This window comes from Paenibacillus sp. FSL R5-0810 (genome assembly GCF_038002285.1).
Lineage (GTDB): Bacteria > Bacillota > Bacilli > Paenibacillales > Paenibacillaceae > Paenibacillus_AQ > Paenibacillus_AQ lactis.
Genome location: NZ_JBBOCF010000001.1, coordinates 2,020,858 through 2,251,543, shown reverse-complemented (window position 1 = coordinate 2,251,543; position 230,686 = coordinate 2,020,858). Strand labels below are relative to the sequence as shown.

Annotated in this window: 202 protein-coding genes, 2 pseudogenes, 1 riboswitch and 1 other annotated feature (1 of these 206 cut by a window edge); of the genes and pseudogenes, 171 read left to right on the top strand and 33 right to left on the bottom strand. The window is 49.3% G+C overall.

The window, feature by feature from the left end:
• Positions 1-220: a binding site (T-box leader), on the top strand; it begins 92 nt to the left of the window's first position.
• Between the two features lie 193 nt (positions 221-413).
• The 5 genes from asd to MKX76_RS10095 all read left to right on the top strand — a co-directional run bounded on the left by asd (position 414) and on the right by MKX76_RS10095 (position 4,464).
• A complete protein-coding gene (gene asd, locus MKX76_RS10115) occupies positions 414-1,499 on the top strand; it encodes an aspartate-semialdehyde dehydrogenase (protein ID WP_340900684.1) in 1,086 nt (361 codons plus the stop codon).
• Positions 1,500-1,761: 262 nt separating this feature from the next.
• Entirely contained in the window at positions 1,762-2,100 is a 339-nt protein-coding gene (gene ytxJ / locus MKX76_RS10110) for a bacillithiol system redox-active protein YtxJ (RefSeq protein ID WP_007130284.1), read from the top strand.
• Between the two features lie 26 nt (positions 2,101-2,126).
• A complete protein-coding gene (locus MKX76_RS10105; protein ID WP_213613877.1) occupies positions 2,127-2,462 on the top strand; it encodes a thioredoxin family protein in 336 nt (111 codons plus the stop codon).
• 212 nt (positions 2,463-2,674) lie between these two features.
• Positions 2,675-2,836, top strand: a complete 162-nt coding sequence (locus MKX76_RS10100; RefSeq protein ID WP_213613879.1) for a hypothetical protein — start codon at positions 2,675-2,677, stop codon at positions 2,834-2,836.
• Positions 2,837-3,030: 194 nt separating this feature from the next.
• Entirely contained in the window at positions 3,031-4,464 is a 1,434-nt protein-coding gene (locus tag MKX76_RS10095) for an MFS transporter (RefSeq protein ID WP_341033668.1), read from the top strand.
• A 133-nt stretch (positions 4,465-4,597) separates the two neighbouring features.
• On the opposite strand, the gene MKX76_RS10090 is transcribed toward MKX76_RS10095, so the two are convergent.
• On the bottom strand, positions 4,598-5,467 hold the full coding sequence (locus tag MKX76_RS10090; protein WP_007128373.1) for a helix-turn-helix transcriptional regulator: 870 nt from the start codon (positions 5,465-5,467) through the stop codon (positions 4,598-4,600).
• 203 nt (positions 5,468-5,670) lie between these two features.
• On the opposite strand from MKX76_RS10090, the gene MKX76_RS10085 reads away from it, so the two are divergent.
• The 4 genes from MKX76_RS10085 (at position 5,671) to MKX76_RS10070 (ending at position 9,981) form a co-directional block, all read left to right on the top strand.
• Entirely contained in the window at positions 5,671-6,753 is a 1,083-nt protein-coding gene (locus MKX76_RS10085) for a glycoside hydrolase family 172 protein (RefSeq protein WP_007128372.1), read from the top strand.
• Positions 6,754-6,979: 226 nt separating this feature from the next.
• The gene (locus tag MKX76_RS10080) at positions 6,980-7,513 is read left to right on the top strand and encodes a hypothetical protein (protein ID WP_007128371.1); all 534 of its coding nucleotides are present in this window, start codon (positions 6,980-6,982) and stop codon (positions 7,511-7,513) included.
• 13 nt (positions 7,514-7,526) lie between these two features.
• Complete coding sequence (gene map / locus MKX76_RS10075; protein ID WP_007128370.1) at positions 7,527-8,273, top strand: type I methionyl aminopeptidase; 747 nt, start codon at positions 7,527-7,529, stop codon at positions 8,271-8,273.
• A gap of 109 nt (positions 8,274-8,382) precedes the next feature.
• The gene (locus tag MKX76_RS10070; protein ID WP_341033667.1) at positions 8,383-9,981 is read left to right on the top strand and encodes an amidohydrolase; all 1,599 of its coding nucleotides are present in this window, start codon (positions 8,383-8,385) and stop codon (positions 9,979-9,981) included.
• 347 nt (positions 9,982-10,328) lie between these two features.
• Here the strand turns inward: MKX76_RS10070 and MKX76_RS10065 are convergent, their stop codons facing one another.
• A complete protein-coding gene (locus MKX76_RS10065; protein WP_341033666.1) occupies positions 10,329-11,099 on the bottom strand; it encodes a ketopantoate reductase family protein in 771 nt (256 codons plus the stop codon).
• 277 nt (positions 11,100-11,376) lie between these two features.
• Here MKX76_RS10065 and MKX76_RS10060 point away from each other — a divergent pair, with 277 nt between their 5' ends.
• From MKX76_RS10060 to bahA, 4 genes are all read left to right on the top strand, one after another.
• Positions 11,377-11,949, top strand: coding sequence for a TetR/AcrR family transcriptional regulator (locus tag MKX76_RS10060; protein WP_007128367.1), 573 nt, complete (start codon positions 11,377-11,379; stop codon positions 11,947-11,949).
• Between the two features lie 134 nt (positions 11,950-12,083).
• A complete protein-coding gene (locus tag MKX76_RS10055) occupies positions 12,084-12,797 on the top strand; it encodes a response regulator transcription factor (RefSeq protein ID WP_213613885.1) in 714 nt (237 codons plus the stop codon).
• Entirely contained in the window at positions 12,794-13,960 is a 1,167-nt protein-coding gene (locus MKX76_RS10050; protein ID WP_007128365.1) for a HAMP domain-containing sensor histidine kinase, read from the top strand. The genes MKX76_RS10055 and MKX76_RS10050 overlap by 4 nt, the downstream gene beginning before the upstream one ends.
• A 96-nt stretch (positions 13,961-14,056) precedes the next feature.
• On the top strand, positions 14,057-16,315 hold the full coding sequence (bahA, locus tag MKX76_RS10045) for a bacitracin amidohydrolase BahA (protein ID WP_341033665.1): 2,259 nt from the start codon (positions 14,057-14,059) through the stop codon (positions 16,313-16,315).
• Positions 16,316-16,445: 130 nt separating this feature from the next.
• Here bahA and tatC read toward each other — a convergent pair whose 3' ends face one another.
• Genes tatC through MKX76_RS10030 form a run of 3 tightly spaced genes read right to left on the bottom strand, consistent with a single transcriptional unit; the run spans position 16,446 to position 18,062 of the window.
• Positions 16,446-17,177 carry a twin-arginine translocase subunit TatC gene (gene tatC, locus MKX76_RS10040; RefSeq protein WP_007128363.1) on the bottom strand — a complete coding sequence of 244 codons (732 nt, stop codon included), beginning with the start codon at positions 17,175-17,177 and terminating at the stop codon, positions 16,446-16,448.
• Positions 17,174-17,359: a twin-arginine translocase TatA/TatE family subunit gene (gene tatA, locus MKX76_RS10035; RefSeq protein ID WP_007128362.1), complete on the bottom strand. Its 186-nt coding sequence runs from the start codon at positions 17,357-17,359 to the stop codon at positions 17,174-17,176. Before tatA ends, tatC begins: the two co-directional genes overlap by 4 nt.
• A gap of 19 nt (positions 17,360-17,378) precedes the next feature.
• Positions 17,379-18,062, bottom strand: a complete 684-nt coding sequence (locus MKX76_RS10030) for a hypothetical protein (protein ID WP_007128361.1) — start codon at positions 18,060-18,062, stop codon at positions 17,379-17,381.
• A 121-nt stretch (positions 18,063-18,183) separates the two neighbouring features.
• Here MKX76_RS10030 and MKX76_RS10025 point away from each other — a divergent pair, with 121 nt between their 5' ends.
• The 12 genes from MKX76_RS10025 (at position 18,184) to MKX76_RS09970 (ending at position 29,254) form a co-directional block, all read left to right on the top strand.
• On the top strand, positions 18,184-18,963 hold the full coding sequence (locus tag MKX76_RS10025; RefSeq protein ID WP_445669841.1) for a gluconate 2-dehydrogenase subunit 3 family protein: 780 nt from the start codon (positions 18,184-18,186) through the stop codon (positions 18,961-18,963).
• 33 nt (positions 18,964-18,996) lie between these two features.
• On the top strand, positions 18,997-20,712 hold the full coding sequence (locus MKX76_RS10020) for a GMC family oxidoreductase (RefSeq protein ID WP_007128359.1): 1,716 nt from the start codon (positions 18,997-18,999) through the stop codon (positions 20,710-20,712).
• Between the two features lie 42 nt (positions 20,713-20,754).
• On the top strand, positions 20,755-21,165 hold the full coding sequence (locus MKX76_RS10015; protein WP_007128358.1) for a c-type cytochrome: 411 nt from the start codon (positions 20,755-20,757) through the stop codon (positions 21,163-21,165).
• A 158-nt stretch (positions 21,166-21,323) separates the two neighbouring features.
• Positions 21,324-22,106 carry an SDR family NAD(P)-dependent oxidoreductase gene (locus tag MKX76_RS10010; protein ID WP_341033663.1) on the top strand — a complete coding sequence of 261 codons (783 nt, stop codon included), beginning with the start codon at positions 21,324-21,326 and terminating at the stop codon, positions 22,104-22,106.
• Positions 22,107-22,649: 543 nt separating this feature from the next.
• Positions 22,650-23,732 (top strand): Gfo/Idh/MocA family protein, encoded by a 1,083-nt coding sequence (locus MKX76_RS10005; RefSeq protein WP_007128356.1) that lies wholly within the window; start codon positions 22,650-22,652, stop codon positions 23,730-23,732.
• Between the two features lie 149 nt (positions 23,733-23,881).
• A complete protein-coding gene (locus MKX76_RS10000) occupies positions 23,882-24,271 on the top strand; it encodes a VOC family protein (protein ID WP_007128355.1) in 390 nt (129 codons plus the stop codon).
• 125 nt (positions 24,272-24,396) lie between these two features.
• Entirely contained in the window at positions 24,397-24,921 is a 525-nt protein-coding gene (locus MKX76_RS09995) for a DUF3189 family protein (protein ID WP_341033662.1), read from the top strand.
• 145 nt (positions 24,922-25,066) lie between these two features.
• On the top strand, positions 25,067-26,056 hold the full coding sequence (locus MKX76_RS09990; RefSeq protein WP_007128353.1) for a glycosyltransferase family 4 protein: 990 nt from the start codon (positions 25,067-25,069) through the stop codon (positions 26,054-26,056).
• On the top strand, positions 26,056-26,628 hold the full coding sequence (locus tag MKX76_RS09985) for a methyltransferase domain-containing protein (RefSeq protein ID WP_007128352.1): 573 nt from the start codon (positions 26,056-26,058) through the stop codon (positions 26,626-26,628). The genes MKX76_RS09990 and MKX76_RS09985 overlap by 1 nt, the downstream gene beginning before the upstream one ends.
• A 39-nt stretch (positions 26,629-26,667) precedes the next feature.
• The gene (locus MKX76_RS09980) at positions 26,668-27,774 is read left to right on the top strand and encodes a class I SAM-dependent methyltransferase (protein ID WP_007128351.1); all 1,107 of its coding nucleotides are present in this window, start codon (positions 26,668-26,670) and stop codon (positions 27,772-27,774) included.
• Between the two features lie 30 nt (positions 27,775-27,804).
• The gene (locus MKX76_RS09975) at positions 27,805-28,539 is read left to right on the top strand and encodes a galactosyltransferase-related protein (protein WP_040738133.1); all 735 of its coding nucleotides are present in this window, start codon (positions 27,805-27,807) and stop codon (positions 28,537-28,539) included.
• Positions 28,505-29,254 (top strand): glycosyltransferase, encoded by a 750-nt coding sequence (locus MKX76_RS09970; RefSeq protein WP_007128349.1) that lies wholly within the window; start codon positions 28,505-28,507, stop codon positions 29,252-29,254. The genes MKX76_RS09975 and MKX76_RS09970 overlap by 35 nt, the downstream gene beginning before the upstream one ends.
• A 107-nt stretch (positions 29,255-29,361) precedes the next feature.
• Here MKX76_RS09970 and MKX76_RS09965 read toward each other — a convergent pair whose 3' ends face one another.
• Entirely contained in the window at positions 29,362-31,845 is a 2,484-nt protein-coding gene (locus MKX76_RS09965; RefSeq protein WP_341033661.1) for a glycosyltransferase, read from the bottom strand.
• Between the two features lie 361 nt (positions 31,846-32,206).
• Between MKX76_RS09965 and MKX76_RS09960 the strand changes: the two genes are divergently transcribed.
• Together MKX76_RS09960 and MKX76_RS09955 are read left to right on the top strand one after the other, a co-directional pair.
• On the top strand, positions 32,207-32,626 hold the full coding sequence (locus MKX76_RS09960) for a hypothetical protein (RefSeq protein WP_210095310.1): 420 nt from the start codon (positions 32,207-32,209) through the stop codon (positions 32,624-32,626).
• Between the two features lie 27 nt (positions 32,627-32,653).
• Complete coding sequence (locus MKX76_RS09955) at positions 32,654-32,854, top strand: hypothetical protein (protein ID WP_007128346.1); 201 nt, start codon at positions 32,654-32,656, stop codon at positions 32,852-32,854.
• A 43-nt stretch (positions 32,855-32,897) separates the two neighbouring features.
• Here the strand turns inward: MKX76_RS09955 and MKX76_RS09950 are convergent, their stop codons facing one another.
• Entirely contained in the window at positions 32,898-34,181 is a 1,284-nt protein-coding gene (locus MKX76_RS09950) for a glycosyltransferase family 2 protein (protein WP_341033660.1), read from the bottom strand.
• Positions 34,182-34,678: 497 nt separating this feature from the next.
• On the opposite strand from MKX76_RS09950, the gene MKX76_RS09945 reads away from it, so the two are divergent.
• The 9 genes from MKX76_RS09945 to MKX76_RS09905 all read left to right on the top strand — a co-directional run bounded on the left by MKX76_RS09945 (position 34,679) and on the right by MKX76_RS09905 (position 43,323).
• A complete protein-coding gene (locus tag MKX76_RS09945; RefSeq protein WP_341033659.1) occupies positions 34,679-35,968 on the top strand; it encodes a M20/M25/M40 family metallo-hydrolase in 1,290 nt (429 codons plus the stop codon).
• A complete protein-coding gene (locus MKX76_RS09940; protein WP_007128343.1) occupies positions 35,965-36,759 on the top strand; it encodes a DUF3100 domain-containing protein in 795 nt (264 codons plus the stop codon). The genes MKX76_RS09945 and MKX76_RS09940 overlap by 4 nt, the downstream gene beginning before the upstream one ends.
• Positions 36,759-37,241: a hypothetical protein gene (locus tag MKX76_RS09935; RefSeq protein WP_083832588.1), complete on the top strand. Its 483-nt coding sequence runs from the start codon at positions 36,759-36,761 to the stop codon at positions 37,239-37,241. Before MKX76_RS09940 ends, MKX76_RS09935 begins: the two co-directional genes overlap by 1 nt.
• Positions 37,242-37,564: 323 nt before the next feature.
• On the top strand, positions 37,565-38,173 hold the full coding sequence (locus MKX76_RS09930) for a TetR family transcriptional regulator (protein ID WP_028404579.1): 609 nt from the start codon (positions 37,565-37,567) through the stop codon (positions 38,171-38,173).
• A 19-nt stretch (positions 38,174-38,192) separates the two neighbouring features.
• Positions 38,193-39,215: a 2,3-butanediol dehydrogenase gene (locus MKX76_RS09925; RefSeq protein ID WP_210095312.1), complete on the top strand. Its 1,023-nt coding sequence runs from the start codon at positions 38,193-38,195 to the stop codon at positions 39,213-39,215.
• A gap of 193 nt (positions 39,216-39,408) precedes the next feature.
• The gene (locus MKX76_RS09920) at positions 39,409-40,557 is read left to right on the top strand and encodes a type III polyketide synthase (protein ID WP_007128337.1); all 1,149 of its coding nucleotides are present in this window, start codon (positions 39,409-39,411) and stop codon (positions 40,555-40,557) included.
• On the top strand, positions 40,544-41,257 hold the full coding sequence (locus MKX76_RS09915) for a methyltransferase domain-containing protein (protein ID WP_007128336.1): 714 nt from the start codon (positions 40,544-40,546) through the stop codon (positions 41,255-41,257). Before MKX76_RS09920 ends, MKX76_RS09915 begins: the two co-directional genes overlap by 14 nt.
• A gap of 83 nt (positions 41,258-41,340) precedes the next feature.
• On the top strand, positions 41,341-42,492 hold the full coding sequence (locus tag MKX76_RS09910) for an NAD(P)/FAD-dependent oxidoreductase (protein ID WP_007128335.1): 1,152 nt from the start codon (positions 41,341-41,343) through the stop codon (positions 42,490-42,492).
• Between the two features lie 285 nt (positions 42,493-42,777).
• A complete protein-coding gene (locus MKX76_RS09905; RefSeq protein ID WP_340900663.1) occupies positions 42,778-43,323 on the top strand; it encodes a DinB family protein in 546 nt (181 codons plus the stop codon).
• Positions 43,324-43,398: 75 nt separating this feature from the next.
• Here MKX76_RS09905 and MKX76_RS09900 read toward each other — a convergent pair whose 3' ends face one another.
• The 3 genes from MKX76_RS09900 to MKX76_RS09890 form a co-directional block, all read right to left on the bottom strand.
• A complete protein-coding gene (locus MKX76_RS09900; protein ID WP_007128333.1) occupies positions 43,399-44,055 on the bottom strand; it encodes a YitT family protein in 657 nt (218 codons plus the stop codon).
• Positions 44,056-44,274: 219 nt separating this feature from the next.
• Positions 44,275-45,141: a phosphosulfolactate synthase gene (locus MKX76_RS09895; protein WP_007128332.1), complete on the bottom strand. Its 867-nt coding sequence runs from the start codon at positions 45,139-45,141 to the stop codon at positions 44,275-44,277.
• Between the two features lie 110 nt (positions 45,142-45,251).
• Positions 45,252-46,559, bottom strand: coding sequence for an MFS transporter (locus MKX76_RS09890; protein ID WP_007128331.1), 1,308 nt, complete (start codon positions 46,557-46,559; stop codon positions 45,252-45,254).
• 308 nt (positions 46,560-46,867) lie between these two features.
• Here MKX76_RS09890 and MKX76_RS09885 point away from each other — a divergent pair, with 308 nt between their 5' ends.
• The 9 genes and pseudogenes from MKX76_RS09885 (at position 46,868) to MKX76_RS09845 (ending at position 58,033) form a co-directional block, all read left to right on the top strand.
• Positions 46,868-47,581, top strand: coding sequence for a 2-phosphosulfolactate phosphatase (locus tag MKX76_RS09885; RefSeq protein ID WP_028404584.1), 714 nt, complete (start codon positions 46,868-46,870; stop codon positions 47,579-47,581).
• A 197-nt stretch (positions 47,582-47,778) separates the two neighbouring features.
• On the top strand, positions 47,779-48,441 hold the full coding sequence (locus tag MKX76_RS09880) for a TetR/AcrR family transcriptional regulator (RefSeq protein WP_213613963.1): 663 nt from the start codon (positions 47,779-47,781) through the stop codon (positions 48,439-48,441).
• Between the two features lie 77 nt (positions 48,442-48,518).
• Positions 48,519-48,887 (top strand): DUF4180 domain-containing protein, encoded by a 369-nt coding sequence (locus tag MKX76_RS09875; protein WP_028404586.1) that lies wholly within the window; start codon positions 48,519-48,521, stop codon positions 48,885-48,887.
• Positions 48,888-48,904: 17 nt separating this feature from the next.
• A pseudogene (locus MKX76_RS09870) lies at positions 48,905-49,581 on the top strand (formylglycine-generating enzyme family protein).
• Positions 49,582-49,820: 239 nt separating this feature from the next.
• A complete protein-coding gene (locus tag MKX76_RS09865; RefSeq protein WP_028404588.1) occupies positions 49,821-50,582 on the top strand; it encodes an SDR family oxidoreductase in 762 nt (253 codons plus the stop codon).
• A gap of 415 nt (positions 50,583-50,997) precedes the next feature.
• On the top strand, positions 50,998-51,567 hold the full coding sequence (locus tag MKX76_RS09860) for a TetR/AcrR family transcriptional regulator (RefSeq protein WP_028404589.1): 570 nt from the start codon (positions 50,998-51,000) through the stop codon (positions 51,565-51,567).
• Between the two features lie 139 nt (positions 51,568-51,706).
• A complete protein-coding gene (locus MKX76_RS09855) occupies positions 51,707-53,884 on the top strand; it encodes a heavy metal translocating P-type ATPase (RefSeq protein WP_028404590.1) in 2,178 nt (725 codons plus the stop codon).
• Between the two features lie 405 nt (positions 53,885-54,289).
• Positions 54,290-57,469: a bifunctional cytochrome P450/NADPH--P450 reductase gene (locus MKX76_RS09850; RefSeq protein ID WP_251535135.1), complete on the top strand. Its 3,180-nt coding sequence runs from the start codon at positions 54,290-54,292 to the stop codon at positions 57,467-57,469.
• A 201-nt stretch (positions 57,470-57,670) separates the two neighbouring features.
• A complete protein-coding gene (locus MKX76_RS09845; RefSeq protein ID WP_007128322.1) occupies positions 57,671-58,033 on the top strand; it encodes a winged helix-turn-helix transcriptional regulator in 363 nt (120 codons plus the stop codon).
• Positions 58,034-58,113: 80 nt separating this feature from the next.
• Here MKX76_RS09845 and MKX76_RS09840 read toward each other — a convergent pair whose 3' ends face one another.
• The gene (locus MKX76_RS09840; protein ID WP_144878415.1) at positions 58,114-58,677 is read right to left on the bottom strand and encodes an NAD(P)H-dependent oxidoreductase; all 564 of its coding nucleotides are present in this window, start codon (positions 58,675-58,677) and stop codon (positions 58,114-58,116) included.
• A gap of 380 nt (positions 58,678-59,057) precedes the next feature.
• Here MKX76_RS09840 and MKX76_RS09835 point away from each other — a divergent pair, with 380 nt between their 5' ends.
• The 15 genes from MKX76_RS09835 to MKX76_RS09765 all read left to right on the top strand — a co-directional run bounded on the left by MKX76_RS09835 (position 59,058) and on the right by MKX76_RS09765 (position 79,290).
• Positions 59,058-59,489, top strand: coding sequence for an HTH domain-containing protein (locus tag MKX76_RS09835; protein ID WP_007127449.1), 432 nt, complete (start codon positions 59,058-59,060; stop codon positions 59,487-59,489).
• Positions 59,486-60,391, top strand: coding sequence for an IS3 family transposase (locus tag MKX76_RS09830; RefSeq protein WP_341035036.1), 906 nt, complete (start codon positions 59,486-59,488; stop codon positions 60,389-60,391). Before MKX76_RS09835 ends, MKX76_RS09830 begins: the two co-directional genes overlap by 4 nt.
• Positions 60,392-60,453: 62 nt before the next feature.
• Positions 60,454-61,254: a ZIP family metal transporter gene (locus tag MKX76_RS09825; RefSeq protein WP_341033654.1), complete on the top strand. Its 801-nt coding sequence runs from the start codon at positions 60,454-60,456 to the stop codon at positions 61,252-61,254.
• A gap of 106 nt (positions 61,255-61,360) precedes the next feature.
• A complete protein-coding gene (locus tag MKX76_RS09820; RefSeq protein WP_028404592.1) occupies positions 61,361-61,996 on the top strand; it encodes a hypothetical protein in 636 nt (211 codons plus the stop codon).
• Between the two features lie 334 nt (positions 61,997-62,330).
• Entirely contained in the window at positions 62,331-63,239 is a 909-nt protein-coding gene (locus MKX76_RS09815; protein WP_251535133.1) for a DUF4097 family beta strand repeat-containing protein, read from the top strand.
• Between the two features lie 317 nt (positions 63,240-63,556).
• On the top strand, positions 63,557-66,316 hold the full coding sequence (locus MKX76_RS09810; RefSeq protein ID WP_232239275.1) for a M60 family metallopeptidase: 2,760 nt from the start codon (positions 63,557-63,559) through the stop codon (positions 66,314-66,316).
• 229 nt (positions 66,317-66,545) lie between these two features.
• On the top strand, positions 66,546-68,153 hold the full coding sequence (locus MKX76_RS09805; RefSeq protein ID WP_341033650.1) for an ABC transporter substrate-binding protein: 1,608 nt from the start codon (positions 66,546-66,548) through the stop codon (positions 68,151-68,153).
• Positions 68,154-68,265: 112 nt separating this feature from the next.
• Positions 68,266-69,213: an ABC transporter permease gene (locus MKX76_RS09800; RefSeq protein ID WP_210094871.1), complete on the top strand. Its 948-nt coding sequence runs from the start codon at positions 68,266-68,268 to the stop codon at positions 69,211-69,213.
• A gap of 14 nt (positions 69,214-69,227) precedes the next feature.
• Positions 69,228-70,106, top strand: a complete 879-nt coding sequence (locus MKX76_RS09795) for a carbohydrate ABC transporter permease (RefSeq protein ID WP_007128312.1) — start codon at positions 69,228-69,230, stop codon at positions 70,104-70,106.
• Between the two features lie 10 nt (positions 70,107-70,116).
• Positions 70,117-71,826 carry an alpha-L-fucosidase gene (locus tag MKX76_RS09790; RefSeq protein WP_210094873.1) on the top strand — a complete coding sequence of 570 codons (1,710 nt, stop codon included), beginning with the start codon at positions 70,117-70,119 and terminating at the stop codon, positions 71,824-71,826.
• Positions 71,827-71,909: 83 nt separating this feature from the next.
• A complete protein-coding gene (locus MKX76_RS09785) occupies positions 71,910-74,282 on the top strand; it encodes a helix-turn-helix domain-containing protein (protein ID WP_210094874.1) in 2,373 nt (790 codons plus the stop codon).
• A 32-nt stretch (positions 74,283-74,314) separates the two neighbouring features.
• Complete coding sequence (locus MKX76_RS09780) at positions 74,315-75,490, top strand: glycoside hydrolase family 88 protein (protein WP_210094875.1); 1,176 nt, start codon at positions 74,315-74,317, stop codon at positions 75,488-75,490.
• A 282-nt stretch (positions 75,491-75,772) separates the two neighbouring features.
• Positions 75,773-76,411 (top strand): spore coat protein, encoded by a 639-nt coding sequence (locus MKX76_RS09775; RefSeq protein WP_007128308.1) that lies wholly within the window; start codon positions 75,773-75,775, stop codon positions 76,409-76,411.
• A 225-nt stretch (positions 76,412-76,636) separates the two neighbouring features.
• Positions 76,637-78,604, top strand: coding sequence for a DUF2207 domain-containing protein (locus tag MKX76_RS09770; protein WP_341033644.1), 1,968 nt, complete (start codon positions 76,637-76,639; stop codon positions 78,602-78,604).
• Between the two features lie 248 nt (positions 78,605-78,852).
• Positions 78,853-79,290, top strand: coding sequence for a MarR family winged helix-turn-helix transcriptional regulator (locus MKX76_RS09765; RefSeq protein WP_007133286.1), 438 nt, complete (start codon positions 78,853-78,855; stop codon positions 79,288-79,290).
• An 89-nt stretch (positions 79,291-79,379) separates the two neighbouring features.
• On the opposite strand, the gene MKX76_RS09760 is transcribed toward MKX76_RS09765, so the two are convergent.
• Positions 79,380-80,408 (bottom strand): sensor histidine kinase, encoded by a 1,029-nt coding sequence (locus MKX76_RS09760; RefSeq protein ID WP_341033642.1) that lies wholly within the window; start codon positions 80,406-80,408, stop codon positions 79,380-79,382.
• Positions 80,405-81,076, bottom strand: coding sequence for a response regulator transcription factor (locus MKX76_RS09755; protein WP_028404595.1), 672 nt, complete (start codon positions 81,074-81,076; stop codon positions 80,405-80,407). The genes MKX76_RS09760 and MKX76_RS09755 overlap by 4 nt, the downstream gene beginning before the upstream one ends.
• A 196-nt stretch (positions 81,077-81,272) precedes the next feature.
• Between MKX76_RS09755 and MKX76_RS09750 the strand changes: the two genes are divergently transcribed.
• From MKX76_RS09750 to MKX76_RS09700, 11 genes are all read left to right on the top strand, one after another.
• A complete protein-coding gene (locus MKX76_RS09750; RefSeq protein ID WP_007131792.1) occupies positions 81,273-82,040 on the top strand; it encodes an ABC transporter ATP-binding protein in 768 nt (255 codons plus the stop codon).
• Positions 82,027-85,221: an alpha/beta hydrolase gene (locus MKX76_RS09745; protein WP_341033640.1), complete on the top strand. Its 3,195-nt coding sequence runs from the start codon at positions 82,027-82,029 to the stop codon at positions 85,219-85,221. Before MKX76_RS09750 ends, MKX76_RS09745 begins: the two co-directional genes overlap by 14 nt.
• Positions 85,222-85,707: 486 nt before the next feature.
• Positions 85,708-88,203: a M60 family metallopeptidase gene (locus MKX76_RS09740; RefSeq protein WP_341033638.1), complete on the top strand. Its 2,496-nt coding sequence runs from the start codon at positions 85,708-85,710 to the stop codon at positions 88,201-88,203.
• Between the two features lie 372 nt (positions 88,204-88,575).
• The gene (locus MKX76_RS09735; protein ID WP_341033636.1) at positions 88,576-89,565 is read left to right on the top strand and encodes a phage baseplate protein; all 990 of its coding nucleotides are present in this window, start codon (positions 88,576-88,578) and stop codon (positions 89,563-89,565) included.
• 32 nt (positions 89,566-89,597) lie between these two features.
• The gene (locus MKX76_RS09730; protein ID WP_341033635.1) at positions 89,598-89,726 is read left to right on the top strand and encodes a hypothetical protein; all 129 of its coding nucleotides are present in this window, start codon (positions 89,598-89,600) and stop codon (positions 89,724-89,726) included.
• A gap of 85 nt (positions 89,727-89,811) precedes the next feature.
• On the top strand, positions 89,812-90,195 hold the full coding sequence (locus MKX76_RS09725) for a hypothetical protein (RefSeq protein WP_007131796.1): 384 nt from the start codon (positions 89,812-89,814) through the stop codon (positions 90,193-90,195).
• Positions 90,196-90,344: 149 nt separating this feature from the next.
• Positions 90,345-91,517: an N-acetylglucosamine-6-phosphate deacetylase gene (gene nagA, locus MKX76_RS09720; protein ID WP_341033633.1), complete on the top strand. Its 1,173-nt coding sequence runs from the start codon at positions 90,345-90,347 to the stop codon at positions 91,515-91,517.
• A 235-nt stretch (positions 91,518-91,752) separates the two neighbouring features.
• Entirely contained in the window at positions 91,753-92,199 is a 447-nt protein-coding gene (locus MKX76_RS09715; RefSeq protein WP_341033631.1) for a DUF3658 domain-containing protein, read from the top strand.
• 269 nt (positions 92,200-92,468) lie between these two features.
• On the top strand, positions 92,469-93,422 hold the full coding sequence (locus MKX76_RS09710; RefSeq protein ID WP_341033630.1) for a ring-cleaving dioxygenase: 954 nt from the start codon (positions 92,469-92,471) through the stop codon (positions 93,420-93,422).
• Positions 93,422-94,030 (top strand): flavin reductase family protein, encoded by a 609-nt coding sequence (locus MKX76_RS09705; RefSeq protein ID WP_028406655.1) that lies wholly within the window; start codon positions 93,422-93,424, stop codon positions 94,028-94,030. The genes MKX76_RS09710 and MKX76_RS09705 overlap by 1 nt, the downstream gene beginning before the upstream one ends.
• A 282-nt stretch (positions 94,031-94,312) precedes the next feature.
• Positions 94,313-94,957, top strand: a complete 645-nt coding sequence (locus MKX76_RS09700) for an SDR family oxidoreductase (RefSeq protein ID WP_341033628.1) — start codon at positions 94,313-94,315, stop codon at positions 94,955-94,957.
• A 107-nt stretch (positions 94,958-95,064) separates the two neighbouring features.
• On the opposite strand, the gene MKX76_RS09695 is transcribed toward MKX76_RS09700, so the two are convergent.
• The 4 genes from MKX76_RS09695 to MKX76_RS09680 all read right to left on the bottom strand — a co-directional run bounded on the left by MKX76_RS09695 (position 95,065) and on the right by MKX76_RS09680 (position 97,980).
• Positions 95,065-95,859, bottom strand: coding sequence for a DJ-1/PfpI family protein (locus MKX76_RS09695; RefSeq protein ID WP_251535124.1), 795 nt, complete (start codon positions 95,857-95,859; stop codon positions 95,065-95,067).
• A 140-nt stretch (positions 95,860-95,999) separates the two neighbouring features.
• Positions 96,000-96,647: a DUF2306 domain-containing protein gene (locus MKX76_RS09690; RefSeq protein WP_341033626.1), complete on the bottom strand. Its 648-nt coding sequence runs from the start codon at positions 96,645-96,647 to the stop codon at positions 96,000-96,002.
• 51 nt (positions 96,648-96,698) lie between these two features.
• Positions 96,699-97,733, bottom strand: a complete 1,035-nt coding sequence (locus MKX76_RS09685) for a DJ-1/PfpI family protein (protein WP_251535121.1) — start codon at positions 97,731-97,733, stop codon at positions 96,699-96,701.
• 10 nt (positions 97,734-97,743) lie between these two features.
• Entirely contained in the window at positions 97,744-97,980 is a 237-nt protein-coding gene (locus tag MKX76_RS09680; RefSeq protein ID WP_251535119.1) for a hypothetical protein, read from the bottom strand.
• 186 nt (positions 97,981-98,166) lie between these two features.
• On the opposite strand from MKX76_RS09680, the gene MKX76_RS09675 reads away from it, so the two are divergent.
• The 22 genes from MKX76_RS09675 to MKX76_RS09570 all read left to right on the top strand — a co-directional run bounded on the left by MKX76_RS09675 (position 98,167) and on the right by MKX76_RS09570 (position 122,865).
• On the top strand, positions 98,167-98,853 hold the full coding sequence (locus MKX76_RS09675) for a response regulator transcription factor (protein WP_341033623.1): 687 nt from the start codon (positions 98,167-98,169) through the stop codon (positions 98,851-98,853).
• A gap of 2 nt (positions 98,854-98,855) precedes the next feature.
• On the top strand, positions 98,856-100,211 hold the full coding sequence (locus MKX76_RS09670; protein WP_341033622.1) for a sensor histidine kinase: 1,356 nt from the start codon (positions 98,856-98,858) through the stop codon (positions 100,209-100,211).
• Between the two features lie 77 nt (positions 100,212-100,288).
• Positions 100,289-100,966: a response regulator transcription factor gene (locus MKX76_RS09665; RefSeq protein ID WP_251535113.1), complete on the top strand. Its 678-nt coding sequence runs from the start codon at positions 100,289-100,291 to the stop codon at positions 100,964-100,966.
• A complete protein-coding gene (locus tag MKX76_RS09660) occupies positions 100,963-102,786 on the top strand; it encodes a sensor histidine kinase (RefSeq protein ID WP_341033619.1) in 1,824 nt (607 codons plus the stop codon). Before MKX76_RS09665 ends, MKX76_RS09660 begins: the two co-directional genes overlap by 4 nt.
• A gap of 160 nt (positions 102,787-102,946) precedes the next feature.
• Positions 102,947-103,651, top strand: a complete 705-nt coding sequence (locus MKX76_RS09655) for an N-acetylmuramoyl-L-alanine amidase family protein (RefSeq protein ID WP_007131810.1) — start codon at positions 102,947-102,949, stop codon at positions 103,649-103,651.
• Between the two features lie 7 nt (positions 103,652-103,658).
• A complete protein-coding gene (locus MKX76_RS09650) occupies positions 103,659-104,342 on the top strand; it encodes a GDSL-type esterase/lipase family protein (RefSeq protein ID WP_007131811.1) in 684 nt (227 codons plus the stop codon).
• Positions 104,343-104,437: 95 nt separating this feature from the next.
• Positions 104,438-105,844: an MBOAT family O-acyltransferase gene (locus MKX76_RS09645; RefSeq protein WP_007131812.1), complete on the top strand. Its 1,407-nt coding sequence runs from the start codon at positions 104,438-104,440 to the stop codon at positions 105,842-105,844.
• 10 nt (positions 105,845-105,854) lie between these two features.
• Positions 105,855-106,997 carry a DHHW family protein gene (locus MKX76_RS09640; protein WP_251535104.1) on the top strand — a complete coding sequence of 381 codons (1,143 nt, stop codon included), beginning with the start codon at positions 105,855-105,857 and terminating at the stop codon, positions 106,995-106,997.
• Between the two features lie 107 nt (positions 106,998-107,104).
• Positions 107,105-107,521 carry a DUF4358 domain-containing protein gene (locus tag MKX76_RS09635; protein WP_341033612.1) on the top strand — a complete coding sequence of 139 codons (417 nt, stop codon included), beginning with the start codon at positions 107,105-107,107 and terminating at the stop codon, positions 107,519-107,521.
• Between the two features lie 83 nt (positions 107,522-107,604).
• Positions 107,605-107,988 (top strand): BlaI/MecI/CopY family transcriptional regulator, encoded by a 384-nt coding sequence (locus tag MKX76_RS09630; protein ID WP_425262128.1) that lies wholly within the window; start codon positions 107,605-107,607, stop codon positions 107,986-107,988.
• Positions 107,985-110,024: a M56 family metallopeptidase gene (locus MKX76_RS09625; protein ID WP_007131817.1), complete on the top strand. Its 2,040-nt coding sequence runs from the start codon at positions 107,985-107,987 to the stop codon at positions 110,022-110,024. Before MKX76_RS09630 ends, MKX76_RS09625 begins: the two co-directional genes overlap by 4 nt.
• A gap of 162 nt (positions 110,025-110,186) precedes the next feature.
• Positions 110,187-110,741 carry a GNAT family N-acetyltransferase gene (locus MKX76_RS09620; RefSeq protein ID WP_007131818.1) on the top strand — a complete coding sequence of 185 codons (555 nt, stop codon included), beginning with the start codon at positions 110,187-110,189 and terminating at the stop codon, positions 110,739-110,741.
• A gap of 286 nt (positions 110,742-111,027) precedes the next feature.
• Complete coding sequence (locus MKX76_RS09615) at positions 111,028-111,636, top strand: TetR/AcrR family transcriptional regulator (RefSeq protein WP_007131819.1); 609 nt, start codon at positions 111,028-111,030, stop codon at positions 111,634-111,636.
• Positions 111,620-112,405, top strand: a complete 786-nt coding sequence (locus tag MKX76_RS09610) for an alpha/beta fold hydrolase (RefSeq protein WP_007131820.1) — start codon at positions 111,620-111,622, stop codon at positions 112,403-112,405. The genes MKX76_RS09615 and MKX76_RS09610 overlap by 17 nt, the downstream gene beginning before the upstream one ends.
• Positions 112,406-112,592: 187 nt before the next feature.
• The gene (gene yedE, locus MKX76_RS09605; RefSeq protein WP_050954077.1) at positions 112,593-113,747 is read left to right on the top strand and encodes a selenium metabolism membrane protein YedE/FdhT; all 1,155 of its coding nucleotides are present in this window, start codon (positions 112,593-112,595) and stop codon (positions 113,745-113,747) included.
• Entirely contained in the window at positions 113,737-113,964 is a 228-nt protein-coding gene (yedF, locus tag MKX76_RS09600; protein WP_007131822.1) for a sulfurtransferase-like selenium metabolism protein YedF, read from the top strand. The genes yedE and yedF overlap by 11 nt, the downstream gene beginning before the upstream one ends.
• Before the next feature lie 729 nt (positions 113,965-114,693).
• Entirely contained in the window at positions 114,694-116,439 is a 1,746-nt protein-coding gene (locus MKX76_RS09595) for a histidine kinase (RefSeq protein WP_341033607.1), read from the top strand.
• A complete protein-coding gene (locus tag MKX76_RS09590; RefSeq protein ID WP_007131825.1) occupies positions 116,439-117,773 on the top strand; it encodes a response regulator transcription factor in 1,335 nt (444 codons plus the stop codon). The genes MKX76_RS09595 and MKX76_RS09590 overlap by 1 nt, the downstream gene beginning before the upstream one ends.
• 160 nt (positions 117,774-117,933) lie before the next feature.
• On the top strand, positions 117,934-119,661 hold the full coding sequence (locus tag MKX76_RS09585) for an extracellular solute-binding protein (protein WP_028406640.1): 1,728 nt from the start codon (positions 117,934-117,936) through the stop codon (positions 119,659-119,661).
• A gap of 109 nt (positions 119,662-119,770) precedes the next feature.
• Positions 119,771-120,661 carry an ABC transporter permease gene (locus MKX76_RS09580; protein ID WP_007131827.1) on the top strand — a complete coding sequence of 297 codons (891 nt, stop codon included), beginning with the start codon at positions 119,771-119,773 and terminating at the stop codon, positions 120,659-120,661.
• Positions 120,662-120,676: 15 nt separating this feature from the next.
• A complete protein-coding gene (locus MKX76_RS09575) occupies positions 120,677-121,564 on the top strand; it encodes a carbohydrate ABC transporter permease (protein WP_007131828.1) in 888 nt (295 codons plus the stop codon).
• A gap of 35 nt (positions 121,565-121,599) precedes the next feature.
• Entirely contained in the window at positions 121,600-122,865 is a 1,266-nt protein-coding gene (locus tag MKX76_RS09570; protein WP_007131829.1) for a Gfo/Idh/MocA family protein, read from the top strand.
• A gap of 86 nt (positions 122,866-122,951) precedes the next feature.
• Here MKX76_RS09570 and MKX76_RS09565 read toward each other — a convergent pair whose 3' ends face one another.
• On the bottom strand, positions 122,952-124,271 hold the full coding sequence (locus MKX76_RS09565; RefSeq protein ID WP_007131830.1) for an FAD-dependent oxidoreductase: 1,320 nt from the start codon (positions 124,269-124,271) through the stop codon (positions 122,952-122,954).
• Positions 124,272-124,433: 162 nt separating this feature from the next.
• Between MKX76_RS09565 and MKX76_RS09560 the strand changes: the two genes are divergently transcribed.
• The 39 genes from MKX76_RS09560 to MKX76_RS09370 all read left to right on the top strand — a co-directional run bounded on the left by MKX76_RS09560 (position 124,434) and on the right by MKX76_RS09370 (position 165,890).
• Positions 124,434-124,820, top strand: coding sequence for a YkvA family protein (locus MKX76_RS09560; RefSeq protein WP_007131831.1), 387 nt, complete (start codon positions 124,434-124,436; stop codon positions 124,818-124,820).
• Positions 124,821-125,053: 233 nt separating this feature from the next.
• The gene (locus MKX76_RS09555; protein ID WP_007131832.1) at positions 125,054-125,662 is read left to right on the top strand and encodes a histidine phosphatase family protein; all 609 of its coding nucleotides are present in this window, start codon (positions 125,054-125,056) and stop codon (positions 125,660-125,662) included.
• Between the two features lie 216 nt (positions 125,663-125,878).
• A complete protein-coding gene (locus MKX76_RS09550; protein ID WP_341033603.1) occupies positions 125,879-126,511 on the top strand; it encodes a TetR/AcrR family transcriptional regulator in 633 nt (210 codons plus the stop codon).
• Complete coding sequence (locus MKX76_RS09545; RefSeq protein ID WP_210094893.1) at positions 126,508-127,362, top strand: ABC transporter ATP-binding protein; 855 nt, start codon at positions 126,508-126,510, stop codon at positions 127,360-127,362. Before MKX76_RS09550 ends, MKX76_RS09545 begins: the two co-directional genes overlap by 4 nt.
• Complete coding sequence (locus tag MKX76_RS09540; protein ID WP_210094894.1) at positions 127,359-128,081, top strand: fluoroquinolone export ABC transporter permease subunit; 723 nt, start codon at positions 127,359-127,361, stop codon at positions 128,079-128,081. Before MKX76_RS09545 ends, MKX76_RS09540 begins: the two co-directional genes overlap by 4 nt.
• Positions 128,068-128,793: a hypothetical protein gene (locus MKX76_RS09535; RefSeq protein WP_210094895.1), complete on the top strand. Its 726-nt coding sequence runs from the start codon at positions 128,068-128,070 to the stop codon at positions 128,791-128,793. Before MKX76_RS09540 ends, MKX76_RS09535 begins: the two co-directional genes overlap by 14 nt.
• 109 nt (positions 128,794-128,902) lie before the next feature.
• Entirely contained in the window at positions 128,903-129,670 is a 768-nt protein-coding gene (locus tag MKX76_RS09530; RefSeq protein WP_007131837.1) for a DeoR/GlpR family DNA-binding transcription regulator, read from the top strand.
• A 143-nt stretch (positions 129,671-129,813) separates the two neighbouring features.
• A complete protein-coding gene (locus tag MKX76_RS09525; protein WP_210094896.1) occupies positions 129,814-130,632 on the top strand; it encodes an MBL fold metallo-hydrolase in 819 nt (272 codons plus the stop codon).
• A complete protein-coding gene (locus MKX76_RS09520) occupies positions 130,629-131,873 on the top strand; it encodes an MFS transporter (RefSeq protein WP_210094897.1) in 1,245 nt (414 codons plus the stop codon). The genes MKX76_RS09525 and MKX76_RS09520 overlap by 4 nt, the downstream gene beginning before the upstream one ends.
• Positions 131,848-132,810 carry a metallophosphoesterase family protein gene (locus MKX76_RS09515; protein WP_210094898.1) on the top strand — a complete coding sequence of 321 codons (963 nt, stop codon included), beginning with the start codon at positions 131,848-131,850 and terminating at the stop codon, positions 132,808-132,810. The genes MKX76_RS09520 and MKX76_RS09515 overlap by 26 nt, the downstream gene beginning before the upstream one ends.
• Positions 132,811-132,948: 138 nt before the next feature.
• Complete coding sequence (locus MKX76_RS09510; protein WP_210094899.1) at positions 132,949-133,260, top strand: hypothetical protein; 312 nt, start codon at positions 132,949-132,951, stop codon at positions 133,258-133,260.
• A gap of 276 nt (positions 133,261-133,536) precedes the next feature.
• Positions 133,537-134,001 (top strand): MarR family winged helix-turn-helix transcriptional regulator, encoded by a 465-nt coding sequence (locus MKX76_RS09505; protein ID WP_210094900.1) that lies wholly within the window; start codon positions 133,537-133,539, stop codon positions 133,999-134,001.
• A 14-nt stretch (positions 134,002-134,015) separates the two neighbouring features.
• Positions 134,016-134,627 carry an NAD(P)H-binding protein gene (locus MKX76_RS09500; RefSeq protein ID WP_210094901.1) on the top strand — a complete coding sequence of 204 codons (612 nt, stop codon included), beginning with the start codon at positions 134,016-134,018 and terminating at the stop codon, positions 134,625-134,627.
• Between the two features lie 21 nt (positions 134,628-134,648).
• Positions 134,649-135,107: a DUF2269 family protein gene (locus MKX76_RS09495; protein ID WP_028406637.1), complete on the top strand. Its 459-nt coding sequence runs from the start codon at positions 134,649-134,651 to the stop codon at positions 135,105-135,107.
• Between the two features lie 219 nt (positions 135,108-135,326).
• On the top strand, positions 135,327-135,710 hold the full coding sequence (locus MKX76_RS09490) for a GntR family transcriptional regulator (RefSeq protein WP_040739992.1): 384 nt from the start codon (positions 135,327-135,329) through the stop codon (positions 135,708-135,710).
• On the top strand, positions 135,707-136,573 hold the full coding sequence (locus MKX76_RS09485) for an ABC transporter ATP-binding protein (RefSeq protein ID WP_007131846.1): 867 nt from the start codon (positions 135,707-135,709) through the stop codon (positions 136,571-136,573). The genes MKX76_RS09490 and MKX76_RS09485 overlap by 4 nt, the downstream gene beginning before the upstream one ends.
• Positions 136,566-137,192, top strand: a complete 627-nt coding sequence (locus MKX76_RS09480) for an ABC-2 transporter permease (RefSeq protein ID WP_007131847.1) — start codon at positions 136,566-136,568, stop codon at positions 137,190-137,192. The genes MKX76_RS09485 and MKX76_RS09480 overlap by 8 nt, the downstream gene beginning before the upstream one ends.
• 100 nt (positions 137,193-137,292) lie before the next feature.
• Positions 137,293-137,583 carry a YfzA family protein gene (locus tag MKX76_RS09475; protein WP_007131848.1) on the top strand — a complete coding sequence of 97 codons (291 nt, stop codon included), beginning with the start codon at positions 137,293-137,295 and terminating at the stop codon, positions 137,581-137,583.
• A gap of 265 nt (positions 137,584-137,848) precedes the next feature.
• Positions 137,849-140,287 carry a GH39 family glycosyl hydrolase gene (locus MKX76_RS09470; protein WP_341033596.1) on the top strand — a complete coding sequence of 813 codons (2,439 nt, stop codon included), beginning with the start codon at positions 137,849-137,851 and terminating at the stop codon, positions 140,285-140,287.
• 210 nt (positions 140,288-140,497) lie between these two features.
• Positions 140,498-141,742, top strand: coding sequence for a PTS sugar transporter subunit IIC (locus tag MKX76_RS09465; protein ID WP_341033594.1), 1,245 nt, complete (start codon positions 140,498-140,500; stop codon positions 141,740-141,742).
• A 14-nt stretch (positions 141,743-141,756) separates the two neighbouring features.
• On the top strand, positions 141,757-144,042 hold the full coding sequence (locus tag MKX76_RS09460) for a beta-glucosidase family protein (RefSeq protein ID WP_341033592.1): 2,286 nt from the start codon (positions 141,757-141,759) through the stop codon (positions 144,040-144,042).
• A gap of 198 nt (positions 144,043-144,240) precedes the next feature.
• Entirely contained in the window at positions 144,241-145,800 is a 1,560-nt protein-coding gene (locus MKX76_RS09455; protein ID WP_210094905.1) for a spore germination protein, read from the top strand.
• 23 nt (positions 145,801-145,823) lie between these two features.
• Positions 145,824-147,044: a Ger(x)C family spore germination protein gene (locus MKX76_RS09450; RefSeq protein WP_341033590.1), complete on the top strand. Its 1,221-nt coding sequence runs from the start codon at positions 145,824-145,826 to the stop codon at positions 147,042-147,044.
• 41 nt (positions 147,045-147,085) lie between these two features.
• Positions 147,086-148,186 carry a GerAB/ArcD/ProY family transporter gene (locus MKX76_RS09445; protein WP_341033588.1) on the top strand — a complete coding sequence of 367 codons (1,101 nt, stop codon included), beginning with the start codon at positions 147,086-147,088 and terminating at the stop codon, positions 148,184-148,186.
• A gap of 87 nt (positions 148,187-148,273) precedes the next feature.
• The gene (locus MKX76_RS09440; RefSeq protein WP_341033587.1) at positions 148,274-148,420 is read left to right on the top strand and encodes a hypothetical protein; all 147 of its coding nucleotides are present in this window, start codon (positions 148,274-148,276) and stop codon (positions 148,418-148,420) included.
• Positions 148,421-148,538: 118 nt separating this feature from the next.
• Complete coding sequence (locus MKX76_RS09435) at positions 148,539-149,996, top strand: S8 family serine peptidase (protein ID WP_341033585.1); 1,458 nt, start codon at positions 148,539-148,541, stop codon at positions 149,994-149,996.
• Between the two features lie 101 nt (positions 149,997-150,097).
• Positions 150,098-150,577 (top strand): RrF2 family transcriptional regulator, encoded by a 480-nt coding sequence (locus MKX76_RS09430; RefSeq protein WP_007131857.1) that lies wholly within the window; start codon positions 150,098-150,100, stop codon positions 150,575-150,577.
• Positions 150,578-150,631: 54 nt separating this feature from the next.
• Complete coding sequence (locus MKX76_RS09425) at positions 150,632-151,552, top strand: NAD(P)/FAD-dependent oxidoreductase (RefSeq protein ID WP_341033583.1); 921 nt, start codon at positions 150,632-150,634, stop codon at positions 151,550-151,552.
• 404 nt (positions 151,553-151,956) lie between these two features.
• On the top strand, positions 151,957-153,711 hold the full coding sequence (locus MKX76_RS09420) for an ABC transporter substrate-binding protein (RefSeq protein ID WP_341033580.1): 1,755 nt from the start codon (positions 151,957-151,959) through the stop codon (positions 153,709-153,711).
• Between the two features lie 98 nt (positions 153,712-153,809).
• Entirely contained in the window at positions 153,810-154,763 is a 954-nt protein-coding gene (locus tag MKX76_RS09415; protein WP_210094910.1) for an ABC transporter permease, read from the top strand.
• An 18-nt stretch (positions 154,764-154,781) separates the two neighbouring features.
• The gene (gene opp4C, locus MKX76_RS09410) at positions 154,782-155,714 is read left to right on the top strand and encodes an oligopeptide ABC transporter permease (protein WP_341033578.1); all 933 of its coding nucleotides are present in this window, start codon (positions 154,782-154,784) and stop codon (positions 155,712-155,714) included.
• Positions 155,715-155,721: 7 nt separating this feature from the next.
• Positions 155,722-156,702, top strand: coding sequence for an ABC transporter ATP-binding protein (locus tag MKX76_RS09405; RefSeq protein ID WP_210094912.1), 981 nt, complete (start codon positions 155,722-155,724; stop codon positions 156,700-156,702).
• Positions 156,699-157,664, top strand: coding sequence for an ABC transporter ATP-binding protein (locus tag MKX76_RS09400; RefSeq protein ID WP_341033576.1), 966 nt, complete (start codon positions 156,699-156,701; stop codon positions 157,662-157,664). The genes MKX76_RS09405 and MKX76_RS09400 overlap by 4 nt, the downstream gene beginning before the upstream one ends.
• Before the next feature lie 389 nt (positions 157,665-158,053).
• A complete protein-coding gene (locus MKX76_RS09395) occupies positions 158,054-158,710 on the top strand; it encodes a phosphatase PAP2 family protein (protein ID WP_210094914.1) in 657 nt (218 codons plus the stop codon).
• A gap of 196 nt (positions 158,711-158,906) precedes the next feature.
• Complete coding sequence (locus MKX76_RS09390; RefSeq protein WP_251535071.1) at positions 158,907-159,833, top strand: ABC transporter permease; 927 nt, start codon at positions 158,907-158,909, stop codon at positions 159,831-159,833.
• A 19-nt stretch (positions 159,834-159,852) separates the two neighbouring features.
• Positions 159,853-160,752: a carbohydrate ABC transporter permease gene (locus MKX76_RS09385; protein ID WP_007131868.1), complete on the top strand. Its 900-nt coding sequence runs from the start codon at positions 159,853-159,855 to the stop codon at positions 160,750-160,752.
• 99 nt (positions 160,753-160,851) lie between these two features.
• A complete protein-coding gene (locus MKX76_RS09380; RefSeq protein ID WP_341033570.1) occupies positions 160,852-162,360 on the top strand; it encodes an ABC transporter substrate-binding protein in 1,509 nt (502 codons plus the stop codon).
• A 160-nt stretch (positions 162,361-162,520) separates the two neighbouring features.
• Positions 162,521-164,269, top strand: coding sequence for a sensor histidine kinase (locus MKX76_RS09375; RefSeq protein ID WP_251535067.1), 1,749 nt, complete (start codon positions 162,521-162,523; stop codon positions 164,267-164,269).
• A 16-nt stretch (positions 164,270-164,285) separates the two neighbouring features.
• Positions 164,286-165,890: a response regulator gene (locus MKX76_RS09370; RefSeq protein WP_341033566.1), complete on the top strand. Its 1,605-nt coding sequence runs from the start codon at positions 164,286-164,288 to the stop codon at positions 165,888-165,890.
• Between the two features lie 192 nt (positions 165,891-166,082).
• On the opposite strand, the gene MKX76_RS09365 is transcribed toward MKX76_RS09370, so the two are convergent.
• Positions 166,083-167,465, bottom strand: a complete 1,383-nt coding sequence (locus MKX76_RS09365) for an SMI1/KNR4 family protein (RefSeq protein WP_213614008.1) — start codon at positions 167,463-167,465, stop codon at positions 166,083-166,085.
• A 32-nt stretch (positions 167,466-167,497) separates the two neighbouring features.
• The gene (locus MKX76_RS09360) at positions 167,498-167,956 is read right to left on the bottom strand and encodes a hypothetical protein (RefSeq protein ID WP_144878533.1); all 459 of its coding nucleotides are present in this window, start codon (positions 167,954-167,956) and stop codon (positions 167,498-167,500) included.
• Between the two features lie 188 nt (positions 167,957-168,144).
• Here MKX76_RS09360 and MKX76_RS09355 point away from each other — a divergent pair, with 188 nt between their 5' ends.
• The 6 genes from MKX76_RS09355 to MKX76_RS09330 all read left to right on the top strand — a co-directional run bounded on the left by MKX76_RS09355 (position 168,145) and on the right by MKX76_RS09330 (position 173,446).
• Complete coding sequence (locus MKX76_RS09355) at positions 168,145-169,113, top strand: copper amine oxidase N-terminal domain-containing protein (protein WP_210094921.1); 969 nt, start codon at positions 168,145-168,147, stop codon at positions 169,111-169,113.
• Positions 169,114-169,427: 314 nt separating this feature from the next.
• A complete protein-coding gene (locus tag MKX76_RS09350; RefSeq protein ID WP_341035035.1) occupies positions 169,428-170,129 on the top strand; it encodes a DUF421 domain-containing protein in 702 nt (233 codons plus the stop codon).
• 164 nt (positions 170,130-170,293) lie between these two features.
• On the top strand, positions 170,294-170,875 hold the full coding sequence (locus tag MKX76_RS09345) for a TetR/AcrR family transcriptional regulator (RefSeq protein ID WP_210094922.1): 582 nt from the start codon (positions 170,294-170,296) through the stop codon (positions 170,873-170,875).
• 72 nt (positions 170,876-170,947) lie between these two features.
• The gene (locus MKX76_RS09340; protein ID WP_210094923.1) at positions 170,948-172,114 is read left to right on the top strand and encodes an MFS transporter; all 1,167 of its coding nucleotides are present in this window, start codon (positions 170,948-170,950) and stop codon (positions 172,112-172,114) included.
• A gap of 77 nt (positions 172,115-172,191) precedes the next feature.
• Positions 172,192-172,758, top strand: a complete 567-nt coding sequence (locus tag MKX76_RS09335) for an RNA polymerase sigma factor (protein ID WP_210094924.1) — start codon at positions 172,192-172,194, stop codon at positions 172,756-172,758.
• On the top strand, positions 172,748-173,446 hold the full coding sequence (locus MKX76_RS09330) for a hypothetical protein (protein ID WP_210094925.1): 699 nt from the start codon (positions 172,748-172,750) through the stop codon (positions 173,444-173,446). The genes MKX76_RS09335 and MKX76_RS09330 overlap by 11 nt, the downstream gene beginning before the upstream one ends.
• A gap of 161 nt (positions 173,447-173,607) precedes the next feature.
• Here the strand turns inward: MKX76_RS09330 and MKX76_RS09325 are convergent, their stop codons facing one another.
• Positions 173,608-174,483 (bottom strand): TetR/AcrR family transcriptional regulator, encoded by an 876-nt coding sequence (locus tag MKX76_RS09325; RefSeq protein ID WP_028405710.1) that lies wholly within the window; start codon positions 174,481-174,483, stop codon positions 173,608-173,610.
• A 396-nt stretch (positions 174,484-174,879) separates the two neighbouring features.
• Positions 174,880-176,346 carry an MDR family MFS transporter gene (locus MKX76_RS09320; RefSeq protein WP_341033562.1) on the bottom strand — a complete coding sequence of 489 codons (1,467 nt, stop codon included), beginning with the start codon at positions 176,344-176,346 and terminating at the stop codon, positions 174,880-174,882.
• A 554-nt stretch (positions 176,347-176,900) separates the two neighbouring features.
• Here MKX76_RS09320 and MKX76_RS09315 point away from each other — a divergent pair.
• Positions 176,901-178,064: a bis-aminopropyl spermidine synthase family protein gene (locus tag MKX76_RS09315; RefSeq protein WP_213614016.1), complete on the top strand. Its 1,164-nt coding sequence runs from the start codon at positions 176,901-176,903 to the stop codon at positions 178,062-178,064.
• A gap of 188 nt (positions 178,065-178,252) precedes the next feature.
• On the opposite strand, the gene ilvD is transcribed toward MKX76_RS09315, so the two are convergent.
• Both ilvD and MKX76_RS09305 read right to left on the bottom strand, forming a co-directional pair.
• Positions 178,253-179,941 (bottom strand): dihydroxy-acid dehydratase, encoded by a 1,689-nt coding sequence (ilvD, locus tag MKX76_RS09310; protein ID WP_210094927.1) that lies wholly within the window; start codon positions 179,939-179,941, stop codon positions 178,253-178,255.
• Positions 179,942-179,943: 2 nt separating this feature from the next.
• Positions 179,944-180,633 carry an FCD domain-containing protein gene (locus tag MKX76_RS09305; RefSeq protein ID WP_028405714.1) on the bottom strand — a complete coding sequence of 230 codons (690 nt, stop codon included), beginning with the start codon at positions 180,631-180,633 and terminating at the stop codon, positions 179,944-179,946.
• Between the two features lie 195 nt (positions 180,634-180,828).
• Here MKX76_RS09305 and MKX76_RS09300 point away from each other — a divergent pair, with 195 nt between their 5' ends.
• Positions 180,829-181,515, top strand: a complete 687-nt coding sequence (locus tag MKX76_RS09300; RefSeq protein WP_341033557.1) for a DNA alkylation repair protein — start codon at positions 180,829-180,831, stop codon at positions 181,513-181,515.
• A gap of 145 nt (positions 181,516-181,660) precedes the next feature.
• On the opposite strand, the gene MKX76_RS09295 is transcribed toward MKX76_RS09300, so the two are convergent.
• Positions 181,661-182,995 carry a GNAT family N-acetyltransferase gene (locus MKX76_RS09295; RefSeq protein ID WP_084046732.1) on the bottom strand — a complete coding sequence of 445 codons (1,335 nt, stop codon included), beginning with the start codon at positions 182,993-182,995 and terminating at the stop codon, positions 181,661-181,663.
• Between the two features lie 240 nt (positions 182,996-183,235).
• On the opposite strand from MKX76_RS09295, the gene MKX76_RS09290 reads away from it, so the two are divergent.
• On the top strand, positions 183,236-183,892 hold the full coding sequence (locus tag MKX76_RS09290) for a GDSL-type esterase/lipase family protein (protein WP_028405717.1): 657 nt from the start codon (positions 183,236-183,238) through the stop codon (positions 183,890-183,892).
• A 132-nt stretch (positions 183,893-184,024) separates the two neighbouring features.
• On the opposite strand, the gene MKX76_RS09285 is transcribed toward MKX76_RS09290, so the two are convergent.
• A complete protein-coding gene (locus MKX76_RS09285; protein WP_007131889.1) occupies positions 184,025-185,404 on the bottom strand; it encodes a PTS transporter subunit IIC in 1,380 nt (459 codons plus the stop codon).
• A gap of 167 nt (positions 185,405-185,571) precedes the next feature.
• Here MKX76_RS09285 and MKX76_RS09280 point away from each other — a divergent pair, with 167 nt between their 5' ends.
• The 3 genes from MKX76_RS09280 to MKX76_RS09270 are packed head-to-tail and all read left to right on the top strand — an operon-like array spanning position 185,572 to position 188,196.
• The gene (locus MKX76_RS09280) at positions 185,572-186,570 is read left to right on the top strand and encodes a substrate-binding domain-containing protein (protein ID WP_028405718.1); all 999 of its coding nucleotides are present in this window, start codon (positions 185,572-185,574) and stop codon (positions 186,568-186,570) included.
• A 14-nt stretch (positions 186,571-186,584) separates the two neighbouring features.
• Entirely contained in the window at positions 186,585-187,244 is a 660-nt protein-coding gene (rpe, locus tag MKX76_RS09275) for a ribulose-phosphate 3-epimerase (protein WP_007131891.1), read from the top strand.
• Between the two features lie 28 nt (positions 187,245-187,272).
• Entirely contained in the window at positions 187,273-188,196 is a 924-nt protein-coding gene (locus MKX76_RS09270) for a ribokinase (protein ID WP_341033552.1), read from the top strand.
• A 128-nt stretch (positions 188,197-188,324) separates the two neighbouring features.
• Here MKX76_RS09270 and MKX76_RS09265 read toward each other — a convergent pair whose 3' ends face one another.
• The gene (locus MKX76_RS09265) at positions 188,325-188,795 is read right to left on the bottom strand and encodes a MarR family transcriptional regulator (RefSeq protein WP_028405720.1); all 471 of its coding nucleotides are present in this window, start codon (positions 188,793-188,795) and stop codon (positions 188,325-188,327) included.
• 217 nt (positions 188,796-189,012) lie between these two features.
• On the opposite strand from MKX76_RS09265, the gene MKX76_RS09260 reads away from it, so the two are divergent.
• The 8 genes from MKX76_RS09260 to MKX76_RS09225 all read left to right on the top strand — a co-directional run bounded on the left by MKX76_RS09260 (position 189,013) and on the right by MKX76_RS09225 (position 197,950).
• Positions 189,013-191,079 carry a multicopper oxidase family protein gene (locus tag MKX76_RS09260; protein ID WP_341033550.1) on the top strand — a complete coding sequence of 689 codons (2,067 nt, stop codon included), beginning with the start codon at positions 189,013-189,015 and terminating at the stop codon, positions 191,077-191,079.
• A gap of 89 nt (positions 191,080-191,168) precedes the next feature.
• Entirely contained in the window at positions 191,169-192,383 is a 1,215-nt protein-coding gene (locus MKX76_RS09255) for an FAD-dependent oxidoreductase (RefSeq protein ID WP_341033548.1), read from the top strand.
• Positions 192,384-192,483: 100 nt separating this feature from the next.
• Positions 192,484-193,068 carry a hypothetical protein gene (locus tag MKX76_RS09250; protein ID WP_144867744.1) on the top strand — a complete coding sequence of 195 codons (585 nt, stop codon included), beginning with the start codon at positions 192,484-192,486 and terminating at the stop codon, positions 193,066-193,068.
• Positions 193,069-193,333: 265 nt separating this feature from the next.
• Positions 193,334-194,359, top strand: coding sequence for an ROK family protein (locus MKX76_RS09245; protein ID WP_028405724.1), 1,026 nt, complete (start codon positions 193,334-193,336; stop codon positions 194,357-194,359).
• Positions 194,360-194,383: 24 nt separating this feature from the next.
• Positions 194,384-195,601 carry an MFS transporter gene (locus MKX76_RS09240; RefSeq protein ID WP_028405725.1) on the top strand — a complete coding sequence of 406 codons (1,218 nt, stop codon included), beginning with the start codon at positions 194,384-194,386 and terminating at the stop codon, positions 195,599-195,601.
• A 46-nt stretch (positions 195,602-195,647) separates the two neighbouring features.
• Positions 195,648-196,241 carry a class I SAM-dependent methyltransferase gene (locus MKX76_RS09235; RefSeq protein ID WP_007131899.1) on the top strand — a complete coding sequence of 198 codons (594 nt, stop codon included), beginning with the start codon at positions 195,648-195,650 and terminating at the stop codon, positions 196,239-196,241.
• A gap of 189 nt (positions 196,242-196,430) precedes the next feature.
• A complete protein-coding gene (locus MKX76_RS09230; RefSeq protein ID WP_028405726.1) occupies positions 196,431-196,883 on the top strand; it encodes a hypothetical protein in 453 nt (150 codons plus the stop codon).
• A 188-nt stretch (positions 196,884-197,071) separates the two neighbouring features.
• Positions 197,072-197,950 (top strand): AraC family transcriptional regulator, encoded by an 879-nt coding sequence (locus MKX76_RS09225; protein ID WP_007131901.1) that lies wholly within the window; start codon positions 197,072-197,074, stop codon positions 197,948-197,950.
• Between the two features lie 311 nt (positions 197,951-198,261).
• Here MKX76_RS09225 and MKX76_RS09220 read toward each other — a convergent pair whose 3' ends face one another.
• Positions 198,262-199,095, bottom strand: coding sequence for a polysaccharide deacetylase family protein (locus tag MKX76_RS09220; protein ID WP_341033539.1), 834 nt, complete (start codon positions 199,093-199,095; stop codon positions 198,262-198,264).
• 222 nt (positions 199,096-199,317) lie between these two features.
• Between MKX76_RS09220 and MKX76_RS09215 the strand changes: the two genes are divergently transcribed.
• The 4 genes from MKX76_RS09215 to MKX76_RS09200 all read left to right on the top strand — a co-directional run bounded on the left by MKX76_RS09215 (position 199,318) and on the right by MKX76_RS09200 (position 205,520).
• Positions 199,318-199,488, top strand: a complete 171-nt coding sequence (locus MKX76_RS09215) for a hypothetical protein (protein WP_341033537.1) — start codon at positions 199,318-199,320, stop codon at positions 199,486-199,488.
• 72 nt (positions 199,489-199,560) lie between these two features.
• Positions 199,561-202,149 carry a hypothetical protein gene (locus MKX76_RS09210; protein ID WP_341033535.1) on the top strand — a complete coding sequence of 863 codons (2,589 nt, stop codon included), beginning with the start codon at positions 199,561-199,563 and terminating at the stop codon, positions 202,147-202,149.
• Between the two features lie 708 nt (positions 202,150-202,857).
• A riboswitch (cyclic di-GMP riboswitch) is annotated at positions 202,858-202,952 on the top strand.
• 209 nt (positions 202,953-203,161) lie between these two features.
• Positions 203,162-205,321 carry a non-ribosomal peptide synthetase gene (locus MKX76_RS09205; protein ID WP_341033533.1) on the top strand — a complete coding sequence of 720 codons (2,160 nt, stop codon included), beginning with the start codon at positions 203,162-203,164 and terminating at the stop codon, positions 205,319-205,321.
• A gap of 13 nt (positions 205,322-205,334) precedes the next feature.
• On the top strand, positions 205,335-205,520 hold the full coding sequence (locus tag MKX76_RS09200) for a hypothetical protein (RefSeq protein WP_341033530.1): 186 nt from the start codon (positions 205,335-205,337) through the stop codon (positions 205,518-205,520).
• A 127-nt stretch (positions 205,521-205,647) separates the two neighbouring features.
• Here the strand turns inward: MKX76_RS09200 and MKX76_RS09195 are convergent, their stop codons facing one another.
• The 3 genes from MKX76_RS09195 to MKX76_RS09185 form a co-directional block, all read right to left on the bottom strand.
• Positions 205,648-206,538 (bottom strand): carbohydrate ABC transporter permease, encoded by an 891-nt coding sequence (locus MKX76_RS09195; RefSeq protein ID WP_341033528.1) that lies wholly within the window; start codon positions 206,536-206,538, stop codon positions 205,648-205,650.
• Positions 206,539-206,603: 65 nt separating this feature from the next.
• On the bottom strand, positions 206,604-207,494 hold the full coding sequence (locus MKX76_RS09190) for an ABC transporter permease (protein WP_007131906.1): 891 nt from the start codon (positions 207,492-207,494) through the stop codon (positions 206,604-206,606).
• A 100-nt stretch (positions 207,495-207,594) separates the two neighbouring features.
• Entirely contained in the window at positions 207,595-209,295 is a 1,701-nt protein-coding gene (locus tag MKX76_RS09185) for an extracellular solute-binding protein (RefSeq protein WP_341033526.1), read from the bottom strand.
• A gap of 438 nt (positions 209,296-209,733) precedes the next feature.
• Between MKX76_RS09185 and MKX76_RS09180 the strand changes: the two genes are divergently transcribed.
• The 7 genes and pseudogenes from MKX76_RS09180 (at position 209,734) to MKX76_RS09150 (ending at position 218,033) form a co-directional block, all read left to right on the top strand.
• A complete protein-coding gene (locus MKX76_RS09180; protein WP_341033524.1) occupies positions 209,734-211,479 on the top strand; it encodes a sensor histidine kinase in 1,746 nt (581 codons plus the stop codon).
• Positions 211,476-212,900 (top strand): response regulator transcription factor, encoded by a 1,425-nt coding sequence (locus MKX76_RS09175; protein ID WP_341033522.1) that lies wholly within the window; start codon positions 211,476-211,478, stop codon positions 212,898-212,900. The genes MKX76_RS09180 and MKX76_RS09175 overlap by 4 nt, the downstream gene beginning before the upstream one ends.
• 298 nt (positions 212,901-213,198) lie before the next feature.
• Positions 213,199-214,377 (top strand): annotated as a pseudogene (locus MKX76_RS09170) (serine hydrolase domain-containing protein); the annotation flags it as partial.
• 177 nt (positions 214,378-214,554) lie between these two features.
• Positions 214,555-215,349 (top strand): DUF2935 domain-containing protein, encoded by a 795-nt coding sequence (locus MKX76_RS09165; RefSeq protein ID WP_341035034.1) that lies wholly within the window; start codon positions 214,555-214,557, stop codon positions 215,347-215,349.
• A gap of 274 nt (positions 215,350-215,623) precedes the next feature.
• On the top strand, positions 215,624-216,193 hold the full coding sequence (locus MKX76_RS09160; RefSeq protein WP_007131912.1) for a YdeI/OmpD-associated family protein: 570 nt from the start codon (positions 215,624-215,626) through the stop codon (positions 216,191-216,193).
• A gap of 279 nt (positions 216,194-216,472) precedes the next feature.
• Positions 216,473-217,219, top strand: a complete 747-nt coding sequence (locus MKX76_RS09155; protein ID WP_007131913.1) for a GntR family transcriptional regulator — start codon at positions 216,473-216,475, stop codon at positions 217,217-217,219.
• A gap of 82 nt (positions 217,220-217,301) precedes the next feature.
• Positions 217,302-218,033 (top strand): sugar isomerase domain-containing protein, encoded by a 732-nt coding sequence (locus tag MKX76_RS09150; RefSeq protein ID WP_007131914.1) that lies wholly within the window; start codon positions 217,302-217,304, stop codon positions 218,031-218,033.
• A gap of 122 nt (positions 218,034-218,155) precedes the next feature.
• Here the strand turns inward: MKX76_RS09150 and MKX76_RS09145 are convergent, their stop codons facing one another.
• The gene (locus MKX76_RS09145) at positions 218,156-221,236 is read right to left on the bottom strand and encodes an FIMAH domain-containing protein (RefSeq protein WP_341033520.1); all 3,081 of its coding nucleotides are present in this window, start codon (positions 221,234-221,236) and stop codon (positions 218,156-218,158) included.
• 500 nt (positions 221,237-221,736) lie between these two features.
• On the opposite strand from MKX76_RS09145, the gene MKX76_RS09140 reads away from it, so the two are divergent.
• Both MKX76_RS09140 and MKX76_RS09135 read left to right on the top strand, forming a co-directional pair.
• On the top strand, positions 221,737-223,140 hold the full coding sequence (locus MKX76_RS09140) for an outer membrane protein assembly factor BamB family protein (protein ID WP_210094946.1): 1,404 nt from the start codon (positions 221,737-221,739) through the stop codon (positions 223,138-223,140).
• A 356-nt stretch (positions 223,141-223,496) separates the two neighbouring features.
• Positions 223,497-224,267 (top strand): class I SAM-dependent methyltransferase, encoded by a 771-nt coding sequence (locus MKX76_RS09135; protein ID WP_341033519.1) that lies wholly within the window; start codon positions 223,497-223,499, stop codon positions 224,265-224,267.
• Positions 224,268-224,495: 228 nt separating this feature from the next.
• Here the strand turns inward: MKX76_RS09135 and MKX76_RS09130 are convergent, their stop codons facing one another.
• Positions 224,496-224,666: a hypothetical protein gene (locus MKX76_RS09130; protein WP_007131919.1), complete on the bottom strand. Its 171-nt coding sequence runs from the start codon at positions 224,664-224,666 to the stop codon at positions 224,496-224,498.
• A gap of 312 nt (positions 224,667-224,978) precedes the next feature.
• On the opposite strand from MKX76_RS09130, the gene MKX76_RS09125 reads away from it, so the two are divergent.
• The 6 genes from MKX76_RS09125 to MKX76_RS09100 all read left to right on the top strand — a co-directional run bounded on the left by MKX76_RS09125 (position 224,979) and on the right by MKX76_RS09100 (position 230,440).
• The gene (locus tag MKX76_RS09125; RefSeq protein WP_341033518.1) at positions 224,979-225,674 is read left to right on the top strand and encodes a response regulator transcription factor; all 696 of its coding nucleotides are present in this window, start codon (positions 224,979-224,981) and stop codon (positions 225,672-225,674) included.
• 2 nt (positions 225,675-225,676) lie between these two features.
• Positions 225,677-226,612 carry a sensor histidine kinase gene (locus MKX76_RS09120; protein ID WP_007131921.1) on the top strand — a complete coding sequence of 312 codons (936 nt, stop codon included), beginning with the start codon at positions 225,677-225,679 and terminating at the stop codon, positions 226,610-226,612.
• Between the two features lie 178 nt (positions 226,613-226,790).
• On the top strand, positions 226,791-227,714 hold the full coding sequence (locus MKX76_RS09115; protein WP_007131922.1) for an ABC transporter ATP-binding protein: 924 nt from the start codon (positions 226,791-226,793) through the stop codon (positions 227,712-227,714).
• Positions 227,707-228,405 (top strand): ABC transporter permease, encoded by a 699-nt coding sequence (locus MKX76_RS09110; RefSeq protein ID WP_007131923.1) that lies wholly within the window; start codon positions 227,707-227,709, stop codon positions 228,403-228,405. The genes MKX76_RS09115 and MKX76_RS09110 overlap by 8 nt, the downstream gene beginning before the upstream one ends.
• 183 nt (positions 228,406-228,588) lie before the next feature.
• Positions 228,589-229,152 carry an RNA polymerase sigma factor gene (locus MKX76_RS09105; protein WP_007131924.1) on the top strand — a complete coding sequence of 188 codons (564 nt, stop codon included), beginning with the start codon at positions 228,589-228,591 and terminating at the stop codon, positions 229,150-229,152.
• The gene (locus MKX76_RS09100) at positions 229,118-230,440 is read left to right on the top strand and encodes a DUF4179 domain-containing protein (protein WP_341033517.1); all 1,323 of its coding nucleotides are present in this window, start codon (positions 229,118-229,120) and stop codon (positions 230,438-230,440) included. The genes MKX76_RS09105 and MKX76_RS09100 overlap by 35 nt, the downstream gene beginning before the upstream one ends.
• Positions 230,441-230,686: the final 246 nt, after the last annotated feature.

The following is a 230,686-nucleotide window of genomic DNA, read 5'->3' as shown; positions in this document are numbered from 1 at the left end:
GCCTCTGAGCAGCACATCGGAACCTAGGTTAAAGTGTGAGTTGAAAAAGTCGGTTTGACGACTTTTTGAACAACCTCATAAAGGGGATGGTGTGACAGGCGCTCCTGTTACAGAGCTAGAGTATATGCATGCAGGAAGCATGCCGTACTCGATGAGGCTGGTATGGCGACATGCCGGCAAATCTGGGGTGGTACCACGAGAACTCAATCTCGTCCCTTTAGACTTCGGTCTTGGGGGTGGGATTTTTTTATTTGTGCCGGCAGGATGGATGGAATCCCTGAAGAAACGTGCACCATTTCAGACGGTTTGAATAGTAATCTAGAGAAAAGCTTACTGCATGAACTCCTTCGCTAACGGAAGCTGGTCCGTGCACCCGAATCAAAGATGCCATTACGAAAGGATTTGAAGTACACATGTCACAAAAACTTAAAGTTGGTATTGTTGGCGGAACAGGAATGGTCGGTCAGCGCTTTATCCAGCTGCTGGATGGCCACCCTTGGTTTCAAGTAACGGTCATTGCAGCAAGCAGCAACTCGGCAGGAAAAACGTATGAGGAATCCGTGCAGGGAAGATGGAAGCTGGCCACTCCGATACCGGAGGATGTGAAGCCGATCGTCGTCCAGGATGCTTCGCAGGTGGAGCAGGTTGCCGATCAGGTGGATTTTGTCTTCTGTGCGGTAGATATGAAGAAAAATGAAATCCAGGCGCTCGAAGAAGCATACGCCAAAACGGGAACGCCTGTCATCTCCAACAATTCGGCTCACCGCTGGACGCCGGACGTGCCGATGGTGATCCCGGAAATTAACCCGGAACATATCGAAGTGATCGCGGCGCAGCGCAAACGGCTGGGAACCTCGACAGGCTTCATCGCCGTGAAGCCGAACTGCTCGATTCAGAGCTATGTGCCAGCGCTCCATGCCCTGCTTGATTACAAGCCGACGCAAGTGGTGGCATCAACGTACCAGGCCATTTCCGGTGCGGGCAAGAACTTTACCGACTGGCCGGAAATGCTCGATAACGTCATCCCGTACATCGGCGGCGAGGAAGAGAAGAGCGAGCAGGAGCCGCTGCGGATTTGGGGACGTGTTGACAACGGGGAGATCGTGAAAGCCGCTTCCCCAATCATTACAACCCAATGTATTCGCGTACCCGTTACTGATGGACATTTGGCTACCGTCTTTGCTTCGTTCGAGAATAAGCCGTCGAAGGATGAAATCATCGACCGCTGGCGGCAATATAAGGGCAGACCGCAGGAGCTCCGCCTGCCAAGCGCCCCGGAGCAGTTCATCACCTATTTCGAAGAGGAGAACAGACCGCAGACGAACCTGGATCGCGATATCGAGCGCGGCATGGGCGTTTCGGTCGGAAGACTGCGTGAGGATACCATCTACGATTATAAATTCGTAGGGCTGTCTCATAACACGCTGCGCGGCGCAGCCGGCGGTGCGGTTCTGATCGCGGAGCTGCTGAAGGCAGAAGGCTATATTGAAGCAAAATAAAAACGGCGGATACCAGAGAACCAGGCGGCGCAAGTATGCCCTGGTTCTTTGTGCTCTTGAGCTAAGTTCTTATGGCCATAGCCTGCTTCCAAGAGAGAATGTCTTTTTACGGAAGGATGCGAAGTGCTGCTTCGGGAGCGAAGCGTTTTGCAACTTGATGTGTGGGCCATTTTCCGCTATCATTACTCGTAATGTTAGATTGCATCGTGCAGCGAAGAGAGCGGCATGCGTTTATTTTTATAGCAGAAGGAGAAGAACATATATGAATTGGACAGAAATCACGACCCAGGATGAATGGAAGAACATATTGGAGAAGTCGGCGGAACGCGGACAAGTTATCCTTAAACACAGCACAACATGTCCCGTGAGCGCGAACGCTTTGAAAGAATATGAGCAATATTTGAAAGATACTCCGAACGCCGATGTGGATTATACACTTGTTAAGGTGATCGAATCCAGACCGGTATCGAATCAGATTGCCGAGGATCTGAATGTAAAGCATGAATCCCCGCAAATTATCTACATCAAAGACAAGGCGAAATACTGGACCGCCTCGCATTGGGCCGTGACGACCGAGCATATCAAAGCGGTTCTGGATTAAGGAACCGAAAGCCGATGGAGCTCCCAATGAAAGAGTTGCATGAGCTGAACTCGGTCAGAGCCATTGATGCATTTATCCATGATCATCCGTTAAGCTTTGTGTATGTTTCCCGGCAGGATTGCAGCGTGTGCCATGCCGTCCTGCCGAAGCTGAGATCGCTGTTAGCGGATTATCCGCAAATTCGATTAGGTTTGGTCGATGCGGAAGTCGCCCGAGATATTGCCTCCGAATTTCTGATATTCTCCGTGCCTGCATTGCTCTTGTTTGTGAATGGCAAGGAGTTGATCAGGGAAGGGCGATTCGTGAAATTTGATTCCTTAAGGACACAGCTCGACAGGATTTATGAGGCGTATGCGATCTGAATGATGGAAGTCGATGAGCGGGAAGCTCATCGACTTTTTTTGGGGCTAGGCCAAAGAGTTAGACCAGTTTTTTCACCCCACCGGGCTCTCTGGGGCGTCTGGTTACTTTAATCAGGAATCTTTGAGGCGTTCCATCCTGATCAAGATTGAATTGTTTTACATAAGCGTATCGGATATAATGTCCGTATCTATGGAGAGAGGAGGCAACAAACGTGAGATCCGTATTCGTATCTGCTTATCTGGATCAATCCGTAAAAAAATCCGGCGATTTGACGCTAACGGGATACGTCTGCCCATTTTGCCGCATTGTTTATGGCTTTGAAGAATACGGTGCCCGGAAGCATGTTGCCTTCTTGACGGACAAATCTCGCTGATCATGCGTGATTTCCAGCGAGTCAAACGCTTCACGCAGGGGCACCGATGAGTCGGTGCCTCTTTTTTCGTTGGCTGATATTTGCCAAGAGAGGCCATCGATGCATCTCGTCATGAAATGGAGTGAGAAACCGGTGAAGAAGGCAGTGGACGCAGCCTCCTAAAAAAGAATTTTATTTTTTAGGAGGCGTATAGAATGACTCATGATACGAATACAAAAGCTTTGACTTCAACAATAAGACAGGGCGGAGCAAGGCTCTTTATCGCAACATTCGCGCTATCTGTGCTCGTGGCTGCAATAACGGTTGACATGGTGAACCCAGTGCTGCCGATCTTAATCGATCAATTCGAAACTACTAAAGCAGAGGTCAGCTGGGTGGTCAGCGGCGTTGCGCTTATGCTGGCTTTCGGCGTTCCCCTATACGGGCGGATGTCCGATGTTGTGGAGCTGAAAAAACTGTTTCTGATTGCGGTATGTATTTTAGCGCTAGGAAGTTTGATTTGTGCCCTCGCAAGGGATCTTATCGTACTGGTTGCGGGAAGGATGGTCCAGGGAGCGGGGATGTCAGCCATTCCCGTGTTGTCCATTGTCGCCGTTTCGAAGGTGTTCCCGCCGGGCAAGCGCGGCGGGGTTCTAGGCATCATGGCAGGATGCATCGGCGTGGGAACTGCCGGCGGCCCGATCTTCGGCGGCATGATCGGGCAGACATTGGGCTGGCAATCCCTGTTTTGGATTACGCTTGGTCTGTCCCTGCTCATCATGGTCGGTTCGATGTTTGCGCTGCCGAAGCTGGAGCCATTGCCGGAAGGAGCAGGTGGCCGAAGGTTTGACCTGCTCGGCGGCGTGCTGCTGGGGCTTTCCGCAGGTATGCTTCTGCTAGGCGTCACACTTGGAGAGAGCTCCGGGTTCGGTTCCTTAGCGTCATTAAGCACGTTTGCCTGCTCGCTGTTAGCCTTGGCCGGTTTTATCCGGAGAATTACCATCGTAGACAACCCGTTCGTTCCTCCGGCATTGTTTGCAAACCGGTATTACGTCTGTTCCATCCTGGTTTCTGTCTTTTCAATGTTCGCTTATTTTGCAGTGCTCGTGTTCGTGCCGCTCCTAGTCGCAGAATCGAACGGGCTTACGCCGGGGGAAGCGGGGCTGGTCCTGCTGCCGGGAGGGGCAGCAGTTGCGCTCCTGTCCCCTTGGATCGGTCGGATATCGGATCGGGTGGGGACGAAACGACTGATCCTTGCCGGTGTCAGCTTGATGGGCGTCTCCACATTATTCTTGTCAACGTATGCGGCAGGATCTCCTCCAGCGATCGTATCCGTGGGTGTTCTCGGAGCAGGGATCGCATTCGCGCTGACCAATTCTCCGGCTAACAGCGCTGCGGTCAGTTCGTTGTCTAAAGAGGAGGTGGGCGTTGGAATCGGCATATACCAAGGTGCGCTGTATCTTGGTGCAGGAACGGGGGCAGGCATTATCGGGGCGGTGCTCTCTTCTCGCCGTACTGCCGGCGATCCGCTCAATCCCTTCTACACGCTGAGTGCCATACCTTATTCCGACGCATTTCTGGTAACGAGTGCAGCCCTGATCGTTGCACTCATCGCCGGATTGGGATTGCGAAACGACAGCATAAAATAGCCCGCGGCAATAACGGATGGATAGCTGCTGAAAACGGATAATTGCTTCTAATGAAGCTTTAGACCATCATCCTGATCCAAATAGGATGATGGTTTTTTCATGTTTATATCGGTGGCTCATGCTTAAAGCGCGATCAGCTCTTCTTCCTGTAATAGGAAGGGGGAACGTTCTCTAGCTTGCGGAATGCCCGGCTGAAGGCGTAAATGCTTTGAAAACCGAGCATTTCGGCGATATGGGAGAGCGGCAGGTCGGTAAATTGGATCATCTGCTTGGCTTTCTCCAGTCGGACGGTCACATGGTATTGAATCGGGGTCATGCCATAAGCCTGTTTGAACAGGCGGCATAAGTAAAATTTGCTGAGATTGGCGAGTCTGGCGAGCTCGTCCAGCGTAATTTCGTGGTCCGTATGATGGCTGAGATATTGCTTGACGCGGTCAAGCAGCTCCTGCTTCGATTGCAGGTGCGGGTTTCGGTGCCAATGCACCTCGCGCAGCAGCTGAATCCACAGCTGAATGAATAAACCTTTGGCGGCAATGTCGTGGTACGGAAATTTTCGCTCCTGCTCGTGAATGATATCAAACAGGAGCTTCTCAATAATGATCGGCTGATGAAGCCGGATGTGATTGGGCAGCGGCAGATCAAGCAGCGGGGTTAGATCCTCGCGAAAGCTTCTCCGTTCTTCCTGGGTCATCGCCTTCAGAGGTTTGAAGGATACTTTGACTTCAGGGCTGTCGGGCTGATAGAACAAGTCGAAGTGAATATGCGGCTGGCGAAGGCGTTTGCCGTTAAGAAGCCGAATGGAATGCGGCTGCTTCGGCTTGAACAGGAAAAGGTCTCCAGGGATTCCGTGAAACGTTTGTTCCTCCACAGTAACCTCGACCTCGCCTTCCTTGACGTACATCAGCTCGTAATCATAGAGAACACGCTCCGGGATGATGAAAGGCGGTTCCACGATACTATCCCAAGCTACGCGTATGTAGGGTGAAAGCATGTTCATATCCATAATGAAACCTCCTGTGGCCAATATGTATAGGATCCCAAACGGGCAGGCGAAATAATGAGCAATTTTGGTTAAAAAATTGACTTGATCGGATCTGTCATGCAATCGCGGAATATTTTAAACTCGGTACAAAGTCAACTATATCATAAGTTTGCATTGTCGAAATCATTAGCAATAGAACGCTTACAAATGGAGGGTGAACAAGCATGTCAGCATTCAACGGCCTGGATATGGGTCTGGGAAGTTTGCCGCGCTTATCTAAAGCGGTCACACGTTCAATCAGCCCGGAAAACTTCACTGGAGAAAAAGGGAAAGGAGCGATGGCGACGGAAGGAACCGGGGCAGCATGTGCCCGCGATCTGGGCCAAGGCTGGAAGGTATCGCCATCCGTATCCATTCCGGCAGGAACCACCTTTGTGTTGGCCGACATCACCGGTCCGGGAGCGATCCAGCATATGTGGATGACCACGTTTCCAGGCCATTGGCGGAATTTAATTTTACGCTTTTACTGGGATCATGAAGAGGCTCCATCCGTTGAGGTGCCTATTGGCGATTTCTTCTGTAATGGCTGGTGTGAGCGCAGCAATGTGAATTCCATGCCGATCTCCGTAAATCCGGCAGGAGGAATGAACAGTTACTGGCTGATGCCGTTCCGCCGTAACGCGCGATTGACCGTGGAGAATCGGGCGACAGAGGATGTCATCCTGTATTATCAGATTAATTACACGTTGACTGAGGTGCCCGAGGACACCGCCTATTTCCATGCTGCATGGAACCGAAGCAATCCCGTGAAATATAAGGACGTTCATACGATTATCGACGGAATTCAAGGAAGAGGACACTATGTCGGCACTTATTTGGCGTGGCAGGTGAACAATACCGGCTGGTGGGGCGAAGGTGAGGTTAAGTTTTACATGGACGGCGATGGCGAATTTCCGACCATCTGTGGAACCGGAACGGAGGATTATTTCGGCGGGGCCTGGAATTTCGAGCATCCGACCGGCGAATACGGTACCTTCTCGACGCCGTTCTTGGGACTGCCGCAGATCATTAAACCGGATGGCTTGTATCGCAGTCAGCAGCGCTTCGGCATGTACCGCTGGCATATCATGGATCCGATCCGGTTTGAGGAGGATTTGCGGGTGACGGTTCAGGCTCTCGGATGGCGCTCGGGTGGAAGGTATTTGCCGCTGCAGGACGATATTGCGTCCGTTGCGTATTGGTACCAGGCCGAGCCGCATGCGACATTCCGTGCTCTGCCGGATAAAGATCACCTGGAAGTGATCTGACAAGGACAGCATGATCATCGTCACCGTAACCGAGAAATGCTTTGAACAAACACATAGCGTGTAATAGACGGGATGGGGTGCGGCTTACATAGCCGCGCCTTTTGTCTGTGTTCTTTTTAGTGAATCGGGTTAGAATTGTTGAAATTCAGCTATATTAATGGTATAAATGGATTGAATCCATTTATCCATTGAACGGGGAGCATCGATGAAGGAGGAGGCGTCTGGTATGTGTCCGATACTATCCCGAGAGCATTATTTTCTGCAGGTGATCAATGAGCTGAATCAGCATAGCGTGGAGAGCGGAAGCTTGGAGGAGAGACTCCGGGATATGCTGCTGGAATTGGCCGAATCGGTTCGGGACGGAAAGCGGCTCGGCATGGATACGCTCCATCGCTTGAATAAGCTCTTCGAGCAATATCAGGCCATACGGCTGAAGGTGAGCTTAGTTCCAAGGGCGGCTTCACTGTTTGCTGGTGAAACAGACGAGCATACCAGTGATACCGGTGAAGAAGGACAGCAGCTGCTGCTGCACTCGGAGTTCTTGGATGGACCGGATCAGTTGAGACGAAAATACATGGAGTCGATCATCAGCCTGCTTGAGGCTATGGAGAAGAGCACGCTTGCGCTGCAGACCTGTGTACAATGCGATCGCTGGTTCATTCCCTATCGCAGGGCCCAGGTCACTAAGTTTTGCGGCTCGGCTTGCCGCAACCGTTATCATTATGAACGCACTAAAATGGGCAGCCAAAGGCTGATATAGGAGGAAACCGATCATGATCACACTAAAATCGAATAGGGAAATCCAATCCATGCACGAAGCGGGCAAGCTGCTCGCCGCATGCCATCGCGAGGTCGCGAAGTTAATCAAGCCCGGCATCTCAACCTCGGCCATCGACCGTTTTGTTGAAACCTATTTAAAGAAGCACGGGGCTGTTCCGGAACAGATCGGATATAACGGTTACCAGTATGCAACATGCGCGTCGGTAAACGATGAAATCTGCCACGGGTATCCCCGGAAGGAGCCGCTTGCAAACGGGGATATCGTTACGATCGATTTCGTCGTCAATTTGAACGGCAGCTTGGCGGATTCGGCCTGGACTTATGCGGTCGGCGACGTTTCCGAAGAGGCGAAGGGACTGATGGACGTAACCCTCGAATGCCTCTACAAAGGAATTGAGCAAGCTCAGATCGGAAACCGGATCGGTGATATCGGCCATGCGATTCAGACGTATGCCGAAGCTCGGGGATACGGGGTTGTCCGCGAGTTCACCGGTCACGGCATTGGGCCGCGGATCCATGAAGAACCTCAAATCCCTCATTTTGGATCTCCGGGAAAAGGGCTGCGTTTAAAGGAAGGCATGGTCATTACAATCGAGCCGATGATTAATGTGGGGGTATGGGAAAGCAAGATGGATGCAAACGGCTGGACCGCAAGGACGGCGGATGGAAAGCTATCCGCGCAATATGAACATACCATTGCCATCACAAAGGACGGACCGCTCATATTGACGATGCAATAATGCCAGGTGTTGGAAGCAAAGGCTTCGGGGTGATTCCCGGGCCTTTTTTGCGTCTTCGGTAAGTCTATGAATTTGATATAATGAGGAAAAACATTCGGAGGACATATCCATGAAACCAGTCCTATTTATGAATGGAAAATTATGGACGAGGCAGTCCCCCACAGCTGCGGATGCCGTATTTGTGGAGGATGGCGTCATTCGCGCCATTGGCAGCGCGGCCGATCTGCGGCTTCAGCTGGCAGGCAAAGACTATCGCATAGTGGATTGGGAAGGTGCCTGGGTGCTTCCGGGCCTTGTCGATGCCCATATGCATCTGGGCATGCATGGATTGAAGCTTGGCATGCTCGACTTTACGGAAGTGACAAGCAAAGACGAAATGCTGGATATGCTGAGGAAACGTGCTGAGGTAACGCCGCCGGGAGATTGGATTCTGGGGCTGAATTGGAACGAGAACAGCTTCCGGGAAGGCACGGTGCCACATCGGCTGGAGCTGGATGAAATCTCGACGGTACATCCGATCTTTTTAACGAGGACCTGTTTTCATGCTTATTTGGGCAATTCGGCAGCATTTCGCCAAGCAGGCATTCCCGAAGGGGCTCCGGATCCGGAATCCGGAGCCTTCGGCAGGGATCCGAGCGGACAGATGAATGGATGGATCTATGAAAATGCATCGATTCCTTTTTTTGACGTTCAGCCGCAGCCCGAGCCTGCAGCTTTGAAGCACGCACTGCATGAAGCTTGCCGGGATGCGCTCCGTCTTGGCCTCACGGCTGCGCACACGGAAGACCTGCGGCTTCTCGGCAGTGCGGACGACATGCTTCGCATCCATCGGGAGCTACGAGAGATGGGATTGCATTTTCGCACCCATCAGCTCATGTATCATGCGTTTCTGGCAGAAATAGAGGATCTTCAATTGAAGGCTGGCAGCGGAGACGAATGGAATCGCATCGGTGCAATCAAGCTGTTCGTCGATGGAGCCGTCGGCGGAAGAACGGCATTGTTAATGGAACCCTATGACGATGCCCCGCATACCTGCGGGCTCGCAATGCATTCGCCGGAAGAGCTTGCACATATTGTCCGAAGCGCGCGCAAGCTGGGTTATCCGGTGGCCTTCCATGCGATCGGTGACGCTGCTGCCGAATGCATGGCAGAAGTGCTGGAAGCCAACCCGCTTCCGATGGATGCTAAGCTTCCGGACCGTTTCATACATGCCCAGATTGTTCAGCCGCCTACAGTTGAGCGGATGATGAAGCTCCGTCTGGCCGTCGATCTGCAGCCAAGGTTCGTTGCCAGCGACTTCCCTTGGGTGCTTGAACGGGTCGGCTCCAATCGGACAAACTATCTGTATGCATGGAAGAAATGGCTGCGAAGCGGGCTGCCTTGCTCGGGCGGGAGCGATGCGCCGATTGAACCGTTGGATCCGTTTCTTGGCATTCATGCCGCCGTTACAAGACGAAAGCCGGGTGAGCGGCATGAGGGCTACATCCCGGAAGAAAAGCTTAGCGTAACCGAGGCCGTGGAGCTGTTCACCACGGGCAGTGCAGCAGCGGCGGGTGAAGAAGGGGAGAGAGGGAGCATCGAGGTCGGGAAATATGCTGATTTCACCGTCGTTGACCGAATGATACATAATGATATGGATCCGGATGATCTGCTAAAGATCAAGGTGCGGATGACGGTTGTGAATGGCGAAATAGGGTATATGGCCTAGGACATGCCGGTTCGCAGAGCGCTTAGTTTATTAACTAAGGGATGATCCAGGTCGAACTGGGGCAGCTCCGGCTGTCTCTTTGATCCGGATCTGATCGAATGTTTATGAAATCTCTGCTCGCTGGTCGAGCAGAGATTTTTTCTATGAAAAAGCTTATTTAAATTGACGAAGCTACTTATTCGGACTATCAACGGGGGAATACCGTTGAAGCTCGTCCCAAGCGGGTGTGGCCATGTTCGCCCGTTTCTTCAATTGATTGAAGGCATGCTGTAAAGCGGTCGTCTCGCTTGCCGATACGGCCTTATCGCTTAACAGGATTCCGCTAATCGGGGTTGACAGCATTATCTTTAACAGGAAGTAAACAGCTTTCTTTGTTTGCGGGCGAATTGCTTTTGAGCGGCGGGAGTAACCGTATAACCGTTCTTCTCCAACACTTGATGTCCCTCATCTACAGCATCGATCACGAGATGAAGGAGCTTCTTGTCTTTTGCGGCTCTCCGCAGATGGCCGTTATAGGAAGAAGATATGAAATTCAGGGGCAAGATGAACACAAAATGACTTTTCAGCCAATCATCCATATCTTTCTGATAAGACCACTTAAATTTGGTGTTAACCAAAGCCTGGTCGATTACCGAACGCCAAGACAGGTCCTGGCCTAAACCTCCGATGTTGATTTTGGTTCTTGGGCTGCGGACGCTTATAACAAGACCATTCTCTCTCCAGCCAGCGATCGACTGAAAAGCGAATGCAACCTTTTTGGGTACCGGACTATGGGTTTGCAAATACTCCTCCATTGGCCCTGGACTTGCATTGTTGCCCATCAAGACGATATGGCGGCTGTGGTTTGCTGCAAGCGCAGGCAATACCGACTCGAAATCCGGGTATTTCATCACGACAAAAATCAGGTCATAAACATCGTCCGGCTGGAGTTCGCGGATGACCCGTACGTTATGTACCGTGGTCCGAAATTGTAAATAGTGCCGGATGACATTGCCGTTCTTCTCCAACTCATCCGCCCGTCGTCCTCTGGCCAGCATTGTGACCTTGTGTCCTCCGCGCTCCAGCTCGTGGGCTAAATAACTGCCCAGCACGCCTGCGCCGTAAACTAATATTTGCATCGCGGATCCTCCTTTAGCGTCCTCTCCCATCGTCATGTCGGATTGGACGGTTGATTGAGTTGAATCATTTGATCCAACCCGTGTTTGCTTATGCGCTTATTTGTTTCAACAAAGTTTTTAAATAATCGTAATGAAATTTAAAAATTAACAGCTTGATTCTATATGGACATCAACCAGGATGTCAAGAAGTTTTTAAATATTCCCGATTAAATTTAAAAAATATTCGATTTATGTTAAAATACCTGAAGTGATGAAATTTGGAAGCGGGTGAAGGCGGATGAACAAATTCGAAATCAGAACGCAGCAAAAGAAGGATGCGATCATTCATGCGGCATTAAAGCTTTTTAAAGAAAAAGGCTTCATCCATGTCAGCATTAAAGACATTGCTGAAGAATCCGGCGTTTCATCGGTATCCCTGTATAACTACTTCGGCAGTAAAGAAGGGGTGGTCAAAGAATGTGCAAACGTTCTGATGCAAAACACCATCCGAAGAGCCAAGGAGCTTTTGCAGCAAAATATCGACTTTAAGGACAAGCTATCCCAAGTACTGGAGATCTGTGCCGAACAAGACTACCAGTTGCTTGGCACACCGGGTGCCGTTGAAGATCAGGTGCTGGCAAGCTTATATAGCGAAAACACCAATCAAATCAGAATCGAGCTTATTCAGGAATATATTGAGCTGGGGAAGAAGGAAGGGGCGATTCACGCTTCGGTTTCCGTGGAGACCCTCTTGGAATTATTAAATGCCGTAGGGTCACTCCAAGCCTCATGGGCAAGATCGGGGAATTATAAAAAGAAGATGGCTGAGCTTAATCAGCTTCTCTTGTATGGTTTTGTTGGACGCCGCTAAATGGTTAGATGGAAAGTGCCTTTCCGATTACGGAGGGTGCTTTTTGTTATTTACCAACTTGTTCTTGAATCCACGCAAAAAAGGAAATTCGCCTCCCAAGGAGAACCATATACTACTTGGAGGAGGATGCATTAATGCCAAAAACCATACTTGTAGTCGATGATGATCCGGATATTATCGATATGCTTAAACTTTATCTGGACGCAGAAGGATATCAGACACTGGAAGCTTTCGACGGTAAAGCAGCCTTAGCGCATTTGCGAAGCAAGCACGTGGATCTGGCGCTGTTCGATATCATGATGCCGTTCATCGATGGGTTTCAGCTGCTCCGCATGATGCGGCAGGATTATAAGATCCCGGTCATTCTCATTTCGGCCAAAAATCAGGAGCTTGATAAAATAACCGGTCTGAAGCTGGGGGCAGACGATTATGTGTCCAAACCGTTCAGCCCGCTGGAAGTGATGGCGAGAATACAGGCCCAGTTGAGACGTTCATATGAGTTCAATGAGCTGCCTGAAGCTCCGCGGGTATCCGACACGTGCATCGGGGACCTGCAGCTGGATCACCGGGAATGCACGTTATACATCAAGGGAACGCCGATTTCGCTGAGCGCGATCGAATACAAATTATTGAAGCTGTTCATGGGGGAGCCGGGGCGCGTATTTACGAGGAAGCAAATTTTTGAGTATGCCTGGGACGAGCATTATCTTGCTGACGATAACGCCGTCATGGTCCAAATCAGCAGGCTGCGCGACAAAATCGAGGCTTGTCCGAGGAAGCCCGTCTATATCAAAACCATTCGCGGGCTCGGTTACCGGTTTGCGAAGAAAGATGAGTTACAGCCATGAAATCGCCTAATCGCCTGCAGCGTTCGCTGATCCGCCAATATATTTTTTTCTTTATAACGATAGCGCTTATTGCCGCGTTTTCACTGTTCGTATTAAATGCGCAAATGGTGAATTACTTCAGGGAGGCTTCCGGACCGATCAAGTCGGTGGAGGCTGAAGTTATGGGCGATCCAGCTGCCGCGCCTGGAGTGAACAGCGAACAGCATGAGCAAGAGAAAGTGAAAGTATTTTATGGAATGGCTCTGAAAACGCTTCTGCTGTTTCTCGCTTTGTTTGCAATCATCGTATATGCCTTCGGAAGGTGGACGGCATCCCGGGTAACCACTCCGCTTCGGTCGATCGCAGACGGCATCCGGAGCATCGCCCGCGGACATTACCACGAAAGGCTGAATTTTCAAGCGAGCTATGAGCTTGCGCAAATTCAGGATGATTTCAATGAAATGGCAGCGCGGCTCGAACAAATCGAGAAGGAGAAGCGGGAGCTGGAAGAGAGTAAGCAGCGAATGCTGATGGACATTTCTCACGACTTAAAAACACCCATGACCACCCTTCGGGGATATATCGAAGCGATGGAGGTAGGGCTCGTTGATTCTGAAGAGAGAAGGGCGCAAATCCTGAGCATGATCTCCAATAAAGCCAGTCTGATGCTAGAGCTGATCGACGGGATCTTTGAGCTGTCCAAGCTGGATAGCCCGGAGTATCCTTTTGACGTGCAGACCTCGGACATAACGGAATTTACGAGGGCCATCGCGGCCGAGTATTACGAGGTATTCGAGGAGCATAAGTTTTATTTCCATTACGATATTCCCGATCGGGAAATCTGGATCCCATTTAACGCGACCTGGTTATACCGGGCCGTTTCCAATATCCTGTCCAACGCTTTGAAATACAACCCGCCCGGAACAACCGTCGGCTTGAAATTGGCAGCTGCGGGTAACGGGGTGGAAATTCACCTGTCGGACGATGGAGTCGGCATTCCGGAAGACATACAGGGGAAGGTGTTCGATGCATTTGTTCGCGGAGACCTTGCCCGGAAAAGCGATGGCGGTACGGGGCTTGGCCTTGCTATTGCCAAACAGGTCATTGAAAAGCATGGGGGAACGATCACGCTGACCACGAACGGGCAAACGACATTCGTTCTTTTTCTGCCTGAAGAAATGTAAGATTTCTGAAAGAATAGGGAAAGCGGGATGAAAGAGTTGTCCGGTAATCTCTGATGTAGAACCAACTATATAGGGTATACAGGAGGACTGGAGAGTTTGGAGACACAAGAAGAGAAACAAACAGAGAAGGGCCCGATCTTGATTCGAAGATGGATCACTGGCCGGAAACGCATAAAGCCGCTAACGCCCGGTTGGAAGGGAGCGTCACTCGGGCTTGGCGTCATCGCATTGATCCTGGTCCTTATTCAGGCAAGATATCTATTGACGGGGCAAGATTTCGTCCGCTTTTTCACAGGTACATTCCTGTTTGTCTTCGCCGTAGCGCTGATTAGCGGATTGGCTGCATGGCTGCTGCACGGGGTAAAAAAACTGCCAAGTCGTTATATTTGGATATTGCTGTACTCCCTCAGCATGCTTTTATTTTGCTTCATTGGACCGTTGGAAGTATCGGTAGTTTTCATCGTGTTGTTTGCAGTTGTTTTTTCTTTGTTTGGTGCATTGGTTTATAATGTTGCAACCGGAAGATACAAGCAGGCTTCCAAAACCAGGAAAATTGGTGCCGTGGCCTGTTTATCCCTGATCGCATTCGTGATCGGCTCCGGCAGCTTCTGGTTGATTCGTGCGGGGGATGAAGCTGCTCCGGACGTGACCTTGAAACAGCTGAAAACTTCAGCCCGGTATGATGGCACGGCGATGAAAAACCCTGCCGAGCAAGGCGAGTATCCAGTCAAAAGCCTGCTGTACGGAAGTCCGGACAACTATCGAAAAGAGTTCAATCAAAGCGGTTCGCTGACTACCAAGACGGTGGATGCTTCCGAGTTTGTCGATAAATGGTCATCCGTTCGCACGAAGTCGCTTGGATTTGGCCCCGATGCCATGCCGTTAAACGGAAAAGTGTGGTATCCCGAAGGGGAGGGCCCCTTTCCGTTAGTTCTCATCGTCCATGGCAATCACTTGATGAACGATTATTCGGATGCGGGATATGATTACCTGGGCAAACTGCTGGCGAGCAAAGGGTATATATTTGTGTCGGTGGATGAAAATTTCCTGAATTTCTCCCCGTATGAGGATCTGTTCCTGCTTAGCCCGCTGCTGAATGAAAATCCGGCAAGAGGTTTGCTGCTGCTGGAGCATTTGAAAACCTGGAAGGGCTGGAACAGCGATCCGAACCATCCCTTTTATCAAAAGGTCGATATGGAACGTATCGCGCTGATCGGGCACTCCCGAGGCGGGGAAGCGGTCACCATCGCCGCTGCCTTCAACAGGCTCTCGAGTCATCCGGACCGCGGCCATATCAAGTTTGATTATAACTTTTCGATCCGGTCTTTGGTGTCCATCGCCGGCACGGACGGGCAATATAAGCCTCAAGGCAAACCGCTGCCGCTGAAAGATGTGCATTATTTGGCTCTGCATGGAGCTCATGATATGGATGTCAGCAGCCTGGACGGTGCCAAGCAGTATCATCGGATTCGGTATACGGAGGGCACGGATTACATGAAAGCCCTGGTCTATATTTATGGTGCCAACCACGGCCAGTTTAACGGAGGCTGGGGCAGAGGAGATGTGGCAGGCTTGGGGAGCCAACTGTTTAACGTCCGTCAAATCATGCCGCGGGATGAACAGGAAGCGATTGCGAAAGTGTTTATAGCCTCGTTTTTAGATGCCACGCTGAAGGACCAAGGGCAATATCGAGAGGTGTTCAGAGATTTGGGGTACGCCAAGGAATGGCTTCCCGATAATCTGTACGTCGGCAATTATAACGATTCGCAAACGATCCTGCTTGCGGATTATCAAGAAGACATTGATCTCCAGAGCACCACGTTGCCAGGCGGCAGCATAATGGGCGAGAACCTCCAGCAATGGAAGGAGGAGAAGGTGAAGGCCAAAATGGGTGAAGCGGATTACAGCGCAGTCCGTTTAGGTTGGAATTCAAAAGCTTCGGCTGAACCCGCAGCCTATACGGTTACGCTCCCTGAACGAGCGATGAAGACAGGCGAGGAGAGCTCCATCGTATTCTCGCTGGCAGATGCCCGCCGAAAAGAGGATAACGGCGATCCGAAGGAGCTGATCAATTTTACGATTACGGTAGAAGACAAGAAGGGCCGTCAGGCAAGCCTTCCCCTCAGCCATATATCCAAACTGCCGCCTGTCATTAAGGGCAAACTGCTGAAATGGCCATTATCTAATTTTGGGGAGACCTCGGAACCCGTCTTTCAGAGCTATGATCTCGGGCTAGGCGATTTCAAAAAAATGAACCCGGATTTCAATCCGGAGCAGTTAACCAAGATCCGTCTCCAGTTCAACCTGACCAAGCGCGGAACCATCCTGCTGAATGATGTAGGCATCCGTCCATAAACCTGCAGGGACGCTCTGAATGAAGGCTTGAAGCTTAACGAACCTACAAAATTATAGACACGCTAAAGAGCCGCCGGCATGGCGGCTTTTCTCTGTTGTCATCAATGCACTGCCGCACCCGAGCCACCATTCACTCGCTGATCGGATTGAGCTTTGTCAGCCTTCTTTGATAGACGAGACGGGAGAGTCCCACACTAATCTCATACAAAAGGAACAGCGGGACAATCACGAGAATGTCGGACACGAAATCAGGGGGCGTAATGGTCACGGCGGCAATGGTCAGCAGCAAATAGGCGACTTTTCGCATTTTGGCCAGCCGCAGCGGATTCAGGATACCGAGTGACGTTAAGAACATGATGACGACGGGCATTTCGAATAGAACGCCGAACGGTACGGTCATATTGATCATGAAGCGGAAATACTTCTCCGCCGTGTATGCGGTCATAAAGTTGCCGGACAGCGAATCCAGAAAGGAAAGCACCATCGGATAGATCACAAAATAACCGAAGGAGAGACCCAGGACAAACAGCCCTGCAATCGCCGGAATATAAGCAAGCGTGATGCGGCGTTCAACAGGGCGAAGACCCGGCACGACAAACCGCCATACCTGATAACCTGCGACCGGAGTCGTTACCGCCAATGCAATCACGCCTGCGATCATGAGATACACCCAGATAACATCCGTAGGCCCCAGAACCTGAAGCTGACCCTCGACATCGCGGGTCAGCATCTTGTACAGGGGTTCTACGTACAGGAAAGCGGCACAGAGGGCAACCAAGAAGGTGCCCAATGTAATCATAATCCGCTTGCGAAGTTCCATAAAATGCTCCGTCAGATGCTGCTCCTGCTCCCGATCCGTCATTTCAGCTTGTCTCCTTCTTCCGTATCGTTCGCGGATACGAGCTCGCGCGTCGAGTTTTTAAACTCGCTGAGCGTCCGTCCGAAAGCCCGCCCCAGCTCAGGCAGTTTCGATGGCCCGAAAATAATCAAGGCGATCAACAGGATCAGAATCAATCCGGTTACTCCGATGTTTCCCAGTGGCATAAGATCAACTCCCCTACATTTATTGTTCTTTCGAAGTCATTTGCAGAAGCTTGGTGATATCACCGGCGATGGATGCATCTCGCGGCGAATCATGCAGCTTGGATGCGATCCGGTCGATCAGGCCAGGCGCCTCCGGATGGGTCACGGTGAGAATTTGCACATGCTTATTAAACATATTCCTCACTTCTTCTCTCGCCTGAGACAGATTATCGGTCTGCGAGGTTTCTTTCCCTGTAACGCCTGGATCCGGCTCGCCTTTACCAGACAAACCGTCCATCTGACTTAATACCCTCCTCTGTATATGGTCATATTGGTTTGAAGACACGGTGGATTCGGCTTGAGCCAGAATGATCGTGTCATTCACGACAAATGCCTTAATGCCTTCAATGCCAAGCCCCGCTAGTCTTGATTGGACGTGGGAGGACACGCCCCCTTCATGCAGGCTGGAGGAGCCGATCAAGCTGTATACGGTCGTGCCCATTTCGCTTGTCGTCTCCCCATTCTCATTGGTTGTACGTGTTTTCATGCCATGGTAGCTCGGGATGAGATCCGGATCCTGCACATGATGCGCTGCATTGGGATGCACATTCTGAGCTTTTTGCGTGTTCTGTTGATTGTCCGTTTGATTTTGACAGGCTGTGAGCGCAAGCAGCAGCGCAGAGCCTAGAATCGGAGCTTTGCAGCGACTCCAGAATGGATTCATAACTATTCGCCTCCATATGGTTTGGTAAATGTAGCATGCCCGGATGGAGAATAATGTATGAATGGAATTTTGCTGGGGACAATAACGGTATCCAAATGAACTAGAGTAGGGGTGTAAAGCCTTGAGCGAACAAGATCAACATTCACAACAAAATGAAAACCGTGAAGCGACCAAAACCAAAGAGTCCCAAAGAATGTCACGACGGAAGTTCTTGACGAGATCCGGCTATGCAGTCGGAGGCGTCGTCCTGGGCGGCTTGCTAGGGTATCTGATCCCGAAGGAGAGAGCGAAGCCTGCAACACCGCCGGCACCGCAGAAGCAAGAAGCGAACTACAATGAAGCTTTGATGTTCTTCACGCAGGAGCAGTATGCAATTACGCAAGCAGCTGTGGAGCGAATATTCCCGGCGGATGACAACGGCCCGGGAGCCAAGGACCTCGGCGTAGCCTTCTTTATCGACCACCAGCTGGCCGGGGATTGGGGTTTCAATGCCAGAGACTATATGCATTCGCCATTCTATGTTGGCGAAAAGACGCAAGGCTATCAGGGGCGGATTAACCGGCGCGAGATTTTCTATATCGGCTTGAGGGAGCTCCAGAATTACAGTCAAAACAAATACAAGAAGGACTTTCCGGCCCTGTCTCCTGAAGAGCAGGATGCCGTATTGACCGCATTTCAGAATGATGAAGTGAACGTAACGACGATATCCGCAAGCGGATTCTTTAACCTGCTGCGCAGCAGTACCTTGGAAGGGGTCTATAGCGATCCTTTATATGGAGGAAACAAGAATATGCAGGGCTGGGCGATGAGGGATTATCCCGGCAACCAGATGACCTACACGAATATCATCGAGAAAGATTTCACCGTCGTGCCGCCACAGAGTCTGAGAGATCACTTGTAATTCAACCACTATACACGTAAGCGAGGTAAACATATGGCCAAAAAATTGCCTAAGACGGATGTTGTCATAATCGGCGTCGGTTGGGCCGGCGGTATTATCGCATCGGAATTGACGAAACAGGGACTGTCTGTTGTCGGATTGGAACGAGGAAAGGAGAGGGTGACGGAGGATTACTATATGGCGCATGACGAGCTGCGTTACGCGCTTCGCTATGATCTGATGCAGGACCTGTCCAAAGAAACGATTACGTTCCGGGGCAATGAGAAAATTCGCGCCCTGCCTATGCGGCAGTATGGATCCTTCCTTCTCGGAGAGGGGGTAGGCGGGGCCGGCGTACACTGGAACGGGCAGACGTACCGGTTCCTTCCCTATGATTTTGAAATCCGCAGCATGACGGAAGAGCGATATGGGAAAGATAAAATACCGCCGGGCATGATGATTCAGGATTGGGGAATAACCTACGACAAGCTTGAGCCGTACTTTGATAAATTCGAGAAAATGGCGGGCATCTCAGGCGAGGTGAACCCGCTCGCGGGTAAGCGTTCGAACGATTACCCGACGCCGCCGATGCTCCATACGCCATCGATGAAGATGTTCGTAGAAGCGGCTAAAAAGCTCAATCTCCACCCGTACACGGTACCTTCCGCGAACCTATCCGAAAGCTACACGAACCCGGACGGCATTTCGCGGGCGGCGTGCCAATATTGCGGATATTGCGAGCGGTTTGGCTGCGAATACGGTGCGAAAGCCGATCCTGTCGTTACCGTGATCCCGGTTGCGAAGAAAACCGGTAAGTTCGAGATCCGGACGCACTCCTACGTAAGAAGGATCTTACATAGCGGAGGCAAAGCGACCGGAGTAATGTACACGGATATGACAACGGGCGAGGATATTGAACAGCCTGCGGATATTGTGGTCTCAACGGGGTATGTATTTAATAACACCCGCCTGATGCTGCTGTCCAAGATTGGCAAGCCGTATGATCCGGCCACCGGTAAGGGAGTCATCGGCAAAAACTACGCCTATCAGGTTATCAAAGGAAATGCGGTCGGCTTTTTCGACGATCAGAAGTTCAACCTGTACGCCGGTGCAGGCAGTCTCGGCGTCTGCGTGGACGATTATAACGGGGATAATTTCGATCACTCCGATCTGAAATTCATCCATGGCGGAAACATCGCCCATACGTTTACGGGCCAGCGTCCGATTCAGAACAACCCGGTGCCGGAGGATTCACCGCGTTGGGGCAAAGAGTTCAAGGCCAATTCCTTGAAATACGCCAACAGCGTGCTTACGATCGGTTCCCAAGGCTCCTCGATGCCGTTTCGGCATCACTACCTCGATTTGGATCCGACCTACAAGGATGCGTTCGGGGATCCGCTCATTCGGATCACCTTCGACTTCGAGGAGCAGGACCGGGAGCTGGCACGTTATCTATCGGACCGCTGCGGGGACATTATGAAGGAGATGGGCACCGACCGCATTTTGAAAATGAAAGAGCTTGGGCCGTACGAAATCACGACTTACCAATCCACGCATAATACCGGCGGCGTCATCATGGGGGCAAGCCCCGACACTTCGGCAGTGAACAACTATATGCAGATGTGGGATATGGAAAACTTGTTTGTCATCGGGGCGTCCGCCTTCCCGCATAACAGCGGCTACAATCCGACAGGCACTGTGGGAGCTTTAGCTTATCGCGCGGCGGAGGGGATTGTCCAATACAGCAAAAAGGGCGGGTTGTTGGTATAACCTGCAGCTTGCACATCACACTTCAAGGAGGTAGTACACACCATGTTCAAAAAAGGTTGGTTCATAGCGGCACTGATCACCGTGCTGGTTCTATCGCTGGCAGCCTGCGGCGGTGGAGGGAACAATGCAACAGAACCCGCTCCGGCTGACGGAACCGAACAGGCTCCGGATACGGCGAATGGGGGAAATGCAGGTAATGGCGAGGGAGCGACTGGCGGGGATGTCAGCGCTCAAGCGCAGTCGCTGTATAATGCAAACTGCATGGCTTGCCATGCAACGGATTTGGGCGGAGGCGGCAACTTTCCAAGCCTTCAGAAGATAGGCGCGGAACATTCCGCCGAAGAGATTGCCGGCATCATTTCAAACGGCCGCGGAGGCATGCCGTCGTTCAAGGACAGACTATCGGAAGACGATATTACGGTGCTGTCGCAGTGGCTGGCACAGAAGAAATAGAAGGATCAGCATATAGCAGAACAAGCCGGTGTCCGATCAAGGGCATCGGCTTTTCCTTTATTGCCGAAATTCATATTACCCGCATGGCTCAAATGATAAAATGATAGGTGAAAGACATTATCTTACATGAATGATGGAATCGAAAGGAGCTCAAGGAGATGGACTTAGGACTTCAAGGCAAAGTCGCTCTCGTAACCGGCGGGAGCAAGGGCATCGGGTTGGAGACGGCTGTCACGTTCGCTGTGGAAGGGGCGATGGTTGCCATTTGCGCCCGCAACGAGGAGCAGCTGGAAGACGCGGCCGCGATCATCAAGGATCGGGCAGGAGCGGATGTCCTGATCATCAGCGCCGACGTGACGAAGCCGGCGGACTGTGAGCGGGCGGTAACGGAAACCGTCAATCGATACGGGCGACTCGACATCGTCATCAATAATGCGGGAACCGCTGCTGCGAAGCCGTTTGAAGGGATAGACGACGAAGCATGGACAGCCGATTTGGATCTGAAGCTGTTCGGAGCGATCCGCATCTCACGGGCGGCGGTACCGTATTTGCGCGCGGCGGGCGGCGGCTCTATTATTAATGTCACGACATCTTCAGCCAAGACCCCGCCTGCCTCATCGATGCCCAGCAGTGTAAGCCGTGCCGCCGGACAAGCCCTGACGAAGGCCATGAGCCGTGATTTGGCGCAGGACGGAATTCGGGTCAACACCGTTTGCATCGGCATGATCCGAAGCGACCAACTGGAGCAGCGCTGGAAGAGGGAAGAGCCGGGTCTCACATGGGAGCAATACGCACGCGATCCCCGCCACCGCATTCCGCTCGGCCGGATCGGCGACACCGATGAAGCGGCGAAAGTCATCGTGTTCCTAGCTTCCGAAGCAGCTTCTTACGTCACAGGAACATCGGTGAATATCGACGGGGGAGCTGGACCGTCGCTATAAAAAGCTTGCATGCAGCCTTCAAGACAATAGCAGTTTGCAGTGGACGCGCTCCCTGCAGGCAACCACAGAACAGCGGGCAATCCGCTGTTTTTTTGTGGTTCGTATCCGAAGAGCTGAGTTGATTGGAAGGGGACTGGAAAATATTTCAACCTGGCCGGTCGAAAGTGAAGAGCGATGCGAGAGGATGATGTATGTGCCATGGCACCTGCGGTAGGCACCTAGAGTGCCTATTTTTTTACTTCCGATGATTGAAGGATGTCGTAATTTTATAGTCGAACATGTCGCATAGTTGGACTAAAAAAAATCGCAAGATGTGGTACCTTATATTTGGATGTCAGGATTCATGGCGCTGCCGCTTACAGAGGACCTGAGGCCGGCCCGTCTCTCATGATCGGCTCAGGCCGACTTGCCGATGGCGGATAACCCTAGCGGTTCAATGTGGCAGAATTACATAGAAGAACGTATACCTGACCCGTCTGCACCTGATGCGTGCGCATTGGATTCATACCGATTACATTTTATGCAAAGAGATGGTGATGATTGATGAGTAAAGTATATCGTATCGGCATTATCGGCTGCGGCGGCATTGCAAACGGAAAGCATCTGCCGAGCCTTAGCAAATTGAAGAACGTGGAGCTCGTTGCGTTCTGCGATATCGTGAAGGAGCGCGCGGAGGAAGCTGCCAAGACGTACGGAACCGCGGATGCCAGCGTGGTTACCGATTATACCGAGCTTCTGAAAGACGAGACCATCGATATTGTCCATGTTCTGACTCCGAACGACTCTCACGCCGACATTTCGATTGCAGCGTTAGAAGCGGGCAAGCATGTCATGTGCGAGAAACCGATGGCCAAGACGGCTGCGGACGCCAAGCGCATGCTTGAAACAGCAAAGCGGACTGGCAAGAAGCTGACGATCGGTTATAATAACCGGTTCCGTGAAGACAGCTTGTATTTGAAGCAAATGTGCGAAGCCGGCGAGCTCGGCCACATCTACTATGCAAAGGCACATGCGGTGCGCAGAAGAGCCGTGCCGACTTGGGGCGTGTTCTTGGACGAGGAGAAGCAAGGCGGGGGTCCGTTGATCGATATCGGTACGCACGCGCTTGACCTGACGCTGTGGATGATGGATAACTACAAGCCGAAGGTTGTGCTTGGCACTACGTATCATGAGTTGTCCAGTAAGGAAAATGCGGCAAATGCATGGGGACCATGGGATCCTAAGAAATTTACGGTTGAAGATTCGGCCTTCGGCATGATCGTCATGGAGAACGGTGCGACCATCATTTTGGAATCGAGCTGGGCGCTCAATACGCTCGAGGTCGATGAAGCGAAGTGCAGCTTAAGCGGCACCGAAGGCGGCGCGGACATGAAGAACGGGCTTCGGATCAACGGGGAACAATTCAGCCGGTTATACACGAAGGAAATCGAGCTGAGCTCCGGTGGCGTCGCTTTCTATGAAGGACGCAAGGAATCGGCGCCTGATATTGAGATGAGAAAATGGATTGAAGCAATCGAAGAGGATAAGGATCCTGTCGTGACGCCGGAGCAAGCGTATGTGGTATCCCGCATTCTTGAAGCGCTGTACGAATCCGCACGCCTTGGTCAGGCGGTATACTTGGATTAAATTTGCATTTTCATATCCATAAAATCTGAGGAAAGCTCTGAATAATCAGAGCTTTCTTTGCATTTATAGCAATCGGGAAGAATTTATGAGTGAGCGATTGAATTAATATTGTGCTTAGATGATGGATATATGGAAAGCGAGGTAACCGTGTGATTTTTGAAATAACGATACAGGTTCGCGTTGCGAATTATCCGGAGGGGCTGGAATGGTACCGAACGTTGATGAACCGGGAGCCTGATTTTATTCCCCATGAAGGATTTGCAGAATGGGAGCTGATTCCCGGGTGCTGGCTTCAGGTAGCGGAAGGCGAACCGGCTCCGGGGAGCGGTCCGATCCGTTTAGGTGTACAACATATCGAACGGGAGCGCCAACGTCTTGCCCAGCATTTAAAGACGGAGAGCTTCACCATCTACACTCGGGATGAAGTTCCTGTTAAATGGGGAACGTTTACCGATCCATGGGGGAATCGAATCGGCTTATTTGAATATCTGAACAAAGATGAAGAGAGAGAACGGATCCGAACGATCGCCAGTAAATGAAATCGTGAAGGTTTCCCGCTGGCCCCGTCCATGAGCTGCAGAATATCGGAACGCCGATACTGGCGAATGAGAACCACCTGTTTGGCAATAATATACTTAATAGCCTAGGCAGGAGGGACGGCGGGATGATCTTCATATACCACGATTACGGCGGGACCCATACGACGTCGCTGGCGGCCGCTTACCATTTGAATAAGCTGCCGACGCACCGGAAGCTTACAAAGGAAGAAATATTGGCCGTTGATTATTTCAATCAGCTCACGGCTTCAGATATGGGCAAGCTTATCTTTCGTGGACTGGATGAGGACGGAAATCCGGTATACACGGTTGGAAAGGGAAATTCCAAAGCCGTCCTCCCGGCAATGGTTCATATGGCTTCCATGCTTCAGGATAAATTCAAGAACGATGAACCGATCATTTTCTCCAATACGTCGCCTACCGTGCCGATGATGATGAGCATTGGAGGATTTCTGTCCCGGGGACTGAAATTGGATGTGATTGGCGTTCCGTATCTGGTTAATGGGGCTCAGCAATGCTGCAGGACGATTTATGAGCTCGTGCTTCACACGAAGGAGACGGCGGCGGCCAGGGCAGCCACGGATTCGGTGATCATTCTCGACAACCAACATTTTAAACGTAAAAGACAGTAACAAAGACCTTGATCCGTCAGGGTCTTTTTTTGATGCCTTTCAAGTGAGAGGTTAACCGATTTGTCCGATGAAATAGACCGATTCATCAATTTTGTCCATCACGTAACTAGGGGATACACCCTCGAATATAATCCAAAAAGGAGGCATGTCGAACGTAAAGGATAAAGGGGGAGTCAGACTGCCAAAAGATCTTCTGCTGTACGATGTAGACTGGTGGATTCTGGGGAAAACAGCCCGGGTTCTGCAGCGTTATCATCCGAATCTCGAGCTGATGTCGTTTGCTGAAGCAGAAAAGCTCGTTGAATCCGTCGGCGCCCAAGAAATCAATCAGCGTTATTGCGTTATCAGCTCGATGTGCTTAGGAATTGCCGCCTGGGCGATCTTCAAGCATATCCGAGTCGATTCTTCCGCTGCCGTTTCTTATTATTATTTCACTCGAAATTATGAAGCCTTTCGGGAATGGATGGATCCGATCATTCCGGACCCTGAATTCCTTCGGTTGGTGCTTTCCCGCATTCCCGTCATCGGTGCCATGAACCGCAGGCTGACGGCTGCTCTTCAGGATTTGGTTCCTCAAGCACGTATCGATTTTATCGGACATTTTGTCGACACGTTGCATTTTACCCCCGCGGAATCCGTCCGTGGTCCAGATCAACCGTTTGTGATCGGGTGGGCCGGCGACAAGGGGAAGAAGTCGAAAAACTATCATTCGCTCGTTGAACCGATTAAGCAGTATTTTGACCGTCATCCGGGAATCCAGCTCGTGGAAACAAGCGGAGCGTATGCCTATGAAGATATGCCGCGCTTTTACCGCTCCATTGATCTTCTTCTGATCACCTCATCGAGTGAAGGCGGCGGGGCGCCGGCGCTGGAGGCTTTTGCCTGCGGCACGCCGGTTCTGTCTACGGACGTCGGATACATTATGGAAGCCGCCGGCTCTGATTTATATCCTCTCATTCTAAAAACCGATCATCCGCTTGATTTCATCCACGCCATTGAGCACTGGATGCATCATAGGGAAGAGCTGAACTTGATCGGTCAACAGTGCCGGAACAACGTAGAGTTGAACTGGAACATCGAATCAGGGGCAAGGCGCTGGTTATCCCATCTGTTTAACCGAACGGAGGTGAAGTGATGGGAACCTCGAATTGGCAAAATATTTCGTATTGCGTGGAGCTTATCCGCAGGGTGGCGCCGTCTAGCGTGCTTGATGTCGGCGTGGGCTTTGGGCGCTGGGGCATGATATGCCGCGAGTTTCTCGATGTATGGCAGGGAAGGGTGTTCCGGGAGCAATGGACGACAACCATCGAAGGGATTGAGGTGTTCGAGCGAAGCATCGACGATTATCACGATTTCTTCTATAACCGGATTTACCGTACGGAAGCCTACGACTTTTTAGTGACTCAGAAGGAGCAGAGAAAGTACGATTTGATTATTCTAGGCGATGTTCTTGAGCATTTTACGAAACGGCGGGGCGATGAGCTTCTGCGATCTTGTCTGGAGATCAGCCGTTATGTCCTGCTTAATATTCCGATCGGGCAGGATTGGCCGCAAGGAAGCGAGTATGGCAATGAATATGAAACCCACCGCAGCGATTGGAATGAAGCGGACTTTCAAAAATATCCGGTCGTGGAAAAAAAGATGTTCAAGGATTACATTGGCCGCGACTTTGCAACGATGCTGCTGCAAGGAAGTCTGCTTCACTGAGCCTAAACCGAGACGAATGGGTGAGAGGAGCAACTTGGAATGGCTGATCAAACCAGCATGAACCCGCATAAGGTGGTATGCTCCGTGCCGATTGAGCTAGTATTTACGGATACCGATGTGAAATCATCAAGTACGGAGCATAGGATTGATCATATTACGGATGCATGGTTCGAGCATCATTTGCTGCATAGCGATATATCCATTATGCGCTTTACGCCTCATCGGGACCTATATTCGTATTTCATGGGGCATCAAAGTTCTCCCGAAGCCTATCTGGAATGGCACGATAAGATCTACACGACCCGAGGGCTGAAAGCTCCGGACAGGGAGGCGGTGCTCCGTCAGAAGCAGATGGAGTTCATTAATATGAGGAATGAACTCCTCAGAAATAGCAGCTTTTTCATGGATCATCCCATACAAGCGCGATATAATCCTGCGGGATATTTCAATATCAAGGACGGTCATCACCGAGCCGCCTTCCTGTACGTCTTCGGCTTTCGCCGGGTATATTTGGAAATGAGCTCATCAGACTATGCACAGTGGCTCAATGAGGATCAGGCCGGAGCGGTCCGCGCTACGATCCAAGACCAGCAGCGACAGCTAATCTATACGCCGATCCTGCATCCGGAGTTTTATTATTGGAGCAGTGAGAGAGACCGTGTATACCCGACCAGACTCGATTATATGATGCGTTATTTGGGAGTGTCTCCTTTGCGCGGAACCCGCGTTGTCGATATCGGCTGTAATATCGGGTATCATGCACGCTGCTTTACCCGCGAGGGGGCTTCCGTGACAGGTATTGAACATGATGCCGATCATTGCCGGATGCTGAAGGCGTTGAACGATTTGGAGCATACGCATTTTCAATGGATTCCGAAGCCTTTCGAAGGTGCCAGCATTGGGAGCTATGATATCGGAATTATGCTGACCGTTTTCTATCATGTCATGAAGAATGAAGAGGTATGCCGAGCGTTTCTTGATAAATTGGATCAATCCGTCGAGCAGCTGCTCTTCTGGGAATCCGGAGACGATCCTCGTAAGGAGAAGAGGCTGATCCTGGAGAATACCGGCTTCACACGATATGAGAAGCTCGCCGACACGTTCGGAACCGGCAAGCTGCGGGAGCTCGGCGTGTTTCAGAAATGATTACCTAACTGAGGCGAAGGGGTGAGCACGATGTTCGAAGGCATTTCTGTGCTGATACCGTATCAGCCGGATGGAGGTCCTCGGGACGAAGCTTTTCGCTACGTAAAGGAGTTCTACAGGCGTCTGCTGCCAGGGGCCGAAGTATGTGTCGGAGACCTGATGGAGCACGAGCGGTTCAGCCGCTCCAAAGCGATCAACAAGGCTGCGGCGTTGGCGAATGGCGACCGGTTCATTATTGCGGACGGGGACTTGATCTATGATCCGGAAATGATGAAAGAGGCTGTGCGTGGGCTGGAGGATCATGAATGGATCATTCCGTTTACCAGCATTACTCGACTGACCCTGAATAACTCCCAAAGCATTCTGCGTGCGGAGATCGGTTGGCCGCTTCAGATAGAGCTTGAAACGCTTCCGTACGATGCCCGTTTGTTTGTCGGGGGCTTAAACCTTGTTACCCGGAACGCCTTCGAGGCTGTCGGGGGGTATGATGAGCGGTTTGTGGGATGGGGCGGGGAGGATGAGGCTTTTGCCTATTCCCTGGATACGATTATCGGAAAGCATATTCGGCTGGAAGGGAATCTGCTGCATTTCTGGCACCCGTTTGTGGGACCTGAGGGAAATCCGAATTATGAGTCCAATTATGCGCTCTATCATCGGTACAAGGCCGCACTTGGCAAACCGGAAGAAATGAGACGGCTGATTCAGGAAAAAAGGAAGGAGTCTGACAGGGATGCGATTGTCATTGATCGTCCCGGTACTGAATGAAGAGACGTTCATACCGCTTTATTTGGAAAGCGCTGCAGCTTACGCGGATGAAATCATTATGGTGGATGGCGGCAGCACGGACCGTTCAGTGCCGCTGATCGAGGAATACAAGCGCCATCTTCCCATTCGCTTGTATCATATGCACCAAACCGGTCTGCCCTATACGGAGGACTGGAATGAATCGAAGGTCCGCAACTTTTTGATCGAACAGGCGACCGGTGATTGGATCATGAATTTGGATATCGATGAAATGGTCGACGACCGTTTCATCGAAGTTCTGCCTGAGCTGATGCGTCGAACCGATGCGGATATTTTTCAGTTTCCATTCGTCAACTTCTGGGGCGATCCCTGGACACTCCGTGTGAACAGTCCGGGGGATGAGCGGTGGTCCAACGATATTACCCGAATGTGGCGAGCGAAGATCGGCATAAAGTATCGCGAGGAGAGGCATCACTGCACGCTTGAAGCAAGCGGGGGCCAGAGCATATGGAGCGTGCCGCGCAGCCGGATCGATGTGAATATTTATCACTACCATTACGCTCTCGGCAAAAAAATCAAGTTCAACGATAATCGGCGCGGAGATGTCAACCTTCTGACCAACGAGGGGGAACCGGACTGGAATTTTGCGCATGACGAATACAGCATCGCAACGTTGCCGTTCACGGGCACTCATCCGGAGGTTATACAGCGGTATCTTCATGCTGATGCACAATAAAGAACGGAATGTCATATTAACGTAATACGAATAAGCCTTCGCATCCCGGAACCGCTGCAATCCGGTCCGGGATGACGAAGGCTTTATTATGCTTGGTGGACTTGAAGTCACGAGCTGGGCTGGGGCTCCTTGGACCCAATCGATCCCCGTGCCAGCTGGGCAGGGCAAAGTTCTTCCAGCACTTCGGCATTCTCGAGCTTTGCAGTCAAATCGCGCAGCTGGTGTGCATGGTAGGAGGGGCCGTCGATAAGTTCACGCCGCGCATGGACATCGGGCTGTTGTTCGGTTTCGCCGCAATAGATTACGCTATCGAAACGGACACGGCTGAACAAATCCAGCCGATTCGTGAAATAAACCTGCGGACCGGCTTTCCGTATGCCAATGACATCTTGTTGATGATATTTCATCAAGTGAACCACGATGATACGTTTCCGATCGGCGGCGAGCTGCTTAACGATCCGCTTCCATCTGGGATCCTGACGACTCCACTCGCGCTCTCCGAGCACCAGTACGCACTCGACGGTAATGTTCGCAAGCCTCGAGGCCACTTCCTCAGAAGATACTGCCCCGGAAAACCGATTTTCCGGCGGTTTAGGCATCTGCCAGACTTTATTCCATTTCCGTTCATAATAGGACTTGTTGTTGCGCCAAAGCTGATCATACTCGCCCGGCTTCAGCTTTTTGATCGTGGCGCTGCCATGGTGATAAACAAAGGCGTCCTCGATGATTGCCAGTTTGTAACCGGCCCGCTTGACCCGCTCGCAATAATCATCGTCCTCAAACATGCCGACCCCATAATTGCTGTCCAAGTCTCCGATTTGTTCGATCACGCTGCGTTTTATGGCTACGCAGAAGAAGCCAAGCAGATCGGTATACCGACTCCCTCCTTCATAAAACTCGTAAAAATCGCGCAGCCAATCCGAATGGGCGCCTTCTACCGGATTGCCGACGAAATGGTCCACGGCCTGATCGTTACCCACATGATTAGACATAGGTCCGGTCATGCCAAGATCCGGGTCAATCGCCAAAGGGTGGATCAACCGCCTGATCCAGCTCCCATCGGGTACGATGGTATCATTGTTCAGCAGAATGATATATTCGCCGCTGGCTTTGCGGCATCCCAGGGAATTCCCTGCGGCAAAGCCGAGATTGGTCGAGGAAAACATGATCCGGAACAGATCGGAATCGAGTTCGGCCAGGCGCTGCCTGGTTTCGTCCGTGGAACCGTTATCGATAACAATGACCTCCATATTGGGATAACGGCCCGGCTTCTGGAGGCTGGTCAGACATTGGCGCGTGTAAGCCCAGTTGTTGTACGTCAAAATGACAACGCTCACCTTCGGGAACAGCCTTGACAAGATCTGCTCATGGAGCTCTATATATCTCATTTCCCATGTATGAGACCGCGCAAATTGCATTCTGGCTTGGACCTCTCGGGGGCCCTGCTGCTGCAGGGATCGTTCGATCGCTTGTTCGAAGTCTTCAGGCGTACGGGCGACGAGCGTTAATCCGGCCGCGACGGTTTCCAGCTCAGGCAGATAAGTGGAAACAACCGGCTTGCCTGCAGCCAAATATTCATAGAGCTTCACCGGATTGGTTGCGCGGGTAAGCTCGTTTTCCAGAAAAGGAATCAAGGCAACATCAAAGCGGTGGAGGTAGGATGGAAGCCGTTCATATGGCTTCTCGCCAAGGAGCATGACGTTCGGGAGGCTCTCAACGACAGATGTGTCGCACCCAAACGTGTGCCCGATCAGGACAAATGTCCAATCCGGCCTTCGTGCTGCCAGTTGGCCAATGAGCCGGATATCAAACCAATCGGAAATCGCTCCATAGTACCCGATGACCGGTCCCCGAATCGACGTGAGCTCCGGTGCGACGGGCATAGGATTGTAAAAATGGGAAGCATCCGCCGCATTGCGCAGAAGCAGGGTGGAAGGATGAAGTTCCTTCATTCGGTCATACAATGCCTGGGATGAGGCCACAACCAAGTCGGCGCTGTGTACTAATTGCTCCTCCTGGCTCAGTATGGCTTTGTCATTGGTAGAGAATCCTTGATGTTCGTCCATGCAGTCATACACGAGCTTGTGATTGCCGATGGCTGTTACGAGCGGTGTCCAGAACGGAAGGTCGACGATCGAAACAAGATGCTCTATCCGAAAGCGAGCCCGGACATAATCGATGGACCAGCTAAGATATCGGATATCCGTCTCATTCATCAGGTCTCTGTACAGATTCAGCTTGCGGGTGGCACAGAGCGTAATGAGCCATATGTTCGGCTCGATCCGTTTAATTCCGACATGCCGCGCCACATCTTCATAAACGGGTTCTTCCATTGGAAGCACTGCGATGTCGGTCGTTATATAAAATACCCTGTGGCCATGAAGGGCGAATTGCTCCGATATTTGCTGAGGCCTTTGCCACCGGAAGTCCCAATCAATTACCGGAAACCGCAGCACGTCATATTCCCCGCGCGCTCCTGCCGGCGGGTTTGAGCGTATTTGCACAGCTTCCGATCGATTCTGCTGCTTACCTTGGGACACGCCAACAGGGCTTAGAGGCAGCGGCTGGGCCGTATGTGGCTTCAGATGCATAGAGGTGCTCGGAAGTGGAAACGGGACATTCAGCCTGCGATTACGAATGGATCTGTTGCGTTTTCCAAGTTTCTTAACCGATAGAGACACTCGTTTTTTTATTGGCTTCCGGGACCTCTTCCGTGGTCTGTTCAACACCATTCTCCTCCCTACGCGATTGTCTATGGTCTTAAATTATGTATCCATATGGACTTCCGCTTGGGTAGATCACCATTTTTGCACTCGAATGGGTAGGGGGCCCTGGCATTCTTTCTAATAGTGGACAGATCGGTAGGTCATTTGACTATCTTTAGAACGACAGGTTTCCACTTGCGCCGCGCCGACATATTGTACTCATGACCAAGTGAAGGGGGTAGAGGCCGTGAAATTGCGCAGAACTTTTGTATACCGTTCCGATTGCATTCCAGCCGTCCGGAGCAGAAATTCGTCACTCCGTAAAAGGAAAAAAAGCACCCTTCAAAAGCATTGGGTGCGACTGAAAAGGTTCGTGGTCGCGAGGCTGGCAAGACTGGCGGACCAACTGGGACTTCTCAGACAGCATGTGGATCGCTTGTCCGTTCAAGTGAACGCGCTTCAGAATCGGGTAGACGCTCTGACACCCGCCCAAGGAGGCATCGTATCCTTCTTAAGGGCAAGGGTTGGAACTCTCGCAACGATCGAGACCCCGGCTGGGACATTGTTCGGTACGATTATCCTGGTCGGGGAAGATTTCGTTCAATTGCGGGAGGCAGACGGAAGCATTGTATTCGTCCCGCTTCGCAACGTGTTGTCCGTTGTCTGAATACGATAATGGGAGGGGAGTTTATCCATGAACTTCATTGAGGCGTTAAGAAGTTTCATCGGGAGATCCGTTGAACTCGTCCAGCCGGGACAGTTTCTGCAAGGGAGGCTGGCATCGGCCGCCGACGGGATCGTGACGATCGAGATCGCAAGCACCAGCTATATCCCTGCAGCGGAAGTGGTGACGGTATTCAGCAATAACATCACGTTCATCCGCATCCTGCCTTAAGCTGTGCTTTTAAAGGGAGCGAGGGTCGCCATTACGTATGTCGTTACGTATTGGCCGACATGGACCGGCTCCACGGTTTATAAAGGCGCTCATGCATTCGCGTCATGCTGCCGCTTCGAATTCGCCGGTGATAAAGCGGCAGTGGGAGGTAGCGGATCGTTTCTTCGAGGGCGAGCCGGGCCAACAATTCAATATCCTCGTATAATCTTCCTCCTTGCGGCACCGAAGTGCTCCATCCGTTAAGCTTGATTAACAGACCGACACGGAACATCCGGGGAGCCAGGGCAGGTCCTTCTTCTAGAAGCCATTGACGGGAGAGCGCTTCCGGCGGTTTCTTGACGCCACGGAAGACCAGCTCTCCGCTTCTGCGTTCGGTCCATTCATAATGGTCCGCGTAGATCGCCCCTGAATCCTCCGAGTTTAGGGCCTCTTTTGACAGACGCGCCAAGCACTCCGGCGCCAGCCAGTCGTCGGCGTCCAGCTCCAGCAGCCACTTGCCGCGGGCCCTTTGCAGGGCCGTATTCAGGCAGGCGGCTTTACCAACGTTTCGGTGCTGCCTATAACAGCGAATTCGCGAATCCTCCTGCAGCGTCTTCAAATACGACGGGGTTGCATCGGTCGATCCGTCATCAATGATTAGGAGCTCCCATGCAGGATCATTCTGGGCCATAACGGAACGGACAGCCCAGGGCAGATAATCGGCGTTATTGTAGGTGCAGATCACGACCGATATGACAGGGGAAAATAAAACCTCCGGCCGCTCTTCTACCCGAGTCTGGCTGCGCAGGATGATCGGCATAAGCTCTCTGGCTTCCACCTCAGGATTTCTGGCAGGCCGTTCAGGATAGGCTCTAGCGGGAATATAAGCGTCTGTGCTGACCATTTTCCAACGATAAGCATGCCTAATCCGGACATATTGGTCATAGAGCACCAATGGATCGAAGGGCATGAAATTTCGTTCTGCCAATCCCGGGCACGTGCCAGTCAGCACCGCCGAGGTCCGCCATAGAACCGCGCAATCTTGGATCGTGTCCTGGGTTCGCGTTGTGTACGATCGTCGAGGCTGAATGACGATTCCGCCATCCCCGTCCTGCAGCTCTTGCGACCAGGCTTGAAGCTGTTCCATAAATTCGGGCCGGAGGATATCGCCGCCATGCAGGGTGAGAAAAAACGCTTCGTCATAGCTTTGAAGCGATTGATTCAATCGATCGGCTGTGCCTGTTTCGGGGATCGTGATCACTTCCCAATCAGGCAGTACAGCTTTCAGGGATTTTTCCGTCTGGAGGGTTCCTGAATGACTTCCCCTAGAAATGATAAAAGCGATCATGAAGTCTCCTTTTCCCATCGGTGGTTATTGAATCGGTTCTTTCATGCTACGTTAACCATTGTATGCAGCAAATGCCCAAGTGACACGCAGGTGAAGAGGGATTTGGGGGCTGTTTCAATCTCCAACAGCAACCTTGCATGGGGCGCAGGCGAATCATGCATAAGTGCAGAAATCGAGGAGTGAACAACGAATGCGAGGACAAAATAGTAGTTGATGCAAAAAAAAGAAGCATAGCGATGCCCGCCAAGAGGAGTCTAAAACACATTGTATAAAGCTTGACGATATTCATCGTCCATGAATGTGAGGTTTCATAACTGATAGGGATTACAGTATCTTCCATTTAGCGATCAATCGTCGATATATGGAGACTGGCATAACCGGTATCTTATTTCATTTCACTATAAAGTTTATAGAAAAATAATATAACGTGATTATTATTGACATAATCAAAGGAATTAAAATAACATTAGGATTATTTCATCATGAAGGAGGCAGCTATGAGTTTTAAGGAGCAGTACGAAGAAATTGCGCAGATCGCCCGGACGATATTCGAACATCCCGAGCTTGGGTACAAAGAATTCAAGACAAGCGGGCTGGTTGAAGAATTCTTGAAGAAAGTAAATCCTGAAGCCGAGCTTCAGACGTTCAGCACGACGGGGCTACGGACCTCGCTCGGAGCCGGGAAACCGCTCAACATCGCCTTCATTGCGGAGCTTGACGCCGTTTATGCACCTTCCCACTGGCGTTCCGATCCGGCGACCGGCGCTGCGCATAATTGCGGACATTACACTCAGGTGGCGATTGCGCTTGCATTGTACAAGCACTACGTGGAGACCAAGGCTTATGAAAATCTTGATTATACGCTGACGTTCATTTTCGTTCCCGCGGAAGAGTACCTGGATCTTGCCTACCGGGATGAGATCCTTAAGAAAGGAACAATTTCGTATTACGGCGGAAAACCCGAAGCGATGAAGCTTGGGGTCTTCGACGATATCGATATCGGGCTGTGCGTGCACGCCATGGGCGGCGAGTTCGACAAGCGTACGATCGAAATTAACTGCGACCTGGCAGGCTTCTTGTACAAGCAGTATACATTTACGGGTAAAGCCACGCATGCCGGGTTTGATCCGTTCTCCGCCAAAAATGCTTACAGTATGTCAACGCTGTTCAATGTGGCGCTCGGGCTCAGCAGGCAGCAAATGAAAGACAGCGAGAAGGTTCGAATGAATCCGATCGTCCTTGATTCGGATATGTCGACGAATGTCATTCCGAACCGGATTACGGTCGGAAGTGACTTGCGGACTCTTTCGGTGGAGTATATGAAGGAAGCTGCAGAAAAGATGGACGATGCGGCGAGAGGGAGCGCGCTGGCGCTGCAGGGCGAGGTTGAGATCAAGACGCAGATGGGATATCTGCCGTTCGTTCAGGATCGATATTTGTCGGAATTTGTAATGGAAGCATTCCAGCGCAATGATGAAATCGAGGCGATCTGGAACAACAATGCCATCAGCGCAGCGGGCGATATCGGGGATCTGGCTTTTATGATGCCATGCATACAAATCGGTTACAGCGGCTTTACGGGTACGATTCACGGGGATGATTTCAAAGATATTGACCCCGAATATATTTATGAGGTGTTCCCGAGATTTCTGACCCAGGTGCTTGAAGGGATGAACGGCCGAATCGATCGCTCGAAGCTGTACCGGAGATCTTTCGCCGAATACGAGCAGCTGCTAGAGTCCATTGTAAGTGCAAAGCCGATAAACGGAAATGAGGTCAAGGCATGAAGTCGAAACAATCATTCATCTATTTACTCGCATTCGTACTGATCGTCATAGCGGTTTCCGAATTTATCGGGATTCAGGCGGTAAAGGTCGGGTCTGTTAAAATAAGTTTGCTGCCGCTCGTGTTCGCGATATTGATTACAATGATCCTTGGTTTGTCGATCTTCCGCAAAGGGTTCATGAAGAAAATATACAGCGAAGCGAATGTCGCTTTCTCAAGCAAGTACTTGATTTTCATCATGCTGCCGCTTATGGCAAGATACGGCGCGGATGTCGCTCCGAGGATCGAGGAAATTTTAAAGGTCGGCTGGGTGTTCATCATCCAGGAAATCGGAAATCTGGGGACGATTCTGCTCGGACTCCCGATCGCCATTCTGCTCGGCCTGCGGAGAGAAGCGATCGGCTCGACGCTGGGACTCGGGCGTGAAGGCGAGCTGGCCTACATATCCGAAAAGTATACGCTCGACTCCGACGAAGGGCGGGGCGTCCTTTCCTTGTATATTATCGGCACCCTGTTCGGTACGTTGTTCTTCAGCATTATTGCTCCTATTATGCATGCCTCCGGCTTCTCGATCGAAGCGCTGGCGATGGCTTCCGGGGTCGGATCGGCCAGCATGATGACAGGCTCATCATCAGCTCTGATCGCAACGGCGCCTGATATGGAACAAACCATCAACAGCTATGCAGCAGCGAGCCAGCTGCTTACAAGCTTCCTGGGAACCTACACGATGGTATTCCTGGCGGTGCCGCTGCAGCGGTTCATGTACAAATTGTTAGTCAGAGGTGATAAATGATGAGCACCGGCATGAATAAATATGCTAAATACGCCCTCGTCCTCCTGCTCAGCGTCAGTCTCATCCTGTTTACGGAACAGATGAAGTTCATTAAGAGCGGCGAAGGCCATATTACATTCGGAACGATTACCGGTTTGGCCGTATTGTGGCTCTTTTCCTTTATCGGGGTCATCATCTCAACGTTAATGAAGAAAGTGCCGGTAAAGTTCTTGCAGGAGTTCCCGGTCCTTGGGTGGGTATCCATCGTTTCGCTCATTTGCTGCCTCATATCGGACGTATTCGTTGATGCTATTGCCAATGTCAATTTTCTTTCCATTACGACGCCGATTTTGGCTTTCGCGGGCATCTCCGTTGCCGACCGGCTGGCCGATTTGCGCAAAACGTCATGGCGGGTCGCAATTGTTGCGGTCTTCGTATTTACAGGAACCTATGTAGGGAGTGCTCTACTGTCGGAGCTCGGTCTTTACTTATCGGGAAAATAACATCCATGGGAATTTTAGATACAACCCGCCTTATCCATCGATAAGGCGGGTTGTTTTTGCTTGCGGAGGATAGCAACATGTCCTTAATCCACTTCCTTCGGTTTATCGCCGATCAAGCCCAGCAAAAACATTTGGGAATATGCGAAGCCTTTATAGATTTTGGTAACGCACGCTTGTAAAAGATGATTTGACAGGCAAAAAAACGAGGAGTAGAATGAATTTGCAGCTGCTTGAACACTTGTTCAAAACGATCGTTCAAAATTAAAAATGCAACTTATCGAAATAGAGAATCGCAAATACATGAAGACAGGAAATGGAGATCGATGGTAAACGAAGAACAGCAGCAGGCTCAGGAAAAGGACGTCAAAGAGAAAATTTTGGGGGCGGCCAGGAAGCTTTTTGCCGGTAAGGGCTTTGAAGGCACCAGCGTCAGGCATATCTGCGACGAAGCCGGCGTAGCCTTAGCGCTTGTATCCTACCATTTCGGAGGAAAAGACAAGCTGCTATATGCGCTGTTTGAGCCGCTTAACGAGCACTTTGCCAAGTTGTCCTTCCATTTGGAGGAACCGGTTGAGGCGCTTAAACAGTTTATTCGCGGATTTGTTGCCTACCGTTACGAGAACGAAGAGCTTATTCATATCCTGCAGCAGGAAATGATGATGCAAAGTCCCCGGCTGCGGATGCTATCGAACGCCTATTACCCGTCATGGGAGCATCTAAGGGCGATATTGGAGGCAGGCAAGAGGCAAGGGGAGCTTCATTACGAATCGATTGTACATGCCGTGCATTTTGTGATGGGTGCCGTTATTTTTTCCAGACAGATTCCGTTTCTCGAGCCGGTGTTCAGCGATTTGCCGCCTGTAGAGGACGATGCAGCGCAGGCGGCGGAGCATATCATTCGCCTGGTCTTGCACGGTTTGCATTCAAGATAACATCAAAGGGGATAACACCATGAAAGCAGCAAAAATTTACGGAGCGAAAGACATTCGGGTTGAAGAGACATCTGTTCCGTCTCTTGAAGCAGGCCACGTGCTCATCAAGGTCGATTATGCAGGCATTTGCGGAAGCGATATGCATGAATATATGGCAGGGACCTTTCCGATCCGGACACAGCCGGTGCTTGGACATGAATTCTCCGGCACGGTCGTTGAAATTGGCGAGGGCGTTACGGAAATGCAGCCAGGTGACAAGGTGGCCGTTGAACCGCTGATTGCCTGCGGGCATTGCGCCAATTGCCGAAGAGGAATGGCCAACCTGTGCACGAACAGCAGCGGTTACGGCTATTCGCTGTCGGGCGGCTTCGCGGAATATGCGGTTGTACGAGAGCAAAATGCGTTTAAGCTTCCGGAAGGAATGGACGTAAAGCTTGGCGCGCTTGTCGAGCCTACAGCCGTAGCGGTGCATGCCGTACGGCAAAGCACCCTGCGACTTGGCGATACGGCAGCTATTTTCGGTGCGGGTCCTATCGGGCTGCTGCTTCTTCAAGCGGTAAAGGCGGCGGGAGCAAGCGAAATCATTGTCGTTGAGGTTTCCGATGAACGCCGGGAGAAAGCGCTGGAGCTCGGTGCAACCCATGTTATCCATCCGGTCGAAGCCGATGCGGTTCAACAAATCAAGGAACTGACGGGCGGCGGAGTCGATGTGGCCTTTGATGCAGCCGGCGTTCAGGCCACATTCTTAAGCGGTGTCAGCGCGGTTCGAAAAGGCGGAGAGTTTAAGGTGGTGAGCCTATGGGAACAGCCGGTTACCTTCAGTCCGAACAGCTTTGTAAAAACCGAAGCGAAAATTACCGGGTCATACGCTTATGTCAATTTGTTCCCTGAGGTGATCCGGCTGCTCGCTCGCGGCATCATCGATGGAAATAAGGTCATTACAAGTCTCATCCCGCTTGAAGACATTGTTGGAAAAGGCTTTGAGGCCCTTGCTAGTGACCGAAAGCAATGCAAAATTTTAGTGGATATGCAATTGTCATAAACGAACAGTCCTGTCATGGATCCTATTCTATGGCAGGGCTTTTTTTGGTTTTAAGATAAATTGGTTCGATCTGGATACGATTCAACCTCATTGGGATATCCTAACCCTATCCATATTCGAAATTTGGAATTCAATATGTCCGAAATAGGGTATACCATGAATACATTCCAAGTTTGTACAGGAGGTTGGCGAAGTGAGATCATCGACCGATATTGCGATTCTGGGGATGGGGACAGCCCTGCCCGCCCATTCGGTTGCCCAGTCCGATATTGCGGATTTAATAGCCTCATCTTTGCAGGATCGACCGGATTTGGCCCGATTTGCGAAAAGGGTGTTCAAGTCATGCGGCGTAGAGAGACGGTATACCTGTGAACCCAATTACTTGGGGCCGCTTGAGGATTGCCGTTATTTGCCGCTCCGCGAGGAAATGGACGTACCGTCCACGGAGGAGCGAATGCGTACCTATCAGCGAGAGGCGCTTCCGCTTGGATTGGAGGCTGCTGAGCAGGCATTGAACGATGCCGGCATTTCCCGTGAAAAAGTATCACATATGATTACGGTCAGCTGTACGGGGCAATTTCAACCGGGTCTTGATATTATGCTGATTCGGCACTTAGGTCTATCGCCTCGGGTCAATCGGCTGCCATTGATTTTCCAGGGCTGCGCCGCCGGGCTGAAAGCGATTCAGATGGCGCGGGATGTCGTTCAGGGTGACCCGAGTGCCCATGTGCTGATTGTATGCGTGGAGCTATGTACGCTTCATTTTCAGCCGGTGAAGGAGAGGGAGGCGTTGTTTGCCGCTTCGTTCTTCGGGGACGGAGCGTCCGCCTGCGTCATCGGCTGCCCGGAGGCTTGGCATCAGCATGTTCTGAAGCTGGGCTACGGCTACTCGGTACTTCTCCCGGACTCAACGGAGGACATGACATGGGAGGTTGGGGATATTGGCTTCGATCTTTATTTATCTCCCCGAATTCCTAAGCTGCTGGCTGCTCATCTCGAGGAAGAGCTTCGACTCCTGCTCCATGAAGACCAGCTCCCTGAGCTGTGGGCGATCCATCCTGGAGGAAGAGGCATCGTCGATGCGGTACAGGATGTGATGCGTCTAAGCGATGAACAGACACACTACAGCAGAGAGGTTTTAAGGACGGCAGGCAATTTGTCTTCCGTCACCATTATGTTCGTGCTGAACGCCATGCGCATGGATATGAAAAACCGGAATGAAGCCTCTACAGAAGGGATTGCCATGGCATTCGGACCCGGACTGACGGCAGAGCTTATGCGCTTTAGCTACGTTCCAGCATATTCTTCATCCTTAAGTGAGCAGGACCATGTCCTTCTTTAGACCATTGTCCATGCGGGCGCAGGAAGAAGAGCTGATGGATGACTTTTCCCGGGGCGGCGAAGAATTAAGCGAGGCACTCAAGCATTTAAGGCGGCTGAACAAACTGTTTGCTGCGCCGGGACCCACGCTGACCGGGGTGGATCAATTATGGAAGCGCATCGGAAGTCCAGGCAAGCTCAGCATTCTGGATGTAGGGGCAGGCTCAGGCGATATTAACCGGAAGCTGATCCGATGGTCCGAACGAAAGGGGATCCAGTTGACGATTACCCTGGTTGATCTGACGGAGGAAGCATGCGAGGAGGCCAGACGGTTATTCAGCAGGGAACCAAGGGTACGGGTACAGCGTGCGGACGTGAAGGAGCTCCCCGAAGCCACGGCTGATATTGTGACAGGCTCTCAGTTCGTTCATCATTTTGACGGCGAGCAGCTGATCGATATCGTATCCCACATGCTGCGGGCCTCCGTCCACGGAGTCGTGATCAATGATATCCATCGGCATCGGCTGTCCTATGCAGCGGTTTGGTTGGCAACGCGTCTCATTTCCCGCAACCGGTACATTAGGCATGATGGACCGTTGTCAGTGGCCAAGGGCTTTAACGGAAGCGATTGGGAGCAGCTGAAACGGCAATTGGCACACGAGACGATGACTTACGAATGGAGGCCTCTGTTCCGATATTCCGTTGTCATCCCCAAGATATGAGGTGCCAAGCGACTCACGGTAGCAGATCGTAAATCCATCGGTCCAAAATTGTCCCCAAGCATGATGAAAGGTGGTGTGTATCCATGACGGTAGAAACGGACGTCATCGTGATCGGAGCTGGAGTCTCGGGCACCAGCTGTGCGCTGCAGCTCGCCAGGCAGGGCCGCCGCACCCTCCTGCTGGACCGTCAGCATTTCCCGCGTCATAAAACTTGCGGCGAGTTCTTGTCGCCCGAAACGAAGGAGATGCTTGAGTACTTAGGCATCCGGCACGATAAGCTGGCGATCGGAACGAGTATCATGGATCACGCCATGATTATTATGCCTCACGGCGGCGAGATCACAGCTCCGTTACCTGGGCAGGCATACGGCTTTAGCCGTTATGAGCTGGACCGGCTCTTGCAGCAGCATGCCATGCGCGCTGGAGCGGATATTGTCACGGGAACGACCGTGACCCATATTCGGCTGCTGGACGACCAGCGGTACGAAGTAGACGCCAAGCAAGGGGACGAACGCGTTCGGTATGTGGCCAGGGCTGTTATTGGCGCGCACGGGACCAAAAAGCCGCGCGGCGCGGCTTCCGCCGGTGATGAACGGGATGATCCCGTATACGTTGGTTTAAAGTCCCATTATCATGGCGTGACGCTGCATCCTCGGGTTGAGCTGTATTTTTGCGAGGGTGGTTATGTCGGAATATCGCCGATTGAGAGCGGAAGGGTTAATGTAGCTGCGTTGTTGACCTTGAAATCGGTGCAGGGAAGCGGGAAATCGGTGCCGGAAATTCTCCGGTCTGCTTCGCGCTCGAACAAAAGGCTAGCCGATCGGATGGCTGAAGGGGAGCCTGTTCCTGGAACTCAGGTATCGATCGCCCCGCTTCGTTTATCCGACCTGCCCGAGCCATGGTCGCAATACCCGCACATCGGTGATGCCATGATGATGCTTCCGCCGCTTTGCGGGGACGGGATGTCCGTTGCGCTGCGCTCCTCACGCCTATGCGCGGACTGGACCGGCAAGTATTTAGACGGAGACATTCCTTTCGATGAATGGAAATATCAATATTCGCTCGAAGCCAACGCTGCGTTTACGCAGCTCCTTCGAAGAGCGAGGAGAATTCAGAGCCTGGCATTTGCCAGAACCAATCGCTTCTATCCCGCCATCGCCCGAATGATTCCTGGACTGGCGACTTATTTGGTCAAAGCGACCCGGCTGTCCGAAACGGGGATCGGCACAAGGTAAAGCCGCTATCATGCGGCTTTTTTTGATTAGCATTTTTTATCATCTAGTCATCCATTCTTCGTTGAGTTTGAGTTCTCCGTAGTTTTGTCGTCCGAGCGTCGACGCAGAGTATCGTGCAGCAGTCATCATTACATTTTATAAAATTATTGAGGCGGATTGCACGACAATCCATTGGACTTTCGTTTAGACCTTCCATTGACATTTAATCAGACGATAACTTAATATGTTTGTAAATATATAGACAGATTAAATTAATGTTTACAATGAAGAGAGGAGGTGACTCGTATGGCTGATGCCCCTCCGTCAAATCCAAACGGCCTGATTCGCAGCACGCTTGATTTCCAGTTCCAAATGGCTTGGCAGCTGCTCGACCTGCATCTAACCGGGCTGGAAGACGAGGAGTTTCATTGGCGACCCGCCTCGAAAGGGCTTCATGTGCATCAAGAATCCGGAATATGGCGGGCGGAATGGCCGGAATCGGAGAATTACGATATCGGACCACCAAGCATAGCTTGGCTGACTTGGCATATTGCGTACTGGTGGTCGATGGTACTGAACCATTCGTTTGGCAGCGGAACTCTGGCCCGGGAAGATATCTTTTCGAGCGGCGGCATACAAGAGACCCGGGATAGGATCAATCAATTGAGAAGCGAATGGAACCGTGAAGTGTCGGCGCTCACGGATGAAGAGTTCCTGTCTTCGGAACGAACGCGGTGGCCGTTTGCGGGGAGACCCTTTCATGAACTGGCGGCATGGCTGAACGTGGAGCTGATGAAAAATGCGGCCGAGATCGGCTATTGCCGCTTCCTGCATGCTGTTAGCGGTAGATAATCGTATCGGCTGATAAGCGCGACTCCATTGCTTGGATCGGCATTTGAAGCCACTCGTCTTCGTTTCAAGCACGTATTATTTTTTACGCCATGCGGGTGCATAGGTTGTCTTCGGGGCGGGAAACTGGTGGATCCAGTTAATGATCCGGGTGGACATCCATTGGCATCCCACGGCTAGTATTATGATTTTCCAATCAATCACATAGGCGGTCAGGGCAAAAATGATGCCGTTCATCCAGAACAACGATGTTCCGGGGTTGATGCCCTTGTATTTATAAATTGCCAGGGCCACAAAACCGATTCCTCCGTTCGAGACCCGCTGCCTGATCAGCATGGCGACGCCGGTTCCGAGAATCACCGAACCGAAGAGAAGATCAATCCATACATTCTTGAACGGCGGATCTACAAACACCTCGAAGAAATTGACGGATACGGAAGTGACTGTTATGACATATACGGTCCCGAAAGCGCTGATGCTGCCTAGATATTGGACGGTGAATACTAGAAAAATCGTATTGGCAAGCCAAAGCCCGAAGCTCATCGGGAGGCCGAATGCATGGTTAAGCAGCACCGCGATCCCCGCGCCTCCTCCGGACGGAATGGCGTGAGGGAACAAGAATACGGCCATGGCGAAGCCCTGTATGATAGCTCCGGCCGTAATGAGAAGAAACCTTATCGCTATTCGACGAGAAAACAAGAGTCTCCAACGATCGGGAAAGAACGGAATGCTCACACTGAAATCTCCTTCATTGGTTGAAGTGACAAGCCTATCCTGATATTGTAGTGTATGCTTGTCACTTGAAGGGGATGCCGGGTTATCGTTAAAAAGCTCATGCCGCTCTAAGCCCCTGTTTGGAATTACCATCATGTCAATCGAACGTATAATAAATGGGCAGTCCGGAATCCTACCCGGGCTGCCCTTATTCGTAACCGCCGTTATTTCGGCTATGTGTTAAATGACATAACAAAACTTATCCGCTTCCTGCGCCCTCAACCCAAATTCAAACGTATCCTGACGAAGCCCGCGGCGCATCGTTTCAAGCGCAAGAACCTCGGAAGGCGGAATATTCCCTAAATGTACATTGGAGCCGAATTTACGCAAAAGCATGGCTTGCTGGTGTTTAAGAGGCGCTTCCCAAATCAGCTTTCTCGTATCCGGAACGAATTTAATGATATCATCGATCAATTCTTCCCGACATTCGCCTTGCTTATCGAAAATGCCGACGCCCATTCCCGTCTCGCGAGCTTCGATCGTGATAAACTCGGCGCCTGCGGACAAATCCGTTTCCATCGTTTTGGCAAGCATTGCTGCGTCTATGAGGGAGCCGGACAGCTTTTTGCCATACTCCGTAAAAACGCGGAATCCCCGTTGTTTGCCTTCCCGGATCAGAGCCGTTCGTTGTTTGCGGGACAGCTCGATGGTACCGTCGGATACTTCGACCGCATTGAATCCGAGGCTGCAAATGGAATTGAAGAATGCAGGGACAATATCCTGCTGCACGGCCGTCTCGAGCAGGGTACCGCCCGGCATAACCATGATCCCATGCTGTTTGGCCAAGCCGATTTTATACAGCAGCATATCCATTTTATACAACGGAGCCGTGCCAAAACCGAATTTGATGCAATCGATATAATCCGAAGAGGTTTCGATCAGATCCGTAAACGCATGACGGCCAAGACCCTTATCAATGACCATCGTTATCCCGCGGCCTGTGCCCCCATAGGCGTCGCGGTCTTTTCTTCCCATGGCGGGATTGCTGCGCTGCCCGCTCGGGTCACTTAACTCCGTGGGCCAAACTGCACGCAGGGAATTGTTCATGTTAAAATCTCCCCAATTCATTTTTGATTTGTCGATATTCCAACTGACACTGGTATCATATGCGCAACCCTAAAGGCAGGTGCCCATCTTTAACCATATTGGAATGCCGATCAGGCAATCTTGCGAGGGGGCCGAATCAAAAAGAACACAAGACCTAATGTCACCAAAGAAAGGGAAGAAACGGTGATAAACACCACATGATCGGATTTGTCCATCATCCACCCGAATAAGGGAGGACCCGCTGCAACGCCCAAAAACCGCAAGCTGTTATACAGCGATGTGATCATCCCCCGTTCGCTCTTTTCGACCGCGCCGGTAATGATTGTGTTCAAGCAGGGGAGAAGCATTCCGGTTCCAATGCTGCTGACCGTCAGCAATGCAATGAATACATAGATGTTCTTCAAAAAGAACAGGGTAGCGGCTAATGAAACCGTCATGGCGATTAAACCGATGTTCATTAACCAGCGCATCAGCAGCCCTTTTTTCTTGATCAGGCTCCCGGTTGTATAGGAAGTGATAACCATCCCCAGCAGCGGGATGGCCAGAATCAACCCCTTCATCACGCCATCGATATTGTAGGGCTTCTCCTCAAGGATGTTGGAGAGATAAAACAGCACGCCGAACAAAATAAACAGCCCCAGCGATCCGGCAAAAAACGCAGTGATGAGCCAGCGGCCTTTCTCCTTGAAGATATCCTTGATCTTACCCAGATATTTCTTGAGCTCCTGCTTTTGGTTACGCTTCGGCTCTTTAATCAAGAAGATCACAGCCAGGAGCGATAAAGCGCAAAAAACGGGAAAAGCGAAAAAGGAGGCATACCAAACAATCAGCATCAGCAGAGAGCCTATAATAGGGCTAAGCACTTTGCCCGAGCCGTTGGATGCTTCGATAAGACCCAGCGCTTTACTCTCGGTCCCGCCATCGTATAAATCGCCGACGAGCGCCATCGCGATCGGTGCCGTTCCCGCCGCTGCGAACCCTTGAATCGCCCTGGCGGAAATAATGACCGCATAAGAATTCCATATCGCGCCGAAACCCGCGAGGATACCGGCTCCTCCGTACAGGATCAAGGCGGGAATGATGATGACCTTGCGGCCGAACCGATCCGACAGATACCCGATCAACGGAATAAACAGGCCTGCCGCCAGCGAGAAAATGGTGATGATCAAGCTGCTCTGGAATTTGCTGATGCCAAGCTCCCTTTGCATCTCAGGAAGTCCCGGGACCAGCATGGAATTGCCGAATACCAGCACGATCGGAATGGTCGCCAGCGCGATGAATTCCCAGACTTGTCCTTTAGAACCGCCTGCCGATTTGGCTTTGGCCTTTGAATCTTCGTCCGTTGTCTCCGGAGAGTCCTCCAGGTCGATATCGCTTTGGAAGCTAATGTTCAGTTTTCGTTTTTTTGTCTTTTCCATGATGTGGCTCCTCGGTGTGGAGAATTAACAGAACATAAGGGTACCCTTTCAGGTTGTGCAGTAAATGTACATATCATCCTAATTATGACCACATTCGGATTATATATTCCGCGGCTGATTCCGAGTTCAAGGCTGCGAGAAGGTGCGGCTGGATCACCTCCTATCTATGGAGTACCTCGTTTCCGTAGCGAAGCGGTACAAATACGGTCAGCGTAATTAGAGCTTGCGATTAGACAAATCACCTCTTATGCCGGCGAAAATATACTGTTTATTAAACTGCCTAATTCGCAGGGCAAGGGGGATGCAACATGAAAATTCGAATGCTCCAAGGACATAACCAGCCACCCAAGGCTGCTCATATCAATGTTGTCATTGACGTGATCCGCGCGTTTACCGTGGCTCACCATGCATTTCTGAGAGGGGCTCAAGGCATCATTCCAGCAGCGACAGTCGATGAAGCTTTGGAACTAAAGCGCTTAAACCCTGATTTCATATTGGCTGGTGAAATTAAGGGGCTTTTAATCCCGGGATTTGAACTGGATAACTCGCCTGCTCGTTTGCAGGAGTTCGATCTCCAAGGGAAGCTTCTGATCCAGAAGACAACCAACGGAGTGACTGCTGCTTTAAATGCGTTGAATGCCGAGCATGTATTGGTTACTGGATTTTCGAATGCCAGGACTACCGCTGAAATTATTAAGGATCGATGGTTGCGGGATGAAGAGACGACTATTAACATCATTGCCTCCCATCCCTCGGGGGATGATGACCTGGCATGCGCCGAATATATCGCCGATCTCCTCCAACGGTCAGACTGCGTAACGCCGGAAGCGACCATCCAGCGGATTCGAGCTTCGGAAGCAGCCAAGAAGTTTTACGACAACGGGCAGCCTGAGTTTTTGGAGGAGGATCTATCGCTATGCACCCAGGAGGTTCCGTCCGATTTCGTGATGAAAGTGAACATTCGAAATGGGATGCCGTTGATTGAAAAGGTGATGGCGGGTTCCATCCATGCACATGTATGATGAAGGTTCCTAATAGCGGGGAAGTCGTTATACCAGCAAGATCCGAGCGGTTAAATTCCGGGGAAGCCGTCTTTTTTAGGGGGTTCTAATACTCAGCGTTTCGGAGTTTGCGCGGCTGAATTTGACGTGCAGGCAATATTTGGATATAATTTTTTTATTCTGACCGTGCAGTATAAAAAAACAGGAGAGATATGGATATGCCAAAGATCGGAATGGAACCGAAACGCCGGGCGGATCTCATCAATGCGACGTTAACCTGCATCAGCAGGCATGGAATCGACGGCATGACCCTGGATAAGGTAGCTGAGCATGCAGACTGCTCAAAGGGGGTTGTCACGTATTATTTTAAGAACAAAGAGCATTTGACCATCGAAGCCTTCAAGGCATTCCTTGCCTATTACGGGCTTAAGATTGAATCGGACATCAAAAGCTCCATGACGGCGATGGAGATGATGGAGGTGACAATGAAGCATTTATTGCCTCCCTACCGTGATGATGAGGGACCGAGCATTAACGTATCGCAGCTGGATGGAATTGAAAGGATGCATATTCCTCATATCGATCAAGCCAGGCTGTTTGTTCAATTTTTCTCGAAGGCTGCATTGGACCCGAAATTTCAGGAGGTTGTAGCCGAGAGCTACAGCAGGGATTTCCATGGGATCGCCAAAATCATTGATTTCGGCAATCAGACGGGAGAAATGTCCGTTAAGGGTGCCTACAACGCGGCTTACGGATTGCTGGCGATGGTGATCGGTTTAAGCTTCTTCAGAGTAGCGGACGTACCGCTGATCCATGGGGGAGATAACCGGACGATTGGCGAGGATTATGTACGATCATTTACCGGCCGCAAGGGGGGATAGCAGTTGCAACGCATGCATTTCTCGCATATATAACCATGCGTGCTTGGAAGACCACCATACACTTGGGAGGATGTAAAATGAAGATAACGAAGCTCGAGGCAGGCGGCAGGGACATTGCCCTCGTTACTGGCAGCGGTATATTAATTAGTGACGTTCAGTCCGCATTGGATCTGATGGCAACCGTACAATATGAGACGGGCAGCGATCGGATCGTCATACATAAATCATTGATCAGCGAGCGTTTTTTCGATTTAAGCACACGTTTAGCCGGCGATATCCTGCAAAAGTTCATCAATTATAGAGCGAAGCTTGCCATTGTTGGGGATTTCACCATCTATTCAAGCCGAAGCCTTCGCGATTTCATATACGAAAGCAATAATGGCAGTGATTTTTTCTTTATGCCGACTGAACAACAGGCGATAGAGAAGCTGAGCTCCATTAAGTAGATTGGGGGGATACATGGATGGCGCAGCTTCATCCTCGAGAACAATACCCCATGGTTACGATTCCTGCGGGTCGCGTTAAACTTAGGGACGACCGGATCAAGAAGACGTGGACGGTGGAGCTGGATTCATTGGGCCTTTCACCTGTACCGGTTACGGAAGCATTTTATTCTATGGTCATGATATCGAAAGAGCGAAGATTCCAAGACTCCAACATCCCTGTCGCTAATATTTCTTGGTATGATGCTATACATTTCTGTAATGCGTTGTCTCGGCAATTCGGCCTGAAGGAATGCTACTCCGCAGCCGATGGTGGAGATCAGGTTCATTATGATCGCGAAGCGAACGGCTACCGTCTTCCCACTGAGGCGGAATGGCAATATGCATGCCTTGCAGGAACGACTGGCTACAGGTACGGCGAACTCGATGATATCGCTTGGTATCACGGCAACTCGGAGGGAGGGCTCATGCTGTCGGTGTAAAGGAGCCGAATGCTTGGGGGCTGTTCGATATGATCGGCAATGTGTGGGAGTGGTGCTGGGATCAATATAATCCCCTCGTATACGGCTCTTACCGGTTATTTCGGGGAGGGAGCTGGGCCGAAGAGGCCAGGGGATGCGGCGCGACATGCCGCCGTCGCAGTCATCCTGCGTTTAAAATAGACGATCTGGGCTTCCGCGTTGCAAGGTCGATATGAGGCTGGATAAGCCATGATAACTTTTACCTAAGGAAATCCACATAACTTTTATAATAACGGAGCTGCCGGGATGATCGGCAGCTCCGTTTACGTTAAAACGGAGATTATCTAAACAACAGACTGCGGACTCGCCAGGATGACTCGTTCCGTAATCCACAAATCTCTCGTTTGACAAAGACGTCAAAGCTTCTCTATAATTTAAATGAACAACTGTTCAATAAATGCGTGGAGGGATCGTTATGCGGTTGAAGGATAAAGTGGCTGTCGTTACAGGGGCAGCATCGGGAATGGGAAAAGCAATTGCTGAGCTGTATGCACAAGAAGGGGCAAAGGTGATTGTCTCCGATTTAAATAAAGAAGGCGCGGAAGCGGTTGCAGCCGGGATCAAGGCTGCCGGCGGAGAAGCCATCGCCATAAGAACGAATGTTGCAAATTTGGAGGACATCAACGCCATGATCGATACCGCCGTTCAACAGTATGGAACCCTGGATATCCTTGTGAATAATGCTGGGATCATGGATAATATGGCACCGGTAGGGGAAGTGGATGATGAGAAATGGGATCTGATTTTCGATATCAACACGAAAGGTGTCATGCGTGCGATCCGCAAGGCGATTCCAATCTTCCTTGAAAAGGGCAAAGGCGTGATCGTAAACACGGCTTCGACGGGCGGATTCAGCGGTGCGCATGCCGGAGCAGCCTACACCGCTTCGAAGCACGCGGTGATCGGCATTACGAAGAACACCGGATTCATGTATGCGCAGAAGGGAATCCGCTGTAACGCCATTGCGCCCGGGGCAACGATCACCAATATTGGTTCGACGATGAAAAATCTGGACGAGTTCGGTGCTTCCCGCACGAAAGTAACCCAAGGCGTCATTCCGCGTGCCGGTCAACCGGAAGAAATCGCTCAAGTCGCTTTATTCCTGGCATCCGATGAATCCAGCTTTATTAACGGTGCCGTCATCACCGCGGACGGAGGCTGGACAGCCGGCTTCTAATAGATTGAGCGTAATTATAATAACCTGATATCGATCAGAACACGGAAGAGCTTCCCGTTGTAGATTGTTCTACTGCGGGACGCTCTTTTTTTCTTGTGCTGGTGGTTACGATCTTGCAGAGGAGTTTTCGTCCCCCGTCCCTTGCCAGCAGCGATTGGGGAAAACGTACGGAACGGGAAGCGGCTACCGCGTGTCTCTCTCGGCGCGCGTTGTAATGATGACTGCTGCACGATGACCAGCGTCGACGCTCGGACGGCAAAGCCATAGGATAGATGGAAAGACGTTTAGTGTACTTTTTGCAGCGATCGGTATATAATTCTTGTCATTATTCAGTTATTGAACAAATTGTCGGATTAACGTTCATTAACAATACGAGGAGTATACATCTGTGTATGCGTGGAGAGGTGAACAGGCCATGAACGAAAATGATTTAAGGGTCATCAAGACCAAGAAAGCACTGCATCAAGCGTTATTGCGTTTATTACGAACGAACACGTTGGAATCGATCTCAGTGTCCGCGCTTTGCCGTGAAGCGGGCGTCAATCGGGGCACCTTCTATTTGCATTATAAAGACGTAGGGACTTTATTTGACGAGCATCTCCATCATTTGCTTAAAGATTTGGAGGAATCCTATTATGAGCCCTACCGTCATGTAGCTATGCTGGACCCTAGCCATCTTGATCCTTCAACGATCCGCATCTTTCACCATGTGAAGAAATACCAGCCGTTTTATGAAATTGTGTTTGATAAAAAATCTTCGTTGTCTTATTACTACTCGTTGTTTGAGAAAATCAAAGGCTTAATGCTGGAAAGCACATCCGCACCAAATGAGGACTCCATCGACATCCCGCTGGTCATCGCGTATCAGGCCAATGCCATTATGGGCTTGCTGATTCAATGGCATGAGGACGGCTTCACCCGCAGCCCGGAATATATGAACGAGCAGCTCACGAATTTCCTGAAAATGAAGAATAGGCAACATTAGAAGCAGGCCGCGGGACAGCTGGGCTCTGTTCATCTCACATATCCGGTTTCCATCCTGGCCATTCTGATTATTCGGGCAGCCACATAGAATGTATGGACAAGCGAATTCAGAAGTGAGCAAAGGATGGGGAGGAAGCATTGTGAAGCTGGATCAAATCCATGTCAGCGGGATGACTTGCGCGGCTTGCGCAGCGCGGATCGAAAAAGTCCTTCGCAAGATGGACGGCGTACAGTCAGCCCGCGTCAGCCTCGCCTTGTCACGGGCGACGATTCATTATGAACCGAAGCGGGTCGGCATGAACACCATCCTGGAAAGAATCGAAAAGCTTGGCTATGGTGCGTCCGACAAGCTGTCGAATCCGCATACAGGAATCGAAGCGGAATCAGGAGCGTACCGCATCCGCTTCATCATCGCGGCCTGCTTGTCGCTCCCGCTCTTATGGGCGATGGTGGCCCATATCGCCGATTTGCCGATGGGGTGGACGCCGGCTCTGCTGATGGACCCAGTAATTCAGTGGGTGCTAGCCACCCTGCTTCAGTTCGGTGTAGGATATCCATTCTATTATGGCGCCTACCAGGCGATGATCCACCGTACGGCCAATATGGATACCCTTGTGGCGTTAAGCACCTCCGTAGCGTACTTTTACAGTCACTATACGCTGTTCCAATCAAGGCACGACTTGACGCATACGATGCTATATTTTGATACGATCGCAATGGTTATGACTACAGTTCTGCTGGGAAAATGGCTCGAAACGGTAGCGAAAGGCAGAGCGTTAAGGCAGCTGAGCGCGCTGTACGAGCTTCAGGTTAAATCGGTGAGGGTAATTCGCGGTCATGGCGAAGAATGGCTCACCACGGATCAGGTGCAGACCGGGGACCGGATCCGCGTGAATAAGGGGGAATGGATTTCCGTTGACGGCTTCGTGCATTCGGGAACGGCGGATGCCGATGAATCCATGCTGACAGGTGAAAGCGCAGCAGTGGCCAAAAAGGCGGGCGACCGGGTTTATGCCGGAACGCGCTGCCTCATCGGAAGCTTGAACATTGTCGTCGACAAGCAGCATGAGGAGACCCGCTTATCGCAGATGATTGGCCTTATCGAGTCTGCGCAGCAGGGCAAGCCGGAAATTCAACGCGTTGTTGATCGAATTGCTGCCATTTTCGTTCCTATGATGATCGCATTTGCTGCCCTCACCTATGCGGGATGGCAGATATTGTCCCATGGCCATGATGCTTCCGAAACCGCCATGCGTCACGCGCTGTCCGTATTACTGATCGCATGTCCTTGTGCGCTTGGTCTGGCTACGCCGGTATCCATCCTGATTGCCACCGGGTCCTCCGCCCGAAGAGGTATTCTGTTTAAGGAAGGCAGCTCTCTGGAAAGGCTTCGGCAGACCGATGTCATATTGATGGATAAGACAGGCACGTTGACGGAAGGATGGCCCCAGCTCAAGGAGATTCACGCATACCGCGGCTGCGGCGCATACGTGCTTTCCAGGGCGGCAGCGCTGGCCGTTCGATCCGCTCACCCGTTAGCGCAAGCCATCGTAAGAGCCGCGCGGGACAGAGGGACTCTTCTACCGGAAGTCCAGCAGTTCCATGAATGGGCAGGGAAAGGGATGGAAGGCCATGTAGAAGGAAGCCGCGTCCGTGTGGGAAACCGGAAATGGCTGCTGGAGCAAGGAATCCATCCGGATCGCCATGAAGATCTGCCGGGTCATACAAGACTATATATTGCCTTGAACGGGGAGTGCGTCGGTTCGTTTGTATTGAATGATAAGCTGCGCCAAGATGCCCGGAAGGTCGTACAGGTATTGAAGAAAAAAGCGGATGTGTGGATGGTCACAGGCGATGAAGAGCCCGCTGCAGCAGCGGTGGCTGCAGCGGCGGGGATCCATCAGGTTCGTGCGGAAATGCTTCCCGAAGACAAGCTGGCGTTTATCCAAGAGCTGCAGGGACGCGGCCGGAAGGTAGCCATGATCGGAGACGGCATCAACGATGCGGCCGCCTTAGCTGCGGCAGATGTCGGGTTAGCGATGGGGGGCGGGACGGATGCAGCCAAACAGGCCGGTGATGTGGTTTTGATCGGGAACAGGCTCTCCAGCATCATCGGGGCCTACACTTGGAGTCGACTAACCATGCGGAATGTGCACCAAAATTTGCTGTTTGCCCTGCTGTATAATGCGATTACCGTACCTTTGGCTGCGCTGGGATATTTGGACCCTCGCATCGCATGCATCGGGATGGCGGCGAGCTCGCTCCTTGTAGTCGGGAATGCGCTTAGATTGCAGCATCAAGCCGAAAAGACCGAGTAATATCAACGAAAGCATGCTTCCCTGCACAAAGAGCGTCTGGGGTTTAGTTGCCGCTAGTTCAGCGGTTGTTATCCCATCTGGAGGCGTATCCGAAAAAACGCCGATTAGTCCTTAAGATTCAATCAGGGAGTGGTTCCTGGTTGAAAAGTAGCACTGCGAGACCCGGCTAGGGCTGGATAATTATGGACCTCCGGCTGATATGCGAGACCATCATATCATGATAGGGTATAGGCTAGGATAAGACAGCCATGCTATAGGGATACTGCGAAGCTGCTGTCACATCCTCCTTTTTTACCGCGAATTGACCGTATTACGATTTCGGTCAGTTCGTACCGGACCAGGGTGGAACCCGCCGGGAGAAGGGCGAATAACAGATGGAAATTCGGAAGATGGAGGGAAACGAAGATGCTAACAAAAGGGATACCTCAACCTAAAACTTACGGACCGCTTGGCAATTTGCCCCTGCTGGATTCGTCCGCACCGGTTCAGTCGCTAGTGAAAATCGCTTCGGAGCTCGGCCCGATCTTTCAGTTTCAGTATCCGGGCGGTCGCAGGGAACTGTACGTCTCCGGCCATGAATATGTAAGAGATGCTTGTGACGAGAAGCGCTTCGACAAGCGGATATGGGCACCGCTGCAGAATGTACGTGCCTTTGCGGGCGATGGATTGTTCACAAGCGCAACGCATGAACCCAATTGGAAGAAGGCCCATAACATCCTGCTTTCGAGCTTCAGTCAGCGCGCGATGCAGGGCTACCATACGAAAATGCTCGATATTGCCATGCAGTTGATCCAGAAATGGGCCCGTCTCAATCCGGATGAAACGGTGGACGTTCCTGCCGACATGACGCGGCTCACGCTGGATACGATCGGCCTGTGCGGCTTCAATTACCGGTTTAACAGCTTCTACCGGGAAGACAATCATCCGTTTATCGATAGCATGGTGCGTGCGCTTGATGAGGGAATGAACCAGCTTCACCGGCTGGGCATCCAAGACATGTTCATGTTGAAAAAGAAGCGCCAGTTTCAAGACGATATTCAGTTCATGTTCTCTCTTGTGGATGAGCTTATTCGAGAACGCCAGAAGCATGGCGGAGATGAAGGGGACCTGCTGGCCCATATGCTGGAAGGGGTAGATCCTGATACCGGCGAGCGGCTGGATCAAGAGAACATCCGCTACCAGATGATCACGTTTCTGATCGCCGGGCATGAGACGACAAGCGGCTTGCTTTCGTTTGCTATTTACTTTTTGATGAAAAACCCGGATAAGTTGCAAAAGGCGGTCAGCGAAGTGGACCGGGTGCTTAAAGATCCCGTACCGTCCTACAACCAGGTGAGGGAGCTCAAATACGTCCGCATGGTTCTAAACGAGTCGCTGCGTTTGTGGCCGACCGCGCCCGCCTTCTCGTTGTATGCCAAGGAAGATACAACGATCGGCGGCACCTATTCGGTCAAGCAGGGGGACAGCGTGACGGTCCTCATACCGGGACTGCACAGAGACTCCCGCGTCTGGGGAGACGACGTGGAAGCGTTCAGACCGGAGCGCTTCGAAGATCCGAGCAAGGTGCCGCATGATGCGTACAAACCGTTCGGCAACGGACAGCGCGCCTGCATCGGGCAGCAATTTGCGCTGCAGGAGGCAACCTTGGTGCTTGGTTTGGTTCTCAAATATTTTGAACTTATCGATGATCAGTCTTACGAGCTGAATGTGAAGGAGACGCTTACGCTGAAGCCGGAAGGGTTCCATATTAAAATCCGGAACCGTCAAGACGGAACGGCCCTAATGATTCCGGGAGGAGGCGCAGCCGCTTCTACCGAATCGGAGAAGCGGCAATCCGCAAGTCCTGAACCTGTAACTCATGCACATTATACGCCGCTTCTCGCTTTGTACGGATCCAATTTGGGCACGGCCGAGGGAATTGCCAGAGAAGTGGCCGATGCTGCGAAGCATTTAGGATTCGACAGCCAGGTAGGCACGCTGGATGACTTCGCTGGAAGGCTTCCGAAGGAAGGGGCGGTCGTGATTGTATCGGCATCTTACAACGGGCAGCCGCCTTCGAATGCCAAGAGTTTCGTGGAATGGCTGGAGAATGCGGATGAGTCCGAACTCCAGGGTGTGCGGTATGCGGTATTCGGCTGCGGGGATCACAATTGGGCAAGCACGTACCAGCGCATCCCCCGTTTGATCGACGAGCAGCTGGCTATCAAAGGGGCACAGCGATTGCTGCCGCGAGGCGAGAGTGATGCAAGCGGTGATTTTGAACGTGAAGTCGATGCATGGACTGCGGAGCTATGGCCGGATCTGATGCAGGCCCTCGGCCTGCCAGTGATAGCCGTCAATGAGACGAAGCGCAGCTCTTTGTCCGTCCAGTTCGTACCGGGTGCTGCCGCCGTACCGCTGGCCAATACCTACCATGCTGCGTGCGGGCGCATTGTTCACAGCCGGAATCTGCAGCATGAAGACAGCGGACGCATAACACAGCATATCGAAATCTCCCTGCCGGAGGGAACTGAATACCATGAAGGAGACCATCTTGGCGTTCTTCCGGTTAACCCGGCGACGCTGGTTCAGAGAGTCCTCCGAAGATTTAAATTGGACGCGGGGGCGCATCTTATTTTATCGGCTGAAGGAAGAAGCGGCGCCCATTTGCCGACCGGCGTCCCGGTTCGCCTGGACGATCTGCTCTCCCGCAGCGTAGAGCTGCAGGAACCCGCCACGCGTGCGCAAATTCGGGAAATGGCCGAATGTACGGTTTGCCCGCCCCATGCCAAAGAGCTTCTGGAACTGCTTGAGGATCCGACATATCAGGATGAAGTGAGAGCCAAACGGATCAGTATGCTGGATCTTCTGGAGCGGTATGAAGCCTGTGAGCTTCCGTTTGAACGGTTCCTAGAGCTGCTGCCGCCGCTGAAGCCGAGATACTATTCAATATCCAGCTCGCCGCGAGTCAGCCGGAATACGGCCAGCATCACGGTCAGCGTCGTGCGGGACAGCGCCTGGAGCGGCCGCGGCGAATACCGGGGAATTGCATCCAATTATTTGGCGGAATTAGAGGTAGGCGCAGAGGTGTTGATCTTTATACGTTCCCCGGAATCCGGCTTCGAGCTCCCGGAAGACCCGGCAACGCCAATGATTATGATCGGGCCGGGAACCGGCGTTGCTCCGTTCCGGGGATTCATCCAAGCAAGGCAAGCGCTTCGGGATGCCGGGCAGGAGCTGGGTGCTGCGCATCTGTACTTCGGCTGTCGGAATCCGGAGCATGATTACCTTTACCGCGACGAGCTGGAGCAGGCGGAGAGAGCAGGGCTGGTCACCTTGCATTCAGCCTTCTCCAGGGTAGACGGTGTGGAGAAATGCTATGTCCAGCATTTGATGAAGCAGGACGGATCCTTATTGCTGTCACTGCTGGAGGCGGGAGCGAAAATGTACATCTGCGGGGACGGTTCAAGAATGGCGCCGGATGTGGAACAGACGCTGATCCGTTCATACCGGGATCAGCATGGCGTGAGCGAAGAAGAAGCTGCCGTCTGGTTATCCGGGCTGGAATCGTCCGGTCGATATGTAAAAGATGTGTGGGCTGGATGATCCATATGTCAGCATGGACCCGTCCTTGTAAAGCATGACTTAACGATATCCAGGCAGCCATGAGCGAGAATTCGTTCGGACTTGCTGCCTGGATTTTTTGTTGAAACAAGATGAAGCTTTCCCCATTATCGGCTTGTATTTATGATAAGATTTATCATACAAGAAATATTAGGCAAGCAGACTAGAAGGAGAGTGACCCTAGTGCGTGAAACCTGTGTTCCTACCGGCGTAAACCCCCGAGACACCGGCTTTGGGTATACGCTGTCCTTGATCGGCGGTAAATACAAGATGATCATTTTGTATTGGCTGGCCGAAAATAAGGTTATGCGGCATAATGAGCTGAAGCGAAGCATCGGTTCGATATCCTTTAAAACGCTGAGCATAATGTTAAAGGAGCTGGAAGAGGATGGCCTGATCGTTCGCACGGAATATCCGCAAGTTCCGCCAAAGGTGGAATATACGCTATCTGAACGGGGGCATTCCCTCATTCCCGTGCTGTATATGATGTGCGAGTGGGGCGAGAACCATATGCCCACGCCCGAATCTGTACCGCAAGAGGCCTGACATGAGGCCGGACTCAAAAAAAGAAGTATTCCCCAATTCAAGGAATACTTCTTTTTTAATCCTTCACACCGGTACCCCGATTACAGGCTATCGACGAACTTCACATAATCGCGGGCGCTTGCTTCCAATGCGCTTTGAGCAGGGTCCGGCTCCATACCGGGCACGTTCCCGCCGGGTTCATTTTCTTGACCATAAAACGCATAGAATGAACGGTAATCCGCATCGCAGTATCGGAATGTCGTCTCAAACGGAGTCAGCAGCTGATCAAGCGTATAGCGATACCTTCCTTCTTTTGTATAGTCTTCTTTTCTAATGCCGGCGGATACCGCCAGGGCAACCTTACGCTTCTTTAATTTATCTCCGCCTTTGGAACCATATGCCCACCCGTAGGTGAAGACGTCATCAAGCCATTTTTTGAGAAGCGGCGGGCAATTAAACCAATAGATAGGAAACTGCAGGACAAGATTGCCGTGCGTTTCGATTAGCTGCTGTTCTTGTTCCACATCAATGATGCCGTCCGGATAAACCTTATGCAATTCATGAATCGTGTATTTTTCCGGGTATTTCCGGAGTTCATCGACCCATCGCTTATTTACGACCGACGTTTCCAGATTAGGGTGTGTTGCGATGACTAGCGTTTTCAAAGCGTTGTCCTCCTTGCAAGATGAATTGTCTTGAGTATAAAGCGATAGCCGAAATTATGTAAGTATGCACTTTTAGTTCAGGTACTTACCAAAAGGTAAGTGTTAATGATACGGAATATTTGATATATAATTTTGATGGGCTGTATGGGGAGTAACCCTCTTGGGTACATATTCTCTAGATGTCTCTAACAAAAGTCGGCATATGCATGCTAGGATTTGATGGGGAAACCCTAACTTTATCATTAGCATAATCACTTACATAAAAAGGAGCTCATCCATAATGGTGAACTGTGACCCATAAGATGGACACTTTGAAAAAAGTGACTTCTTGTGGGTCATTTGTGTTTTAATCAAGGTATGTGACGAGGAGTGATACGAGAATGGGGAAGTTGAAACGGGTGCTCTTTACCGAGGAGCAAATGAGGAAGCTGGAGGAGAATCCAAACGTACACCATGTGACCGAGGCGGCCATTACATACACACCTGCATTCAAGCTGGAGGCGCTGAAAGCCTACAAGCAGGGGCAGACACCTTCAGAAATCTTTATTCGTGCCGGCTTCGACCTGGACGTTATTGGTCATAAGAAGCCCAAGGACAGCTTAAAACGGTGGCGTGAAACCTTCGAACTGTACGGTGAGGAAGGTTTGGCTACAGAGCGGCGCGGTAAGGGCAGTACAGGGCGCAAGCCAACTGGTCAGTTGTCAGCCGAAGAAGAATTGAAACGGGCTAAGGCCCAGATCAAACTGCTTGAAGCTCAAGTGGACATGCTAAAAAAGCTCGAAGCGCTCGATCGGCAGAAGAAGAAACGCTGACGCCCTCCGAGCGCTATGAGATCATAAATCGCACCATTCGGGCATATGGCCTGAAACGAATGACACGCTATCTATGCGAGCTCGTGGAAGTAAGTCCAAGCGGCTATTACAGGTGGCTGGGGACGGAAGAAGATCGTCAACTTCGTGCTGCCGCCGACGAGCAGGACATCCTTCTCATCAAGCAGCACTTTGACGCGCTCCGCGGCAAAGCAGGTGCGCTTGTGATTAAGATGCGGCTGGAACAGATAAGCGGCGTTGTCATGAACCACAAGAAGATTCGCCGGCTTATGAAAAAGGCAGGCTTGGTAGCCGTAATCCGTCAGGCGAACCCCTACCGCAAGATGGCTAAGGCAACTCAAGAGCACAAGACGTGTCCGAACCTGCTGGAGCGAAAGTTTGACCAAGGCGAACCTGAGAAAGTGTTTCTCACTGACATCACTTATTTGCGCTATGGAAGCGGACACTGGGCATACCTTTCCTGCGTGAAGGACGGGGCGACCAGGCAGATCCTTGCCGACAGCGTGGCAGCAACACTCGAGCTTCCAATTGTCGAGCGGACGCTACAGCGTCTTTTAGAGCGATTAGATGGAAACATTCATCCAGAAGCGATTCTGCACTCCGACCAAGGGATGCACTACACGCATCCTAAAACCCGTCTTCTCATTGCTAAGGCAGGATTTAAGCAGTCGATGTCGCGCAAAGGCAATTGCTGGGACAACGCCCCGATGGAATCATTCTTCGGTCACTTGAAAGACGACGTTGATTTTAGCGATTGCCAAACTATTGATGAAGTGAGGGTGCGAGTGAAGGAGTACATAAGCTACTACAACTCAGAACGATACCAGTGGACATTAAAAAAGATGACCCCCGATGAATTCAGAGGTCATCTGCTTGCTAGCTAAGCTCTAGGCGGTTTATTTCAAACTGTCCACAAATCGGGTCACAGTTCACGGTAGATGTATTTATGAACTTGAATCCCATTCTACAAGCACTGCTCGCTACCTTGTTTACATGGGGAATGACCGCATTAGGGGCGACGCTCGTTTTTGTGACCAAAACCTTGAACCAGCGCTTGTTGGACAGCATGCTGGGGTTTGCCGGCGGCGTGATGATTGCGGCCAGCTACTGGTCTTTATTGGCTCCGGCCATCGAAATGTCGGAAGGCAATCCGATCGGGAACTGGTTTCCGGCAGCCTTCGGATTTTTATTGGGAGGGGTATTCATCTGGGGGATCGATAAGATTTTGCCGCATCTTCATCCCAATGCCCCTATCGGAGGAGCAGAAGGTTACAACCCCAAAATGAGAAAACGAAGCACGCTGCTGGTCCTTGCAATCACCCTTCATAACATTCCGGAGGGGCTGGCGGTTGGGATCGCATTTGGCGCGTTAGCCAACGGGGGGACGGAAGCGTCTCTTGTCGGCGCTATGACTTTGGCGCTTGGGATCGGCATTCAAAACTTCCCGGAGGGCGTTGCGGTATCCATGCCGCTGCGCGGTGACGGAATGTCGCGGAGAAAGAGCTTTTTCTATGGGCAGTTCTCCGGCATGGTTGAACCGATCGCTGCGGTCATCGGCGCAGTGGCCGTATCCGTTATTGAGCCGATGCTGCCGTATGCGTTAAGCTTTGCAGCCGGAGCGATGATCTTTGTCGTAGCCGAAGAGGTTATTCCTAGCTCTCAGGAAAAGGGCAACCGAGACTTGGCCTCGATGAGCCTAATGTTCGGTTTCGTTTTGATGATGATTCTGGATGTTGCATTGGGATAATGCTGAAATTTGTCAATTTCCAATATACGGATTAGCAAATATCGGATAAAATAGGAAAGGATCGGACCTGGTTTAGGCATGACGAATATTTCTATGGGAGGAAACGATGGAGACAGAGAAGAAAAATGTATTGGATGAAGTAACAAAATCAATGAAGCAGGTGGACGGCTATTTGATCCTGAATCTGCTGAAAAATCCGCTGAACAGCATTCATTTGACGGAAAAACATTTCATCTACGGAATCCTGGGGCTTGCCAGCTCATTGGTAGGATTTCTACTATGGACGCTGCTTACGGGAAAGCGGATAGCATCGCTTTTTTTCGCCATGTTTGGCTTTGGAGGGGGAGGCTTATTTAGTGAACTTCCATCCTCCGTGTATGGTGAAGTATTCGGTAGAATGCTGTTGCTCGGACTGCTCTCGACCGTTGCGCTGCTGGCGGCTGTATGGCTGATCGGCTGGTGGAGAAGCGGGAAGCAGCCTGAGCTAAAGCTGTTTATTACGCGTGTCGGAGCGGCGCATTACATTGGGGCTGTCGGTTTTGTTGTAGCAGGCATTCTGTCCTTCAGCTTTAATATTTCCTTTTTATTGCTGCTCATTACGCTGTTGTCTCTGCTTGCATTAACGCTGCATGCCGCCATGGAAGCGAGCGGAGTCGTGAAGGAGCGCACCGCCGGTTATTTGATTCTATCCGTGTCAGCCTACGTCTTGCTGATGAGCATTCTAACGAAATTGATCCTGTAATTGTTTTGAGGAACTAGCATCTACATAAAGTAAAACTTCAGTAAATGCTGTACATAATGAAGCGATTCTTAGATCGAAGAAGGAACTGTCCCCGGTAAAGATTTTCTGCTGGGGGTCGGTTCTTTTTTTTCGTAATCTTACGAATTCCCAAAGGTAATCCGTGCTCCTATTCGGCATACCCCCAGGAGGTTTGCGGTACTAGACTTAAGTCGGGGTTTCAATCATTCGCGGGACTAATGTTCATGTTGATTATGCGTGCTATACTGAACAGGAATCGGAAACCTGGAAAGATAGAGAGAATTTGGAATGACGGAAGGAATGAAGGTAAACGAAAATGAAGAGACGTACTGGTGTGTGGATCGTGGTGGCGGGCGTGTTGCTGTTGATTTTTACGTGGAATCCCATGAATATCTTCTCAAATGTTAACTTTGGCTTCTCCTTCTCTACGAAGGAAATTCACGAGGAACAGGCGGTCAGCCCGGAAGAAATCGAGAAGTTGGATATTCGAACAGGAAGCGGCGATATTGAGGTCGTCCAGGGAAGCTCGGATGAGATCATGATCAGGCTGGATGGGAAAGTGAGCAAGCAGATTGCGGACCAAGTCAAATTGAAGGTGGAGTCGAAGGGCGAAACGCTGAGCGTGGGGATCGACGCACCGGATCATATCGGCATCGGCGTACGGATTATGGATACGGATTTAACGGTGGAACTGCCTGAGAAAATGTGGGCAGGAGCCGACATTGAAGCAGGCAGCGGTGATATAGAGATTGCGGGATTGCAGGGAGAGGATATCTCCATCAAAGTGGGCAGCGGTGATATTCATATCGAGGATATTGATGCGGTCACAATTGGCTTGAAGTCAGGCTCCGGCGATATATCGGCTGAGCGCTATAAGGCTTCCTTGATGAAGTTCGAGGCAGGCAGCGGCAGCGTTGATCTGCAGGACGGAGAAGCCGAATTGCAAGGCGAGGCCAGCTCTGGCAACATTCAACTGGAAGCGGATGAGCTGCTTCAGGATGCCGACCTGCGGGTGGGCAGCGGCAACGTGACCGTTGATTTGGATCAGGAGCCTTCTTCCCTGACCGTTGATTTTAAAGGGGGCTCCGGCACTGGCGAGGTTAGTTGGGACGGATTCCAATACGAGGAGAAAGACAAGGATAAAGGCGTCCTCAGAGGAACGTTCGGAAGCGGCGATGTGCTGCTGAAGGTACGCACGGGCTCTGGTGATTTCACCCTGGAATAATGGGATTTCGTGATCCGTTCATATTAGTAGTAGTCGAGAAGGCATCCCTATGCGGGATGCCTTCTTTATTGTGTTTGTGAACAAATTCGAATGGTTCCCTGTTAATTTTATGCCATTCAATATTAAAAAAGATCAGTGCCGATCAGAGAAAATACAGTTGGATCTTAAAAATAGACGGTTGGGAGCAGCGGGCGGCCGTTTTATAGTTGGGTTGTATCGAAAAAAGATCCGAAGGTGAGGTGAGAAGGAGGAAGGTTTAGTTTCAACATTGCTTTGATAAATTTGACGAGGCATTGGAAGGCAAAGGTCGATTACCCATGTTGTCCGCAACGTGGAAGAATTATTCCATCGAAACCGATGTACCGATCGATTTGGTCCGATTGGACCAATTCACGCCGGAGCAGTTGGATCCGTCCCGCTACCCCGTAGCTTATGTTGACGGGACGCTGAAGGATAGCGAGGTCGACGCCGTCGAGAATTACGTCGCGCAAGGAGGTCATGTCGTTGTCCCCTTAAAGGGATGGGTGATGGAACAATATCCGCATGTCTTTCTTGGGAATGAATATCAGGGACTTTCAGGCAAGCTCAGTGAGGATTACCCGGTGCAGCGCCTATTGAACCGGATGGGTCTTGGTCTGATGAACAATACGGCATCGACTCGAACGGAAACCCTGCCCAAATTGACACCGGAGCAATCCGCCAATTATCATTCGCAAAAGCTGCTGGAACTGGCCGAAGCAATTGAGGCCGGGACTCTGTCACCGGATCAGGTAAACGTCGGGCGGCCTGGTGCCGGCGCGGATAAGAAGCTGCAGGTCATCGCTTCGGTGACCGGTGGAACCGTCAGCAGCATCACTCCGCAGAGTCCGCTGTATGCCGTGATCGAGCAGGATGCGAGCGATTTGGAATCCAATCTTACGTTTCCGCTCGACCGTTCCAAAGCGCCCTATACGAGCGCATTATTAGCGTTTCAATTGGGACGGATCGGAAATGACCTGACGGCCCCCAAATCCCCTTATGCCGATCAATTCCCCGGAGCCGTTCCAGCAGAGGCCCCTCGTGTGACGGGACAATCCGTCCACGTGAATTTTGATTATTCAACCTTTGACTATTTGCGTCAAGGGACGGTTCCTAAAAATTGGATTAGTACAGGGCTGTACGCGCCGGCCGGAGAATGGGTAACGGTTCGTGTGCCCGAAGGCACTCAGCATCTAGACGTTCAGGTTGGGGCGCACACGGACAATCTGACAAGTAAAACGGAATGGGAACGACCGCCGGTCATAACGCAGCGAAAGACCCTCTCTCCGGGTGAGAATCGGATTCGCAGTCCTTTTGGCGGTCTGATTTACTTGATTCCAACCAAGCCTCAGCCTGGCGTTGCGAAGGATATTGAAATCAGCGGCGGAGTTCGCGCACCGCATTATATCCTTGGCGAGACCTCTAAGGCCGAATGGGAAGATACGATTCGGCATCATCCCGCCCCCTGGTCGGAGCTTCAGGGACGCAGGGTGATCTTGACGCTGCCGTCCGAGTATATCAGGCAGCTAGAAGATCCACAGCAATTAGTGGAGAAGTGGGATGCGATCGTGGACTACACCGAGGAAGTTGCGGGGCTTTCCCCGGATCAACCGCTGCCGCACAAAAGTATAGACCTTCCGTTCCGTTATGTTGCGGATCGACAGATTAGTGCTGGTTACATGCATGCGGGCTATCCGATCATGTTTCACATCGATCCTTCAGCGGGCCACGCCGTGGACATATCTCGAGTTACACAGGGAGGATGGGGCTTCTGGCACGAGACGGGCCATGAATATCAGCAAGGAGCCTGGAACTGGAACGTAACAGGTGAAATCACGGTTAATATTTACTCCCTTTACGTTCAGGAGAAATTCGGCAACAGCAGCAACTTATTGATTCGCAATGCCGATGGAAAGGACTTCTATGATTTAGCGTTTGAATATATGGAAAGCGATCTTCCAGGTAAGTCGTTCGGTGCTTCCGGCCAGCTGGATCTCTTCGGCTATCTCGTGATGTTCCGCCAGCTTTCCTTGGCTTATGGATGGGACTTTTACGCTGACCTTCATAAGGCGTACCGAGAGCTGCCGGCATCGCAGCTGCCTGCGACGAACCAGGAAGAGATCGATACGTTTGTCGTGATGGCATCCATTACGGCAGGAGAGAATCTGACGGAGTTCTTCGATAAGTGGGCGCTGCCGTATTCCAAAGCGGAGGTTAAATCCCGCATCGAGGCGTTGAACTTACCGTCCCCTGCGCAGGAATTGTGGCGCTTGAGGGAGACGCATTCGCTTAAAGACCCACCAGAAATCAAGGTCGAGTCGGAAACCGAATGGAACCGTGACTCGGTGCAGGTCTCCATCGCGATGACTCCTGAAGCTGAAGCTGCAGGCATGCGGAGCCAATTTAAGCTAGGATCCAAAGGCACATGGACGAATTATACGGCTCCCATACTCTTGGAAACAGAGGGAGAGACAACCGTATATGCCCGAATGGCCGCTTTGTCTGGCGTGACAAGTGACGAAACCTCCAAGACAGTGAGGATTGATCGGAGCGGACCGGAAATAAAGGCAAATGTGCCACAGTCCGTATACCAAACCGAGCGTTTAACCATTTCGCCTCAAATCACGGACACATTAAGCGGCGTATCGGACTTTAGCTTGGAGCTGGATGGCAAGGAAGCTTCCGAAACGCTGGTTAGAGAGCCATTAACGCTGACAGCCGGACCGCATATTCTTCGTATAACGGCAGAAGATGCGGCCGGGAATGTCACGGTTCGTGAATATCCGATCGAAGTTGTTGTCGATCAGGAACAGCTCGACGATATCGTGAGAGCAGGGGAAGAAAAGGGCTGGATTGATAATCACGGCATCACGCTAAGCCTATTGGCCAAAATTGCAGATCTCCAGCAGCATCCTCCTGGAAGCGAAGGAGCCGATGAAGCGCTCACTTCGCTGGAGAACGCCATCAAAGCACAACGGGGCAAGCACATCGATTCCGGTTTTGCGGAGCTGCTTCTTGGAGACATGGACTACATCCGAAACCAAGTCTCGGCTTCATAGCAGCTTATAACTTGCAAAGGGCGGCCGTTTCGGCCGCCCTTTATTTCTGTAGTGACCGTCCATCATGAAATAAATCAGTCCAAGATTAAATTTAGACAATGTACTGCTTTAAAAATATACTGCACAATTAGAAAATACGGCGGTGTTCAATCGCCAAAATGTTCTGTAAGGTGGTGCTTAACAAACCAGAAATCCGCACAACAAGCAAATGAAAAGGGAGGCAAAGATAATGAAGGTCAACAGGCTTAAAGTATTCTGGATTGTTTTGCTTGCCGCCACCATGTCCATGACAGCGGCAGGCTGCGGAGGCCCTGCCAAGGGACAACCGGAGGCAGCGTTGGACCCGGAATCCCCTCCGGTTCTATCGGAACTGACGTATTGGGTGCAAATCGTTAGCCAGGTGTCCGCTACGATGAAGAGTTACAACGAAATCGAGGCTTATAAGGAATTGGAGAGTTTAACCGGAGTGAAAGTGGACTTTCAGCATCCTCCGCAGGGCCAGCAAGCCACGGAGCAGTTTAACCTCATGATGACCTCGGATAAGCTTCCGGATGTGATCGAATATTCTTGGGCCGGCTATCCTGGGGGACCGGAGAAGGCGATCAAGGACGGCAAAATCATCAAACTCAATGATTTGATCGACCAGCATGCACCAAACTTTAAGAAGGTGCTTGAGGAGCATCCGGAGTGGAAGAAGGAAATTATGACCGATGACGGCAGCATATACGTGTTCCCGTTCCTGCGTACCGACGACAGGCTTAAGGTATTTCTCGGACCGACGATCCGGCAGGATTGGCTCGATAAGCTGGGGCTTTCGATGCCGACGACGATTGATGAATGGTACAACGTGTTGAAGGCCTTTAAGGAACAAGACCCGAACGGCAATGGCAAAGCGGATGAGATCCCACTATATCTGACGAAGGGAGATGTCGATACAACGACCGCTTTTCTCGGAGCATGGGGAATTAACGCCGGATTTTATCAAGAGGAAGGACAGGTTAAATACGGCCCGACTGACCCGAGGTTCAAGGAGTTCCTGACACTCATGAACCAGTGGTACAAGGAAGGCTTACTCGATCAAGACTTTGCGACGACCGATGAGAAAATGCTGGAGGCCAAAATTACCGGCGGCCAAATCGGATCAGCGATTCTATACACCGGCAGTGGGATCGGCAAGTATGGAACGCTCATGAAGGATAAAGATCCGAATTTCAGATTGGTGGCAGCGCCCTACCCTGTGATGAACAAAGGCGACAAGCAAATCTGGGGTTACAAGGACTATGCATTTAACGGAATCGGGGCGGCGATCACGACCAGCAACAAAAATCCGATCGAAACCGTAAAGTGGCTGGATTACGGCTACTCCGAGGAAGGGACCCTGTTATTTAACTTCGGAAAAGAGGGCGTCAGCTATACGATGGAAGACGGCAAGCCCAAATTCAAACCCGAAGTATTAAATGATCCTTCCGGACTGCCAGTGATCCAATCCATGTCCAAGCATAACCGAGCAACCTTCAGCGGGCCGTTAATGCTCGATATTCGTTTCGATGAGCAATATACGACCGAGCCTGATCAGCTGGAGTCCAAGATCATCTGGGCTGAGCCGACCATGGAAAAGAAAATGCCGCGCACAACGCCGACTCAAGCCGAGAGCAGCCGCTATGCTTCAATTATGACAGACATTAACACGTACAAGGACGAGATGTACTTGAAATTCGTCATGGGCGCCGAGCCATTGGATCAGTTCGATAAGTATGTGAAAACCATTGAATCCATGGGTCTAGCGGAAGCCCTGGAAATCCAGCAGAACGCCTTGGAGCGTTACGGTAAGCGGTAGGAAGCAATAAGGCAAAAGATTAAAGGCTAACCGCCGTAGAGCGGCGGAAAATATGCAGTTCCCGTCGCTCTTGGTGCGGCACAATAAATAAAAGTTGGAGGGAGGAATCCGATTGTCTGCTGCACGGGAACATCCCTTCGAGTCTCGCAAAGGGAAATGGACAACGATTGCGAAAGATTTAAGACGGAACAAATACGTCTACATACTGGCGCTTCCCGTTATTCTATACTATGCCGTCTTCCACTACGGACCGATGTACGGTCTATTGATGGCTTTCAAAGATTTCAGTATCGCGGACGGCATTTGGGGAAGCGAGTGGATCGGATTTGAGCATTTTCGCAATTTCTTTAACAGCTATTATTTCGAACGCCTTCTGCGCAATACCGTGCTGATCAATGTTTATGAGCTCATCTTCGCGTTTCCGGCACCGATTATCCTTGCCCTGCTGCTGAATGAAATCCGCAGCCGGCTGTTTAAGCGTACAGTTCAAACGATATCGTATTTGCCGCATTTCGTATCCATCGTCGTGGTTACAGGGATCATGTTCGATTTCCTCGCAAGAGATGGCTTGGTGAATCAGATACTGGGCTTTTTCGGCATCGAATCGATTCCGTTCATGAGCGAGGCCGGATGGTTCCGTACGCTATATGTCGGGTCCGGCATTTGGCAAGGCGTAGGCTGGGGATCAATCATTTATCTTGCCGCCATCGCAACCATTGATCCGACCCTTTACGAAGCAGCCAAGATGGACGGCGCTGGCCGCTGGAAACAGATGCTGCACATAACGCTGCCTGGGATGCTGCCGACGATCATTATTATTTTTATTTTAAATATGGGCTCCATGCTTAGCGTTGGCAGCGAAAAAGTATTGCTGATGTACAGCCCGCTAACTTATGAAACGGCTGACGTGATCTCGACCTTTGTGTATCGGCGAGGGGTTCTGGAGACGGATTACGGTTTTACGACGGCTGTAGGTTTATTTAATTCGGTGGTCAGCTTCATTCTGCTTGTACTCGCGAACTCGATCAGCAAGCGGGTCAGCGAACATAAACTCTGGTAGAGAGGGGGGCGGTTATGGCTAATAAACGAACCGCCGGAGAGACCATATTCGTCTGGTTCAATGCGTTGATTCTAACCGGTCTCTGCTTCGTCACCTTATATCCATTCGTGTACGTTGCCTTTGCTTCGTTCAGCGATCCCGCTTCGTTGGCCCAGCACCGAGGGCTGCTGTTCACGCCGCTTGATATCAACTTCGAAGCCTATAAGGCGGTGTTTAACAATCCGATGATTACGACGGGGTATCGGAACACGCTGATCTACGTTGCGGCGGGAACAGCCATCAATCTGGTGGCCACGGCGATCGGCGCATACGTGTTGTCCCGCAGAAATTTGTACTTTAAAAATCTATTGATGATGTTGATCGTCATTACCATGTTTTTTGGCGGCGGCCTGATCCCGACTTATCTTCTGATCAATAACCTGGGAATGCTGAACACGATCTGGGCGATGCTCATCCCAGGGATGATCGGGACATTTAATATGATCATTATGCGGACTGCCTTTCAGTCCGTACCGATAAGTCTTGAGGAATCAGCGAAAATCGACGGTGCGAACGACCTGATCATTCTGTTCCGAATCATTATCCCCCTGTCCATGCCCGTTATCGCCGTAATGATTCTATGGTATGCCGTGGGACACTGGAATTCATATTTCGGGGCGCTCATCTACCTGCGGGACCGGGAGTTATTCCCGCTCCAGCTTGTGCTCCGGGAAATTCTCATAACCAATACGACGGACAACATGATGACGGAAGCCTCCGGGGACCGGATGGCGATCGCGGACACGATTAAATATGCAACGATCATCGTGTCCACATTACCGATACTGCTTCTGTATCCGTTTTTGCAAAAATACTTCGTCAAAGGTGTCTTGATCGGCGCCATTAAGGAATAGGAGGAGAACGATGGCTGATTCATCATTAGATATCGTAGCGGAAAGCAAGAACCGGATGCAGTGGTGGAAGGATGCCAAATTCGGCATGTTCATCCACTGGGGGGTGTATTCGCTGCTCGGCAAAGGAGAGTGGGTGATGTATGCTGACAAAATTCCGGTAAAGGAATATGAGAAGCTTGCCGGGGAATTCAACCCGACACAGTTTGATGCCAAAGCTTGGGTGAAATGTGCCAAAAGGGCCGGCATGAAATATATCGTCATCACGGCCAAGCACCACGATGGCTTCGCCATGTACCACTCGCGGACGGACCCGTTCAATATTGTTGATGCTTCTTCATTCGGCCGGGATCCGTTGAAGGAACTGTCCGAAGCTTGCAGGGAGGAAGGAATCAGGCTCTGCTTCTACTATTCTCATGTGATTGATTGGCATCATCCGCATGCGCTTCACGATACATTTAACAATCTGTGGGACTATGAGCTGGAGAAGAAGGCGTTCTTCAGTTATTGGAACCATAAAGCAAAGGGGCAAGTGCGCGAGCTGCTGACGGAATACGGCCCCGTCGGACTGCTCTGGTTCGATACATCCGGGGGATTGTCGAAGAAGGAGAGCGAAGCGATGGTCAACATGATTCGTGAGCTTCAGCCCGATTGCCTGATTAACAGCAGAGTGAGCCATTGGCCTGATTTTGGTGATTACCAATCCAAGGGCAATAACGAAATCCCGATGTATGGCGAGGAAACGAGGGAATGGGAAACGCCGATGACCCTAAATCAATCGTGGGGGTACAGCACCAAGGATCAAGTGTGGAAATCGACGGATGCTTTGATCCGAAAGTTGGTGCATATCGTAAGCAAGGGAGGGAATCTGCTGCTCAATGTCGGCCCTACGGAAACAGGAATAATTCCGGAACAATCCGCTTTGCGCCTGAAGGAAGTTGGCGAATGGCTTGCTCGAAATGGAGAGGCGGTCTACGGTACGAGCGCAAGCCCGTTCCCTTATGAGCTGGAGTGGGGAGCGGTTACGGTTAAAGAAGATATTCTCTTCCTTCATGTATACAACCGTTATTGGCCAGAGGGAGAACTGGCATTGAACGGGGTGAGAAATACGGTTAAACATGCATATCTGCTCACGGACCCGACGACAAGCAGTCTTCCCGTGCACCAGAGCTATCAACCGGAAACGGACCATCACGCGATGCGGATCCGACTGCCCAAGCATCCCCCGGAAGACCATGTATCGGTTATTGCATTGGAAGTCGAGGGCAAGATCGATGTAGATCGGGGGTTTATCCAACAGGCGAATGGCTCCATTAAGCTGGATCTTGTACTGTCAGAGATAACGACCGGGAGCGAGATGAACGAGGCACGGTGGAGCTTTAAGGCCTCATCTTCCGGCATTTACGAAGTCATGCTTGTTAATTTCAAAAAATCCGGTGCCGTTTGGGAAAAGGAATACGATCATGAGGTCACCGTACGGGCGGCAGGGCAGACGATCTCATGTATTCCCCAAGAGGATAAGGTCGTCAACGACTCCATATCCTGTCAGCATCCGTACACCGAGGTTCATTCATCTGTCGGACGGATCGTAATTGAGGATCCGGGTACGTATGCGTTGACCTTATCAACCAAGCTTGCGAAACCGAAGCCTTTCGGACCGGAAATTTGGCAGGCGGCAGCCGTGAAGCTTCGTTCGGTTCGATTGGTTCCTCTCATTGGATGACCGGACTTATTAAAGGGATTGCTAGTCCGTTTGGCGAAGGATTCAAGAAATAGGTTTCCATACATTTTCTTGGAGGAATGCCCATGATCTCGATACCCGGCTTTATTCCCGGCAAGCGAAAGAGGAGCAGCCGGGGACGCGTCTTGAAAACCATGATCGTTTCGTACATGCTCATCCTGTTATTGCCTATGACCGTGGGGCTTTTTCTATATGGACGGGTGGAAAACGTGATGGAAAACAATGTGGAGCGTTCAAATTCGGCAATGCTGGAGCAGCTGCGGCTTTCAATGGACAGCAAGCTTAAAGAAGTGGATATTTTGGCCAAACAAATCATGTTTAACCCGAAGCTGGCTCATTTGCTGAATCTTGATAGGCAAGATCCAGCCGGGGCGTATCGCCAGGTAGAATTCGTCCGCGATTACTTGAACCGCTATCAATCTTTTGTAAGCGGATTCGTGAAGGACTATTATGTTCATCTGCAAGCGGGAGACGTCATTCTAAAGCCGGGAATGCGGACGGATGCAAGAACCTTCTACGACAAGTATTATCGGTTTGAGCATATGGAATTTGAAACTTGGAAGCGGACGTTGCTCGGCAGCTACCACAACAAGGCTTTCTTGCCCTCCAATGTGCTGCTGCAGGACCCGAATCAAGCAAATGGCAACCCGGCGGATGTCATCACTTATGCGCAGTCCCTTCCGTTCCATGAAGTTTCCAATATCCGCGGAACGCTTGTGATCATGATCGATGGGCAGCAGCTTCAGGAGATGTTCCGGCAAATCGAGTCCGCGAACGACAGCGAGATTTATATCCTCGACAAGGAACAGGGCGTGATCGCAAGCTCCTCTGGCTCGGAGCTGTCATTACAGGTGACGGAAAAGCTGGCTGGTCCATCGGGATTGTTTAAAACTACATTAAATGGCACGGACAGCATGATAACCTTTACGGAATCCAAGGAAGCTGGCTGGCATTATGTGTCCGTCATGCCGATGGACAGCGTTATGGAACGAGTATCGCAGCTAAAGAGAATGGCGCTCACGGTGTTAGTCGTATCGCTTGTCGCGGGGGCGGCCATTGCTTGTTGGTTTGCATACCGACAATATAGTCCCGTCAAACGGGTGGTTGATGCCATACTTCAAGGAAAGCCGGTTCAGGATAAGCCGGCCGCAAACGAATATGATTTTATTTTGCAAACGATCGAAGGCTCGCTCGTTGAGCAGCGGCATCTGAGAGAGCGATTGTTCAGGCAGACGCCTGTCATCCGTGCCGATTTTCTGTCAAGGCTCATTCGGGGATACATTGATCCGGAACATGCGGGCGATCACGGGGGGCCGTCATTAGCGACGATGGGTATACACTTCGCGTCCGACAAGTTTGCAGTCATCATTGTTCAAGCAGTGAATATTACAAGGCTGTCACCAGAGCCATCCGAGCAAGACTGGACGCAAATTCGGTTTATCATCTCGAATATCGGCACGGATATTGCAAATTCGGGACATCAGGGATTCGCTGTCGATCTGGAACGCGATCGGGTAGCGATCCTGATCAATTTCCATCCGGTTGAAGAGGTGGAAACAGGACTCTTCCTTCATGAGATCGCAGAACGATTGCTTCGGGTCTTGGAGGACCGTTTTCATATTTCCGTGACGATCGCCGTCAGCAGCGTACACACAGGAAACGGAACCATCGGCAGCGCTTATCTGGAAGCAATGGCAGCCCTGGATTACCGGATGTTCAGCGGTAGAAATTCAATCATTCACTTCGGGCATGTACGGGACATTAAGCATCATTATTACTATCCGATCGAATTCGAGACGCAGCTTGTCAACCATGTGAGAAGCGGAGATACGGAAAACGTCGCTAAGCTGCTGGACAATATTTATACGATGAATTTTAATTCATCGGGAATGACCCCTGAGCTGGGAAGATGCTTGTTCTTCAACATTATCAGCACATTTCTGAAAATACTGAATTTGACGAACACGGATCATGAAAGCCTTCTAGGCCCGAGCTTTGATCCCGTAAAACACATATTCGGTTGTTCCACAAGCGATGAAATGCATACCGAGACCAAGCGGTTGTATGAAAAGCTGTCCCGTCTCTTTCATACGGAGCACAGCGATCACAGCATCCAGCTGCAGCAGGATTTGATGGTATTCATCGACCGGAATTTAACTGACTATAATCTAGGACTTGGCATGATTGCCGACCATTTCGGCATGACGCCGCAATATATCTCGAGTTTCTTTAAGAAGATGAATCAATGCAATATCACCGACTATATTACCCGCGCGAGGATTGAGAAAGCGAAGACTTTGATGGAGCAATCGGAACTGACCAATGCGCAGCTGGCCCAACTAGTCGGCTATACAAACGATGTCGTGTTCATCCGGGCATTCAAGAAATTGGAGGGGGTAACACCCGGCAAATATCGGGTGAGTGCAAGCGGGCATTAAACTTGAACGTGAAGAGGAGTGGCCAATTAGACATGGAAGCGATCCAGGAACCATTAAAATACGGCGTGACCACGACTTGGACGCGTCAAAGGACCGAAGCCGCCATTGAATTCGTGCTGCATAAGATCGATGAAAATTTGGACACATTTTCGGACCGTTTTCCGTCCCCTGCAAGCCGTAATCATATCTACGAGCCAATCGGCAACACGGAATGGACCTCGTCCTTCTGGACCGGGATGCTGTGGTTGGCATATGAAGTTACAGGTGATGCGAAGTACCGCTCGACCGCGGAGCATCAACTCCACAGCTACAAGGAGCGTGTGGAGCAGCGCATCGCAACGGAGACGCATGATCTGGGTTTTTTGTATTCCTTGTCCTGCGTGGCTGCATACAAATTGACCGGGAACGAAGATGCAAGACAGGTTGCCTTGGCCGCCGCAGACCTATTGATGGAGCGGTTTTTCGAGAAAGCCGGCATCATTCAGGCTTGGGGGAAGCTGGACCAACCGTCTCAGCGCGGCAGGATGATCATCGACTGTTGCATGAATTTGCCTTTGCTCTATTGGGCGACTGAAGAAACCGGTAAACCGAAATATCGACGTGCTGCCATAAGCCATGCCCGGCAATCCGCTGCATATTTGATTCGTGAGGATTCCTCAACGTACCATACGTATTATATGGATGTCGAGAGCGGAGAGCCAAGATTTGGGCAAACGTCCCAAGGGTACGCGGATCATTCATGCTGGTCGCGCGGTCAGGCCTGGGCCATTTATGGTTTGCCGCTCAGTTATGCATATACAAGGGAAGAAGCGCTGCTGCATCATGCTGAGCGGGTCACGAAATACTTTTTGAATCGGCTGCCTGAGGATTATGTGTGTTATTGGGATTTGATATTCACCGAAGGCCTGGAAGAAGAGAGGGACAGCTCGGCGGCCACCATTTCGGTATGCGGAATGCTGGAACTGGCTAAGCACTTGCCGCTCTCGCATCCGGAGCGCCGAACGTACGAGAACGCAGCACTTCGTATCCTGGAGTCTTTATCCGATCGATATACGACGGCTTCGCTCCCTGAATCCAACGGCATTCTCCAGCATGCGGTGTATGGAAAGCCGCTCGGGAACGGAATCGACGAATGCTGCATATGGGGAGATTATTTCTATTTTGAAGCGCTGGTGAGGGTTTTAAAAGATTGGGATATGTACTGGTAAAGGAAAGAACGAGATGCCGAGAAGTACGAACAAATTGCTAATGACCGCCATTTGGCGGCCGTCTTTTTTGTTGCAGGCACAATCAAATCCAATCATCAATTACTTCATGTTGACTTCGCTTGGCTCACGCTGCATTTTCTCTGAATAACTTAAGTCGATTCTTATAACAATAAACCTTGGACTCCATATTTGAACTGCAGATAAGGAGCCATTCCCAAGCCATAATCCGGCTATCAAGTTGATGCATTGGAAATAAGGCTAAAATATGAGGAGGTTATATGCATGCAATTCCAACAGCCGCAAAATCACCAAAATATTGAAACCGGTATGGTTCCTCCGCAATTGAACCATGGCGGGCACGAAATGTTCGACGTCCACGAAGTGTTGGCAGGGGCCATCAATACGATTGATACTTATACGATGCTAAGCGGGCACGTACAAGATCCGGAGCTTCGGGATATTATGCAGCGCCAGAAGCAATTTATGGCTGATGAATACAACATCACCTTGGAGTGCTTTAAATCAGGGCAAGACCCATCCAAACCGACCCAAAGCTATAAAATGAAGCAGGGGAATGACTTTACTTACGGGATGAAGCCATCCCAGCCGAAGAAACCAATGCAGTCGACAGCAGAAATAAACGATGAGTTCATTTCCCAATGCATGCTGAATGCGGTTAAAGCCGGTGCTACCGTAAAAACAAATGCCGCCCTGGAATCCACCAATCCAGTCGTGCGCCGGGTGCTTGCAGATTCGCTGCCAAACTGTATTGAAATGGCTTATGAAATCTCCCTGTATCAGAACAAGCATGGCTACTATCAGGTACCACAGCTTCCGCGGCAGGATATGACGCAAATGCAAAATAGCTACGCTCCTGCTATGGTTCAGCCGCAAACACCTGGCAATATAATGCCTCACTAATGATCCAAGCGCCTTATCTCGAATGGGATAGGGCGCTTTTTTTACGACAACTTTTACCATTGCCGGCTCGTTTAAACTCCTTTCACAGCAATCGCGGGAAGTTACTGGGAGCCATCGAAAATGCTTGCCAGATCGCAAATCTTTCATTAACATGAAATGAATCTGTCTATACCTTCGAAAGGAGTATGCCATGATTGTCCTTTAAGGAAACAGGAGGATGGCTTAATGAGTAAAGGCTCGAAATCTGTGATGTTGTTGACAACGGTGGTTCTTCTGGTTGTTCTTCTCGTAGGCTGCGGCGGCACCGACAAATTGACGGTCGATCAGGTTGACATCGTGGCCGATCTGCTGCCGGACGGTGACTTGTACGTGGAGGAGCTTTTTACCTATACTGTCAGCGGTGAGTACGATTCGATATCGCGATTTATGGACAATTTCGGGGATGCGAATATCGAGTTCTTCGAGGCATATGTTCCACCCGTCGATCGGGAACTAGGCAATTTCGGCTATCAAAGTTTAGAGCGGTATCCGGTCACCTTAAGATGGAAAAGGGGTTCCTACTTCATCGATGTACAGGCAAAGGATGAAACCAGGCAGGTATACTATCGCTACAGGCTTGATAAGGAGGCAGTGAAATATGACGATCGCGGAGAGCTGGATTGGTCATTGCTTAAGGATAACGACAAGGAGCATCAGAACGTATCGGTTACGCTGCGTATAAGGCAGCCTGTGCAAGAACCGGTTATCGTCTATGCTTACGACCGCTCCGGTGGGGCTGTTACGGAGACTTCCGAACGAGTATCCCGATACGAAAACAAGCTTCTGCCGAAGGGGGATCATGTGCGGATGAAGGTGTTTGTTCCAGCAGAGGCGCTTCCCGAGTTGGAAACGACGTCGTCTTCTTCCCTACTATCGGAACGGCTGGAGCAAGAATCGGCGCTTCAACGCCGATTCGTGGAGCGGGATCGTCTGCTTGAAGCCGGTGTTTATGTAAGCCGCTGGATGACTTATGCCGCAATAGCAGGTGTCGTGTTTTATGCACTATCCATTCGCAGGCTCGCAGCATGGTGGGACGGACGGCGAATAACCATGGAAGAGATTGAACATATGGATCCGAGCAGTCTGGTCTACCTCTTCAGGAAAGGTAAGCTTCGGCGCGAAAATGTTCTCGCCAGTGTGTTTGCTCTGCGACGCAAGGGCATGCTCGATATTTCCATGGAGCATTTGGGAACGCGGTTTCAGCAAGATGACAGCGCCCCGAAGGAGGGCCCGCAGTTCAGATTCGCGGGGAATCGTTCCGGCTTGACGAAATCGGAGCGGTATCTTCTGAGCTGGCTGTTTCGTGGGACGGAATTTCTGAAACTGGACAGCATATCCGGGCCCACGAAATCAGAACGTCATCAAAAAAGCTCGATGCACATCTACAAGAATCGCTTGAAAGGCCTGGAGACAGGGTTCAATCGTTGGCGGGAGATCGTGGAGCAAGAGAATCGCCAAACGATAAAGTACGGAGTATATTGGCCGAGAAAAATAATCTTCGCCATGCTTGCTCTCGTGCATGTTACATTGCTGACCTACCTGTATATCGCAGACGTTATATCATGGGGATGGATCGGCGTAATGATTCTTATTTTGGGAGGCGGAGCCGTCCTGGCTTCTATTCGTTGGCGTCAGAAAAAATATATCATAGCCTTCTTGATCGTCTGCTTCTTCATGGGTGCTCAAATCATGTACGACCCGGTCGTTGATACATACTTGGACTTTGTTCTTCTATCGATTCTATTGGTCGGACTTATGCCCGGAGTCGTATTAGATCGCAGATCGGAAGCCTGCCGGAGCACGGTGAAACGATATCGCAGAATGCTGGCTAGAGGCGGCAGAAGCGAAGATCGCGAGCCTATTCATCTCGAACGGATGATGGAAGCGGCGCTTCTGCTCGGCGTAGGACGGAGGTTTTTGACACGTATTCGAAAGAAGCAACCGGATTATGTCCGATCTCACGCTTCTCCGCTATTTGATCCCGCTTCGCATGTTGCGCTTGATTTTGCCTTTCAACGGTCATGGAAAGGGTTGGCTGGCAACTCGTCTTCATGGAGCAGCAGCGGCGGAGACGGTGGGGATGGGGACAGCGGTGGCGGATTTTTCGGGGACAGCAATGACAGCGGCAGCGATGGAGGAGATGGCGGCGATTAAACTGCAGGCTGAAGCGAGAACTTTTTAGCGTATTTTCCTTTATTCGTAAGCAGCAATATTCATCAATCTTGGCAATTTAGGAGCCCCTCGTTTGATCTAACATTGGTCAGAGGGGCTTTTTTTATTGTCTTCTTCGTATCTAAATTTCGATTAGAGGACAATCTCGCGCGTTTTCGGTCGTGGAAAGGCTTGACACCTAGTCATGTGGAATGATAATTTGTATGCACAACTAAAAAGGAGTGTATAAGATGGAACACTTTCATGACCACTTACTCAAGGGATGTCTATACTTCACGGCCAATCAGTTGGCCCGCTCCATGACCAAACTAGCCGAGGATGAATTTCGCATAACTGGCTTGTCTCCGACCTACGCGTTCCTGATGATTGCCGTGAATGAGAAGCAAGGCATTTCTCAGAAGGAGCTTGGAGAGGTTTTGCATATAACACCTTCAACGGTGACCCGTTTTATCGAGAAGCTGCAGGCTAAAGGCCTGGTGTACGCTGAACAAAAGGGCAGAATGTCCTTGATTTACTCCACGGAGAAGGGGAAAGAGCTGCAGCCGGATATCGAGAAAGCTTGGCTTAACCTCTATGATCGGTACTCCAATATCATCGGAGAACAAACCGGAATCGAATTAACAGAACAGCTATTCCAGATAAGCAATCAATTGGAGGGTAAAAAGTAGAGTTAAAAAAACGCCGCCTGTCTCTTTCAGGAGGCCTTGGCGGCTTTAAAGGTTTATGACGTTGCCTTCATTATTGGAAGCATGTAACATTACATCATTTCATGAATGCTTCGCGATTTAGGGAAGATGATGGCAAGCTCTGTATATTGGCCTGGTTCGGATCGCGCAGACAACCGGTGTCCCAGTTTGATGGCCATCTGGCTGGCCAGGTACAATCCCAATCCCGTTGATTTTGCGTCATTTCTACCGGTTGATCCGGTGAAACCTTTATCAAAAATTCTTCCGAGATCTTCCGGAAGGATGCCGATGCCGGTATCCCGGATCAAAAGCCGCTTCTCGCTCGGATTATCCTCGATGGAACAGGTAACGGCACCTCCTTGGTTTGTATATTTCAAGGCGTTGGTGATGATTTGGTCGAGGATGAATCCAAGCCACTTGGCGTCACTGTGAACCGTGTGTTCTTCTTCCCACATGGTGAACCGGAGCCGTTTGGCAACGAACAGCTTGGCGTACTTGCGGACACAGGCTCGCATGATCTGGTTCAGTGAAACCTCGGCAATCAAATAATCCCTCGAAAATGAATCGATCCGAGAATAATAGAGCGCTTGTTCAACATAGTGATCGATTTTGTTCACTTCATCCTCCAGCTTATTCACGAGCTCCTCAGCCGATTTGCCGGCACTGTTTCTCATCAGCAGATGGGCAGCCGTGATGGGAAGCTTTACCTCGTGAATCCAAGACATGATAAAGTCATGATAGTCCTTCCGTTCCCCATGGTACTTTCGAATAGTGTCCAGCTTCGCTTGATGGAGCTTTCTTGCCAACGCTGTGTAGAGCTGTTGCTCATGACTGATCGGCTTTGGTACAGCAGCGACAATATCGTCATCGTCGTTTCCGGTCAATTCATCCAGTGCTTGATAATGTGCATAGCGCCGAGCATATCCAACGATCAGATAGGTGGCGGTTAAGATTAAGCACCCGAGCAGTGTGTAAAAAATATCTCCGGCATCATATTTTCCGGATGCACTAACAACCATCATTAAGGTTGCAAACAGCATCTGCGCGACGGCCAATAATATCACATAACGTTTATCTTCTAAATATCGCAGAAAACTCATTTGATCATATACCCTTCACCCTTGATCGTTGTGATAAACCGGCTTTTTCCCAGATCATCCAATTTTTTTCGGATTCGCGTCATATTAACCGTCAAGGTGTTGTCATCCACAAAGCTTTCATCCTCCCACAAACGGCGCATGATGGTTTCTCTGCTGACGATGCTACCTTTACTCTGCATCAACAGATTCAGGATTCGGAACTCGTTCTTCGTCAGCTCCACTGATTGCTCTCCGGATAACAGCCTCCCATCATGAAGGTTCAGGATCACGCCTTCATGTTCGATTACATTCGGGAAAGGATCGATATACGAGTAGGTTCTGCGCAGCAGCGCTTTGATTTTGGAGATCAGCACTTCGTCATAGAACGGCTTCTGTATATAGTCGTCTCCGCCCATATTAATCGCCATCACCATATCCATTGGCGTATTGCGGGAGGAAAGGAAGATAATCGGCACATTGGAGACTTCCCTAATCCGGCTGCACCAATAGAAACCGTCATACACAGGCAGGTTGATGTCTAAGAGCATCAGATGAGGCTGTTCTGCCACATAACGTTCCTGGACCCGATCAAAATCGTTACAAAGCACAGACTCGAATCCCCATTTCTGCAAGGTTTCCCCGAGCATTTCACTGATCGTTGCATCGTCTTCCACGATCATGATCTTCACATATAATCCCTCCGATCCGGCGCGGTTCATGTCATTTCATCTCATTATACCTTTGATAGGGAAAGCAAACATCATCGCTTTGGACAAGGTTACAAAAATGTAAGCCTGCTCAAGAATTTCGTAAGTCAGGAGTAAGGCTGCTCGTTAAAAACGGTGTTATGATACCAGGGAATGATTACCTGGAGGTGGAGAACAGATGAAAGAGCTCGTTAAAATACAGCAATTACAAAAGTCGTACGGCGTCAAAGGAAATGTGATCCCGGTGCTGTACGGCATTGATATGACTGTTCAGGAAGGAGAATTTGTCGGGATAATGGGGCCATCCGGCTCCGGGAAAACGACACTGCTCAATATCGTATCCACGATCGACGAGCCGACCTCTGGAGACATCGTGATCGACGGGGAGAACGTGCTGCAGATGAATGAAGCACAATTATCGGAGTTTCGCCGAACGAAGCTGGGCTTTATTTTTCAAGACTATCATCTCTTAGATACGCTGACCGTCAAGGAAAATATTGTGCTTCCGCTCGCCCTTGCAAGGATGGGCGTCGATGAAACGGAACGCCGGGTGGCAGCGATCGGGGAGCGCTTTGGCATCGGCCATATTATGGACAAATACCCGTATCAAATCTCCGGCGGGCAAAAGCAGAGAACGGCTGCTTCCCGTGCAATCGTGACCGATCCGAGACTGATTTTGGCGGATGAACCGACGGGTGCTTTGGATTCCCGCGCTGCTGCCGACTTGCTCGAGGCGATGAAGGATCTGAACGAGCAGGAATTCGTCACGATCCTGATGGTCACGCATGATGCTTACGCAGCAAGCTATTGCAGCCGCGTGATGTTTATTAAAGACGGCGGCATTTTTGCAGAACTGGTCAAGGGAAGCATGTCCAGAAAGGAAATGTTCAAAAAGATATTGGATGTGCTGAACGTGCTGGGAGGAGATGCCAATGACGCTGTTTGATCTGGCCAAGAAAAACATACGGGGCAATTTCCGCCATTATTTTGTTTATTTCATCTCCATGTTTATAAGTGTCGTCATTTTTTATATTTTCGCTTCCCTGCAGTACAGTACGGAAATCATGAACGCGATCGAGTCGTCCAGCAGCATGAAGTCCACGTTCTTCATTGCTTCGATCGTGTTAATCTTGTTCGTGTCGGTGTTTATCCTGTATTCCAACCAATTCTTCTCCAGAAAACGGAAGAAGGAAGTAGGGCTGTATGCCCTGCTGGGATTGCCCAAACGAACGATCGGCCGTTTGCTATTCTATGAAAATCTTCTGATCGGTTTAATCGTTCTCGCATTGGCAATCGGTGCCGGATCTCTTCTGTCAAAGCTCTTCACCATGATCCTGGCCCGGCTGCTCGGCATCAGCGTGGATATAGGGATGTCGATCTCCTTTCCGGCTGTCATCAGTACGATCATCGTGTTCATGATGATTATTCTGATCACTTCTGTGCAGGCGTATAGGCTGATCTACCGATTCCGGCTGATCGAGCTGTTTCGTGCGGAACAGGAAGGGGAGCGGGAACCGCGGGCTTCCATCCTTTCGGCGTTTGCTGCTATCCTCATCCTGTCGATCAGTTATAGGTTCGGACTTCGCGAGTTTGCGAATAATGAGCAGATCCTGACCAATCTTGGGGTGATGTCGGTCGGGATCATAGCGGGGACGGGACTCTTGTTTTCATCGCTTATTATTTTTGTCCTGCGATTGGCGAAGCGCCGTAAACGTTATTACTATAAGGGGTTGAACTTGGTAATTACGTCGAATCTCGTCTATCGCATGAAGGGGAATGCCCGCACGTTCGGCATCATATCCATCTTGTCGGCTTTGGCGTTGTGCGCATTCAGCTTTGGCTTGAGTACTTACCATACCTACGAGCATTCCACGCGTTTGATCGCTCCCTTCAGCTATATGTTTGTTAGCCAGGATGCAGCTTTTAACAAGCAAGTCGACCATCTGATCCGAAGCGATATGGCGCATCCTGTGGCCGAGCAGGTTACGATTCCTGTTATTCATCTGAACGGACATTCTTCGAGCGATGAGATTATATCGAAGAAACAAATGGCATCTAACGAGCGGCCCATCAAAGTCACCTCCGTGAGCGGGTATAACCGGGCTGCGGAAGCGCTCAGCATTCCCCGACTGGATGTGACGGAGCCCGGCCGGGCGATTGCGATTCGCCCGATGTACACGGAGCATGAGTGGTCGGATTATGACGGAGAGACGATCACCTTGGAGCTGCCCTCACGACCGTTGACTCTGGCATTTACCGATATGACGATCGAACGTATCGTGAACTGGAGTTATCCGGATATAATGGTCGTGGTCGCTGATGAAACCTACCGCGCCATCGAGCGGCAGAGTCCTTCTGTAGACTATATCGGCTACACGGTAGAGGGGCAGAAAACAACGAGGGCTACTTCTAATGCGCTTGCCTCCATGGCCACGCCGGAATCAAAGCTGACGTCGTATTATGCCGAATATCGCGTTGGAATCGAGAGCGCTGCGCTAAATGTATTTATTCTCGGCTTTTTGGGACTTGTATTCCTCTTGGCAACGGGGAGCGTCCTTTATTTCAAGCAGTTGACCGAAGCGGCGGGAGATCAGGCCCGCTACGATGTTCTGAGGAGAATCGGTGTGAGCAATAACGAGATTAGCGGTTCGATCTTTAAGCAGAACGCTATGATCTTTATGCTGCCGCTGCTCGTTGGGGTGGTACATTATATTGTCGTATTCAGCTGGCTAAGGAGGCTGTTCGGCGGATTGGGCGGCATCAGTCTTCTGGAGCCCGTCCTGGTCTGTATTAGCGTGTTTATGATGATCTATATGGTCTACTTTGTGCTGACCGTAGGTTCTGTCAGCAAAATTCTCATCGGGGAAACCCCGCGTTGGGTCCGTCTTTCGGTGCTGGTGATCACGTCAGTAGCCATCATACTTGTCGGGATCTTCGTATGGCTGGCCCCGGTCCCGCAGGAAGAAGAAATCGCAAAGGGGCCAAGCGTCCAGCTCCACATTCCTGCACCTATGGGGAAATATCCGGTCGGCGTGACAGAGCTACACTTAATGGATAAGGACAGAATGGACCCTTGGGTTAACGAAGGACCGAGGGAGCTTATGATCAGCATCTGGTACCCTGCAGAGGAAGAAAGCGGACAAAAGGCCATGTATATGCGGGAAGGTGCAGCAAAACATTATGACCAAGCGGAACTTCCATCCATCGGTCTTACCCCTGGCACGGTCAATCTGGCCGATATCGATACCCACGCATGGCTGGAGGCGCCTGCGGCCGATAATGAGGGAGGTTGGCCGGTGATCATCTTCTCCCCGGGCGGCTCCATTCCGCGAAGCTTTGGCACGATCCTGGTGCAGGAAATGGCTAGCCGAGGATATGTCGTCATTACGTTGGATCATACCCATGAAGCATCAGTCGTCGAATTTGCCGACGGTCGGGACGTAACGGAGGCGCTGCCGGCATTCAGTGCTGAAACGGTACTTAAGATGATCGATGTCCGTGTTGATGATGTGCGATTTGTACTGGATCAACTGATCGCAATGAAGGCAGGCAGCAATCCGGATGCAGGTAAGAAGTTGCTGCCTCAAGGTTTGGCCGCCGGTCTTAATCTTTCCAAGGTAGGCATTTATGGGCACTCTGCCGGGGGAGCGACGGCTGCCCAAACGATGTATGAGGACGAGCGAATCGATGCGGGGATCGATATGGACGGAACAATGGGGCATATGCCCAATCACCCGCTGCCTGTTGCCCAGCACGGCCTGGATCGTCCATTTATGCTCCTGAACTCCGGTTTCAACGACGAGGGAGAAGTGGACTCGCATTTGACGGCGGAGGACCGGGCCATGTTCTGGAACCATACAAGCGCTTGGAAAATGGATGTGACCATACCGAACGGGGCCCACTTTACCTTTACCGATTATCAGTCCCTGTTGCCTCAGCTTGCAAGCAAGGTAAGCCTTTCCAGGCTTGCGGTCCAGCAAAGCATTGGAACCGCTGACTCTGAGCAATCGCTTGACGCTCAACGGGAATATGTGGCAGCGTTCTTCGATTATCATTTAAAGGGCATTCCGCAGCCTCTGCTCGAGACTACAGACTCGCCTTACACAGAGGTTAATGTAATCAACTAGCGGTTGGTCATGAAAGCGAAGAAATGATGGACCTTTAGCCACTTAACCAGCCGTATTCCATCCATGCCTCGCTCATATCAGAGCGGGGCTTCAGGCGCTGCGAATAACGCTTGGAAGCAATGGCCGATACGCCTTTCATTTGTAGACTAAACAAGAATAAACAAGTCTGTCCGAAAAAAATACAGTCCGGTCTTAAATATCGGCAGTGGGTCAATTCCCGTAAGTTGTTCTATATTTAGGATGGGCGAAATGACACAGCTACAAGCTAAAAGAAGTTGGACAAAGTAATCGATCGCCTTTTCAAACTTCATAGGGGAAGGAGTTGAATATTTATTATTTAATCCGAAGTTACCTTTAATCGAAATTTTATATCTTTAGCTGAAAGGAAGTAGAATAACGTACAAGTCCGAACTGGGTCGCACGAAATTTACCAGCTCAAGCAAAATGATCGGAAATTAACCTGAAAATTGAAAAGGAGGATATGATTTGCCAAAAAAGTGGAATTTGAAGATCGCAGCCCTTATCGGCTCTGCATTAGTAATAAGCTCCATATCACCGTTAACCCTAAATGCTGAAAGTCCTGAGGCTTCATCTAACGTAACCGGGTCTCCGTCTGGAGTCACTATGGAACACCTACATTCGGGCGGTCCGACTTCATTGACGACGGATTTGCCCTCAATAGACGATATTCGCAAAGACTTCAGTCTGTTATATAAGGACTTGGCGGCGATTCCATACTTTGCAGGCGGAGGGGTAGCCGCAATTGGCGGCAATGCGTTCAATGTGAGCGTTCCGGGTAACATCCCGGCAATTGCGGCATCTCGATATGGCAAAGGGCGAGTTCTACTGGCCGGGAGCGATCGATATTTTAACCTTTCCGAGCAAGCAGATGAAACTAGCAGCACGCTAGCACGAAATATTTTATTATGGCTAACGGACGAGTCGCATACGAATTCTGGCCGCGGCAACGATATAACGGGACGCTACGCGGATGCTTTACGGGGAACGGGTAAGAAAATCAGCTTGATCACTACTTCTCATTCATTTACGGTATCTCCTGATCTTCCCATCGAGCTCGTGAAAAGCGACAGCTGGGAATCAGCGAATCTGAACCCGCAAAAATATGCGGTTGCTTACGTAGACAGCTCGGTGAAGGATTCCGATCTAGAAGCACTGGATAAGTATATACGTCTTGGTGGCAGCGTGATCGTATCTGAAAACAACAGCGTCCTTGAAGGAATTACGCGCGATACGCCTGAGCATATTGTCCTGCAGGTCGGCAATCTGCGAGGGGGACGACTGAGTCGGGATTTCGCCATTCAAAAATTAATGAACCGTGCAGGCCTGACTTTGATGAACCGCGGCACCGACTCAAATGGCAATGAATCCAAGCTGACCCCAGAACAATCATTGAATCATCACTTCATGAACCGCTTTCAGCAAGGAAGAGCAGTTGAAGCAGGAACGATCACTTATGACGACATCGACATTGGTCCAGCCGGAACAACTGAAAGCAAAAAGCGGGAGCTGCTGTATACGATTCTAAGTGAAACACTCGAGACATTATCGACTGAATCACAACTATTTGATTGGGCCAGCTTAGAGGCGAGTAAATTGCCTTCGGCCACTTTCCCAATCTCTAAATTTCAAGCTCCGTACACGAACGCACTTCGCGTATTCGAATTCAGCCATTTTACGTTGAACCCATCCAATAAAAAATCACCGTATGCGGATCAATTTCCAGGTAAAGTCGCTGATGATGCGTTCGTAGTGAATAACCGGGAGGTTGAGGTGGATTTTGACTTTCCCAACATGATGTACACACATGCTCTCCCTTCGAAAAATTGGGTTAGCACAGGACTTTATGCACCTCCTGGAAAAGCCGTAACATTGGAAGTACCGGAAGGCGCCGAGCATTTGACGGTACAAATCGGTTCACATGATGACGACCTGAGGGGGGCAAGCAAATGGGAACGTGCTCCTCTTGTGGTGAATCATCAAAAGCTGGCACCCGGAAGAAATCAGGTGAACAGTCCATATGGTGGGTTGATATATCTTATTCCACTGAAGTCTAAACCAGGCGTAAAAGTTAAAGTCAGCATTAGCGGTGCGGTTGAAGCCCCCCGCTTCGTGCTTGGAGAAACGACGGCGGAGCAATGGGAAGCGATACGGAATCTGCCACCTAGCGTTCCGTTTGCTGAACTTCAGGGTAAAAGAATCGTGCTAACCGTCCCTTCTGAGCTGATCCGTGACGTATCGAATCCTGAAGAGCTGATGCAGACTTGGGATGAAATATACGATAGCTATGATGAATTGGTCGGACTACACTCGGAGAGGGCTATGCCGCACACCGCTCATAAGATGAACCGCCGATACGTGGCAGATGTTCAAATTTCCTCAGGTGCAATGCATGCGGGTTATCCGATTATGCTTCCGTTCAGCTATGCTCCCAATTTGCTCGATATTGACTATCTCCGATCGAGTGCCTGGGGGTTCTGGCATGAGCTGGGGCATGAATACCAGCAACGGACATGGACTTGGGGCGATGTTGGTGAGGTTACCGTAAATATTTTCTCCCTGTATACACAGGAGAGATACGGAAATCCTTCCGAATTGCTTAAGGTCGGCAGCGATGGCCAGGACTATTACGACCGGGCGATATCATTCGCAAGCAGTGACGATCCAGACAAAAAATACGGGAGTATCGGAAACTACGAAAGACTCGTAATGTTCAAGCAGTTGCAGCTTTCTTACGGCTGGGACCTCTATACCCGGATTTTCGAAGCTTATAGAGAAATGCCGCAAAGTGATATTCAGAATACTGTCGACACGTTTGCATTGGTTGCCTCGAGGGAAGCTGGCGAGGATCTGACACAGTTTTTTAGCCAATGGGCGATCGGTTTAACCGATCAAGGGAAAGAAAAAATAAAGGCATTGCAGCTGCCGCAACCGCAGCAAGAAATGTGGCTCCTTAGGGAATAGTGCGCTAATTTTGAACATCATGATGTTTCATCCATAGGTTAGGTCTGAAGCCGCGAAGTTCGCGGCTTTTTAGATTTTTACGGTATAGAAGTTACTAAAAAATGGGGAGAATCGATCAAATAGAAAATATCGTGCCTTCCTATGAAAGCTTTGATAAAATCCCATATATTTGTTAAATTATAGAAGAATAACTTGCAAACATTCCTTTTAAAAAAAGGAGGTGACCATCGCGTCGGGGTTGGATGGTTGCATCACTTGCCTATCGATTATGGAAGGAGGAAGATTGCGCACTTCGGTTGTTTTGTGTATTAAAGGCACCACGGTCGTAGGGACATGTGCAAGGATAAGATTATAACGATGGAGGTAATCCGTATGCTACGAAATCAAACGTGGAACCATTTGAAACGGCGGTTATTGACACTCACTTCTGCACTGCTTGCCATTTTTATATTCAGTATGTCTGCTTTGCCTGCATTTGCGGCAACCCCCGAGAAGACCGTGAACGCCTCCGCAACGCTCGCTTACAATCTCAAAGGACTGCAGCACAATGTGGTGGTGCAGAAAGCTTACATCGCATCTAAATATATTTATGTAACGCAGCGGTCGGGAGGAAATTGCTATCTTTCAAGATTGCTGATCGATGGAAATAACGCTACGTTCGTTGATAAAATGACCATTACCAATACCGGCCATTGCCAGACACTGGATATGTATACGTACAATGGCGAGAACTATTTTTATTTCAGCTCTAAAGCTGATCCATCCACGGACTATTACTGGTCGCTCCAGGTAGCAAGAGTTCAATATTCGCCAGGCTCAACCGTCGATTATACGGATCTTCGCCGGTTTACCTACATGAACTATGCCAATAAGACGGGTGCAAGATTAGGTGATACTTACCGGGTGGATGGCGGCGGAAACAGCACGCATACGGTCTTCCGCGTTCAGACGAAGGAAGGCACTGTGACTTGGGCCATTTATGACACGGTAGCATTGAACAAGCTCCTTGACAGCAATGAAATGGTGCGAATGGACAGCGCGGCAGCGGTAAGCGCCTGCGTGACCAGCTTCACCCAATCAGGCAGTGCCATTATTAGACCGAACGGGTCATTCCAAGGGGTGGACATGCTCGGCAGCACCGAAATCTATACCTCAGGCGGAGCGGAGGGGGAAACGCCGCAAATTGCCATGATGTCGAACACGGGGGCGTATAAATCGCTGGTGAAGATTACAAATGTGGGCAACCGCGAAATCGAGGGCGTCCAGACCAAGAACGGCAATGTGTATTTCACGATCGTTACAGATCCGGTAAATAAGAAGGATACCCAGAAAATTTATTACGTTCCTGATAGCATATTTTAATAACCGATATACAGCTATTCCGAAAAAGAGGCATGGAGCAAGTTAACCGGCATCTGAACGGAGATGCGGATCAGGCGCAGCAGGAAGTTCATGATACGCTGCTGCTGGCGCTCAGCTTAAACTCCCGGATATCGTTCCGGGAGTTTTTCTTGTCTTTTTAGTTGGGAGGATACCTTTTACAACAGAAGTGCGTATAAAATGGTGTAGTAGGGAACAAATGGTTCCGGTCGTGGTGGGGGGAATGGGATGAGTATTTGGTTGTGGGTCCTTATTGGAGTCGTCGTCTTGTTCATGGTCCTGGTGCTGGTGGTGGGTTGGATCGCATCCAAATTTGATGGGAATATGGGCATCGAGAGCAGGCGTGACGAGCATGGAAACATCATCTTGCTGGACACACCTGCGATGCGTGAATCTGCCGCGCTTGCCTATGACGGAAGTATTGAGATGGAGAAAAGAGGGCACATCAAGTCCAACGGGCAGAGCTGGAACGAGGTGTGGCTGCGAACGATCGCATCGGTACGGAAGAACACGGAGAATCCGGAATGGTATGTCCGTTACATTATTGAGAAGCGGCGCGAAGCTGGACTGCCGGAACTCGAGGGTCTGGACGAGCCGAATGAGCCGAAGTGAAAGCGGAGTGCTTTTGCTGCGTAAGTGCGGAGAGTGAATCACGATAAAGAATGGGATTCGGCGCGCCTATCGCTCGAATTTTCAACAATATACGCTATGTATCTTCTTGGTTAGACGGATGCTGAGCTAATAGCAGGGGAGGGTTTGACATGGAAGCGGTACAAATTATTAATGCTCGAATAGCAACCGATAAGCAAGTCATCGAGAATGGATCAGTACTTATCGATAAAGGGCGCATTACTGCCATCAAGAGGGAAGCCCCGGAAATCACGGGAGAGACGATTATCATTGATGGGGAGGGAAAGCTGCTCATTCCCGGCATGATCGATGTTCATATTCACGGAGCGAACGGCTATGACATGATGGACGGAACGACAAGAAGCATTCAAGAAGTTTCCAAAGCCTCAGCGGCCACCGGCTGCACCTCGTTCCTGGCGACATCCGTAACATCTGATTTGGAAACGCTTCTTCGCATGATCGACAAGGTGAAGCAGGTTGCGGGGCATGAAGAGGGAGCGATGATTGCCGGTATCCATGCGGAGGGTCCCTATTTAAACGTGAAGCGAAAAGGAATGCAGAACGAAGAGCATCTGCGGCATCCGGATTTGTCTGAAATGGGACTCATCATCGAGCGAGCCGATTCCTTTCTGAAGATGGTTACGATTGCTCCCGAGCTGCCCGGGGGTATGGAGTTGGTTACCTTTCTACATAAAAAAGGCATTGTTGTTGCGATAGCCCACTCGGATGCAACGTATGAGGAAGCCAAAGAGGCATTCCGTCTCGGGGCCAGCCATATTACGCATTGCTTTAATGGAATGCGGCCGATTCATCATCGCGATCCGGGACTTATCGTTGCCGCGATGGAGGAGCAGAAGGTAAGCTTGCAGGCCATTGTAGACAATGTGCATCTTCATCCTGCCATCGTCCGGCTCATGCATCGTGTGAAAGGGCCAGACGGGATCGTGCTCGTTACGGATGCGCTTCAGGCCATGGGGCTCGGGGATGGAGAGTATGTGTTTGGCGGACATCAGGTAACGGTCCGAAACGGGATTGCACAATTAATGGATGGAACACTCGCGTCAAGCACCGTTACGATGAACGAAGCTTTGAAGAATACGGTAACATTGGGGATCCCGCTTCAAGATGCGGTTAGGATGGCAAGCACCACGCCGGCGGATGTGCTCGGGCTGACCAACAAAGGACGCATCGCCGAAGGAGCGGATGCCGATCTGGTATTGCTGGATGACCAGTTTGAAGTCGAATGGACGATGATTGGCGGGAAGATGATTTTTAAAAGGGAAAGTGACGGCAATCATCGATAGAAAAACAGCTGAGGAAAGCTCACACTTGTTGTGACTGACAAAGGAGGGATTCCCATCGATAAGCTCGATGAAAAATTAAAGGCGTTGCATGAAAGAGAACACCTAGCCATACTCCGAAATTTGCTGCATTCTGTGAAACAGGATGATCCGGCAGTGAAGGAGACGTCTGATCGAAAGATGGCAGACAAGGAAACAGCCGATACGTATCGTTAATGTGACGAAGGTTTCCTAAGAATTGGGTTTTCACCAGAAGGGAGGAGAAACTCCTTATGCGCAGGCATTGATCGACCGGGATAATTATGTTGAAATCGTTCGGGACTATGGTGAAGGCCACCCGCTGGACTCGGAAACCAGGAAGCGGTATGAGGGCGAATGGATCGAGTTGGCGGGACAGAATCATTGGCTTCGTTTATGGGAGGCGGGAGAGCTAAGAGGCTGCGAGGAGGACAAGCTGGATCCGCTGATTATCCAGTCGGTCACCGATCTGCAAGGGATGCATGGAGCCGGTGATTATGTGCATGCAGGTGAAGTCATGGCCAGAGTTCTTGAAGTTTCACGGCAGCGAATCAGTATTTCTTTTATTACTTACAGAATCTTAAGGTTAACCAGCGATGGTGTCCTGACGTTCAAGGGAATACCGGGGTTCCCGCATCAATATTCATTACGTCTTTCGAATACATGAAATGTGAAGGAGCAGCCCCATAGGCTGCTTTCTTAGTTGAGTGATCAACGAACAGGTCACAGCAGCCATGTCAATAAATAAAACACGAAGTGTATTGACAGGATACAGATAAGTGCGTAAAATAATCTCAAATACAAATATCTTAAAATAAAGATAATTGAATTACGACCTGCAACCAAATTGGTTTGAAGCGAAGCCATAATCCATTAACAAAGCCGGTTCGCCAAATTTCGTTGCCGGCACTCAACCAAACAGAGGAGCGATAAATAATGAAAACAACAGGAATCCATCACATTACTGCAATTGTAGGGCATCCGCAAGAGAATGTTGATTTTTATGCCGGTGTATTAGGGCTCCGCTTAGTAAAACAAACGGTCAATTTCGATGATCCGGGCACGTACCATTTTTATTTCGGCAACGAAGGCGGCAAACCCGGCACAATCATTACATTCTTTCCATGGCCGGACGCCTACAAGGGCAAAATCGGCAGCGGACAGGTGGGGGTCACGTCCTATGCGATTCCGAAGGGGGCGATGTCATTCTGGCAGAACCGCCTTCGGAAATATGATGTTTCATTTGCGAGGAGTGAACGCTTTGGAGAAACTTATTTGCAGTTTGATGATCCCCATGGCCTTCATCTCGAGCTCGTGGAGCGAGAAGAAGGTGAGCTCAATACCTGGAATTTTGGCGGAGTTACTTCCGATGTAGCGATTAAAGGTTTTGGAGGGGCAACCTTATTTTCTACGAGACCGGAAAGAACCGCCGAACTGTTGGAACACGTCATGGGACTGGAATATGTCGGCCAAGAAGGAGAGCTGGCTCGGTATCGTTCCTCCGCGGATATTGGGAATACGATTGATCTGAGACTTTCACGAGCTGGCTACGGCCAGCTGGGTGTCGGTACGGTTCACCATATTGCATGGCGGGCTAAAGATGATGAGGAACAGCTCCGGTGGCAGCAATATATTGCGGACCAGGGCTATCAGGTAACTCCGGTGCAAGACCGTAACTACTTTAATGCGATTTATTTCAGAGAGCATGGGAGCATTCTCTTTGAAATCGCCACGGATCCTCCTGGATTTGCGCACGACGAATCGCATGAATCGATGGGGAAAGAATTGAAGCTGCCGTCGCAATACGAGCCTCACCGATCTGAAATCGAAAAAGTATTGCTTCCGTTCGAAGTGAGAGAGCTGGAATCCAGTGCGGGAGGCGAGTCTTGATGCTGTCCATCGATCCATCGAATCAGACCGAAAGGGAAAACTATAAGCTGCTGATCGGCAGCATTATCCCGAGACCGATCGCATTGGTTACGACGCTCTCGAACGATGGCGTATTAAACGGCGCTCCTTTCAGTTATTTCAATATCGTATCTTCGGACCCGCCGCTCATCTCGCTGTCCATCCAGCGTTCCGGAGGGATGGAGAAAGACACTGCCCGGAATATAAAGACGCTAGGCGAGTTTGTCGTTCATATTGTGGATGAAGACAATGTACATCAGGTTAATTTAACAGCCGCCAAGCTTCCTCCCGATCAGAGTGAAGTCCAATTGGCCGGATTTTCACCCGTCGACAGCGTTAAGATTACCGTTCCGGGGATCATGGAGGCCAAGATCCGCATGGAATGCAGGTTGGAGCAAGCGTTGGAGTTCGACGGGAGTAGTGAGAACGGATGCGATTTTATCATCGGAAGGGTCGTGCAGTTTCATATTCAGGATCATATTTATGAAAATGGAAGAATCGATCCCGTTGGTCTGAGGGCGGTTAGCAGGCTGGCTGGCCACCATTATGCCAAAATCGGAGAAATCTTTGCCATTGAGCGCCCGGAGTAATCAAGAGTCGCTATAAAGAAAATTCTGCAAATGAAAGAGGCATTCACCTTTGAGAAATTGCGAAGGTGATATAGAGGCATAGAACAAGAATGCATGGAGTTCTTAGACTCGATGCATTCTTGTTTTATAGAGGCGAATTTCATCCTTATAATCGAACGAGAGTAACGTATTCGCTTCACGCCAGGTTTAAGTGTATCTTATAAGTAAACACTACATATCATTCATGCGAGACTCAAGCGGTTAATAAAGGACCATAAGTGAAGAAAGGAAGGATCGAATACCATGAAGGTACTAATCATCGGAGCGAATGGCCAAATCGGCCAGCATGTTGTCAGTAAGCTTCAGTCATCGAAGGCACATCACGCCATTGCGATGGTGCGGAAGGAAGAGCAGCGAACGAAGTTCGAAGAACAGGGTGCCCGGACGATCCTTGTCGATCTTGAAGGAAGCATAGAGGATATCGCCCGTGCGGCGAAAGAGGCTGATGCGATTGTATTTACCGCAGGATCCGGCGGTCATACGGGCGCGGATAAAACCATGATGATCGATTTGGACGGAGCCATTAAATCCATGGAAGCCGCCAAGCTAACCGGCGTACGTCGTTTCGTGATGGTCAGCGCCATCGGTGTGCATCATCGTGAAAAATGGATGGAGAGCGCACCATACTACAGCGCGGCCAAACATTACGCGGATGTTTGGTTAACGCAAAGCGGACTGGATTATACGATTATCCGTCCAGGCCAGCTGACGAACGAAGGGGGTACCGGGAAGGTCGCCGTAGCGGTTGATTTGGATCGCGGCAGCATTCCGCGGGAGGATGTTGCATCTACGATTGTCGCTTCATTGGAAAATCCTCATACCATCGGCAAGGCATTCGACATGGTTAGTGGAGACACGCCAATTGAAGAAGCACTTCGTTCCTTATAGGGGAACGAAGTGCTTTTTAAGCGTAAGCCTCAGCCCAAAGCGTGAATCATGCAAGCACGATTGCCGTGCCTGCGTGATTCAATGACGTTTGAAGGCAATGCCGTGTTTTATTTCTTCTCCGGAGCATCGCCGGCATTCGATCCAAAATTCATCGGCGTCGTACCTTCCGCTTTCCACACCGTTCCTCTCCGTTCGTACTCGAATAATCTTTCAATCGCATTCGCGATTTGCGGCCCTAATTCTCGTTCAACTAAATACAGGGCGACGTCTAGCCCGGAAGTCACTCCTCCACCGCTCACCAAGCGAGGCCCATCTTCAACGACTCTTGCCTCGACCGTTTTCGCACCAAGAGCTGCGAGCGCGGGCATGCCGATTGAATTGGTGACGGCATACCGGTCTTTCAGCAAACCATCCATGGCAAGCAGCAGAGAACCGCCACAGACCGTTGCCACCGTCACTTCCTTATTGTTTAATGCTTGTTTCATCAAACGGGTCAAGCCGGTATCCTTGGCTTGCTTAAGAATATTGGGGATCGAATCATCCGAATGTCCTGCAGGCTTGCCCGAAGCCCCAGGAACCACAATAATTCCCGAACGTTTTGGGTCTAATGCAGCCTGCGCTTCAAGGGAGGGACCATTCAATCCGCTCGGGACCACTCGCTTGCCTTCTGCAGATACCAATTCCACCGTAACTTTTCCGCCGGTATACATTTCTGCGGCAGCAAACACTTCATAAGGCCCGGTAACGTCAAGCAAATCGAAACCGTCGAATAATACGATTTGAACATGGATATTTTTGTCCGCTGCTTGATCTTGATTTTCTGGAGGATTTGCACTTGCAGTTGGGACGACAAGCGATAGCAGCAGGGTAAACGACATGAGTAAACCAAAGATTTTTTTCATTATAAACCTGCATCCTTTCGTTTTGCCCAAGGCGTCAGCGAATGATATCCGCCAGGCATTGAGTATTTGATTGATTTCTAAAATGAAGGGGTACCCAACCCAGTATCCACAGTGAAATGGAGGGGAGAGCGATACCTCGTTTAGGAGGGGAACGAAACATCCTTCGATTGACCGATGGTTTGGATGAAGATGCTGGGAATCACGAGCAGCAACGCGATAGATCCGTAAACGCCAATGGTGTAGCTCGTGGCATAAACGAGCCCGAACCCCTGATGAAAGAGGGAAGTAATGAGATGAATCAACAGATTTGTGAAACAAAAGGCGTAGCTCCGGATCATCCAATTCCGGTGGCGGATGATCCGCTTCCTTCGGATTTGGACGAGAGCGGTAATCGTAATAATCAGCCATAGGATATTCAAAGCATTGAAGCCCATACTGCTTATTTTTCCGCCGGTGGCGTAGGGCGCCATGTAACCGGAGGTCAACACGACCACAAGCACGGATACGATGTAAACATAACCGTTAATGCGATGGAATCGGCGCTTTTTCTCGAATATCCATTTTGAAAAGTTCACCAGCCCCGACGCCATCGCAATACATGCAAAAGCAACATGCACATACATCACGTTCAGCCAGACCGGCAGATTCAACTCGCGCTTCAGCCCGGTTTTATGGCTTAAGAAGAACGTTGCTTCAGGATCGATCATATAGTTTTTCAATAAGGCGTAGAGAATAAATAGAACGCTGGCACTAGCCAACAATCCGTATAATGTGTTCCGTTTCTTCATATCAACCGCAACCCCCGAGGCTCCATATTCGTTACCCATACGCATACCGGGCTATGTAACCCGTCTTCCTGATAATTTGGATGCCGGCAGGATTCCAGCCTTGGCGACGCCAAACATTTGGTCACCATCGACGGAAACTTCGAATTTTAAATTCAACCGCATCGGCTTCGTGATTTGAAGCGACCAGGCAAGCTGACCGTCTCGAAGCACAGGATTCAAAAATTCGACCGTTTCCTCACCTTGGGTAGCCGTGCCTCGGATCCGATCCTCACTCGCAGAAATGGAGAGCTTGACCTGGAGCTTTCCGACGGGCGTGGCAATGGTCGCATCCCAATCGCCGTCAAAGGCAGAGGTCTGTACCGCATCGGTATCCGGCTTGTTGTAGGGGATAGACGTTTGGTCTGCGTCGAAGCTCGGTTCGCCGACCTTCGGTTTATTTCCATTGCGAGGTCCCACGCCGGATTCCTTCCAAACGGTTCCCCTCCGTTCAAATTCGAACAGCTGCTCTACCGCGTGGGCCATCCGCGGTCCGAGCTCGCGTTCCAGCAGGTATAGCGCAACGTCAAGCCCGGAAGTCACGCCGCCGCCGGTAACCAGATTGCCGTCATCCACCACGCGAGCGGAGATCGGAACAGCCCCGGTTGCAGCGAGTAAATCCATGCCCAGATGATTCGTTACCGCCGGTCTGCCTTCCAAGAGCCCGCCCATGGCCAGCACGAGTGAACCGCCGCAAACCGTGGCGACAACGATGTCTTTGTTGCCAAGTGCCTGGCGAATCATCTCCGTTAAATCTGTATTCATCGCCCGGCCAAGAATAGCAGGAACCGTATCCGGGCCATCTCCTTCAACGCTTCCGGAGGCACCGGGAACGACGATGATCCCTGAGCGATTCGGGTCGAGCGTGGCGCTCGCCTCAATCGTCAGCCCGTTGATGCCGCTGGGGACGGAACGCGGCCCTTCGGCTGTGACCAATTCGACGTTTATCGCGTCTTCAGCATACAGGGCTGCTGCACAGAAAACCTCATATGGCGCAATGGCATCCAGAAGGTCAAAGCCATCAAATAACACGATTTGAACATGCAGCATAAGTGATTTCTCATCCTCCTTGTTTTTCTATTCCCAAAAGATCCTTCAGCCTGTAATATTCCTTCTCATCGATCTCACCTTTAGCCATCCGTCTTTTCAGAATGAAAGCAATATCACGATCGTTTAGATCGGAAGGTTTTTGGCGACGGGAAATCGCATAGAATCGAACGGCTGCGAAACAAAAGAGCGTGAGACAAAATAAAGCTCCGAAAGGAAAAAAAGAAAACGTGCCGTTTTCGACGCCCATTGGCATGAACCTCCTTTTTTGCATGGCTGGAATGCGTGATGTGCTGCAAGGAGAATCATAACAAAGGAATATCTCGAACGAAGTGGCGAAACAGTCACAAAAGTATAAACAAATCATCACAAAATACCGGGTCCCGCCTGTTCCAGCTCATATCATGATAAACTAGGTGGTGAAGGTGGGATAATCATGAGTGGATTACATACGATCCTCGTTGTAGACGATGACCCGAGTATCGTTGATCTATTGAGGGATTTTTTAGAGAATGACAGCTTTCAAGTAATGACCGCATGTGACGCTGACCAAGCGTGGACGATATTTCAACAGTCTCCCATTCACTGTATCGTGCTGGACATCATGATGCCGGGGCAAAATGGGTTTGAGTTATGCCGACGGATTCGGGCAGAGAGCCATGTTCCGATCCTGTTCTTGAGCGCCCGCAGCGATGATGTGGACAAGATCAGGGGCTTCACGCTCGGCGGCGATGATTATATCGTCAAAACAGCTTCACCGGGAGAGATCGTAGCCAGGGTGAAGGCTGTACTGCGGCGTACCGATTCCAGCTGGCAAAAGAATGAAAGAATCTTGGATTATGGCCGCATCAAGATCAACCTCTCCGCGAGGGAAGTTGTCGTGGATGGGAAGCATGTCGTGCTCACGCCGAAGGAGTATGAACTGCTGCGATTATTTGCGGAGCATCCAAGGCATGTCTTCTCCTATGAGCAGCTATTGGCGAAGTTTTGGGACGGGATCGGCGACAGGCATACGATTCGCGTTCATCTCAGTCGGCTGCGGGAGAAAATCGAATCCGACCCGAATCACCCGAAATACCTGCTAAATGTATGGGGAGTAGGGTATCGATTCGAAGGAGGGTAAAGATGAGGAAAATTCGCATTCGTACATTTACTTTGCTTTGCTTCGTCTTCATCCTCGCGCTTCCATGGAACTTCTATGTTGCCGCTCATTTTATGGAGACCAAGACGCTCAGCTTCGAAAAAGGCCGGCTGCAAAATGAGACGCTGCAAACCAATATCTCGGAAGTGACTCAGCGTATTGAATCAGACACAGACAAATGGGCGGATCCCGATTGGCAAAATCAATTGCATGCAGCCCTCCGCCAAGCGAAAATGGATGTGCTGATCCAAACCGCCGCAGATCAGGACATTTATCGGTCCAATCCGGAGCGAAGCGGAACAACATTGTCGACCGAGCGGTTTTCCGTCATCCAAGACGGTCAGTTACAGGGACGCGTTACTCTTTATCTGCCTCAATCCAATCAGGTTCAAGTGATGGCGGCATTCATCGGGCTGCTGCTTGCCATCTTTATTGTCGGCATGGGGATGAGACGATTCGTACTTACGCCGCTTGAGCGGATGGGACTCGCAGCTAGACAAATTGCAACGGGAGACTGGGATGTTCGATTACCGATGTCCAGGGTTACTGAAATTGCTGAGGTCCGCGACGGATTCGATGTGATGGTGAAGGGACTTGAGCGATCTTACCGGAAACAAGCCGAATTGGAGGAGGAACGGCGATTCGTCATTACGGCCGTAGCGCATGATTTACGGACCCCGTTGTTCGCGCTGCGGGGGTATTTGGATGGTCTGGAGCAAGGGATCGCTCAATCTCCTGAGAAGATGGCCCGGTATGTGGCGGTTTGCAAGGATAAATCGGCGCAATTGGACCGTCTGGTCGAGGATCTGTTCACCTTTACCAAAATGGAGTACGTGGAGTCTGAGCTAAACGTTGAGAAGGTTGATTTTAGACATATTCTTCAGAACTCGATAGACAGCTTGAGACCGCAGGCGATGCAGAAAGGCATCTCCATCTCGTTTCATGCGGCAGTTGCTTGCAGCATCAACGGAGATATGCATTTATTAGAGCGTGCGATGAACAATCTGCTGGACAATGCCGTAAGACACACGCCTGCGGGTGGCATGATTGAGGTCGATTGTTATCGACATGCCGATAAGGTAACATTTACGGTGCGTGACACAGGACCGGGCTTCTCTTCGGAAGAGCTGGAACGTGTATTCGAACCTCTATATCGCGGAGAAGCTTCCCGAAGTCGTGCAACCGGAGGCAGCGGATTAGGGCTGACGATCTCACAACGCATTATTCGGCAGCATGGAGGAGACCTTGCTGCAAGCAATCATCCGGAAGGAGGAGCGCTGCTTGCAGGATGGATCCCATTGGCGATGGAAAAACATCAAGATCAGGAGATAAGAGGATGATTTTTAGAATCCGGCTTCCTTAAATCCCAGCACATCGTTAAGGGTACGTAACTAGAAAACGCTAAAGAGGATGTTATATGTCAAGAACGATACTAATTATAGAAGATGAGCATATTTTACGTGAAATCATGAAGGATTATTTGCTTGCGGAAGGATATGAGGTGCTTGAGGCCGCGGATGGTAAACTTGGAATCGCCCTATTTCAGGAGCATGAAGTGGATTTGATCATCCTCGACATCATGCTGCCGGAGCTCGACGGCTGGTCCGTATGCAAGCGAATCCGCAAAACCTCGAATGTCCCGATTATTATGTTAACGGCCCGCTCGGACGAAGACGATACGCTCCTCGGCTTCGAGCTCGGCGCTGATGACTATGTCACGAAGCCATACAGTCCTCCTATTTTGCTTGCACGCGCGAAGCGGTTATTGGAACGCAGGTTTGCTCACGATCATGATCAAGACACGCTAACCATCGGCGGTTTTATGGTCCATTTTCCATCCCGCAGCGTATCGATTGACGGCAAGGCCTGCGGCTTGACGCATACCGAATTCGAAATACTGACTTATCTGATGAAGAACAAAGGAATTATTGTTAGCCGGGAACAGCTGATCACCAAGATTTGGGGCTATGATTTCGCCGGGGATGATCGAACGGTCAACAGCCATATCCGCAATTTGCGTTCCAAGCTCGGCGAGCTTGCCAAGCACATCGTGACGGTGGTTCGTTCGGGATACAAATTCGAGGAAGAGCCATGAACAAGAGCATTGTCCTGAAGCTGTTTATGTTGACGGCCGGCTTATCCTTGTTCCTGATCGTCGCTATTTTTGCCCTGCAAACCGTTTTCTTCGAGCGATTTTACGCTTACCAGAAGGTCAAGGATGTCAGAGCGGCGCTGACCGCCTACGAACAAGAGCTGCTGCAAGGCGAGGATGGTCTTGCGCAGACGGCCAAGCGGGAACAAGACTTTTATGAACAACATAACACCTGGATTACGACGCTGGACGAACAAGGAAATCTGAAGGATGCCGATGATTTTTCCATGGAAATCAAACTGGAGCATGACGAGGACGACTTCGCATATTCCGCACGTATGATCCATGTTCCGCTCTACAGCTATATCAATGTGGAGGACTTTTACACCAACAATCCATTTGTTAAACCATGGATCGAGGAAGGGGAACACATTGCCTTGGAAGGCCTCATCATGAATGACCAGCTGATTATTCAGCGAATGGGGAGGGGCCCTTCCTATTTGCGAGACGAAAGCCATCTCGAAAATCCGCAGCTCGTGAATAAAGAGTATGAAGTCGTCAATCGGTATCAAGGTGCCACGGAAGATTACTTTAAAAAATACCCCAGCATCCAGGTAAGCGGAAAGATCACGAAGCTGCGCATACCGGAAGGCGCTGCGGTGTCCCGTTATACGAACCGCTTGCTTCTGCAGCGGGTTCAAACGTTTCAAGCGGATCTGCTGTATGGGGATATTTCGAGGCAGCAGACGGGGCAGGTTATCGATTACGAGGAAAACCATGTGAATTACAAGCTATTTATCGAACCGATCCAAGATGCGGACGGGAAACCGGCATATCTGTTTGCGATGACCTCGCTCCAGCCGGTGACGGAAGCTACGGACATGATGACCGATTACTACATTTACATTATGGGAGCCGCGGTACTGCTGGTCGTTCTCGTCTCGTTTTATTATTCCCGCAAGATCGCAAGGCCTCTGCTTCGCATCAATCGAACGGCACAGCAAATGGCGGCGCTTGACTTCTCGGAGAATATCCCGGTTGGGACGAAGGATGAAATCGGCCAGCTGTCACGAAGCATTAACGAGCTGTCCGAACGGCTGCACGACCATATCGACCGGCTTGAGCAGGACATCGAGAAGGAGAAGCAGCTTGAGCATACACGGAAGGAATTTATCGCCGGCGTATCGCATGAGCTCAAGACCCCGCTAAGCGTCATACAAAGCTGCATTTCCGTTCTGAAGGACGGGATTGCAAGCCATAAGCGGGAGCATTATTTTGTGGCGATGGAGGACGAGGTGCACCGGATGAATCTTCTCATCGGGGATATGCTGGAGCTGGCAAAATACGAATCCGGAACCTATAAGATGAAGATGGAGTCATTTTATATCGATACCGTCATCGAGCGCATCTGCACAAAATTGGCGGCGGACATTGAAGGCAAGAACCTGGAGCTGCACGCATCGGTTCAACCTGTCGAGGTTGTGGGCAATGAACTGCGCATCGAACAGGTGCTGATTAACTTTCTAACCAATGCCATTCGTTATTCACCCGAGCGGGAGTCCATATTTATAACAACCATGGAGGAGCAGGGAAGCATTAAAATATCCATCGAAAATAAAGGAGCGCATATTCCGGACGAACAGCTGGAGAAGATTTGGGACCGCTTCTATCGCGGGGAGCCGTCCCGCCAGCGCTCAACCGGAGGCACGGGCCTTGGCCTCGCCATTTCCAAAAAGATATTGGAGATGCATGGCATGCCTTATGGCGTTACGAATACGTCGGGCGGGGTTATGTTCTACTTTTATTTGAATAAAAAAACATAGGCTTCATGCATCCGAGCGCAGATCTTTAGATCTGTGCTTATTTTTTGTTCAAAAGGCTTTAGCTGATCCTACCTCTATAAAATCTATAAATCATTTTGATTTCATCTGCATTTTATCTTTATCTCACCCTCGTAAACTCTTTTCGTGAGGAGGAGAGAGAATGAGAAAGAGAATACCTATGGTGCTGTTTATCTTGTCTGCCATGCTGTTCGTGCTGCTGTACAACGTTTACTCGGGAGACCGCGGCAAAAGCGATGCCGAGCATCAAATGACGGGCTTCTTAGGCAAGAATGGAACTGCATCGCATCCGCCGGGGATACCATTCAAAGTGGTGATCGATCCCGGGCATGGGGGGAAGGATCATGGTGCGACCGGGGCCAGCGGAGGCTTCGAGAAGGATTTTACGCTGCAGCTGGCGCTCAAGGTTGAGGAGCTGGCGATGCAGGAGCCGCAAATCGAGGTGCATCTCACTCGAGCTGAAGACCAATTTATATCCTCGATTGACCGGGAAAGGCCGAATTTCGCCAATGAACTTGGAGCGGACTTGTTTATTTCGATTCACGGCAATACGTTTGAGGATCCTAGCGTTTCTGGAGTAGAAACCTACTATTATCATAGAAATTCCTATCCTTTGGCTGAAATCATCCAGAAGCATATGGTGCAAGGCAGCGGGTTTCGTGATCGGGGGGTCAAGCAAGAGGATTATTTTGTCGTGAAGGATACGAATATGCCGGCTGTACTAATCGAGACAGGCTATTTAACGAATCCGCAAGAGGAGCAACAATTGCTGACCGATGAGGTTCAATACCGACTAGCCGGTTCCATTCTGGATGGAATCAAGGAATACCTGCAAATACATGAATGAGGGGAAGATGGACATGCGTAAAAAAATCACCTTGACTATTCTAATGGGGAGCATCGTGCTGTCATTAGCAGCATGCGGAAACCAATCAGCGGACCAATCCGCAGTGCAGCCTGTGTCCCAAGCACAGGGACGGGAGGGAGCTGCATCGGGATCCACAGTTAAGGTGTATCAACAGACATTCGAGAACAGTGTGTTTCTGGGGGATTCCATTACGGAGGGACTGTCCTTCCACGATGTACTGGACGAGAAGAATGTTCTCGCAGGCGCGGGGAAAACGGCGGAGTTCGCCCTTGAAGATATCGAAGAGTTGGTCAAGCGAAAACCGAAGCAGGTGTTTATCCAGCTGGGCTCAGACGATATTTTATGGCCGACGGACGATCCGCTGACGTACGCCATGAACAACTATGCCAAGCTGATCGGCATGATCAGGGATAAGCTTCCGGAGATCCAAATCACGCTGTTAACGGTTACTCCGGTGACAGAGGAGGCAATAAAGAAGGAGCCCCGTTACAACACGATTCCGGATTTCAATCTGGCGCTAGAAAATCTTGCTGGCAATGAGCAAGTCGGCTTCGTTGATCTAGCCCCGATCTTTAAGGATTCGGCTGATATGTATGATTCGGACGGGATTCATTTCAAACCCGAGTTCTATGCAAGGATGCTGGATTTGTTGAAAGAGCACGTGAAATAACATGCGAACCGCTCGTTGGCACGCCAGCAGAACATCGGTTTTGTCCCCAGCGCAGAGGATGTTCTTGCACCGGAATAGGTTGGGGGTGACGGATCTTGGTTTTTAGCAGTCTTATCTTTCTGTTTCTTTTTCTCCCGGTCACCCTGTTGATGTACTATGTGTCGCCGAGGAGGCTGCGCAATGCTGTTTTGCTGGTTGCTAGTTTGATTTTTTATGCTTGGGGAGAGCCCGTGTACATTCTGATAATGGTGTTCTCCACGGTGTTCGATTATTATAACGGACTGCTTATCGACAAGTTCAGGCATCGGAAGCGGATCGCCAGAGCGATATTGATCGGTTCGATGGTCGGGAGCTTAGGAATTCTCGGATTTTTCAAATATGCCGGATTTATTATAGATAACATCAATCGGCTATTCCATTTGCAACTTCAAACAGCTGATCTGCCGCTGCCGCTTGGCATCTCCTTTTATACATTTCAAACGATGTCCTATGTCGTGGACGTTTACCTGGATAAAGTGCCGGTGCAAAGAAATATCATCTCCTTCGGGGCATACGTGACGATGTTCCCGCAGCTTGTAGCGGGTCCCATTGTTAAATACGGCGATATCGCTGGTCAGCTGGATGGACGCAGGGTGAGTCTGCATCGTTTCGGCGAAGGGGCCGAGCTGTTTATCCGGGGACTGGCCAAAAAAGTGCTGCTTGCCAACAATATCGGTTTGCTGTGGGCCAGCGTCAAAGCGGAGCCGGTCGCCGAGCTGTCCGTTTTATCCGCATGGCTTGGCATCATTGCATTTACGCTGCAAATCTATTTCGATTTCAGCGGGTATTCCGATATGGCTCGCGGGCTAGGCAGGATGTTCGGATTCGATTTCATGGAGAATTTCCGTTACCCGTATATTTCAAAAAGCGTGACGGAATTTTGGCGCAGATGGCATATCTCGCTCGGTACTTGGTTTCGGGAGTATGTCTATATCCCGCTTGGCGGAAACAGGTCAGGGCTGCCTAAGCAGTTGCGGAATTTACTAGTGGTATGGTGTTTAACGGGTTTATGGCATGGCGCCAGCTGGAATTTTATCGTCTGGGGATTGTATTTCGGTTTGTTCGTTGTGCTCGAGAAGCTGTTTCTACTAAAAATACTTGGACGCGTTCCTGCCGTTGCTGCCCATTTGTATACGCTCATGATTGTAATGGTTGGCTGGGTGTTGTTCGAAATGGAGGATTTGGGTGCGGCGGGACATTTCATTCGTGTCCTGTTCGGTTTCGGCGTGGAAGGATTCGTCGATCGTCAGGCACTCTATAGGTTGTCCACCAATGCCGTATTGTTAGTTGTATTGGCCATCTGTGCAACACCGCTGCCACGTAAAGCTCTATCGTATGTGAAGACAAGATGGAGCACAACCAGCACTGCTGCAGTTCCGGTTATCTACTTGTTGTTCCTTCTGCTGACAACGGCCTATCTGGTCAACGAAACGTACAATCCATTTTTATACTTTCGATTTTGAGGAGGGGGCAATGGACAAGAACGACAAAATCAACGGGACATGCATAGCCCTTCTGCTGCTCTCGTTTATCGGCGTGTTCGGCGCTCTGAATCTCGCAATGGCGGACCGGACCTTCTCGGAATCGGAGAACCGGGTGCTGAAGCAGCTGCCGCCTTTTTCCTTAAAAGCCGTGTTGTCAGGGACCTTTACGTCCGATTTCGAGGCTTACGTTTCCGATCAATTCGTCTTTCGGGATCGATGGATCGGGCTTAAAACGGACGCGGACCGCATCCAGGGGAAAAAGGAAAGCAACGGCGTTTATCTCGGAAAAGACGGCTATCTGATTCAAAAATTTGTTCCTCCGATTGAAGGGGATTTGCAAGAGAAAATGGCTGCCATTCTTGCGTTCGATGAAGCCACACCTGATCTTCGCAAATACGTAATGATCGTTCCCACAGCAGCGACGGTGCTGCAAGACAAGCTTCCAAGGTTTACGGAAACCGGCGTGGAGGCAGCATATTTAAGCGATATCTGGCGCTCGCTGCCTCAGGGTATCCATTACGTCGACGTATTGCCTGCATTATATGGCAAGCCGGAACAGCATGTTTTTTATAAAACGGACCATCACTGGACAACGAAAGGCGCTTATCTGGCTTACCTGGAGTTGTGCAAGCATATGGGGTTGGTCCCGAACGAAGAAAGCGGCTTTGATATTCAGAAGATCACCGACGAATTTTACGGTTCGCTCTATTCGAGAAGCGGTTATCGACATGTGCAGCCTGACAGCATCGAGTTGTTCCTGCGGAGCGATCCGCCAAAGATTAAGGTTACCTATGCCGACGAAGGAGAAACCACGGATTCGCTATATGCGATGGACAATCTGCAGAAAAAAAAGGATAAGTATGAGGTCTTTCTCAACGGCAACCATGGACTTGTCCACATCGCAACAGCTCAAACGAACGAGAAAAAGCTGCTGGTGGTCAAAGACTCGTACGCCAACAGCTTCATTCCTTTTTTAGTCGAGCATTACAGCGAAATCTTCGTGGTGGACTTGCGTTATTATGCTGATGATCTGGCCGCTCTCGTGCAAGAGCATGACATCCGCGACATGCTGATGCTTTATAACGCGAATACATTTCGTGAAGACCCATCTATAAAGAATCTATTGGAGTGAGATATATGATAAATCAATTGAATTGTAGAAGAAGGATATCCCCCCTGATCTTGGCGATTGTCGTTGCGATTTGCGTGCTATCCGGTTGCTCGGGGAAGGATGATAAAATGGCGGCTCAGCTTACGGCCAGCGAAGTAGGCGAGCAGATTATGCAAGCGGTGGACCTTGAGGCGATGCGTGAAGGGGATCAGGAGAAGCTTCAAAAATTGTACAAGCTCGATCTGGACGGCGTGGAGGATTTCATTCTTTACACATCAACATCGAACGTGAAAGCGGATGAATGGGCTGTCATCAAGCTTAAGGACCCGCATGAAGCGGAAGCTGTCAAAAAGAAAGTGGAGGCGCGCATCAACGAACAGAAAGCGAAATTCAGGGACTATCGTCCGGACGAGTATTTTTTAGTTGAAAATCATGTGTTAAAGGTGAAAGGGCCATTTGTTTTCATTGCGGTTTCCAAAGAAGCGGATCGTATGGGGGAAGCGTTTGACGACGCTTTGACCCAGGGGGGAAGCAGTGGGAATTAATGGTTGACAACTTCCGTTTACGAATGTAATCTATTAATTGTCAATCGATCGATTACAAATGTAAATAGAAATGGCAGGATGATATTATGAACAAAACTTCTCGCATATCGGAAGCTGAATGGGAAGTGATGAAGGTTTTGTGGGGCCACTCGCCGGCAACCGCACAGGAAGTCATTAATGCATTAAGCCCGGAATCCGATTGGAAGCCGGCAACCGTAAAAACATTGATTAACCGATTGCTCAAGAAGGAAGTCATTGGTTATGAACAAAACGGAAAGACTTATCTTTACTACCCATTGCTAAGTGAAGAAGAATGCCTGCGGGCGGAGAGCAGCTCGTTTCTTCAGCGGTTGTATGGAGGTGCGTTGAAGCCGATGCTGGTCCATTTTTTTAAGGAGGAAAAGCTGACAGAGGAGGAGATCGAGGATTTAAAGCGGATTCTCGATGAGAGGAAAAGATCAACATGAGTTCAGTGATGGCGTGGATCCCCCCTATCGTTCATTGGGTGGTTGAAGTCTCGTTCATGGCAACCGTGATGGTTTTGCTCATTTTAGTCATTCGCGCCTTGCTGAAGCATCGTTTGCCGATTAAGTGGCAATACGGATTGTGGTTGTTGCTGATTGTCCGGCTGCTGCTTCCATGGGCGCCAGAAAGCAGTTTGAGCTTGTTTAATCTTTTCCCGTTTATACATCAGGATTCATGGCAAGCCCCTGTCAAACTTGCCGATCCAGAGCCAGCTCTACCTGGGGAGCCCGAGGGATATTTGCCGTCCACTGTGACGTCCGGTCCCCATGCTTCGGAATCACTGATTAACGCGGAAATAGACATGCCCCCTCCATCTACATATGGAAAAGTATCTCTTTGGAGAGATACTGCTATTTTTATTGTCTGGTCTGTAGGCGTACTGATCTTCGGCCTGCGACTCGTTAAGGTGCACATCGCATTTAGTAGAGGACTGAAGGAAACGCCGCCAATACCAGCAGAGTTTCATCTAGTCGATCTGCTGGACCGGTGCAGGCAAGAAATTGGCGTGAATAGGAGCATTCCGCTATTGGTTTCACCCGCAATGGCAGGGCCTGGCCTGTATGGTCTTGTTCGACCTCGAATCTTACTGCCAGCCCAATGCGCCGAGACGTTTAGTTCCAAGGAGCTGCGTTATATTTTCCTTCACGAGCTCGTTCATATGAAGCGAAAGGATATCGCTGTAAACGTGATCATGACCTTATTGCTGATCGTGCAGTGGTTTAACCCCGTACTATGGTACGCTTATCGTAAATTGCGGGAAGATCAAGAGCTGTCGTGCGATGCCGCGACCATTTCGCATATAGGTAGTGATGAGGCGAAGGAATACGGCTATACCATCGTAAAACTGCTGGAAGGAAGTGCAAGCCGTCCCAGCAGGCTATTGGCTACTGCGAATTTTTCGCCGGGACATGGTGAATTGAAGAGGAGAATGATGATGATTGCTAAATTTAAGAGACAGTCCTTTAAATGGTCCGTAACTGGACTTGTCATGATTCTACTGTTGGTCGCTGTTTCATTGACCAATGCAAAGGCAGCGGATGTAAACCCAGTAAGCCCCGATCTGGCAAAAGAGATCGCGAAACAGGAATCAATCAATGTTCCCATCCTGTCAGAAATAGATCCGACAATTCGTGAGCAAGTCGAAGACACGGTCCGAAACATCATGATAGATCTTGGAATGGCGCTCCACTTAAAGAAAGTGGAGCATGTACCGGAGAATCATCAGTGGTTCCTCGAATTCGAAGGGGATGGAACTGGAATGGCAAATCTCTGGGTAGACGATAAGAGCGGCAAATTCGAGAACGCTTCGATCGGTGTTGATCTGCCGCTGAATCGAGTAGAGAATGACCAGATCGATCAAGCCGTGGAAGCATTAAAGAAAGAGGGATACACAGGGGAAACTGATTTCAAGGTGCATCGGGTCATCGACAATATGCTGAAGGACGGGCCATACAGCGTCCAGACCACGTTCTCCAACACACATGCACAGGTTGTATTTACCGAGCATCGTATTCGTTCCGTCTCATTCGAGCTCGATCCTGAGCAGGTCACGGAGAAGCATCAGGAGCGAGGAAGACAAGCTCTGACTTTCTTAGGTTATGATACGGAAGCACTTATGACATCCGCAAAACGTCTTGTTTCGGACAAGGAGGAGTATATCAATCTGCAGTATGAAGATGGGAGCCATATTACGTTTCATCCAGAGACGCTAACAATCAGTCAAATCGGATTGCAAGGCAAGGAGAACAGCGGTCATAAGGACTTCAAGATGACGAAGCAAAGACTCATTGAAACTGCAAAACCACTTGCTTCCGCATTGTTTCAAACGGATCTTGGGGACTACACATTAACAATGCATCCTAAGAATCCGGGTACAGCCAGCTTCCATAAACCGGGTGAGCCCTACATTCATGTATCGTATAACGCTTCCGGAGAGATCTACTTATGGACCATCAATGAAACAGCCTTTTTTCACTAGTATTCCTGATCGGTATTAAGAACGTGGTTGCCTAAAAATCAATGGTTTATAACATTTGGTTCTGGGTTATAGAAAGGTTTACTTACGGCTCTGCACGAATCGGTGCAGGGTCTTTATTTATATGATATATTGGTTAGAACTTGAAATAGGCGGGGGAGATATATGAAGGAGATACCTACAATTCAATTAGATAGGCTCACGTTACGACCTTTTTCCTTAGAGGATGCATCCGCCGTTCAGGATTTAGCAGGAGATCCCTATATTGCGGCAACGACATTATATATTCCGCATCCATACGAGGATGGAATGGCAGAAGATTGGATAAAAACACATGCCGTTAATTATCATGAAGGTCGATCGCTTGAATTAGCGATTGTACATACCGAAGAAAAATTTCTAATCGGCGCAATTTGTATTGGACTTAATAAGATGTTTGATAACGGAGAACTTGCATATTGGATTGGTAAACCGTACAAGAATAATGGATATTGTACGGAAGCAGCAAGAGGGATCATAAGATATGCATTTGAACAATTAGATCTGAACAGGGTATATGCACGTTACCTTGGGAAGAATCCTGCATCGGGAAAGGTCATGAAGAAATTGGGCATGAAATACGAGGGAACGTTAAGACAGCATGTTCTAAAGAGGGGTGAGTACCAGGACCTTATATACTATGGTCTCTTAAAGAATGAATTTTTCTCGGAGAATACGTAATAATTATTACAATTACCTCGATTGATTCAGACATTTCCTAGCACCGCACTTTCTTTTAGTTATTATAACTTACTCCAAAGAGCCGAATTCCTTAACAAGAATGCCGGCTCTTTATTTTGTTCTCGGAATATAGCCCTCCCATCTTCTTATATCAGGAAGCGAGGGCTGTTCACGTTGATTCATCAATCGAAAATAAATGGGATTCACGAATACGACGGCTTGTTGCTATGAGAAGCACATGCTACAATTGTTAGTAAATGACCATTTACTAATGGGGGGGGTTAATATGGGCAGACCACGTGAATTCACCAATGAGAACATCTATTACGGCGTTTATCAGTCGCTATGCAAGAAGGGGTTCGCACAGACTACGCTCACGGATATAGCGAACGAGATCGGTGTATCTCCTGCAGCATTGATCAAACGATTTTCCTCAAAGAAGGGCATCTTCCTCGCTTATAGCAATTTTGTCATTCAATTGACTGAAACGAAGTTTAATGAAGCGGATCAGAGCGACGCCCCGCCGATCGAAGCGTTAAAATCCGTTTATAAAGAGGCGGTCCGGTTAGGAAATGACCCGGTTTCCCTGGCGCGCCATACCAGTTTTTATCTGGAAAGCACGACCGACCCTGAATTGCTGGAAAGGTCGAAACAGCGCCTGGCTATTATTGATGCTGGAACGAGAAGGCTGCTGAGTAAAGCTGTTCAGGGCAAGTTCCTTCAATCTTGCGATATTGAGCTGGTCAGTACCGTGCTGCAATCCGCTATCAGCGGTGCGCTCCTGATCTGGATTCGGGATGCCGGGAAGTCGCTAGACGCTCTAATCGACGATTGTTTTCGCGTTGTGATCGGACCGCTACGAATAGGGGGGAAAGAAGATGCCAACGATGACTAGCCACCATGCAGATCTATACTACGAAGTGCACGGGGAGGGTCATCCGGTCATATTTACCCATGGCGCTTCCTGGAATCACAAGCAATGGGAGCCGCAAGTTCAGTTTTTTGCCGAGAAATATAAGACGATTGTTTGGGATGTCAGAGGGCATGGTTACTCCTCACTTCCGGAAGGAAAGGTTGACTCGGAAACGTTCAGCAAAGACTTAATAGCTTTGATGGATCACCTTGGAATAAAGCGAGCCGTGCTATGCGGGTTGTCCATGGGTGGTCATATCTCCCTGCAAACCGCGATTCGGTTTCCTGAAAGGGTAGAGGCTCTTGTATTAATCGGTACTCCGTTCACCAACGCATTTAACTGGTTCGAAAAATGTTTTGTCCCCTTTAACCGTTGGTCTTCCCGGATGATCCCGATGCGGCTAACCGGTAGGATCCAGGCGGCCATGCTCTCGAAGTATAATCCGGATAACCGAGCATACATTGAGGAAGCATTCAATATGCTGACACAAGAGAGATGGCTGCGCTTATGGGATGCGATCACCCGGATGGAGAGCCGCGAGCATTTGGACCATGTACAATGTCCCGTTTTACTGCTTCAAGGCGAACATGACACCATGATTAAAAGGCAGCAGAAATATATGCACTCGAAAATAAGAAACTCGGAGCTGCACATCATTCCGAGAGCTCACCATGCAACGAATCTTGATAATCCGAATGCCGTAAATGAACAGATATCCAGGTTTTTAGTCAAGCATCGCAATGAATTTTGATCGTTCCCCCTACTTCATCTAGATCAGTGCTCAAATTTCTTACCGAATTGAATATTTTATAGTAAAATAAAATTTGCCGGTTCAATTTAAGAGTAGAGTCAAAGACTCTATCGGGTGAGGAGTTATTAAGCACGTGAAAAAATTATATGCATCATGGTTCGGAAGCTACTGGAGCCCCTATCTGGTCATGGCTTTGGCAGGTATTCTCAGTGCGGTCTATTTTGGGATCACCAACACGGTTTGGGCCGTAACCGGAGAGTTTACCCGTCTTGGAGGCCATATTCTTGAATTCTTCGGGGTGGACGTATCGGACTGGGCCTATTTCGACCTTGTCCATATGAACGGAACGACTTGGACCCGAACCGACGGTTGGATCGTGTGGGGGATGTTTATTGGAGCCCTTATTACGATTTTGCTTAGCAACAACTTCAAGATCCGGATGCCGAGACAGAAGCGGCGGTATGTGCAGGGATTCGCGGGCGGCATCATAGCGGGCTTTGGAGCCCGTTTGGCGCTGGGCTGCAATCTCGCGGCATTTTTTACCGGTGTACCTCAGTTTTCGCTGCATTCCTGGATCTTTATCGTTGCTACGGCTGCGGGCACGTTCCTGGGCGCCAAGCTGGTCAATACGAGGTGGTGGAAAGGCAAGCCAGTTCTGAAGATGGGCGGTACAACGCCGATAGCTAAGACCGGGAAAAGCCGGCAGCCCCTTCTTGGAGCGGTCCTCGGTTTAGTCTACATAGCCCTCATCGTATATTTCTATGCCACTGGACGCACCATGCTTGGAACAGCCGCACTCTTCGGAGCGGCATTCGGAATCCTGATTGAGCGGGGGCAGATCTGCTTCACTTCCGCTTTCCGCGACCTGTGGATCAGCGGCCGGGCTACGATGACCAAAGCGATTGCCGTCGGCATGGCGGTCAGCTCTGTCGCTACGTTGATCATTATTCTTGTATACGGTTTAGACCCCATTACGAAAATTGCGGCACCTAGCACCTTTATCGGCGGATTGCTGTTCGGACTGGGGATCGTCATGGCCGGCGGCTGTGAAACCGGGATGATGTACCGCCTGATGGAAGGGCAGGTCGTGTTTTTGCCAGTGTTTATCGGCAACATTATCGGAGCTACCGCTTTGGCGTTTGCTTGGGATCACATGGGGGTATATAACCTGCTTGTGAAGAGTGGCGCGCCAGTCAACCTGATCACTGAGATGGGTCCGGCGGCTGCATTACTTGTAACACTGCTAGTACTCGGGGCCGGGTTCGCGGTCGCCGCATATTGGCAGAAGAACTACCGCTACGGCGTTGGATTCAAGAAAGGAGATGCAACTCATGTCCGTTGATTTCACACTGGATCTCCGGGGGGAATCTTGTCCTTACCCGGTCATTTACACCCTCGAAACACTGCGCGATATGAAAAAAGGGCAGACGCTTCAGGTCATTTCCGACTGCCCGTCCGCTTTCCGGAATGTGCCGGAAGAGGTCGTCAAGCACGGCTACAGCATGGCACAAGAGCCGGTCAAGAACGGCCAGGAATTCAGCCTCTTTATCCAAGTGTAAGAGAAATAACGCTAAATCAATGTTCAATAATGACGAAAGCCTCCCACATTCGACAGGGAGGCTTTCTCGTGTTATTAGCGGGACTTAATTTCCGAATAAGCTTTGGATCAATTGGCTGGCGAGGCCATAGCCCAAAGGGCGGACGGTTAGATGTTGCTTCCGAGCATCATATCGACGAATAATCCGAGACCCGGTTTTCCTTCAACCCATCCAAAACAGCCTCACGCGTTGAATGGACCAGATAAACATCCCATATAAAAAGTCGAAACAGAACAATGATCGCAATGATGATGATAACGATTATGCCGTACCTCTTAGATTGAGTTTTCTCTTTGTCCACCTGAATGTCCATTTGCTACAAACCTTTCCAACCATAGATAATTGTTACCATACACCATACCAATAAATAATGGGTCCGTAAAACTCATTATCGCCAAGGTTCTAAACATTCCTCTGCTTATTAGGGATACGGGCTCATGATAGGAATCGAGAGGACATAAAGGCTTTTTTTGTTGGTGCAGCTGATGCGGACATCCGTGAATGCAAGCAGCAAAGCAATCGGGGGCTTACAGCTACACATGAAGTGTCAATGTCAGGCGCTTTCTTTGTGCTGTACGACAAGAAGTGCCGGATGTATACTTTAGAGAAAAATTAGGTGGAGGGAGGTTAAGCAGGAGATGAATTCCAGAATCAGTAACCATCTATACTTACGCCGAGAGGGGGGAGCTCATGAAGCTGCAGGCGTCCGGGAAATCATCCACTTGGTTTGTGTATCAAAAAATCGTGATCGTATTTATCGTATTATTGCTGCCTCTCATTACCATGAGCCTCTGGCTCAACTTCAAAGGAATGTCCGTTTCCAAGGATGCGATCTTGGATTCTTCATTCGCGGGGGCCTCTTTTTACTCCAAACAGCTGGACAAAGAAATGTATTTTATCCGGAATTTGCAGCTGGAGCTGCTCAATTACCAAGATTTGCAGAAGCTGGGCTTTCGGGGCGGGACCCTGGATAATTATGAAGAGGTGGCGCTGATTGACCAAATCCGGGACCGGCTTGCCACGTTAACGGTATCGAGCGAATATGTTCTGAATGCCGGCGTTTATGTGGAATCCGTGGGAAAAACCATCTCAACCTTCTCCGGGGTTACCAATACGCCGAATGTTGAAATGGAGCTGATTTCATCGCTGCTATCGGTGAAATCCAAGCCTTCGTTTTATCGAAGCGGCGACCGTATCTTTTTTATCGAAACAGAGAACAACGGCAAGATCTGGTCCTATATCGAAATAGCCAGGCCTAAGCTCCTTGAGGCTTTAAAAGAAATCGCCAAACTCTATCCCGAATCCGAGGTGCTGCTTGGAAATAAGGAGCTCGGCTCCATTCTGGCAACCGAAGAGGAACCAGCGCATACGACAGGCATCCTGGCGCTCGCCGGCAGTGGAGATTTGAATAGCCTGGAAACGCCCACCAAGGGCAGCATGCATGGCGTTGACTATTTTATTATTCAAAATGACGTCAGCTCCCTCGGATTGGAGCTGATCATGTACGTAAACCAGAATGAAATTACGCGCCCGCTGAGCCAGTTTATTACTTGGTTTTACACGTTGTTTATTATTGCACTTATCGTGCTGATCCTGTATTCGTTCTCCGTCAATTTGATGATTCACAGGCCGCTGTCCAAGCTTGTCAAGGCGTTTCATATGATAGAGACCGATAATCTGGATATTACGATCGAATCCAAATCCAAGGACGAGTTCCACTATGTGTTCAACAGCTTCAACAATATGACCCTGAAGCTTAAACACTCCATCGAAGAAAATTATGAGCAAAAAATGGCGCTTCAGCTCTCCCAGCTTAAGCAGCTTCAATCCCAGATCAATCCGCATTTTCTATACAACAGCTTTTTTAATATTTACATGATGTGCAAAGTAAACGACGCGGAAAGCGCAGCAGAGCTATCGCAGAAGCTGGGGAGCTATTATCAGTACATTACGAGAAGCGGTTCGGACGATGTTCCATTCGTCAAGGAATACCGCCATGCGCTTGATTATTGCGATATTCAGTGCATCCGTTTCTCCAACCGGATTGCATACGAGGATGGAGGGCCGTCCGGAATTCCGCTAGCCTTTTCGGTTCCTCGGCTCATCATTCAGCCGATCGTGGAGAATGTGTTCGAGCATGCGTTCGTGGACGGCATGGACGATGGGATGATCTATATCAACGCGGATTACCGAGATGGCAGGCTGCGGGTAACGGTGGAGGATAATGGGAGGATGGTAACGGATGAGCTGATCGCGCAATTAGGCGAAAGGCTGCGAGACGATTCCAAGCAAATGGAGAAGACGGGTTTGATGAATGTGCATAACCGACTTCGCCTTAAATACGGGCCCGAAAGCGGGCTGTTCATTTCGCGCAGTGTCTATGGCGGTCTTAAAGTAGAGCTGATCATAATCGACGTAAGTGAGGAGGCTTCGTAATGTATCGACTGTTGATCGTAGATGATGAACCGGTGATCACGAACGGTCTGGTTCAGTTATTTGAGGAAAACCCGGAATTTGAGCTGGATGTCCTTAAAGCGTATTCGGCCAAGGAGGCGCTTGCGATTGCCAAAAAGATGAAGCTGGATATCCTTGTCAGCGATATTCGGATGCCGCAAAAAAGCGGGCTTCAGCTGGTGGACGAGCTGATGTATTACTGGCCGATGTGCCGAATCATCTTTTTGACGGGATACAGCGAATTTGAATACGTGCACGAAGCGCTGCGCAAAAATGTGGACAATTACATCCTGAAAACCGAAGGCATCGATCCGATCTTTACTGCTGTCCAACAGGCTTGCCAGAGGCTTGATGAGGAGAATCGCCGCAGAGTACAGGAAGACAAGCTGAAGCAGCATGTAAAAATCGCCGAGCCCCTGCTGAAAAACGAACGGATGGAGCGAATCCTAGACGGGGAGCCGATCCGTACACTTTTGACCGATACGCGTTATGAAGGATTGGACTTTCGCATTTACCCTGACCTGCCTTCGTTATTTGTGATGGGGTGCATAGACGAATCGGCGCATTCGGCATCCAGGGAGATGATCTCATCCATACAGGGGATATTTATGAATGATCTACCGTCCTCGTTTAGCTGCGAGCAAGCGGTTTATGAACGAACACTCATTTGGCTTCTTCAACCGGATGCAGAATTATTGGGCCGCTTCCAAGAAGGGGAGAGCGAGGGGACGATTTCGTGGAGCGGAGTCACGGGCTATATGAAAGGGATCCTGGAGTCTATACAAAATGAATGCGACGAATTGCTCGGGGTACCGGTATCCTTCGGAATTTCAGGGAACCTGAAGGAAGCGTGGGGGACGATCCGTGAGCAATATGCAACACTGCGGATGATCCTGAAGCAAAAGCAAGCGTTGGGTCAAAGCATGGTGATCACCGACATTTCGAAAGTAGGCAGACCGATTGGGAACACGGACGAACAAGCGCGACATCGCGAGGGTGATTCGAAATCATTGGTCATTGCCCAGATTCAGAAATACATACAGGACCATCTGGCCGGGGATGTCTCCTTGACCGCGATCGCGCAGGAGGTGCATTTTAATCCATCCTACCTGTCCCGCTACTACAAGCAGATGACGGGGCAGAATTTGCTGGAATATATTCAGGCCAAGCGCCTTGAAGCAGCAATCGACTACATGCGGAACACGGACTTAAAGCTGCAGGAGATCGCTGCCCGGGTCGGTTTCGATTCGCATTCGTATTTCACGACGTTTTTTAAGCGGAAGATGGGCATGTCTCCTCAGGAATACCGCAGTTGACGGAGCCGGGTTATCGCGCAGCCTTGAAAACAAGTAAATAAATTGAAAGCTATGTAAAAATCTTAAAATTGATAGCGCTTTCTTCCGGCATATATAATTGGACCCAAGAAGTAAAGACCAAAGCAGTCTACAAACGATTCGAAGGGGGAAAGCCATCGACATGAAAAGAATCAAGCCATGGAAAATGATTTTGCTTGCCACATTGTCGTTATTTGTCATATCTGCATGTTCAGGTCAAGGTAAAGAGCCAGCAAGTTCCCAGCCGCAAACCGAGACCAAAGAAGAGGGCGGCACGGCGGCGGCTCCGCCTGATCCGTTGGGGAAATATCCCGAGACGGTAACCGTAACGGAGGTAATGGGCTTCAATCCGCCCGAAGATCCCCGGACGCCGAAGGGCATTACGCCGGAGCAGAATGCTTATCTTAAAGATTTGAAAGAAATGCTGAACATTGAAGTGAAATACAAATGGACGGTCCCATCCAGCCAATTTAGTCAAAAGTTCTCGCTTGCCTTGGCTTCTGGCGACCTGCCGGATATTTTGGAGCTGGACGGTAAAAATTTCGAAAAGCTGAAGAAGCAGGGGATGCTTGCCGATCTGACCGAGGCCTACAACGATTACGCATCGCCGACATTAAAGAAGTATATGGAGTCTGACGGCGGTTTCGCCATGAAGACGTATTCCCAGGACGGCAAACAGTTAGGAATCCCGGCTTTTGAGGACCCTTTCTTATCGACGCAGCTGCTCTGGATTCGCAAGGACTGGCTCGACAACCTGAAGCTTGAACCTCCTAAAACCATGGACGAGCTGGAGATGGTCGCCAAAGCATTTGTCCAGCAGGATCCGGACCAAAACGGCAAGAACGACACCTACGGACTCGTGCTGCAAAAGAATTTGTTCTTCTGGGGCTTTGACGCAAGAGGATTCTTCAACGGCTTTGGCGCGTATCCGTCCATGGGCGATGGTCAAACGGCATGGATTCAAGACGGCAGCGGAAAGCTGATTCCGGGTCTGATCCAGCCGGAGGTAAAAACAGCGCTTGGCAAGCTTCAATCCTGGTACAAAGAAGGCATCCTGGATAAAGAGTTTGCGCTCAAGGACGAGAACAAAGCGGTCGAGGACATTACCGCAGGCAAAGTCGGCATTTCCTACGGGGAATGGTGGTATCCGAACTGGCCGCTGAACCTGAATGTGGATAAAGATCCGAACGCGAATTGGATTGCCATTCAAATTCCTGGTTTAGACGGTCCGGGCAAATCGCTGGTGCCTAAAATCCGGGGTGACAAGGTATATGCGGTGAACAAGAAAATGAAGAACCCTGAAGCCGCTATCAAAATGATCAATTTCTATATTGAGATGGGGAATAAGGAGTATTTGAATCAGAACCAGGCAGAGAAGGGATATGTATACAACTGGTTCAGTCCGCGGATCTATAACCCTGCCCAGATCGAAACCATTTACACCGAAGTGAATAAAGCGCTTGAAGCGAATCAGACGGAAATTACGCTGGATGATGAAAATTACAAGAACGTCGCCGACGTCTTCAAGGCCACCAAGGATTACTTGGCTGGTGATACATCGAACGCGAGTAAAGGCGTGAACTGGGGACAATATTTCAGCCGTGCAGCGAAGGACGGCGGCTGGGGCTTGACCCGCCAGATCAAAGAAAAACAGGCGTTTGTCAACCACGAGTTCTACGGTCTTCCAACGGCCACGCAGGTGGAGAAGGGGGCCCAGCTGGATAAGCTTATGCAGGAGACCTTCACCAAAATTATTATGGGGTCTTCCGTGGATGAATTCGATAAGTTTGTTGCCAGCTGGAAGTCGCTTGGCGGCGACGAAATTACGCAAGAAGTCAATGATTGGTACAGCCAGCAAGCCGTAAAATAGTCGTTCCAAAGCGGGGAGGAGGCGTTACCGGTTACCGGCGCCTCCCCCCCGTTTTACAAATTCATAGAGCTTACGTTGCCATATCCTGAAATGTCCGGGAGGTCCAGCTGTGAGAACGCTGAAAAAAGAATACTTGCTTCATTTGATGTTGCTGCCCGGTGTTATCGTGACACTGATATACGCCTATGGGCCGATGGTAGGCCTGGTGATGGCGTTTCAACAATTTGAGCCGCTGTCCGGCTTCTTTCACTCCGAATTCGTTGGATTTGAAAATTTTCAGTACGTGTTCGGGCTGCCGGATTTTAAGCAGGTCATGTGGAATACGCTCGTCATTTCCGTATTTAAGATGGTCCTGCATCTGCTTGTGCCGTTAATACTCGCCCTGCTGCTTAACGAGGTCACCCGAAAGTGGTTTTCCCGGTTTGTGCAATCCGCCATTTTCCTGCCATTCTTCCTATCCTGGACGGTTCTCGGCGGCGTCATCATCGAATTATTCTCGCTTAGCGGTCCGGTAAACGGGTTACTGACCGCCTTTCATCTGGAGCCGATCATGTTCATGCTGGATAATGACTGGTTCCGTGGGATCATCATCGGCTCGGACGTCTGGAAGGGCATGGGCTATAACATGATCGTGATGCTCGCAGCCATCGCGGGGATCAATGCCAATCTTTATGAGGCTGCTGAGGTCGATGGTGCCGGAAAATGGAAGCAAATGCTCCATATCACGCTGCCGGGCATGGCTCCGATCGTGATTCTTCTTGCCGTGCTAAGCCTGGGGGGAATCCTGAATGCGGGCTTCGAGCAGATCCTGATTATGTATAATCCGACGGTTTATGAAGGCTCGGATATTATCGATACGTTCGTCTACAGGCTCGGCATGTTCAGCCAGCAATTCGGACCGGCGGCCGCCGTCGGGCTGTTTAAATCGGTCATTTCGCTTGTCCTGGTGTCCGTGACCTATTATGCGGCTTACAAATATAACAATTACCGGATCTTTTAGGCTGGGGGGAGAGAAATGCACAGACCAACGATGAGCAGAAGACTGTTTGTCTTGTTGAATACGCTGCTGCTTACGACGATCACTGTACTTGGCATTATTCCATTCATTCACTTGCTTTCGATTTCCTTAAGCTCGAATACCGCCGCCATGGCTGGTGAAGTGAAGCTGTGGCCGGTTGGTTTTAATGTAGATGCTTATCGGTACCTTGGAGAGAAAGTGGAATTCTTCCTCTCGTTCGGCGTTTCACTGGAGCGGGTCGTTCTGGGAACGGCTGTCAATATGTTCTTGATATTCATTACGGCATACCCGCTATCGAAATCGAAGGAGCAATTCAAGCACAGGACGCTTTATGTGTGGTTCTTTGCCATTACGATGTTTTTTGGAGGCGGATTAATTCCGACTTATATCACGGTTAAAAATACGGGACTGATTGATTCGATCTGGGCTTTGATTCTCCCAGGCGCGCTTAACGTATGGAATATGGTGCTGATGCTGAACTTCTTCCGGACGATTCCCAAAGAACTGGATGAAGCGGCTACGATTGACGGGGCAGGACACTGGCGGGTGTTATGGAGCATTTATCTGCCTGTATCCCTTCCGTCCATTGCGACCATCGGCTTGTTCACCATTGTGGGTCACTGGAATTCGTGGTTCGACGGCATCCTGTATCTCAACTCGCCGGAGAAATACCCGCTCCAGACGTACCTGTCGACATTGATTATGTCCATAAACTCGCAAATGACGTCCATCTCGATCGAACAGCTTAAGGCGATGGAGAATTTAAGCGAGAAAACGCTCCGAACGGCCCAAATCTTTATGGGTGCGCTTCCGATTATGCTCGTCTATCCGTTCCTGCAGAAATATTTTGTTAAAGGAATAACCGTCGGCAGCGTGAAGGAATAAAGCAGCGGAGCAAGCAGGAAGGGGAGAGCTATTATATGAAAAAAGTGTCGGTTGCATTAATCGGAGCCGGGCTTCGCGGAATCAATTATTTGGAGTATGCGCTGCAGCATCCCATGGAGCTCGAAGTCACCGCCGTGGCGGAGCCGGTTCGGGAGCGAAGAGAGAGCTTTAAGCATAGGCATTGGATCGACGATGCCAATTGCTTCGAGGATTGGGACGCATTTTTTGCCGCGCCCAAGATGGCTGACGCCGTCCTGATCTGCACCCAGGATAAGCAGCATTTCGAGCCGACGATGCGCGCGCTGCAGGCGGGATATCATGTGCTGCTGGAGAAGCCGATGTCGCCGGATCCGGAAGAATGCATACGGATGGGGGAAATGGCTTCAAAGGCCGGAAAGGTGTTTTCGATCTGCCACGTGCTGCGGTATTCGCCGTTCTTTCGGACGCTGAAGGAGCTGCTGGAAGAGGGCGTGATCGGCCGCCTGATGTCCATCCAGCATAATGAAAATGTGGGATACTGGCATCAGGCACACAGCTTTGTAAGAGGGAATTGGCGCCGCAAGGATGAATCCAGCCCTATGATTCTGGCAAAGTCCTGCCACGATCTGGACATCTTGCTCTGGCTGGCGGATGCGGACTGCGTTCGGGTATCCTCCTTCGGTTCACTCACTCATTTTACGGCTGCCGAAGCGCCGGAAGGAGCGCCGCTGCGCTGTCTGGACGGATGCCCGGCGGCGGATGAATGTCTCTACTATGCGCCAAATCTTTATTTAACGGCGGATACGAACTGGCCGACATCTGCCATCAGCGACGACATGAGCTACAGTGCGCGGTATAAGGCGCTGCAGGAAGGACCGTATGGCCGATGCGTTTATCATTGCGATAACGACGTGGTTGATCACCAGGTGGTGAATTTAGAGTTTTCGAACAGCGTCACGGCAGCATTTACGATGAGTGCCTTTACAAGGGACGTGAGCCGGACGATCAAGCTGATGGGAACGCGCGGTGAGATCCGGGGGGCCATGGAAAAAAACGAAATCGAGATCATTCATTTTGGCAGCGGAAAGGTCGAAAGGATTTCCTTTGACGATATGGGCGGTCATGTCGGCCACGGGGGCGGGGACATGCGCTTGATCAAGGATTTTCTGAAGCTGGTCCGCGACGGTGGTCAAACGCAAGGGCTTACCTCGGCGGACCGCTCTGTGCAGAGCCATCTGATGGCCTTTGCAGCCGAGCAATCCCGAATCGAGGGATCGATTATTCGTCTTGAAGAGTTTCGACAGCGTTATACCGCCAAATGATTCACATAGAAATGACAAAATGCCGGTCTTTAAGATCGGCATTTTCATTATTAATCGTTGCTTAATCGTCTATCGACATGGATTGGTTAATCAATCGTAAGTGGCTGGTTCGTCAGGGATCGAATCCAAGGTATCGCACTTAACATCGTCCATCGCATGACCGGATTTTTCATCGTAAATCGTTTCATCATGGACTTCGATGCTTCAACCTCGTGGAATGCATATTTACTCATTTCGTGATAATAATTGTAGATCGCTGTTTCAAAATCCGCTTCTTGTTTCATCGCAGCCTCAAGCTTGTCGGCGAGGAGACCTGCATCTCGCAGGGCCGTGTTGCCCCCGTGCGATCCAGTAGGAGGCATGACATGGACTGCATCACCCATAAAAATAACGCGTGAGTTGGGCCAACGGGAGGGTTTCCTTCCAGCTTTGAATTTAACTCCCATCGTATAATCTACGTCAGCATGCTCGATTAGACGCCGGATCGCCGGGTGGAAGTCTCGCGAAACGTTTTGGGCCACCCGAAACAGCAGGTCGGGGTCAGAGGTAGTTTGATATTCCGAGAACCTTTCTTTGGGCATGAGAACAGCCCACATGATATAATCATCAACCATAGGAGGCGGCTGGACGATTCCCATTCGGGAGAACGCAGCTTGGGGAGCTTCGCGAAAGGCCATCGTCGTAAAAAAGATGCCGTCGCCTGAACGACCGATGGCGTGGATACCGCTTGTTTTGAGACCTTCGGGCATCAATGGTCTATCTTTTTCATGAACCAATCTAGTACGGCCATAAATCGCCCAATGGTTCACATCTTCCGGTTCACAATCCGGAAGGTATTGTTTGCGCAGGGATGAATGTACTCCATCTGCACAAACGATGAATGCTGCATGTGCGGAAGTTCCGTCGTTGAAGTGAAGGACGGCCCCATCCGGGTTAGATTCGGAATGGACCACTCGTTTCCCAAAATGCACCCGTTCTTGAAGTCCTTCCAGCATGATCGTGCGCAACGTTTGGCGATCCGCTTGGCGAGGGATCCGTAAGTCGGTGCCCGTTGGGTCTCCTTTAAACGTGAGTTTGAATATTTCGCGTAGTTTCCCATTGGTTAATCTAAAATAACTATCATGGTCAGTAGGCGAAGTAGTGGCCAGAAACAGCTCGAATAAACGAGGAGGAAGACATCGCTTTATGGCGGCAATCCCGTGTTCATCTACCGTAATTCGATACCCTTGGCGACGGGCGTCCACAGCTTGATCGCGTTCATACACTTGCACTTCCATCCCGGCCCGAAGCAGTGCTTGAGCTAAGCATAAGCCGCTTAAACCTGCGCCCACAATGGCGACCGAAACTTTGGGAACATTACTCGCTGTTCCTGTCTTCGGGCTAATATCCATCTTGTCTGCATGCATGATAAGACACTTCCTTTCCGGGAAATAAACAATGTCTCAATTACTTCATTATTGATACAATACAATATGGAACAGTGACCTTAACCCGGCGCAGGAAGGATCATGAACTAGGTCTGTAGAATGGTTTTGTTGGAATGAAAACATGCACGCAAGGAGAGCGGGATGATTGACCGAATCAAGAAATGGGCTAGAAAGCTAAAAGGAAAGATATTCGTGCTCTATTATGCTTACAAGGATCCTCGGACCCCGTGGTACGCCAAAGTATTTGCCATCTGTGTTGTAGCCTATGCGTTTAGCCCCGTTGATCTGATTCCAGATTTTATTCCTATTCTAGGCTATCTGGACGATGTGATCTTAGTTCCACTTGGAGTAGCCATCGCACTGAAAATGATACCTCCTGATGTCGTCCAAGAGAACGAAGAGAAAGCCGAGCAACGTATAAAAAACGGTAAACCGAAGAATTGGCTTGCAGGAAGTTTTATTATTCTCCTATGGATCGCGGCAGTCCTTTGGGTTTCGCTGATCATATATCGGTACATGGTGGACTGATCGAATAAAAGAGCGTTGCCAGCGGCAGCTGCTCTTTTTTTTCGATCTATATTAGAGGTTAGCGTTGCTGCGTTCACGAATCGCAAAAATGACGATCATCGTTACGAGTAGATTGGCAATTTTATTTTCCCTAAGCGCTGACTTCCCAATGGTGCAAACCCATGATATCATCTAATTAGACATATATTAAATTAAACGATCGTTAAATTTAATATTCAGGAAGGAGGGCTTGAATGAGCACGGACTTTTACCTGGTTAGACATGCTGAAAAGCAGAAAGGAACTGGAGATGTTTCCATTTCTCCATTAGGGATACAGCAGGCTCGGATGACAGCAGCATATTTTCGTAAAATGCCCATAAGCAGAATCTGTTGCAGTCCTCTTCAGCGAGCCAAGCAGACCGCTGGGTTCATTGCAGAAGCCGTGAATCAAACCATATTGGAAGATACCCGGTTACGGGAACGGGCAAACTGGGGAGACCTCCCTGGACAAACATTTCAGGAGTTTATCGAGATGTGGAATCACTGCACCTTGGAAAGAGATTTTGTCCCCCCAGTCGGCGATTCTGCAAGAAGGGCAGGCGAGCGCTTGTCTTCCTGCATAGTGGAGCTTTCGGCACAACACCCAAATGAGAAGATCGTGATCGTGACCCATGGCGGGTTAATCACAGACTTTATGGTAAACGAATTTTCCCAAGATGAGTTGAATGCCTATCACCCGGACTTTGTTCAAACGCAGAGTCGACTGGTCCCTGAGTGTTCTATCACTCATATAAAATACGTTGATGGGCGATTTGTATTAATCGATTTCGCAAATATAACGCACTTACATCTTTTGGGATAAAATCTGTTGGAGTTCTTCTATACGCTGAAAACAGGCTGCCCTACATTCGGCGGCTTGTTCGCCGAGCGGCCCTAAACCCCAATAATTGCAACATGATGGCAAACGCAGTCCTAAAGCGCACTATTGACATTCGGAGCTTGCAGCTGTAATTTGTGAATATAAAATAAAAACATTCATAAAATCATAAATAAATTCATGAAGGATGTGAACAGCGACATGCCAAAAAAGTTTTCCGATCAGGAACGCGAATTGATCCGTCAGAAATTGCTTTCGGAGGGGCGGCACCAATTTGAAACAGCAGGTCTTCGCAAAACGAGCGTGGAGGATTTGACGAAGGCTGCCGGCATTGCCCAAGGCTCGTTTTACATGTTTTTCGCTTCAAAAGAGGAGTTATATTATGAACTTCTGCTGGAAGAGGAACAGCGTATCCGCAATGCTGTGCTGGAATTATTCCCCCCTGATGAGGTTTGCAGCAAGGAAGGCATCAAGCGGTTTCTTTCCTATTCATTAAGAATGATGGATGAAAGCCCGCTCCTCCGGAAGATGATGGATCGGGGCGAGATGGAAATGTTGTTCAGGAAGTTACCCAAGGTGCAGCTGGAACGCAATTTTAGCGAGGATCAAGAAGCGCTCTTGCCGATCATTACGTCTTGGCAAAGAGCGGGCATTTTATCCGGTACGCCTTCTGAATCGATTGTGGGGATGATTCGATCCTTGGCCTTGCTGACGCTGCACAAGAATGACATCGGAGAAGCCCAATATACGGCAACGATCGAGCTGCTGGTCGAATTGTTATCGGCTGGTATGCTTGCGGCATCAAGGCCTTTTAAAGGAGACGAGCCGGTATGATCGAAGTTAGAGGGCTTCATTTTACCTATCCGAACCGGAGCGAGCAGACCCTGCGCGGACTGGATTTTGTGATTCCAACCGGGGAAATCTTCGGATTCCTCGGTCCTTCCGGCGCGGGTAAAAGCACGACGCAAAAGCTGCTGATCGGCGTGCTGAAGGGCTATCAGGGAAGCGTAAAAGTAATGGGCAGCGAAATCAGGGATATCGGTCCCGACTATTACGAACGAATCGGGGTTGCCTTTGAATTCCCGAACTTCTACAGCAAATTTACGGTTCTTGAGAATTTAAAGCTCTTTCGTTCCCTCTACAAGGGAAAAACCGAGGATCCTATGCATCTGCTGGAACAAGTCAATCTTGCAGATGCTGCAAACATGAAGGTGTCCCAGCTGTCCAAAGGGATGAAGATGAGGCTTAACTTCTGCCGGGCGCTGCTGCACGATCCGGATATCCTCTTTCTGGATGAGCCCACCTCCGGCTTGGACCCGGTGAACGCGAAACGGATGAAGGAATTGATTCTGGCGAAAAAGGCGGAGGGGAAGACCGTCCTCATCACAACGCATAATATGCAAGCGGCAGAGGAGCTTTGTGATCGAGTAGCATTTATTGTTGACGGTGAAATCAAACTGATCGATTCGCCAAGAGAATTGAAGCTGCGGAAGGGAAGGAAGGAGCTTCGCGTAGAATTTCGCAAGAACGGCCAGCTGAAGGAAGCCTTATTTCCTCTTGACGGTATTGGCGGGAATGATCAATTTCTTAAGATTATAAAGAATGATATGCTCGAAACGATTCATTCGCAGGAGGCATCCCTTGAACAAATTTTTATCGAGGTGACGGGGAGGCAGCTGATATGAAAGGCTTATCCCTGTTGATATTCGACCTGCGTTTTCAATGGCGTCATGGATTCTATTTCGTTTATGTATTCGTTTGTTTTTGTTATTGGATCTTGCTTAGGTTCATTCCAGAAATCTATAAGGAGACGACAGCCATAGCGCTGACCTTCAGTGACCCTGCAGCTTTAGGACTTATCATGGCAGGCGGGATGGTTTTGTTGGAGAGGGACCAAGGCGTCCACGATCCGCTGTTCGTCACGCCGGCTCATATTCGGGATTATTTGCTGGCGAAAGCCGGATCGCTGTCCGTCTTGTCCCTTGCGGCAGGATGGGCCATTCATGCGGCAAGCGGCAGCCTTCCGCAGTCACCGCTTGCTTTTTCTGCAGGCATCGTCCTGACGTCAACCTTTATGACCTTGCTATCGATAGGCGTGGCGGCACGACACCGTACCATCAATGGTTTTATTCTGATGGTGCAAGTCTACGCTTTGCCATTTGTCCTTCCATTGCTGGGCTACTTTCATTTATGGCATACGGATCTGTTTCTCCTGCTTCCGACCGAAGGGACACTTCGATTACTCGGTTCTCCTTCTGGCGGCCTGTCCGTAAATCACCTTCTTTACTCCGCATTCATCCTATTGATCTGGAATTCCGCAGCATATATCTGGGCACACCGCTCTTATTCACGCCATGTGCTGATGAGGATCGGAGAAGGAGGGGATGGCAATGGAAAAATATAAAGCCCTGATGATGAAGGATTTTCGGCACGCATTGAAAGACCCCGTGCTCATGGCGGCTATGATCGGTCCGCTGGTGCTTATCTTCCTGTCCAGGTTCGGTTTTCCTATAGCCGTTCATTGGCTTGACATGCATTATTCGTTTAATCTTGAGCAATATCGCGGCTTTGCTGCCTCATTGTTAGTTGTGACGATCCCGATGTTAACAGGGATGCTTACGGGGCTGCTTATCCTCGACGAACGGGATGAGAATATGATAGCCTATTACGCGGTTACGCCGCTGATGCGTAAAGGTTATTTGCTGTATAGAGTGGCGCTTCCAACCCTGCTGTGCATCGTTTTATCCGCAATCTATTTGCAATGGTCTACGATGTCGGTCGTTCGATGGGAAACGCTGTATGCTTTGCTGCTGCTGGCATTGGAATCGCCGTTGTTTACGCTCTTTCTCGCCGCATTCTCATCAAATAAAGTGGAGGGACTGGCCTTATCCAAAATCGGAGGGTTGTTCATCATAGGCCCTGTGGTGGTTCATTTTGTTCCGGGAGCTTGGCAGGTGCTTGGGGCTTTGCTGCCTAGTTATTGGCCGGCAAAGGTCCTCGATCTGATCATGCATGATGAACCATTCCCTGCATTTGTGTTCTTCTTGCTGGGCTTGCTATTACATCTAGCGTGTTTGTTTCTCATGATCAATGTGTTTAAAGCCAAGCAAGCATAGATCTCTCTTGCTAGCATAGGGACGAAAAACAGTGCTGCGGGTGGAGGTGGCGCTTTTATGGTAAACTTTTTAGATAAGAAGAAGTTCAGGCAAGTAAGGAGTGGAGCAGTTGTTTGCTGAACAGCGGCATCAAATCATTATTCAGAAATTGAATCAAGACAAATCGATCCGGGCTTCGGAGCTCATGGAGCATTTCGGGGTTTCGTTCGAGACGATTAGACGGGACCTTGAATACTTGGAAAACGAAGGCCATCTGCGGCGGGTGCACGGGGGGGCGATTCCTAGAGATCCGGATTACAGCCACGAAATTCCGCTTCCGATCCGTGAATCGATCTTTATGGAAGAGAAGAAGGAGCTGGCTCAAATCGCGGTTCGTTATGTGACTGAAGGGATGTCCGTCGCGCTGGACCCGAGTACGACAAACACTGAAATAGCGAAGGCGCTCAAGACGAAATTCGACCGATTAACGATTATTACGAACTCGCTTCCGATCGTGAATGAACTCGTGTCGATGCCGGGGTATACGGTCATCATGACCGGTGGCGTCATTCGTCATGAAGAGCTGAGCATCATCGGCGACCTAACGGAGGAATTTACAGCTCGCTTTCACGCGGATCTATTTTTTATGAGCATGAGCGGGGTTACGTTAGAAGCAGGGATTACGGATAACGCCATCGGCGAGGTTCAGGTGAAAAAAATCATGCACGCTAACGCCAAGCGTACCATCGCCCTCGCAGACAGCAGCAAGTTCGGACAAAACTCGTTTATCAAAGTATGCGGGGCAAGCGAAGTCGAGCGGTTTGTAACGGATTCGAAAATCGACAGAAATATTGTTGATCAATTCAGCAAGAGCGGCATTGAGATCGTATATAAATAGGCAGGAGCGGTGAACGATTCTTGGTTTTATGCAAACCCGGAATCGTTTTTTTGTGTGTGATTGATTGCGTTTATGTGGTATTATTTGTATTAATCAAAGGAATGAGATAAACGATCGCTTCACTAAGGGAGGAGAGCCTCAAAATGAAAATCCATTTTCTCGGAACGGCTGCTGCGGAAGGATTCCCCAATCCGTACTGCCGCTGTGACGTCTGTTGCAAGGCGAGATCGCTTGGAGGAAAAAACATCCGAACGAGAAGCTCTGTATTGATTGATGGCATAATCAAGGTCGACTACTCCGCAGACTCCCATATGCAGGCGCTCCGTGACGGGATCGATTTGGGTGCGGTTGAGCATCTGTTATTCACGCATACGCATTACGATCATTTCCAGCCATCGGATCTGTACAACCGCGTTGACGGGTTTGCACACGGTATCGATCACCCCTTACATATTTATGGCAACGATGCGGCGATTAGCCAAAGCATACCAGCGATTGGCCCGGATGCTGGAGACCGGTTCGCCTTCCACTTATTGCGTCCCTTCGAGACGATTTTCTTGGGCGATACGCAAGTTACTCCTTTGCTCGCGAATCATGACCGTATGGAAACATGTTTGTTGTTTTATATTGAAAAAGGGGGCAAGACGCTGTTTTACGGCAATGATACGGGCTGGCTGCATGACGATACATGGGAATGGCTGAAAGGCAAAGCGATCGATATGGCGATTCTTGATTGTACGCATAGCTATACAAACAATGACCGAAATCCAAATCATATGGGCATTGAAACCGTGCTGGAGGTCCAGCGCGTGTGGCGGGAGGAAGGCAACCTTGGCATGGATGGCCAGGTTTACGTGACTCATTTTACGCATAACTCCGGCTTTTTGCATGATGATTTTGAGCGTGCCTTCGAGCCTGCCGGCATCAAGGTTGCCTACGATGGCTTGATCGTCGATCTATGACGGGCGGAGACAGCGCCAAAGAACGGCGACAGATTGTAATTGTAGGTATCGTTACTGCACTGACCCTCTTCGGTGATTCGATGCTGTACATCGTATTGCCGGTATATTGGAAGGAAGCGGGACTAGACGCGCTATGGCAGGTCGGCGTACTGCTGTCCGTCAATCGTCTTGTCAGGCTCCCTCTTAATCCACTAATCGGGTGGCTGTATCACCGCATGTCGCTTCGAACCGGTCTGTTTATGTCGGTCGGGCTGGCGGCGCTTACCACGGTGGGATACGGCATATTCAAAGGGTTCGTTCTCTGGGTAGCCCTCCGTGCCATTTGGGGGATTGCATGGTCCTTGCTGCGAATGGGTGGATATTTGACCGTCATCCGCTATTCCGATGATACGAACCGGGGACGCTTCATGGGAACGTATAACGGATTGTGGCGTCTTGGCAGCTTGGTCGGCGTACTGTTCGGAGGATTGCTCGTGCCCATGATCGGCCTGTCAGCCGTCTCCATACTATTCGGGATCATGGCTTTGATCGGGCTTCCGCTCATCGCCGTATCCATAAGCAAGGGAAAAGCTTCGGGAATGCATCAACTGGATCCTCCACGCGGAGTGAGGAACACGGTCTGGTCGCTGCAGGTGAAAAAAATCGTGATAAGCGGATTAATGATATCGTTACTGCACGCTGTGTTCGGCGCGACGCTCACGTATCTCATCGATACAAGCCATCCCGGCGGGATCCCTTGGTTCGGTTTGATAATCGGCAGCACTGCGTTAGGCGGTGTATTGACGGCGCTGCGCTGTGCATGGGAGCCGTTCCTGGCCAGATGGTTCGGACGTCATACCGATGGGCCGAGAGGAAGGCTTCCTCTGTTTATGGTATCGCTGGCGGGCGCAGCGGCCGGATATGCTTTGCTGCCTTGGCAGCTGCCAATCGGCATTTGGGTCGGAATTGTAATTTTCGTCATGATTACCAGCACCGCACTTGGCACCATTATGGACGCGATGGCCTCCGACGCAGCGAAGAATACATCCGTGATTACCGTCATGACCGCATATTCCGTGTCAACCGATTTAGGGGCGGCGATCGGCCCGACGTTGATTTATTGGGTGGTCGGCTTGCAATATGGCATGACATCCATGTATCTAGCGTGCGCAGCTGTATTCATTTTGATTGGTTTATGGTACCGGCAGGACGGTATGAGAAAAGGGAGGGGATTCCTTGGAGAAGAAGCTAACATTTCGTGAGGACGGATCGTTTGTCATCGTGCAGTTTTCCGATGTGGAGTTTATTGATGAGGAGGATGTGGATCCGGAGACGCCGATGCTCGACTCGATGACGAAGGCAACGATGGACAGGATCATTGCGCTTGAGCAGCCTGATCTTGTTGTATTCGCGGGAGATTTGATTGCAAGCGCAAGGAGCAAGGATCCGCTGCAATCATTCCGCAGCGCGGTTGCTGTCGCTGAAGACAACCGTGTGCCGTGGGCGGCGGTGTTTGGCAATCATGACTCGGAGGGGAATGTTCCCCGAAAGAGGATGCATGAGGAGCAGCTCCATCATGCATATTGCGTCGCCAAACCGGATCCTCCGGGAGTAAGCGGAGCGGGTAACTATGTGCTGACGGTTGACGATCCAACGGGGAAGCCGGCTGCTGCGTTGTTCTTCCTCGACAGCGGCGATTACTCACCGATTGAAGCGGTGGGTGGGTATGACTGGATTCGCCGTGATCAAATCGATTGGTACGTCTCCGAATCCCGGCGATTGGCCGAACGGAACGGCGGGACGCCTTTACCTGCACTGGCATTTTTCCATATTCCGCTGCCGGAATACAAAAAGGTGTGGGAGACGTCAGTGTGCGAAGGCCATTGCAGTGAATGGATCAGCTCGCCCAAAGTCAATTCCGGCATGTTCGCCGCCATGGTAGAAATGGGAGATGTTATGGGCACATTTGTCGGCCATGACCACTCGAACGATTATTCCGGAGTGCTGCACGGCATCCGCCTTTGTTACGGCAGATCTACTCGTTATGTCAGTTATGTGGAAGGTGTGAGGAAGGATAAATTCCCGACGGGTGCACGAGTTATTCGAATCACAGCGGGCGAGCGGCAGTTTGAGACATGGATCCGCCAGAGCGACGGATTGATCGGGGAAATGCCCTTACATGAGCCGGGTGCTCACTAAGAGAATCTACTAGTCCCTATCCTCTTAAATAGGACGACTTCGATGAGAGCAGCTTGCCCTGGCAGCTGCTCTTCCTCTATATTAAAAAGGAAATTTCTACTGCGAAATGGATTCGTGACATAATATAGGAGGCAGAAGATGGTCGGGACGATTATAATATGTTTTTTGGTACTACACATCATTATGGCTGCAATCATGGCGGTTTTTCCTGGAGATGAAGGCATGAGAAATACCATTGGGCTTCAAGCCTACACCCCCAAGCCGAAATCATTTTGGGACTACATGTTTAACGTGCTGGTCTTTCTCATTGCGGGTGGAGCTTTATATATGGAGCGTATCAATGATCGGATTGCACAGAAGTCTTGGCTGGTTCGGATCGGCATCCGAATTATGGTTCTTGTTATAGCTATCATCAGTGCATTTATCCTTGCCCTCATCTTTTCATTTTGAATTCCAAGGTATCTATAATAGATGTAATTAAAGTGGGCTTCATCAAAGCCTGAAGTTAGGGAGTTCTATGCTCTGATGTTGAGTTATGAACAACAGAAGTCGCCAATAGTGGCGACTTTTTTACGTACTGCGTGCAAGTAGACTATCCCATGTTCTCAACTAAAAAAAACTTTATGCACCTCCGCTCACTGGGATTTGAAACATTAGTTGCATAAGCCAACTATATGCGTGTATTATGTATGTAGTTGGCAAATAAAACTAATGGAGTCGAAGTACATGAAACCTGAAGTTCTTCAACATGGAGCATACGGAAAAGAAGTTACAGCAATTAATCGCCATTTGCAATTATTGCTTGCTCCACGGCTCGCTGCTCTTCAGCTGGGCTTTGGTCAGCATATGTTTTTGTTCATGCTGTCAAAGAAGGAAGGGGTGAATCAGAAGACGCTGAGTGAGCAGCTGCTGCTAGACAAGACCACGACGGCAAAGGCGATCCGTAAGCTGGAGCTCGAAGGCTATGTTCGCAAAGAGATGGATCCTGCGGATTTACGCAACCATCAACTTTTTCTTACAGATGCGGGGAAGGCTGTCGTGCCGAAGATTGAGGAGGCATTAGCGGAGGTGATGGAAATTGGCATCGAAGGGATGTCCGCAGAGGAATATGGGGAATTCATGCGGCTGCTGAAGATCGTGTTGAACAACTTTGACAAGCATGCTCAATCCATTCGTCAACATACTGAATGACATGGGGGATGTATATGCGTATAACCGTAATCGGCTCAACGAGTCCAACCGGACTGGAGGTTTTAAGGAACGGCATCGCCAGAGGTGATGAACTGGTCGCGTTCACAAGGCGGCCGAACGTATTAAAGTCTTTTCAAGGTATAACCAAGATAGTAACCGGAGATGGAATCCACCTGTCAGACCTCCAGCATGCGATCAACGGAAGCGAAGGAGTGATTGCCATCGTCGGTGGAAAGGCCAATGTCGCCGCTGTTATTCAAAATGTCATTCAGGCCATGCAAGAAGCCAAAGTCCGGCGACTGGTGTTTGTCAGTTCCTATTTACTTGAAGCTAAACGTCCATGGCCCACCGTTCTCGTTGCAAGATGGATCTTTCGCCGCGACTTGGCAGAACTGCGCGAAGCTGAGAATGTAATCCGAAGTTGCGGGTTGAACTGGACGATCTATCGGCCGACTCAGCTAAACGACAAACCCGCCACGGGTCGTTGGAGAATCCAGGAACGAGGGAACGATTTCAAATCGGGCCCGTATCAAATCAGCCGGGCGGATTTAGCAGCTGCATTGCTGGACGCTGTTACGAAGGATGCATACGATCGAGGTATTTATAGTGTAACTTGGGGCAAGTAACAAGGAGGAAACGAAATCGCCATGGATTACCTGTATCTATCCCTGTTAGTCATTCATATTTCTTCGGCCATATTCGGTGTTGGACCGGTGTTTTTATTCAATATGATTCTGAAAAGAGCGAAGACGGCCGATCAGCTGCGGTATGCTCACCACATCGTGGAGAAGTTAAACAAAAATGCGAATCTTTCATTCGGCATCCTTCTCGTCACGGGCTTGATTTTGGGCTGGATGAGCCCCTACTTGTTTCGGCAAATGTGGTATATCGCGTCGATTGTGCTGTTCCTAATCTCAGGCTTTTACGCGATTCTGGTCGTTGAACCGATCTTAAAGAGACTTCATCAAATCGCGAGCCAGTCAACCTCGGGAGAAGTTTCTCAGGAATACAAGCAGCTGTTCCGAAAAAAACAAGCCCGCGATACGATTGCGAACCTTATGGCCATCGCGATCATTCTTCTTATGATCATCAAGCCCGTATTCTAGGGAAGCAACGATATACACAGATCAAGTCGCGATTCATCGCGGCTTTTTTTATTCTGATTGCTAGTAACCATCCGTGCACAGCGGCTGGCCTGCATTATCTTATGAGCTGTGAAGAAATCGATTGGTGATTTCCAATGAAGAATTTGACACATGAATGCTAAGTGTATATATTATATATATACGGTATATACTCAATTAACGGCAGTGAGGTGAATGATCATCAACATTATTTTGTCTAACGCATCGAGCGACCCGATTTACATACAGATCATGAATCAGATCCGGCAGAGCATCCTGAACGGTGATTTGAAGGCCGGCGATAGTCTTCCCTCGATACGGCAGCTGGCCAAGGATCTGCAGGTTAGCGTAATTACGACTAAGCGCGCTTATGAAGAGCTCGAGAAGGAGCAGCTCATTGACACGGTTGTAGGCAAGGGATGCTTTGTGTCAGGAGCAAATAAAGATTTTATACGGGAGCAGCGAATGAAACGATTAGAAGAGAAAATGATGGAAATCATTCGGGAAAGCAAGGAATTAAGTTTGAGTCAGCAGGATGTCATCGAACATCTGACATTATTGTTTGAGGAGGAACAGACGCCATGAATGCCATAGAAATACGAAATCTAACCAAAGCATACCCGCTATTCACCGTTGATGATGTATCTTTGGATGTGAGGCAAGGATATATTACCGGCCTGATTGGCCCGAACGGCGTTGGCAAGAGCACTTTGATCAAGATGATGCTGGGCATCGTCCGTCCGGATTCCGGAAGCGTGAAAATACTGGGCTGCGAAATGCCTAAACAAGAAATCGCCATCAAGCAGCGGATCGGGATCGTATCGGATGACTGCTTCTACTACGAGCATCTGACGATTCATGATACGAAAAAGCTGGTCGCTCCCTTCTACGACAAGTGGAATGACAGCAAGTTTAAGGGATATCTCGACCAATTCGAGCTGTCTCCCAAGAAGAAGATTGGAGATCTATCCAAAGGAATGAAGATCAAGCTTGCCCTTGCCGTTGCTCTATCGCATGAGGCCGAGCTTCTTATTATGGATGAGCCGACTTCCGGTCTCGATCCGGTGTTTAGAAGGGAAATGCTTGATCTGCTTGCGGATATGATGCAGAACGAGAGGAATTCCATCATTTTCTCGACCCATATCACGACGGATCTGGACCGGATCGCGGACTACATTACCTTCATCAATCGCGGGAAGATTGTATTTAATGAAGCGAAGGAAGATGTGCTTGAGCGATACGCGCTCATAAAGGGGGATTTGGAGCTGCTTGATTCGGATATTCGAAAAGAATTCATCGGGATTCGTGAGACAGCCGTCGGTTTTGAGGGCTTAGTCGATAACAGGCACAAGGCTGCACAATTGTTCGGGAATCACGCTGTATTGGAAACCCCTTCCCTGGAAGACATCATGTATTTCACGGCCAAAGGAGGACGGGTTCATGCTTAATCTGCTGCGCAAGGACTTTATCGCCTTAAAAAGCTCCTTGTGGATGACTTTATTTTATCTGGTGGTGTTCAGTATCGCTTTTATACCAAGGAGCGACTTTTCCATTTACTTTGTCGGGATCTATACTGCATTCGCCTCCGTTAGTCTTGTGACGATGATCGATATCAAGAACAATAATCATCATTTTCTGGTCACGCTGCCGGTCAGCCGCAAGCATATTGTACAGGCGAAATACATCACGGCGATCCTGTTTATGCTGTTTGGCGTCCTTGGTTCCTTTGGTATCCATTGGTTTGTAAAGCTTGCATTCCCGCAGCTTAATAAGCCGGATTATACCGTCTTGGACATCCTGGTCCCAATGGGGATACTGCTTGTATTAACTTCCATATATATGCCTTTATTCTATGCACTGAGTAAAAAAGGAGCCGGCATTATTAACGCTGTATTTTTAATCGCGCTCATTATTATGGCACAGCCCACTGCGTTCATGATGACATTGCTGAATGAGAATCACATGATGAGCGGTAATCTATTATTTATGGCTGCAGCCGGTATCTTACTGCTATTCATTGCTTCCTATTATGTGGCGGTCACCCTGTTCTCGAGAAAGGACATGTAAGAAGCTGAGCCACGCCTGCCCATTGTCCCGGCCACTTTTGCAGAACCAAGCTTTTCCTGCAACGGGGGTCAACTTTTACTCATAAAGGAGATTACGCATTTTGAAAGATACATTACAAAGCCACCCTCATCGCAGAAAAGAATGGATGTATATTCTTGCTGGACTTGTAGTTCTGCAGCTGCTATTTATCGCGTTCGATCATGCTTCGTGGACGCCGTTTAAAGTGAAGGAAGGGTCCTGGTTTGAAGACCTTTCGCAAGCCAAGCTATTTACGGAATGGTTCACGCCTTATAAAACAGCGTCGCATAATCTATTCACCGCAATCTTCGCCGCTACGTTGCTTCCAGCAGGTTTAATAGGGGCCGTGAAGGATCTATCATCTAGAAAATGAACGCACTGCAAATAGGAGGAGCTGGGCTCTGTTCGGGATATATTTATGAGGCAACTTACTCCCCATATAACTCGTTGTTCATAAGTGATTGTTAAAGGACATCCCGGGCGGTTCCAGGGTGTCCTTTTCGACATTGCGAGGGCTTAGCGGCTTTGATATCCTCGAAAAAATGTGCATATAATAGGCTATATGAAGGGAGGAGCAGCGTATTCGCTACCTTTATGAATTTATAGAGCATCAGGAAGATCTGCCGATCAAGCTCTTCGTGAACAGCGTAAAGCATATTCATTTTCACTGGCATAAAGAGGTGGAAATCGTCTATGTTCTCCAAGGCTCCGTCATCATGTACCTAGATCAGAAGCAATATACGCTCCATGAAGATGATGTCATTGTCGTGAACAGCATGTCGGTGCATCAGATCGAGCGGACAAGCCAAGACAATGTGCTGCTGACGCTGCAGTTCGGTCCTGAATGGTTGAATAATCAAGCGTTTATCTCGTGCAATTCTGCTGCCGATCCGGAGCAGCACCGGCAGCTGCAGGGCATCAAGCAAAATCTCGCCCAGATGGTATGGGAGATCAACAAGAAGGCGCCGGGTTATCAAAGCTACGCGATGGGAACCCTGCAAACGTTGTGCGGCGGCCTGCTGCGGTATTTTGCGGATGGAACGAATCCCGCAGCCGAAGAGGGCAGCAGAGAGTACGACTATAAGAGGCTGAACAGGGTCCTTACGTATGTAGACCAGCATTATAATGAGAAGATTAGTCTGCAAACCATGGCAGATCTGGAGCATTTAAGCCTGCATTATTTCTCGCACTTCTTTACGGATAAAATCGGCATCCCCTTCCAGAAGTATTTGACGTTGGTACGCTTGGAGAAGGCGCAAGCCGAGCTTGCCGGATGCGAGAAAAGCATAACGGAAATCGCGCTCGATTGCGGCTTTGCCAACGTGAAGCTGTTTAATAAATATTTCAAAGAAAAGTACGGCTGCACCCCGAGCTCCTATCGTGATGCCTTGCTTGCCGAAGAAGCTCATCGGCCGGACCGCAAGCCGTTAACTTATGACGAGTCCTCAAGCGGCGACTATTATGAGATGGATACATGGAATGCCATGGGTACGTTATATCGGTATCTGGATGCTAGAGCAGACACGAAGCCCGATGCGCTAAACCCACCGCCTCCGCTTGCGGCGGAGCGGCAGTTGATCGAGATCCAAGCCGATGGGCCTTCGGCAAGATATGAACAGCACTGGAATGTAACGACGACAGCAGGCAGGGCAATCGAAGGATTGCGGGAAGATTGGCGCCGGCAGCTGCGTGAACTGAAAGGGCATATTCCGTTCCGGTATATCCGTTTCCACGGCATATTTAACGATGAGATGATGGTGTACAGCGAGAAAGAAGACGGAACTCCTGTATATAATTGGTCATATGTCGACAAGCTGTATGATTTTCTCCTGGAGCAGGGAGTCAAGCCGTTTGTCGAGCTCAGCTTCATGCCGAGCCAGCTCGCCCGTTCCAAGGAAACGATATTTTGGTGGAGAGGAAATATTTCACCGCCTGCCGATCAAACCAAGTGGGACGCGCTGGTTCGGGCGTTCGTGCGCCATTGCCTGAATCGATATGGGGCGAAGGAAGTGGAAAGCTGGTACTTCGAGGTATGGAATGAACCGGATTTGTCCGGGGTGTGCTGGGCCGGAAGCAAGGAGGAATACTTTGCTTTTTATGCATCGACGGTTCGCGCGATCAAGTCGGTCTGGCCTCAGCTTAGAACAGGGGGGCCAGCGATGGGCTATGGCTCGCTCTGGAATGATCCTTGGGCGGATGAGTTTATGAACTATTGCAGGGAGCATGAAGTGCCTCTCGACTTTTTTTCGTTCCACATTTATTCGGAATACCCGCGGCTTAAGCATGAAAGAGAGTTTCTGACCAAGATTATGCCTGCTTCATTTTATAGGGAAAGCATTGACCGTTTACGGGAGAAAATGAAAGCTTCCGCCTATGGCGACTTGGAGCTTCATATTACGGAATGGAATTTCTCCATGTACGACCGCAACTTGCTGCATGATACGATGTTTATGGCACCGTTTGTTATTTATCATGCCTTGAACACGCTAGGTGTGGTTAAAGCCTTGGCCTTCTGGTCCTTTACCGACGTCTTCGAAGAAAGCACGGTGCCGACTTCACCGTTCTATGGAGGCTTTGGCTTGATCAACCGGGACGGCCTCAAAAAGCCGAGCTATTATGCCTTAGAGCTGTTGCAAAAGCTGGGTGACGAGCTTCTGGTACAAGGGGACGGTTATGTTGGAACGCGAACCCGGGACGGCAGCATGCAGTTCCTGTTCTATCACTACGTGCACGTGGATCCGCTGTTTTCAAGCGGCGACTGGTCCGAATTGACCAGCACGAACCGTTACGATGTCTTCGAGGAGAAAGGAAGCCGCATATTCGAATTATCGCTGAGCAAGCTTACCGGAACGTACAAATGTACAAGTTATCGGCTGGACCGGCAGCATGGGTCGGTGTTTGACGAGTGGATTCACATGGGGGCTCCCGAGTTCCTTACGGAGGAAGAGCTTGTCTATCTTCACAAGCGAAGCGGGTCCGGCATAAGGACAGAGCTTCTTCAGCAGGATAACTGGCGGAAAGAAATTGTACTCCCGCCTCATGGCGTCATGCTGCTAGCGTTGGACAGGCAGTATTAGCATGAATCGAATCATGGATCAACAAACATCCCTTTTTTAAAAGGGGTGTTTTTTGCTGTTTATTTTTGAGGGTGAGACGCAAGCTAGAACGAAAGAGACGAACTAGGCAAAAAATGCCCCCTTTAACGACAACTTAAAACAAGAAAGCGTTGCCACGAAGGCCCTATACTAATGATACAGCCGCACGAGAATGACAGGAGGGAAAACAAGATGAAGCGTTTCATGAAATGGATGACAGAATCGTTTGCGCCTCGATTGGAGGCGTTTACGAACAATGTTTGGGTTTCATCTATTCAAGACGCCATTATGGTCGCGATTCCGATGATATTTATCGGCTCGATCATTACGTTGATTTCGATTTTAAAGGATTTCTTCCCGGGGATGCCGGATCTATCACCGATCACGACATTTAGCTTCGGTCTGCTAGGTTTATTCATTTCTTTCTTAACGCCTTATATGGTAATGGAAAAGAGGGAGCGCCACAAAATCAAGCTGCTGGCAGGAATGACAGGCTTATCTTTATTCATCATGCTGCTTAACCCGACCATGAACGAGGATGGAACCGTCAAGTTTATCCTAGAACGCTTTGGCGCGACGGGCATGATTACGGCACTGCTTGTGGGGATATTCGTAGCGGTGATCATGAATGTCTGCGGTAAATTCTCCTTCTTTAAAACAGAGAGCTCGCTTCCTGAGTTCATTAAGGAATGGTTCGATTTTCTCATTCCGATCGCGATCATTTTAACTACAGGATGGGTCCTGGTTTACCAGCTGCACTTTGATATTTTTGCGCTCATCGTAAATGCATTTGAACCTCTTAATGCTGTGGGGCAAATTCTCATCGGGTTCGTATTGTTTAACTTTATCGGCGTTGTTCTGTACTCCTTCGGGGTCAGCCCGTGGGTGTTGATGCCGATATGGTATACCATTTGGATTCCGGCTATCGAGGAGAATGCCGCTTTAGTGGCAAAAGGACTGGACCCGGTCAATATCAATACCTTTGAAACCTTTTTCTCGGGATGGCTGGGCATCGGAGGTATGGGAGCTACTTTGCCGCTCGCCGTCTGGTTCCTGCTTGCCAGATCGCAAAAGCTGAAATCCGTCGGTAAAGCGACGATTATCCCCTCCCTGTTTAATATTAACGAGCCGATCGTCTACGGAGCGGTTGCTTTCAACCCGCTGCTCATGGTTCCGATGTGGATTAATGGTCTTATAACGCCGATCATTGTGTATTTGGCGCTCGATATGGGGCTGGCGAGAATTCCAAGCCAAATCTTTCAATTGTGGTATACCCCGATCGGGCTGTCTACCTACATGATGTCCGGACTCGGCGGTCTTGTTCTTCTGGCCGTTGTCTTATTGATTGTATTCGCGGTATGGTTTCCGTTCTTCAAGCTGTATGATGCGCAAGAACTCAAGAAAGAGCGGGAAGCAAGCTCAACAAGTCATGTATAAAGGATGGATACCAAATGAACCGATCAATTCATGAATTAATTCAAGAAATGACGCTTACGGAAAAAGCATCCCTCTGTGCGGGATTGAATATGTGGATGACCAAAGGCATCGAGCGATTGAACATTCCAGCTGTGCATATGTATGACGGAACCAACGGGATCCGGAAAACGAACAGCGATGAAGAAATGGGCATTACGTCCGAGAATGTTCCAGCAACCTGCTATCCTACCGGTTCGGCCATCGGCTCCTCCTGGAACACCGACCTGCTGCATGAAGTCGGGGTAGCGCTTGGACAGGAATCCAAGGAAATGGGCGTGGAGCTGCTGCTCGGACCGGGCATTAACATGAAACGGACGCCGCTTGGCGGCAGAAACTTCGAGTATTACTCGGAGGACCCTTGCTTAACAGGCGAGCTTGGCGCAGCCTTCATTAACGGGCTCCAAAGCGAAGGCGTGGGGGCTTCCCTCAAGCATTTCGCTTGCAACAATCAGGAGAACGAGAAAATGGTCACGAGCTCGGAGGTCGACGAACGGACGCTTCGCGAAATTTATCTTAGCGCCTTCGAACGGATCATTAAAAAATCGGATCCATGGACCGTCATGTGCTCATATAATTTGCTCAATGGCAGTTATACAAGCGAGAACGAGCATTTGCTCCATGATATATTGAGAGAAGAGTGGGGCTACGAAGGTGTCGTGCTGTCGGACTGGACTGCCGTCAATGACCGGATTCGCGGGCTAAAGGCTGGCCTTGATCTTGAAATGCCAGGGCCGGCTCACTACAATACAAAGGCAATTGTGGAGGCTGTGGAGCGCGGAGAACTCTCCGAAGAGAAGCTCGATCAGAGCGTTGCCCGTATTCTAAAGCTTGTAGAGCGAGTGACAGCCCCGAAAGAAAATGCCTCCGGTGCTGATCAAGACTATCACGCGCTTGCGAGAAAAGCAGCAGCCGAAAGCATCGTGCTGCTTAAGAACGAGAATGGCATTCTCCCTATTAAGCCTGAATCCACGCCATCGATTGCAATCATCGGACGTTTTGCCAAGAAGCCAAGAATTCAAGGGGCAGGCAGCGCCGAAGTCACGCCAACGCGGGTCGATATTCCATGGGATGAAATCAAGGAACTGGCGGGAGAGACGGTTACGCTAAGCTATGCAGAGGGATACCCCGCTGATGACTCCATTCGCGAGGACCTGATTAAGGAGGGCGCGTCGTTGGCGGCGACATCCGATCTAGCCGTATTGTTCGTCGGCCAGCCGGAATATGCGGAATCCGAGATGCATGATTTGAAGGGAATTAACCTTCCTGAGCATCAAGTGAAGCTCATTCAAGCCGTTGCAGCCGTTCAGCCGAACTGCGTTGTGGTAACAAGCAGCGGGAACGCGCTGGCGATGCATCCATGGGTGCAGCATGTGCCCGGGGTCATCCATTCCTGGTTGACGGGGCAGGGGATGGGCAGAGCCATTGCCGAAATCCTGTTCGGGCACACAAACCCTTCCGGCAAGCTGTCCGAGACCTTCCCGGTCAAGCTGTCGGATAATCCATCGCATATGCGGATTCAGGGAGAAAACGGCAAGCTGTATTATCGTGAAGGACTGTTTATCGGCTATCGCTACTACGACCGGAAGGAGATGGCTCCGCAATTTCCGTTCGGACATGGCTTGTCGTACACGACATTTAAGTACACGGATCTTGAAGCGGCACAGCATGAGAAGGGAGTTACCGTTTCCCTTCAAGTAGAGAATACCGGAAAGCGCACCGGGAAGGAAACCGTTCAGTTGTATGTGCACGATGAGGAATGCAAATGGGTGCGTCCCGAAAAGGAGCTTAAAGCTTTTGCAAAAATCGAGCTCGCGCCGGGCGAAAAGCGGAAGATCGTCTTTGAGCTTGAAGAAAGAGATTTTGCCTATTACAACACGAAATACAATCGCTGGGTAGCAGAAAGCGGATATTTCCAACTCCGCGCAGGCAGCTCGTCCCGTGATATCCGAGTGACGAACCGACTGTTCTGCGACTTCGGCAAGGAAGAAATCACGTTCCATAAATTCAGCCTGCTCAATGAATGGGTGAGCGACCCGATCGCAAAGGACGTATTGGAAGAGTGCATCAATGAAATGAACAAGCACGTGAAGGACAAAGTAACTCTCCAAGATGAGTTCCTGGGATTTTGGGAGGACTTCCCGGTCATTAAAATCTTCCAGATGTTCGGGCAAAGCTGGATGATGGAGCGGTCTCCGGATGAGATCGTCAGCGAGCTTATCGGACGTGTTAACGAGAAACGGCTCCAGAAGCAGCAAGCGTAACTCTTATAACTTCCTCATGCTGTCAAAAACTATATAGGCAATTCGTTTAAGAAGGATGTCATCACATGACATCCTTCTTTTTATCATGGAGGCAACCGGCCGTCATTACTGATTCTCGCCAAGATGAAGGACTTGGATGAAGAATAATTTAGCCGGCAAGTTCCCATAATACTGGATAAAGTTAAGGGAGGGACTGTCATGCTGGGCCGGTTACTAAAAAAAGCGCTAAAACGAAGCCGTCCGAAGAATTCGACACAGACTAGAACCGACGCACCAATTGAGATCCGCATGACTCTTCAAGAGTCCATTCAAACCTTAACTCATATCATGGGGAACAGTACGGACTTTATGGTTAGAAAAATATCAGGGCGAGAGGATCTTCCGGAGATTGCTATTTGCTATATTGAAGGGCTGGTTGATACGAATCTGCTTAATCGGATTCTGGAATCTTGGTTAACCGTAACGCTAGAAGCTGATCAAATGCCAGGTATCGAATCCTTACTGAATAAAATATTGCCAGCAGGCCCAATTAGCAAATTACATACAACCCAATCCATCATTTCGGCTGTTTTGGATGGGAAGGCTGTCATATTAGCAGATGGTATGAAAGAAGCCTTCTCTGCTTCGATCGAAAGCCTGGAGAAGCGCTCGATCGAAGAGCCGAGTTCACAAACCGTCATTCGGGGACCTAAAGACGGATTTACAGAGGATATTTCGACGAACCTGTCCCTCATCCGGAGAAGGCTTCGAACGCCGAGCTTACGGGTTCAATCGATGGTAATCGGCAGTTATACCAATACCAAAGTCATCATGGCGTATATCGAGGGAATTGCTGATGAAAGCGTGGTATCAGAGATCAGGGCTCGATTGCAAAGCATAGAAACCGATAGCGTTCTGGAAAGCGGGTATATTGAGGAGTTTATACAAGATAATACGCTCTCCCCATTCCCAACACTGATCAATACGGAGCGTCCCGATGCGGTAGCCGGAGGTCTGCTGGAAGGACAAGTGGTTATTCTGGTGGATGGCACGCCCTTTGTGTTGCTGGCTCCTGTCACCTTTTTTAGGTTCCTCCATTCCAGCGAGGATTATTATCAACGGTATGATCTCTCCACTTTTTTACGCGGAATCCGTTTTTTCTCCTTTGTCATATCCTTGCTGTTACCGTCACTGTATATTGCGATTTCAACTTTTCATCAGGAGATGATTCCGACAACATTATTGATCAGCCTGGCAGCGCAAAGGGAAGGAACGCCGCTGCCCGCACTCATGGAAGCGTTCATGATGGAGATTACGTTTGAAATTATTCGTGAAGCGGGCGTGCGGATGCCCAGGGTGATCGGACCGGCTATTTCTATCGTGGGAGCACTTGTTTTGGGCCAGGCCGCTGTACAGGCGGGACTCGTATCGGGGGCGATGGTCATCGTGGTCTCTTTTACAGCGATTGCCAACTTTGCTATACCGGCATTTAGCATGGCAGCTGCCATCCGAATCATTCGTTTTGTGTTGATGCTGCTGGCTGGCACCTTCGGTTTATACGGGATTTTGGCAGGGATCATCCCTATCTATGCTCACCTGGTTTCCTTGACTTCATTTGGCGTTCCTTATCTTTCGCCGGTTACCCCTCTGCGCTTCGCCGATTTGAGAGACCTGTTTGTTCGTTTGCCATGGCCATTCCTTAAGACAAGACCCCAAGATATGAATCGACGAAATATGGTCAGGCAGGGAATGAACCGACCGCAACAGGGGAAGAAGTGAACCGTACGAAAGTGAGGTGCATTATGCGTAGATTCGGTTTATGCTCGATCCCGCTCGTTCTGGCGTTATTGCTGACAGGATGTTGGAATCGAACGGAATTAAATGAAATCGGCTTGATTTCCGCTCTTGGCATAGACCGAAGCGAAGAAGGCTGGATCGTAACCTACCAGTTCATCAACCCCTCGGCGATTTCAGCCGGAACCGGCGGAGCTAGTAAAGCGGGCGGAGGAGAGTCACCCGTCCATGTATTTTCCTCCGAAGGCCCAACGCTTCGGGAAGCGATTGATGTAATTTACACAGAATCTCCCAGACGATTGTATTTTCCTCATGCAGATGTTCTCGTTCTCGGTAAAGAGGCAGCAAGGAAGAGCATTACAGATGTTATAGATTTTTACTGGAGAAATACCTACTTACGAGAGAATGTCAGCGTGATGATAACGGAAGGGCAGGCAAGTGAAATGCTTAAGCAGCTTATTCCACCGGAACGTCTTCCAGGCACTGCAATGGCTCATATCTCAAGGCAAACGGATCATTTCAACAGTAATTTCCCATCGATTAAGATGTATGAGCTGACACGGAGTCTGGATTCTCAATCCGGTGTAGCCAGTGTTCCTCAGGTTGAAGTGGTTGGGGAGTCGCAGTCAAGGATCGAATCGATGGATCAGCTGCATAAAACCTCTACTCCCGCCAAGGTCAGAATTACAGAATTGGCCGTCTTTCGAAAAGACCGGAGCGTCGGGACGTTAACGCGCAATGAGAGCATCGGAATATCTTGGTTAACGGACAAAATCCGAATCAGTGCATTATCCATAACCTGCCCAGGCTCCAATAAAGGAACTGAGAAATTCTCCTTTCAAACATTTCCCGCGAAAACCAAAACCCGAGTCCGTAAAGAAGCGGATGGGTTTACAATGTTGGTCTCCGTTAAAGCAAAAGGCAGGATCAGCGAGTCCAACTGTCCTGAAAATCTGGCGAATTTATCCAATCTGCGCGCTGCGGAAAAAGAGATTGAGGAGGTGATTAAGGATTACATGAGCAAGGGGTGGGAAGCCTCCAAAAGGCTTCAAGCCGACCTGCCTCATTTTGCAGATCAAATCCATCGCAAATATCCGAAGGAATGGAGTAAAATCAAGGATCAATGGGAGAAGGAAGGAATGCAGTCCACCAGGCTTGTTCTGCAAGTTAACGTTACCATTGGTCAGACAGGCATGTCTCAAAAGACGTTCAAACCGGATGGAGGCTAGCCGCTTCATATTTAAATGGATGCTGAAACAAGAAGGGAACCATGGAGATGAAACAATCCATACGAGTTACCGATTTGGTATGTTTTCTAGCTGTATTTGAAGTCGGAAGCACGACGTTGTTCTTCTTGGGGGCTGAAGCGAAACGGGATGCATGGATCGCCATGGGCATTGCCGCTTTGATCGGATTGCTCCTGCTGGCCATGTATCTGTTAATCTACCGGTCCAATCCTGGGCTTGATTTATATGGCTTGTGCAGACAATATTTTGGCAAAATCATCGGCTCTGCGGTTAACCTAAGCTTTGCCGGTTATTTTGCATATGAAGCATCCCGCAATTTAAGGGATCTGGGCGAACTCACGCTATTAACGTTACTAGACCGAACGCCGCTAATGTTTATCATGTTGACGGCAATTATCGTGGTGGCTAATACCGTAAGATATGGCCCCAAAGTGGTGATTTGGATGTGCGCGGGTTTTTTGCCCATCATTATTTTGAGCTACTTCACGATTTATACGCTGCTTGTTTCTTCGGGGCTGATTCAATTTGAGCTGATGCTGCCTATTCTGGAAGAGGGGTTCCGTCCTGCCTGGACGGCCGCCGTCCCGGAAATCGTATCCTTTCCGTTCGGGCAAACGTTATTGTTTTTGCTCTTTTTTCCTCTAGTCAAGAAAAAGGAAAAATTGAGTCGGAGCGTGATCATTACTTACGTAATTACGGCGATTTGCTTAATTATGATTAATCAAATCAATATCCTCGTATTAGGCCCGACTCAAGCAGCAAACAGCACGCTGCCGCTTCTGCAGGTGGTTCAGCTTATAGATATTGCTGAAGCCTTTGAACGGTTCGATGTTCTATTTGTGATCGTGTTAGTTCTCGGTTTGGGTACAAAAATGGCTGCATTTTTCATGGGAGCCGCCATGGGGCTTCATAAAATTACAGGGCTATCTTATAAAATGTGGACGGTCGTCGTTGCTGTAGTCATATTTGCGTTAGCGTTTATATCCCCCAATTATCCTCACCATATTTGGCTCGGCATTAAGGTTGTCGTTACCTACGTAACTCCGATCTTTCAAATTGCCTTGCCGCTGATTCTTGTGCTTGTGATATGGATTCGAAGCATGTGGACGAAGCAGCGTCAATGAATGAGACCATGGAAAAAGATGTTATTTCAGTGCCGGGAATATTATAATGGAGTCGAACGACATCTTATGGCGGTAGGAGGGACCTTCTTGAAATTAACCGAGCTGATTGAACATTTGGCCATTGCTCAAATCCAAGGGAATGCTGACGTTGACATCAAGGGGATCAGCATGAATTCGAAAGATTTCGATGATCGGGAAGAGGCCAAGGCTGCGATTCGTAACCGGAATCATTAGCATATAACATCTGAAGGTCCCTATTTAAAGCGCTGATAGGGGCTTTTTGATATTTTTGAAAACCCAAACCTGCCAATAACGTAGCTTTATAACCTTCGATTCAAAGGAGAGATTTAACATGAGAACACCAACTGATCCTAATTGGGCCCGCTTAGGCTTTTCTGAACCTCCAGATTTCAAAGCAGCAGGGAAGGATATAGGGATTGTCATCATAGATAGAATTACCCCGCATCCTGCAATTCAGCATTTACGTAGCCGTTTAAAATATATTACGGTTCATGACGACAACTCGATTACATGTCGTGATATCGCTAATGAAGATCCAGAGGAAAATCATAATGGGGATGGCGAACATGGTTTAATGACGGTACTCGCGTTGTCACACCTCCCTTTTGTTCATAATGGGCAAATTCATACCGGGATTGCACCGGCAGCGAATTTAGTCGTTCTTGATCACGGTGCATTCAAAGCCGGCGAAGGAGAAAGATTGAGAGCAGGGATTTCATGGATCATGCAAAAACGTAAAGAATGGAATATAAGGATTATCTTAAGCACAGGTTGGCATGCGCTTGATCATCAGATCCTTCTAAAAAGTACAAAAGAAAACACTACGGTTCAAGCACTGGCTTCAGCGGTACAAGCTGGGATTTTGGTTGTTTGCTCGAACGGGAACACGAGAACGATCAATATTTTGCCGCCTTTCGAATATTTAGCAGTGGGGGGATATAATGACCGAGGTCTTGCGGATCGCCGAGAACACAGAGCTTTTCCGGATGAACCGTATGGACGTAATGCAGACGGTCACTTCAGGCCAGATGTCCTTGCACCAAGAGTTTTTCTAACCCTGCCCTTCTGTGAATCACATGAAGAAGGGGATGGGGGCTCCTATTATTGGGGGACGTCAGGAGCTTCAGCTTTAGTAACCGGAGTCGCTGCATATTTGTTGTCCAAGTACCCGAGTCTAGATGTGAATACGCTGCGCCATGCATTGACCACTTACGGAGATCCGCTCCATGGTTACGAGAATCCCGCCCCTAGAATCAATGTCCACAAAGTCGAGGCGGCGATTGTAGCTGGTGTCAAAATTAATGATTCGAGAAAAAAGCTGCCGTCCCTCTATATTAAAGACGCATCTGCATCGTTACAATCCCAAGATGAAATGGAGAGGGCTGTGGCTTTATCGACACTTGTGAGAAATCAACATTGTTCTCGAGAGCTGCTATGGCAATACTTAGACGATCCTTCACCGGTCGTTAGGAAAATTGCTGTTTCGGGTTTGGATAAACCGTTAAATGAACAGGAGCGGGACGTCTTCTGGGAGCGACTTGAGAAGGAATCTGAGGGGGGCGTCCGCGGCTTGCTTGCCTCTGGATTATTACAGGATGTTAGAAAAAATGAAGTTGCCAAATGGATACCATGGTCGACGGATATCAATTGGTCCGTTCGTTGGTGCGTAAGCGAATATCTTGCCAACTTCCCTGACGCTTATCCACAGCTTATAATGACCCATGACCCGGATTCCATCATTTCAAAGGCGGCCCCTTTAATTCAATGGCTAATAGAGAAGCAAAGCTAGGCGCCCCGCATCATTTGTTGTTGCAAATTAGAATGGAATCATTTATCATAGACTTCACAGGTCCATAATTGTGATAATAAGAGGAAGGGAGGGTAGACAAAATGCAGTTCTCCAAAAGTACGGACTACGCCCTGCACGCATTAATTCATTTGGGTCTTCCGGAGCGCCACACCAACGTCGGAATCAAGGAATTATCCGCAACGCTTGGGGTTTCCGAAAGCTACTTGTCCAAGATTATGTCCAAGCTAAGACAGGATGGAATCGTCCGTGCCGTCCCTGGGGTGAACGGCGGCTACGAGCTTGCCAGACCCGCCGATCAGATTACATTTCTTGATGTGATCCAAGTAATCGAAGGACGACAGCAGTTGTTTGAATGCTCGAATATGAATTCGCGGCAGCATCAGTTGTTAGCTCAAGAGGGAGCTGCACAGCAGGAACAACCAGCGAGAAACGGATGTCTGGTGGAGAAGGTGATGGAAGGCGCTGAAGAGCATCTGCACCAATACTTACGGGAGCATACGATTCAAACGGTACTGGATGAGGCTCTCAAGCACCGCAGCCATGAATCGCACAAGAAGTGAACCACTTCTTGCGGCTTAATTATGGACATTACAGATCTATGGAGGTAATTAAAAATGACAACAAAACAGCTTCTTGATGTAGCGATTATTGGCGGCGGCCCGGCAGGATTGAATGCTGCGCTCGTACTGGGACGGGCAAGGAAAAATGTAGTGGTGATCGATGAAGGTCGTCCCCGCAACGCCGTGACCCGTGCGACCCACGGATTTCTTACACGCGATGGCATCAGCCCTGGCGAATTCCGGCGAATTGCCAAGGAAGAGATCAGCAACTATCCTTCCGTAACTTTCATGGGGGATGCGGCCGTTGCGATTACGGGCTCGGATGGTCATTTTCAAATTACAACTGCCCAAGGGAACACCATTACCAGCAAAAAAGTGCTGTTTGCCGTCGGAATGAAGGATCAGCCGCTCGATATTCCGGGACTGGCAGAGGCTTATGGGAAAAGCGCGTTTGTATGCCCATACTGCGATGGATGGGAGTTAAGAGACCAGCCGCTAGTCATCATTGCCAAAGGAGCAGATGCCATGCACTTGGCTCCGTTAATATCCGGATGGTCCAAGCAGTTTACCATCTGCACGAATGGCCCCGATGAGCTGACCGATGACCAACGCGAAGAGATGCAGCAGCATCAAGTACCTGTGTTCGACTCACCGATTCGGTTCATTGACTCAAGCGAGGGAATCGTGCGGCAAGTCGTTCTCGAAGATGGGACGTCCATTCCATGCAGGGGAATATTCTTCAAACCGACGCTTGTCACGGGCTCGGATCTTCCGCAAGCCATGGGATGCAGCATGACAGAGATGGGGGCCGTTGTCGTGGATGACTTTGGGAAGACAAGTGTCCCGGGCGTTTATAGCGCAGGGGATGCGGCATCCCGGCTTCACCAAGCGGTTGCTGCAGCCTCCATGGGAGCCTTTGTTGCAGCGGCTATGAACAACGAGATGAATTTGGAGGCTTGGAGAAGGAATGGCTGATGCCATACTAATCGGTATGTTCCATTGCTATAATGAACAACAGAACCGACGGGTGAGAATCGTGCTACAAAACATCCTATTGACAATCCTTAACAGGTAATGATAAGCTACGAAAAAGTCCGATAATTCCAATTGGAATTATTAAATTACACAGTTGAAAAACATAAAGTCGACCATACCATTGGAGACGTAGGAGAGCTGCAGCATTTCAGCTAATTCCTGCGTTTTTTTGTTTTTCACGTATAAGAGGAGAGGGGGCTTACTTCGAGAAGAGCGTGAAGAAGAATACATAATGGAGTTAAAAAAGATGCAGCAGTATATAGAAAAATTATCCTGAAACGATGATTGAAATTGGTTTGATACCAATACCAAGGGACTTTATAAACATGAAAAGGGTGGTTTATATGAGAAAACAACGGTATTCAGGGTTGATAGTGCTTTGGTTATTGGCGCTATCCGTCGTTCTGGCGGCATGCTCCTCCAGCCCGCAAAGCACGCAGACGGAGGCTGCGTCTACTCCCTCATCGACCCCTTCCGCGAATGAATCGTCATCGCAAGCGAATCAAGGAACGGGAGAACATTTACTTCAAGAGCCATTGCCTGCACAGGATTTGTCCAAACTACCGGATCGAGCCAAGCAGCGAAATGATGCGATTATCGTCACCTTGACGAACCCGAGCGGTGCGTTTACTCCATATTTTACACAGGTGGGATATGACGGCAATGTGAACTCCGTGCTATATACCCCGCTGGTCAGGGTCGATACGAACGGCTTGCCGGTCCCGGGACTCGCCGAGAAATGGGAGGTTTCCGAAGATAAGTTGACTTATACGTTCTTTCTTCGCGAGGGTTTGAAGTACAGTGATGGATCGCCAATGACGACAGAGGACGTCGAATTTACGTGGACCTTGCTTCACGATCCATCCTACGACGGCCTCAACAGCGTAGTGGAAACCAACATCAAAGGCGGGAAAGCATACAAGGAAGGTAAGGCCGATTCCATCGAAGGTATTCATGTGATCGATGAGAAGACAATATCCGTGACGCTGGAAGAGACCAATGCGACTGCACTGACGGTGCTGGGCGGCCCGATCTTATCCAAAGCCTACTATGGAAAGGACTATAAGTTCGGCAATCTGGATTACATTAAAAACCTGCACGCCAACCCGATCACGAACGGGCCATACAAGCTGGAGAAGTTCATTCCCGGCCAAGAAGTGAATTTTGTTGCGAACGAACACTATATTTTCGGAAAGCCGAAGACGGAGTATTTCATCTATAAGACGACCGAAGGAGACACTTGGCAGTTTATTGAAACGGGAGAGGTCGATTACGGCAGCTTCTCCGCTACGACGGATAATATCGAGAAGCTAAAGGGCCTCGGCTTCTTGAATTTGATCCCAAGCACAGCGAGCAATTACGGATACAATCAATTCAATTTGGAGAGGGACCATCTGAAAGACAAGCGCGTCCGCCAAGCCTTGACTTACGGGCTGAACCGCCAGCTGATCTATGTCGATTCCAGGCAAGGTGCAGGATCGCTTGCCAATATTCCATCCTCTCCAATCCTGTGGTCCTATACAGAAGAAGGGATTAATCCCTACCCGTACGATCCGGAAAAAGCAAAGCAATTGTTAGATGAAGCCGGCTGGAAGGTCGGTGCGGACGGCATCCGCGAGAAGGACGGGAAGAAGCTGCAGATCAACTATCTGGGATCGAAGAGCCCGAATACGGATATTTTTATCGCCGTTGCCAAGGAGAACTACAAGGAAATCGGCGTCGATTTTATCCCTGAGCAGTTCCCGGATTTCAATACGCTCGTTTCAAAGGTGAACGGCGGGGATTTTGACATGGCCTCATTCTCTACGACGATTATCAGTGATCCTTCCCAGGGCGTTAGCAGCTTTATTAAAGGGGAGACAAAAGGCTATAACAATCCTCAAATCGACGAGCTATATGCGAAAGGTTTAGCAACAGACGACATAGAGGAGCGCAAAAAGATTTACCACGAAATGTTCAAAATTCTTAACGACGAGCTGCCGATCATGTTTACCAACTATACCAAATCGGTGATTGCCATCAATGGCCGCATTGACGGGTTCGAGCTAAACCCGCTGGCGGGGATCGCCCACAGCTTGCCCGACTGGGAGCTTAAATAAGTACGCTTCAACCAGCAAGTGCCTGTGAACCGCTTGATAACAAAGACATCTCCAGCCTGGGCTTAGCAGGCCGGAGATGCTTGATTGAAGGAGAGAACATGAGAACCTATTTGCTCCGAAGATGTTTATATATGCTCTTGATTTTGATTGGCGCGTCCTTGTTGATCTTTTTCCTGTATTCTTTAACGCCCGGCGATTACGTCGACAACAATTTGAGCTTAAGCGAGGAGCGCAAGGCAGAGCTTAGGGAGATACATGGGCTGAACAAGCCGATTCTCGAGCGATACGTAAATTGGATGGCCAATATGTTCAAAGGCGATTTCGGGTATTCCCTGGCACAGCAGCGTCCGGTCCTCGATCTGTTTCAGGATTACATATGGAATTCCTTTTTGCTAGCGGTGGTCTCAACGTTCTTTACCTGGTTCTTTGCCGTTGTCGTCGGCGTACTGACGGCCTACAAACAGTATTCGCTGCTCGATACGCTGGTTATGGTCGGCATATTCGCCGCTATGTCCATTCCTTCGTTCTTTATCGGGCTGTTCCTGATCAAAGTGTTTGCCGTCGATTTGAAAATCCTTCCGCCGGGAGGAATGATTACGACCGGCAGCCGTGCCGTAGGCTGGGAATATGTCGCCCAGGTTCTGCATCATATGCTGCTTCCTGTTGCCGTCATGGTGCTGCTCGGCGTAGGCTCGCTGACCCGGTACTTCCGCAGCAACATGCTGGAAGTCATTAAGCAGGATTATGTCCGTACCGCCCGGGCCAAAGGGTTGAAGGAGAGAACGGTTCTTTATCGACACGCGTTGAAAAATGCGATGCTGCCCGCAATTACATTGATCGGCTTCGAGCTGCCAGGATTGTTCGGGGGCTCCATCATTATCGAGAAGATTTTTAACTGGCCGGGAATCGGTCAGCTGTACATGCAGTCGTTTACGGTCCGGGATTATCCGCTCTTGATGGGCTTTACGATGTTTCTGGCCATCTTGACGGTTGTCGGCACATTCATCTCCGATATCCTCTATCATACTTCCGACCCTCGGGTCAGGCTTTAGCGAAAGGAGGAGCTGCACATGTCCATTCAAACGACGGCTGGACGTGCGGAAAAAGCCATCCGCGCCCTGGATGTATCCGATTCGTTATGGCGGCAATCGATCCGCCAATTGCGCAAAAACAAGCTGGCGGTCGCCGGCTTCGCTTTTATCGTGTTTATGTTTCTGATCTGTTTTATCGGCCCGTTATTCTCGCCATATGCAGACGGCAAGATCAACCCCGCCAATATGCACCAGCCTCCGAGCGCCAAGCACTGGCTGGGAACGGATCTGCTCGGCAGAGACGTGCTCACAAGGCTGCTGCAGGCCGGCAGGATTTCGCTTACGGTAGGTCTCGCATCCATGGCGCTGTCGATGACCATCGGAACGGTTCTCGGTATCGTTTCGGGTTACTACCGCGGCGTTGTGGATCAGATCATTATGCGGGTTGCCGACCTGTTGTTCACGATCCCCGGACTTCCGATCCTCTTCATCATGGGAGCACTAATGTCGGATTGGAAGATTCCGACCGATTATCGGCTGTATCTCGTGATGCTGATGCTGAGCATTATCGGATGGCCGGGCGTGGCGCGCCTTGTCCGAAGCCAGATGCTGACATTAAGGGAACGGGAATATATGCAGGCTGCCGACGTGCTCGGCCTCAGCGATAAGCGGAAGCTGTTTCGCCATTTGCTGCCCAATGTATTTCCGCTGCTGATCGTAATCGCTACATTGAGCATTGGAGGGGCGATATTGTCGGAGTCCGCGCTCAGCTTTTTTGGGCTTGGGGTTATGCCGCCAACGCCGACCTGGGGAAATATGATCGATGCGGCCAACAATGTGATCGATTTCGAGAAGCGGCCCTGGCTGTGGATCCCTCCCGGACTGGCCATCTTTTTGACGGTCATTGCCATCAATATTTTCGGCGACGGGCTCCGAGACGTTCTCGACCCTAAACAGAATACAAGCAGGTGAACGGAAGATGAATTCATTAATCGAGATTAATAACTTAAGCACTTATTTTGAATCCGGCGCAGGAACGGTCAAGGCGGTTGACGATATTAGCTTCCGCATCCGTGAAGGGGAAACGGTATGCATCGTGGGGGAATCCGGCTGCGGAAAGAGCATCACGGCGATGTCGATCATGGGGTTGGTGGATGAACCTCACGGGAAAGTCGTTGGCGGTCAAATCCGGTTCGGAGACAAGGATCTCTTGAAGATCAGCAAAGAAGAGATGCGGCGCATCCGCGGCAACGACATCTCCATTATTTTTCAGGAACCGATGTCCTCCCTTAATCCGGTCATCACCATCGGCAGGCAAATTATGGAGCCGCTCATGCTTCATCAAAAGCTGAACAAGAAGCAAGCTTATGCCCGGGCGCTGGAACTGATTGAGTTAGTCGGCATTTCGAGGGCTGAACAAATTGCGGCTTCATACCCGCATCAATTGTCGGGAGGCATGCTGCAGCGGATCATGATCGCGATCGCAATCTCCTGCGGCCCTAAGCTGCTGATTGCCGACGAGCCGACAACGGCGCTGGACGTAACGATCCAGGCTCAGGTTCTTGAAACGCTCCGTCAAAGCAAGGAGCAATCCAATATGTCGATCATGCTGATCACGCACGACCTCGGCGTGGTGGCGGAGATGGCGGACTATGTGATTGTCATGTATGCCGGGAAGATCGTTGAGGAAGGGGATGTCGAGGAGCTGTTCGAGCGGCCGAAGCATCCATATACCCGGGGACTGCTAAAATCAAAGCCGATCATCGGTCAACGAGCAGAACAGCTGTATTCGATACCAGGGCAGGTCCCGAGTCCGCTTGAATTGACGGAATCGTGCTATTTCCATGATCGGTGCGAATCCTGCATCCCGATCTGCCGAATCCGGCAGCCGAAGCTAAGCGAAGTGGCAGCCGGTCATTTAGCAGCCTGTTGGCTGTATGAAGAGGAGGCGGAAGCGTGAGCGAAGCATTGCTTGAGGTGCGCCGTTTGAAAAAGTACTTTCCGATCAACGCGGGGCTGTTAAACCGGACGGTCGGCTACGTTAAAGCCGTGGACGATATCAGCTTCACGATCCAGCCGGGAGAGACCTTCGGTCTTGTCGGCGAATCCGGGAGCGGCAAGAGCACCGTTGGACGGACCATTTTGCGGCTGCATGAGAAAACGAGCGGGGACGTGCTTTTTAAGGGAATCCCCTTTCACGGGCTGCCCAAAACGGAGGTCCGCAAGCTTAGACCCAAGATGCAGCTGATATTCCAGGATCCGTACAGCTCGCTCAACCCTCGCATCCGTATTGGCGATGCCATTGGCGAATCCTTGCTGGAGCATGGTTTGGCGGAGAAGGATGAGCTTCGCGACGTTGTGCTCGATGTGCTCGAGGCGTGCGGTCTTTCCTCCTATCATTACAGCCGGTTTCCCCATGAGTTTTCCGGCGGACAGCGGCAGCGGCTCGGCATCGCCCGGGCTCTGGTGCTGAACCCCGATTTTATTATTGCCGATGAGCCGGTCTCGGCGCTCGATGTCTCCATTCAAGCCCAAATCATTAATTTGTTCCAGAAGCTTCAGCATACCCGGGGATTGACCTATTTGTTCATTTCCCATGACTTAAGCGTAGTCGAGCATTTGTGCAACCGGATTGGGGTTATGTACCTCGGCTCGATGATGGAAATGGCTTCACGGGACGAACTGTTTAGCCGGCCGCTCCATCCCTACACGAAAGCGCTGCTCTCGGCAATTCCTGTGCCGGTGCCGAGACTGAAGCGGGAGAGAATTGTTCTCAAGGGCGATATTCCGAGTCCGGCCAATCCGCCTTCAGGCTGTAAGTTTCATACCCGCTGTCCGCTTGCCACAGCCCAGTGCAAAGAGCTAGTGCCCGCATTCCGTCTTGTCGGCGACGATCACTTTGTTGCCTGCCATTTGGTGTAACACGGGGGTGATTACGGGCAATCTCTGTTTTGACTGATGGCTAAACGAATAAATGTTTCGGACGATAGAAGCACGAAGAAATGATAAAGCCAATGAAACAACGAACGGGCATGCTCCTTTCGCTTGCGCTCATTCAAAAAAACCGCGAAACATCGCGGTTTTTTTGCGTGTAACATTCCTGCTTGATTCCATCGTTAACCAGTTTTTTACTTTGTACATCCGGTCCGTCATGATAGAATATGAACTTCACTGTGAAAATAAGGAGTGCAAGGAATGGATTTTCAATGTTGTAAGGCTAAAAAAATCAAAAACCAACGAGTCATGTCGAGAGGCTGCCGCTTCATATACATGGATCAGAATGATGTGTCTCGGAAGAAGGGAGGGAGCATGTGAATTCGAAAGTGAAAGCCTATCTCCCGATGTTATGGATTCTGGTCATTCCGGTACTGAACATCTTTTACGCTGTACTGAACCAGGCGCATCTGCCGGTTTACAGCCTGATGACGGATCTGGATGCCCAAATTCCGTTTGTGCCGATGTTTATCATCCCTTATCTGATATGGTACCCATTCATCATCATCGTTCTGTTTATGCTCTGTATCAGGGAGCGTAGTGTATATTACCGGACGCTGCTAACCCAGTGTCTCGGTTTGGTTGCTTGCTATATCATATTTTATCTGTTCCAGACGACGGTTGAGCGTCCGACCGCCATGGGGACGGGGATTTTCGAAGGCTTAGTGAACCTGGTGTACAGCACCGATAATCCTTATAATTGCTTTCCCAGCATTCATGTGTTGACCAGTTATTTAATGATCAAGGGTGCAATGGCTTGTGCATCCTATCCTAATTGGGAACGGACAGCGGTGAAAGTATGTGCCTGGATGATCATTGCTTCGACCCTGTTCGTGAAGCAGCATGTCCTTCTGGACATCGCCGGTGCCATCGCGGTGGTCGAGCTGCTATGGTATGGGGTAGGCAAGCTATCGTTGGGTCAGCAATCGAAGTTCAAGGGAGAAGTCGTTCGTCAAAATTTAACGGCTGATTAATAAATTATTTCTAGATATATCAAATGGTAAATGTAAGTCTCAGGCGACTGCACGAAGCAGTCGTCTTTCTTTTTGATCCTTACGATAAAGTCACCAACGTTGCATCATAAAGTCATGAAGATAGTGGCCCGGCAAAATCAAATGGCTATAAAATGGGGATGTAAAGGTTTACATGTCGTGACAAAGGGGTTGGAACATGAGAGACACGTCTCATTTTATGAAGAGTTTGAAGAAGTATAAATGGCTGCTGCTGATGACGTTGCCAGGGATCGTCTATTTATTCATCAACAACTATATCCCGATGTACGGCGTGATTCTAGCATTTAAGAACTACAATTATGTCGATGGCATTTGGGGAAGTGCATGGGCCGGATTTGATAATTTTAAATTTTTGTTCAACTCACAGGATGCTTACATCATTACCAGGAATACCTTCCTTTACAATTTCGTCTTTATTGTGCTGAATCTGGTCTTAGCGGTTCTGGTTGCGCTGCTGATTAATGAGATTAAGGATAGAGCGATCAGCCGATTCTATCAAAGCACATTTCTGCTGCCGCACATTATCTCTATGGTCGTGGTTGCCTATCTGGTCTACAGCTTTCTAAATGTAGATAGCGGCCTTGTGAACAGATTATTGATCAATTGGTTTGGTTCCGAGGCGGTTTCTTGGTATGGTGAGCCCAAGTATTGGCCATACATACTGGTCATCGTCAATGCATGGAAGAACGTAGGATATCTATCCATCATTTACTTCGCTGCCATTATTGGTATAGACAAAGAATATTATGAAGCCGCCACGATCGACGGAGCAAGCAAGTGGAAGCAGATGACCCGGATTACCATCCCGTTAATTTTGCCCGTGATCATCACCATGACCCTGCTTGCGGTTAGCGGCATTCTGCGGTCGGATTTCGGATTGTTCTATCAGGTTCCCATGAATACTGGCGCTCTGATCCCGACAACGAACACCATTGATACTTTTGTCTATCGTGCCATGATTCAATCGGGGGATATAGGCATGTCAACTGCAGCTGGATTCTATCAGTCCGTTGTTTGTTTTGTACTGATATTAGTAGCGAATACAGCCGTAAGACGGATTAATAAACGAGACGCTTTGTTTTAACAGAGGGGAGGTCAATGTAGTGAAGGAAGTGAGCGCAAAAAAATGGATCGGCGCATCCTCGATTCACCTGTTCTTTTGGGCATTTACATTTGTATCATTAATTCCGTTCATTCTTGTCTTTATGGTGTCCATTTCAAGTGAGGATTCCATCCTGCAGAACGGCTACTCGCTGTTTCCAAGTCAGATCAGCTTTGCAGCCTATCAATTTTTATTCAACGATTTTTCGGAAATCGCGAAAGCTTACGGGGTTACGATCTTGTCCACCCTGGTCGGTACTGTCGTAAGCCTCTTCATAACAGCCCTGTTTGCTTATCCGTTATCCAGACCCGAGCTTCCGTTTCGCCGCACCCTTTCGTTTTATATTTTCTTCACCATGCTGTTCGGCGGCGGAATGGTGCCTTGGTATATCACTTATGTGAACATGTTTGATTTGAAAAATACGATTATGGCCATGATCATTCCCAACTTGCTGTTAAGTGCCTTCAATGTACTGCTTATGCGCAGCTTCTTCGCCTCGTCCATTCCGGAATCCGTGGTTGAATCCGCGACGATTGACGGCGCAAGCGAAATGAAGATCTTCTTTAAAATCGTTGTTCCGCTTTCTTTGCCGATTATGGCGACGATTGGCCTATTCAACACGTTAGCTTACTGGAACGACTGGTACAACTGTATGCTGTTCATCGATAAACCCGAGCTGTATAACATCCAGTACCTGATGACAAAGACGCTCACGAATATTCAGTATCTTCTGATGAAATCCAATAGCTCGGCCCAGGTCGGGGAACTGCTCGCCACCATGCCTAGAGAAACGGTCCGCATGGCTCTTGCCATCGTTGGCATTGCTCCATTGATGTTTGCCTACCCGTTCTTCCAGAAGTATTACATTAGCGGAATTACAACCGGTGCCGTGAAAGGTTAGCTTCAAAACCACTGTTCGATTGAGGAGGTGGGGCAGGCGATTCGCACTTTAATAACGCTCTTTGAGAGAAGATGAATGTTGAGAGGAGATTTCAGGGATATGAAAAAGGCGCATTACTTAGTGCTTATATTCATGCTTTGCGGAATACTGGCATTAACAGGTTGTAGTAAGGGGGCTGCCGGTACCACACCGACTCCAGCGGATCAAACAGGAAATAATTCGGATTCCTCGCTTAGCCCTTATAAAATAACGCTTGTTTACCCGGCAACGGCTCCTAAAGATTTACTGCTTGTTCAGGAAGAAATGAGCAAATATCTGACGGAAAAGATCAATGCTACGATTGAGCTCAAACCCATTGAGTGGGCTTCATGGGATGATAAAACCAATTTGATGAAAATCTCCAATGAACCGTTTGATCTGATGTTCACAGCCAGCTGGTTCTCGTATGCGAAGGATGTTGCTAAAGGGCAGTATTTGGAACTCGATGATTTGATGGCCCAATATGGCAAAGATATTCCGGGCATCCTCGGCGAGGAATTTATTAAGGGATCCAGAATCGGAGGCAAGCTGTACGCACTTCCCACCAAGAAAGAATTCGGGCAGGGGTTCGGATTCCTTCTTGACAAGAAGCTGGTAGATAAATACAAGTTCGATATTAGTGGCGTCAAGACGCTGGAAGATATGGAAGCGATGTTCAAGACGATTAAGGACAATGAGCCTGGTGTGACTCCAATCGTTTCAAGCAAATTCACAAATATATGGGATGCAGCCAATTACGATTACATCGTGGCCAATCTCGCTGTACCACGGGGAAGTAAAGAATTGAAAGCCGTGGATACCCTGGAAGACCCAAAATTCATCGACTTCTACAAACGAATGCATCAATGGAATCAGAACGGCTGGTTTGATAAGGATATTCTTACATCAGACGCTGACCAAGGGATGAATATGATCAAGGCAGGCAAAGCCTTTGCGGTTGCCCAATCCTTAAAGCCAGGGAAAGACAAGGAAATGAGCATATCATCGGGTGTAGAGGTAGTGCAGGTAGAAACGGCGGAGCCGTTTACAACGACAGGAGACGCGCAGGGCGCGATGCTCGGAATATCGCGTACTTCTAAGGATCCGGCTAGAGCGATGATGTTCTTGAATCTGCTATATAGTGATCCGAAGCTGCTCAATATGCTGTACTGGGGTATCGAAGGTAAACATTATGTCAAGAAATCCGATAATGTGATTGATTATCCTGAGGGTGTGAATGCGGACACGCAAGGCTACCCAAATCCGGGAGGCTGGATGTTCGGGAACCAGTTCAATTCTTATTTATGGGTCAATGAAGATCCAAATAAATGGGAAGAGTTCAAAAAGTTCAATGAACGAGCGGAGCATTCGATTGCGCTAGGGTTTGCTTTTAATCAAGAGCCGGTTAAATCAGAGATGGCATCCTTAGCGAATGTCGAGAAAGAGTTCGGGGCTACGCTGAAATCGGGAGCCGTTGATCCTGAGAAGATTATTGCCAAATGGAAAGAAAAACGGAAGTCCGCGGGCTTTGATAAAGTGAAAGCCGAAGTGGAAAAGCAACTGGCTGAGTGGGCTGAGACTCAGAAGTAATAGGGATTAAGGAAAAAGGGGGATTCCAGACCGGGACGATCGATGTGTGTCCTTTATGGGATTCCTTTTTTACCAGTATATCAATATACTCAAAGTGTAGAATGAACTTGTCGAATCACGCAGCTCATTCTGCTAACCTTTTATAGAGCCGGAGTAGTATATGATGTTGAATATTAGAGACTCGCTTCGTTTTAAGTTGATCATCGGATTCTTCACCATTGCCGTACCTCTTGTCGCCCTCCTCCTCTACAATAATCATTACGCGTCCAATACGATTCGAGAACAGGTGGCGGACTCCAATAAAAATTCGATGATCCTTTATTCGCATCAGATCGAGGCAGCTCTGAACAAGGAAACGAATTTCTTGTACAATATCGCGGTTGAAGATCCTAATATTGCGGCACTCTCGCAGCTTCTCGATGATCCTGACGAGTACTTTCTTGCCAAGGCCAGAATTTTGAACACACTTACGCGATACCACCGGTTCGACAACAGCGTCGATCTTCAGTTTATCTACTCCGTTCAGAAGCAGGATCTATTCTATACGCCGATCAGGACCTCGTCCTATGACGAGCTGCTGTCCATCCAAACAACCATTGAACAGCTGGTTAAGCAAGTAAAGCCGGACAGCAGCTATTTCGGGGAATGGAAAGCCATTGAGTATAGCCGGCATAAATACGCGCTGATCAGATTGGTCGATACGGGAGATGATTTTTATCTCGGTGCATTCGTAAAGCTGGAGAATTTGATGATACCGCTGGATATGATCCATCTGGAAGCTGGCTTTGCCGGATTCGTGAATAAGCGGGGTGAAATGGTAACCAACACATCAGCTATTGGAACGCAGCGTCTGGACACTGCCCTCGCCTCCGAATCCAATCAAGTGTATCAAATGGTGAGGAAGGATGATCGAAAATACATCGTGGTCATGGATCAAATTCAGGGCACCGATGTCATTTTAAGCGCCTTCATTCCGGAATCGCAGATGCTGAAAAATCTATTTCACTTCCGGAGAGGGATTATCATCATATCCATCGTGGCGTTAATTATTCTGGTGATTTATTTGGTTTATCTCAATGAGACGATTCTTAAGCCTATGAACGATCTTGTACGCGGAATGCGCAGGATCAAGCATGGGGATTGGACTACACGGCTTCATTCTTCTAAAGCAAAGGAATTCACCATCATTAACGAAACTTTTAACAGCATGGCCTCCCAGATTCATGAGCTGAAGATCAGCGTATATGAAGAGCAGATCAAAGCGCATAAGGCAGAGCTCAAGCATTTGCAACTTCAGATCAACCCTCATTTCTTACTGAATTCCATCAATATCGTTTACAATCTGGCTGAAATCAAAAATTACAGCGTGATCCAGCTCATGTGCATGAATCTCGTGAAGTATTTCCGTTTTACAACGAAAACGAATCAAATCGCCGTAACCATCGCGGAAGAAATGGAGCATATGGAGAGCTATATTAAAATACAGCAGCTCCGGTTTCCGGCGCGAGTCAGCTATGAAATACATATTGCCGAGGGTGCAAATCAAGCAGCAATTCCGCCGCTCTTAATTCAGCCTTTTATTGAAAATGCGATCAAACACGGCTTTGATTTCATGGATTATCCATTTCATATTGACATCCGTATCACTTTGCTTGAGGAACATCAATTGGAAATTGTAATTTCAGACAACGGGAATGGCTTCCCTCGGGAAGTGCTGCAGCAATTGCAGTCGGGCAGTTACCTAGAGAATCAGAATGGAGGGCATCTAGGGATTACCAATGTGCAATATCGGCTTAAACATATTTTTGGACAAATGACTCGACTGGAGTTCGATAATATGCCGGAGTCCGGAGCAAGGGTACGGATTGTCATTCCTTTCCGAACGGTAGAGCAGTTTTCGTCATATTGATATGGGGGGAGTCGCAATGTATACGGCACTTATTGTAGATGATGAGATCTATGCGGTGATGGGGATCAAGAGCGGTATCCATTGGCAGGAACTGCAGGTGTCCGAAGTGTATGAGGCATTTAATATGCGAGACGCATTGCAGGTATTTGAACGTACGCGGATTGATATTATGATCTGTGATATTGAAATGCCCAAAGGGACAGGAATTGAGCTGCTGGAGCGGGTGAATGATATTTCTCCCGATACGGAGACCATTTTCCTGACGGCTCACTCGGCTTATGATTTCATGAAGCGAGCGATTCAGCTGGATGGCTTTGATTATTTATTAAAACCGATCGAATTCGATGTTCTTCAAGCAACCATTGCCAAAGCGCTGCATGCTATAAAAGAGGAAAGAGAGCTCCGTCATATGAGAGAGCACTATAAACCTTATTATGAGCTGTGGCGGAAGAAAAAAAGTCTCATTACGGATAAGTTCTGGAACGATGTGTTCTCGGGCAGAATCGTCTGTACTCCGTCGAATGCTGCGGATGTTCTTGAAGAGCATGATCTCAGTGGGCTTCAGGATGCCGACATTCTCCCTGTGCTGGTGAGCGTGGAATCCTGGCAGCGTGAGTTCAGCACAAGGGATGAGGAGATGATGGAATACGCCATCCGCAAAGGAGCATCCGAAATGCTGCTGTCCTCAGGCAATGGAGAGGTCATTCAGACCAGGCAAGGGGTGAATGTTGTACTTCTTGTTGGAGAGGATGGAACGAAGGAAGATACTGCCCATGAGCTGAAATTGCGATGTGAGAAGTTCATTCAAGACTGTTATACCTATTTCGGTTGTAAAATTTCCTGTTATATCGGGAATCGCTCCTCACTGTATGAAATTGCGGATACGTATAGGCAGCTGCTGGAAATGGAGTACAACAATCTGAACAAATCCAACCAAGTGTATATGCTCGCTTCATTAGGCAGCCATTCAATGAAGACCATGATCCCGCGAATATCGACCTGGACCCTTCTCATGGAGCATGGGCAGCTGGAGGAGATCCGGCGAGAGATACGCGGAAGAATCGCAGAGTTAAGCGATAAACCTAATCTATTGCTATTGGAGCTTGAAGGCTTTCGGCGAGAATTTATGCAAATGGTCCATTATATTCTCCATAAGAACGGACGATCTGCCTTTGAGCTGTTTAAGGATGAGGAAGGAGTGCTTCTGTACACGCAGCCCCGTAACCTTGAACAATTGGAAGCTTCTGCGCTTCAAACGGTTCAGATCATTCATGATCAGTTACATTTGAAACCGTCTGTGATTGAACGAGTACAATCTTATATACAAGAGCATTTAAGCGAGCCGATTACAAGAGAGCAGCTTGCCGGTTTCGTGCATCTCAATCCCGCTTACCTATCGCGCTTATTCAAACGCGAGGTCGGGGAATCGATATCGGACTACATGCTGCATGTCCGGATGTCACAGGCCAAAGACTTGATCGCGACCTCATCCATCCCAATTTCGGATGTAGCCAAAACGTTTGGATATCATAATTTTTCGCATTTTTCCAAAATGTTTAGAAAAGTGTACCATGTCTCCCCTCAAGAGTTCAGACTTCAGTCCAATCCTAATGTTCTATAAGTAGAGAGCAGCTCCTTTAGCCTATCGGCTTACCATTAGGGAGTCGGTAGGGGAGCATCATGCTGAACTTCGTCAAGGGAGACTAGCTCGACAGATTGTAAAGTAGAAAAAAAGACCCGTGCAGGGCTAAACCGAAGAAGAGCCCACGTCGAACGTGGGCTCTGGTCATGATGCCATGTTTGAATGAGCTATTTAGAATTCACGTAGCTGCTTAACGAGATCCGAAGCAAACGTATCCGTAAACCGGAGGCGTCCATTCGCTTGGATGATCAGCCCTTCATTCATGCGGTGGTCCAGCCATTCGGTAATCCATCCAGGAGCATAGCCGCCTTGGCCGAATTCCCCGCCAAATGCAATCATTTGACTATAGTTCGCCAAATATTGATCTCGATTCGTATCCGGGTAAGACTTCACGTATAGCCAAAACTGCACGTCATACATCAGATAAGATAATTCATCCGCATGAAATGAAAAGTGACCTTTCTCTTCAACAATACGGGTACAGATGCTGCGGATCTTTTCATTAATATGCTCCACTTCCGTGACTTGAGCGCAAAGCTCCTCAAGCAAAGGCGAGAATTTCCCGTGGGCGACCTTGTACAAATCCGCTTCCTTGTCCTCCTCCGAGGTATCATATTCCTCCTCGCTTACGAGCCCCCGGATGAACGCCTCGAAGTTTTCAGCCAGGAACGTAATCTCATAATCATCTTCCTGATCGACATGGATCACCTCGGGTTCACCATCTCTTCCGCATGCCCGGTAGTCGAGCATCACGACATCATGCCCGGCAGAAGGACAATCGCAGATCACTACGCCAATGTCTGGGTAGCCCCATTCCTCGATCATAAACCGACTGCCGAGATCACCGCCAATCGAATAGCTTTTCTCACGGCCAATTCCCATGATCCCCGTAATGGCAATATGGTCTTCCGCCCAAGAAGTGGGCTCCTCGGTCGGGAAGCAGGTGTTCTTCGGAACCCCTCCGTTTTGCTGCTTCATCAGCGCAATATAAGCGGAGGGGAGCTTGTATCCAAGCTCTTCCTCGATGGAGGCGATCAGCTCATCCGTCGGCGGGGCGGATTGGTAGGAATCTCTTGCATACTCGCTGTCGTCCCAAAAATCAGCTAACGGCATGTTGTCACACGGGGGAGCCTCCGGCACCGACCCGCGGGACGCCAAGGCTTTTCTTTTGGCAGCGATTCGGCGCTCTTCTCTGTCCTGCTTCTCCGCTTTTTGCAAACTCCAGCTTAGCAATAATTCGGTGTGCTCATCGCCGGGCTCCAGTTGATCAGAGGTAGCTAATGCCTGAGCAGCTTCTTTATATCTTTTCAAATGATAGAGAGCGTAACCTACCCGATAATGCCACAGCGGGTCGTGCTGCCCCGCATCAGCAATTTTATCGAATTGGCGGAGTGCATCTTCATATTGTCCCAGGTTGTTATACGCTCTGGCCAGTCGACTGACGGCCTCGTAGTCCCGTTCCTCCTCGGGAACGGTTAACAGCACATCCACGATTTGCTGATGTTCGTCTTCATCATGCCATTGGTTCAATTGCTCCGTAAGGGTTTGTTCCATTCCAGCCTCCATAATATAATCATATTTTTTCATTAAAAAATCGTCGAGAGCCATGCAGCGCCTCCGCCAGCGATCGTCAACACTGCTCCTGCCGCCAGTCCCCATTTATGCTTTGTACCAAGCCCAAGGTGCCCAATGAATCGCGGCAGGATCCAGAGGAAAGCAAGAAGCGAGAATGCACCTTGAACAGCACCCCAAATTACTAGATTCTTGGCTTGATTCAAGTAGGCATCAGCCTGATCTGAAGAGGTAAAGGCAAGCGATGCACCGTTCCGGGCGTTCCAATATGTAATGACCATAAACACAATCAAGGTGAGTAATGTCGAAAAGACGGTTGACGTAAATCTAAATACGCCGCCGCTTGTTTTCGAAGATTTGGCTTCAGGCAAACCGATCAGGAAGAATACAAGACCTACCAATACCACCCCACCAGCTATAGTACATAGAACGCCGTTCACGATACCTCCCGCCATTAAAAGCATAATAATCATACGCTGCTCCAATCGTTGTGAATGATAGACTCGCTTGGCTACGATAAGTATAAGATTAATGTACTTTATGCCATTTGTGCAAATATATCCAATCCACTCACTTTTATTCGGCGCCTATCTATTGAAAGATATTCATTCTACCGATATTGAAAGAGTACATATCTTTCATATTTCAGGAGGAATCGATCATGAAGAAAACAGTCATCTTACTATTCAGTGCGGCAATGATACTCGGGACCACCGCTGGTACAGCATTAGCCAAACCGGGAAACACGCCGCCTGGCCATTCAAGTCATGATGTCAAAGCTAACGAATCCAAAGAAACCAAAGAATCTAAAGATAAAAATAAAGATAAGGATAAACAAATCGAAGCGAATCAAGACGGGGGTATCCAGTCTTCTGATCCGGTTAAGCAAGAGGAAAAGCCTGATCAGGAGCCGGCATCCACGGAAACGGAAAATGGGGACAGCAGTACAGCCGATAAGTCGGAGCCCAAGGAGAAGGGCCATAAAGGATACAAAGGTCTGCTCAATGCTATTCAAAACGTAAAAGATAAGCCGGCTGGTACTGTTCTGGCCAATATTTTGCTTTCAGAATATGAGGCTGAGCTGACCGACGAACAGAAGAAAGAACTTGAAGCTATAGTTGAAAAGGACGACGCGCTGGAGAAGGCGGCGGATATGCTCGATAAGAACGGTAATGTAACCGACGCTGTGTATGTACAGGAAGAAGCGATTAAAGTGAATTTTAAAAACCTGGACCTATATAAAACTTTAGGAAAGCTCAATGACAAGGCTGGTAAAAAGAATGGAGTCAAGCTATATGTTAACGGCGTTGCTGCTGACACCGAGCCTTTTGTCAAAAAAGGCAATACCTTCGTTCCTTTCCGCGCCATCGCTGAGGCACTGGATGCCGAAGTTGCATGGGATCCTCAAGATCGCACGATCATCGTCACAAAGGATGGGGTAATTATTCAACTTCTGGTGGGCAGTAAAGCTGCAAAGGTAAATGGTAAAAACGTGACCTTGGATGCGCCAGCCACCGTGACAAAGGGCAGCACCTATGTGCCGGTACGTTTTATAAGCGAGGCATTGAATGCCACCGTAAAATGGGAATCCGAAAGTAAAACGGTTGTTGTCTATGAAGAGGGACAATAACCTAAGTAACATGGCCCCTCTATTTTGCTGAGGGTGGATGTTCATTGGAAGTGTAAAGAAAGCGAAGCCGTTGACCTTGGGAGGTCAGCGGTTTTTTTTGTTTATGGATAAAAACTTATAAATTGGCATGATTTTGATAAAAGGAGGCACTCTATAGGCAACTTACTTATCTAATGCAGCGAAGGAAACACATGTCGATTATTAAACCGTCTCAAATTGCACACTCGATTTATGAGATGATGGAGAAGCGCTTCAGCGGACGGGTATTAAAGGGATCATCCTTAACTGGACCAAAGGTGAAAGGGCTGAATGGGGTGGATTTTTTCGAAAGTAAAGAATCGTTGACAGCCATCGAATGGATCTTAAGGGGAATTGTCAGCTTTATTTTTTTGCTGATTGCTGCCAAATTTCTAGGCCAACGCTCCATTTCTCAATTAAGGTTTCTCGATTTCATTCTTGCTCTAACGCTCGGCAATATTATCGCTCACCCGCTGTCCGATGAGGAGTTGGGTTTAAAAGGGTCCATGATCACGACGATCGTCCTCATTGTGCTATATATCGCAACGACATGGCTCGGGCTGAAGTGGCCGTTCTTTAAACGGTATTTGGATCCGTCGCCAATCACGCTCATCAAACAAGGCCTCATTCAGTTTGAAAACTTATCGAAAGCAAGGATCTCTATAGATTATTTATTCTCCGAGCTTAGGAAAGAAAAAGTAGAGGATGTCCAAAAAGTAGCGCTGGCATTAAGGGAGCCAGGAGGAACCATATCCGTCTTTATGGACACCCCCTACCAACCGGTGACATCGGCTAACCTGAAACTAGAGACGCAGCCGTTCACGATCCTAAGACCGATCATTGTAGACGGCAAGGTCGATATGTCCCTTCTTCAGGAAATCGGAAAGGATACCGGTTGGCTGCTTACACAAATCGCGCCCATTTCGAATATTCAGGAGGTGTCGTTAGCGATCGTTGAGAACGAGACCGTACGGGTGTTTTCAAGAGCAAAAGGTTAAAGAAGCAGGTGTATATTATTAATGGAAGAGAGCCATGATAGGGGCTCTCTTTTTTATAGGTTAATTCAATGACTCCAGTTATTTTTTAACAATCATTAAAAATAATTCTTGAACACTCATTAAATAAATGGTAATATACAGCAAAAAGAAAGGGAGGACTCACGTTGGCACGCCATAAAGAATTTGATACGACGGAAGTATTGACCAAAGCGATGGAGTATTTTTGGAGACATGGTTTTGATGGATCCTCCATCAATGAGCTGGTTCAGCATGTTGGAATCAAGGCCCAAAGCCTATACAACACGTTTGGAGGGAAACGGGATTTATATTTATCGGCCCTCAAGCTTTATGTGAATCGGAGCACGGTTGTTGCCACGCTCGAACAGACTCCATCCGGAAAGCAAGCCATCATCAAGGTATTTCATGATTTATTATCCAGCCTTTCACAGCCCGATCATCGAGCGAAGGGCTGTTTCATGGTGAACACTTGCGTAGAACTAGCGTCGCATGATGCCGAAATCGCAGACTTTGTTGAGAAAGAAAGCCATCGCGTGGAAGACGCCTATCTCCTCGCATTAAGCCGCGCCAAGGAACAAGGCGATCTTGGCGACCGATACCAAGATTTGAGGGCTCTGGCGCGATATTTAAACAATGCGCAAGCCGGGCTGATCGTTACCGCAAAAACGGTTTCGGATCCGGCTGTTCTTGAAGATATTATCCGGGTGACGCTTTCGATTTTTGATTGAAAGCGAACCTCTCTTTTTTTTTGAGTTTATTTTAATGATCATTCAAGAAAAATAGAGCATGAGGTGATCCTTTTGAGAAATTCACTAGGCATTTATTGGCTGGCATTCGGCGTCTTTATCATGGCAACAGCCGAAATCGTGGTTTCCGGTATCTTAGCGATGATATCCGAAGATTTGAAGGTGTCGGTTGGGATGGCAGGTCAGTTGGTGACGGTTTATGCATTGGTTATTGCTATCGGCTCTCCGGTCTTGATGGCAATTACGGCAAGGATTGAAAGAAAACGGCTCCTTATTTTATCGTTCCTAACATTTATCATTGGCAACGGCATCGGGTACTTAAGTCCTGATTTTTCGATCCTTGTGATCGCTCGTATTGTCCAAGCGGCAAGTGCGAGCGTGTTTACGGTCGTAGCCCTGACGATGGGATCCAATCTTGCGGCACCCGGCCGGCAGGGAACAGCCATCGGTACTATTCTTATGGGAGCAGGTACGGCATTAGCTGTCGGCGTTCCTTTGGGAACACTGATCGGTGGGCATTGGGGATGGCGCTTTGTCTTTGTTTTTATTATCATGCTGGGATTGCTCTCCGTAATTGGCATTGCTTATACCGTGCCGATATCAAAGCATCAGGAGTCTTTATCCTTGAAGCAGCAGCTTGGGGTACTGAGAAATCGACGCATTGTAAGCGGGCTGCTCATTACTTTGTTCTGGGTTACCGGTTATCAGATGATGTTTACGTATATCACACCCTTTCTCCAGGAAACCGCAAATCTTGATGCGACCCGGATTAGTGCCGCGTTATTTGTAAGCGGGATCTTCGCTATAGCAGGCTCAAGAATAGGAGGCTTTGGGTCCGATCGCTGGGGTATATTCCGGATGCTGATGGTGAGTTTGTTGTTTCACGCAGCGGCGCTGATCGTTTTTCCATGGGCAGCGACAACATTCATCGGGGCAATAATGATCCTCGCGATCTGGATCGGTTTTGCCACCATGACGACGCCTGTACAACAGTACTATTTGATTTCGCTTTCGCCTGAATCATCCGGGCTGGCGTTAGGGATGAATAACTCCATTTTCCAACTCGGAATGGCTGTCGGTGCCGCTACAGGAGGGTGGATCGTCCAACAAACCTCCGTAATGGATCTAGGATTCTACGGTGCGATGAGTATCATGCTCGGTGTTGGTTCGGTCTTATACTCTTTTGCTATAAAGAAACAACCCAAAACGACACGCGGCTGACACAAGAAAAATCGATCAGCCTATTTTGGGAACTTTCTTCCTTCATGTGGAGTCTGTTTGAGTAAGGGGGGAGGAGCTTGAAGGAAATGCAGCCGCAGCTTTCTGCAGAGCTGAACATATCGGATATACGGGGGCTTATGGAATCCTATGGAGAGGACGTTTGGAATTACGCTTACGTCATTACAAAGAATGCGCATACGGCGGATGATGTTGCACAGGATGTGTTTATTAAAGCCTACCAACATGCTGCCTCCTTTCGTGGGGAGGCTTCGATGAAAACCTGGCTGCTCAAAATCACACGCAACACCGCGTTGTCCTATCTAAAACGGGCGTTCTTTCGCAGAGTGGTCCTCCTTGGAGAGCGATCGCCGGAAGATGGATTGGGGAGGATGACGAGGGACTCGTCATCGCCATCTGCAGAGGAGGAGTATATGGAGCGGGAGATGGCGGATGAATTGTGGAAGCAGGTTATAAAGCTGCCCGGTAAATATCGCGACCCGCTTGTGTTGAGCGTGCATTATCAACTATCCATGGAGGAAATATCCGTTATTACAGGTCTGGCGCCAGGAACGGTAAAGTCCAGAATTTTCAGGGCTAAAAAGAAGATAGCCGCCGAATGGAAAGGAGCGAAGGATGATGAATGAATGGAGGTCGGATTGGGATCAAAAGATGGCACGGCCGCCATTTAAGGAGCGGCGGTTTACGGCAGATATGATGGAGGATGTGGAGAAACGGCTTGAGAATGTTAGGAAGAAGCGAAACCGACGTGGAAGGGTTCGGTCTGCTATCATAATCGTACCTGTGATGCTGCTTGTCTTCGGTGCCGGGAGCATTTGGATCGGTGACCAGACAGCTCATTCTCCTAAGCAGGTAACCCCAAGTCTCGCCATCCAAGGGGGAGGAGCGTTTCAATCCAGCTTCGAGCCCGGTGCAGGTGGCGATTACGATTGGTGGAGCTCTTCAGATCATGAGACGAAGCAAGGCAATGATCGCACGATCGTAACGCTGGGGATCGCATTCATGAAACGGGAGCTTGGAGTCTGGGGAGGCCCGACGCCGGACATCTGGGAGCATCCGGAGGTCAAAGCTCCGCTTGAACGCTATGATGTATCGAGTCCATGGGTATATGAAATGTACGTGGATCAGATTCGTACGGATGAGATGCAAACCGTATATCAGCTGCGTCTGCGCCTGAGGGATTCGATTCCGATGGTCTATGAGGAAATGATCGACGTTACCATTCAAAACGAGACACACCGAATCTCGCTGATTGAGCATAGAAATAAGGATGAAACGGGGATACCGTTGGAGGAATACGAGCCACAAAGCTAAAGGGATAAAAAATGGTTCAGTATTCTGCAAATAACTGCAGTGCTTATGTTCGTGCATACGTCCTGCCAAACGATAAAAAACCGGAGCGGATGCTCCGGTTCTTTGGATGGTGAATGCACTGGTTAAAGCGGACGGATGGCATCCCCTATAACCTCTCGACACTAGATCAGTTGACGAAGCTGATTTACGTAAAAGGCCAGTTCGCTCTCAGACTCGAGATCACGCATTAAAGCCCGGAGCAGGAACAATCGCGGCTGCTCCTGCACGGCTTCATCGCGCAGCATGGCCGCGACCTCCGTCAATTCTTGTTTTCTCTGGTTAGGCACGGCGATGTCCGGGATCAACGAGGCGATCATTTCAATCAGCGCATCTCTTCTCGATCCGCGCGAAGCAAACAACGACCGGAGCTCCATGCCCGAATACTCGGTCATGAGCTCATCCGTGAGCAGGGAAGGGGAGGATCGCTGGTTCAGCCCATGCACCAGATCGTCCATTCGTTCCGCAATGAACAAAGCAAGCGCCTGCTTGTCCATCGGCTTGTATCCGAATAACAGATGGAAGGTATATTCGCGGATGAATCCGTTAAATATGGCGGTGGCGTCCCACTTCCAAGGCTCAATCGCCGATCCGTATTGGCGGCGGAGAATATCCTGATAATACAGGAACATGCTTCTGCGAATGCGGCTTAATACGTCCTCGATGATTTCGCTGCCGAGCGGGGCAAGCTCGTTGTGATCCCTGGATATGTAGTAACCGTGCTCCACGTAAAAATCGAACTGATACGCAATTTCGGCCAAAAAGGTATCTCTTTTGGACAATTGCTTTTTCCTGATTCGGTCCACCTCGTCGACCATAACCTGCTGCCGCCGCTCCAAAATGCTGACATACAACTCTTCTTTCGAGGAAAAATGCTTGTACAGCGAGCCCTTGGCAATGCTGCAGTCATCTGCGATATCCTGGATGGATGTCGCCTGGTAGCCCTTCTCCGCGAAGAGCCGGACCGCCGATTGAAGAATTTTCTCCTTAATCATGCTCATCCTGCCGCCTCCTTCAATGACATAAAACATCAATATATATTCGATAATCGCCCAAGGATTCGGGTTCGTGGGCCTAAAGGTTGCATGTATGGAACACCCGGGCGTAGTATACGAATTTCATTGTACCAGTCCTGGCGCAATAAATACATGACACCCTGATAAGATCCGAAGGATAACAATATGGACCGGCATGTGCACCCGAGCGTAAAGGAATGATGGGCTGCACATAATGTTATTTTAACACGATGAATGACGACACCATGAGACGGCCAATCTGGCGGCTTATCCCTTGTAACCAAGTCTTATTATGACGATGGAAACCTGAATGAGGCAGCATATTGTGGCAACGGATGCCTGCCTGATGCAGGCACATCGTGACGTGCTTAGCGTGAAACTTCAACTCGCGCCCGGACTGGAGACCTCAGCGGCGACAGGCTGCGGCTTCCGGATGAAGAAGCTGAGCGCAAGCCCCGCACATGCAATACATGCGGCAGCGAAGAAGGTATCGCAAAACGGAGTCAGGCTTGCCTCCAGCACATTCCCGTTCGTTCCGGAAAGGGTCAGGTTAGCCTTCATGCGGGAGGCTAGGAAGCCGGTAAAGCCCGATATGGCAAACGAGGCGATGACCTGCTGCGATGCGCTGGTGAGTGGAGTGACCCTGCTGACCAAATGCCGAGGTGTTGCATTTAATACATAGGTATTTAACGACATCATGGACAAGCCCATCCCCGAGCCCTGCATAAACAAAACGACTAGAATAAAGAGCAGCGGCGTGTCCGTTCGGAGAAAGGTCATCGCAAACAATCCGCTCGTCATCAAGGCCATGCCGGCAATGAGAGGCGGACGGGCACCGACTTTATCGAAGATTCTGCCCGCTAACGGCATGAATATCATAGAGCCGATGGCCTGCGGCAGCAAGATAAGACCCGTCGTGAACGGTGAGTATCCCTTGATTTGCTGAAGCAGAAGCGGAAAGAGCAGCACCGTTCCATACATCGCGGCCTGCATGAACCAGGATGTGATAATCCCGCGTCTGAAATCAGACGATCGAAAAACTCTCAGCTCCAGCAGCGGTTCGGCTTTCCTCCAGCAAGAAAGAATAAACACAAGAAGCACTGCGCCTCCGATGATGAGACCGGATAACGTTCGGGCAGAACTCCAGCTCACCCCGCCTTCGCCAACGCCGAACGTGATCAATGCAAAAGCCAACGGCCCGAGGATTAACCCCGTCTTATCCAGCGTCGGCGCCTTCTGTTTCGGAAAGACAGGCAAATATTTCTTCCCGATTACGAGGCCCAGAAGACCGATCGGCAGATTGATCAGAAAGATCCATTGCCAGCTTACGTATTCCACCATCCAACCGGACAGCACCGGACCGAGAGCGGGAGCCAGCAGCAGCGGAATGCCAAGCATCCCGATAATGGAGCCTCGTTTCTCGGGCGGGGCAATACGGTAGACCATGGCCATGCCGATCGGGGAAACCATCCCCCCGCCCAGGCCCTGCAGGATCCGAAAGAGGATCACCTGCTGAGGCGTTTGAGCGAAGGCGCATAAGACCGATCCGAGGGTAAACAAACCTATAGAGATCAGAAATACACGTTTCGGACTGAATTTATCCGACATCCAGCCTGCTAAAGGAATGACTGCCGACAAGGATAAGGTATAGGCGGTAATCGACCATTGGATGAGATGAAGCGAGCTGTCGAAATAGTTCACCAATGTAGGGATGGCGACGTTAACAACCGTACTGTCCAGAAGAACCATGAAGGTTCCGATCACAACCGCGACCAGCGAAGCTATGATTTTGTTCATGGGCAGCGGTCCTTGCTCTTGAGGGATATGAGCTGATGTTGGATTTGTCATGAGCGTGCACCTGCTTTCTAAGTAGTATAAAGATTTAAAAGGGCGAATAACACTTCCAGCTGCCAAAAATAAGAAGTTGATTCGCTTTTGTGACCAATAAGTTTTATTAAAAACTAACTGGTCACAACTAGGGAATATCATATCGACGGAATGACTGCGTGTCAAGAGAAAGGAAGGCAAACGATCGTCTTGACTTCGCTGGGACATTCCGGTAAGATTGGGAGTAACTTTACTAAGGGGAATGTTTTATGTCTGCGAGTGTTCTTAACTAATCAAATTCCATACAAGGACTTTGGCTTGTATTTATCCGCTTTACGCTACCCGTATGTCCATTCCGGGGCGTTATTTGCTGGCGGACCGAAGTCGCGGAATTAGTTAAGAACAACGGATATAACCAACCTTAGGGATACCTTTTTCTAGGCGTATGCGTCCGTACTCTTCGTACGGATTTTTTTATTTTTTGACGCGTTTAGTGAGGGTTATACGAGGACAGGGGTGAACGTATGTTCACTTCTGTCCTTTTTGCTTTTTACCACTAGAAGGGGTGATAGGACATGAATCCATACGTAGCACAAGCAAGTCAGCACATCCGACTGCAGGAAGGACCGATGGCTATTGAACGATTCCTGATCGAATGCTATTTGAATCCGGGGATATCAACGAAAGGGCTGGCGCGCGCAACCTTGCTTCCGACGCCGGTTGCCGCCGCCATCAAGAAGGAGCTGATTCGGGCAGGGGCGCTTGTTCAGGATCGCGGCGTCCGGTGCACATTCGAAGGCCGTCAATCGGTTGAACGCGAATGGGGATACGCGGGGCTAGAGCGCGATTGCCATCAGTCGATGCTTCTCGGACGGGAGGATACGGACGACTGGAGGGAGATCCTATCGGTTTTGCAGCAAATCTTCTCTTCGCGGCCGCAAGTCAACGTTCAGATCGACCAATCTTCCTGCACCCCCGAAACCAGCTTGCGCAGGGCTGTGCTTGGCTTGCAGTATCACACCCTGATCGGTAAGCAAATCCTGTGCGTAGGTGATGATGATTTGGTGAGCATTTCGATCGGGCTGCTGCTGCAAAAGCTGTTTCCATCCGGTGATCACACGGCAACAAGCGTGCACGTCGTTGATATTGACGAACGCTTCATCGGCTTTATCGAGAGTATCGCAACTGAACGAAAGCTGCCCATTGTGTGCCATCTTCATGATGTCAGAGAGCCGCTGCCCCGGGAACTGCATGGTCAATTTGACTGCTTTTATACCGATCCGCCCTACACGCTGCCAGGGATGAATTTGTTCGTCTCACGGGGAATCCGTGCCCTGAAGATGGTCCAAGGACTGCCGGTTTTTCTCTCGTTCGCCCACAAATCTCCGGAGGTTATGCTGGCCATGCAGCGCGAGTTCGTTCGAATGGGCTTAACCATCAACGCCAATTATCCCAGCTTCAATGCTTACGAGGGAGCGGAGCTGATCGGAAACCGGAGCCAAATGTTTGTGCTTCGCACGACCGATCATATGTCGGCAGAATTTGCAGGCCGATATCCGGATGCCATCTACACGGGTGAGATCAAGCGAACCGTTCGCACATACAGCTGCACGCAATGCAAGCAGCAAGTAACGGTTGGAGCGAATCAGCAAGTCGCAACCATCGAGAAGCTGAAGAACGCCGGCTGCCCCCGCTGCAGTAACGACGACTTCGAATTGATCGAGAGAAGATCTTGTTAATCGTTCATACAATTTAGTGGAAAAAGCGCATGACGAGACGTTCTTTCGCGTGATGAAGGTGGGCGGCTCTCGTCCAGCAGAATAGGGAGCTTTAGCAAAATAAATCCTAAAGTCCATGAACGTTAAAGCTGCATCAAGTCTTTCGCAAAAAAAAAGGGAGCGCCGCATTAGGCGGCGCTCCCTGCACATTAGTCCGTTACGGCTCCTCTGGAGGCGGAGGATACCAGCTTGGCATATTTGCGGAGGACTCCGCTGGAATGCTTTAATGGTAACGGCGTCCATTGCTTGGCTCTTGCTTCAAGCTCCTCAGAGGTTACCTGCATATTGATTTCCTGTGTTTCGCTGTCGATGGTGATGATGTCCCCCTCGCGCAAGAGGGCGATCGGTCCGCCAACCTGTGCTTCAGGCGCCACATGTCCGACCACGAAGCCATGCGATCCCCCGGAGAATCGACCGTCCGTTAAGAGGGCGACCTCGCCGCCAAGCCCTTTGCCGACAATCATCGCCGTGACAGACAGCATTTCAGGCATTCCCGGCCCGCCTTTTGGACCGCAGTAGCGGATAACCACCACATCCCCTTTGTGTATGCGGTCGTTCAGAATGGCTTCCGTAGCTTCTTCTTCACTGTCAAACACGCGTGCAGGACCGGTGAATGTAAGCTTGGCGAGTCCGGACATTTTGGCCACGGCGCCTTCCGGCGCCAAATTGCCTTTCAGCAGTACGAGCGGTCCGGTAGGCTTCAGCGGCCGGTCAAACGGCCGGATCACATCCTGGCCGCTCGTAAGCGGCTGAACCTCTGCCAAGTTTTCGGCGAGTGTTCGCCCCGTGACGGTCAAGCAATCCCCATGCAGAAGACCGTGCTCCAGCAGCAATTTCATCACGGCAGGAACGCCTCCGACATTGCTCAAATCCTGCATCATATATTGACCGCTCGGCTTAAGGTCCGCAAGATGCGGAACTTTTTTGCGTATACGCTCAAAGTCGTCGATGGTCAGGTCGACCTCAACTGAATGGGCGATAGCCAATAAATGCAAGAATGCATTGGTTGAGCCTCCCAAGGCCATAACAACCGTAATCGCATTTTCGAAGGCTTTTTTCGTCATAATGTCCCGGGGATAGATCCCCATTTCCAGCAGCTTAACGACCGTTTCTCCAGCCTTGACGCATTCATCGGCTTTATGGCTTGCTATGGCTGCGGTGGAGGATGAACCGGGCAGACTCATACCGAGTGCCTCGGCCGCTGCGGCCATGGTATTAGCAGTATACATGCCGCCGCAGGCGCCGGCACCCGGACATACGTGGCACTCGATCTGATGGAGCTCCTCCGGGGTCATTTTCCCGTCATGATATTGTCCGACCGCTTCAAAGGCGGTCACGATATTGACGTCGCGTCCATTGAGCGATCCAGGCTGAATGGTGCCTCCATAGACGTAGACTGCGGGGAGATTCATGCGTCCGATGGCCATGAGACAAGCCGGCGTGTTCTTGTCACAGCCGCCGATCGCAACGAGACCGTCGAAACGTTCGGCGTTGACCACGGTTTCGATGGAATCGGCAATGATTTCCCGGCTTGGCAGGGAGAAGAGCATCCCTTCATGACCCATCGAAATGCCGTCAGACACGGTAATGGTATTGAAAATTAGGGGAGCTCCGCCGCCGGTCTGGACGCCTTTCTTGGCTTCCTTGGCCAGTGCGTCGATATGGATATTGCATGGCGTGACCTCGCTCCAAGTGCTTGCCACCCCGATCATCGGTTTCTTGAAATCCTCATCGTTGAATCCTACCGCCCGGAGCATGGCCCGGTTCGGGACCCGGTTCACGCCTTCGCTGATGACCTTGCTGCGAATGCGCAAATCTCGCTGATTGGCATGCGTCATTGTTACATCTCACCTTCCTTGGTATTTTGGATGAAAGCATACAGTTCCTTCATCGGTCGAATCAGATTCTGCTTCATCACCGAAGAGGCCAGCGCTCTATCCTTGTTCTCAAGCGCCTGAATTATGCGGGCATGCTCCTCGACCGAGGCGGACGTTGCGGATACCGGCTGGGCCAGGAAAACATATTTGAACCTCCGGATGTGGATTTGAAGGGAGGCGCTGAAGGAGGCCACATAGGAGTTATCCGAGGCATCCACAATCAGGTTATGAAACTGCTCATCCAGCTCCATGGCCTGATACGGCTGTCCGTTCTCAATGGCTGCTGCGAACTCGGCATTGAGCCCTTTCAGTTGTTCAATCTGCTCCGCCGTAATTTGTTCTGCGGCAGCTTCAGCCGCGAGGGAATGCAGGGCTGCCAAGGTGGCGTACAATTTTTGAATATCCTCCTTCTCGATGGTCTTGACCCGCGTGTCCCTCCCCGGGTGCATCTCAACCAGGCCTTGAACCTCCAAGAGCTGCAGCGCCTCCCTTACAGGAGTCCGGGATACGCCAAGCGCTTCCGCCAGTTCGGCATCCACCAGCTTTTCGCCGGGCTGCAGGGTGCCGTCGATAATCCATCGCTGAATTTGGATTAAAGCCCGTTCCTTGGCAGACATCCGGACAGGCGTGGAATAGCTTTTTGGAATTGGCATCATCGTTCACTCCTTTTTTACTTAATATGCAATATATCGCATACATATATTTTTATCAAGCGAATTATTTAAAACCTTGTTATCGATCCCTACGATAAGATGGGGCTGCAGTTTGGAAGCGGCAATAACGAAAACGTATGTTCCTCTCGATGGACTTGTGATATGATTTTCTAAATGAATAGGGAGGATATACGTATGAATGTTGAAGGATTTGTTGCTGAACTTACCTCATGGTTCCGCACCCATGCTCATCCGGATAAGGCCGTTGCAATGTCCGCCTATATGAAGAATCGGTACGCATTCTTAGGTATCCAGACACCGGAGCGGAACGCTCTATTGAAGACCTTTCTTCAAGCGCATGGAAGACCGGAAAACGAACATCAGCTGGAACAGATCGTAAAGCTGCTGTGGGCACAGCCTGAGCGAGAATTTCAAAATGTGGCGATGACATTGTTGGATGCCCGCGGGAAGCGGACCGAAGAGTCACGAATCAAGCTTCTGGAATCGTTGATCATTGATAAGTCCTGGTGGGATACGGTAGATTTTCTTGCCGGAAACTTGTCCGGAAGCTATCTGACCCATTACCCGGAGCAGATCGAGGGTTACCCGGATCGGTGGATCCGGTCGGACAATCTCTGGCTTCGCCGTTCAGCAATTCTCTTCCAGCTTCATTACAAGGACCGGACCGACAAGGAGCGGTTATTTCAGTATATCCGCATGTGTAGTCACGAAAAGGAGTTTTTTATCGCCAAAGCGATCGGATGGGCGCTTCGCCAATACGCGAAAGTAAATCCTGACGACGTGCTTGCGTTCGCAGCAAATGAATTCCTTCAGCCGCTCAGCAGACGCGAAGCGTTGAAACTGCTGACGGCAAGGACCTGAAGCAGCAGAGTCCATTAGTAATCGTATCCCTGCACGAATCGTCGATGCAAACTCTTCTCATCTCGGAAGAAGTCTTATTCCATAAGAAAAAGAGCAGCTCATTATCGATTCGAGCTGCTCGATTTCTTTAGGGTGACTCGATGGTTTAACCCCCCGCGTTTACCGTCTCAATCCCGGCATGAAACGCTTCCGAATCACCGTTTTCCAAGCCGAATAACGCCTCCTGCAACGCGAAAGTGCCCTGGTAAAAGAGAACGCGGTCCATAAGCTGATGAACCTCCGGATATACGTCGAGCACAAGCTTGAAAAAGGACTCTCCATATGATGCGCGCAGCGCGGCATAGTCAACGGCCGGGTCGCCGATACCGGCTTCATCAAAATCCAATATGCCGCAAATTCGCATTTCATCCGGATCATACAGTAGGTTTGAAGTGCCAAAATCGCCGTGAATCAAAGCCGGAGCGATTGGCGAATCGGACTTCGCATGAAGAAACTTCCCGAAATACCGATCCGTCCATTGTCTCGCTTCTGGCTTCAAATAAGGGTACAGCTTGGTTTGGATTCGCTCGTATAATTCCGCCCATTCGGCATATGGATCAAACGTTCGAAGCTCCCCTTTATAAAGGCCGTCAAGGTTCATGTTATGAAGGTGGCGCAAGAAACCCGCCAATTGCCCGGCCAGCCGCCGGCGTACGGCGTCATCCCCGATCTGCTGCAATCGTTCCGCTTCCAAAGGTTCCCCGTTCAGCTTCCGATAACTGATGAAGGGCCGGTAAATGGCTTCATCGTCCAAGCAGCATAACACGGGCTGCGGTACATCCAGCGGGAGGCGATCGGCAATGAAGCTCAAAAGGTCGGCTTCATGCTTCAAACGGGTTGTTCCTTCTTTATACTTGGGGAAACGGAAGATAAGCTCCGAGTTGACGAGCTTGAGGACATTGTTTTGTCCGGAACCGATGGGCTCCACCGAATGAATCTCCAGTTCAGGACAAGCACGGCGGATGGATGCCAGCGCTAGGTCTAGCTCCATTCTTACAAGGTCCAGCCCGGGCGCAAAGCCGTCCGGAATCGTTCCAAGCTCGGTAAACCCAAACCGCTCAAAGAAGCCGCGACTATGGGGAGATGTCTCAATCTTTACGATGGAAAAATGCGGTTCAGCGCTGATGCGGCGCAGCCGTTCCGTAAGAAGCTTTGTCCCGACTCCCGAGCGGTGCAGACTCCGATCCACCATGCCCCAGCAAAGTACAGCAATGCTTTCATCATCTCTGCCTGTCGCATATCCACCGCAGGCAATGACGGAACCCCGCTCATTCTCCAAGACAAAGTATGGCCCTGGAAGTTTCTCTAAGAACAATGCATAGTCTTGTCGTTCCTCAGCCGCAAAGTACTTGGGCACGTTACTGTCAAATACGGCTAAGCAGGCCTCGTGGTCTTGGTTCTTAAAGGGGCGCAAGCGATACGAGGACAATGTATTATCCATGAAATGATCACCTCTCTATAAAACTCTTCCTAATTATACCAAAGCCTTACAAGCAGGTAACGGAGAATTTCAATCTTAGCCCAGAGCGTGAGCTCGATCGGGAACGGATCAAAAATATATATGATTTTCAAACCAATCCTCAGGGTACCCTTGATCCCGTGCTTCATTTATCATCATAAGGAACGGGCGTTGGATACAATGTAATACTGTTCTTACTAACATAAGGGGTGGAGTGGGAGGATGACAGCATCAGGCAAAACCGTATTGTTTCAGGGCGATTCCATCACGGATGGAAATCGCGGGCGCGACGGCGATCCGAATCATATTCATGGGCACGGTTACGTGTATCTTATTGCTGCTGAGCTTGGATTTGAACTGGCGGATTCCCGGCCGCGGTTTATTAATCGGGGGGTTAGCGGCAATCGTACATCAGATTTGTATGCGAGATGGAATGAGGATGCCATTTTTCTTCAGCCAGACCTGATCAGTATATTGGTCGGCGTCAACGATGCAGGAAGGGTGATTGAAGGAGCTCCGGAAGGAGCCAGCGATCGATTCGAGAGGGCATACCGTCATATTCTTGAGGAGACAAAAGAACTTCTTCCTGGAACGGGACTCGTGTTATGCGAGCCGTTTGTGCTGAAGACAGGGGCTACCGTGCAATGCTGGGAAAGATGGCGTCAAATGATCCATGAATACAGCAGTGTGGTTCGGCAATTGGCACAGAATTATGATGCTTTGTTTGTTCCGTTGCAGAAAGCCTTCGACGATGCCGCAGCTCGAACAGGAGCGGATTATTGGATCTGGGACGGGATCCATCCGACGACAGCGGGCCATCGATTGATTGCACGTGAATGGCTGAACGTCGTTCAGAACAGCCCGCTCGCAATTGGTTAACCACGGGCAACGAGGCAAGAGAGAACTCGGATGCCGTTTCCGTGATCTTAACAGACACTGGAATGGGCGGGCGATATATTAGAAGAAAGCGGAAAACTCCCCCGAGAATTAAACACGGAGGAGTTTCCTTTTTTAAGCATGATCCTTGCGCATTTGTTTGAAATACCAGAAGAACATGAGAAGATAGAGGGCTACCGCAACGATGCTAAGTCCAATCCATTTCATATCCATGGTCTTCACGGCGCTTCCCATCAAGATGGCTAGCATTTTCTCAATCGGGTCCGAGTCAATGGACGAGAATAGAGCGTTTGCAGACAGGCCTGCCGGAATGCTGTTCATGGCTCTGGACGTCTCCGTCACAAATTCCGCGATAAACGTTGCGCCCCATAGGAACAAAGGAATAAGAACGGTTCCAATGATGGTCATTCGCAGTACCCGGCCTTTCGTTATAATCAACAGGGCAGGGGCCAGTACGGTTAACAGAATACCTCCAAGCGGAAGCACTTTATTGCCCGGCAAAAAGATCGAAATAATCAGCAGGATCGGTGCCAGAATGTTCGCAACCGCCCACAGCTCGGCTCTTGGCGCAAGGATCGGCCAATCGATGCCAACGAGCAATGTTCTGCCTTTTAAGCGCTTGCTCATTTGCTTCGTAATGCCGTTTGAAAGCGGTTCAATGGCAGGACCGAACCATCCGCCTACCAGCGCGAACAACTCAAGCGCAACGCCTCCGGTAAATGCCAAGGTGAAGATCTCGGCAGCCGACTGCTGGCCAAGAAGTCCAATAAAGATGCCTAAATAAGCGCCAATGGCAAATTTGCTTCCCCAGAAACCGATTTTCTTATTCAGAACCTCGGCATTGAAATCATACTTATCGATGAATGGAAGGCACACGTCAATGATTTTATTAAAAATCATCACAACAGGAGCAATCAACAAGCTCGGATGCGCTGTTGTGGTGATATTCGTATCATCGTAATCAAGGAGCTTATTGATCGTCGGCTTCATGACATCCGCATTGATCAGCATCAGTGCATAGATCATCATGACAAACAAGGTCGTCAGAATGAAATTTTGATTCGAGTAATACAGCGTTAACAGCCCGATGACCGATAAATTCCAGATATTAAATAAGTCAACGTTCAACGTGGTCGTCATTTTGGTAATCAGCATAATAAAATTGACAACCAGGCAGACAAAGGCAAAGTAAAGCGTATACACGGAGCCCCAAGTAATAACGGCGAGCGGTGCCCAGCCAAGGTCCGTAATCGACAAGGATACGCCCGTAGATTCAACAAACTGCTCGAGCGCAGGAGCAAAGGAGCTGGTCAACAGTGAAATGACCGCGCCCATACCGGTCAGCGCAACCGCCATCCGAAGGCCGCCTTCCAAAGACTTCGAGATGGATACGCCGACTAGCAGCGAAAGCACAGTAATAATGACAAACATCATGGCGGGTCCGCCGAGATTGATGAAGCCGTTAAATAGATTATTCATCGTATCAATAAACATCAGGTCACTTCCTCAACAAGGTCGTAACCGGTTACGTGACTTGAGGGATAGTTGAAATCTAGCACATGCAAAAAAATTATGCAAGGGGTTAAAATTAAATTTGACAGAAAAAATGATCCATGCTTAACTAGTCAGTAACCGGTTACGTAAATGAGGGATACTAATTTATGACAACAATTCGAGATGTAGCAAGAGAAGCAGGGGTTTCTGTAGCGACAGTTTCCAGGATTATCAACAATAAGGGAGAAGCTAGCCCCGAAACGATTGCCCGTGTAGAACAAGTCATTAAACGATTGAATTACAAGCCTAACCTGCTTGCGAAGAGCCTTTCCAAGCGAACTTCGGATTTGATCGGCCTATTGGTGCCTACGCTCAATAACCCGTTTTTTCCGGAGCTGGTGAAGGAGATCGAGACGGCGGCTAACGCGGAAGGGTATAATATTTTCTTGTGCAACAGCGACGATCAACGCTCCAAGGTCAAATATTACTTGGACTCGATGGTGGACCATTATGTAAGCGGTGCTATCATCAACTCGCTGCATGTCAATGCCGATGACTTGGCCATGCTAGAGGCGCGAGGCATTCGGACGATTACGATCGACCGGGCAAATTTCGAGCATGCCTATTCGGCTGTCACGGTGGATCATCAGCTTGGTGCATGGAAGGCGGCGAATCATCTTATCTGTGATTCCGGATGCAGCAATATCGTATTTTTATCCGGTCCGAAAGACGAGAAGAGCTCCAATGATCGCTTTGCCGGGTTCCGGAAAGCGGTGGAGCATGCGCCGCATCCTGTACATACGAGCATCGTTTACGGTGACTTCAGCATGGAAAGCGGTTATCACCAGATCAAGCAATACATTGCGTCTGGCAAGCCGTTTGATAGCATCGTCAGTTCAAATGATGCCATGGCCATCGGAGCGATTCACGCTTGCAATGAATTTCATATACGCATGCCTGAACAAGTAAAAATCGTTGGTTATGATAACATCAGTTCCGGTTCCTTTATTACGCCTACGCTTACGACAGTGGATCAGAAAAAATCAGAGATCGGAAAAATCGCTGTTCAGGAGCTGTTACGGCTGATTCAGGACAAGAACGGGCAATCGAAACAATATAACCTGGAACCTGATTTAATCATAAGGAACTCCTCCGCTACGACGTAAAGGAGCAGTAAACCATGTATAAATTAGGTCCATCATTAATGTGTGCGGATCTTGGCAACCTGGAGTCCCAGATTTCGGAGCTGGACAAGGCGGGCGTCGATTTTTACCATATCGATATTATGGACGGGAATTTCGTTCCGAACTTCACGCTCGGCCCCGACTTTGTCCGGACGGTCCGCAAATTGACGGACAAGCCGCTTGATATTCACTTGATGGTTAACAAACCGGAGAATTATATCGAGTTATTCGCCGATTGCGGGGCGGACATGATCTCCATTCATGAAGAAGCGACCGCACATCTGCAAAGCTCTTTAACCAAAATCAAAAGCTTGGGAATTCGGGCTGGGGTGGCAATAAATCCTGCAACCTCGCTCGATTTTCTTAAGTATGTCTATAACGTAACCGATTACGTAGTTCTCATGACCGTGAATCCCGGATTTGCAGGACAAACGTTTATTCCCGCGATGTATGACAAAATCGCTGAGCTTCATGCATTCATTCAAAGCACAGGTATGGACATCGAAATCCAAGTCGATGGCAATATCGGCGCCGGAACGATACCAAAATGCAGGGAGGCCGGAGCTTCCATGTATGTGCTGGGAACAAGCGCCGTATTCAATGATGCCGGCTCCATTCAGGATAATGTCGCAAATACACGCAAGCTTTTCAACTAAACGAAAATCCGAGATAGGGGAAATCACCATGAAGAAGAACTATGATATTTTGGTTGTTGGCAGCATCAATATGGACGTCATCGTGAATACGGACAAGTATCCTGCTTATGGAGATACCGTTTTTTGTAACTCGATCAATATGACGCCGGGGGGAAAAGGTGCGAATCAGGCGGTGACGGCTGCTCAGTTGAATAAAAAAACAGCTTTGATCGGCGCAGTCGGCAAAGATAGCGCAGGCAGTCAGCTGCTGAGAAACCTGGAGGTCAAGAATGTAGATGTCAGCCATGTTCTCGAAGTGGAAACAAGCGGAACGGGTACATTTGTTGCGATGATTGATGTGCGCGGCGAGAATACGATGGTAGGGACCAAAGGGGCGAACGACCACATTTTAAGAAAAGACATTGAGCAGATTTTTGATCAGCTCGATGCCAAGATCCTGCTGGTCCAAATGGAAACCAGTAAGGAATCCATACTGGCCGCCATGCAGGAAGCGCGAAAAAGAAAAATGTTCGTCATTTTGGACCCGGCTCCGGCTGACGGAATATTCGAGGAAGCATTTCAATACGCAGACCTCATTTTACCGAATAAACAAGAGACTAAAGCCATTACCGGAATCGATGTAGTCGATCAAGAAACCGCGCTGCAAGCTGCCATCAAGCTGAAGGAGATGGGCATCCCGCAATCGGTCGTGAAAATGGCGGAAAACGGAAGCCTCGTCTACCAGAATGACACACCGACGTATATCGAGGCCATCAAAGTCCATGCCGTCGACACGGTAGGGGCGGGAGATTGCTTTGCGGGAGCGCTCGCCAGTTCGCTGCTTGAAACGAACGATCTGGTTGAAGCCGTGAAATTTGCTAGCGTAGCGGCAGGCATCAAGGTTTCCCGATCCGGCGGTCAGGACGCAATTCCAACATTACAAGAGGTATTGTCTTACCATTCTACTTGTTAATAGATTGAAGATTTTCTCATACACATACAGAGACAGGCGATCGTGTGATCGGCTGTCTTTTTTTCATAAAACATCTATATAGAGTAAAGGCGTACACAAGTTAATAGATGCAAAATCGCGGTTATTTTCTATTCCTTCGCGGACTTGCGAAGCTGTTCGATGAGGCCACGCAGAATTTGATTGGAATGAAGAATGTAATCGAGTATGGTCTCCAGCTGATCTTGATCATACTTCGAATATAAGTCAAGCATGGCATCGTTTAATGGAGCGAAAACCTCTTTAATCGCATGCAGTTGCGAATAGACGGGCTCGGCATAAACCACCCTGAGATCGCCGGGATCCTTGGCCCTGCGGATGAAGCCTGCCTTCTCCAATCGGTTGAGGACGCTTGTTATCGCCCCCGTGGTTAGGCCGGTCCATTCGGCGAGCTGTCCCGCCGTGACCCTTCCTTTGCTCAGGATCAGATCCATACATTTATGATCCGTAATGTTAAGACCCAGATGCGCCGCGACCGCTTGATGGAACATGACGGTTTGCGTTGATAATTGTTTGGAAGCCTCGGTAAGCGACTGCTGCAGGTCTTGTTGTGTCGGTTTCATACGATACCACCTTTAAACATAGCGATACATGAAGTATACCATAACAGCTATCTTGCATTTAAAAAAACACCGCTGGCATCAACATCTCCATCCAGAGTCCAGGTGAAGAATCAGTCTTGAGACCAATGCGGCATCCCCTCATTATTGTAAAATGAACATAATGATTTTGATCATCATATATCTTAATAATTAAGATAATTAGATGGGGGGAACAGTCTTGTTCGAATCACTAATGGGAATTGAATTTCTGCTATTACTGTGTTCCATTGCGGTCTGGGGGGGAACTGGATTTGTAGTAAATCATCTTAAATATGTTAGAGGACGCGACCCGAGCTACCGGCGTTGGGTAAGGGCGGCGCAACTCGGTGTGGCCATCGGCAGCAGCCTGATCATCCTGTGGGCAGCCGTCATCCTGATCATTATGCTTCAGTTCGGCTGGCTGTACGTCATGGACCGAGTCATCGTCGTTTTACCGCTGCTTGGCCTGCCGTTGGCTGCCGTACGGATGGTTGCACGGCCGAAGCTGTCGCGGGAATCGATGGATCGTCACGCCAAGCAATCGGTCATAGTCACCGTTCATGTTATGTTCGTTGGAGCTGTAATTGCATTGTGGCTTGTGGCGATTGACATCCCGGCTATCCCTAACCTGAGGGATTTATTGATATACGGCGGGGCCTTAATCCTTTCAGCACTATTGCTTAGCCTTCATCACGGCAGGAGATTAAGAATTGTAGATAACCGCCCGCCCAAACGTATCCAAAGAAATGCTAGGGGCGCATTGTATTCCATTCTTGTGCTTGGAACCGCGCTCGCCGGATTGGTGATATCCATGAGAATGAGTGAATTACCCGGCACGATGCCCATGGTTCACCATCGCACCGCCGATTTTGGGGGAGGTGATATCATTGAAGCCGATCAAATGCACGCCCACCACCAGGGGCATGTTACCGGGACGAGTGGAAATCCAGTGAGCGTCACGGAGCTCAAAGGTCCCCAAACAGGTATTCCCGACAAAAAGTATGTATTGAGCGCCGAGACGAAGACGCTCCGTCTGGCTTCCGGCGAAGCCATCGAAACGTGGACGTTCAACGGGCAGATCCCGGGACCCGCGCTTGAAGCGGATGAGGGTGATCTGGTCGAAGTACGGTTAGTGAACAAAAACATTGCCAGCGGCGTTACGCTTCACTGGCACGGCGTTGATGTTCCGAATGGCGAGGATGGCGTTGCCGGAATGACCCAGGATGCCGTGATGCCCGGTGAGTCGTATACCTACCGTTTTGTCGTCAATGAAACGGGAACCCACTGGTATCACTCCCACCAGCAATCTTCCATTCAAGTGCAAAAGGGACTGTTCGGTTCATTCGTCATTCGTCCGTCCAATCAGCAAGATTCGGAAACGATGGATGCGACCGTGATGGCCCATCATTGGGTGACTCCGGGCGGCAGGGAAATTGCAGCGCTCGGTTTGGCCGATACGTTCCAGCGGCAGAAGGTAAAACCGGGAACACCCGTACGGCTTCGGCTCGTTAATGCGGGGAACCTGACGCAGACCTTCACATTGAACGGCGTATCTTATAAGGTAGCCGCCGTCGACGGCTATGAGCTCAATGAGCCGGGAACGCTGACGGACAGCTTATTGCGGATTGGTGGGGGAGGGCGCTATGATGTTATTTTTACCATGCCAAAGACGCCGGTCACTTTGACAATGATATCGGAAAGAGATCCGATCGGCATTGTATACAGTCAGGATGGGCAAGGTGAACCGGACATACTCCAGAAAGGCACGGTGTTAGACATCACAGCGTATGGATCGCCAGCAGACACTCCGTTCAATCCTTCGACCGACTTCGACCGATCGTTTACGGTGATTTTAGATCAGACGTACTTTGGCACTTATAACGGAGAAGCGGGACAGCAATGGGTAATCAACGGAAAGGCGTTTCCGGAAACCCCAACTCTCATGGTCAGGGAGGGAGATATCGTAAAAACGACCTTCGTCAATCGGAGCTTTGCCGACCATCCTATGCACCTACATGGGCATCATATCCAGGTCCTAAGCAGGAACGGCGAACCGATCAGCGGAAGCCCGCTCGTCCTGGATACGTTAAATATTGAACCTGGCGAGTCGTTCGAAGTTGCATTCTTGGCAAATAATCCCGGCCTATGGATGGATCACTGCCATAATCTGGATCATGCACAAAAAGGAATGACCATGCATGTGGCATATGAGAATGTCTACACGCCATTCGCAATAGGCAGCGATACGGGCAATCATCCTGAATAAGCATTTATGAACGATGGGTTGAACGATAGGATTCAAGATAAATTCACGTAATATATCTTAATAATTAAGATAAAGGAGATGGAAGGAATATGAATACGAACAATAACAAGGTAGCGGTGATCGGGTGCGGAATTGCAGGACCGGCAGTGGCATTATTTCTAAAGCGAATCGGCTGGAATCCTGTCATCTATGAGGCAGCCACGACGCATGACGACTATGCAGGCTTATTTCTAAACGTGGGCCGCAACGGCTTGCGTGTCCTGAAGGAATTAGGCATCGATCAACCGATTCGCAGCGAAGGCTTTGAAATGCGAGTGATGCGGTTTCGTAACGGGAAGGGCAAGCCGCTCGGTGAGGTCGGTCATATGGAAGGAGAGCCGCAAGGATACACCGTAAAGCGCGGATTCCTGCACCGCGTCCTGCGGGATGAAGTCATCCGACAGCAAATTCCCCTTGTGCTTGGAGCCAAGCTGGTGCGTATGAAGAGCGGAAACGCGGAAGCGGAGCTGGAGTTTGAAAACGGGATGACGGAAACCGTGAGATTCGTCGTCGGCTGTGACGGCATTCATTCCTCCTTGCGCAAAAGCCTGCTGCCGGATGCGCCGCAGCCCCAATTCACGGGCCTCATAAGCATTGGGGGATTCTCCAAAGGGGTAAAAGTACCGTTTGTGCCGGGCGTACAACAGATGGTGTTCGGCAACCGAGCATTTTTCGGATATATTGTTCAGCCATCAGGTGAGGTATTCTGGTTTGGAAACGAGGAGGTTAAGGGAATACCGACCCGCAGAGACATGTTAGCAATCTCTCAGTCGGAATGGCACCGCAGAACCACGGAATTATATAAGGGCGATGATCCGCTGATTCTGGACATCATTCGATCAACACAGGGAGATATCGGTGCGTTTCCAATCTACGATATGCCGCCGCAGCCGACGTGGCACAAAGGTCCGGCCGTATTGATCGGGGATGCCGTTCACGCGACGTCTCCGAATGCCGGTCAAGGCGCTTCGATGGCATTGGAGGATGCGATGATGCTGACGAAATGCATACGGGATATCGACGATCTTGAACTTGCGTTCACCACGTTCCGGTCGCTCAGACATGCACGCGTAGAGCGAATCGTACGATATTCTCGCACCTTAGGACAGCGTAAATATGCATCCAACCGGGTACAGGCCTTTTTTCGGGACACGATGATGCCCCTGTTCTTGAAATCCGCCAATAAAGATTCGCATGGCTGGATGTACGATTATCGGATTGACTGGGAAGAGCGTGTGCTTCAAAATGCGGGGGCATCCCGATAAGGCTGAATGAGCAGATCATTAGATTATCTATTAGTACATTCGGAAGTTTGTAATGCCTACTTGAATGAAAGTATGCTAGCATAGCAAGGAGGTGTTGTGAATGAATGATATCCAATTATTAAATCAGCAGGATGCTCTTCAACATGAGGCGGATGAGGTCGTCAAGGAACTGAGGCTGGAAGAGCTTCTGGCAACAGCAGGAACGCCGGTACGAGTAGGCAGCTCCGCGCTCGGATTAATGGTGTGGAGAGACCTTGACATTACCGTGGTCTGCTCGAAGCTCCAGGTTGATGAAATTGCCCGAATTGCTTCCAGGCTGATGACGAGTAACGGTGTGCGAGAGCTTCGATTCCTTAATGATTCGGGCGATTTTAGGACAGATGCTAGCTATCCTGATGGTCTATATCTTGGGGTAAAGTATACCTCGTCCAAAGGAAAGGACTGGGCGATGGACCTATGGTTTGTCGATGAACCGGATCAGCAGCCTGATCTTAAGCATGTGGCAACGATGCCTGCTCGTCTAACACCGGAGCTGCGTCATGCAATCCTGCAGATTAAAAGCAGCTGGGCAGCACGTCAGGAGTACGGAAAAGAGGTAAAGAGCTACGATATTTACACGGCAGTCTTAGAGGATGATGTACGTACGCCGGATGAGTTCGAAGCTTGGTTACGAACAAAAGCTTGATCCTTCATGGATAAAAGTCGCGAATATCGCGGCTTTTTTTGTGTTTATTACGGATTTTCCGTCCTATTACGCACACCGAATGGCTGCGCTTAAGATGAAAAATGATCCTTCCTGGAGAAATGCTTATCTCCATATTCATCGCCATCTCCAGCTTGTTTGCTTGGTATTTTCCGTATGGAGGCTTCCGCTTGCTCAGTTTCCATGCTATGATAAGCATACTTATTAAAGTAGTTTAGAAAGTATCGGTAACGGAGGTGATCTTACCGTGAGCGAGAAGATATCAACGCCGAAAGACATGAAGAAGGAAATACTCCGGGGCATTCGAGCCACGCTTCTATCATGCGGGAGTGCAACGAAGGTCGAGCTGAGCGAAAAGCTAGGAATCAGCTTTCCGACGATCACGAAGTTTATCCACCAGATGGAGGAGGCAGGCGAACTGCTGACGCTTGGTCTCGACGAATCAAGCGGCGGCAGAAGAGCTCAACGTTACGCATATAATCCTGATTATCAGCTCAGCGTCGCCCTTTTTCTTGAGAGAACGGAAACGCAATACACAATATACAACAGCATGGGCGAAGTGAAGGAAAAAGGGATCTCTCCCGGCTTTCTGCTAGACGGTATTGAGACGTTGGCAGAGCAAATCGAATCCTTGATCAAGCGGTTTCCTAGGATCGGTTCGCTGGCTTTTGGCGTCCCGGGATCAGTGAACGGCGGGCGGATCAAATATATTCCGGGCTATGAGAAATATCATGATTTTGACTTGAAGGATCATTTTGAGACCCGTTTTAAGCTTCCCGTCGTCGTGGAGAACGATATGAACGCAGCTGTATTGGGCTATTACGACAAAATGGACGTTCAAGACAATCCTTCGCTCGTCTATTTGTATTTCGGCCAGAACGGGCCGGGAGCAGGGATCCTGGTCAACGGAAACGTCGTTCGGGGAAGCACGTCCTTCTCGGGTGAAGTCTCATTCGTGCCCCTGTATGACAGGCGCAATTTCCAACAAGCGATCACTTACGTCGAAGGAACGAATGCTGCCATCAATGAGGCTGACAGGATTGATGCCGTGAGCCGCCTGATTGCTTCATTAACGGCGATTCTGAACCCGAATGCCGTCATCTTTAACCGTGATGAGGTAAACGATCGACTTCTTACCGCGATCTCGGCAAGAAGCGCTTCTTATATTTCGAAGGAGCATCTGCCGAAGCTTACGGCCAGCGATTGGCAGGAAGACTATTTGAACGGATTAAAGAGGCTGGGGCTGAATCTGCTTATTTCTGCAGACCATTGAAATTGAAAACGGGAGAGTACATGAATGGGGACTATATTGCTTCTAGTTATTTATTTGGCGTTTATTAGCCTCGGGCTGCCGGATTCCATGCTGGGCGCTTCATGGCCGGTCATGCGGCTGGACTTGAACGCGCCGCTTGGGATAGCGGGGCTGTTATCGATGACCGTTACGGTCGGGACGATCGTATCGAGCCTGTTAAGCGGAGTCGTTGTGCGGCGTTTCGGTACGGGGACCGTGACACTTGCAAGCTGTGTGATGACGGCCAGCGCACTCATCGGATTTTCATATGCGCCATCTGTCGTGTGGTTAATCGTCTGCGCCATTCCGCTCGGACTTGGCGGAGGTGCGGTCGATGCAGCGCTCAACCATTACGTTGCGGCACGATACAAGGCACATCACATGAGCTGGCTGCATTGTTTTTGGGGTGTCGGCGCGACAGCGGGGCCGATGATCATGGGCGCGTTCTTATCGGGAAATGCATCCTGGAGAGACGGCTATCTGGCCGTGGCAGGAATTCAATTCGCGCTTGTGATTATCCTGGTCTTTACGCTTCCTTTATGGAGGGCGCGGGCCGGGAAAGCGAGTACGCGTTCGGAAGTGGAGCATTCGGAGACGGCATATCCTTTGGGCAGGGAGGTGGCGTCCAAGCCACTGCAAGTGAAAGGCGTAAAGCTCGCATTGGCATCGTTCTTATTCTATTGCGGGGTTGAAATGACTGTGGGCTTATGGGGCAGCAGCTATTTGGTGAAAGAGCGGGGACTGGCCGCTGACGAAGCCGCGCTGTGGGGTTCGATTTATTTTGCAGGCATTACGATCGGAAGATTCATCACCGGATTCATTACATTCAAATTAAGCAATCGGCTGCTCATTCGAGGCGGACAGATCCTGACGCTTACCGGGGTGCTGCTCCTGCTGCTGCCGCTTCCGACCGGTTGTGCTCTGGCCGGATTGCTGATCATGGGACTGGGACTCGCGCCAATCTATCCATGCATGCTGCATGAGACGCCGGTTCGATTCGGCCAAGAGCATGCCGGAAAAATCATGGGTTACCAGATGGCCGTTGCCTACACAGGCAGCACGTTGCTTCCGCCGCTTCTGGGACTGCTGGCTGGGTTCGCAACGATCGGGGTCTTTCCGATCTATATCGCCGTTTCGGCAGCAGCCATGATGTTGTTCTCCGAACGGTTGAACGTTTTATTGAACCGTCGACACGAGCGCTCGGCAGATATCCATCCGCTATAAGCGGGGTTAGCCATCCGAGCATTATAGATACTTGGAGGAGTTCTCGATGAACATGGACGAAAAGTTATTTCGTTATTATCTTGAGTTAAAAAGTCCCGAAGCCGGCGAATGGAATTCTTCTCCGCCATGTCTGTATACAGAAGTGGTGACAAGAGATTATGTGCGAAAATCGTTTAAGCCTACTGAGGGTATTCAGGTATGCAATGTTGGAATTGGTACTGGGGATTGGGATGATTACCTTGGATACTGGCTTAAAGGAAAAGGAGTATTAACAAGTATTGATATCGACAATGATATATGTGAGATATTTGCCTATAGGCAAAAACGCGAAGGGCATCCCAATCCTTCTAAGGTTTTATGTAAAAGCATTTTTGATTCCGACTTGCCTAGAGGGGAGTTTGACATTGTAACTTTAATAGGTTCTGCGATCAACGAGACCGGCGACTTCAACAGATGCTTGGATTCTTGTTTCAGCTTACTGAAGCAAGGAGGATACCTTATGTTTATGGCAAGCCTTAAATACTCCTTCCTGGAAAAGCTGGAATTTTACATAAAGGGAACTGCGTTTCAGATAGAACAAAAGAATGTATACGATGAGTTCCCGGAGTACCCTTTTTTCATTTGCAAGATAAAAAAATAGAAGAGTACAAATAACCATCTTAAATTGATGGTTATTTTTTATTCAAATCAACAAGAGTATTTACGAAACTTATTTATCAGCATTTTCCTGCAAATCCTTATGTTACAATTGAATTGGTCTTGTTAATTGTTGTTTGATGCTTCTGGGAAACCACAGATGCAGCAAAATGAAACAAAGGGGGGATGCTCCGTGAGCAAGCGCTCATGGTATGTGTTTTTGACGCTGTGCGCGTTGATCGTCATTAGCGGGATAGTTTACGATGCGTATCAATCCAAAGCTTCGTTCAAGGAGCTATTGCTCGATCATTTGAAGGAGTCCGAGAAGATCATCGAGATGAATGTCGGTAAGAATCGCTTCCGTTCGGACGAATCGCTGACTAAGATTACAGATCAAGCCACGATTGACAGGTTTATGGACAGCCTTTCCGAAATTAAGCTGCGAAAGAGTGATGTCTGGAATTACGATAACGACGAGTATGAAATACGGTTGTACACGTCAAATTACAGGACGTTTGGAGTATCCTTTTATGGCCCCGATCACATTCGAATTTACAACAGCGCAGCCAGACATAAAAGATATGGCTGGACTTATCGAATCGTAAACGATTTCGACCGGAGTGTCCTTGAGGGGCTGCTTAAGTAATTATGGCTATAGGGGGCTACATGCGTTGATGGAAAAGACCGTTCCCTCTTGGCTAAATATAACTAATTGATATTACTGCTTCAGCAGCAGATGAGTTAATTCCCGGCCTCCCTGCAGAAGTTGAACAGGATGTATCGGATGCATGCAGTTATTCCCTGTTATCCTATGGAGGAAAGGAGGGTCATTGGATGAATGTGCTTGAACATTTGAATGAAGCATTAGACTATATTGAACAGAATCTTGAGAACCAAATGGATGAACGTGAGATCGCTAAACGAGCCTGCTGCTCCATTTTTCACTTCAAAAGGATGTTTTCATACTTGGCAGGTATTCCTCTACAAGAATATATTCGTCGCAGACGTCTTACGCTTGCAGCGATTGATCTGCAGGACAGATCAGTCAAAGTCATCGACATCGCCATGAAGTACGGTTATCAATCGGCCGATGCATTCACCCGAGCTTTTCAGGCATTACATGGAATTACACCGACTGAGGCGAGAACTGCCGGGCATTCCTTAAAAGCATATCCTCCCATGACCTTTCGATTATCCATAGGAGGTAGTGAGCCCATGAAGTATAGAATCGAGCAAAAGGACGCATTTCAAGTGATCGGGATAAGAAATAGAGTCACACCCATCGCCTCAGGTGAACATCCTGGTGTAGTGCAGGTTTGGAAATCGACAGACCATGAACGGTATGCCAAGCTGAAATCGCTAAACAACCAAGCACCTTACGGAATATCGCATGTTCATCTCGGAGAAGGAGGACTGTTTGGGAAGCAAGATTTTGATTATTATATGGCTGTTGCTTCAACAGCATCTTGTCCCGAACACTTTACACACTTTATTGTGCCTGCAATGACTTGGGCCATATTTGAAGTGGAAATTCCATGGGAACAAGAAAAGTGGCACCGGATTTATGGCGAATGGTTTCCTTCCTCGGGATATGAGCAAGTTGAGGGACCCATGATCCAAGTCGGTCCTGAAATCGAAGCTGGTTTGGAAAAACAGGTGTTTACGGAAGAAATCGAGGTCGAGTTATGGATTCCCGTGGTTAAAGTTCGTTAGAACCATTTGAATTTATAATAGGAGCGATATTCAATGATGAACTTGCGACTGAAGGAAATGGATTTGGAAGCCTTTGTCTCATTTATGCAGAAACTTTCGGAGGATGATCGGTTACGTACTTAAATACCGGTTATACGCTCGCTGTATTGTCGAATTACGATGTGGATCGCGGTGTGAAAGGGGTTCACCTGAAATTTGAGGAGATGCTTTTTGCCGATTAGATTGGTCATTAGAAACGGGATACCATAATTTTAACACTGACGAGCCTGTAGAGGGATTCTCTAAGCTCGTCAGTGTATTTTTATATCGAATTATCGGCGAATCGATTCATCGAGCAGTTCCGGTATGGTAACCAACGTAACATTTTGATTTCGAAGGCTTCTGATGATGTCCGGTAACGCTTGAACCGTCCCGGATAAATCCTCGCCAACTCCTCCGGCAGCATGCTGCAAAATAATGGACCCTGGCATGGTGTGGGCCAGAACGTTGCTTTTGACTTGCTCCGCGTTTAATCCTTTCCAGTCCAATGAGTCGACATTCCAGTTCACGATGATTTTGTGTTGGCTTGCCAGCCATTGAATTTGTGGCTCATTGATGTTTCCGTATGGAGGTCGAACGAAGGTTGGCCGATAGCCCGTAAACGACTGAATCAATTTGTCTGTCCTGTTAATTTGACTCCGGAAATCTTCATCACTTAATTTGGGCAAATTCGCATGATTATACGAATGGTTTCCTAAAATATGTCCTTCTTCAACCATACGCTGCACGATTTCGGGGTGAGCCTCAATCCGATTGCCAACGACAAAGAACGTTGCTCTGACGCCTTCCCGTTTTAAAGCATCCAAAATCTGAGGGGTATATACGTCATCAGGCGCATCGTCAAAAGTTAAAGCGACCTCGCGCTTGGAAGACGGGCCATGAAGCCAGAACGTGCTTTGGTACTTAGCCCTTAAGTCCGCAAGAGACATAGGTTTCGTGGTCCGGACAGCCTTTTCAGAACCATCTAATAAATTTGGAGTATTGGATGACTGTGTCAGGTTGTTGGCAACCGTATTTTGTCGCTGTTGGGGGACAGGTTGGGCTCGGCTGCCGCATCCAGAGCATATGAGGATTATCAATAGCGGCAGAAACCACCGTAATTTCATAATTAAATCTCCTCAGGTTATATTTTGCTCCTAATATTCCCCGGATTTTTAGCTTGTTATTCAATAAGAACGAAACGAACTGCTGGTCGTCTATAGTTTGAAAGAGTTCGTTTACATGTATTTTACTTGTATACAATTAACGGGATATGATAAGATGATAGCGTATTGAAAGCGTTTACTGTCTTTGGAAAGGGAAAATCCAATCGCAAAGGAGAGAGTTTAGTGAGAAGCAAGTGGAGGAGTCGGGTTGCCGCAGCCGTAACGTTTATCATGATGTTTGCAAGTTTCGCGTGGGCAATGCCGATAACGTATGCTGCAAATGTTGACTCGACCAACGTTATGATCAATGGCAGCTTTGAGGAGCCGGAGCAAGATGGGCGCGTGCCGGGCTAGCAGCCCGATGAAGATGCAGCGGCCCTTACCGTAAGCGAGTCCGTATATACGGACGGGGAACGAAGTCTTCAAGTGGAGCGCCTGTTACCAGCTGCAGGCTCCGGAGCGGTGAGCGATGCCTACGCGATCGAGCCATTCGGAAATGTCGTCATGACGGCAAGTGTGCTTTCGGATGAAGGCAAGGGAGGCAAGGCCGACCTCAGGTTTTATGATGCAGACGGTAAGCTTGTCTCCATAGTCAGCGGTCTGGTCGGAGAACCCTCTGAGAAATGGCAGAGTTTACGCGTAGCTGCTGCGGCGCCTAAAAATGCTGCAGAGGTCAAAGTCGCCTTCAATTTTAATGGCGATCAAACCGGCAGGTATTTCGTTGACAGCGTCGCATTGCAAACGCATGCGTCCTCACCGTACTTAACGAATTTGGGGCCGCAATCGTCGAGTCTAACCCTGATGACCGCAGCCTTCGGCAAAGACAAGAATGGCCAGGATGTTTTGTTTACGGTCGCACAGGGTGATCCGGCACAATTCATCGTAATGGATGTTGCTTCCAGAGAAGTGAAGGCCACACACCCGCTTGTAGCACTTGACGGTAGCAACGTATCGGCAGCTTGGGCGATTGTGACAGCATCCGACGGAAAGGTATACATCGGCAGTACACCGAACGGGACGTTGTTTCAATATGATCCGGCTGAGGACACAATGCGGGCGATCGGCAAACCGGTACCTACCGATACCGTAATCTGGACGCTTGTAGCCGGGGAAGATGGCAAAGTATATGGAGGAACGGGATATTCCCAAACGCTGTTTGAATATGATCCCGCTTCCGACCAGACCCGAATTCTTAAATCCTTCAAGTCATCATCGAAAGAGTCGCATATCCGCAGCCTAGCTTACGATTCCGATCACCAAGCGATCTATGTGGGGGGCGCCGATGTCGCCAAGCTTTATAAATACGATCTCGCAAGCGGAACATCCACCGCGCTTCATCCGCCTGAGTTTAATGGCATGACCTCGGTTTATGACCTTCAGTATGCAGGGGGCAAATTATTCGTACGCGTGGATCCGGGACCCGTTATGTTCGTCTATGATCCTGATGCTGCCAGCTGGATCGTAAATAAAAATACGGCCTATAACGCCAGAGGATTCTCACCGTTAGCGCCAGACGGCAAAACGGTATTCTACACCTATTACGAGACCCTTCCGGGAGGCGCGCAGCAGTGGTCCCTTTATTCATACGACGTGAATACGGGAGCTTACGGCTCGCTGGGTGTGGATGTCAAAGGAGCAGGCGTCGCTTTTGGTTATGTACAGCTGGATCAGTCCAAATATCCGGGCTGGACCTTGGTCGGGTTGGCCGGAAATAGCGGCAGGGCATTTTATTACAATCTGGAAACCGGTATGATTGAGACGCCTGAGCTCCCGTTCCCGCCACAATTCGTAGAATTGTTTAACATCGGAAAGAGCATAGACGGGCAGATCTTGTCTGCCGGCTTCATCTCCGGCGGGGGCATGGGGATCTACTCGCCGACCCGCAACGAAACCAAACACTATCCTCAAATCGGCCAAGTCGAGGGATTCGGCTCTTTGAACGAAAAAATGTATTTTGGCGTTTATCCTAGAGCGACCATCTTTGAATACGATCCGGCCAAACCTTGGAACCGGACGGATCCTTCGGAACCGAATAACCCGCTGCGGCTTGGTCAGTTGGGTTTGGAGCAAGACCGGCCTGTAGCAATGCTCGGGGTTGAGGAAGAAAACCTGCTATACATCGGTTCCTATCCAATTGCAGGCAAAACAGGCGGTGCTCTAACCGTGTACAACCCGGATACCGGGAAGTTTGATGTGAAACGGGACATCATTGCTGGCCATTCGATCAATTCGCTGCTTTACAAAAATGGAAAGCTCTTCATGGGCACAGGCGCCATGACCGGCGGAGAGGGAAAGCTTGCCATATACGATACAGCATCCGGCCGGGTAGAACTGGAACAGGTGCCTGTTCCGGGGAAAAAAGCAGTAACGTCTTTGATATGGGGGCCGGACGGTAACGTTTGGGGAATGGCATTAGGGGCTCTGTTCATTTATGATCCGGAGCGCCGAGAAGTTATTTACAGCAACGACCTGTTTCCAGCCGCGGATTATACGCACAGCAATCCTCGCTTGACCGTTGGAACCGACGGCAACGTGTATGGGACTATTTTTACGGGATATGTTGCCGACCGTACGTACACGAGCAAGCTCTTCAAAATCGATGCAGCAAGCAAAGCACTTTCCATCTTGTTGGAAAGCAATGCGGAAAAGCTGGCACAGGACGACTTTGGCAACTTGTATTTCAAATACGGCAGCGAGCTGATGAAGTACAGCGACCCTAATTTAGTCGTACAACTAGACAAAGTACAGCTTGAGGCCGAATCGCTCCAGCTTCACCCGGGAGATGAAGTCCGTTATTCTTACGAAGTCTTCCTTGAGAGAGGAAGAAATACTAAGGAGTTATCCGGCGCTCACATTGAGTATGTGAGCAGCCGTCCGGATAAGGCGGAGATCGATCCAAAAGGAAAGATTATCGCCAAGCAACCGGGGCAGGCCGAGTTGTCGATTCGAATTACATTAAACGGGGTAACCGTTGAATCTAATAAAATCAAGGTAAAAATAACCGGACCTTTTTAAAACTGTTCATGACAGATAGCAATATGAGGCCGTTGTCCTGGACAACGGCTCTTTGCTTTATTGTCCAGTGATCCCAGTGATCCATTAGACAGCGAACTTGAAGAATGGAATTACCAAATGAGTTGAAATTATGGAAGTTTTCGCGTCGGATGGAAGTTGTCCTAATTAGTTATAAAACGGTATTTTAGTCCCGGAGGACAAGCGACAAAAGTTATTGGCTATAATGATTTCCGTTGTCGTAATTAGGGCAATGGATATAGGTTCGACATTGAAAAATAGAACTATTGTCTTGATTAACCATCGTCCAATATCCAAGTAACAACAGAAGAATACACAGGGATTTAGGACAATGAATACCGCTTCTATTAGGGTAAGGGCGTAATTTGTGGAATTCTGCCGAGGGACAAAAAACGTGTGTAAGCCTCTGTTCTTAATCGATTTTTATTAGTAATAACGTATCCCTGTCTTCTGTTAAAAATAGCGATAATACATAGTTAGGTGAAGTTTGGTGAAACAGCGCACAGATAAAATTAGTAAAAATTAACTATCGCGACCTAGAGTTATATGATGGTTATCAATATCATCAAAACCATTCTTGAAACACAATATTGAACAAAAGACCTATCGATTTTCAATTGGAAACAAGATACAGTAAATGTAAATCGAATACATAATATAATCATGGTTTACAAATTAAATACTATTTTTGTACGACAATAGCAAACCCACCGAAAGGTGGCGACGCAAAGCTATAGGGGCTAATGCGGGACCTACTGCAACCGCAATGCCAGCCAGTTGCCGAATACAACGGGAAACCTCCGTTTTATTCATTATTTTGAATTGATGAAAGGGGTTTTTTTGACGTTCCAAAAAACAACGGCAGCTTCGCTATAACAAAAAAACTAGTCTGGTGTTGAAGGGGGACGCTATTTCATTACAGAATGCTAAGAGGATTTTTCTGTTCGTTAACAATCAGACATTAATGAATCGATAATCCGGGAGGTAGATGGTCATGGAACAAACGACAAGTGAAGTAACAATTGACGAATTGCCAAGAGGGGGATGGACCAACGATGAAAGAAACCGGGTTAGTTTTTCCCTTGATTTTGCAACGACCCGAAAACTCCATGAACTGGCGTTCAATTTCGGAATAACTGTGGATATGGCACTTATGGCTTGTTATGCGATTCTGCTTGCCAAATATACCGGCGAGGATGATCCTGTAATCGGGTATCTGTTGGAAAGACAGATGTTTCCTATACGTTACTCTCCTACTGTACATAAGCCATTAGGTAAGTTTCTGTTAGAGGTCAAGCATACCACGATGCAAGCACTCGAGGATCGGAAAATGCGAAAGAATCTGAACGGCAATCCGTTCATCAAAGCGGCCTTTACTTGGCAAAGTGCCAATACCACTCCTTATGAATCCGATCAGTTGGGGACGTTTGAGCTTGCTTTGACGGCTTTTAAGAAGGAATCTATCATGATGCACATTGAATATTCGGCCCGGTTGTACAGAAAAGAAACGATCGAGCAGATGGGCGGCCATTTGAGCCGAATTGTGCATGAAGTGTTTGATTTCCCCGAGAATGCGATTGCCGACATACGCATGATGTCGGAAGTAGAGGAGAGACAGATTCAGGCTTTCAGCAGAACTAAGACGGACTATCCTTCCGGCCAAACGGTCCATTACTTGTTTGAGGAGCAGGTGCGCTTAAACCCCGATCGCCCGGCGGTCATGACCGAGAAACATCGGATGTCCTATCGGGAATTGAACGAACACGCGAATCAGCTTGCAAAAGCACTGCAGTATCACGGCGTTAGGCCGGAGAGCGTCGTTGGCATTATCGCGGACCGGTCTGTCAGCATGATTGTCGGGCTTACAGCCATATTGAAAGCGGGCGGCGCATATATGCCCATCGAAGCCGATTCTCCGCGTGAAAGAATCGAATATATGCTCGAGGACAGTCAGGCGGGATTTTTGCTGGCCCCTTCCAGTTGGAAGCCTGACATTGCATTTAAAGGAAAAGTAATTTATTGGGACAACGCGCAGCAAAACCTCGACAACGGTTCCCATACGATATCTGCTGTAACCTCGCAAAGTTTAGCGTATATCATCTATACTTCCGGATCAATGGGGACTCCGACAGGGGTCATGGTTGAACATCGCAACATCGTAAGCCTGGTCAAGAATACCAATTATTTCAACTTTTCCAAGGAGCATCGGATTTTGCAAACCGGTAAAATTGCGTCCGATGCGTCGACCTTTGAAATTTGGGGATCCCTTTTGAACGGATCTACCTTGTATTTGATGAATGACACGGACTCATTTGACATTCACAAATTGAAGGAAACCATCATCGACCACTTTATTACGGCTTGGTTCCTGACTACGGCTCAGTTCCATAATCTGGCCGAACTGGATCCGGGCGTCTTTCGTACGGTAGACACCTTGCTAATCGGCGGAGAAGCGTTATCGCCGAAGTACGTAAATGCCGTAAGGAAGAGGTGCCCCGATCTGCGGATGATCAATATGTACGGTCCGACGGAAAACACGACGTTCTCCACTTATTTCCCGATCGAACGTGATTTCGAAACCGCCATTCCAATTGGCAGACCAATATGCAATTCCTCCGCTTATATCCTTGATAAACAGTTAAATCTTCAGCCGATCGGAGTAGTGGGAGAGCTTTGCGTCGGAGGAGACGGTATCGCGCGGGGGTATGTGAACCGGCTGGAATTGACAGAAGCCAAGTTTGTGGAACATCCGCTCCTTGGGGAACGGTTATATCGAACGGGGGATTTGGCCATGTGGCTGCCGGATGGCAATATCGAAATGATCGGGCGAATCGACGATCAAGTGAAGATCCGAGGGTATCGAGTGGAACCGGGAGAAATCGAGACTCGGCTATTGGAACACAATGGAATCTCGAAAGCCGCGGTAGCCATCAAAGCCGACAGAAGTGGAAATCCGATAATATGCGCGTATTTTGTTGCGAAACAGGTGTTGTCCGAAACGGAAGTGATGGCGTATTTAGCCCGAAATTTACCTGAATATTTCCTGCCCTCTCTTGTAGTACAAGTGGAAAGCTTGCCGCTCACCCCTAACGGGAAAGTCGATAAAAAAGCTCTGCCGGACCCTGATTTTCTTCGTCCGATGCTCGTTAACTGACACGAAGCGATAAATGAATCGAAAGCAAATGCTTAATAAGATTTGGCTGGACAAGGATGCCGTGCAAATCGAGACCGCATATTTGACCAAATCCGTCGATCCTTTATGTACAGTCAGCACCAATGATGGACGGGAGGACTCCGTTTCCAATAACCGAAGCGATTATACGGGAATGAATTGTCTACCCGGCGCACCATAGCCGCAAAAAGGGGCCGTTTCTCAAGATCTAAGATCATGTGGAACGGCCCCTATTTTCAGTATGTTTTACTTTAAAACGTAAAGAGAATGGCATAGATCTCTATAATCTGTTGTCCTGGGTGGGTAAGCTACTCTTTAACCGAACCCAGCGTAATCCCGTGAATGAAGAAGCGCTGGAGGAACGGATAGACGATGAGGACGGGCAGCATCGCGATGAAGATCTTGGCGGCATCGAGTGTCCGGTTGGACAACTCCGACAAGCGGCGGTACTGGTCCTCAGACATCGTCGATGGATCGACCGAGACGACAAGCTGCTGGATATACGTCTGGAGTGGATAGAATTGTTCACGGGACATGAAGATCAGACCGTACAAAAATTCATTCCAGTGATACACGATACTGAACAGCGAGACGGTCGCCAGCACCGGCACGGCCAGCGGGATGTAGATCTTGAACAGGATGTACCATGGTCCCGCGCCGTCGACCAGGGCGGCTTCATCCAGCTCCTTGGGCAGGTTGCGAAAGAAGTTCATCGTGAGGATGACGTTGAAGACGAGGGTCTGCGCACCGCCGACCAGGACAAGTGCCCAGATGCTGTTTAGCATGTTGAGCTCTTTGACCGTCAGATAAAGCGGGATCAGGCCGCCGTTGAATAACATCGTGAAAATGAGAATCCACATGAACACATTGCGCCCCTTGAGCTCTTTCGCTGTCCGCGAGAGCGGATAAGACATGAGCACAACCATGATAAAGTTGAGCGAAACCCCCAGCAGCACTCGCTGGGTCGAGATCCAGAAGGACCGGAAGAACTGATTGTCATTGAGAATCTGGGCATATGCGTTAAGATTGAAATCGACCGGCCATAGCCAGACTTTGCCGGCCGCAGCGGCTGAGTTGGAGCTAAGCGAAAGGGAGAGCGTGTACCAGATCGGCAGGATGCAAGACAAAGTTATGCCTATCAGGACAACAATCAGTATAATATCCGTCACGCGGTTGCCGAACGTCCGATCTCTGACCACGGTCAGCACCTCCTACTCTAGTTGGAATGGGATGCGTTTGTATAGCTTTGCATCAGGATGAATCCTTAGAATATGCGATAGTTAACAAAACGGTAAGCCAGATAATACGAGACGGATATCAGCAGGAAGCCTACAACGGACTTCAGCAGGCCGACGGCGGTCGCAAGTTCATATTGCAGGTTGAGCAAACCTGTACGATAGACCCAGGTGTCAATAATATCACCTGTCGAATAGACGAGCGGGTTATACAGATTGAAGATTTGGTCGAAGCCCGCGTTAAGCACATTACCCAAGCTAAGTACCGTAAGCAATACGGCTGTCGTGCGGATCCCGGGCAGCGTAATATGCCAGAGACTTCTCCAGCGTCCTGCGCCATCGATGTTAGCAGCCTCGTACAGTGCCGGGTTGATTCCGGTAAGCGCAGCAAGATAGATAATGGTACCAAAACCGAATTCCTTCCAGACGTCACTGCCGACTACGAGGAACGGAAACAGCTGGGCATCGGCAAAGAACAGTTTGGGCTGGAATCCGAACAAAGCTGTCAGTTGATTAACGGGTCCGTTATAGGAGAACAGATCGAGTACAATGCCCCCCAGAATAACCCAGGATAAAAAGTGAGGCAGATAGACAATGGTCTGAATCCAGCGCCTGAGAATCATCAGACGCAGCTCATTGAGCATCAGTGCAAACAGCAGGGGCGCAATCAGGTTGGCGACAATCTTCATGGACGCGATGACTAGCGTATTGCTGAAGACTTCCTGTGTATCCTTCAGCAAAAACATATACTTGAAGTGTTCAAGCCCCGCCCAATCCGAGCCCAGTATTCCTTTGCCTGGATTAAAATATTGGAACGAAATGATGATGCCGAACATCGGAACGATGCTGAAGACGAACAGCCATAGAAATCCCGGAATCAGCATCAGATAATAATGTTTGGCGAAGCCTTTCATTCGCATGACAGCACTCCTTTCCCCGCATCCTGCATCGAGTGTTCCAGAGCTCCTGACAGGTGCCTGAAGCTCTGGCTATATGATTCGTTATGAAGCCTTAAGATGATTACTGCGCAAGCGCATCCTTAACCTCTTGGGTAATCTGGTCGCCGCCTTGACGCTTCCAGTTTTCGACGAAGGTGTCGAATGTCTCTAATGGAGCCGCACCCATGATGATGCGCAGAAAGGTCTCATCCTCTAACTTGCGCAGATTCACCCAACGGCTCTCCATTAGTGGCGTTTGCTCATACAGAAGACTGGACACCGCCTCAAACTCGGTATCAACCAGCGGCCTGCCGCCCACCATGATGGAGTACGCTCGAGTCCATGCTCCCCAATTCGCTTCCGGGTTCCATGTTGATATATCCATAGAATCGTAAGGCTCCTTTTTGATCGTCTTGATACTTGCGATATCCGAAGGCAGCAGTTTGTAGGCTTTGTCATTCGCAAAATCCTCTGCGGTTTTATTGCCTGCCAGCACATCACGGAGGGCTTTGACCGTAAATTCAATTTCATCGGATGGAGCGTACACCACGCGGAGCGGATAATAACCAGGACCGCCTTTGCTCGGGTCAAAGGTGTTCTCCTGCTCGTTTTTAAACAAATTGTTTAGTAATTTCATAGGAACTTCCGGATGCTCGTAATTTTTCCGAACCACCACAAACTCAGTTGAAGGCGTGGCAGCATGTGGTCTAAATTCGCCATTTTGATTTAAAGGCAGGGCGTAAGCTTGCCAGTTGGCTTCGGGATCGTTTTTTACGGCATTGGTTAGCGGACCGTAAGCCATCCACCAAGGCGCAAAGAACATTCCGGATTTTCCGGCGATAATGGGTTCATCCGCTTTGTTACGAACACCCATCTCTGGATCAATAAGTCCCTTGGAATACAAATCTCTCAAATTAGCTAACGCCTCGCGAGTCTCCGGCAGGATCGACCCGTACACAGGGCTGCCATCCTCGCCCTCGAGCCAGTATCCAGGGAACGCGTCATGCGCGGAGAAAATGGGGTCAAAACCGTACAAATTGTTCTTCGACTCAAGGAAGTTCGCATACAGCTTACCCCCGCTCTCCGGTCCGGTAATCCCAATCGTGTCGCGCTTACCGTTGCCATCCGGATCATCTTCGACGAAAGCACGGGCGACGTCTTCAAGTTCTGCCATCGTGGTTGGCGGTTCAAGGTTCAGCTTATCCAGCCAGTCCTGCCGGATCCACAAGAGGTGAATGCCATCAGCATTGGCTTGAACACCCGGAAGGGCCATGATTTTGCCATCGAAGGTTACTGCATCCAAGGCAGCACCGTTGGTGTTTTCAATGATGCTCTTTATATCCGGGGATGCATATCGCTCATACACCTCCGTTAAATCGGCAATCTGGTCGGCTTCGACCAATTGGCGCAGCTCAACGGCATTAACGACCATAGCATCCGGCAAATCGTTACTTGCAATAGCGAGACTAATTCTCTGGCGAAGATTCTGGCCGGCGGCAGCAAATTGATGATCGACGTCCACATTAAGCGCTTCCTTAATCTGACGAGTGTATTGATTGTCCAGCGGCGTGTCGCCAGGCGGCAGCTCATTATCGGTGGGATCGATTTCAATACTGATGCTGATCTGGACAGGCTCTTCGTAGCGGCCAAATGGATCAGCGGGTTCGCTTGACTCCGCGCTTTTCTCCGGTGCAGCCGGCGTGTTATTAGTTGTGTTGCTGCAAGCACCTAGCACGAGAAAGCAGGCCAGTAAAAGCGCTAACGGTTTTGACTTGTTTTTCATAATTACACCCCTTCTACCAGATTGAATGGAATAACTATCCTTATGGACCATTTAACTGTAACACAATGAAACCGCCTTCAAGGATAGAAGGTGGTTTCTAAATGAGGGGGTCATTTGTACAAAAATTCACGGCTGCTCCGGATGGTTGGACATTTCACCTACTAAGGAGAAGACATTTGTCTACCCGTGATTTTTTCATTGGAAAGATAACAGCTTAGGCATCTGATTTATTGAATTCTTTGCTCAATAATCATTTTTATTTGTGTTATATTCTAGAAAGATTTTTCACCTGTTTCTGTTTATGCACGTCATAAGCAATACCATTCAAAGAGAGGAGGAGTCTAGTTCAATTGGAAGACCCAATAAAATGGCAGGACCCAGGAGAGCACTCGAATCTGCAGTCATTCTTACTGAGAAAGTATGGATGGGGGTGAAACGATGGAACCGGAAAAGGATTGGAAATCCGGCTTGAAGCGATTGACCTTGAAAAATAGAATTCTTTTACTGTTCGCCGCAGCAACATTGATCCCGTTCATCTGCACCTGTTTTCTTTCCTACAACACCATTACATCCATTCTGAATACGAAGCTGCAATCCGGCATTCAAAGCAATTTAAAGCAGGTCAGATTGTCGCTTGAGAACACGCTGAACAATCTGAACCACGTTTCCCAACAACTGACCTTCAAGGGGAATGTCGGTAGGCAGCTTGAAAAGTTTTTGACGGCGAAGCAGCCATATGATCGGAGTTATCTGACGGACGAGATCAAAAGTCAGCTGAATCTCATCACGTTCACTAATCCCAATGTAGGATTAACGTTGTATTATTTACGCGACGATCAGACCACTCTTTTTGAGAATACCGGCATGAAGCAGCCATTCCATATCGATAATCTTCCAATCCTCGCAGAGTATTATGGCATCACCTATTTTGGACCGCATATCAGTCAAGACCGTTTCAACAATCAATATGTGCTTTCCGCGTTGCGAAAGGTGGATTTGCCGGAGAGGGAGGATGCCTATGTCTACATTGAGTCCGGTTTCAAGCTGACGCAGAGCATTCTTGATTTGGATGAAGTCAGCAAGCATACCAATCATTTAATTCTGGACAACAACGGAAGAATTTCTTACAGCGAACTTCAAGATATCTTCCCTGAAAATTCATTTTTTTCGGACACACTATCGCCATCCCTGGTAACAGGTATTACGTCCGACTATTATTGGTATCGACAAGTCAGCAATCAGGGCTGGAGCGTGGTCTCGCTTATTGCGAAATCCGACTACAACCGCGAGAAAAACCGCTGGATGATGCAGATGCTGGGGCTGGCGCTGCTGTTCGCCGTAGTCAGTCTGACGATTGGCTGGCTTCTATGGAAAATGGTGTACCGGCCGCTGTCGCGCTTCCATAAGGAGATCAAATCGATTGCGGGCAGCAATTTTAATGCGGCAGCCACGCAATCGAGCATACCGGAATTCGAGATGTTGTTAAACCAATTTCAACATATGAAGGTTCAGATTACGCAGCTGTATTCTGAAATCAAGGCCAAGGAGAAGCGCAGAGCGGATCTTGAGATTGAGAAGCTTCAGTATCAGATCAATCCGCATTTCTTGATGAACACGCTGGATACTGCTCACTGGCTTGCCGTTATGAACGGTCAGGAGGAGATCGACAGGCTTGTCACTTCGTTGAACAAACTGCTCTACTACAATCTCCGCAAAGGCAACAGTGTCGCGACGATCAGGGATGAGATTGATTCACTGAAACAATATCTCATTCTCCAGCAAATTCGATACAATTTTCAGTTCGATGTCAAAATTTACGTGGACGACGCATTGCTCGAAGTGACGGTTCCCAGATTCATTCTGCAGCCGTTGGTTGAAAATTCACTCTATCACGGGCTGGATGACAACGGCAGAATCGAGGTGGTGGTTAGAAAGAATGACAGACTCGAGATCGAAATTCGGGATAACGGTGGGGGGATCTCTGAGGAAACGATTGAGGCATTGCTTGAGCAGGAACAGACCGAGCACCATCGAGTGGGAATGGGAATCGGACTGAATTATGTCAAACGAATGTTAGCCTTTCATTACGAAGGGAAAGCGAGTCTTTCGGTAACAAGCGAGCTTAGCAAAGGTACCCGCATCATCATTTCGATACAAATCGGGGAGGGGAAATCAACAAAATGATCCATGTTCTCATCGTAGACGACGACAAGCTTGTACGTAAGGGACTGATGTCCTTTTTGCCTTGGGAATCGTTCGGAATGAGAGTTGTAGGCGAAGCTGCCAACGGGGAGAAGGCGCTTGATTTTCTGAAGGCGAATCGGGTAGATCTGTTAATGACCGATCTGGCCATGCCCGTGATGTCGGGCATCGAATTAATTCGGATTGTACGCAAGTTATATCCGGAAATCGCGATCGCCGTGCTGACGCTTCATCAGGATTTTGAATACATCCAGGAAGCGCTGCGCCTGGGCGCCATTGATTACATTGCCAAGGTAGAGCTTGAAAAAGAACAGTTCGAAGAAGTGTTTCAGCGCATTCACTCGCGCATTATGGTAGAGAAGCAGAAGCACAAGAACGAGGCGGATTCGATCGTAGAAGTTAATTCTTGCGAAACGGCCTATGCGCTATTGACGTATCCGGATGAGCCAATTACAAGCAGAATGGTTGCGGATTGCGTATCCTTGGGCTGGATAGCCGAAACGGAAGGCTCTATTCTGTTGTGGTTGACCGATCTTACCAGGGAGGTTCAGCCTCAAAGTCCCTATGAAGATGCGCCGTTGCCGCCGCTTCCAAACGGAGTGGGAAGCACCGGATGGCATTTGGTACGGCTGCGGCATACTGCCGGTTTATCTCCCTCCGATCTGTTTCAACGGATCCGCGCCTACAGAAGAAGAGATTTTTTCTACGACTGCGACGGCCATGAGCCCTATCCGATTGAGAAGTCTGTCATGGACCTGCTGGTGGAACAACCTGAACCGGGAGAAGAAGAGACGGAGACTGTGAAGGAATTACTGCATGCCTTCACATGGGTCCATGACGACGAGGCTTTTGATAAGCTTTGTAGCCGATTCAAAGAACTGCGTATACCTGTCTCCAAATTAATGCAATGGATCTACGGTTTTATGGTTGACTGGAACCGGCTATTTAGAGCGATACAACCTGATGAGATCAAGATGCCTGACACATTTACGTGCTGGCGGGAGGTGGTGGACTGGCTGAAACATTTCAGGGAAATGGGGATAACTCTGTCAGGCAGCCTGCAGTTGAGCCCGGAAGTGAGCGGCAGCATTATGAACGCGGTCAAGATCGTACACGACGAACTTGATACTCCGTTATTCGCCATCGATGTAGCGAAGCGGGTCAATTTGAGCCGAAGCTACTTTTATCAATGTTTCAAAGAAATCGTAGGCTATTCCTTCAATGAATATCTGCGCAAGGTACGAATCGATAAAGCGCGGGAATATCTGGAGCAGACGTCGAGGCCAATTGTCTGGATTGCCAAGCAAACCGGATACGAGGATGAGAAATATTTCAGCAGAACTTTTCGAGAGCAGACAGGCATGCTGCCGAGCGAATATAGACAGCAGAATAAGGTGAGGTAAACGATTGCTTGAAATTCCCGATGAATCCTCCTGTGCCTGTTAACTCATGAAATATATAAATATTTTGGGTGTAAATTATAACTTTTCAGCCTAAAAGTTGAGTCAATACTTTATTCTTCATAATGACGTTTAGGCTGATTTTCCAAAGAATAAATCGAAGAAAATCAAATATGTAGCAAGGTTAATGGAGCCACTTGGAAAGGAGCCAGGTGGCTTAATTATTTCATATACAATTTATCAGTCTACTAACACAAGCTAGCTCGGAGGGAAAGCTGGTAGAGGAAGTGACAGATTTGTCATGCTCCACCCGAAGATTGTCATGTCAATCGATGGCACGGTATTGGAATCTCGCTTTATATTAAGCTTATTAAATATAAAGCGAGGAGAAAGCCATTTGGAAAATCCTAAAGGAAAAGAACTAGCCCGTAGATCATCCCTTCCTAAAAGCTGTATGTTTTTTCTTGTTGTCTGTCTGCTCTTGTCCGCAGCAATCCCCAGCATCGCTCGTGCCGAAGCCAATGATCGGATTCATCAAATCGAGCGTTTTATTCAAGAACAACACGATCTAAGTAAAATTCCAGGACTCTCGGTTGTCATTGTAGAGAAGGGAAAAACCGTATATCAAAAAGGATTTGGCTATGCAGACGTAAAAACCAAAAGCGAAGTCACACCCGATACATTGTTTGAAATCGGCTCCACGACCAAAGCCTTTACGGCACTCGCTATCTTACAGCTGGAACAGAAGGGACAATTAAAGCGAACCGATGATGTTCGGACCTATATTCCCTGGTTAGAGTTAAAATATAATGGAGAGCCTCAAACGATCACAATAGATCAGTTGATGCATCACACAAGCGGGATTGCTTCAAACACCATCGTCAAGATTCCTGCAAGCAAAGCCGATAACGCACTTGAGCTCACGGTTAGAACCTTGGTGGATCAGCCGCTAAACCGAAAACCGGGCAGCTCATTTGAGTATGCGACCATCAATTACGATGTGCTGGGATATGTAATTGAGCGCGTTACTAAACAGCCTTTTGACATGTACATAAAGCAGCATGTTCTTGATCCAATTGGGATGAAGGACTCCTACGTAGGGCTGCATCAGCTTCAATCCGAGGTAATCGCTACCGGTTATAAACTAGGATTTATGAGGGAACAAGCTTACACCGCACCTGTATACAGAGGAAACATCCCTGCCGGTTATATCATCAGCAATTCAAACGATATCGCAAAATGGTTACATCTCCAATTATGGCATATTTCAACAAGCGAGATGGACCAGCACCTCATTCAAAAATCGCACGAGCCCGATCTTTCCGTTGAGCCCTTCGACCAGAATACGCATTATGCTGCAGGATGGGGAGTTCAACATGGCTCAGGACAAACATATCTCCTTCATGCCGGCGAAAATCCGACGTTCAGCTCCTATTTCATATTGAAGCCTGACGAACAAGTAGGTGTGGCGATCCTGGCCAATATGAAAACAAGCTATACAACAGCCATTGGACAGGGAGTTATGGATATATGGGAAGGCAGAGAAGTAGCGTACCGCCATGCCGACAGCTATCAGCAATTGGATCAGATATTAACCTATATTTTGGCTGCTATTGCGGCTATAGAAGTTTTGCTCCTGTTTCTATCGGTTAGAGTCATTTCAATGACAATGTATGAACACCGGTTTTGGCTGCAGATTCTTGGCGACCACTGCCGGTTTATTTTTACTGCACTTTCACCGAAGGAAAAAACGGATGTTGCGATTGCTGAACGGTTAAGAGACAACTTCGATGCCCTGCTCGGCGAGGCTAGGCGACCGGATGCATCTGCGTTCATCGACAAACTGACGCAAGAGGCCAGTCATGCTGTGCATGAACTGCGCGAGTTCAAGCTGAATCTGCTGGAACGTCAGCTCGCAGGCAAGATAGACCTGCTTCTGACTCCATCTTTCGTGAATCATATGGTGAACGAATTGGAGGAGTACCAGCGAATTCTGGAATCGCTTCTTGAAGGACGCGGCGTTCCCCGTTTTCATGCCTTGCATCACGATCTGCTCTGGCTTCAGGATGCCTTTGGTCATGCGGCAAGCATCGCGGCCGATTTGGATTTTGCGGAGAAGTCCTTGATTGCGAAAAGCATGGCGTTCCAGAAGGATTTTGAAGGCTTTTATCTGAAAGCCGTTGAAATGGTCGGTTATTTACGGACCCATCTTAAGGAATTTCCGGCTATGCACAAATTCCATGCGGATATTGACCTGGAAATGAAGGTGTTCATGCACTTCCTATCGGAGCTTGAGGAGCTTGAATTAACCGGGGAGGTGCTGGATCGGATTAACCCGTTAATGCCTGACCATATGTATCGTGAAGAATGCTACTATCTGTCCAAGCTGGCCGATTTGGGTGAAATAAAGAGCCCGAACTGCGACCCGACTAAGCCCCGTGTTTCTGGTTGATGGAAGCCGGATTGAAAGAACGGTTTCCCAATCTTCTCAAATTTTATGAAGATATATGACGGTAAGCTGTCATATATCTTTTTTTATTCTAGAACTAGGAAGACAACCACAACGAAAGAAGGTAAAAGGAGAGGAAGGGAAACGATGGACCATCCCGAAGAATTGCATAACTACCATACATGGATGGATTTAATTTATCTGAAAAGACCGATAATTCTAAGAGTAGAGACGCGACCAGTTTTATGCTAATCATGCTTAGAAAGGAGAAGGGTTGATGGAAATAGAAAATCTGATTTCGGGAAATTCGAGAGAAGAATTGAGGGCATGGCTGCTGGCACATAGCAAGACAGAGAAATGCTGTTGGGTCATCGTTGGTATGAAACCTAATCCCGAAACGCTGCTGTATTTGGATGCGGTCGAAGAAGCTTTGTGCTTTGGATGGATCGATAGCGTCAAGAAGAAAATTTCTGAAACTGGGCTAGCGCAGAGATTGTCACCCCGAAGTAAAAAAAGCTCCTGGACGGAATTGAATAAAGAACGAGTCCGCCGACTCGAAAAGCTGGGATTCATGAGAGAGGAAGGAAGACGGGTACTTCCCGATATGGGCCCCGATTCTTTTAAAATAGATGAGGTTATTGAGCAAAGGATACAAGAGGAGAAGTTAGTCTATGAGAACTTTATGGCATTCCCAGAACTATATAAAAGAGTTCGGATCGACACGATCCAAAGCGTCAAAAATCAGCCGGAATTATTTGGCAGCAGACTAGAAAAATTCATAGAAAACACGAGAGAAAACAAAATGTACGGTTCATGGCATGATCATGGTCGGCTGCTGGACTATTAAGTTGAGTTTTCATAACAGCGGAGGTGACACGGTTTGGAGAGCGGGAAGTGATTTCTACTGACTCCGCTGGCTGAAGGCGTTAACAACAATAGTAACATTTTTGCAAGACTAATCATCATGGTTTTCGTTACAAAATCATACATGTGTCATGAGTCGCCAGGTAGGCGGCTTTTGTTTTTTTATAGAATGTATTGACAGCATAAACAACCATATTTATAATTCTCCATAACAACTGGTATAGACAACTATATTTCTAGATGTTTGGAGGTGGATGATGCGATGAAAGAAAAGAAGAGCGTCATTGATAAGAACAGCGTGATACCACTCTACTTTCAAGTGAAGGAGTATTTGCGAAACGAAATCGCAACCGGGCATTATATACCCGAGCAATTAATACCGTCGGAACGGGAGCTGGCAGAAGAGTTTGAGATCAACCGGCTGACGGTTCGCCAAGCGATCAACGAGTTGGTCCAGGAAGGGCTTCTATACAGGCAGCGTGGCGTAGGCACGTTTGTATCACAGCCGAAAATTGAACAGCCTTTGACTTCGCTGACAAGCTTCAGTAAGGATATGGAGAATCGGGGAATCGTTCCGGGAGCACTGGTGGTGTCGATGAAGGTGATCCCGGCAACCAAGCAGGTTGCTTCCCGGCTGCAGATGGATGCTGATGAGGAAGTGCTCGAGTTGGTAAGGGTACGCACCGCAGACGGAGAGCCGATGGCGCTTGAACGTTCCTACCTGCGATACGATCAAGTAAAGCCGCTTTATGGTATGGATATGGAGAACGTATCGCTCTATCAGAAGCTGGAGGAGGTTTGCGGAATCAGGCTGGTAAAGGCGATCCAAACGATCGAAGTTGCAAGCGTTTACCCCGATGAGGCGGGCATATTGGAGATCGGACCGCATGAGCCTGCAATGCTGATTGAAAGAATCACGTACACGGAGGGTGCAGATAAACCGCTGGAATTTGTCCGATCTCTATACAGGGGTGACCGATACAAATTCAAGATCGAAATGAATCTATAAACCGGAACTTGCTGACATCTATTCGGGTAACCTTCAACGATTGATCATCAATAAGAAATGTGACCAGGGAGGGGAAAACCATATGCTTGCCTACAAATTTGTCTCGACCATGATGGATCATATTGAACTTATTACGCGTGAAGAAAGCGAGTCCATAAACAAGGCTGCAGAATGGATTGCCGATTCCATAGCAAAGGATGGGCTGCTGCACCTGTTTGGCTGTGGTCATTCACATTTGCTGGTGGAGGATTTCTTTTATAGAGCCGGAGGAATGGTGCCGGTAAATGCCATCCTCGAAACTAGCATCATGCTGCATGAGGGGGCAGTTAAAAGCTCTAAGGTGGAGCGGATGTCCGGTTATGCCGAACATATTCTGGATAACTATATCGTTCATCCCGGAGAAGTTATTATTGTGATTTCCAATTCCGGAATAAACAGTCTGCCAGTAGAAATGGCAATGGCAGCCAAGGCAAAGGGACTGAAAGTTGTTGCCTTATGCTCATCCGCTTATTCCGGCGATGAAACCCGCCACCATTCGGGTCATCGGCTTCGGGATATAGCCGATCTGGTCATTGACAATCATATGCCGCATGGAGATGCGCTGGTCGAGCTGCCATCATCGGGGGTTAAAATGGCGTCGGGGTCAACGGCCATTGGCAGTATTATCCTGAATATGGTGATGACTAGCGTTGCCGAGAAGCTGATCGATCGTGGGATTGAACCGCCAATATATGTAAGCGGCAATATCTCGGGCGGCTTTGAACACAATCAGGCATATATTGATCGCTACCGCTCGCGGATTAAGCATTTATAACGGCCCCTTGTTACAAGCTGCTCGGTGAACGAGGCATGAAACCTACACGGGTTTCGAAACGAAACGCAAACAGCGTGTACCTTGCGGTACACGCTGTTTAGGCTTATTTTTAGCACCGATTCTCAGCTGTCCAGCTGTTGATTTAAAGTATCCAGCAGCTCGGCTGCCTGGAGCTCTAATGCCTCCTTTGCGGCCGGAGTGATATACGCATTCATTTTCGGATCCTCAAGATCTCGGGTGAATTTCTCAAGATGGTGAATGGCCTGGGCTACTTGTCTTTTGAGTAAATGATGTTCGGTCTGCTTCAGGCTGTTCGCCAATTGATTCTCAAGCGGTTTCAGAATCTCTCCCGAAGCGGCGCGAAGATTGAATTCCTGTTGAAGCTGTTCCATCACTTGTTCCGCTGTTGCACGGACTTCCACCACTACCGAGTTGGAACGGACGCTGACACCGTTCAGAACAACCGCGGCTTGAACTTCAGCCCTTCCTGCACGGATCGCTTGAATGGAACCGGAATCGGACACGGTGATGATGCTTTCGTCAGAGCTCGTGTAGTTGATCGAAGCTTGAGCCAAGTCTGCGGGTTTTCCATTAAACAGGGTTCCGCTCATTGCAAGCTGTGCCTGCTCTCCAGCAGTGAGCACCGACGTATCCAGCTTCAATGCGACTTCTTTCAATGCGACAGGGAGCTTCTTGAGATGGGAGCCTTCCGCATAATAGATTCCACCATCCTCTGCCAAGGTCATGAGATGGACGTTGTCGGCTATTTTTTTGGATTCCATCGTTTCCGGATTGATAACCGTTAGTGTACGTCCGACCGTGGTGTAGAGCAGACCATCGTCGCCAAAACGGAGAAAATAAGGTCTCCATGTACTTCCGGACGGAGTATTCGGATATAGCAGCTTGCTCTTTTCGATCACCTGTGAAGCTGCGTCCATGGCGAACACGGAATATACGGTGGTTCCTGACGCTGTTTTCCCCCAAGTCACACCCCACAAGCGGCCGTCTGGCCCTTCCTTCAGGTCACCGATCAACTGATGTGATGCCATGCCGGGGATCGCAGGAGAGAATTCCTTGACTTTGCTTTTGGTTTTGGGATCAAAAATGAACATTTTGGCTTCCGAAGCCGCGGGGGTAGAGCCACCGCCTCCATGGATCGTTGTTCCTCCATAGACCAGTCCGTCTTTATAGGCAACGGACATCACGCTTTGATTCTCCACAATATCCGGAATGGTGGTCCAGGTATCGGTTGGTTCATCGTACATAGTCAATGCCCCTTTAACGAGACCATAGTCGGCGATTGTTCCGATGAATAGCTGGTCCTCGCCAGTTGCGAAAGCGAACGGCCTGCTCTGACCATCCTCAATATTGAATGCGAGCGAAGGATTGACGTCCTTCTTGTACGGCTGGGATGGATCGTATTTGTAGATGACAGCACCTCCATAGGTGCCGAAATATATTTTATCGTTTAAAAAGCCGATCCCTTCGATTTGTGGAAAGACACGTTCCTGCAGCTCATAGGCATTGGATTTTGGATCAAATATGGATAAGGCTGTATGGAAGCCTCCCATATACAGTTTCCCGTCCGGCCCCATCTCCAGGCTCTGAATATCAATGCCTTCGGCTTCAATTTCAGGCATGATCGTCTCCACCGACTGATCTTCAGGATCAAACAACACGTATTCCAGCTTTTCTGTTACCATGGCCAGCAAGGTTTTGCCGGCTTTATGCCCGGTTTGCGGAGTGACCCAATCATAGGCCCGGACCGTTGAATTTGGCAGAACGACACCCTCTAAAGGGATAATTTCATTGGTCGCCGTATTATAGGTCACCAGTTCACTGTTCACCACGTTCCGGAAATACACCAGATCACGGTCTAGTGGGGAAGGAGGAGAGATCATACTGTCAAAACGGGTTGGTGAAGGCCAAGGGAGAGATTGAAGCACTTCTTCGCTCTCTTCATCCAAAATAAACAGGGTAGTAGCGCCGGAACGTACGAACAGCTTTCCATTATACGACCAGATGTCGGCGATCATGTCATTGGCTCCGGAGTTCGGAAGCTTCACTTCAGATTTTTCACCTGTTTGTCGATCAATCTTGTATAAATAAGCAGGGTTTCCCACCCCGACATAGATATAACGGTCTGTCACCCCAATACCGCGGGCGTACATGACATCCTCTCGAACGCTTCCGAGATCATGGAATTGATTGGAGGCAATATCATACTCGAAGATTTTGGAGTTTGGGTACGTTGCACCGTAAATTTTGCCGTCCGAGGTGGCCGCCAAATCCCAGACCAGCTTTTCCGACGGATTGACGCCTACGGATTCCAACGTTTTCGCAGCAGGGGAATAACGATACAGCATGCCGTTCTCCACGCCGGACAGGTAAACATTGCCGTCGGACCCGAATGCTACACCGTATACCGTGTTCACGCCCTGCACCGGAGAGGAATAGAGGACTTGGCCGGTTGCGGCATCCAGTGCGTAAAAGGTCGAAGGCGTTCCGTTGGTTGCGAAGTAAACCTCACCATTGGCCATCGCAGCCCCGCTGGTTTTGACCGTTTTCGTCGCTGCTCCCAGATCAATCGGATCTCCGAAGGCAATGGGTACATCTGCTGCTGTGGCTGCAGACACCGTCATATGGTCGAAATAGGCGGTACTGTACCCGGCAGTTCCGGAGTACAGCATGATCTTGGCTGTAACGGCACCGGGAGGAGCGACGCCCTCATGCGTAAGATCCAACCAATCGCTGCTTACGGAGGATAGGGAGGCGCGGCTGTTGCTGATTTCCTTATGATTAGCATCGTAGTAGTATACAATCATCGCCACCGAGCCCTGTTCCAGCAAGGTTTTCACCGAGGAGACATAGCTGGTTCCTTCCGTGACCGGAAAGGAAGAACTGATTAATCCCAGTGATTTTGGTCCTCCGTCGACCATCTTTAAAGCATTGTTGCCTTCATAGCTTTTGGAGTCCGTGACCGAAATGGAATATTCGTCCGTCAGTGGTGACCAATAATAGGTCCAGCCCGGAATTTCACTGCCGCTTCCCAAGGCTTCAAAGCCCGCGTTGTTAATGACCGGTGAGGAATTGGAGACCATCTCGGGGGTGCTCTGGGCGAATCCAGAGCCAAGAGGCGCAAGCGAGCTTACACTCATGGAATAAACGAACAGGATGGCCGTTTTTTTTATCCAGGAATTCATGAACTTCCTCCTTTTATATGGACAGTTTCGAGAAGCCATTTGATAGTTGTTGATTGTTCTCTCCTTTCCGGTTCCATCGTGGGAAAAAATTTAAGTAGATTATAGGTGGGGCCATATATAAAGTCAACGTCTTTAAGTCTTCTATAAATACGCTGAGGCAACACCCCTTCAAGGACTTGTTCATCCTTTTATAGACGGAGATATCATCAACTCAAAACCCCAAAACATCCTCTCATAGAGTTACAAGACCTGGACTGCAGGAGATATCGTCCCGTTATCGAAATAAGAGGTCAACGAGATGATGGAGGTAAACCAAATGGCGGCTCAAAATATCTGCCTCTCTTCTTTGAAAAAGGAACCTTCGAGATATCAGTTGTATGGGATGAAGATCGTAAGTGTTCGATAGAAGATAAAATCAAGGTACTCGGATGTAACCTTTCCCTTTAATGAAGCGTTTTATTGTCTAGTGACAAGAAACTGTTACCTATGGGAGGACACGTATGCGTAAAATGAAGAACAACCGATTAACGAACAAAAAAAGCCCTCAACGGCTCCGGCGACTAATCGCGGTTATTGCCGCTGGAGCCCTTACAATCCATGGCGCAATGTCCATACTACCTTCGCAGGCGAACGCAGAAAGTGCTGATATTTCGATCCGTAATTGGCATCCTTCTTCCGTGCTCACTGTTCCCGAGCTGAAACCTTCCTGGACGGCTCAGGTGGACAACTATCTCAAAATGGACGAGGCCTATTCAGGACGCCATGCCGTTGCCAAAGAGGGCAAGGTGTTCACATTTGCCGGGAGCAGGCTGATTGCAATCGATGCGAAGACAGGTAAAAGGCTTTGGAGCTACGGCAAAGACCTGAAACCTTATCTTGTATATGATCATGGCGTTATTTATGGTCTAACTGCAGATCAAAGGCCCTACGCCGTAAATGCGAAAACTGGAAAATTGAAGTGGCAGTCGAAGACATCCATCTTGATTGATGCACGTTACGGAACAGAGGCATTGGTGCCGACATCCGACACGCTGTATGCGATCAAAGGGAGCATGACCTTTGCATTGGATAAGGCAACGGGTAAGCTGCATTGGAAAATGAACGAGCCGGCGGGAGAAGGTAACGGAACAGATTACTTACATGAGGCGGATGGCGTCGTCCTTCGGACTTTCCTTGTCCAAGGCGCGCTCACGTCCATCCAACTGAATGCTTATGACAAGAAGACGGGGAAGAAGCTATGGGAGGATTTCGGTCAGGGAGCAGCGCTTCAAATCAAAGACGGTCTTGTCTATTCGGTTGATTATTACTCGCCACTGTTGTTTGATTATCAGTCGCTGCCGGACCGCAAATTGATCGTCAATGTGTTTAACCTGAAAACCGGTGAAAAGAAGGGTACTCGCGAATATAACTGGAAACTGTCGGGAGAACCGCCATATCAGTATGGTGGAGGTAGCTCGTTTATGACCGGAGGGAAGTTATATGTCGATCAAGGCGATAAAGTGGCCGAATACCATTTTGATACCTATAAAACAGGCTTAGCTCCTCTACGGACGTTTCAACGTCCCTATGGGGAAGAATGGGAGCTGATCGGGCTCTTGCAGGAACGGCTGATTTTCCAGAACAGAAATACCGGCGGATTGGCCGGTTCCAAACTTGTGAATGGCAGAGTGATTGGATGGAACAGCGATGCACCAGCTGCCCAGATTGACGTGTATGGGAAAGGAATATATCGGGCTCAACGTAATGGTACTTTACTTGGCATCAATTTGTTGACGGCTAAGCCGGTTTTTAGAGTAAAGACGGGTGCGGATTTACACGAATCCACCCTAATGACAAACGGTATGATCATTATCCAGGCGGAGGGCAAGCTCCTCGGTGTAAAAGTACCAGCATCGCTGAGATAAACAAAGAGAAGCCATGTAAAAATGATCGTTTAGACACTTTATGACAGGGACTGGAAATGAGGATATCGCACAACACCGTAATCGAGGTCGCGAACGATATCGGCATATATTCTTAAAGAGATAAGGTAACACATGCCTTCTGTCGGCGTTAACCCGAGTGGACTAGATCTTCCCCAATTTGTCTATGCAGGTCTGGGTGGATAGAACCATTAAATACATTCTATTCCTTTAAACCCTCAAGGAAACCGCCTATTCTATGTGTATGCAATAAAATTAGTAAAGCAATCCGAGAGGGGGGATGGGGTCATGGAATCAATCCTTGATCAGCTGAACCATCGGGGAAGGAGAGCGGCTCTTTGTTACCATTCGATAATTTAGAAGGCTATCGCGACGCGGAAGCTTATGATGCGCTGAATGATTTGGATGAGACCATGGAAGGCAAGTTTTTCTTGGACCTAGGCAATCTTTACGGCGGCCCTGTATTGGATGTTGCATGCGGGACAGGGAGGCTGACAATCCCTTTGGCTCAACAAGGCCATGATACGACAGGGATAGATATTACGGATGAAATGTTAGAAGCTGCAAAACGAAAGGCAGCCGAACTAAATGTCTCAATAAATTGGGTCCACGCTGATGCAAGACAATTTGAATTGGGTAGAACGTACCGGTTTATTTTCACAACCGGTAACTCATTCCAGCATTTTCTTGATAGAGAATCGGTGGATGGTTTGCTTAGAAGCATTCATAGACATCTGGATGAAAACGGCGTATTTGCATTCGAAACGCGCAACCCCATTCTTTCGCGCTTAGCAGTGGACGATGATTCGGAAAGGGATTCAGGTTCATGGGAGGATAAGGAAGGATTTCAATGCAGCAGTACGTACCTTCGCAAGTATGATCATAGAAAACAGTTGGAATTTTATAAGTTTACAAATCGGAGATGGAAGGCCGGGACTGATGTCACGGTAACCGAAGAAAATTTTGCACTTCGTTACTTTTATCCACAAGAACTTGAAAGTTTATTATATTATAACGGATTTAAGCTTGAAGAGATGTACGGAAATTTTGATAAAAGTGTATTCCAAGCCGATAGTCCGCTTATGGTTTGTGTCTGCCGGAAGCGTTAAGAAGGTTGAAGCCTCAAATATTATTGACCTTCTGTAGCAAATACGGTTGAATTTTTTTTGATAGATGCCTTAAGATCTAAAAGATTGCTCATAGGAAGTACATCCCCCACGTGAAGTCGGGATTTGTACTTTTATCTCGAAATTTAGCTCTAAAAAAATCCCATCAAGAACTTCATGACGGGATTTTTTATTTCAATGAATAGGGTTGGATTTGCAGACTGACTCTGTTTACTTCGAAACGTCTTTCAATGGATCCGAATCACGGCGAGCGGCTTTATCGATTTCTCGGTCCAGCTTCGATTGTCCTTGGATTTCTTCAGCTGCTTCCATTTGATCATTTAACTGGTCTTCGATTTGTCCGATTCCATGCGCTTCTTGATGCTGTCTGCTTGTAGCCATTAGGTTCCCTCCAAGTTGTATCTTTATAATCTCTGCATGACTACATTGCACCAAATTGCGAGATCTTATGCAGCCCTGAAATAACGAATTCATGGAATAAACATAACTAATCTAGACTTACTTTTTCCATTTTGATATCATTTGGAAAGACTTAGCTATTTACATCGTTATTTGATTTCAATTTATATTTCAGGATTTAAAGGCCATCCCTTCAGGATGGCTTTTGCTAAATGATGAGGGAGCAGCGAATCCGGGCTTTACGGCGGGTTCCCAAAGATCGATTGATGTATAGAGGTGCCTGGGGGGAGTAACATGCCGAAGCGAATTCTGCTTATCGAAGACGATAGGGAAATCAGCCAGCTGATTGAAAGCCATTTAAAACAGGAAAGCTATGAAGTGCTTATTGCAATGGACGGAGAGGAAGCGGAATCCTGTATTGACAAGGAAGAGTTTGACCTGGTCTTGCTGGATTTAATGCTCCCTAAAGTTAATGGCATGGACGTTCTAAAGCGGATCCGGGAAAAAAGCGTCGTTCCCGTGGTGATTATTTCCGCAAAGGGAAGCGACCTCGATAAGGCGCTTGGACTTGGATTTGGCGCAGATGATTATCTAAGCAAGCCGTTCTCCATGATCGAGCTGACCGCCAGAGTGCAGGCTGCCATTCGCAGGGCAACCCAATATATACGGACCGAAAGTCAGCCAATAGAGGATCGGATTCATTTTAGGGACCTCATCCTTGATTTAAGTACGTTTACAGCACAGGTCCGAGGTCAGAACATAACACTCACCCTCAAGGAATTTCATATTTTGAAATTGTTCTTAACAAATCAGAGCAGGGTGTTCACGAAAGAGCAAATCTATCAATTTGTCTGGCAAGATGATTATTACGGGAATGAAAATGTGATTAACGTTCATATCCGCAGGCTTCGTGAAAAAATCGAGGACGATCCGTCAAACCCGCAATTTATTCGCACTGTTTGGGGAATCGGATATAAATTGGGTGTGTAACCATGATTATCTTTCTAAGCGCATTGATTGCTGTTCTGCTCCTGATGAATATTTGGCAGTATGTTTCCCGAAGAAATTGGAATCGGCACATCCAGGAAATATCGAACAAAATGGCGGACATCATCGAACACCAAACCGCCGAGAAGGTGCTGCTCCAAACCGACCAGCCAGCGGTTCAACATTTGCTCATCCAAATGAACCGCCTTCTGGATTACAACCAAAGAGTGATTGCGGATTACGCCAGAACCAAGGATAGCCTGAAGAAAATGATATCCAACATGTCCCATGATTTGAAGACGCCCCTGACGGTTATTCTGGGGTATGCCGAGAAGCTAAACCATGACGAATCGATCACCGAAGAAGAACGGAAGCAGATGATCCAGCGGCTCAACGACAAGGTGAACAGTCTGGTTGCATTGCTTAACCAATTTTTTGATCTTGTAAAAATCGAATCGGAAGACTATGAAATCCCGCTCAGCAAAATTTCCCTCAATGAGATTTGCCGCCAAAGCGTGCTTGAGTTTTATGAGCTGTTGATATCCCAAGGTCTTCGGGTGGAGCTTGATATTCCGGAGCGTCCCCTTTACATACTTGGCAATGAGCAAGCGCTGCATCGAATATTGAGCAATTTAATATCCAATTCGATCCGGTATGGGAGTGACGGAGGCGTGTTTGGTTTAACTCTTCGGGAAGATGGAGATTCGGTTGCTGTCGATGTGTGGGATCGCGGAAAAGGGATCACGGAAGTCCACCAGGACCGCGTGTTTGAAAGACTCTACACACTAGATGATGCCCGAAATCCGCAATTCCAGGGAAGCGGGCTGGGTTTAAGCATCTCGAAACGTTTAACGGAGGCCATGAAGGGTTCGATTCAGTTAACGAGTACACCGTTTGAGAAAACGATGTTTACGTGCGTTTTTAAACAAGTGTCATATTAGTCCTTCCCAAGAGAGGTGTTCGGTCTGAACGCCTCTTTTTTACGAACTACAGAATGCAACATTTGATTTCAGCCTCACTTAAGAAACTTGTAAGGAATGAGTAAGAAAAATCATCCATTCTCTGCTTTAGGATAGAAGTAATCCAAAGAACGATTATAGACGGGAGGATCAAGCTCGCATGAATGAAGTCATTCGAACCCATGAGCTCACCAAAACGGTAAAAGGCAAAACGATTACCTCGAACGTTAATCTCACGGTAAAAAAAGGAGAAACCTACGGTTTACTCGGACCGAACGGTGCCGGTAAAACGACGATTATGAAAATGCTCACCGGGCTCATCATCCCTACATCCGGAGAGATTATGCTATTTGGCAAGAAGCTTACGGAATCAGCAAAGGACGGGTTAAAGCGAGTAGGAAGCATCATCGAGTATCCGATTTTTTTCGAGCATTTAACGGCGATGGAGAACCTGCGGATCCACTGCGAATATCTGGGCTTTTATGATCGAAAGGCAATCTCCCAAGCGCTGGATATGGTCAATTTACACGGGATTGATGACAAGAAAGTGAAGGATTTCTCGCTGGGCATGAAGCAGCGGCTCGGGATCGTCCGCGCTATGATTACGAAGCCAGAGCTGATTGTCCTGGATGAACCCACCAATGGGCTGGATCCCATCGGGATCAAAGATATGCGGGAATTGATCCGGATGTTAAACAAGGAATACGGCATCACGTTTCTTCTTTCCAGTCACATCCTGGGCGAGATTGAGCAGATGGCTGACCGAATCGGGATGATCCAGCAAGGGAAACTGGTAAATGAAGTGGCACTGGCGGACATACAGAAGCTGCGTACCGATTATATCGAACTGGTAACCTCGAATGTACAGAAAACGGTCTACTTGCTTGAGCATGATCTTCAAATTTCCAATATCAAAATCGTAAAGGACACAAGGATCCGCATATATGATATGAACCGGTCCACAAGCGACATTTCAAAGACGTTGATATCGAACGATATTGAAATCGAGGAGATCCAGAAGCATACGAGTACGCTGGAGGACTATTTTTATCATCAAATCCAAGGGGGCGGTAAGGTTGGCTAAACTGATTGAGCTCGAGTGGAGAAAATTAGATCAAAAAAAAGTTATTGGTGAAGTGATTGTCTACTGGGTAATTATTATGTTTTTACCAACCTTCTTTATAAAAGTTATCTTTGCTGATATGGCTTTTGTGGATTTCTCAAAAAGCTATGCAAATGCGTTAGAGCTGATGCTGCCGATTCAAATGGGACTTCTTCTGTTTGGCGCTTCCATGATTAATCATGTGTTTATCGAAGAATATAAGAATAAAACGATGTCTTTATCTTTTGGATATCCGATCAGCCGAAAGAAGCTGGTTATGGCAAAAGTGTGTTTTATCTTCCTGGCGGTTTTCCTGTGCACGCTTGTATCCTTTGTCCTGTCCGGGATCACCACCTATGTGATTGATCAGATATTCGATGTGATACATGGACAGCCAACGCTGGAGGACTTCATGGCCTTTACGGTCAGATCGATTGTTCATTCCGTCGTTGTCGCCCTGATCAGCTTTGTTCCGCTGTTTTTGTTCGGAATATGGAAGCGGGCAGTGATTCCGACCGTGATTTGCGCCGTGTTTCTTGCGCAGTTCCCTAACTTCACCGGACTGCTTCATATTACGTTAAATACGGATATGCTATATGGCGTGCTGAGTCTAATCGGCGTGGCCAGTGTGTACTTGTCGGTTGCCAAAGTGAATCAGGTGGGGGATATCTAGCGATGAAGACTTAGGCGGATTTTCGTATAATGCGATTATGCATCGAATCAGTTACCAGATAATCGCTCTCCGCAACCTCTCTCGGGATGAAAGATCTATCCTGTGACATGGTTGTGGAGTTTTTTTGTGCAAAATGAACTTTTATTGCCTTTGCCAACTCTTATCTATGGAAGGAGGGGGAACATGAGAATAAGCCGTCTTGTCAAACAAGCCAAAAATGGCAACAAGGAAGCTTTATTGCAACTCATCATGGCCGATCAGGACGCTTATTATCGTCTTGCTTATTCATATATGGGAAACGAGCATGATGCGATGGATGCCATGGAAGACATGATTGTATCCATTTATGAAAAGATCGATCAGCTACATAATATTGAAGCTTTCTACAGCTGGAGCAAAACCATTCTCGTCAATCGGTGCAAAACATTGCTTCGCAAAAAGAAGCGGTATTTACCTATGGAAGAAATGCATGAACCATCACATGCCGAATTAACTGACGATAATCCATTTCGCTATACAGAGTCTGCAATAGACATGCATGAGCTCTTATCCCGTCTGAATCCAAAGCAGCGGGAAGTGATCGAGCTTCGTTATGTTCACGATTTGCCGTATCAGACAATTGCGGACATGACCGGTGCACCCCTTGGCACGATTAAATCAAGAATGTCACAAGGAATCCAAAAGCTTAAAGTCTTGATTGGAGGTGATCGTTATGAGAACGATCAAGGAGAAATTACTAGAGCATAAGCAAAGTTTTAAAAGGATACAAGCTCCATCAGAACTTGAGGGAAGACTTCGGAATGCACTTCAGAAAGTTCCCGCTAAACCGAGAAAAAAGAATAAAGCTCTGCTATGGGTTGCATCAGCTGCTGCAGCACTCATTTTGATTGCTGGAATGTATCAATATCCTGCATTCGCTTATTACGGTGCGAAGCTGCTTGATCGAAACGAGTTGATCTCGTTCAGCTTTTCAGAAGTGGCGGAACAAGGCTACGGGCAAACGGTTAATAAAAGCAAAAAGTTTGACGACGGCTCGGTCATTACTATTAATGGTGTCATTGCGGACGATAATGCATTCTTAATGTATTACACCATTGATTTTCCAGCAGGATCCAAATTTGGTCCAGGTGATCGTTCATCTCATTACAACGTGGATAATTTACACGGATTTTTGACGGATTCGGATCCGAAAGAGGGGTATGGGAATTATAACCATGACGGCTCGCAATACAAAGGAGTGTATAAATTCGAGCCAGTTAGTCCATTCTCCAGAACATTAACGGCGACTTTCAGTAAATGGCAGGATAACGGGGAACAGGCATCTTCTGCGATCTCCTTCAAATTTGAAGCAAATAAAGCAATGAAGAGTATTATAAATCAGAAAATTTCAAAATCCGTTGCTGTCGATCAGGGAACTATTCACTATGACACCATTACGGCCTCGCCAACCTCAACCATCGTGAGAGGGCATTATGAACTAGAGAATAAGGGACACCCATGGTTTTTTGCTAAAACAAAGCTATTGGTGAATGGAACCGAAGTGGAGTACTGGGGAGGAAGATCGAGCAATTACACCAACACGGGATTCCCTGGCTTTGATCTGGAATTCGATGTCCTTCCAACCGACAAGATAGAAACCATCGAGCTTGTCCTCGAAAATTTCGATGGATATCAAAAAGTAGAGGAACCTATTTCGCTAGTCTCTCCATCAGATCAATCCATCCGAATAGGCGGCGAAAAATTATGGATTCGGAGCGTAACAAAAACCGACAGTGGTTATGACATCGTGATTGCCAGAAAGCAATTTATCATTTTGGAAGCGGACAGTTTATCCGTACAAGCGGGGGGGAACCTTGTGCCCGTAGCATCCATATCCGCTTCGCGTCCATGGGATCTGAACAACGGTAACGTTCTGTGGGAGCAGACGTACTCATTTATCACATCGAACAAGCCGGAACAACTGTTGTTGGATGGATTTAAATATATAAAAAACTATGATAAAAAGATAACTATTCCTGTAGATAGCAAAAAATAAACTCATACGCTTATTCTAATATCTCTGGTACAGATAAACACACAGGTAACCCTGGATGCCAATCACTTCCTAATCAGAGTGGTTGACCTCCGGGGTTATTGTGGTTTCAATGAGAAATTTGCAAAAACCCAAAGAGCGACTTTCAATCAGCAATACATAATGGCCGAAGTGCTTCCTAAACTCCAAATAAGTAAAAAAAGTGAAACTATTGTAAAAAACACGAAATTGATAGCGCTTTCTTTATGC

Coding starts and splice junctions, on each gene's coding strand:
- MKX76_RS09150 (WP_007131914.1), top strand. CDS start 217,302: ATGCTTGCCTACAAATTTGTCTCGACCATGATGGATCATATTGAACTT.
- MKX76_RS09790 (WP_210094873.1), top strand. CDS start 70,117: ATGGCTGATTCATCATTAGATATCGTAGCGGAAAGCAAGAACCGGATG.
- tatA (WP_007128362.1), bottom strand. CDS start 17,359: ATGCCACTGGGAAACATCGGAGTAACCGGATTGATTCTGATCCTGTTG.
- MKX76_RS09355 (WP_210094921.1), top strand. CDS start 168,145: ATGAAGAAAACAGTCATCTTACTATTCAGTGCGGCAATGATACTCGGG.
- MKX76_RS10005 (WP_007128356.1), top strand. CDS start 22,650: ATGAGTAAAGTATATCGTATCGGCATTATCGGCTGCGGCGGCATTGCA.
- MKX76_RS09850 (WP_251535135.1), top strand. CDS start 54,290: ATGCTAACAAAAGGGATACCTCAACCTAAAACTTACGGACCGCTTGGC.
- MKX76_RS09810 (WP_232239275.1), top strand. CDS start 63,557: ATGTTGTCCGCAACGTGGAAGAATTATTCCATCGAAACCGATGTACCG.
- MKX76_RS09155 (WP_007131913.1), top strand. CDS start 216,473: ATGAAAGAAAAGAAGAGCGTCATTGATAAGAACAGCGTGATACCACTC.
- MKX76_RS09950 (WP_341033660.1), bottom strand. CDS start 34,181: ATGATCGCTTTTATCATTTCTAGGGGAAGTCATTCAGGAACCCTCCAG.
- MKX76_RS09980 (WP_007128351.1), top strand. CDS start 26,668: ATGGCTGATCAAACCAGCATGAACCCGCATAAGGTGGTATGCTCCGTG.
- MKX76_RS09990 (WP_007128353.1), top strand. CDS start 25,067: ATGTCGAACGTAAAGGATAAAGGGGGAGTCAGACTGCCAAAAGATCTT.
- MKX76_RS09315 (WP_213614016.1), top strand. CDS start 176,901: ATGAATCCATACGTAGCACAAGCAAGTCAGCACATCCGACTGCAGGAA.
- MKX76_RS09290 (WP_028405717.1), top strand. CDS start 183,236: ATGACAGCATCAGGCAAAACCGTATTGTTTCAGGGCGATTCCATCACG.
- MKX76_RS10010 (WP_341033663.1), top strand. CDS start 21,324: ATGGACTTAGGACTTCAAGGCAAAGTCGCTCTCGTAACCGGCGGGAGC.
- MKX76_RS09460 (WP_341033592.1), top strand. CDS start 141,757: ATGAACCGATCAATTCATGAATTAATTCAAGAAATGACGCTTACGGAA.
- MKX76_RS09785 (WP_210094874.1), top strand. CDS start 71,910: ATGATCTCGATACCCGGCTTTATTCCCGGCAAGCGAAAGAGGAGCAGC.
- asd (WP_340900684.1), top strand. CDS start 414: ATGTCACAAAAACTTAAAGTTGGTATTGTTGGCGGAACAGGAATGGTC.
- MKX76_RS09665 (WP_251535113.1), top strand. CDS start 100,289: ATGTCAAGAACGATACTAATTATAGAAGATGAGCATATTTTACGTGAA.
- opp4C (WP_341033578.1), top strand. CDS start 154,782: ATGTCCATTCAAACGACGGCTGGACGTGCGGAAAAAGCCATCCGCGCC.
- MKX76_RS09425 (WP_341033583.1), top strand. CDS start 150,632: ATGACAACAAAACAGCTTCTTGATGTAGCGATTATTGGCGGCGGCCCG.
- MKX76_RS09105 (WP_007131924.1), top strand. CDS start 228,589: ATGAGAATAAGCCGTCTTGTCAAACAAGCCAAAAATGGCAACAAGGAA.
- MKX76_RS09550 (WP_341033603.1), top strand. CDS start 125,879: ATGCCAAAAAAGTTTTCCGATCAGGAACGCGAATTGATCCGTCAGAAA.
- MKX76_RS09505 (WP_210094900.1), top strand. CDS start 133,537: ATGAAACCTGAAGTTCTTCAACATGGAGCATACGGAAAAGAAGTTACA.
- MKX76_RS09620 (WP_007131818.1), top strand. CDS start 110,187: ATGAAGGAGATACCTACAATTCAATTAGATAGGCTCACGTTACGACCT.
- MKX76_RS09910 (WP_007128335.1), top strand. CDS start 41,341: ATGACGGTAGAAACGGACGTCATCGTGATCGGAGCTGGAGTCTCGGGC.
- MKX76_RS09500 (WP_210094901.1), top strand. CDS start 134,016: ATGCGTATAACCGTAATCGGCTCAACGAGTCCAACCGGACTGGAGGTT.
- MKX76_RS09405 (WP_210094912.1), top strand. CDS start 155,722: ATGAATTCATTAATCGAGATTAATAACTTAAGCACTTATTTTGAATCC.
- ytxJ (WP_007130284.1), top strand. CDS start 1,762: ATGAATTGGACAGAAATCACGACCCAGGATGAATGGAAGAACATATTG.
- MKX76_RS09325 (WP_028405710.1), bottom strand. CDS start 174,483: ATGAGCATGATTAAGGAGAAAATTCTTCAATCGGCGGTCCGGCTCTTC.
- MKX76_RS09820 (WP_028404592.1), top strand. CDS start 61,361: ATGGAGACAGAGAAGAAAAATGTATTGGATGAAGTAACAAAATCAATG.
- MKX76_RS09745 (WP_341033640.1), top strand. CDS start 82,027: ATGACGCTGTTTGATCTGGCCAAGAAAAACATACGGGGCAATTTCCGC.
- MKX76_RS10015 (WP_007128358.1), top strand. CDS start 20,755: ATGTTCAAAAAAGGTTGGTTCATAGCGGCACTGATCACCGTGCTGGTT.
- MKX76_RS10050 (WP_007128365.1), top strand. CDS start 12,794: ATGAAATCGCCTAATCGCCTGCAGCGTTCGCTGATCCGCCAATATATT.
- MKX76_RS09680 (WP_251535119.1), bottom strand. CDS start 97,980: ATGGGCGTCGAAAACGGCACGTTTTCTTTTTTTCCTTTCGGAGCTTTA.
- MKX76_RS09815 (WP_251535133.1), top strand. CDS start 62,331: ATGAAGAGACGTACTGGTGTGTGGATCGTGGTGGCGGGCGTGTTGCTG.
- MKX76_RS09700 (WP_341033628.1), top strand. CDS start 94,313: ATGAAGGTACTAATCATCGGAGCGAATGGCCAAATCGGCCAGCATGTT.
- MKX76_RS09240 (WP_028405725.1), top strand. CDS start 194,384: ATGGGGACTATATTGCTTCTAGTTATTTATTTGGCGTTTATTAGCCTC.
- MKX76_RS09555 (WP_007131832.1), top strand. CDS start 125,054: ATGAGCACGGACTTTTACCTGGTTAGACATGCTGAAAAGCAGAAAGGA.
- MKX76_RS10060 (WP_007128367.1), top strand. CDS start 11,377: ATGAACAAATTCGAAATCAGAACGCAGCAAAAGAAGGATGCGATCATT.
- MKX76_RS09235 (WP_007131899.1), top strand. CDS start 195,648: ATGAACATGGACGAAAAGTTATTTCGTTATTATCTTGAGTTAAAAAGT.
- MKX76_RS09945 (WP_341033659.1), top strand. CDS start 34,679: ATGAGTTTTAAGGAGCAGTACGAAGAAATTGCGCAGATCGCCCGGACG.
- MKX76_RS09925 (WP_210095312.1), top strand. CDS start 38,193: ATGAAAGCAGCAAAAATTTACGGAGCGAAAGACATTCGGGTTGAAGAG.
- MKX76_RS09975 (WP_040738133.1), top strand. CDS start 27,805: ATGTTCGAAGGCATTTCTGTGCTGATACCGTATCAGCCGGATGGAGGT.
- MKX76_RS09540 (WP_210094894.1), top strand. CDS start 127,359: ATGAAAGGCTTATCCCTGTTGATATTCGACCTGCGTTTTCAATGGCGT.
- MKX76_RS09125 (WP_341033518.1), top strand. CDS start 224,979: ATGCCGAAGCGAATTCTGCTTATCGAAGACGATAGGGAAATCAGCCAG.
- MKX76_RS09370 (WP_341033566.1), top strand. CDS start 164,286: ATGTATACGGCACTTATTGTAGATGATGAGATCTATGCGGTGATGGGG.
- MKX76_RS10095 (WP_341033668.1), top strand. CDS start 3,031: ATGACTCATGATACGAATACAAAAGCTTTGACTTCAACAATAAGACAG.
- MKX76_RS09660 (WP_341033619.1), top strand. CDS start 100,963: ATGAACAAGAGCATTGTCCTGAAGCTGTTTATGTTGACGGCCGGCTTA.
- MKX76_RS09750 (WP_007131792.1), top strand. CDS start 81,273: ATGAAAGAGCTCGTTAAAATACAGCAATTACAAAAGTCGTACGGCGTC.
- MKX76_RS09115 (WP_007131922.1), top strand. CDS start 226,791: ATGAATGAAGTCATTCGAACCCATGAGCTCACCAAAACGGTAAAAGGC.
- MKX76_RS09545 (WP_210094893.1), top strand. CDS start 126,508: ATGATCGAAGTTAGAGGGCTTCATTTTACCTATCCGAACCGGAGCGAG.
- MKX76_RS10085 (WP_007128372.1), top strand. CDS start 5,671: ATGTCAGCATTCAACGGCCTGGATATGGGTCTGGGAAGTTTGCCGCGC.
- MKX76_RS09305 (WP_028405714.1), bottom strand. CDS start 180,633: ATGCCAATTCCAAAAAGCTATTCCACGCCTGTCCGGATGTCTGCCAAG.
- MKX76_RS09655 (WP_007131810.1), top strand. CDS start 102,947: ATGAGAAAGAGAATACCTATGGTGCTGTTTATCTTGTCTGCCATGCTG.
- MKX76_RS09520 (WP_210094897.1), top strand. CDS start 130,629: ATGACGGGCGGAGACAGCGCCAAAGAACGGCGACAGATTGTAATTGTA.
- MKX76_RS09805 (WP_341033650.1), top strand. CDS start 66,546: ATGAAGGTCAACAGGCTTAAAGTATTCTGGATTGTTTTGCTTGCCGCC.
- MKX76_RS09865 (WP_028404588.1), top strand. CDS start 49,821: ATGCGGTTGAAGGATAAAGTGGCTGTCGTTACAGGGGCAGCATCGGGA.
- MKX76_RS09485 (WP_007131846.1), top strand. CDS start 135,707: ATGAATGCCATAGAAATACGAAATCTAACCAAAGCATACCCGCTATTC.
- MKX76_RS09895 (WP_007128332.1), bottom strand. CDS start 45,141: ATGAACAATTCCCTGCGTGCAGTTTGGCCCACGGAGTTAAGTGACCCG.
- MKX76_RS09670 (WP_341033622.1), top strand. CDS start 98,856: ATGAGGAAAATTCGCATTCGTACATTTACTTTGCTTTGCTTCGTCTTC.
- MKX76_RS09130 (WP_007131919.1), bottom strand. CDS start 224,666: ATGGCTACAAGCAGACAGCATCAAGAAGCGCATGGAATCGGACAAATC.
- map (WP_007128370.1), top strand. CDS start 7,527: ATGATCACACTAAAATCGAATAGGGAAATCCAATCCATGCACGAAGCG.
- ilvD (WP_210094927.1), bottom strand. CDS start 179,941: ATGACGCATGCCAATCAGCGAGATTTGCGCATTCGCAGCAAGGTCATC.
- MKX76_RS09635 (WP_341033612.1), top strand. CDS start 107,105: ATGGCGGCTCAGCTTACGGCCAGCGAAGTAGGCGAGCAGATTATGCAA.
- MKX76_RS09685 (WP_251535121.1), bottom strand. CDS start 97,733: ATGCTGCATGTTCAAATCGTGTTATTTGATGGCTTTGACCTTCTGGAT.
- MKX76_RS09725 (WP_007131796.1), top strand. CDS start 89,812: ATGAGTATTTGGTTGTGGGTCCTTATTGGAGTCGTCGTCTTGTTCATG.
- MKX76_RS09795 (WP_007128312.1), top strand. CDS start 69,228: ATGGCTAATAAACGAACCGCCGGAGAGACCATATTCGTCTGGTTCAAT.
- MKX76_RS09730 (WP_341033635.1), top strand. CDS start 89,598: ATGGAGCAAGTTAACCGGCATCTGAACGGAGATGCGGATCAGGCGCAG.
- MKX76_RS09885 (WP_028404584.1), top strand. CDS start 46,868: ATGAAAATTCGAATGCTCCAAGGACATAACCAGCCACCCAAGGCTGCT.
- MKX76_RS09535 (WP_210094895.1), top strand. CDS start 128,068: ATGGAAAAATATAAAGCCCTGATGATGAAGGATTTTCGGCACGCATTG.
- MKX76_RS09200 (WP_341033530.1), top strand. CDS start 205,335: ATGAATCGAAAGCAAATGCTTAATAAGATTTGGCTGGACAAGGATGCC.
- MKX76_RS09390 (WP_251535071.1), top strand. CDS start 158,907: ATGAGAGACACGTCTCATTTTATGAAGAGTTTGAAGAAGTATAAATGG.
- MKX76_RS10065 (WP_341033666.1), bottom strand. CDS start 11,099: ATGCAAATATTAGTTTACGGCGCAGGCGTGCTGGGCAGTTATTTAGCC.
- MKX76_RS09560 (WP_007131831.1), top strand. CDS start 124,434: ATGATTGACCGAATCAAGAAATGGGCTAGAAAGCTAAAAGGAAAGATA.
- MKX76_RS09985 (WP_007128352.1), top strand. CDS start 26,056: ATGGGAACCTCGAATTGGCAAAATATTTCGTATTGCGTGGAGCTTATC.
- yedF (WP_007131822.1), top strand. CDS start 113,737: ATGTCCGTTGATTTCACACTGGATCTCCGGGGGGAATCTTGTCCTTAC.
- MKX76_RS09835 (WP_007127449.1), top strand. CDS start 59,058: ATGGGGAAGTTGAAACGGGTGCTCTTTACCGAGGAGCAAATGAGGAAG.
- MKX76_RS09295 (WP_084046732.1), bottom strand. CDS start 182,995: ATGGATAATACATTGTCCTCGTATCGCTTGCGCCCCTTTAAGAACCAA.
- MKX76_RS09770 (WP_341033644.1), top strand. CDS start 76,637: ATGAGTAAAGGCTCGAAATCTGTGATGTTGTTGACAACGGTGGTTCTT.
- MKX76_RS09495 (WP_028406637.1), top strand. CDS start 134,649: ATGGATTACCTGTATCTATCCCTGTTAGTCATTCATATTTCTTCGGCC.
- MKX76_RS09175 (WP_341033522.1), top strand. CDS start 211,476: ATGATCCATGTTCTCATCGTAGACGACGACAAGCTTGTACGTAAGGGA.
- MKX76_RS09120 (WP_007131921.1), top strand. CDS start 225,677: ATGATTATCTTTCTAAGCGCATTGATTGCTGTTCTGCTCCTGATGAAT.
- MKX76_RS09430 (WP_007131857.1), top strand. CDS start 150,098: ATGCAGTTCTCCAAAAGTACGGACTACGCCCTGCACGCATTAATTCAT.
- MKX76_RS09825 (WP_341033654.1), top strand. CDS start 60,454: ATGAACTTGAATCCCATTCTACAAGCACTGCTCGCTACCTTGTTTACA.
- MKX76_RS10105 (WP_213613877.1), top strand. CDS start 2,127: ATGAAAGAGTTGCATGAGCTGAACTCGGTCAGAGCCATTGATGCATTT.
- MKX76_RS09510 (WP_210094899.1), top strand. CDS start 132,949: ATGGTCGGGACGATTATAATATGTTTTTTGGTACTACACATCATTATG.
- MKX76_RS09180 (WP_341033524.1), top strand. CDS start 209,734: ATGGAACCGGAAAAGGATTGGAAATCCGGCTTGAAGCGATTGACCTTG.
- MKX76_RS09140 (WP_210094946.1), top strand. CDS start 221,737: ATGCGTAAAATGAAGAACAACCGATTAACGAACAAAAAAAGCCCTCAA.
- MKX76_RS09575 (WP_007131828.1), top strand. CDS start 120,677: ATGCACAGACCAACGATGAGCAGAAGACTGTTTGTCTTGTTGAATACG.
- MKX76_RS09765 (WP_007133286.1), top strand. CDS start 78,853: ATGGAACACTTTCATGACCACTTACTCAAGGGATGTCTATACTTCACG.
- MKX76_RS10030 (WP_007128361.1), bottom strand. CDS start 18,062: ATGAATCCATTCTGGAGTCGCTGCAAAGCTCCGATTCTAGGCTCTGCG.
- MKX76_RS09365 (WP_213614008.1), bottom strand. CDS start 167,465: ATGGAACAAACCCTTACGGAGCAATTGAACCAATGGCATGATGAAGAC.
- MKX76_RS09650 (WP_007131811.1), top strand. CDS start 103,659: ATGGACATGCGTAAAAAAATCACCTTGACTATTCTAATGGGGAGCATC.
- MKX76_RS09775 (WP_007128308.1), top strand. CDS start 75,773: ATGCAATTCCAACAGCCGCAAAATCACCAAAATATTGAAACCGGTATG.
- MKX76_RS09615 (WP_007131819.1), top strand. CDS start 111,028: ATGGGCAGACCACGTGAATTCACCAATGAGAACATCTATTACGGCGTT.
- MKX76_RS09190 (WP_007131906.1), bottom strand. CDS start 207,494: ATGCGAATGAAAGGCTTCGCCAAACATTATTATCTGATGCTGATTCCG.
- MKX76_RS09330 (WP_210094925.1), top strand. CDS start 172,748: ATGATGAATGAATGGAGGTCGGATTGGGATCAAAAGATGGCACGGCCG.
- MKX76_RS09935 (WP_083832588.1), top strand. CDS start 36,759: ATGAGCACCGGCATGAATAAATATGCTAAATACGCCCTCGTCCTCCTG.
- yedE (WP_050954077.1), top strand. CDS start 112,593: ATGGCTTTGGCAGGTATTCTCAGTGCGGTCTATTTTGGGATCACCAAC.
- MKX76_RS09465 (WP_341033594.1), top strand. CDS start 140,498: ATGAAGCGTTTCATGAAATGGATGACAGAATCGTTTGCGCCTCGATTG.
- MKX76_RS10055 (WP_213613885.1), top strand. CDS start 12,084: ATGCCAAAAACCATACTTGTAGTCGATGATGATCCGGATATTATCGAT.
- MKX76_RS09570 (WP_007131829.1), top strand. CDS start 121,600: ATGAAAAAAGTGTCGGTTGCATTAATCGGAGCCGGGCTTCGCGGAATC.
- MKX76_RS09930 (WP_028404579.1), top strand. CDS start 37,565: ATGGTAAACGAAGAACAGCAGCAGGCTCAGGAAAAGGACGTCAAAGAG.
- MKX76_RS09380 (WP_341033570.1), top strand. CDS start 160,852: ATGAAAAAGGCGCATTACTTAGTGCTTATATTCATGCTTTGCGGAATA.
- MKX76_RS09690 (WP_341033626.1), bottom strand. CDS start 96,647: ATGAAGAAACGGAACACATTATACGGATTGTTGGCTAGTGCCAGCGTT.
- MKX76_RS09955 (WP_007128346.1), top strand. CDS start 32,654: ATGAACTTCATTGAGGCGTTAAGAAGTTTCATCGGGAGATCCGTTGAA.
- MKX76_RS09250 (WP_144867744.1), top strand. CDS start 192,484: ATGAATGATATCCAATTATTAAATCAGCAGGATGCTCTTCAACATGAG.
- MKX76_RS09705 (WP_028406655.1), top strand. CDS start 93,422: ATGCTGTCCATCGATCCATCGAATCAGACCGAAAGGGAAAACTATAAG.
- MKX76_RS10070 (WP_341033667.1), top strand. CDS start 8,383: ATGAAACCAGTCCTATTTATGAATGGAAAATTATGGACGAGGCAGTCC.
- MKX76_RS09860 (WP_028404589.1), top strand. CDS start 50,998: ATGAACGAAAATGATTTAAGGGTCATCAAGACCAAGAAAGCACTGCAT.
- MKX76_RS09455 (WP_210094905.1), top strand. CDS start 144,241: ATGCTGGGCCGGTTACTAAAAAAAGCGCTAAAACGAAGCCGTCCGAAG.
- MKX76_RS09780 (WP_210094875.1), top strand. CDS start 74,315: ATGGAAGCGATCCAGGAACCATTAAAATACGGCGTGACCACGACTTGG.
- MKX76_RS09610 (WP_007131820.1), top strand. CDS start 111,620: ATGCCAACGATGACTAGCCACCATGCAGATCTATACTACGAAGTGCAC.
- MKX76_RS09280 (WP_028405718.1), top strand. CDS start 185,572: ATGACAACAATTCGAGATGTAGCAAGAGAAGCAGGGGTTTCTGTAGCG.
- MKX76_RS09450 (WP_341033590.1), top strand. CDS start 145,824: ATGCGTAGATTCGGTTTATGCTCGATCCCGCTCGTTCTGGCGTTATTG.
- MKX76_RS10090 (WP_007128373.1), bottom strand. CDS start 5,467: ATGGATATGAACATGCTTTCACCCTACATACGCGTAGCTTGGGATAGT.
- MKX76_RS09225 (WP_007131901.1), top strand. CDS start 197,072: ATGAATGTGCTTGAACATTTGAATGAAGCATTAGACTATATTGAACAG.
- MKX76_RS09585 (WP_028406640.1), top strand. CDS start 117,934: ATGAAAAGAATCAAGCCATGGAAAATGATTTTGCTTGCCACATTGTCG.
- MKX76_RS09270 (WP_341033552.1), top strand. CDS start 187,273: ATGAAGAAGAACTATGATATTTTGGTTGTTGGCAGCATCAATATGGAC.
- MKX76_RS09420 (WP_341033580.1), top strand. CDS start 151,957: ATGAGAAAACAACGGTATTCAGGGTTGATAGTGCTTTGGTTATTGGCG.
- MKX76_RS09905 (WP_340900663.1), top strand. CDS start 42,778: ATGGCTGATGCCCCTCCGTCAAATCCAAACGGCCTGATTCGCAGCACG.
- MKX76_RS09160 (WP_007131912.1), top strand. CDS start 215,624: ATGGAAATAGAAAATCTGATTTCGGGAAATTCGAGAGAAGAATTGAGG.
- MKX76_RS09435 (WP_341033585.1), top strand. CDS start 148,539: ATGAGAACACCAACTGATCCTAATTGGGCCCGCTTAGGCTTTTCTGAA.
- MKX76_RS09760 (WP_341033642.1), bottom strand. CDS start 80,408: ATGAGTTTTCTGCGATATTTAGAAGATAAACGTTATGTGATATTATTG.
- MKX76_RS09915 (WP_007128336.1), top strand. CDS start 40,544: ATGTCCTTCTTTAGACCATTGTCCATGCGGGCGCAGGAAGAAGAGCTG.
- MKX76_RS09735 (WP_341033636.1), top strand. CDS start 88,576: ATGCTACGAAATCAAACGTGGAACCATTTGAAACGGCGGTTATTGACA.
- MKX76_RS09625 (WP_007131817.1), top strand. CDS start 107,985: ATGAGTTCAGTGATGGCGTGGATCCCCCCTATCGTTCATTGGGTGGTT.
- MKX76_RS09640 (WP_251535104.1), top strand. CDS start 105,855: ATGGACAAGAACGACAAAATCAACGGGACATGCATAGCCCTTCTGCTG.
- rpe (WP_007131891.1), top strand. CDS start 186,585: ATGTATAAATTAGGTCCATCATTAATGTGTGCGGATCTTGGCAACCTG.
- MKX76_RS10080 (WP_007128371.1), top strand. CDS start 6,980: ATGTGTCCGATACTATCCCGAGAGCATTATTTTCTGCAGGTGATCAAT.
- MKX76_RS09995 (WP_341033662.1), top strand. CDS start 24,397: ATGATCTTCATATACCACGATTACGGCGGGACCCATACGACGTCGCTG.
- MKX76_RS09185 (WP_341033526.1), bottom strand. CDS start 209,295: ATGAAAAACAAGTCAAAACCGTTAGCGCTTTTACTGGCCTGCTTTCTC.
- MKX76_RS09445 (WP_341033588.1), top strand. CDS start 147,086: ATGGAGATGAAACAATCCATACGAGTTACCGATTTGGTATGTTTTCTA.
- nagA (WP_341033633.1), top strand. CDS start 90,345: ATGGAAGCGGTACAAATTATTAATGCTCGAATAGCAACCGATAAGCAA.
- MKX76_RS10020 (WP_007128359.1), top strand. CDS start 18,997: ATGGCCAAAAAATTGCCTAAGACGGATGTTGTCATAATCGGCGTCGGT.
- MKX76_RS09595 (WP_341033607.1), top strand. CDS start 114,694: ATGAAGCTGCAGGCGTCCGGGAAATCATCCACTTGGTTTGTGTATCAA.
- MKX76_RS09320 (WP_341033562.1), bottom strand. CDS start 176,346: ATGACAAATCCAACATCAGCTCATATCCCTCAAGAGCAAGGACCGCTG.
- MKX76_RS09415 (WP_210094910.1), top strand. CDS start 153,810: ATGAGAACCTATTTGCTCCGAAGATGTTTATATATGCTCTTGATTTTG.
- MKX76_RS09965 (WP_341033661.1), bottom strand. CDS start 31,845: ATGCATCTGAAGCCACATACGGCCCAGCCGCTGCCTCTAAGCCCTGTT.
- MKX76_RS09890 (WP_007128331.1), bottom strand. CDS start 46,559: ATGGAAAAGACAAAAAAACGAAAACTGAACATTAGCTTCCAAAGCGAT.
- MKX76_RS09100 (WP_341033517.1), top strand. CDS start 229,118: ATGAGAACGATCAAGGAGAAATTACTAGAGCATAAGCAAAGTTTTAAA.
- MKX76_RS09710 (WP_341033630.1), top strand. CDS start 92,469: ATGAAAACAACAGGAATCCATCACATTACTGCAATTGTAGGGCATCCG.
- MKX76_RS09525 (WP_210094896.1), top strand. CDS start 129,814: ATGAAAATCCATTTTCTCGGAACGGCTGCTGCGGAAGGATTCCCCAAT.
- MKX76_RS09220 (WP_341033539.1), bottom strand. CDS start 199,095: ATGAAATTACGGTGGTTTCTGCCGCTATTGATAATCCTCATATGCTCT.
- MKX76_RS09565 (WP_007131830.1), bottom strand. CDS start 124,271: ATGCATGCAGACAAGATGGATATTAGCCCGAAGACAGGAACAGCGAGT.
- MKX76_RS09255 (WP_341033548.1), top strand. CDS start 191,169: ATGAATACGAACAATAACAAGGTAGCGGTGATCGGGTGCGGAATTGCA.
- MKX76_RS09265 (WP_028405720.1), bottom strand. CDS start 188,795: ATGAAACCGACACAACAAGACCTGCAGCAGTCGCTTACCGAGGCTTCC.
- MKX76_RS09375 (WP_251535067.1), top strand. CDS start 162,521: ATGATGTTGAATATTAGAGACTCGCTTCGTTTTAAGTTGATCATCGGA.
- MKX76_RS09300 (WP_341033557.1), top strand. CDS start 180,829: ATGAATGTTGAAGGATTTGTTGCTGAACTTACCTCATGGTTCCGCACC.
- MKX76_RS09940 (WP_007128343.1), top strand. CDS start 35,965: ATGAAGTCGAAACAATCATTCATCTATTTACTCGCATTCGTACTGATC.
- MKX76_RS09285 (WP_007131889.1), bottom strand. CDS start 185,404: ATGTTTATTGATACGATGAATAATCTATTTAACGGCTTCATCAATCTC.
- MKX76_RS09875 (WP_028404586.1), top strand. CDS start 48,519: ATGAAGATAACGAAGCTCGAGGCAGGCGGCAGGGACATTGCCCTCGTT.
- MKX76_RS09880 (WP_213613963.1), top strand. CDS start 47,779: ATGCCAAAGATCGGAATGGAACCGAAACGCCGGGCGGATCTCATCAAT.
- MKX76_RS09675 (WP_341033623.1), top strand. CDS start 98,167: ATGAGTGGATTACATACGATCCTCGTTGTAGACGATGACCCGAGTATC.
- MKX76_RS09695 (WP_251535124.1), bottom strand. CDS start 95,859: ATGAAAAAAATCTTTGGTTTACTCATGTCGTTTACCCTGCTGCTATCG.
- MKX76_RS09145 (WP_341033520.1), bottom strand. CDS start 221,236: ATGAATTCCTGGATAAAAAAAACGGCCATCCTGTTCGTTTATTCCATG.
- MKX76_RS09970 (WP_007128349.1), top strand. CDS start 28,505: ATGCGATTGTCATTGATCGTCCCGGTACTGAATGAAGAGACGTTCATA.
- MKX76_RS09590 (WP_007131825.1), top strand. CDS start 116,439: ATGTATCGACTGTTGATCGTAGATGATGAACCGGTGATCACGAACGGT.
- tatC (WP_007128363.1), bottom strand. CDS start 17,177: ATGACGGATCGGGAGCAGGAGCAGCATCTGACGGAGCATTTTATGGAA.
- MKX76_RS09205 (WP_341033533.1), top strand. CDS start 203,162: ATGGAACAAACGACAAGTGAAGTAACAATTGACGAATTGCCAAGAGGG.
- MKX76_RS09480 (WP_007131847.1), top strand. CDS start 136,566: ATGCTTAATCTGCTGCGCAAGGACTTTATCGCCTTAAAAAGCTCCTTG.
- MKX76_RS09360 (WP_144878533.1), bottom strand. CDS start 167,956: ATGATTATTATGCTTTTAATGGCGGGAGGTATCGTGAACGGCGTTCTA.